A 172,470-nucleotide genomic window follows, 5' to 3' on the forward strand; every position below is an offset into this window, starting at 1 on the left:
GATGCGTGAGATGCGTGAGATAAAGTGGCCCCGCACCTAATAGATACGGGACAGATTTAGATAGAGCGGGAGAAGAGGGGACTAGCGTTTTAAATCAATATAGATCTGCTCTACTTTGGTACGAGCCCAGTCAGTTTTACGCAAAAATTTTAAGCTCGATTTAATGCTCGGGTCTTTTTTAAAGCAGTTGATGTTGACCATGTAACTCAACTCTTCCCAACCGTAATGTTCAACCAATTCAGTCAGTAGCTTCTGTAGAGTGATACCATGAAGTGGGTTGTTTTCTTGTGTCATGAGGATGTTCTCGCCATTTATTTGAGCTAAGTATACCAGTTTCGCTTTATGAATTATCAGACCATTTAAGTTCGTAATCGGTGTGGATAATCGACAATTCTTCTCTACCTGTATCACCAAACAATTTAACTTGAGCCTGCATCCATTCTTCGAATCGTTTTATCTTTTCTCGATGGAAGTAACCTGGAGGTGCACATAAAAAATAATTGTATTTAGGCTTCAGAGCGATATTACCGATTCGGACGAGTTTCTTTTCCTGCAAATAGCGATACACCAAGCTGTGCTTAACCAAGGCTACGCCCTGAACGGATAATGCACCCTCTAAAACAAAATGTGAGCCGTCAAATTGCAGTGACGAACGGCCTGCTTTCGCCCCAACAACGTCTAACCATAGATTCCAGTCCATATCAGGCCAACGGTCTTCAATTAACTCTGCTTTATGCAGATCGCTGATGTCATAGATTCCATATTTTTCTTGATAGATAGGATGGCAGACAGGGTAAACCACTTCGTCCATCAACCAACGTGATTCAATGTTTGGGTAGTTACCATGACCATATCGAACACAGACATCGACAGCCGAGTCTTCAAAGGTAACCAGTTTGTTGGTCGGTTCTATTAACATCGATAAATCTGGATGACGGTCGCGGAAGTCGCCAATTCTAGGTACTAACCAATGTTGTGCAAAAGAGGGCACGGTCGAAATCGACAATTGAGTGGGGTTGGGGTCTTGGTTTATTCGTCTTACTCCATCTTGAATATGAGCAAAGCCTTTCTTAGCTTGCAGGTAAAGCACTTCACCTTCATGAGTGAGTACTATTTTTCGGTGCTGACGAATAAACAGGTCTGCGCCTAACCATTCTTCAAGTTGGCGAATTTGTTGGCTGACTGCTGCAGCCGTGACAAATAGCTTTTCTGCTGCAAGCTTAAAACTGCCTGTTTCAGCCGCAGTATAAAAATAGTATATCCCTTGGAAAGGTGGGGTGCGCTCTCTCACATTAGTTTTCCTTAACTGAATGCCAGTATCTATCGTTTGTCGATGTTGCTCTGTTGGTCGATTATTGACCATAACAAAGCGAAAGATCAACAGGAGAAAGGCTATGAATACGATCACAGCAACCGCAAATACCAACCATTCATTTTTGTCATCATTATCAATTAAGAAATTCTATTCTAAATTAGGCATGTACTTTCAAAATCGTAGAACCAGAAAGCAGCTGTCTGAGCTACCAGAGTATTTGTTGAGAGATGTAGGGATTACACAGGAACAAGTTGATAAGGAACTGAAGAAATCGTTTTGGGAGTGAGTGGGAGTGTTAGGGGAGGGACTGGCTAATCTAAGGTTGAGCGTACTTTGCTGCCAAAAAAAGGAGCCGTAATGGCTCCCTCTCGATTTTGATTACTCTTCCCAAACTACCAATTTATCTTTCGGCCAGTCATGACCGACTTCGTGGTACTTCTGCTCAAGGATATGTCGTTTGATCTTAAGAGTAGGAGTTAACACGCCATTCTCAATACTCCACGGTTCCTTAATCATCAATACACCTTTGATCTTCTCATGTGAGGCGAGTTGTTCGTTCATTTTTTCGATAACACGCTTGGTGGTTTTCTCATAACGGGCTCGATCAAAATTAGGGAAGTCGTGTGGAACGACAAGCAAAATAGGACCAGGTAAGCCTAAACCGATCAAACACATCATTTCTACGCGGCTGTATTCAAAGAGTTTGTTCTCGATAGGTACAGGAGCAACAAACTTACCTTTCGCGGTTTTAAAGGTATCTTTTTTACGTCCACGAATAGTTAGGTAGCCTTCGCTGTCGATATCACCAATATCACCAGTATGCAGCCAGCCATCAGAGTTAAAAGACTCTTGGGTTGCAATGTCATTTTTGTAATAACCAGAGAACATGCCTTTGCTTCGAACCAAAATCTCTTCGTCCTCTGCAATTTTGAGTTCGATCCCCGGGCCTGCGTTACCTACAGTACCAATTTTGTCAGCTCTAAAAGGGTGATTAATCGTGCTGTAGGCGAAAGACTCTGTCATTCCCCATGCCTCGGTAATGTGCAGACCAACACTTTCATACCATGCAAGTAGAGCTGGTGATACAGGCGCAGAGCCACACCCAAGAACACGAGCTTGATCCAAGCCTAGGCCATCGGCAAGCTTCTTCTTAATGATGTTGTTGATAAACGGAATCTTAAGTAAGAAGTTTAGTTTCTTCTGTGGCAATTTGTCTTGGATTCGCTGTTGGAACAGCGTCCATAAACGAGGAACTGAAATGAACAGAGTAGGACGATGCATTTTTACATCATCAATAAACGTGTCTAAAGACTCAGGGAAAGCCGTGACCACGCCACCCATTACTGAAGAACCAAAGATGTAAACGCGTTCTGTAATATGAGCAAGCGGTAGGTAAGAAAACAGGCGATCGCCGGGTTGGATACCAATATGGTCGATCAGCCTTTGAACTGACCATGTAAATGCGCCGTATGTAAGCATTGCCCCTTTTGGTAATCCAGAGGTGCCTGATGTATACACTAATGACATTAGCTTGTCGTCGTGATGTTGAGGACGTTTGGTGGATGGTTCATGCGTATCGATCAGCTGTTCAAACGTGTGTTGGCATTTGGCTGCCGTATCGTATGGTAGAGAGATGCTGATTAAGTCCGGATTGTCATCCAATACCTTTTGGGTAGCAGCAGGATCATCTAGCTTACCTGCAATCACTATTTTACTTTCACTGTGCTCAATACAGTATTGGATGGTATCTGCACCAGCTGTTGGAAAGATTGGGACGCTGACAAAATCTCCTAACATCATGGCAAGATCGCAGATAAACCACTCTGCACAGTTTTTCGAGACGAGAGCTATTCGATCGCCTGATTGGGCTCCGAGTCCTTCTAATGCTGACGCCAGTTTCAGTGCTTTATCGGCCACTTCTTGATAAGTAAATTCGACAAATTGGCGGTTAATAATTTGTTTTAAATAGACCTCATTTGGGCGTTCTTCTGCCCATTTTAGGATCATTTCATTTGGTGTTGGGAGAGCTGTTGCGTTTTCTTGGCTAAACTCGTTAGGCTGAATCATTGTCTAACTCCATGTTTTTCGCTAAGTTATTTTTGTTAAAATCATGTTAAATGTACCATGGTTTTTTCTTTTAGGGAGTAAAATTAGCGTTTTCTGTTATCTGTGCAGGCACGTCTGTAACTTGCAGGTGTTACTCCGGTCCTTTTCTTAAAAATTCTCGAAAAATATGACACGTCCTTGTATCCACATTGATAGGCAATTACGGCAATTTTTGATTCGGTATCCGCTTCAATCAATTTTTTGGCGAGTAGAATGCGTTTATCACAAACAAAGTCTCTAAAGCTTACCCCAAAGTGTAGATGAAACTTTTTCGAAAAGTAGGTTGTAGAACAATGACACTTCTCAGCGATCTCTGTTTCTCTAATTTCTTTGTTGATATTGTCCATGACAAAGTTAACGACTTCTGAAGTAAACAACTTTGCAGGTAGTTGATTATTGTTATTTATGTTTCTGTCGAGATCGAAGTGGGATTCGAAGATATGCTGTGTTTTACTCTTAAGCTCTTCGAATGTACTGGTCAGATGATTACTGTTTGTTTCGATAATGAAAAATATATTCTTATGATTTCGAATGATATTAGGTAACGAATCTGAACAAATAATGACAATTCTCTTGTTCAAGTTTTCACAAATAGATAATGCCATTGTAAGTAGTTGAAGTTTGTCAGGTCTATTCAATATAAAAAATACCAGTCTTACATCTAAGTTACTGATTACAGATATATCTTGCTTACAATTCTTAATGGGGAAGTAGTTGCTTATTTTATTGATAATAACAGCATTAAAATCACTGTCTTTATCTGATAATAAAGGTGTGACTACTTTCATATAGATACCAACTCTATTTCATATTAAATTGTGAGTTAAAAAATAGACAAATTACGAAGCATAATAATTAGATTAGAAGTACCACAAAAAAGTGCAAGTAAATGGCAAGAAAATCCTAACCTAATATATCTCTCACCTCTAGATTTAGTTTACAGGTAAACAAAGCCTGATACGCAAATCAAGGAGAGGTTCTCATGGATAAGTTTTTGAATAATTGTAAAGAATTCATGAAAGATGAAGAAGGGTTGACTGTAATCGAGTATGTAATCGGTGCAGCTTTATTGGTATTAGGTTTAACAACTGTATTTTCTGGTTTAGGGGCTACACTCGCAGCGAAACTGAACAGTATTGTTAATGGTCTATGATCGGTTAGGAGTGAAGCTGCAAAGAGGGCTTACTTCGGTTGCCTACATTATCGCTGCTGCGTTACTTGTCATTGCTATAGGATTGGTTTTTTCTGGGATGGCGACAGCCTTACTTAGCAAAATCCAGAGCATTTTTTCGAGTGTATGAATTAAATATATGATTAATGAGCCTTCAGTTTTTTGGGCATTGCTAATTGCAGTTTCGGTATACGATGTTGAGAAACATCGTATACCAAACAAAATATTGATACTGTTTTTGTTTGTGTACTTTTTATCAATGTTTAACCGCAATTACACCTTTGATGTTTTTTTAATGTCCTTAGTTGGATTCGTGGTGTTTTTTTGTTTTGGATTACTCTTATATTTTTTAAGAGCTATGTCTGCAGGAGATGTGAAGCTATTAGGTATTGTAGGGATGTATCTTGGGTGGGGACAATTACTTGATGCATCGTACTTTATCTTACTTTCTGCTGGAGTGATCGGGACTTTCTATTTGCTATATAATTTTTCCAACTCGAACAGTCTTAGTATCAAAGGCTATTTTGAAAATAAGCTAATTGTGCTTGGTGGAGTAGCACCAGTATCAAATGAAAGTACTAGTTTGCACGCTAGGTATTCAAATAAGGTGACGATGCCTTTTGCACCCTCTGTTGTTATGGGATTAGCGATGTATAGCTACTTTACTTAAACCTGTTGTTGGTTAGCTTTGTGGAGAGGAATAATATATGGATATTATAGGGCGTACTGCTCCAACAACTTTGAAGCCTCAAATTTCAGCCCCAGCCGTTCCTACATCTATTGATATGTTGGGTGTTCCTGAAGTTGTTATTGAAAACCTCGTACTCAAGCATTTGTCTGCTTACCCTAAGTCGGATGTGTTAGAACTCTCTAATTATATGTGTGTTGTCACCCATATTTTGGAAAGTGCTTTGGCCGTTTTAAGGAAAAAGTCGTTAATTGAGGTATTTCAGCCTACCTCAGATCTTTCTCTATCATCAGTATCCCATAGTCATGTCCGTTACTCCCTTTCTGAAAAAGGGCTGGAAGAAGCTGATCTTGCCTTTAAACGTGATGCTTATTTAGGGCCCGCGCCAGTTTCGCTTGACCAGTACAGTGATGTGGTCAAACAGCAAGACCTGAGAGTAGAGCTAGTCACTAGACCACATGTCGAAGCTGCTCTGGATGATGTATATGGTGTCGACAAAATGATTTCAGTGCTAGGGCCTGCAATCAATTCTGGACGTGCTTTGTTGTTATATGGGCACGCTGGTACTGGTAAAACCTTTGTCGCGAGCCGAATTGTCAATGCGCTGCACACCTCTGTGTTTATCCCTTATGCAGTCTATGCCTTAGGTAATATTATCAAGGTGTTTTCTGCACAACATCATAAACCGTTGGATAGCAACGGCAGTGATCAAAGTATTTCTCTCAAAGATCAATACGACAAGCGTTGGCTTAATTGTGAAAGGCCAAATATCCAAGTTGGGGGTGAACTGACTATGGATATGCTTGAAGTTAATCATTCAGAAAATAGTCGAGTCTGGTTAGCCCCAGTACAAATGATGGCAAATAATGGGATTTTTGTCATTGATGACCTTGGTCGTCAGCCTATGCCGGTGGATGCGCTTCTTAATCGTTGGATTGTACCGATGGAGTACTCATTCGACTATTTGTCGCTGCCTAATGGTCAGCAGATAACGATGCCATTTGTATTAACTCTTGCCTTTTCTACCAATCTAAACCCAAAGAAAATAAGCGATCCCGCCTTTTTACGTCGTTTAGGTTACAAGATTGAATTCAAGCCACTTAACCAGCGAGATTATGAAGCTTTATGGATGAGCGTCGTTGCTGATAGAGAAGTAGAGCTTCAAGACGGCTTCTTTGAGCGTTTGTCTCAAATGCACACGCTGCTTAAGGTGCCACTTTTCCCATGTTTACCGAAAGATCTCGTTGGTATAAGCAAAGATATTCTTTCGTTTGAGCAGCTACCACCTGTTATCACATTCGATATTCTTTCCATGGCATGGGAAGTCTATTTTACCTCTGATGGACACGAGGAAGAGAATAATGAATAAGAGTCAAGTTTTCCTACTGTTTTTACTGTCCGTAGTATTCGGCTTAGCGGCTGTATTTTTTGCTAAGCAGTGGATGGATGATCAAGTTCAGCCAACCGTTGAAGTTGAAACGGTCGAGCGTCACCCCGTTGTTGTCGCATCACAAGAAATTGAAGCCGGAACTATTATCGAGGATCAGTTTTTAACCACCAGATTGATGGAAGTTGATTGGATTAATGAAAATAACTATTCGGATAAAGCAGAGCTGATTGGCAAGGTTGTTGCGAATACTGTCTATGCGGGAGAGGTGCTTCACAAGTTACGATTTACTGTACCAGGAGAAGGGTCAACGCTTGCAGCTCTTATCCCTGAAAATAAACGTGCGGTAACGATACGTGTTGATGATGTTATTGGTGTGGCGGGTTTCTTATTACCGGGTAACAAGGTTGATATTCTCAATACCGTTTCTTACGGAAAAAATTCTGCAGCGACTCAAACAGTATTAAAAGACATCAAGGTTTTGGCTGTCGACCAAACGGCTAAAACGAAAGAAAACAGTCCGATTATTGTACGAGCGGTAACACTTGAGATGACGCCGAAAGAGGCAGAGAAACTTCTCACGGCTAAAAGCAAAGGCGATATTCAGCTGACTTTGAGAAACCCACATGAAGTTGAGAAAAAAGTGGTTCGTCGATATGTGCCTAGACCAAGTGTCACCATTATCAAAGGTACAGAAACATCTAATGTGCGCGTCAAGGATTGAGGTGAAATATGAGAATATTAATTGCGTGTGTTTTGAGCCTGATTTGTATTTCGACGGCCAGTGTTGCGGCGTTACAAACGGGAAAAACAGTCACGGTTCCACATCATAAATCTACGCATGTCGTGCTGTCGGGAAAAGCGGCGAAGGTTTCTCTTGGTGATCCTGATGTTTTAGATATTGTAATTTTAAAATCAAATGAAGTGTTTTTAATTGGTAAAAAATTAGGTGCGACAAACCTAATGGCTTGGGACTCTCGAGGACGGTTAATTGAGTCTATTAACATTGAGGTTACTCATGATCTTAATAGCCTCAAAGCTAAATTATATGAGTTCCTTCCAGATGAAACTATCGAAGTGCACAGTGCGCAGAACCGTCTATTATTGAGCGGTCAGGTGAGTAACCAACAACAAATGAATGTCGCGATGCGAATTGCAGAAACGTATTCATCTGGGCAAACAGCTGACAAATCAAATGAAAGTGGTAGCGAGCAAGCCGCTGCTACCGGTGTTATCAATTTGATGTCCATTGGCGGGGCCCAACAAGTCATGTTAGAGGTAACCGTTGCCGAGGTTCAAAGAAGCTTGGTAAGAAAGTTTGATGCAAACTTCCACTTCTTCCAAACCAGTGGGTCTGACTTTTCTTGGGGCGCGTCTTCCGTACCTGCAGGAGTATTAGGAGCAACGCCTATCTTCAATATTCCTACGTCGACGGACTACGGCATATTAGGGTCATTCATTGATAGTAATACATTGTTTACTTTCGCACTGGACGTAGCAAAACAAAACGGGGTCGCTAAGGTATTGGCTGAACCGAATTTAACCGCATTAAGTGGTTCTAAGGCTGAGTTTTTAGCTGGTGGGGAATTTCCAATTCCAGTGCCTGATGAGGATGGTATTACGATTGAGTACAAAGAGTATGGTGTAGGTTTAAAGTTCATCCCAACCGTGCTCAGTGACAAAAAAATCAACCTAAACTTAGCGGTTGATGTCAGTGAAATTGCCAATAGTAGCTCGTTAACGATTGATCCTGGTACTACCAATGCGACTTACTTTATCCCTCCGATTACACGAAGAAGTGCGTCATCGACGCTTGAGTTAGCCGACGGTCAAACTATCGGTATTGCGGGGTTGCTGAGTGAGAATGTTAGGGACATCAGTAACAAGATGCCAGGCTTTGGCGATGTGCCGATTTTAGGTCAGCTTTTCAATAGCCAAGAGTATGTATCTGGTGAAACAGAGCTCGTTATTCTTGTAACTCCTCGACTCGCTAAACCTATTGATCGAACGAAAGTGACGTTACCAACCGATGCTTTTGTTGATCCTAATGACTTGGAATATTACTTATTGGGTCGAAGCGCTTATATAGCTGAACCGTCTGAATCTGATTCAGAACAGTCTCAAGCGTCACAGGATATATCACCGACCGATGGTGGTAGTGAAGGCTCATTTGGGCATGATTTATAAGGAGATAGATATGATTAGAATAATGATGGTCTTTCTCGTGATGGTGTTGGTTGGCTGTGCAAATGATGCTCGTTTAGGGCACTCGGTAGCACTAGTCAAAACAGAGCAAACGTATAACCCTAATGCGACCCAAGAGAATTTACTCGAAGTACCTGATGGTACAGGGGAGCGGATGCAGACTGGTTACGACAGATATGTTGGCAGAGGTGAAAATGATCTGTCTGGAAGTAGTAGCCAGATCTTAGAAGATTTTAACTAAATCTGGAGGTACTCACATGTTGTATCGAGTATCACAAAGCCCGAAAAAACAACAAGGCTTAGTTGCGGTGATGATTACTGCTGCCTTGTTGGTTTTTCTAGCTGTCTCAGCGCTAGCTGTAGACATAAACCATATGGTCGTGAATAAAACGCGCTTACAAAATGCAGTCGATTCTGCAGCGTTGGCTGCCGCAACCATATTAGACAATAGTAAAGATAAAGACGCTGTAGACGCAGAAGTGGGTACGGCACTTAATGCCATGGCGGCTTCAACCGGGAACCAAGAAATTGATTTCTCGACCGCTTCTATAAGTATTGCTTATTCGAATGATCCACAGGATTTTACAGGCACGGCGACGTTCGGTGCAACTGATGATGTTTATGTGCGTGTTCGCGTGGATGCACTAGAGATGGATGAGTTTTTCATCCATCTATTTGGTCTTGAAAAAGTGGTATCGGCAAGTGCTGTTGCAGGTCCTAGTTCAGGTCTGGCCTATAACAATATTGTACCCATTGGAGTGTGTATTGGTGATGGTACTTCTGATAATGATGTTAATGAAGATGGTTATCATGACGAAACCGGTGAAGAGATAACCAATGTGTTCGGTTATGAAGTTGGAACCGTTCACGCCTTAAAGGTTGGAGATAGTAGCCTATCTGAAATGGGTAATGGTAATTATCACCTGCTGGACTTTGGTTCTGGTGGTAAAACAATCAAAGAAGGCTTAGGTGGTAGTTACGATCAGCCAGTTAAAATTGGTGAAGATATCACAACCAAACCTGGCGGCACGGTTGGTCCGACAGGTGATGGCTTAAATACTCGTTTTGGTGATTATGGCGGTGGATTATCGGCATCTGATTACCCTTCAGATTATGTGACCACAGAACCTACCAATGAAATAACGATTGATGCCAATACCGGAGAGATCACTTTCGATGATAGCTACGATTACGCTCAATATAAGTTAGATACCAATGCTTGTATAGCAAGTGGCGGTTCTGGGTGCGCATCTAATGGTGTTGCTTGGCGTCGTATTTTACCTATACCTATGGTGGACTGCTCGGGTAAAAGTGGCGGCTCTACCGACTTCACAGTGAATAAAATTGGCTGCTTTTTCTTGTTGCAAAAAGCACCAACTAACAACTCAGGTACACCCGCCGTTTTTGGTGAGTTTATACATTCTTGCAGTGTCACTGGTGGCTCTGGTAGTAATCAGTCGACAACCGAAGGAGCTTACAAGATTGTTTTGTATAAGGATCCTGATAGTGGGGAGTCGTGATCATGAAGCAATCTAATCAATTTCAACAGGGGTTTGCTGCCGTAGAGATGGTCATTGCAACCCCTGTATTGCTGTTTTTTTTGGGTTTGGTGATCGAGCTTGGCAATATTCTGATTCACTACAATGTTATCTCTAAATCTGTACAAAATGGCGCACGATATGCTGTTAGTGAGGTTTACGATACCAAAGGTGGCACTATTGCCCCAACGTTGGAGATTCAAAATGTGGTGGTTTATGGCCAGAGCAGCGTGGGGACGGCAGTGTTATCTACATTGACGACATCAGATGTAACGGTAACACCACCCTCTATTGACAGCTATGTACGAGTCAGCGTGACATATGACTATGTGCCGTTGTTTTTGTCTATTCCTTTATCTGCCACAAGTTTTTCTATTCCGTTAAGTGTCACTTCGGTGATGAGGGTACTGTGATGAAAAGGTTTAAAGGACGTGTCAAAGGGCTTGCCATCATTGAATTCACTTTAGTCTCATCGTTAATTTTTCTACTGCTCTTTCTCATTTTAGCGTTGGGTGCCTATATATTTTCGCTGCAAATGGTCAGTGAGGCGACTAGGAAGGCCGCTAGGTTAGCGACAGTCTGTTACGTACTTGATAGAGATAATATTGCGGGAATGGTGGTGAATGATATTCCTCTTGTTGGGTTTACTAATGCGAATTTAGAAGTAGCTTACTTAGACGCGAGCGGGGTAGAGGTTGCTTCTGATTTTGAAGCGAACTTTGGCACCATTAAATTTGTGCGCGCTAGGGCTACGGGTTATGGCATTCAGTTAATCAGTAACCTAAGCTTTCTAGGAAATAATGGATTTCTTGCAGCCCCTGCGTTTGAAACAATATTACCAGCAGAAAGTTTGGGTGTGGTGAGGCCTGAGACTGAAACTAGCACTAACATATGGAATAGATGCCCATAAGCGGTTATTTAAAAGGAGATGAATATATGGGGGAAGCGATCAAAATAACGCCGAATGAAAGTGATAAGGATATGACGCGTTTAAAAACAAATCTAAAGGTTTGGCTGATCTATAGCTCAGAAGGTTTTCTTTCACATATGAACCACGAGTTAAAGAAGTGTCGAAATGTGCATGTGACGTCATTTTCTCTCGCGGCAATGAGTGAGGAGTACTTAAAAAATGCGGATGTGCCGGAACTAATTTTTGTAGAAGCTAATGGAAATTGGGCTCAAAAAATGGTTGAGCTCCAGGGGTACGACTTATCGCTAGAAGATAAGGATTTGTCTTTAGTCGTACTCGGTGATGAAAGTGATAATGGGTCACTAAAAATCGCACTGCGTTTGGGTGCTTCAGATTTTTTGTCTCACAATGTGACCCTATCGGACCTACTGCCACTCTTGAAGAAAACGGCCTCTGAAAAGCTTGAGAACTCCAGTTACGGAGAGTTTATCTTGTTTTTGAACACCAAAGGAGGGATGGGAGCAACCACCTTAGCGTTAAATACTGCCATTGAGATGGCCACACAACATCCTAACGAAGTACTTTTACTCGATATCGATCTTCAATTTGGCGTGATACCTGATTATTTGAACATAACCCCCACTTATAGTGTTTCGGATGCGATCAACAGTTCTAATGATTTGGATGAAATGTCTTTGGGGTCATTGGTAAATAAACATGAATCGGGTCTGCATGTTCTAAGCTTTAAGCATGAAAATAACGCAGATGATTTCGAACAGGCTCAGAAAATTGGCAGATTACTTCCAATTCTGCGTCGTTTTTACCCTTATGTGATCATTGACCTGTCTAGAGGCTTAGACCACGTGTTTGCATCAGCAATATCACCTGCGACGAAAGTACTTTTGGTTTTACAACAGAGCCTAGTGTCAGTAAAAAACACAAGTCGACTAATTAAGTCTCTGAAGTTTGAGTATGGCTTACAAAGTGACTCAATAGAGGTCATTCTCAACCGTTATGAAAAGCGACATTCAATTAAGTTAAAAGATGTAGAGCAGGCGGTGGGTAATCACAATATCCATCTTATGCCTAACGATTTTAAAGTTGCGCTGGAGAGTGCCAACTTGGGGCAGCCGTTAGTTCAGTCGAGAAAGAAAAGCTCTATTACTCGCTCTATCATCGATTTGTCTCATGTTCTATCACCACCAGAACAGGAAGAGAAAGGGTGGCTAAAAAAGTTGTTTTCATAATGGGTTGATGAAAAGTAAACACGAGGGATTGTGATGTTCTTTAAACGAAAAAATGTAAATCCAGAGTTTGAAAAAAAAGTAGAACAGATTTCGCATGATTCAGAAGGTGCCAATCCTGTTGACCGTTTATCTAATGTTGAGGCGTCTAGTCACTCTCGAAATACGGAAGCGAGCGTTGAAAAGGAGAAGGCGATTGATGAGGCTCGAAAGGTTTTAGAGCAGGAGCTATCAATCAAACACTTCTTTCATAAGCAGCTGCTGGAGACTCTAGATTTAGGGTTACTTTCTAGCTTGGAGAAAGAGCGCGCTAAGCTCGATTTACACGAAGCCATCGTACAGTTAATGGCTGAAGATGGTAGCCATGCATTGAGTGCGGAAGGGCGCAAGCGGGTTATCAAGCAGATAGAAGATGAGGTTTTTGGCCTTGGTCCGCTAGAGCCTCTATTAGCCGATCAAACCGTGTCAGATATATTGGTCAACGGCCCTAAAAGTGTTTATGTTGAGCGAAGAGGTAAACTCGAAAAAACGCCCTATACTTTTCTTGATGACCGCCATCTGAGAAACATTATCGACCGCATCGTAAGCCAAGTAGGGCGTCGTATAGATGAAGCGTCACCTATGGTAGATGCGCGCTTAGTTGATGGTTCACGTGTTAACGCAATTATCCCGCCTCTCGCACTTGATGGTCCTTCCGTTTCTATCCGTCGTTTTGCTGTTGACCGTTTGACTATGGATAACTTGATTGACTATGACTCAGTGTCTCCTCAGATGGCTAAGTTTGTCGAAGCTGCGGTTAAAGGTGAATTAAATATCTTAATCTCCGGAGGGACTGGCTCTGGTAAAACGACAACACTGAATATTTTTTCTGGCTTTATTCCTCGAGATCAACGAATTATTACCATAGAAGACTCGGCGGAATTACAACTTCAACAACCTCATGTAATTCGTTTAGAAACCCGCCCTGCCAACCTTGAAGGGAAGGGAGAAATTAGCCAGCGCGAATTGGTTAAAAATACCTTACGTATGCGACCTGATCGAATCGTGGTCGGGGAGGTACGTGGTAGCGAAGCCGTTGACATGCTAGCGGCGATGAACACGGGTCATGATGGTTCACTTGCCACCATTCACGCAAATACCCCCCGTGATGCCTTGAGTCGTGTCGAAAACATGTTTTCGATGGCTGGGTGGAACATATCAACCAAAAACTTACGAGCGCAAATAGCTTCGGCTATCCACCTTGTTGTTCAAATGGAACGCCAAGAAGATGGTAAGCGTCGTATGGTGAGTATCCAAGAGATCAACGGCATGGAAGGTGAGGTCATTACTATGTCGGAAATTTTCCGTTTTCAGCGTAAAGGTATTGATGAAGATGGCAATATTATCGGTTATTTCACGGCAACGGGAGTTGTGCCTCAATACCATGACCAGTTAGTCAAACGGGGACTCGATCTGCCTTTCGAGCTCTTTAGTGAGACCAAAGGTTAAGGAGAGATTATGGACAATGTAAGCGTTTCATTAGGCCTATTGTTTATCGCAGTGCTTTTTATTTCCCAAGCGTTGTTGTTACCTGCTGCTGGTAAGAAAGCGAAGCATAAAGAGTTGTCTCGTCGCTTAAAAGAGACGCAACGTAATATCGATGCAGAGAGTTTGTCATTACTCAAAGAGCACTATAACAAAGAACTCTCCCCGCTGGACCGTAAGCTCATCGTTATCTCTTTTTTCGCGGGCTTGAAAAAAATGTTGGAACTCGCAGGTATGAAAGTGGCTTTAAGCCGATTCTTACTGATTATTTCTCTTTGTGCTGTATTGCTCTCATTGATATCGATAATGACTAACCAAGTGTGGTTCATAAGTGTAGCGGCATTCATTTTCGTTTGGGTCATTGCTTACTTGTTTGTGCAAAACCGAGTGACTTACCGAATGGCTCGATTTGAAGAGCAACTTCCTGAGGCGTTGGATATTATTCGACGTGCCTTACAAGCAGGACAACCGCTCGTTCAATCATTTAATGAGGTTGGCGAAGAGCTTCCTGACCCAATAGGTACTGAATTTAAGAACACCTATAATTTACTTAATTATGGTTATGATTTACGTCTAGCGATTTTACAGATGACAGAACGAGTCCCCACCGTATCAATGCTGGCTTTTTCCAGTGCCGTAATGTTGCAAAAAGAGACTGGGGGGAACTTATCTGAGAACCTGCAAAAGGTATCTGAAGTACTTAGAGCGCGTTTTAAACTGGAAAGGAAGGTAAAAACACTCTCTGCTGAAAGTCGCTTATCAGCATGGATCTTAACGTTATCCCCTTTTGGTTTGTTTTTCGCATTACGGGTGGCTAGTCCCGAGTATATCGAGCCACTTTATAAAGATCCGCGCGGTTTATCGATGGTCAGTGTCGGTATTGTTCTTTTGGCCATCGGGGCCTTGTGGATTAAAAAGATCATTAGCATAGAGATTTAACTTATGGAACTACTCAATATTGAAGTCTGGAAGCAGATGTTAGAAGAGTTTGGGATCAGCTCTCAGGTGGTTATTTATGCGATGATTTTGCTCACTACTGTCTTGTTAACATTGACTGTTGGGTTTCTGTTTTTAGGTGCTCGATCTCCTTTAGACAAGAAGCTAAGACAAATATCTGAAGAGGGAAGTGTTGGCGGCCGCAAACCCTATGATTTCTCAAATACGCTTGAATCATTAAGCCCTTTTATAAGTAAAGGTAACAAAAAGGATAATGAAACTTACTCAGAAAAATTGATGCATGCTGGATTCCATGAGAAGAGTGCATTATCGGTTTTTTATGCATTGAAGGTTTTATCTAGCTTAATAGGCATCGTCGCGGCTTTTATGGTTTATTACATAGCGCTGGGCGGAGACTACAATAATTTACTCATCATGACCTGTGTTTTTCTCGGAACATTCACGCCAAATATTATTCTGAGTAAGTTACAAAAAGAGCGTCAGAAAAAAATCAGAAACGGTGTTCCTGATGCGCTTGATCTTCTTGTTGTGTGTACCGAATCTGGGCTTGGTTTTAATGCCGCTCTTGGGCGCGTAGCGTCTGAGCTCTATGTCTCTCAACCTGAACTTGCGGATGAACTAGAGACTGTATTTGCTAAAATTCAAGCGGGCGTCACTATGCCTGATGCGCTTAGGCAGCTTATCGAACGAACTGGTTTAGTCGAGTTGGAAGGTTTGGTTTCTTTGCTTTCTCATGCATCGAGAATGGGGGGGAGTTTAGCGCAAACACTCCGTGATTATACTGAAGACTTTAGAGATAAACGTCAGCAAGCCGCTGAAGAAATTGCGGCGAAAATACCGACCAAAATGTTATTCCCAATGTTGATATTTATTTGGCCTTGCTTTTTCATTGTCGCACTTGGCCCAGGACTATTGATCGTAATGGACGCATTAACTGCGCCGGGAGCAAGTTTATGATGTTATACAATAAGTTTCTTCTACTACTATTGCCAATTTTGCTTCTTGGTTGTGCTTCTTCGGATGAACCGACTAATCAATTTGATGCAGAATTGTACTCTGGTAAACCAATCGATTCTTTGACTAGTGATGATCCACCGCTAAATGAAAAAGAAGCAATTATGCGCGGTGACATTGCTCTGCGAGACAACAATATAGACTTGGCCTTATATGAATATATACGTTCCTTGTCCTTCCCTGAAAAAGAGTTTCACGATAAAACCTTGTTCACTATTGGCCAAATACATTCGTCTCGTGGTAATTATGCGTTGGCCGAGAAAGCTTACCTAGCTGCGCTAGACTTTAACCCAGCCCACACCGAAGTATTGGAGCAGTTAGGTGTTTTGTATACAAAGCAACGCCGTAAAGATGAAGGTCGAAGCTATTTCTTTAAAGCGATAAATTCAGACCAAGTTCGTTTAAAAAGTAGTGAAACAATCCAAAATTACCAAGCGTTGAGCCAAAGTGAAGTGGCCAGTTTGAAGGTAGACAGCATGTCTCCAGCATTAGCTTATATGGGGATTGGTGTATTGGAAGATGTTGACGGAAAGCATCAGATCGCACAAGAGTACTTCAAAAAGTCACTAACGATAGATAAAAGCTCAGTCAAAGCTTTGTTGAATATGGGCTACTCCCACTACATGTATGGTAACTACAAGGAAGCGTATCAATACACGCGTTCAGCCTTAGAGTTAGAACCGAATAATGAAAAAGCTCAGAATAATCTAGCACTTATTTATTTAGCCTCTGGGGATATAAAAAAGGCCACTAACGTGTTCATGAGGCATATGGACGCCCCAGAAGCGTTGAATAACGTTGGCTACTTCCTGATCTTACAAGGAAAACCTGATCAGGCGGTTCCATATTTACAACAAGCTATCGATAAAAAATCATCTTACTACAAAGTAGCAAATGAAAACTTAAACAGAGCACTAGCGGAAGTGAGAGAGATGGAACAATAGTGATTTGAATTTGGCTTAATGAAAAGGATATTCATATTGCCTAAAAGTGATAATTTTAACAAAGACATCATAGCTATTTCTGTAATTTGGTTCGTATGTGCCATTTTGATATTTATTTATAAGTGGGAAAGCATTTCAATACTCAACCTGAATGACAATGACGATTATATGCGTTTTGTTCAGTTTCAGGAGTGGATGAGGAATGGCCATTGGTACCTAGAGCCAATGAGTAACTTTAATGCCGATGACGGTGTTATTATTCATTGGTCTCGATTTCCTGATCTAATGCTCTCTTTGGTCGCTTTCCCATTGATATTTATGGTTGGTGATAGCCTTGCTTATGCTATCTCGATTTCTATTGTCCCTTTGCTTTATTTATTGTTCTTCGCATTATCGTGCTTTTACTTATGCGAACGTTTCTTAGGCGCTAAGTACCGCTTTATCAGCACGATGTTTGCTATTTTTTCTCCTGCAATAATACACTTCTTACCTGGTTCTATTGACCATCATAATATTCAACTTATTTTGGCCACGCTCTTCTTATCAGTAACCCCGACTTCTATCAACAACCTAAGACAATCATGGCGAGTGTATGCTCAGGCCGTTTTCCTGTCTCTATCTCTATGGACTGGGATGGATAATGTTTTGTTGTTTATGATTTTCTTAATTATTTATACTGTGTATTACTGCTTCGTTCGTGACGAGTGGTTTAGTTATGTCTCTAAGCTATATGTAACTTGTTCGATTTTTGGAACTTTTGCTGTTTTATTAAATAGGCCTTATGATGAGTTCTTTTCTTTTAAATATGATGAGGTCTCATTTATTATCATCCTTCTTTTTTTTAGTGGTTGGGTGTTTGTCAATGCTTACAATCGATTGGCTAATAATAGAAAAAATTCAACTCAAAGATTTTTATTGTTTATTTTTCTTGGTTTGTTGTGTTTATTTCCGGTTGTTATTATTTACCCCTCACTGACTAGTGCTTTGTTTATTGATTACCCACCGATACTAAAATTGTATTGGCTTGATCAAGTTGCAGAAGCTAAATCTGTCGCAACATACATAGCAATGAATGGTTTTTTTTCAGTGGATAATTATTTGTTGCTATTAGTTCCCGCAATGTTGTATCCATTCTTTCGAAATAAAAACCCGCACTGTGCAATCTTGTACCTCATTTTTATGTTTAATCTAGCCCTTGCGATGTTTTGGCAGATTAGGGTAATGAGGTTGTGTTTTGTTTTAGCGGCACCTTTCCAAGCATATTTTGTTATTAAGGTGTCTGAATACGTTAGGTATTCACTACTGAAAGTGCTGGTTATTATCTCAGGTGCTCCATTGGCATTAGCGTTTGTCATTCTCGCTTTGTCTCCAGAAGAGGAAGTGACTACCAAACTTGATGAGACCGATAAGTTATCGGTCATCTTTAAGGTGCTAAAAGATAACGGTATCAACTCTCATACAATTCTTTCAGGAATAGAAACGGGCGCACCTGTATTGGCTAAAACGAACAACAGTATAATCGCCGCGCCTTATCATAGAAATATTGTGGGTAACCGATTTTTAATCGAAGTGATGTTAGAAGAGGACATGCTTCTAGCAAGAAACAAAATAGTCGATAAAAAGGTTGATTATATATTGATCGGTAATGACCCTCATTTAACTCTCCTAAAGGATTCTGGAAGCGAAGACTCTTTAGTTAGAAGACTTCATGGGGATAATATTCCGGCTTGGTTAGACGTTACATATGATGGAATTGAGGATGGTTATCGAGTTTTTAAAGTAAGGAGTGAGCATGAATAAACAGAAAGTCGCGATATTACTCCCATGTTATAACGAAGCCGGAGCCATTGGCGAAACGGTTACGTCTTTTCAACAAGCCTTACCTGATGCATCTATTTATGTTTACGACAACAATTCAACTGACAACACGGTCAACGAGGCGTTACAAGCTGGGGCGATTGTGCGACATGAGCCTCGCCAAGGTAAAGGAGAGGTCGTGAGGCGGATGTTCTCTGATATCGACGCTGATATCTATGTGATGGCTGATGGTGATGACACTTATGACGCGTCAGTATGTCCAGCGTTGATCGAGCAATTAAAGACTGAAAAGCTTGATATGATCATTGGAAGCCGAGAGCGAACTTCAATCGCTTACCCCAAAGGACATATCCTCGGCAATAAGATGTTTTCATCATTGATTAACCTAGCATTCAATGCTCAGTTGAATGATGTGTTTTCTGGTTATCGAATTATGAGTCATAGATTTGTCAAAACCGCACCTATCTTCAGCGATGGCTTCCAAATAGAAACAGAGCTTACCGTGCATGCGCTGCATCATAATATGTCTATCAAAGAAGTTTCGACTCAATACCAATCTAGACCGGAAGGTACTTCTAGCAAGCTAAACACCTTGAGTGATGGCATTAAAATTTTTAACTTTATTTTATTCCTACTGAGAGACGTGAAACCGATGTTTTTCTTTGGAGTACTCTCGATATTGCTTGGTCTTATTTCATTGATCTTGGGTATCCCCGTCATTGTTGATTTTGTTGATACTGGGTTGGTTGAAAGGCTACCTACCGCTGTTTTGTCTAGCTCAATAGCTTTGATCGCGGTGATGTCTTTTTTCTGCGGTTTGATACTCGATAACGTATCACGAGGTAGGCGAGAGATGAGAATACTCTCTATTTTAAGATTTAAGGACGATGAATGACTTAGCTGAGATATTTGGCTAAGAGATCAATACTCGAGAGCATGAGCTTTGAGATGGAATTACTAATTATATAGCGGGTGCTAGGTAGATTAAATTATGAAAGACGAAAGTAAGAAGCAAGCGATTCGCTTACTTCTTACCTTAAACCTATTAGACCGCCAGTTCTGTCATTGCGCCAAAGACCATGAACAACCCTACCAATCCAACAATAGGTAGCTTCACGGTTTTCAATAACCACACACCTACAATGATCAGAGCGAAATCTAAGCCACTACTCACTGCACTTGTGAAGATGGGTTGATATAGCGCTGCCAATAACAAACCTACAACCGCCGCATTCACACCTGTAAGTGCCCCGGCCACTAAAGGTTTGCTTGCAATCGCCTGCCAGTTCTTCAGTACACCCAGTAGCAATAAGAAGCCCGGTAAGAACACAGCAATCGTTGCGAGTAGGGCGCCGGTGATCGGTGCTGATGGCATCAACACATAACCTAGATAAGTGGCTAACGTAAACATCGGGCCTGGTACTGCTTGCGCCGCTGCATAACCTGTTAGGAAGGCATCTTGAGACAGTTGGTCGCCAATACCATTTTGTAGCAGCGGAAGTACCACATGGCCGCCACCAAATACTAGGCTGCCTGCTTGATAGAACAGGCCAAACACTTCAATGCCTTGAGAGTAAGCACTGAATAGAGGCACGCCAACCAGTAAAGCAACAAAAATCACGAGAGGCGTTACCGATATTTTTTGTGTTGAAGGTATCGTTTTTAGCTCTTGTGAGGTTAAGAACTTACTGCCAACCATAGCTGCAAATATTAGAACCAACACTTGAGGCCAGATCCCTGGAATCAAAAGCAAAATAATGGCGGTAATGACACACAGCGCGGTTGCGATTTTCGATTGGCAAAAGTTTTTGTACATACCGAAAGTGGCATCAGCAACAACCACAACGGCAAGTAATTTAAGCCCGTGAATGATTGAGATGAACAGCGGAGCTTCCAACAACTGGTTACTCACTAGAGCCAATATCAGCATTAGAATGACAGATGGAGAAGTGAACCCCACAAATGCTGCAATCGCACCAGTTAAGCCACCTTTTTTGTATCCGACAGCGAAGCCAACTTGACTTGAGCCTGGGCCCGGAAGAAATTGACTGAGGGCGACAATTTGCCCGTACTCTTCGTCGGACAACCAATTCAGTTTCTCAACAAATGTCTTACGGAAGTAGCCAATGTGTGCTGCAGGTCCACCGAAGCTAATCCAGCCAAGCCAGAAAAAGGTTTTAAAAATTGAAAGCATGATCGATTCCAGATAAATGTTTAGCGTAATTTAGGTGGAGTTGAACTATGATTCAAATTAATTGTTTTAATTATAATTATGAATGATATGGGTTTTGTTTTATGGCTGATTTTAACTGGAAAGGGATTGACCTTAACTTGTTGATTGCACTGCAGGCGTTGTATAAAACCAACAGCGTTAGCAAGGCCGCTGAACGCTGTTATATCAGCCAATCCGCGATGAGTCATAGCTTACAAAGGCTCCGGAAGTTGTTTGATGACCCTTTGTTTGAGCGTGTGGGTAGCAAGATGGAGGCGACAGACCGAGCCATCGAATTATCCAGTACCGTCGAAGCACTACTAAATACCATCCAGTCAGAGGTACTGCTGTCTAAATCGTTTGATGCAGAGACTTATAAAGGGACTTGGAAGATAGGTCTCACTGATTATGCCGAGCAGATGTTCGCTCCAATATTGTTTGATCTTATTAAGCAATCCTCTCCTTACTCCCAAGTAGCGTTGTTCAATGTAAACCGGAGTAACTACCAGCAAGTCTTTGAAGATGCCAAGCTTGATATGACGATAGGCAGCTTTGGTGAGGTACCAAAGCAATATCGAACAAAGCATTTGTATACGGAGCAGCATGTTTGTTTACTTGATCAATCGATTCTATCTATTGACGACCCGATGTCGCTAGAACAATTTGTTGCTGTCGAGCACGCACTCGTTTCTCCTGCCGGAGCTTTAACAACGGGAGTTGATATTCGTTTGGCTGAATTAGGACTTAGCCGGAAAGTGGCTGTAGCTTCCAGTAACTTTTTAACAGTAAAACGGCTCATTCGTGGTAGAGAATTACTTTGTATTGTTCCCAAGCTTGTCGCGCGTAAGGATATTGATAGTGAAGAAACCTTGTTGGCTGTGAAACCACCGATTGATGTTCCAGATTTTGATATCCAGCTTGTTTATAGGAAAGCTAAGCATTTAGATGATAAAAATAAGCTACTTAGAAAATTGATTACTAATACGGTCTCATCTGTGGTTTCCGAATAGTTTATCGTGCCGGTTAGTTGCCAATTTTATATGAATTAACTTGAGAAAAATCCGGCTTATTATAAGAACCCGACTATACTTAATTTACGACTTAAAGCAGTCGTAAAGAATAGACTTTTTGATTTACCTAAGTAAAAGAATGGTTATATCCTCATGATGTAGCTGAAAAAACTGCCAGGCTAAACGGACTTAGTTGGTCTTAAAAGCGCTAGCTCCCCCTAGCGCTTTTCTCTTTTGGTCGAGATAAATTTAGGCGTATCAACAACAACCTAAAAAGAGAATCGAGTCCATTTCTTCGCTCGCCAGCGATAAGCCATGATGACTCCACGGAACCACTCGTCCATCGCGATTGCCATCCAAGCGCCAAATACCCCATACCCCCAATGCACACCAAGTAAATAGCTCATGGCAACCCCAATGCCCCACATGCTGAGAATGCCCATTTTGATCGGGAATTTAATGTCGCCAGCTGCCTTTAGACAAGAGATAAAGATCAGGTTAAATACTCGGCCAGCCTCAAGAATGATGGAGCCCGCAATCAGTGCGGCAGCCAGCGCAATGATCTCTGGATCTTGCGTGAACAGATCGAGAATGTCGAAACGGAACACATAAACAATGCTGGTAATCGTCGTTGAAGCGATAAAACCAACCACAAAGTAACGTTGCACGCGGTTGGTAATCTCGTCGATCCAGCCCTTACCAATGTAATAACCAGTTTGGATTTGGCTACCTTGACCAATTGCCAGTGCAAATGCAAAAGAGAGGCGAGCGATGTTTTGTGCGTAAGTAAACGCAGCCAGTGAAGACGTACCCATCTGCACGACAAAGAAGGTAATGCTGATCTGAGCCATATTATAAGAGAGCACTTCTCCTGCGTTCATCGAGCCGATCTTAATGATTTTTTGATAGATGGCTTTAGGCACAGATTTAAACTGCTTCACTGGTAGGTCAATGCCTTTGCTTCTAACCACACCAATCAAGATCAACATCCCGATCACTTGGCTAATTACGGTCGCGGTCGCAACCCCTTGCACGCCGTATACAGGCAAACCAAAAGGTTGATATAGGGCACAGTAGTTACCGATTACATTGATGACACCTGCAATCATGTTGATCACCATCGGTGACTTTGAATAGCCATGGCTTCTTAGAATTGTGGTGAGAACCACACCTATGGTTACATTGAAAGTGAGAGCACCACTGATGAACAGGTATTCTTGCGCGTACTGTTCGACTTGAGGCTCGAGTTGATAGAGCGGGATAAAATATTCAGCAACAAGAACTGCAATAACACTCAGTAGCACACCGGCAATAATGGCCAGAATGATGCTCGCTACACCCACGTGAGCGCTCTCTTGAGTGCGAGAGGCACCGTTGTATTGCGCGATTAAAATCCCCGTACCACTGCTGACCATGGTCGAGACAATGATCAGAAAAAAGGATATCTGAGAAATAACACCAACGGCAGACACTGCTTTGTCTGAGTATCCCGATAACATGAAGACATCACTGGTGTTGAGTGCAGTTCTTAGAAGAACTTCGATAAAAATTGGCCAGGTGAGCGCAACGATTCCCATACGTTTATTTAGGGTGGAACCAGCATTAGGCATTTAGGTTTTCTCAAAAAAGGGGTAGGCGACACTATAGTTTAGCGATTATTTAATAAACGCATATCAAATTAATGTCCGGAAGACTAATAAGGATAAATAAAATTCGAATAAGTCTTCAGAGCCCAATGTTTCTGTGTGAGTGATAAAATTTTTGAGCGGAGTTTTATAGCAAGAGTACTCTTTGTTTTTAGTGAATAAAAGCTTGTCTGTGCTTGCGGAGTACAGCGAACAGAGTAAAAGGATCATAGTAGGCCAAATAGTTTAAGAACTTGTTTGTTCGATTATTTGGCTTCAGGTGTAAAAAAGGCACTCAGCGAGATACTGAGTGCCAAAGCCTGAAATTTATGAGGTTATCTTTTCATTGAATTTCAGAAGACAGGTATAGATTTGGTTTACTCTGCGTCGGTAAAGAAATCGTTGTACAGCATGTATAGGTGAGCCGCACTCCAAGAGAAGTTTGGTGCGCCTTGTTGTTCACCGTTCAATGGGTTGTAGTTCTCACGAATTGGCCCGTCTTGTACCAAACCATCAGCATGGTCGAAGAATGCACCTGCCATTTCAATCGCATCGTCACGGTAGCCGTAGCTGTCCATGCCTTTTAGGCCGAAGTAGAACTGATCTACCCATACACGTCCACGCCAGTAAATATCTGGGCCAAATGCTGGGCTCGATAGTGCTGCAGTACCCAATGGAACGTAGGTGTTGAACTCAGAGGTATCTTTCATCACTGAGACAACAGCATCAGCGTGATCTTGAGTCGCTGCACCGTTGAACAGTGGTGACCAACCTTCAGGGCCTTTGCCTCGCTCTACAATCGGTTTACCCGCACAGCCGTTCGCCAATGGTTTGTCTTCAATGCGAATGTCGTAGAAGAAGTTTGTGCTCTCATCGAACATACAAGTGTTGATGTAGTTCGATAGATGTTCAGCTTTTTCACGGAACTCTTTCGCTTCGGCATCTTTGCCCAAAATGTCAGCCATTTCCGCTAGGTACTTGTTATCGCTGTACATGTAGCTTGCTTGGTCAACCGACTCTTGCAGCAGTGAGTAGCCTAGTAGTGTGCCGTCTTCAGCGCGGTTTTGAGCGAACTCAACATCCCAATCACTGCGCTTGCCGCCGTTAGCAACGTATGCGTCTAGCTGATCTTTATCGATGAAACCAAAAGCGGCTGCATCATCACGACCTGATTCCCAAGACGCTGCCGTTTGAGCTGGGCTTTCGATGTAATCGTAGTTACCTTCAGCGACGACTTTATCTAGTGCTGCTTGGCCTACGACGGTTTCATGTTTGTCGCCACGAACCACGGTGAAGTACATTTCGCCTTCAGGTGTGTTGTGTGCTTTGTCGCGCGCTGCGCCATATTCTGGAACACCGTTGCCGTTGTTATCACGGTTGCGTAGCCACCAATCATGGTATGCCACTAGCTTTGGATACATCTCTTCAAGCCAAGCTTCATCGCTGGTGGTCTTGTAGACCTCCATTACCGCCCAAGCCGCTAAGCTTGGTTTGGTATTACGTTCGTTCCAGTTACCACCGTCGCCGCCGCGTTCTGGGCTTAGGTTGTAAGCCAATAGATCTGGCACGTAGCCTTCATCCCATGGGCGAACGGCATCGTCAGCCTGAATCTGGTAAGCGAACATCGCGCGGATGTTGTCTTTCGCCACATCTGGGTTGAAGTGAGCCATTGCGTAAGCTTGTTTCCACGTGTCCCACGGCCAAGTTTGGTTGCCCGAGAACCAACGCGCCGTTACTGATGGTGTAACTGAATCAAACTCCATTGCACCTGCCGCACCACGCCAGTTACCGTTTAATGTTTCCATCGCTTTAACCGCAACTCGTTCTTGCTCAGGCGTTGCGTTCGGGTTGGTTAAACCCATCTCAAGATAGCCTTCCCAACGTTCTGCAGACGCAGCTAAAAAGTCGGTAGGGTTTGCCATGATCTTTTTGATTTCAGGCTGTTCCGCTTGTGCTTCTTCTGCCGTTAACACGTGCGAGTATGTGGTGTAGATGGTGGTTGATTCTTCAATGCTTGCGGTTGAAGTAAACGTTAGGCCATCGATCTTGGTTTGGGTTGGAATAGACTTATGAACTTGGTACTCAGACTCACCTGAGGTTAGTAGATCCCACGTTGAACGTACTTTACCGAAAGTCACCTTTAAACCATCGTCGGTTGCAACGATTTGGCGGTTGTATTCAGGGTAGGTTTCCGCAATAGTTTTATCAGTTTGCGCTACGCCTTCTTTCGCGTGTGTTTTTTCAAGCAGTTCACCGTCCCACACTAACTCAACTGGCGAGTCAGTGGTGATTTTCGTTTCTAGCAGAGAGGTACGGTTAGAAACAAAACGCATCGTCATCTCTACTGTCACATCGTCAGCTTTCAGCGTCTGAACTAATGCGCCCGGCAGGCTGTAAGCTTCCATGGTGAAAGCCACTTTTTTGCCATCTTTGAACACGCTTAGGCGGTCAAAGTTATCAGCCATGAAGTTGATGTATTCTTCGGTAAGCAGTGCAGTACCTGGGAAGCCGCCCATACCTTCAGCAGTATCTGGTAGTAGGTGACCGTGCCATGCGCCAAGGTCGAAGAATGGGTTAAAACGTTGGTGGTCATCGAAGTCGTAGTCACGCATGTATTCTGGTGAGCCAGTGCGGTCGATAACATTCTTAAATTCGTTAGCTTGCAGTTGTTCTGAGCCAGAGTTTGATGCACAACCAGTAACAACAAGTGCTGCACCGATAGCGAGAGCTGCGAATGATTTATTCAGTTTCATGATGAGTTCCTGTTATTACCAGTAGAAGTATTGCATTGCGAACACTTGCGCGTCGCCGATTTCAGTATCGCTGCCTACGCCAAAGCGGCTATCGAAGGCAGTCGCAAATGCGCCGTTGCCGTATTCGTACCAAACGCCAGCATTGATGTAAGAGGTGATTTCTTTTTCACCGTTGTCGCCGTCGAAGTTTGCGTAGTTGTAGGCTGCTGATAGGTATACGCCTTGTGCTGCCTCGTACCATGCACTGGTTTGAATGCCAGACTCACTACCGAAAGACTCTTGGTTACCCTTGTCTGTATCGTGCCAAACACGTGCAGCAACATTTTTGTATTCAGCACCCAATAGGAATAGCTCTCCGCCATCGTTATTACGGACTTCACCGCCACCCATTAATGTTAGGTCATCAGTGAGGTCATATTGTAAGTAACCATTGACCATGGCGTTCTTGTCTTTCCATTGGTCTGCAAAGCTATCGTATTTACCGAAATGGATAAGAGCGTCATCTTCAGAGAAGTCAGACTCAGGAGCGAAAGAAACGCTGTAGCGAAGCTTGCCTTCTAAGTTTTGAATTTTGACCCCTACGTTTACATCGCGAGTGTTAGAGATTGCATAACCGTATTCGACGGTTGCATCGCCCCACCATTGAACGTCATCCAGTGAAGAGTCCATACGACCAACAATAAACTCTGTTTTGTTATCTGTGCGGTAGCCAGCGTAGAAGCGGTTAAAACCACCTTCAAAGCCACCCCAACCATGACCCGTTGCCCATGCATTGCCTTCATCGTCGGCTTGTACTGTCCAACCTTCCATATATGCAAGACCAAACCAGTTGCCATGCTCGATAGCGAGACCTGCTTCGATGTATGTACCGTCCGCGTAGCGACCCTTGTCATCACCTTCTAATGCAACGTGACCACCTAGACCAAGCTCACCATAAAAGTTAAATAGAGTTTGTGAGGCAGCTTCAGGGGGCTGAGTGTCACTATGATTTGCCGCTGATTCTTCAGCGTTTGCATTAGCAGTTAAGGCAGCAAGAATACAACTTGTAATAAGAGTGTTTTTAGTAAAACTAAATTTCATTTTATTCACTTCTATGTCGGGTTAATAAATGAAGGCTCGTAGGCAGTCTTGACTTCTAATATGGGGTGCTCTTAAGGCGTATTGGTCAGGTTACTTACGATCGCAAAACCGATATTAATGATAATTTTGATGTTTAAAATTAATTAGGGTCAAAAGTGTGATCTATTTTTAGTAAATGTTTACCTTGTTTTTATTTTGACTTTAAGTTGAATTTGCAGAGGCATGGTTGGGGTTGCAGGTATTCAGGTTGTGAATCATTTTATGGGTGGTTAGATTGCTGACTCGAATATCTTCTTTCTTGAATGGCTTTGGTGAAAATGGGGGATTGAGTGGAAATGTACCCACAAATAAAAAGGCACTCGCCAAATGGGAGTGCCTTAAGTTTCAATCAGAATGTGGGGTCAAACTAAGCATTCGCCGCTTCAGGTTTTGCTTCTAGTTTCTTCTCTTCTGGAGATAAGCTTTTTTCGTATTGACCGTACTTCCACCATGCGTAGCCAAGGAAGATCACAATCCCGCCCACGTTGTAGAAGATGATGGTCATGATGTCTGCGCCCGTTGGGAAGGTTGATGCAAAGAAACCAACCGTAAAGATAGCGATAAGAATCGACACTGCGGTGATACCTACTCGGCGAGAACCCATACGGAAGTCACGAGGTAGATGGTCAAGTTTTACACGTAGGTGCAGGTAAGCAATCATGATGAACAGTGGTGGCAACATAGAGGCTGCGGCTGTCATATTGATGATGGTGCTCATTAAGTCTTGTACTGTGTCCGACGCCAGTGTTGGGATGAACATCAGTGGAATTACGATGAAGAACTGAACCCAAGCCGCACGCTCTGGAACGCCTTGTTTGTTAAGTGCGACGGTTTTCTCGCCGAAGATGCCTTTAGGGATTTCAGAGAAGAAAATCTTAACTGGTGTTGCTGTCCACATCAGTAGAGAACCCAGCATAGCTGTGAATGAAACCACACCAACGAAACGGTTCATCAAGATTTCAGACAGTCCAAAGTGTCTTGCTAGACCTTCAAAAACTTGAACTGAGCCGCCAGTAAATTTAAGTTCTTCACGAGCAACAAATACGTTTGCTAACACAGATCCTACCGAGTAAAGCGCACCAATGAAGATACCCGCGATGATGATAACTTTAACAAAAGATTTGTGACCGCCTTTGATGTCGTTAACGTAAACCGCTACCGATTCTGCACCGCCTGCCGCCATGAAGATCCAAGTGATTACACCAAGGAACGCCCAGTTAAAACTTGGTGTCATGGCTTCGATGGTGATTGGGTCTGCTGGCTCGATACCGCCTACCAAAGCACCACCAGATAGCAAGATGTAAGACATTGTTAGTAGCAGCATCAGTGATGATGTTAGTGATGTGATAGGGCCCAGTAATTTCGCACCGTTGTTAGAAATATGAGTCGCGACCGCAAACAAAATGGTACTTAGAATTGCGGTGGTCATTGGCGTGAATATGTATTCAAAACCTAAGAACGCATACGACGCATAAGCGATGATTCTAGGTAGCAGAGAGGTGAAGAAGAACAGGTTAACAAACCAGTATGTGTAAGCCGATATAAACGCCCAGCGGCCGCCTAGCGAGCTTTTAACCCAAGAATAAACACCCGCTTCAGAGTCTTTATTCAGTGACACAAACTCTGCAACGATCAAACAAAATGGCACAAAGTAAAAGATGGTTGCTAGAAAGAACATCGGAGCCGAAGAAAGGCCGATCTCGATGTTGTTATTAATGATGTTATTGAAGCTATATACCGCCGCGAAGGTCATAGACAGTAGGGCAAATTTGCCTATCGTACTGCGTTTATTTTCGGACATGATGTTCTCCGGTGAATCACGTTGATGATCGTTATAACTTGGTCCTAGAGAGGGAAGCTCTAGACCGCACTTTTATTGTTATGTTGGTTTGGCAAACACCCGCTTTGTTTTGTCAGGGTTGGCTCATTGTTGTTTTTATAGATTTACGATCGGACTTCTTTGGGCTTTTTCTCTCTGGCGTTTCAGTAAAGTTATTACCAAAATAAAGAATTAAAGATTAAGGCGTCCATTGAAGAGATTGCTTGTTTCATAATCGACGATTTATAAGGCTTGTAGGGGCGTTGTGTCGCTTTTTTTATATGAATTAGTTTGTCTCTTCAGCAAGAAGATTAAAGATTAAGCGGCGGGAAGTTAATCGAAATTGATCAAATATGTGACCTTGGGTAAGTAAATTTAGTTAATGTTTTACCTTTGTTTTCATTCGAGTTTTATTACCTATTAATTGGTGTTTTTCGTGAACTGAAATCTTGACGGAATGCCGTTTTTATTTCTTTGGTTTGTTATTTAATTATCTGATTTAAAACAAAAAAAGCGCCTTGCTAGGCGCTTTAAAAGTTGGGGGTAATGCAGAGTGCTACGATTGCTTAGCTGTTGCTAGCTTTGCCTCTTTACCAGCTTGCTTCTTTTCAAAGCGAGAGATCCACCACCATGCAATACCAGAGAATACCGCTGTCATGAATACGTTGATGAAGAAGGCTTGAACAAGGTCAACACCAGTCGGGAATGCCGATGCTGTCATGCTCACAACGAAGATACCAATAAGTACCGATACAACAGCCATACCTTGAACTCGAGTACCCATACGGAAATCACGTGGTGTGTCGTCGTGTTTCAAGCGGAACACAAAGTAAGCCACCATGATGAAGATTGGCGGTAACATTGCGGTACCTGCTGTTAGGTTGATTGCTGTGTTCATCATGTCTTGTACTGATTCAGAGCCGAAGCCGTTAACCACAAGCATCACGAATACAAACGCGAACTGCCACCAAGCAGCACGTACTGGCACGCCGTGTTCGTTAAGCTCTGTTGTCTTCTCGCCGTAAACACCTTTAGGAATTTCAGAGAAGTGAATTTTTACTGGAGCTGCTGTCCACATCATCATCGAACCGAACATAGCAACGAATAGGATAATACCGACGAAGCGACCCGTTAGAGATTGTGAAATGTCGAAGTAGTTCGCCATACCTGTGAAGATTTCAACCATGCCGCCAGCGTAGGTCAATTCATCACGAGCAACGAATACGTTTACTAGAAGAGAGCCAACTGCGTACATTGCGCCGATTGCGATACCCGCACCAATGATAACCTTGATGAAAGACTTGTGACCGCCCTTAACATCGTTTAGGTAAGCGGCTGCGGTTTCTGCACCACCGGCTGCTTGGAAGATCCAACACATGATACCTAGCGTTGCCCAGTTGATGGTCGGTGTCATTGCTTCAAGCGTGATTGGTTCTACTGGTTCATGGTTGCCGCCGAGTGCCATTAGTGCACCGATAACGTAGATTGCAAATAGAGCGAATACACCGTATGCCACGATCTCGGCAATTTTACCTAACCAGCTCGCGCCTTTGGTTGAGATGTGTGTCGCTGCTGCAAACAGAGCAATCGAGATGGCCGATGTCACGACTGGCGAGAAGGCGTATTCATAGCCCAACATCGCGTAAGACGCATATGCGATTACGTTTGGTAGCAGAGATACAAACCAGAAAAGGTTTACGAACCAATATAGGAACGAACCTAGGTAGGCAGCTTTTGAGCCTAGCGGTTTTTTAAGCCAGTCATACATGCCTGACTCAGAATTTTTATTTGCGGATACGAATTCAGCAATGATGAATACGAATGGAATGAAGTAAATAAGAGTTGCGAGCAAAAAGATAGGGGCTGAACTCAATCCCAATTCGATGTTGTTGTTTACAATGTTGCGAACGTTAAATACCGCTGCAAATGTCATGGAGAGTAAGGCAAATTTACCTAACTTACCGCGTACAGATTCAGACATAGTGTCCTCCAAGGGTCACGTAATTATAGTCGTTATTTCTTTAAGCTTCCTTGTAGGGAAGAAGCGTAAAGGCGTTATGCAGTGTGACTGAGCCTTGAACGGCAAGGCTCGGTACACACTGTGAATAGATTTTGTTGCTGCTTTCAGTTGTTTAGCTTCGGTAGCTTAGTTACGGTTACTTATTAAGGAAGTAACCGTCTTCGATAGTCACTTTCAGCACTACTTTGCGAACTCGGTTATCACCGTGAAAGCGGTAAGCTTTGCTGTTATCAAAGATCGCGACTTGACCTTCAATCAACTCGCGAGTCTCGCCGTTACCCAGTAGGTGTTCACGGTCGGTTTCATCGCTGTAAGCTTGGGTCTGTTCAAGTTGAGACTTAGCTGCAAACTCAACGGTTTCACGACCTTCCAAGTAGTAATGAACATCGAAATAACGTCGGTTTCCGGTGAAGTTGTCTGTGTTACGAGCCACACCGTCTTCAATCATGTAAGCCAGTGAGTCACCAATCGAATACATCACGCCATCTTTGATGTTGCCGATGTTTTCAATCGCTTCTACACAGCGTTGCCATTTACGACCGTCGCGGTAAACGACTTTAAATTGCTCTAGGTTGTCTAAAACGATCATCGTTTATGCCTCGTTCTGTTGTGGTTGAGTTGCTGGCGTATTCGCCGTGAAGAACTCGTCACCAAAGTTGTGATTGATTAGGTGTTGTGCGTCGCAATCGCCTGCTTGGAATGGAATCAGAGTTAGTCCGTAGCGGAACTCATCCATGTACACGCGGTAAGAATCCAACACTTCACTGCCCCAAGAGTTTGAGCCTAAGCCCATCACTTGGTGATCTAGATTTAGCGTGATGTAGCCACTCTTCTCTAGCTCAATAGTGTGCTGTGCTTGATGCAGATTTTGGCTGGTGTAGAACCACGCGCTGAAGTTGATTTCTTGCTGTGGTTTTACCGCAATACCATTACCCGCGCGGCTTGAAAGCGCAGCCCAACGAACATGCTGGCGGTTGCCGTTGTTTTGCGGGAAGGGATAGTTCTCGAACATGTCTGCAACCGTTGATTGGTACACATCAATCATGTTGGCTTGCTTGCTGTCTTGGTAGTTCTCTTCAGGGCCGCGGCCGTAGTATTGAACCTGGTCAAAGTCGCCATTAATGCCCATATCGAAACCAATGACTGGAATCACGTGTGGGTAATCACCGTATCGTTCACCGCTCAGTTCAACGTTTAGTTGACCTTCAGCACTGATTTGGTAGCGATATTCACAACGCATGCCGAAATCAAATACTGGTGGAGCAATGATGCTAGTGGTGGTGACTTCTACCTTGCCATTGACCTGTTCAACGTTAAGTGTGCGGAAGTGCTCCTGCATGATCTGTAGGTGTGCTGGCTCCCAGTAACCATCGTGCTCTTGCTTATGGTTATCGATCATTGGCTTGAAGAAGTTGAGTCTTGGTTCTGACTTAATTAGCTCTTCGCCATTCACTAACCATGACGTCAGCTTGCCGTTCACTTTCGAGAAGTTCAGTGCAAAGTTGTGGCCTTTGATTAGGTAAGCGAGGCGAGACTCTTCAACATTCAGTGCCGTTGCATTGTTGTTGGTGAAGGCTTCTAGTTGCGCCGTGTTCTCTTTTACTTGGAATTGGTAAACCGCGATGTCGTGGTTCGCTTCGCTGTAGGGCGTGCGAGAATCCTTGCGAACAGTAAAGTTCACAAACACTTCGCGCTCATCAAGCTGTGGCAAGTTAAGTGTTAGTTCACGGCTAGAGTTTTCTGCAAGCTCTTCAACCTTGATGTGTTGCACAGCAATGGTTTCACCTTCAGCGCGAATTTCTGCAGTGATGGTGTAGTCATCAATGTTTGAGAACCACAGTTTGTTATCAACGGTGAAGGTGCCAGTTTTCGCATCGAAATCGCGAAGCTTCACTGGGGCAATCACTTGCTTGTACTCTTTCAAACCTGGGCCAGGTGTTTGGTCTGGGTAGATCAAACCGTCCATGCAGAAGTTGTAGTTGTTCGGGTAGTCACCGTAGTCACCACCGTACTTGTAGAACTCTGTACCTGATTCATCACGTGCGAGAATGCCGTGGTCACACCATTCCCAAACATAGTGACCTTGAATCGAATCGTGCTTGTAGAACACGTTCTGGTACTCGGTTAAACCGCCCGGGCCGTTACCCATTGCGTGTGCGTATTCACAGATGATGCGTGGCTTTTCGTGTGGGAATTCACCGAAGGCATTCATCAATTGAGCACGTGAGTACATGGTTGAAATGATGTCTACCACCTCAGCATCACGGTCTTCTTCATAGTGAACCAGACGTGTGTCATCAATCGCTTTAGCTGCATCGTACATAGAACGAATGTTGCAACCGTAGCCAGATTCGTTACCTAAAGACCACATGATGATAGAAGGGTGGTTCTTTTGAGCGTGGATATGACGTTCGATACGTTCAACAAACACCGCTTCCCATGCCGCATCGTTAGTGATACGGCTTAGGTCGCCAACGTTAGCAAAGCCGTGTGTTTCGACATCGGTTTCGCCCATCACGAATAGACCGTAGATATCACATAGCTCGTAGAAGCGCGGGTCGTTCGGGTAGTGCGCAGTGCGTACTGAGTTGATGTTGTGTTGTTTCATCAACACTAAGTCTTTCTCAACGCGATCCATGCCAACCGCACGGCCTTTTAGATGATCGTTATCGTGACGGTTTACGCCATGCAGCATCACGTATTTGTTGTTGATGTAAAACAGACCATCGCGAACTTTAATATCACGGAAACCAACACGTTGTGGAATCACTTCTAGCACTTTGCCATCGGCGTCTTTTAGCGTCAGCAATAGTTGGTAAAGGTATGGGGTTTCAGCGTTCCATTGAACAGGGTTCACTACATCGATAGAGAATTGAGTATTCGCATTGCCGCCAGTCTGTTGGTTAGGAACAGTTAGGTTATCTACTGAGCCTTGCGAGATAACTTGGCTGCCATCAAGCAATGCGTACTCAAGGTTTGCGTTCGCCGCTGCGGCTAGGTTTTCTAATACAACGTTGCACGATAGGGTAGCGCTTTGGTAAGCATCATCGAAGTCAGTGCGAACCGTTAGATCTTGAACGTGCAGTTGCTCTTTACCGACAAGGTAAACATCACGGAAGATACCGCCTGTCCACCACATGTCTTGGTCTTCAATGTAAGTGGAATCGGCCCACTGCATCACGCGGATAGACAGTAGGTTGTTGCCTGCTTTTACGTGGCTAGAGATATCGAATTCAGCCGTTAGGCGACTGCCTTTGCTGAAGCCAACATATTCGCCGTTTACGTAAACTTCGAAGTAAGTTTCAACGCCATCAAATTTGATGATGGTTTGTTTCTCGTCCCAGCTTTCGCCAAGGAAGAAAGAGCGTTGGTAAGCGCCTGTTGGGTTGTCTGATGGTACGAAAGGTACATCAATTGGGAATGGGAAACCTTCATCTGTGTATTGAAGATCGCCGTGGCCTTCCATTTGCCACATGTTTGGAACCGTGATGTTGCCCCAGTCGCTCATTTCCTGAGAATAAAACTCTTCAGGAACCAATAGCGGGTTGGTGAAATAGCTGAAACTCCATTGGCCACTCAATAGTTGGAAATGGCTGCTAAGTTCACGCTGAAACGTTTTTGCATTTTTTTCTGATGCGTACGAGAAGAAGTATGCACGCGGTGCCATACGGTTCTCATGTAAGTTCAGGAAGTTTTCCCAGTTGTTCACGTTGCCTCTCTCTCGGTCTGAATGCAGTTTGCTGACCGACGTTCTTATGCGTAATTGGGTCGTAGTGAATACGAGTATTTTTGGACTGAGGTAATTATTAGTAAAACTTTTACTAAATGAAATTAGTGAAAACGTTTTACTTTAACTCCATCACGTTTTTTAAGGTCTTTTTACGGTGCTGTGTGATCCACTTAAAAGAATGCTATTAGCTGATTTATGAAGCAGGTTAAACTGGGGAATATGTGTACATTGATGTATCTGATAGGCACAAAAAAGCCACCTTTAGTAAAGATGGCCTTAATGTATTTGTTTGATATTACTGACTATTTTGTTGTATTGCGCAGCTTGAGTTTGCTTGGTACATAGACGCGTAATGGGATAGTGCGACCGTCGCGTACTTTCTCGATCAGCAGGTTAACGCCTTGAATTCCCATGAGTTCAGAGTGAATACGAACAGTCGATAAAGATGGGAAGGTAAATTTAGCTGTTGGGATGTCGTTTACACTAATCAGCGCAATATCTTCAGGAATGTTTAATCCGTGCTCATGAACTGCTCGTAAAACGCCAATTGCGATGGAATCTGACGCAATAAACATGGCTTTAGGGTAGTCGCCAGTCGCGAGCATCTGTTTTGCAAGCTTGTAACCTGAAGAGCTAGAGAAGTCACCACGGTAGATGTCTTGCTCACTGACAACGTTCTTGAGGCTGCCATATTCAGCAAAGGCCACTTCACGAATATCAGGGGTGTCGACGTCGTCTTGTCCACCGATAAAGCCGATGCGCTCATAGCCTTGGTTGATAAAGAAGTTGGTGATCTCTTTGCTGATCAAAGCCAGGTCGATGTCGACAGAGTCATAAGGTTCTGAGTGATCGGTAAAATCGACATAACAGATATTATCGCTCAGCTTTTTGGCTTGTTCGATAACCTCTGGTGTCATTCTTCCTACCAACAAAACACCTGTAATTGGCGCTGAGTTTATTTGTATTTTACTTTCATAACAGTTGGTTAGCTTAACCTCCATCTTTTCACATTGGGTTTCAATACCGTGGCGAATCGATAGATAGTAAGGGTCGTTAACTTCCGCTTCTTGCTTGTAGTTATATAATGCAAGGAAGTGATGGTTCTGCTTCTTACTGCTAACGGTTTTTCGTGAGCTGCTGGTTTTGTATTCCAACTTCTCTGCAATTTCAAAGATACGCCTTTTGGTCTCTTCCTTGACGCTTAATGTTGGATCTTCATTGAGAACCCTTGAAACTGTAGCCAATGATACATTCGCTTCAGTCGCGATATCTTTTAACGTTGCCATACTCACTTCCTGTTATTGGAACATTGCGCTGCTTTGAAATTGGTATTTAGTAAAAAAGCAATGCACCTCTTTATTCTACAGACCTATTGTAATCAAACTGGAAGTCATTGCATTAACTTTTAGTAAAATAAATGCTCAACTCCTCTGTGATGTCTCAAATCTAACTATCTATAATTATCTTATTAAAATTCAATGAATTAGAGGTTGGCGGTTATACATTTCATCTATGTCATGATCAGCAGTAATGATGAAAGTTAGTGTAAACGTTTACACTTCGTGGTTTTGATCACAGAATTATAGTCAAAATGGCTGCTACTATTTCTGGCATACGGTGCTACTGAGCTTAATGTCAGTTCGAGTTAGCCCACGAATGACGACAAAGAGAGGTTGATTGTGAAAGTACTGGTTACGGGCGGCATGGGTTACATCGGAAGTCATACATGCATTCAAATGATACAGGCAGGTATGGAACCGATCATTGTTGATAACCTTTGCAACAGCAAAGAGCTAGTGCTGGAACGAATCGAATCGTTAACAGGCAAGCGACCAACGTTTTATCTTGGTGACATTCGTGACCAATCTTTTCTAGATAGCGTGTTTTCAGAAAATGATATCCAAGCGGTGATTCACTTTGCTGGTCTGAAAGCGGTAGGGGAGTCGGTGGCTAAGCCTTTGGAATACTACGATAACAACGTCAATGGTTCACTGGTGTTAGCTCGAAGCATGAAGAAAGCGGGTGTGAAAAGCATCGTATTTAGCTCTTCGGCTACTGTTTACGGTGATCCAGAAGTAGTGCCAATTACTGAAACTTCACCAACTGGTGCGACCACCAACCCTTATGGTCGCAGCAAGTATATGGTGGAAGAGTGCTTAAGCGATCTATTCAACGCGGAGAACGATTGGAGCGTGACTTTATTGCGTTACTTCAACCCAGTAGGTGCACATCCATCGGGCACTATGGGTGAAGACCCACAAGGTATCCCAAATAATTTAATGCCGTTTATTGCTCAAGTAGCCGTTGGTCGCCGTGAAAAACTGGCTGTTTTTGGAAACGATTACCCAACAGTCGATGGCACAGGCGTTCGTGACTACATCCACGTGATGGATTTAGCTGACGGTCACGTCGCCGCGTTAAAAGCGGTGGGCGAGAAGGCTGGCCTACACATTTACAACTTAGGTACGGGTAAAGGCTCAAGTGTACTTGAGATGGTTGAAGCCTTCGCACAAGCATCGGGTAAGCCTGTTCCTTATGAACTTTGCCCACGTCGCGCTGGTGACATTGCCGAATGTTGGGCAAGCACAGAAAAAGCGGAGCGCGAACTTGGCTGGAAGGCGACGCGTAGCGTGATGGAAATGACGGCGGATACCTGGAATTGGCAGTCGAATAATCCCAATGGTTACTAACTTTATGTAATTGAAAGCTGCAACTCCAATTTCTTTGGGGAAGGCAGGTTAAGAGAGATTCCAGATATCTCGTCCCTCGATTCTGGAATGACGAATTTTAAAACTACGATTTCTGAACGTCATTCCCTACAGCGAGGAACGAGCGTGAAAGGGAATCTCCTTGTAGAAGAATTATTCATCTTGGTGAATTGACCAAGACACAAAATTTGAGAGCAATCTAAGCATGTCAAAAGTTGAATTTAACCCAGTAGACCATCCACACCGTCGTTATAACCCATTAACAGGTCAGTGGATTTTAGTATCACCGCACCGAGCGAAGCGTCCTTGGAGTGGCCAAGATGAAAAGCCATCGACTGCGCAACTTCCAGCGTATGAGAAAGAGTGTTTCTTGTGCCCAACCAATACGCGTATCTCGGGTGACGAAAACCCAGATTACGACGGCACTTATGTATTCAGTAATGATTTCGCGGCGTTGATGCCCGATTCACCTGACGCTCCAGAGTCTGATAACCCTCTATTCAAGACTCAGGGTGTACGTGGGTTGAGCCGCGTGATCTGTTTTTCTCCGGACCACAGTAAAACGCTGCCCGAGCTTCCGGTAAACAAGATCCGTGGTGTTATCGATACGTGGAATGAACAGATTGAAGAACTAGGTAAAGACTACCTGTGGGTTCAAGCTTTTGAAAACAAAGGTGAGACTATGGGCTGCTCGCAACCACATCCGCACGGTCAAATCTGGGCAAATAGTTTTTTACCTAACGAGATTGAACGTAAAGAAAAATTGCTAAAAGAGTACTTCGAGCAACAAGGTTCAAACCTATTAGTGGATTACGTTGAAGCTGAAATGAAAGACGGCTCTCGTACTGTGGTTGAAACGGAACATTGGATTGCTGTGGTGCCTTACTGGGCGGCGTGGCCATTTGAAACTATGTTACTACCAAAAACGCACATTCGCCGTATGAGCGAACTGACTGGCGAGCAGCGTGATGATTTAGCGGTTGCGATTAAGAAGCTGACTAGCCGCTACGATAACTTGTTCCAGTGTTCATTTCCTTACTCAATGGGCTGGCACTACGCGCCGTTCTTCGAAGAAGGTGCGGACATCGATCACTGGCAGTTGCATGCATTGTTCTACCCACCACTGTTACGCAGCGCGTCCGTTCGTAAGTTCATGGTCGGCTACGAAATGTTGGCTGAATCTCAACGTGATTTAACCGCAGAACAAGCGGCACAGCGTCTTCGCGACTTGAGTGACGTGCATTACAAAGAGCAGTAATACGCTGCTTAGTAAATAACAAGCAAGATTCCCGATATCTCGTCCCTCGATTCTGGAATGACGACAGATGAGAAGCCCACAAGTGTAAGAGCTTAGAAGCTTAAAAGTTTAGTCGCAGATGTTGTCATTTCCTACCTGAGGTGCGAATGAGATAGGGAATCTAAAAGAATTAAAGTGGTGCCGTAAAAGGGGCCATAACCAATTGAACAAAGAGTTTAACCAGAGAGTTTACTTATGTCTGACCTAATCCAAAACGTGAAAGCATCTTTTGAGCAAGTCCTTGGTTACCAAGCGACTCATATTATCCAAGCACCAGGTCGTGTGAACCTGATCGGCGAGCACACCGACTACAACGATGGTTTTGTTCTACCGTGTGCCATTAACTACCAAACGGTAGTTGCAGCGGCTAAACGTGACGACAACATTGTACGAGTAGTATCAGTGGACTACGGTAATGCAGTAGATGAATTCGACCTAACTCAAGAGATCACATTCCAACAAGACAAGATGTGGGCTAACTACATTCGTGGTGTGGTGAAGTGCTTAAAAGGTCGCGGCTTTGAATTTACAGGTGCAGACATCTCTGTAACGGGTAACGTGCCTCAAGGTGCAGGTTTAAGTTCTTCTGCGGCACTGGAAGTGGTTATTGGTCAAACATTTAAGGTGCTTTATAACCTAGAGATCAGCCAAGCTGAAGTGGCGCTAAATGGTCAGCAAGCCGAAAACGAATTTGTGGGCTGTAACTGCGGCATCATGGACCAAATGATCTCGGCAGAAGGTCGCGCAAACCATGCGATGCTTTTGGATTGTCGTAGTCTAGAAACTCAAGCGGTTTCAATGCCAGAAGATATGGCTGTGGTTATCATCAACTCAAACAAGAAACGCGGCTTGGTCGACAGCGAATACAATACGCGTCGTGAGCAGTGTGAAGAAGCGGCGCGTATCTTTGGTGTTCCGGCACTTCGTGATGTGACCATTGAGCAGTTCAAAGCGAAAGAGTCTGAATTGGATGAAATGGTCGCGAAACGTGCTCGTCACGTGATTACTGAAAATGACCGTACTGTTGAAGCGGCTCAAGCTCTGCGCACTCATGATATGAAACGCATGGGTGAGTTGATGGCTGAATCGCATGCATCAATGCGTGATGATTTTGAAATCACGGTGAAAGAAATCGATACGCTGGTTGATATGGTCAAAGAAGTGATCGGTGAGCAAGGTGGCGTACGTATGACGGGCGGTGGTTTCGGTGGTTGTATTGTGGCATTGGTTCCACCTGCATTGGTTGATGAAATCAAAACAACCGTTGAGCAGAAATATCAGGCAGCGACGGGCCTAAAAGAATCGATTTATGTGTGCCAAGCGAAAGACGGCGCGGGCTTAGTTGAAGTAATCTAGCTGTTTCGAGACTTAATATAGAGCTTACCAACGAAAAAGATCATGGTAGGCCAAATACTAAAGCCTTTACCTCAACGTAGAGGCTTTTTACTGGCAGTAGAAGGAATTTAGAATGACACAAGCGCAGAACCTGCATCAATCCATGACAGAAACTGCAGCCTATGATGGCCAACCTGCTCAGCTTGTCACGCTGTCGAATGCACACGGCATGGAAGTGACATTCATGGATATTGGCGCAACGTGGTTGAGCTGTATCTTGCCAGTAAAAGGAAACAGACGAGAAGTGCTATTGGGTGTTAATTCAATGGATAACTTCGAGAAGCAAGCCAGTTATATGGGGGCGACAGTTGGTCGTTATGCCAACCGCATTGCCAATGGTCGTTTCAAGATTGATGGCAAGAATTACAAGTTGGAAACCAACCAAGCAGGAAACACCTTACACGGTGGTCCGAATGGTTTTGATAAACGTCGTTGGAACATTGCTGAGCAAACTGAAACATCGGTTGTGTTTAGCTTGGTATCAGCGGATGGCGACCAAGGTTTTCCGGGTAATTTGAACGTGTCGGTTCGTTATGAAATCACCGAAGATAATCGAGTCTCTATCGATTACACAGCCAACACTGATAAACCAACGATAGTGAACCTGACCAATCACGCCTACTTCAATCTGCTCGGCGCTGAAGCTGGACACGACTGTTTGTCACACATTGTCAGTATCAATGCTAATCAGTTCTTACCGACCAATTCTGTGGGTATTCCGTTAGGTAACCTTAAATCGGTGAAATCGACCAGCTTTGACTTCAATCAGCCTATGATGATCTCAGAGCGTTTGTTGGGCGATGAACAGCAGAAAGCAGCAAAGGGTTACGACCACTCTTTCTTATTGGCTGATGGCTGCAAACGCACTCAATGTGCCGCGACCGTAACCTCACCAGATGCGCTCGTCACACTAAAAGTATTTTCAACCAAACCTGCAATGCAGCTATACACCGGAAACTGGCTTGGTGGCACACCAAACCGAAGTGGTGGCAGCTATGAAGATTACGCTGGTTTGGCGCTAGAAACCCAGTTCTTACCTGACTCTCCTAACCACCCAGAGTGGAAGCAGGACAGTTGTATTCTCAAGCCTGAACAAGAATATAACTACAGTACCTGTTACCAGTTTGAATTTTCGGGGGATTCTTCAAACTAGTACGCTCTAGCTCAAAGCGGTTACGCCAATGTCTTTTGCTTGTGAATAGGACGATGTGAATTATCGCGTTGTTCTTGGGGGATGAGCAAAAGTGGCGCTCAACAAGAGTGCGGTTTATTAAGCGCGATTGTTGAGTATCTGAGTAAGGTAGGAAAGCCCTAACAGAAGCGATTCTGTTAGGGCTTTTTTTTGTTTATTGCTTGATGAGTCGACCAGAACTTAGATTTTCTCTACCGAATTGCGGCGTACCAGAGTTGGAGAGAACATCATTGGTTCAGTAGAGGTGTTTTCACCTTTAGCTAAGTGCAACGCGAGTCGTGTCGCTTTCTCTGCCATCATCTGAATCGGGTAGCGAATAGTGGTGAGCTTTGGATGAACATAGCGGGCAATTAAGCCATCATCGAAGCCGATGATCGACATTTTGTCTGGCGCTTGAATACCGTTTTCATCAAGGACAGACAAAGCACCTGCTGCCATGTAATCGTTGTACGCCACAATACCTGTGATTGGCAGTGATTTAGTCAGAAGGTTAGTCATGGCGTATTCGCCACCGTCACTGGTGGGCGCTGAGTATTCAATATAGCTGTCAGAGAGCGCTATTTTGTAATCTGAGAGTGCCGCTAAGTAACCTTGGATACGCTCATCGGCATCTTCAATGCTATGCGATGAGGCGATACAGGCAATGTTCTGATGGCCATGGCGGATCAGATATTCCGTCGCAAGATACGCGCCTTTCTTGTTGTCCAAGAAAATACAACGGTTGGCAATCTCAGCAATATAACGGTTGATCAGCACTAAGCCTTTGACTTCTTTCGCATAGGCAATCAGTTCTTCGTCGGTCAGGCCTTTCGAGTGGATCACCAGGGCGTCGCAACGGCTGTTAATCAGCAACTCAATCGCTTGTCTCTCTTCTTCACGATCGTGTGAGCCATTACCGACAAGGATATGTTTTCCGTTCTCACGAGCGACATTATCGACAGCCTTAACCAGCGTGCCAAAAAAGGGATCGGAGATGTCACCGACCAATACACCAACAGTGTTCGTGCTTTGGCTTACCAGCGCTCGAGCATTGGCATTCGGGCGATAGCCGAGTTTAGACATCGCTTTAGTTACAGACTCTACCGAGCTTGTACTCGCCTTGGGAGACTTGTTGATCACTCGAGATACGGTTGCAACAGAAACACCAGCTTCCTTTGCTACATCTTTAATTGTTGCCATTTTTAACCTCTATACATTGCTGCATCTATTTAACACCGACAATGATAGTAAGGCAACGAAACTCTCATTTTACTTCCAGTAATGAGATCTTTACCGCTTGTAATTATTAGGCTTAATGCTAGTGTAAACATTTACATTTTACTTAATTTTAGTAAATGATTTAATGAGTAAAAACAAATCAATATAGGAAGTGAGAAATGGATACTGTCTCTTATGGTGACTTTGCTAAGTTAGAAATGCGTGTGGGTAAGATCATTGAGGTTGTTCGTCATGAAAACGCCGACAAGCTGTACATTGTGCAAGTGGATGTTGGTGACAAGACGCTACAAACGGTGACCAGCCTAGTTCCTTACTACACAGAAGAGGAGTTGATGGGTAAGCAAGTTGTTGTTTTGTGCAATCTAGCGAAGGCGAAGATGAGAGGCCACACTTCTGAGTGCATGTTGCTATGTGCAGAAACGGAAGATGAATCTGAAAGTGTATTGCTAACCCCTGAACGTGCGATGCCAGCAGGTATTCGTGTCGTTTAAGCTCGCTTTAGGTTGGTGAGCCTATGTGTTCACCAACCTAAATCAACTAGCTGCGTACAGTTAGTATCAAGCCATCAATCACACTGTGATGGTGATCGGAAACCCCAGCAAGGTTGCCGTATTTAGGCTGGTGGCGATCATTTTCTAATGGGTGATGCCAACCTTGTGTGTGTTTAACGAAGTGCGCCGCAAAGCTTTCAGACACCTCTAAACATCCTGCCAATACTGTATCGACATAGGTTTGAACGATAGGGCTGTTTTCGCAAGGAGCTTCAATCTCGTCTTTGATGTAAACCCAGATCGATTGATCCTGTTTGAACTCATCTTGGCTTTTTATCTGAGAGGCCTTTAATTCGATTCGGTGATAGCCACGCTCACGGCGATCAAATTCAGCCAGTGCAATATCATCCACCTCAAGCAACACACCATTCACTTGTCCCTCGCCAAGATTGACGATCAAAGGTGATAACACATAGCTGTCATCGATCTTGCTCCAATAGCGAATTAAGCCATGAACAATCGCAGGGATCGCTTGCCCTGTCTGACCGGTAAGCTGGCGTGAAGATGAGTTGATTAAACTGCCATAACCAAAAATATACATCGCATTCCTTGTCTGAGTTGTTCCATTTAAGTCTAGTCTTACTATATGTGGCGAGATACCAAAAGTCAGTAAGTTTCTATTTATACATCTATATGTCTTTATGACTCTTTTGGTTGTGTTTTTTTGACTTGTTTATTGGCTATTGAATCTCGTGAGTCGCTGTTTTTACTGGTTTTATCTAATTGGCGCGTTTCATGCAATGTGATCTGCATATGGCATCGGATTTGATGCACACAAAATTTGGTTTAGGTAATACCTTGGCCGCTTATCTGAGAATTAGGAGCGAGTTTGTTAAATATCACAGATAAAAGTGTAGAAGACGCGATTCCAGCCTACCTGCGTTTAGGCTTTCGACCTTTCTTCTTTTTAGGCAGTCTCTATGCCGTGATTGCGATTGTAGCTTGGGTCATCATGTTCCAAAACGGTCAGCCTGAGGTTTTAAATGTTCCCGCATTGTGGTGGCACGTGCATGAGATGCTGTTTGGTTTTTCGATGGCGATTGTTGTCGGTTTTGTGCTCACTGCCGTGCAAACTTGGACGGGGGTCAATGGCACCAAACACTATCGATTAGCGGTGTTAGTTGGTTTGTGGTTGGCGCCTCGTATTCTGTTTTGGACACCGGCTCCGTTGTGGCTAATCTCTTCGATTGAAGCGCTGTTCTTAATCTTCGCGGCTTACGAGATCGGTTTCCGTGTCGTGAAGTCGAAAGGTTGGAAGAACCTATTCTTCGTACCGCTGTTTATATTGGCTATCGTGGCGAACTTTGCGAGCTACGCGACCATTAAAGGTATGCCTCCATTTCCTTCATCAGCGGTATGGCAAGCGATGTTGTGGTGGTTTACGTTATTGCTGTCTGTAATGGGCGGACGAGTGATTCCATTCTTTACCGCTCGTCGCTTCGACTTTGAGAAAGCGCAGCCATTGGTCTGGTTGGAATGGTTGGCAAACTTGCCTTTGGTTGGGCTGTTTGTTTTGAGCTTCTTCCCACTCACCTTTGCTCAGGTAGGTAATGAGCTAATGGTGTTTGCTGGCGTGACTCAGTTAGTTCGCTTTATCCGTTGGAAGCCTTGGACGACGTTATCTGAGCCTTTGGTGTGGTCACTGCACGCGGCTTACTTGTGTATCCCTTTAAGCTTGCTGTTACGCGGTTTATTAGACAACCCGTTTGCGAGCCATAATATGCTGCACTTGTTTGCGATTGGTGGCTTGAGCGGTTTGATTCTGGCGATGATTACGCGAGTGACAATGGGACACACTGGTCGTGCGATTTACAAAGGATCAAGCATGGCGCTAGCCTTTTCAGCGATATTTATTGCCGCGCTGGTTCGTAGCTTAGGTGTGATTTTCTTCCCTGCTTACTTGTTTGAGATGGTTAACATCAGCGCGGGTTTATGGACATTGGCGTTTGGTCTGTTTATCTGGAAATTCGGCATGATGCTGTTAACACCACGAGTAGATGGCCATCCGGGCTAATTTAATCTCAGCCTATTGATTAATAAAGGGAAGCGTTGAGCTTCCCTTTTTTGATCGAAATAAACTGTTATGAACTTATTGAGTATTCGCTACCAAGTATTGGCGTACCTGTGTAATGAGGTCTTCTTTGGCATGAGGGGAGATGAAACTGGCTTCGATGGCATTAATACTGAACTGGGCTAATTCTTGATGAGTGACAGGATGAGCGTTGGCAACCGCTAGGAAGTTATCATTCATGTAGCCACCGAAGTAAGCGGGATCATCGGAATTGATGGTGACACAGAGTCCTTTTCTCAGCAACTCGACGATGTTGTGCTCTTGCATGGTATCAAATACCTTGAGCTTGGTGTTCGACAATGGGCAGACCGTCAGTGGTGTGCGTTTAGCGATTAACTGTTCCATCAGCTCTTCATCTTCAACACAGCGAACACCATGATCAATTCGGGTAATGCTTAATAAGCTCAGTGCATCGATAATATTTTGTGCGGGGCCTTCTTCTCCTGCGTGTGCGACAGTTAGGAACCCTTGGTTGAGCGCTTCTTGAAAGACATGCTTAAACTTATCTGGCGGATTCCCCTGTTCTGATGAATCTAGTCCAACGGCAATGATCTTATCTTTATAGGGGAGGGCTTGTTTGAGTGTTTCAAAAGCGCTGTCTTCATCGAGATGACGCAAAAAGCACATGATCAGTTGACTGCTTATCCTAAGTTCATGTGTAGCTTGGTCGAGTGCTTGAGTAATGCCAGTGATAATTGTGTCGAAAGCGACTCCTCGCTCGGTATGGGTTTGCGGGTCGAAGAAAATCTCAGTGTGAACCACATTGTCTTGTTGGCACCTTAGTAGATAAGCCCAAGTGAGGTCGTAAAAATCCTGTTCGTGGATCAGCACGTTTGCGCCTTGGTAATAGATGTCGAGAAAGGACTGAAGATTGTGGAATTGATAGGCGTCTCGTACTTGGTCAGGGTTCTCAAAGGGAATCGATACGTTATTACGTTTGGCGAGTTGGAACATCAACTCTGGCTCTAATGTGCCTTCTATATGTAAGTGCAGCTCAACCTTAGGTAAATTTTTGATGAAGCTATCCATAGCAACTCCTTAGCTATTTTAATTATGGGCGGAGTAGGTGAGACAGTAGAGTCTGTAAACCTGAGCCTGCAGGTTATCTCTTTCATTTATCTCTGTTTGAGCATAGTTCATTTCATTGTGGTCGATAAAACAGTGCCGAAATTGGTGGTGAATAGAGGCTTACCAAGGAATTGAAATGAGCCGCAAACGATTTGCAGCATAGGAGTGTGATCCGCTGCAAATATTTGCAGCAATATTCATTGATTTGTGCTCTAATACCGCGCTTACCAAGGGATGGTGTTAAAAGATGCTCACTTAGATGGAGTTATCAAAGTTGACCGATCCCTTAATGATCTCCCTTAGGAAAAAATAGAACATGTCTAAGAACAAAAAATTTGATATCCGCCTTACAGAAAAACGCAACGGTTGGTGTGCAGAGATTACTCGTCAAGTAACGTCTCGCAGCACTACAGTATCTAAGCGTGAGTCTGGTTTCGAAACTGAAGCTCTAGCACAAGAGTGGGCAGAGAAAGAGCTAGCATCTTTCATCGCAAACCAAGCTGAACGTAACGAGCGTAAATCAGAACAGCGTAAAGAGCGTGACGAACTACGTCACACTAAAGAGCTTAAAGCTGAGCAAGCACGTGAAGCGCGCGCTAAAGCTCGTGCAGAAGAGCAAGAAGACGCTGAGTAATTCAGTGCATGATTAATTTATAGATCCCTTAATTTTAAGATAAGGGATTTGTAAAAAAAAAGCCCCGATATAACTTTTTTCTTTCTAGTTAAAAGTATATTGGGGCTTTTTAGTTTGTGGAGTTCTGTTTTATTGTGTTTAAGAGCACTGTTTGGCTTCTTGCTTTTAACGTCGAGCTCTTAAACTTTTAAGCATTGTCTGATCAGTTATTCAGCGCAGTTAGCCAATCGTCTTCTGCCACTTCTTCAATGTAGCTTTCTACTGATTGTCCGACTTCTTCATCGTCTTGCTTGAAGTAAGCGATGTGGAACACAGCATCACCTTCGTTTACCAAAGGTAGAGTTTGCTGACCAATCACGATACCGCCTTTGGTTGTGATCACTTGGCCTTCTTGGTGACCCAATGGAGAGCTGATGTAAGCAAGGGTTTGTCCTGCTTCAACTTGTTCGCCAAGTCTTACCATGTTACGCAAAATACCGTCTGATTCAGCGCGGATCCAGCTGGTGGATTTACTCAATACTGGCTCTGGTAACTTTTTACGGTTAGGGCGCAGCATGCCGATTTCTTTCATCACTTGATGCACGCCAAGGTAACCCGCACGAATCGCTAAGTGATCGAAACGCAGCGCTTCACCACCTTCGTAAGTTAATACAGGAATACCAAGTTTTTCTGCTTCGCTACGCAGTGAACCGTCACGCAGTGGAGAATCAATGATCACGGGTGTTGCAAACGCTTTTGCGATGCGCAGTGTTTCAGGGTTTGATAGGTTCGCACGAATCTGTGGCAGATTAGTACGGTGAATCGCGCCCGTGTGTAGATCCAGAATGTAATCACAGTGCTTTGCCACGTTCTCAAAGAAGGTGTAAGCGATGCGTGATGTTAACGAGCCTTTCTCACTGCCAGGGAAGCAGCGGTTTAGGTCACGACGGTCTGGTAGGTAACGAGATTTATGGATAAAGCCAAACACGTTAACGATAGGAACAACAATTAATGTCCCTTTCAGTTTCTTTGGATCAATCGCATTTGTCAGTTGTCTTGCAATCTCAACACCGTTTAGCTCATCGCCGTGGATAGCCGCATTTACCATCAGTGTTGGGCCTGCTTGGCGACCGTGAATAATTTCAATCGGGATCGAAAGTGGAGAGTGCGTGTAAAGCTGAGCTGCTTGCAGTTCAATCTCCATTCGCTGTCCTGGCTGAACAGTATAACCAAGTAATTCGAATGGTTGATTAGGTTTTAGTCTTGCCATTTAGGTTGTTCTCAACATGGTGATAATTCGTTAACACGGAATGTAGCAATCGTTGATTTTTAGTACGAATCAATCGCTTTACGGTGACGACAAAAGTTTTTTATTAAGGGGGTTCTGAATTGGTTTCAGTTTTTTATTTGGCTTATTGAAGGGTGTTTCAAATTGTGAATTCTCTGACAAAACATTGATTTAACGCTGATATTTATCATTCGATTGGTTGGTATTATCCATCGCCATTTTTTGGCGGCCAAATTAAAATATCGAGATCAAAATGAAAAAAACAATTTCAAAAGTTGTAGCACTTGCAGTGGTATCTGTTGCTTTATCTGGCTGTGTTGGTAGCAACGCAGTAACGGGTTACCTAATGAAGTTCAACATCAAAGCTGTTGATAACCGTTACGCTCGTGGTGGTTTGAACATGCTACTTGCACCTGCATACGGTCTAACGGTTGCGGCTGATTACCTAGTATTCAACTCACTAGAGTTCTGGACAGGTAGCAACCCACTAACAGGCGCTCCACACATCTTTGATACTAAGACTGATACGTACCTTGATATCAACCACCAACTTGATCCGTCTCTAACGGAAGCACCTGTTGGTCCTATCACAAGTGCTGATGTGATCGAGAAAGGTCAAATGCAGCAGATTGATGAAAACACGATCCAAATGGACATTACTTACCAGTCTGGTGAGCGTGCGACGTTAATCGGTGTTCGCGATGGTGAGATGGTGACGTACTTCATAGATGGCGAAGTCGTGGCACAAACTTCAATTGATGAGCTAGAAAGCTACGCGGCTTCACGCGTTTAATTGCTTCCTTAGTTACAAATAGTCGATGACAAAAATTAGATACAAAAACAGGTACTCATTGAGTACCTGTTTTATTTTGTGTCGATGGATAGTGTTTACCGCGAAATCCTATCTATCGAAAACATAATGGCTCGAACTATGCTTTTTCTGGGATTGCTTCTAATAGCGCAACCATTTGGTTCCAGAATAGTTCAACCGTATCAATCTTCACTTTCTCGTCTGGAGAGTGAGGGAACTTGATAGTAGGGCCGAAAGAAACCATGTCCATGTTCGGGTAAGGTTCTTTGAATAGACCACACTCAAGACCAGCATGGATAACCATTATGTTTGGCTTGTGACCGTAGATACCTTCGTACATGTCGCGGAAGATGTGCATGATTTCTGAATCTGCGTCTGGCTTCCAACCTGGGTAAGCGCCAGAGAATTCGATGTTCGCGCCTGCTAGCTCAGCAACAGAGTTCAGCATGCTTTCCACTTGGCTACGGCCAGAATCGATAAGAGAGCGGATCAGGCAAAGCACTGTGATTGAGTTTTCTTCAGTTGTGATAACCCCCACGTTTAGAGATGTTTCAACAACGCCTTCGATCTCATCACTCATGCGGATCACACCGTTTGGTGCCGCGTTAAGTGCTGCGATGAAGCGAGCTTGGTCAGCTGCTGCTAGAGCGCCCATTTCAACCGAAGCTTCTTCGTTGAAAGTCACGATGTTGTCTTCTACTTTACCTAGCTCTGTTGAAAGAAGCTCAGTGTAGTAGTTGTATAGTGAAGCCAGTTTTTCTTGGTTTGCCGCAGGAACAGCAACCGTTACGAAACCTTCACGAGGGATCGCGTTACGCAGGCTACCGCCTTTGAATTCGACGATGCGAAGGTCTAGCTCTTTTGCGTGACCCGCTAGGAAGCGAGCAAGCAGTTTGTTTGCGTTTGCACGACCTGTGTGGATGTCACAACCAGAGTGACCGCCTTTTAGGCCTTTTAGCGTTAGCTTACGTGTTACGAAGTCAGCTGGAATCGCGTTACGTGCAATTTCAAATGTCATTGCGCCGTCGATACCGCCAGCACAACCCATGTACACTTCACCTTCTTGCTCTGAATCGGTGTTAAGAAGGATATCGCCTTCTAACCAACCTGCTTCAAGACCGAAAGCACCAGTCATGCCTGCTTCTTCATCTACTGTTAGTAGAACTTCGATAGGGCCATGCTGGATTTCGTTTGAAGCAAGAACCGCTAGGCAAGAAGCCATGCCCATGCCGTTATCAGCGCCAAGCGTTGTACCTTTAGCTGTAACCCACTCACCATCAATGTATGGTTGGATTGGATCTTTAGCGAAGTCATGAACTGTGTCTTCGTTCTTTTGTGGAACCATATCGATGTGAGCTTGTAGCACCACACCTTTTTTGTTTTCCATACCCGCCGTTGCAGGCTTTTTGATGAATACGTTGCCCGTTGGGTCACGACGTACATCTAGGCCTTGTTCTGTTGCCCAAGCAATAATGTATTGAGCAAGCTCTTCTTCATGCTTAGAAGGGTGTGGGATTGAGCAAATCTTATCGAAGAACTGCCAAATAGGGGCAGGGGATAATTTACTGATCTCAGAATGGAATTCAGACACGGATGACTCCTTTTTTATTTGATAACCATATATTTAGGATTTCTATAGGTAAAAACTTAGAACAAAAATCTAAAATATGGGTCTGTTTTGATGGCAACAGCATACCACTAGAGCGTTTTGACGAGTAGCGCTTCTAAACCTGAAATGCCTCAAATTTTGAACGCCATCTTGTTCATTTGATCTTGAATAAGTGTATTGATGCTTATAAATGGTGCAAGCAAACGTTTGTTTAAGTCTTTTTTGTAATTTAATTACGAAATTGAGTTTGCAAAATAACCATAATTGGTAAAAAGTGTGACCTATAGCAAAAAATACTTGTAATCTTTTTTCTTTGAGGTATATTAATAACCAACTTCTGAAGTGAAGAGTAAATGCTCAAAGGATGAGTCCGTTTTATCGCCTCCAAGGAACCGAGAAATCAAATTCGTTTTTTATTGATTTATTAAGGTGATAGTTATGAAAGGTTTACCATCTGCAATGTTCTGGCTTAACAGCTCTGTTTACACTAGCAACTTTGCATACCCTACAAGCTTCGGTTACTAATACCGTAAGCATGTAACTCGAACAGTTTTGTTCACCCCTATATATTGGAATTCTTTTACAGCCCTTTTGGTTGACAGATTCTACCGCCACTCAGTTTTGAGTGGCGTTTTTTTTGCCTACTACTTTTCCAAACCGCTTTATCTTGTCACTTTCCCTACATTTCTGTGTGGTTGTTTTTTTAAACGCCAAAATATCAATTTGCGCCTTATTACTGATCCTGTTGAAAAATACACAACTCTTGTGGGTTTGAATTCAGAATTTAATGGCTAGATTCTCTATCAAAATAACCGATGGTCGAAAAAGTAACCAAGATTTTTCATTGTGACTATTGCTCTTAATTGTCTGTTTATTATGGTTATTTCTTGGGAAATACATCGCTTTTAATCGCTTTGTTTCATACGGCATTCTGATAAATATCGATTAGAGCCTTAATTCTATCTGGAATTTGTTATTTGATAACTTTATAATCCACAGCCAATCGATTACGCAACCGTTTACTTCTTACCCTTATAGGATTCGATAATGTTCGAAAAGCTATTCAAACTCAGTGAAAACGGCACCAATGTGCGCACTGAAATCATCGCAGGTCTAACAACCTTCCTAACAATGGCTTACATCATTTTTGTAAACCCAATGATTCTAGCTGATGCTGGTATGGACCATGGCGCTGTATTTGTAGCAACCTGTTTAGCGGCTGCTATCGGCTGTTTCATCATGGGCTTTGTTGCTAACTACCCAATCGCTCAAGCACCAGGTATGGGTTTGAACGCATTCTTTACCTACGCAGTGGTTATGGGTATGGGTTATACGTGGCAAGTTGCTCTGGCAGCGGTTTTCGTATCAGGCGTAATCTTCATTTTCTTAAGTATCTTTAAGATCCGTGAATGGATTATCAACTCGATTCCTATGTCTCTGCGTGTTGGTATCTCTGCGGGTATCGGTCTTTTCCTAGCGTTTATTGCACTGAGCAATGCTGGCATCGTGGTTTCTAACCCAGCAACTAAAGTCTCTCTGGGCGACATTACCGCGATTGCTCCTATTCTAGGTGCACTTGGTTTCTTCTTAACGATTGCTCTTGTTCACCGTGGCGTGAAAGGCGCAGTAATGATTGCGATTCTAGCTATCACAGCTCTTGGTATTGTTATTGGTGACGTTCAATACGGCGGCATCATGTCTACACCACCAAGCCTTGCACCTACATTCATGCAGCTTGATTTCTCTGCGGTATTTGAAATCGGTATGATTTCAGTGGTATTCGCATTCTTGTTCGTCGATTTATTCGATACAGCAGGTACTTTGGTGGGTGTTGCAACAAAAGCAAACCTAATCAAAGAAGACGGCAAACTTCCTCGTCTAAACAAAGCACTGCTTGCTGACTCTACAGCAACGTCTATTGGTGCATTGCTAGGTACATCAAACACAACTTCTTACGTTGAGAGTGTTGCGGGTGTCGCTGAAGGTGGCCGTACAGGTCTAACAGCGGTTGTTGTTGGTATCTTATTCCTACTGGCTCTTTTCTTCTCGCCACTTGCAGGTATGATTCCGGCTTACGCAACATCAGGTGCACTTTTCTATGTAGCAATTTTGATGATGTCTGGCCTAGTTGGCATTGATTGGCGTGATCTTACAGAAGCAGCACCAGTCGTGGTAACATGTCTGCTTATGCCGCTGACGTACTCTATCGCTGAGGGTATCTCACTAGGTTTCATCGCTTACGCTGCAATTAAGCTGCTAAGTGGTAAAGGTCGCGACGTTTCACCTGCTGTGTGGGTAATGTCGGTTATCTTTATTCTTAAATACATTTTCGCTTAATCGTCTAGATTTCTGCTTAATCGCTGAAGAGGCTATGTTTGAGATAGCCTCTAATAACATGACAAAATTATTAGGTTTTATACTATGAGCAACAAATTCGTTATCACTTGGGACAACATGCAGACTTACTGCCGTCAACTAGCCGAAAAGCAAATGCCAGCAGAGCAGTGGAAAGGCATCTGGGCAGTAAGCCGTGGTGGTTTGGTTCCTGGTGCAATCTTGGCTCGTGAGCTAGGTATTCGTCACGTAGATACGATTTGTATTTCTAGCTACGACCACGATCACCAACGTGATATGACAGTAGTTAAAGCACCTGAAGGTGACGGCGAAGGCTTCCTAATCGTTGAAGACCTTGTTGATAGTGGTGACACTGCACGCAAACTTCGCGAGATGTACCCTAAAGCGAAACTGATCGCTGTATGTGCAAAGCCATCTGGTGCTGATTTGCTAGACGAGTACATCGTTGATATCGCTCAAGACACATGGATTGAGCAACCTTGGGATACTAGCCTAAGCTACGTTGAGCCAGTAAATCGCAAGTCAAAATAAGCGTAAACTTAGTTTTTTTGAGAAATGACCCTTTATAGGGTCATTTTTTTTTATATTATTAGTGACAACCATTTCTTATTAAGTATCCCAATGTCTGAATCAGAAGAAACGAGCTCGAACCTTTCGGAAACCTTGTTTGTAAAGCACAAGCAGGCGAAAGAGACCTCAATGTTGACACAATACATGCCAAGCTCTGAAGCGTTATTGGATGAGAAGCGTGAACAGCAAAACTCATCATGGTACCGAAATCTAAGACGTCTTCAGTGGGTGTGGCAAGGCGTTAACCCAATTGAGCAAGAAGCGGTATTGGCTCGTATCGCATCATCAGATAACTCTCGTACAACCGATGAGTGGCTTGATACGGTCATGGGTTACCGAAGTGGTAACTGGGCATACGAATGGACTAAGTTGGGTATGCAGCACCAAAACCGTTCTAATGAAAAGAACGGAGAAGAAATGGCTGAAGAGCTGTTTTCAGCTTCGTTGTGTTTCAGTATCGCGGGCTACCCACATCTTAAAAACGATAACTTGGCAGCTCAGGCTCAAGTGTTAGCAAATGCAGCCTATTCCGAAGCAATTAAGCACACCAAGCTGATCGTTAAACAGATTGAAGTGCCATACAAAAACAAGAAAATTAAAGCGAACTTACATCTAACCAAAACAGACAAACCACAACCGGTTGTGATTGTCAGTGCTGGCCTAGACAGTTTGCAGACCGATATGTGGCGCTTGTTTAGGGATTACTTAGCACCAAAGAACATTGCTATGTTAACAGTCGACATGCCATCGATAGGGCACAGTGCGCACTGGCCTTTAACGGAAGACTCGTCTTGCCTGCACCAAGCCGTATTGAATGAACTGCCTAATATCCCTTGGGTCGATCATCATAAGGTTGGCTTGTTTGGTTTCCGTTTTGGTGGTAATGCGATGGTAAGATTATCTTTCCTTGAGCAGCATAAGCTTAAAGCGTGTATCTCTCTAGGTGCTCCAATTCACGATATCTTTGTTCATGCCGACAAACTTAAGCAAATGCCTAAGATGCATTTAGATGTGTTGGCTTCTCGCCTGGGTAAAGGGGCGGTCGATATCAATAGCCTTTCTGGGCAGTTGATGGCGTGGTCACTCAAGGTACAAGGTTTACTGTCAAACAGTAAAACCAGTGTTCCTATTTTGGCAATGGCTTTGGAAGGCGACCCTGTTTCACCACCAATGGATAATCAACTGGTTGCTATTTACAGTGATTACGGAAAAGCGAAGAAAATCAAAGCTAAGTCAATTACACAAGGTTATGAGCAATCCCTCGAATTGGCGATAAAGTGGCTTGAGGATGAATTATTTAGATGACATTTCTCCAAAATTAGTTAAGCATGAAAAGTGTACAAACTAAGTACCTGATACTCAGAGATAATTTATAAAACCTAATTGCGTAGTTTTTACGTATAACAATCTGAGTAACGTCATTCTTAACATTGAAAATGGAGATTCAATATGTCAGAAGTGACACAACAACCTACGCATTACCGCTTGTTGAATGTTTTAAAGGCTATCGGGCCTTACTTGAGGGAGCCGCAATCAGAAGAAGGCCACTACATTTTTGATTGCTTGTCTGTGTGTGTGAACGATAAAAAGTCACCAGAAGAGCGTGAATTCTGGGGATGGTGGTTGGAGTTGGATAAGTCGGAAGACGGATTTTCGGCGAAATACAACACGGGTAAATACAATATCGATGGCAACTGGGATCCTTTGCCATTACCGAAAAAAGCGGTGGCTGAGGTCTCTCGAACTCAGGAAGCCTTTCACCAAAAACTGGTTGATGAACTTCAAAAGAAATTTGAAATCAGCGTTCAGTTAGACGAAGAGTCTGTCGAATTCGTCTGATTTTAAAGGTTACTCTTCTATATAAAGCAAAAAGGTGCGATTTCGCACCTTTTCTGCTTGTGAATTCCCTTTTTGATTGCTAAAACATCACCTCTTATTTGTTTTATTCATAAAAGACTTCATGACAACAAATCATCAAAGCGGGACAACAGCGCAGCGTAAAACTGTCGTTGTTAAACTGGGTACCAGTGTCTTAACTGGTGGAACATTGGCATTAGACCGTGCTCATATGGTTGAGCTGGTTCGTCAATGTGCTGAATTAAAAAAACAAGGCCACTCTGTGGTTATGGTTTCGTCTGGTGCAATTGCAGCAGGACGTGAACACCTTGGTTACCCCGCACTTCCCAACTCAATGGCGAGCAAACAGTTGCTTGCGGCAGTTGGGCAAAGTCAGTTGATTCAAGTTTGGGAGTCTTTGTTTGCTATCTATGGCCTTAAAATTGGCCAGATGCTGCTGACTCGTGCTGATCTTGATGATCGCGAGCGTTTTCTGAATGCCCGTGACACGATCAATGCACTCGTTGAACACGACATTATTCCTGTCGTTAATGAAAATGACGCAGTTGCGACCAACGAAATTAAAGTGGGCGACAACGATAACTTGTCGGCACTGGTTGGTATTTTATGCGGTGCGGATAAGCTTTTGCTGCTAACCGACCAAAAAGGCCTGTTTACGGCTGACCCTCGTAAAGATCCAAATGCTGAGCTCATCAAAGAAGTGAAAACGATTGATGACACACTGCGTAAGATCGCAGGCGGCAGTGGTACTACGTTGGGTACTGGCGGCATGGCGACAAAACTGCAGGCGGCTGATATTGCTCGTCGCGCAGGCATCGAAGTTATTATTGCAGCGGGCAGTGCTGAAAATGTGGTGTTTGACTCATTGAGTGACAATCCACAAGGCACACGTTTCTTGCCTTTGCCTGAAGCGCTTGAAAACCGTAAACGTTGGATCCTAGCGGGCCCTGCATCCGCAGGCGACATCGTGGTCGACGATGGCGCAGTAAATGCTGTTAGCACCAAAGGCAGTAGCTTGTTGGCAAAAGGGGTTATTCGAGTTCAAGGCGAGTTTTCTCGTGGTGAAGTCACCCAAGTCACAGACAGTAAAGGCAAGGTAGTGGCGCGTGGTATCGCTAGCTACTCAAGCCAAGACCTAGCAAAAATAGCAGGCAAGCACAGTAAAGATATTGGCGACATTCTTGGTTACGATTACGGGTCAGAAGTCATTCACCGTGACGACCTTGTTGTAATCCAAGAATAGCTCGTGATGAGAAGGCGAATCGCCTTTTTGCATCCAAAGACAGACAGAATTTAGGGAGAGTTAAACGTGGATTTAACTAACATGGGTATCGCAGCAAAAGAGGCTGCTTTCCACCTAGCGACCGCATCTACGGCGCAAAAGAATAAAGCATTGGCGATCATCGCTGATGAGCTAGAAGCAAACGCAGCAACGATTTTAGAAGCGAATGCGAAAGACATCGAACTGGGTCGCGAAGCGGGTCTAACGGAAGCACTGCTTGACCGTCTACTTCTTAATGAAGAACGCTTAACGGGCATCGCTAACGACGTTCGTAATGTCATTAGCCTAAACGACCCTGTGGGCAGCGAAATCGACAGCAAGGTACTGGAAAACGGTATGTCATTGTCTCGTCGTCGTGTACCGCTTGGTGTTGTTGGTGTTATCTACGAAGCACGCCCGAACGTAACGATAGATATTGCGGCACTGTGTCTGAAAACAGGCAACGCAAGCATTTTGCGTGGTGGTAAAGAGACCTTCTTCTCGAACATGGAGCTGGTAAAAGTTATCCAGTCTGCACTAGAGAAAGCGGAACTTCCTGCAGCTTCTGTTCAGTACATCGAGAAACCTGATCGTGAACTAGTTTCTCAATTGCTTAAACTGGACGACTACGTGGATATGATCATTCCTCGTGGTGGCGCTGGCCTGCACAAGATGTGTAAAGAGAACAGTACTATTCCAGTTATCATCGGTGGTTTCGGTATCAGCCACATCTTTGTTGATGAAAGTGCAGACCTTGAAAAATCAGTCGATGTTGTCGAAAACTCTAAAGTTCAACGCCCATCAGCATGCAACTCTTTAGATACATTGTTGGTGCATGAAGCTGTTGCTGAAGCTTTCTTAGCTCAGCTGAAACAGCGTTTAGCGGGCAAGGTAACCTTGGTTGCCGATGCTAGTGCAAAATCGCTGCTAGCGGGTTTTGAAGACCAACGTGATGCGGTTGAAGGTGACTTTGACACTGAATGGCTAAGCTACACGCTAGGCGTGAAAATCGTTGCGGATGTGGCAGAAGCGATTGATCACATGCGTGTACACAACGCGAGTCACTCTGATGCAATCATGACTAATAGCCTAGAGAGCTCAGAGCGCTTTATTAACTCGGTCGGTTCTGCGGCGGTTTATGTGAATGCATCAACACGTTTCACTGATGGCGCACAGTTTGGTTTGGGCGCTGAAGTCGCAGTGTCTACTCAGAAATTGCATGCTCGCGGCCCAATGGGCTTAGAAGAGCTGACAAGCTACAAATGGGTAGGTAAAGCGAACTATTTAGTTCGCGGTTAACGCTGGTCGTTAATTTTACTCCTCAGCTCATTTTTGAAATGGCGATCGAGTAGCAATAATCAATGAATCACCACACAAAAGGGCCTTAATTGGCCCTTTTTCTTTCCTAACGTTTGGCAATTCCGTTACACTGATATTCAATTATTTGGAGGTGATATGCATTGTCCTTTTTGTTCAGAGAACGACACGAAAGTAATCGATTCAAGACTGGTAGCCGATGGCCATCAGGTTCGTCGCCGCCGTCAATGCCTTGCATGTAGTGAACGTTTTACTACGTTCGAGTCGGCAGAACTTGTGATGCCTAAAGTCATAAAGTCGAATGGAAACCGCGAACCATTTAATGAAGATAAAATGGTGGGTGGTGTACAGCGCGCCCTAGAAAAACGCCCAGTGAGTGCTGATGCGATTGAACTTGCGATCAGTACGATTAAGTCACAACTCCGTGCAACTGGTGAGCGTGAAGTACCAAGCGAGATGATTGGTAATCTTGTGATGGGCCAATTGAAAGAATTGGATAAAGTGGCGTACATTCGTTTTGCGTCTGTTTACCGCAGCTTTGAAGATATCCGAGAGTTTGGCGAAGAAATCGCTAAATTAGAGGATTAACTCCTCAATCATGTCAAACTTTACTCCCCTGGATTTTCAAATGATGTCGCGTGCTATCCATTTAGCGAAGCGCGGTATTTACACCACTGCGCCAAACCCAAATGTCGGTTGTGTGATTGTACAAACTGATGGCCAGATCGTTGGTGAAGGTTTTCACGCTAAAGCGGGTGAACCTCATGCCGAAGTGCATGCCATGCGAATGGCGGGCGACAAAGCAAAAGGTGCGACGGCTTATGTCACCCTAGAACCTTGTTCTCATTACGGTCGAACGCCGCCTTGTGCTGAAGGGTTGATTAAGGCTCAAGTAGCTAAAGTGATTTGTGCGATGCAGGACCCAAACCCAAAAGTAGCCGGTCGTGGTATCAAGATGCTGCGTGATGCGGGTATTGAGGTGGAAATCGGTTTGTTAGAACAAGACGCTCTCAACTTGAACCCTGCATTTGTCAAGCGTATGCAGACAGGCATGCCATTCGTTCAGTTAAAGATGGCCGCTAGCCTCGATGGGCAAACGGCATTGGAAAATGGTCAAAGCCAGTGGATCACATCGTCAGAAGCGCGTCGTGATGTTCAGAACTACCGAGCAAAATCAGGTGCGGTGTTATCAACTAGCCAGACGGTGATTGAAGATAACGCCTCGTTGAATGTTCGTTGGGCTGAATTACCAAGCAGCGCTCAAGCTCATTACGCTGAAGACGAGCTACGTCAGCCGATTCGCGTGATTCTTGATCGCCAAAATCAACTGCGCCCTGAGCTCAAGTTATACCAGACCCCAACATCGGTATTGAGAGTCGCTGAAGCCTCTGCCGATATTACAGTCGGAACAACGGATGCAGGTCAGCTGGACTTACACGATTTGATGCGTCAGTTACCTGCGAATCATATTGACCATATTTGGGTTGAAGCGGGTGCCACGTTAGCAAAAAGCTTGATTGAAGCGCAGCTAGTGGATGAGCTAATTCTCTATTTAGCACCTAAACTAATGGGCAGTGACGGACGAGGTTTGATGGGCGCATTAGGGCTCACTTCAATGTCTGATGTGATTGACCTAGAAATTAAAGATGTTCGACAGGTTGGTGTGGATATTCGCATCGTGGCGAAACCAATAGCGGCTAAACCTATTGTGGCAGAACCAAGAGCGGAAAAACCACTATCGAAATAGTTACTCCAACTGCATACGTGTCGTTGACAATAAAAAGAGTTTTAAAATGTTTACAGGAATTGTAGAAGCCGTAGGTACATTGAGTGCAATCACTCCCCGCGGAGAAGACATCACCGTAACGGTTAACGTTGGCAAGCTTGATATGGCTGACGTTCAGTTAGGCGACAGTATTGCAACCAATGGTGTGTGTTTGACGGTCGTTGAATTTAACGACCACAGCTACAGTGCAGACCTTTCGCTTGAGACCCTGAAAAAAACGGGTTTTGTGGATTACCAAGCGGGCGATAAGGTAAATCTTGAGAAAGCAATGCTGCCGACCACGCGTTTCGGTGGTCATATCGTATCGGGTCACGTTGATGGCGTGGGTGAGATTGTTGAACGTAACCAAGTCGGTCGTGCGATTGAGTTCTGGGTAGAAATGCCAGCAGAAATTTCAAAATACGTGGCTCAAAAAGGCTCAGTAACGGTCGATGGTATCAGCCTGACTGTGAACGATTTACGTAAGAACGCATTCAAGCTGACTATCGTTCCTCACACTTCTTCAGAAACCACCATCGATCAATTCAATGTCGGTCGTAAAGTGAATCTAGAAGTCGATGTATTAGCGCGTTACATGGAGCGTTTACTGCAAGGTCAGCAACAAGAATCTGAGCCTGAATCTCGATTAACAATGGAATTCTTACAGCAGAATGGTTTTGCCTAACCGTTGATACAAAGTATTTAAGCGAGACTTTGTAAAGCGAAGCAATATCATCAGGTTTAAATAGTGTCGGTTCTAGGAAGCAGAACCATTTCAAAGGATATAGAACAATGCCAATTAGTACTCCTCAAGAAATTATTGAAGACATTCGCCTAGGAAAAATGGTTATCCTGATGGATGATGAAGATCGCGAAAATGAAGGCGATCTGATCATGGCAGCTGAACATGTTACGCCAGAAGCGATTAACTTCATGGCAATGTACGGCCGCGGTTTGATCTGTCTAACGCTGACTAAAGAGCGTTCAAACCGTATGGGTTTAGCACCTATGGTTCAAGACAACAATGCACAGTACACCACTAACTTTACGGTTTCGATTGAAGCGGCAGAGGGTGTAACAACCGGTATTTCAGCATCCGATCGTGCAGTGACGGTTCAAGCAGCAGTAGCGAAAGACGCAAAAGCGGCTGACTTAGTTCAACCTGGTCATATCTTCCCACTGACAGCTCAAGAAGGCGGCGTATTAACGCGTGCTGGCCACACTGAAGCGGGTTGTGATTTAGCTCGATTAGCGGGCTGTGAACCAGCTTCGGTTATCGTTGAGATCCTAAACGACGACGGCACCATGGCTCGTCGCCCTGATCTTGAAGTGTTCGCAGAAAAGCATGACATCAAGCTAGGCACTATTGCTGACCTGATCGAATACCGTAACAACACAGAAACAACGATTGAGCGTGTTGCACAATGTCATTTACCAACAGAGTTTGGTGATTTCGAGCTTGTGACTTACCGCGATACAATTGATAACCAGATCCACTACGCAATGCAAAAAGGCAGTTTAACCGAAGGTGCTCCTTTGGTGCGTGTTCACCTGCATGATACGTTTACCGATCTGCTTCATTCAGACCGCGGTACTGAGCGCAGCTGGTCGCTAGATAAAGCGATGAAGCGCATTGGCGACGAAGGCGGTGTGCTGGTTATTCTTGGCAACGAAGAGTCGTCTGATTCTTTGATCCACAAAGTGAAGACATTCGAAGCGCAAGATAAAAACGAGCAGCCAACCATGGCTAAGAAGCAGGGTACCTCGCGTCGTGTTGGTGTCGGCTCTCAGATTCTTCAAGACCTAGGCGTGCACGATATGCGTCTGCTTTCTTCGAGCACTAAGCGTTACCACGCATTGGGCGGTTTTGGTCTTAACGTTGTTGAGTACGTTTGCGAATAAATCATGTGTCAACGAGCAGACGTTTCTCCGTTTGTAGCGACATAATTTACCGATAATTTCAGTGGCTCTTTTGGTGATAAGTTTTGCCAAAAGGGCAAAGTAGCCAAGTTCGACTCAAAACGTGTTCAATACACAAACTTGGCTCCTCGCTGTTCCTATATGCTTGGGATCAGCGCTGCACTATCATCTTTACATTGCCGGTGTCTGTTCTTCTAAATTACCATTAGATATTGCTCACAGTTTTGTGCTAGAATCCGGCGATTCTCACTTGATGAAAATAGTTAAAGGAAGGCTTATGAAAGTGATCGAGGGTGGCTTCCCAGCGCCAAATGCAAAAATTGCTATCGTTATTGCTCGTTTCAACAGTTTTATTAACGAAAGTTTACTTTCTGGTGCAATCGATACTTTAAAGCGTCATGGACAAGTAAGCGAAGACAACATCACTGTTGTTCGTTGCCCTGGTGCAGTTGAACTTCCACTTGTAGCGCAGCGCGTTGCAAAAACAGGCAAGTTCGATGCGATTGTATCTCTTGGTACAGTAATTCGTGGCGGTACACCTCACTTTGACTATGTTTGTAGTGAATGTAATAAAGGTTTGGCACAAGTGTCTCTGGAATACTCTCTTCCAGTAGCGTTTGGTGTTCTTACTGTTGATACGATCGATCAAGCTATTGAACGCGCAGGAACCAAGGCTGGTAATAAGGGTGCAGAAGCAGCACTTAGCGCACTTGAGATGATCAACGTTCTTTCTGAAATCGATTCCTAATGGGGGCCAGTGTGAAACCAGCCGCACGTCGTAACGCACGTCAATTTGCTCTACAAGCAATTTATTCTTGGCAAATTACTAAAGAAAATATTGCTACCGTTGAAGAACAGTTCTTATCTGGTGGTAAGTATGATGAAGAAGAGCATCATGCCGCAGAACCTGCTCTAGCTATGCCAGAAACAGACGTTGCATACTTCCGCGACCTACTAACTGGTGTTGCTCTTAGTCACATGGAACTTGATAGCAAGCTTCGTCCATTCGTATCTCGCCCTATGCAAGATCTGGATTTGATGGAACTAGCGCTTCTACGTTTAGCTATGTACGAGATGACTCGTCGCGAAGATGTACCATACAAAGTGGTTATCAACGAAGCTATCGAGCTTGCAAAAGTATTTGCAGCAGAAGACAGCCATAAGTTTGTTAACGGTGTGCTTGATAAAGCTGCACCGCACGTTCGTAAGAAATAAGACGTTCGTATATTGAATCTAAAGGTCAGCTTTTATGCTGGCCTTTTTTGTAACTAAATTTTTGTAATACTAAAGATAGGGCATGTGATGTCTGGCGAATTTAACCTGATTGAAAAATATTTTGTAAATCGACAACCACAACGTAAAGACGTACATCTGGCAGCGGGCGATGACTGTGCTTTGGTCAAAGCACCAAGTAATGTTCAGATTGCTATCAGTACGGACACCTTAGTGGCAGGCACTCACTTCTTAGCGGAAGCAAACCCAGCTTGGGTGGCACACAAAGCCTTGGCTTCCAACATCAGTGATCTTGCTGCTATGGGCGCGACACCTGCTTGGGTTTCATTTGCCTTAACCATGCCTGAAGTCGATGAAGCGTGGCTTGCCCCATTTTGTGATTCTTTTTTCAAACTTGCAGACTATTTTGGTATTCAACTAATCGGTGGTGATACGACCAAAGGGCCGCTGAGTTTAACACTTACTGTGCAGGGCTTTGTACCTGAGGGTCGAGCACTACGCAGAGATGGCGCGAAAGTGGGTGACTGGATTTACGTGACGGGTAACCTAGGTGACAGTAAAGCTGGCCTAGAGGTGTTACTTAACCCAGAGCTGAACAAAGCTAAGCCTTATGCGCGAGAGCTTGAAGAGAGACACTACCTGAGCACTCCACGAGTTTTGGCTGGTCAGGCACTGGTGAACCTTGCTTCGTCTGCCATTGATATCTCTGATGGTGTTATTGCTGATTTAAAACACATCCTTAAGCGTTCTCAGGTCGGTGCAAGCATTGATGTGAGCACGCTGCCTATCTCCGCTGAATTACGTCAATTCTCTTCTGATATCGCTTCTGCGCAGCAGTATGCGCTCACCAGTGGTGAAGAGTACGAACTCTGCTTTACCGTGCCGGAAGAAAATAAAGGTTCATTGGAAAGTGCTTTGTCACACACTGGCACAAAAGTCACCTGCATTGGCCAGATAAGACCTGTAGAATATTTTGAATTACACAATAATGGTGAACCACTAAGCTGGAACTTAACTGGTCACGATCACTTTAAGGTTAATTGATGACAAATCCACTTTCTCTTATTTCTCTTAAAAATCCTTGGCACTTATTGGCAACGGGTTTTGGCAGTGGCTTATCGCCGATAATTCCCGGAACAATGGGCACGCTTGCGTCTATTCCATTGTACTTATTGTTGGTTCAATTACCTTTCCCAGCTTATGTTGCCATCGTAGTGGTAAGCTGCATTATTGGTATCAAGATCTGCCAGGTGACCTCTGATGATATGGGTGTACACGACCATGGCTCTATTGTATGGGATGAGTTTGCGGGCTTTTGGATCACCATGGGCCTAGTGCCTTTATTGAATATCCCTGCTGATGACTGGAAATGGCTTCTGACTGGTTTTGTGCTTTTCCGCTTTTTTGACATGGTAAAACCATGGCCGATTGGTTGGTTAGATGCACGAATTCACGGCGGCTTAGGTATCATGATTGACGATATTGTAGCGGGTATTATGGCGGCTATTTCGTTGTATGCCGTGGCACATTTCGCTGGTTGGTTAGTGTGAGTTCACTGAAGGATTAAGGTTTAGTTGGCGATACACCAAACTAATTAACGGATACTAAAAAGGTTGACCCTAGGGCCAACCTTTTTTTGTTTGCGGAGCTTACGAGCTTACGAGCTTACGAGCTTACGTATTAAGGCTACTTAGCAAGATAGTCAGAGATAGACTTCTCAATACCTTTCGCGTCTAAGCCAAGCTCTTCATGTAGCTCGCCTTGCGTACCTTGAGCTATAAACTTGTCTGGTAAGCCAAGGTTCAGTACTGGCATTAGCAGTTTCTCTTGCATCAAGAACTCAATTACACCTGCACCTGCACCACCGGCAATCGCATTCTCTTCGATAGTCACCAGTACATCGTGGTCAGCGGCAAGTTGTTTGATTAGAGCTTCATCTAGCGGTTTCACAAAGCGCATGTCTGCAACGGTGGCATCCATTGCACCAGCTGCTTGAAGTGCATTTTCTAAGAAGGTACCAAAGCTTAGGATAGCAACCTTAGCGCCATCTTTTGCTTTTGAGCTTTCACGAACGAGACGGCCTTTACCAATCTCAAGAGCAGTAAACTCACTTTGAATCTCAGTGCCCATACCATTACCGCGAGGGTAACGTACTGCACTAGGGCCTGTGTGTTGGTGGCCTGTGTATAGCATTTGGCGACATTCGTTTTCGTCGCTTGGTGCCATGATCACCATGTTTGGAATGCAGCGCATAAAGCTTAAGTCGAACGCGCCTTGGTGTGTTTGACCATCGGCACCAACAAGACCAGCACGGTCAATAGCGAACATAACCGGTAGATCCATGATAGCCACATCGTGGATCAGTTGATCGTAGCCACGTTGTAGGAAAGTTGAGTAGATAGCCACAATCGGCTTATCACCTGCAATCGCCATACCTGTTGCTAGCGTTACTGCGTGCTGCTCAGCAATAGCAACATCGAAGTATTGCTCTGGGTACTCTTTCGAGAAACGCACCATGCCAGAACCTTCACGCATTGCTGGCGTGATTGCCATTAGCTTAGGATCTTGCGCAGCCATATCACACAGGAAGTCGCCAAAAATCTTAGAGAAAGTTGGCTTAGAGCTGGTGCTCTTAGGTAGGCTTGAGTGTGCGGGATCGAACTTTGGTACACCGTGGTAACCGATAGGATCTTTCTCAGCTGGCTCGTAGCCTTTGCCTTTCTTAGTCATGATATGCAGGAACTGAGGGCCTTTAAGGTCTCTCATGTTCTTAAGCGTTTTAATCAGCTCATTTACATCGTGGCCATCAATTGGGCCAATGTAGTTAAAGCCTAACTCTTCGAACATGGTGCCAGGTACAACCATGCCTTTTAGGTGTTCTTCTGTACGACGAACCAACTCTTTAATCGGCGGAACGCCTGATAGCACTTTCTTGCCGCCCTCACGAATTGACGTGTAAAGACTGCCAGAAAGAACTTGAGCTAGGTGGTTATTTAGCGCACCTACGTTTTCAGAGATCGACATCTCGTTATCGTTCAGGATAACCAGCATATCATTGTGAATATCGCCTGCGTGGTTCATGGCTTCAAATGCCATACCAGCAGTAATCGCGCCATCACCAATCACACTCACGACTTTACGGTTCTTACCTTCTTTCTTTGCACTGATAGCCATACCAAGTGCAGCACTGATCGAAGTTGAAGAGTGACCAACAGAAAGTGTGTCGTATTCGCTCTCTTGACGCCATGGGAATGGGTGCAGTCCATCTTTTTGACGGATAGTCGATAAACGGTCGCGACGACCAGTAAGAATTTTATGCGGGTATGCTTGGTGGCCAACATCCCAAACCAACTGGTCAAAAGGCGTGTTGTACACGTAGTGCAGAGCTACGGTTAGCTCTACTGTACCCAAGCCTGATGCTAAGTGACCACTTGATTGGCTCACTGAGTTAAGAAGATAGGTACGTAATTCATCACAAAGCTGTGTCAGCGTCTCTTTTGGAAGTAGACGCAAATCCTCTGGCTTATCAGCCAAAGCAAGAGTTGGGTACTTTGATATATCAAGAGTCATAGGTAATGCGCGCTTATTGTCTTAGTTCTTGCGCTCGATGACGTATCGGGCGAACTCTTCGAGTAACTGGGTATTGTATGGGATTGCAGCCAAAGCTTGAAGCGCTTCCTGTAGCAGAGTTCGCGCTTTTTCTTGAGCGCCCTCTAAACCTAGCAAAGAAGGGTAGGTGCTTTTGTTTAATTCTTGGTCAGAACCCTGTGGCTTACCCAAAGTTTCAGTATCGCTAGTGATATCTAAAATATCATCTTGAACCTGGAATGCTAATCCAATGGCATCGGCGTACTTGTCTAATAGAGGCATCACTTCAAACGCTTTCTCGCCCGCAGCAAGCGCACCTAAACGAATCGCACATTTCATTAGAGCGCCCGTTTTATTGCGGTGAACTTCTTCTAACTCTTCTAGAGTGACAGAGCGGTTTTCAGCTTCAATATCAAGTGCTTGTCCAATACACATACCTTGTGCACCAGAGGCTTCTGCTAGGCGTTGAATCATTCGAACGCGATTGCTTTCACCGTCAGTACTTAATGTGCCTTCCGCAAGTATAGTAAAAGCGAGAGTTTGTAGTGAATCGCCCGTTAAAATTGCCGTTGCTTCATCGTATTTGATGTGACAAGTCTGATGCCCACGACGCAGTTCATCGTCATCCATTGCTGGAAGGTCGTCGTGAATCAGAGAGTAGGCATGAATACATTCGATTGCAGATGCTGGAGTGTCGAGTTCTTCAGCGGTGCAGCCGAGCATTTCCCCTGTAATGTAGACAAGAAATGGACGTGCGCGTTTGCCGCCTAAAAGTAACCCATAACGCATCGCGTTGATCAGGTTCTGATTTTGGTGTGGCAGGCGATCAAGCCAAAGGTTCAGTTGCTCGTTATTACGTGCTTGATAAGACAATAAAGTCTCGATCATAGGGGATCTCATACAATTCGTTATTCAGGTTGTGGGTTAAAGTCACTCAGCTCTGCATTTTCATCATTCTGCAGTAGGATGCTAACGCGTTGTTCAGCATCATTTAGTTTACTTTGACCGGCACGAGCGAGGGAGATGCCTCGTTCGAACTTTTTAAGCGCATCATCTAAAGCTAGATCACCATTTTCTAGTTGATCAACCAAGCCATCAAGCTCTTCGATTGCTGCTTCAAAGCTCATATTTTCAGGTTTCTTAGTAGCCATAATAAATCTGCGTTTGGAAAGATGAACGAACGTTACCCTAGGCCGCTGAGATGGTCAAATGTAACCAAGAAATTTTGCTAGAAAGTTCGTTTTTAAGGGGCTTGAACTCACTTTGCTTGAATAACCTTAGCTTTATCGAGTTTATGCGCTACGTCTAAGAGCAAAGTAAGCCAATAGTTGGGATTCAAAAACGAAAAGTGTGATACTTAGGCCAAGAATTTACTAAAAGATCTTATAGTCTTGCCGATACAAAGATTATCGTCGACATAGAGCTACAAAAAAGCATGAGGAGTGCTCAGTGGATTTAGCAACCCTAATAGGTTTGATTGGTGGATTTGCCTTTGTAATCATGGCAATGATCCTAGGTGGAAGCCTCGGGATGTTCTATGACACGACATCCATTTTGATCGTAGTTGGTGGCTCAACCTTTGTTGTTCTAATGAAGTTCACCATGGGACAGTTCTTTGGTGCTACTAAAATTGCTGGCAAAGCATTCATGTTTAAAGCCGATGAACCTGAAGATCTTATCGCTAAAGTGGTAGAGATGGCGGATGCAGCGCGTAAAGGTGGCTTCTTAGCACTGGAAGAGATGGAAATCAGCAACAGCTTCATGCAAAAAGGTATCGACCTGTTGGTAGATGGCCATGATGGTGATGTGGTGCGTGCTGCATTGCAAAAAGACATCGCATTAACCACAGAGCGTCACGAACAGGGCGCGAAAGTGTTCTCTGCATTTGGTGATGTTGCTCCTGCGATGGGTATGATTGGTACTTTGGTTGGTCTGGTTGCCATGCTTTCGAACATGGATGATCCTAAAGCGATCGGTCCTGCGATGGCGGTAGCACTTTTGACCACCCTGTACGGTGCGATTCTTTCGAACATGGTGTTCTTTCCTATTGCTGATAAGCTTGCGCTACGTCGTGACCAAGAGACACTTAACCGCCGTCTGGTTATGGATGGTGTGCTGGCGATTCAAGATGGTCAGAACCCACGAGTTATTGATGGTTACCTCAAGAGCTACCTAAACGAAGGTAAGCGGACTATTGATGGTGAACCTGCGTAAGAGGAGTTGAAGATGGATGAAGAGAATCCATGTAAATGTCCTCCTCCGGGGTTACCTCAATGGATGGGAACATTTGCTGACTTGATGTCACTGCTGATGTGTTTCTTCGTACTTCTACTCTCATTCTCTGAGATGGATGTACTGAAGTTTAAGCAGATCGCTGGCTCGATGAAGTTCGCATTTGGTGTACAGAACCGCCTAGAAGTCAAAGATATCCCGAAAGGGACCAGCATCATTGCACAAGAGTTTCGCCCTGGCCGCCCAGAGCCAACGCCAATTGATGTGATCATGCAGCAAACGATCGATATCACTCAGCAGACGCTGGAATTTCATGAAGGTGAATCTGAGCGCGCTGGTGGTACCATGCGTGACCAAGGCAAGATGACTGGAGGCAAGTCGCCAGAGGTATCGACTCACGACAACCAAAACTCTGAGTCAGACCAACAGCAACAGCAAGCCGAAGCTCAATCTCAAGAGATGGAAACCTTGATGGAAAGCATCAAGAAGGCGTTGGAACGAGAGATCGACCAAGGCGCGATTGAGGTAGAAAACCTTGGTCAACAGATTGTGATTCGAATTCGTGAGAAGGGTGCATTCCCATCGGGCTCTGCTTTCTTACAGCCTAAGTTTCGACCTTTGGTGAGACAGGTGGCTGAATTGGTGAAAGATGTTCCGGGCATTGTTCGAATCTCAGGTCACACTGATAATCAACGTCTTGATTCTGAGCTGTATCGCTCGAATTGGGATCTGTCATCTCAGCGAGCAGTATCTGTTGCTCAAGAGATGGAAAAGGTACGCGGATTCTCTCATCAACGTTTGAGAGTACGTGGTATGGCGGATACAGAGCCTGTAGAGCCGAACGATACTGAGTGGCAGCGCAGCCTAAACCGCCGTGTAGAAATCAGCATCATGCAGGGTGAGCCGCTATACAGTGACGAAGTCCCAGCTATCTCTCAATAGCCTGAATTATCTCGAGAGATTTAATTGACCAGAAAGCCCAACCTTATGATGAGGTTGGGCTTTTTATTTGGGCGATGAACGGTTGATTGACCTCTTTGGCTACAGGCTGTGAGTAAGCATGCTATTTTTAATAAGGTGCGCATTTATTACTGGTGCCTAAGCAAGCACTCTTTTCCTTGTTTCACTTTCTCATGTATAATTCGCGCCCTTAGATTTAGATATGATCTACTCTTGCTTCAAGTGCTGTGTAAATTTTCCAATTTACTTGGCGAAGAGCCTTTTAAAAATTTTGAACATTAATGTTGTGAACGTACTATGAAATTTATTGTTAAGCCCCATCCGGAAATTTTTGTAAAAAGTGAATCGGTGCGTAAGCGCTTCACAAGGATTCTAGAGTGCAACATTCGTAACGTTATTCAGCGTCGCTGTGAAAGTGTTGCGGTATTCAACCGTCGCGATCATATCGAAGTGACGTCTGAGAGTGACCAGTACTACGCAGAAGTGTTAGAGGCTCTGACTCACACTCCAGGTATTCACCACTCTCTTGAAGTTCAACAGTCTGAGTTTAAAGACTTGCACGATATTTACGAGCAAGTACTAGAACGCAGCCGTGCTGACATTGAAGGCAAGACTTTCTCTGTTCGAGCTAAGCGTCGTGGTAAGCATGACTTTACCTCTATTGAACTTGAACGCTACGTAGGCGGCGGCCTAAACCAAGCAGTTGAGTCAGCTAAAGTTCGACTTAAGAACCCTGATGTAACCGTTAAAGTTGAAGTGGCTAACGATAAGCTAAACCAAGTTCTAGCTCGTCACAAAGGCCTAGGTGGTTTCCCTCTTGGCACCCAAGAAGATCTACTAAGCTTGATCTCTGGCGGCTTTGATTCTGGTGTTTCAAGCTACCTGCACATCAAACGTGGCTCTAAGGTTCATTACTGTTTCTTCAACCTTGGTGGCCCAGCGCACGAGATTGGCGTTAAGCAAGTGGCTCACTACCTATGGAATAAATACGGCTCATCTGCAAAGGTGAAGTTCATTTCTGTAGACTTTGAACCAGTGGTTGCTGAAATTCTTGAGAACGTAGAAGACGGCCAAATGGGCGTTGTTCTTAAGCGTATGTTCATGCGTGCTGGTGGTATGGTTGCAGAGCGCTTCGGTATTGAAGCTCTAGTAACGGGTGAAGCACTTGGTCAGGTTTCTAGCCAAACGCTAACTAACCTTCGCCACATCGACAACGTGACAGATACTTTGATTCTTCGTCCACTGATCAACTGGGATAAAGAAGACATCATTGACCTTTCTCGTATCATCGGTACTGAAGACTTCGCTAAAGTAATGCCTGAGTACTGTGGTGTTATCTCTAAGAAGCCAACAGTGAAAGCGAAGAAAGGCAAACTAGAAGCAGAAGAAGCTAAGTTTAACTTTGAAGTGCTGGATCAAGTGATCGAGAACGCTCGTGTTATGGATATCCGTGACATCGAGAAAGAGAGCCAAGAGCAAGCGCCTGAAGTTGAACAAGTTCAAGCTGTTGCTGAGCACGCTATCGTTCTTGATATCCGTAGCCCAGAAGAAGAAGACGAAAGCCCACTAGAGATCGAGGGTGTTGAAATTAAACACATCCCATTCTTCAAGCTTTCGACTCAGTTTGGCGACCTAGACCAAGCGAAAGAGTACTTGCTGTACTGTGACCGTGGTGTAATGAGCCGTCTACAGGCGCTTTATCTACAAGAGCAAGGCTTCCATAACGTTAAGGTTTATCGCCCATAGCGGTGCATTGGCCAACCGTTAATTATTTTGCCAAGCCGCTTACTGAAAAGTAAGCGGCTTTTTTATTTTCTATTGTGAATGATTTACAGTAGTCAGACAGAGGCGTGAGTTTGGGCGTGCTATCGTCATGCTCAGCTTTAAAATTTTTATTGATAGAAAGAGTAAGCTCTAAACGGGTTTATAAATACCGAAGAAGTGTGAGTATCTTGAAGTATTCTGTTACTTTTTAGTGCAACTCAATGGTGCTATTTGTATGTGTTCAGTTGATTATTTGAGTGGGTGTCTGATTCTGTGATTAGCGATGAAAAATAATAAAGATTAATTAGCACAGCTATTGATAAACTTGTTGTTACAGTTCTTTGCACATAAAAAAACACCGCCCATAAGGCGGTGTAAACAAATTTGACAGACAGGTCAAAATAAATACAGGAAGTACATGCCTCGTTTCAGTATAGAACTGCAACAAAACATTTGGTAGAACTCTACCCAACTCGAAAAGAACGAGTTTGCAAACACAACATCGCAGGAGCTAAGCCAATTGATTCTAGAGAGAATCAAGCCGTTCAGGCTAGCTGCTGCGGGATGAAATATAGAATTTCTCTGGCCGCTAGGCAATGGACAAATTATAATGTTTCAGATAAAAAAAACTAATGCTTATTTAGAGAGTAACTATGTCTCGTCGATTACCCCCATTAAACTCGCTAAGAGTGTTTGAAGCAGCAGCTCGACACTTGAGTTTTACGCGTGCCGCAGAAGAGTTGTTTGTTACTCAAGCGGCGGTTAGCCATCAGATCAAAGCGCTTGAAGAGTTCTTATCTTTGAAGCTGTTTCGCCGAAGAAACCGCTCTTTGCTGCTGACTGAAGAAGGCCAAAGCTACTTCTTGGATATCAAAGATATTTTCACATCACTGGCAGAAGCGACAGACAAAGTGCTGGAGCGAAGTGAGAAGGGCGCATTGACCATCAGTTTACCGCCTAGTTTTGCTATTCAATGGTTGGTGCCAAGGCTCGCTGACTTTAATCAGCAAGAACCTGATATTGATGTAAGAATCAAAGCCGTTGATATGGATGAAGGCTCGCTGACCGATGATGTAGACGTGGCTATTTACTATGGTCGAGGTAACTGGCCGGGGCTTAGAGCCGATAAGCTTTACCAAGAATACTTGATCCCTCTTTGCTCACCTTCCGTGCTGCTAGGAGCTAAACCATTAGAATCTCTCAGTGATCTGGCATGCCATACGCTATTGCATGATACCTCTCGAAAGGATTGGAAACAGTTTGCTAAGCAAAATGGCATCGACGGGGTTAACGTTAATCACGGACCTATCTTCAGTCACTCAACCATGGTGTTGCAGGCAGCAGCTCACGGCCAGGGTATTGCACTGGGTAATAACGTGTTGGCGCAACCTGAAATCGAAGCGGGTCGTTTGATTGCGCCTTTCGACGAAGTGTTGGTGAGTAAGAACGCCTTCTATGTGGTTTGTCATGAGAAGCAAGCCGATATGGGCCGTATCGCTACTTTCCGTGATTGGATGCTGGCGAAAGCGCAAAGCGAACAAGAGGACTTACTCGATGAATAACCTCATCATTGATGGTGAAGACAATCCTATCACCTTTATCTTTGCTCATGGTGCTGGCGCAGGCATGGATCATGAGTTTATGCAGTCGGTAGCCAAAGGATTAGCCTTTAAAGGGATACGAGTTATCCGCTTTAATTTCCCTTACATGATCAAGCGTGCTGAAGATGGTAAGCGTCGTCCACCTGACAGAGCACCTAAGCTACTTGAAGCCTACCAAGAGGTTATTGAGCAGGTTGATGCCGATAAGCTTGTGATTGGTGGTAAGTCGATGGGAGGGCGTATGGCGAGCCATTTGTCTGAAGTTGATAAGGTGGCCGCCATGGCGTGTTTAGGCTTTCCTTTTCATCCTCCTGGTAAACCAGATAAGTATAAAGGTGAACACTTAGCTGAGTTGCAAAAGCCGTGTCTGATTTTACAGGGTGAGCGCGACACTTTTGGTAAGCGTGAAGAGTTTGCTGACTTTGATCTGTCTGATTCTATTCGTGTTGAATTTATTCCCGATGGCGACCACAGCTTTAAGCCTCGTAAGAGCTCCGGTTACACAGAGCAGCAGAATATTGCGTTAACCGTTGAGAAGTTGTCGGCGTTTATCAAAGAGGTGCTCAATGAGAAGTAAGTCTTTACTTACGTTTTCCGGCATTTCTGGCGCGATAGCAGTAATGCTTGGTGCCTTCGCGGCTCACGGTTTGAAAGCTATTTTACCTGAGTATCTGCTAGGTGTGTTTGAGACCGGAGTTCAATACCAGTTTATCCATACTCTGGCGATATTGGCGTGTGGCGCTCTGCTACAGATGAAACTTGGCGCTAAATCACAAAAATATTTTTTCATTGCGGCAATTTGCTTTATCATCGGCATCCTTTGTTTTAGTGGCAGCCTTTATGGCTTGGCACTGACAGGAATAAAATGGTTTGGCCCTATCACTCCGTTTGGTGGTCTACTATTTATCATTGGTTGGGGAGTCTTCTCCTTCGCTGCTTTGAATATAAAAGAGGTAACTCAGTGAAACACGTACTACTTTATTGTCGCTCTGGTTTTGAAAAAGAATGTGCTGGCGAAATTCAAGACAAGGCAACACAACTGGAAGTGTTTGGTTTTCCTCGCCTAAAGAACAATACAGGCTTTGTATTGTTTGAATGTTACCAAGCAGGTGAAGCGGACAAGTTGATCAAAGAGATCGATTTCCAATCACTGATCTTTGCTCGTCAAATGCTGGCAGTGGCTGTTGAAATTAAAGACTTGCCAACTGATGACCGTATTTCTCCAATTCTTGAGGCGCTTTCTGATAAAGAAGGTTTCCCTCGTTGTGGTGATATCCGTATCGAAACGCCAGATACTAACGAAGCAAAAGAGCTTTTGAAGTTCTGCCGTAAGTTTACTGTGCCGATGCGTCAAGCGATGCGTGGCAAAGGCCTGATGACAGCGAAAGATAATGCTAAGAAGCCTGTGCTTCATTTATGCTTCATCGCTCCGGGTCACTGTTTTGTTGGTTACTCTTACCCAACCAATAACTCACAGTTCTTTATGGGTATCCCTCGTCTGAAATTCCCATCAGATGCACCAAGCCGTTCTACATTGAAGCTAGAAGAAGCATTCCACGTATTCATCCCTCGTGATGAGTGGGACGAGCGTCTGGCTCCAGGTATGTGGGGTGTTGACTTAGGTGCGTGTCCAGGTGGTTGGACTTACCAATTGGTTAAGCGTTCGATGTTCGTTCACTGTGTTGATAACGGCATGATGGCAGACAGCCTAATGGAAACGGGTCAAATTAAGCACCACATGGTAGATGGCTTTAAGTTTGAACCAGATCGTAAGAACGTAACTTGGATTATCTGTGACATGGTTGAGAAACCAGCTCGTGTTGCACACCTTATGGGTGAGTGGATCATCAAAGGTTGGGCGAAAGAAGCATTATTCAACCTTAAACTGCCAATGAAAGGCCGTTACGATGAAGTACTGCAAGATATCGAGAACCTAAAAGTGTTCCTTATTGAGAACAAAGTGAAGTTTAAGATGCAGGCTAAGCACCTTTATCATGATCGCGAAGAGATCACGGTTCACATTCAGGCGCTTTCAAACATCTCACCGCACTAATATTTACGTTAGCGTGTCAGTGAAAAAAATGCTCCTTTAAGGAGCATTTTTTATATCAATATCGTCGAGTCACAGCGAGTTAAACTTTCGCTTCGTAACGAATGTCTTGCAGGTTGAATCCAAGATCAATATCGGTTTTGAGTGCAGAGACTTGCTTACACACACGTGCTGATTCAATGTGTTCATCAAACTTCTTACGATATTTCTTCGGTAAGTCTTCCGCCTGAAAGGCCGCTTCGATATCCGGGTAAGTGGTTAAGATTTCTTTTGCAGCTTTTGGTCCTATACCTGGAATCCCCGGTACTTGGCTAGAGCTCACACCGGTTAAGCCCCAGTAATCTGCAAGCTGCTCAGGTTTAACGCCAAACTCAGCTTCGATAAAGGGTTTGTCTAGCCAGCGGTGTTGGAAGTAATCTCGGATCTGCAGAGTGGGTGATAGCAGTTGGCAATACCCTTTGTCTGTCGAGATGATGGTGACGGTTTCTCCGTGGTCTGCCACTTTCTTGGCCAGTGTTGCGACTAGATCATCTGCTTCATCGCCATCAGACAGCAGTGAATCAATGCCTAACTCCCACCAAGCCTGTTGGATAGCATCAAGGCCTTTCATCAATGGTTCTGGCATTGGCTTACGGTTCTGTTTATAAGCTGGTAGTACTTCAGCGCGCCATCCTCGGTCTTGTAAGTGATGATCAAAAACCGCGATGATGTGGGTTGGCTTTGATTCAGTCAGAATCTTATTGAGAGTGCGAGTAGTGGTGGTGATAGTTCTTGCTATATCGGTTGGGTCCGGCTGAACAGAGTGCACGCGTCGGATGAGGTTTAAGGCATCGATAATAACAAGATGGATAGACATAAGTTTCCACTAAATAGGCAATAAAAAAGGGGCTGCTAGCCCCTTATAGTAACGTATCACTTGGTGAGTTGAAACGTTAGCGACGTAAACGTCATAACCTGATTAACTTTATGTCTGCCAATTGGTTATCACTCACTTAGTTACTCGTTAATGAGTGTGCTTAATCGTTTGGTGCGATTTTATAGCAAGGCACGTAGTCCGTACCGCCCGGTAGCTTCATTCGATGTTGCTCAACAAAATCGTTTAGCAGTTGGTCCATTTTGGTCATTAGCTCTTTGTCGCCATCAATTAGGAATGGGCCGTGCTTCTCGATCTCCAGAATCCCTTCAGCTTTGACGTTACCCGCCACAATGCCAGAGAACGCTTTACGTAAATTAGCGGCTAGGCTCTCTGTTTTTTGGTCCATATGAAGATCAAGCGCCGCCATAGATTCGTGTGTTGGGTCGAATGGCAGTTGGAACTCAGGCTCAATATGCAGTGACCAGTTGTAGCTGTAGGCATCGCCAGTCTCTTTACGGTGAGAGCGCACATCTGGCATCGCTTGTTTCATGATTTTCGCAGCGCGTGCTGGGTCATCAATCACGATTTCATAATGTTTCTGTGCATCAGGCCCTAGAGTTTCACCAATGAACTTATCGATCGAGCGGAAATAAGCTTCACTCTCTTTCGAGCCAGTTAGGACAATCGGCATTGGCTGCTCGGCGTTATTCGGGTGCATCATGATCCCTAAGATGTACAGCAGCTCTTCGGCCGTGCCTGGGCCGCCTGGGAAAATGATGATGCCATGCGCCATACGAACGAATGCCTCAAGACGCTTCTCGATATCTGGCATTATCACCAGTTCGTTTACTATCGGGTTTGGTGGCTCAGCGGCAATGATTGAAGGCTCTGTCAGCCCTAAGTAACGATGATCAGTATAACGTTGCTTAGCGTGACCAATAGCCGCGCCTTTCATTGGCCCTTCCATCGCACCCGGTCCACAACCGGTACAGATGTTCAGCTCACGTAGGCCCAGTTCATTACCCACTTCGCGAGTGTACTGGTATTCAGTGGCATTAATTGAGTGACCACCCCAACACACGATCAGGTTAGGCTCGATGCCCGGCGTAAGTGCGCCTGCATTCCTCAGAATACCAAATACGAGGTTGGTAATGTGAGTGGCATTAGTCAGGTTGAGCCTTTGGTTATCTGCGAGGTGCATGTTGACGTAAACAATGTCACGCAGCACTGAAAATAGGTGTTCTTGGATACCCTTGATGATCTCACCATCGACAAAGGCATGCTCTGGTGGGTTGCTCAGCTCGAGTTTGATACCACGCTCACGTCGCACTACCTCAACATCAAACGATTGATACTTGTCGAGTAGCTCTTTGGAGTTGTCGGTGTGGCTACCTGAGTTGAGTACCGCTAACGTACAGTTACGATACAGTTGGTATAGATCACTAGACGCGGTTTTCTTAAGACGCTCAACCTCAAGTTGAGAGAGTAAATCCATGCTACCGGCAGGGCTGATATGAGTGATCATAGTGCCTCCTTGTTGAAAAGAGCAGAGGACGTTGAAGTGACCCTCTGGCTCGAGAGTGAGAAGCAAACGTTGAAAGTGTTTGGTTAAAGGTGGGGGAGAGTTAACCAGACGAAACGGATACGACAGCGTTGCTTGCCAAGAATGCTTGTTAAGCGAATGTTAATCATTAGCTTAGCAAACATTGAGGGAAATGGTATGTGATAAGTATTTGAAAAAATGAAATAAATTAAATCTAGGGCTGGCCTAGTGCCAAACAAGTTGGTTATTACCGCGTTGTTTTGCTTTATTTAGTGTTGTATTGAGTCGCTCTAACACTTCTTCAGGTGTATCTGACTCTTTAAACTGAGTACTTGCCGCGCATAAAGTAATCGTGATTTGTTGGTCACGGAACTTAAAGGGTAAGCGGCTTACTTGAGTTTGAATGTTTTGAATCACTTGGTGACAATATTCATCGGTTTGCTCTGGCAATAGTAAGACAAATTCTTCACCTGAAAAACGCGCCACAGTATCGGTCGTGCCTGCTTCTTTGGTGATGGTTCTTGCGATGATCTTAAGCGCTTTATCGCCGGCGGTATAACCAAAGCTATCGTTAATGGCTTTGAAGTTGTCGATGTCCAGAAGTACTACGCGCAGTGAGTGTTGTGCGCGGATCCAGCGGCGATACTCAAGCTCTAAGCGATCAGTGAAAGCGGTACGATTGTAAACCTTCGTAAGAGGGTCAAGCAGCATACGCTGAGCCTGATCTTCCAAACGCTTACGGTAATCTTGGGTGACTTCATAGAGTGAATCTAACTGAGTTTTTCCGTAACTCATTCTCTCTATTAGAGCTTGTTCTTTTTGCTCTGCGTGGTTCAGTCTTTCCGAAAGAGAAGCGATTTCACTGAGTAGCGGGTTAATTGACCGTTTTAAACTATCAATATCCTTGGCTTTCTCTACTGAATTCTGGCTCTTAGCGACAAGTTCATTTAACTCAGAGTTAAGCCCTTGGCGGTGCTCAAAGTAGCTTTGGCTCTGGTCGGCATTTTGGTCTGCCGTTTTGATGCTGGAAGCTAGAGAGGAATTAAGCTGATCGATAAACTGTTCAGACTTCTTGCGCTCTAGGTTGGTGCCTTCAATAACCAGTTTGAGGATCTGAAGTGTCAGCTCAAGTAGGTTTTGTGTGGAAACCCCAAGTAGTAGCTTAGCTCTAATATCAGTAAGCAAATCCCCCGATTCACCCTCAAAATCGAGTTCAGTAATCAGGTGTTGTAATTCGTTTGACAGGTCGGAAAGAAGTTCCTGTTCCGGAGAATGCGTAGCATCGGCAAAATGAGTGCGTGAGTTGTTCGCCATAATCTTAATGGCACGCTCATAAATACCGAGTAGTTTCATGGCATGGTCAACTTTCTGACTGCCATTGCATTCGGAGAAGCTAAGTAAGTTTCGTAGGTCGCGTTTTAGCTGTGCTGGAAGGCCAGTTATGCGTTGCAGCGTTTCCCCACTGTGCTTAATGCTATCGTCCAGATATCCGTTCTGTTTATCCATAGCCAACGTTTTCTGCTTAAGCATCCTTTCTAATACTGCCAGCTTTGGGATCATCGAGCTAATGTCTTTTTGCTTTTCTAGCTCTTCCCTAAGGGCAATGAGGTTTTCATCTAAATGGCTGTTACTGCCAACACATGCATCACTCAAAGATGTGACGATACGCTTTAGAACTTTTTGTTCTCTAAGAAATTTGAACGAGGTGTCTCTTTGCGCCAAACGAACTTGCTCCAACTGAAATTTCAGCTGGTGGAGTTGCGCCTGAATGTCTTTTTCAAGAATGCCCATAGATGTATTAATTAGCGCCGCGTAGACCGATCTCGATCATTTTGATGAAATTCCGTTAAATCAATAATAACAAAACTAAAAATAAGGTCACGACTTGCCGCTCTTAACCGCTCGCAAATCAGTCATCTTTTAGCATTTTTTTGATGTTGTCCTCATTCTGGTACGATGATTGTATTTTTATTAGCCCTTGATTAATCGCATGTTTACAGGCTTCTCTTATGTTACCCGTTGCAAGGCTCGCTGCGGGTGCATTATCGATAGCTTTTAGATATACCCATTGGCTACTGCGCTCTTTGAGACTGATCTCACGGGCTAGGTTAGTCGACATTAATAACACATCGAGCAGCTCTTGATCGTTGATCGCGGTGTAAGCTCGTGGCAAGAATGGGTAGTCAGCGATGCCCATACGAATTGTTCGGTTGATATTACGTTTCGGTTCAAAGTCGGTAATCCACGATTGAATCTTTTTAAACATCGCCTCGGGTGATGAATCTCGGTCTGAGTTAGGTTCGATGTAAAGCAGGTTTGCGTCCGAGAAGTGATAGACACGAGCAGGGCCTTCAAGCTTCTCTTTCAAGAACTCTCCAAAAGCATCTTCTAACTCCAGACCCGCTTTATAGCCATTCTGCGTATACATGTTACGTAGGAAAGGTAAGTCAATCATCACGAAGCGCAGACGGTCATTCAATGGTTCATGAATGAGCTCGCCAAGTTGCCACTGTTCGAAGGTTTGGCTGGTTTGTTCTAGTGAGTTGGACAGCTTGGCATTCAGCATTCTGAGATTGGGCAGCTTAGAGCGTGAGTGTGTAAACAGGTCTGTTCGCAGTGAGTCGACTTCTTTAGCCAAGGTTTGAATGAGGTAGCCACGGCGTAGCACAAAGAAGAATAAGATAATGCTGAACAAAAATAGGGCGAACGATATCTTTTGGAACTTACGATGTTCCAGCTTGTACTTTTCTAGTTCTTGGGCTTGTCCTGCATAGTGAAGAGTTTGCTCAGCGAACTCTTTCTGTTGGCGGAAAGCATCTTCACCAACGCGGTTCAGCTTTTGTTGTTCTAAAGAAACCAAACTGTTGTATTGCTTAAGGTTCTCTAAAGCCTGTTGCGATTTTCCTGCTTGCTCATAGCCTAAAGAGAGTAAGTAGTACGAACGCTGCGAAAGGCGCATGTTCTCAACCTGACGCGAGATCTCCAGTGCGCGAGTGGCATGTTTGATCACATCCTCACTCTGCTGAAGGTGATAAGCGAGCCCGGCAGAGAGCAATGCAGCACGACCTTCTAGCTTGGGAATATCCGTATATTCAAGCAGTTCAAGGGCGCGTGTTAGGTATTGTTCTGCCAATGGGTAGTTGTAAAGACGCAGATAGGTTGCCGATAAACTTAGGCGAATATCAATGACTTGATGGATATCTCGGTCAGTACTCTCGTGATCAAGAACGTTGAAGAAGTGCACAAGGGCAAGGTTGTATTTTCCTTGATAGAAATACACGTCACCCATTTTCTTGAGCACTTGCGCTAAGACAGGAGAGTTTTCAAAGTTATCATAAAAATCAGCAGCTTGAGAAAGGTGCTCTAGTGCTTTATCTAGTACTTGTCGCTCAAAGAAAAGCTGTGCCAAGAGGCGGTTTACTTTAGCCAAACGAGAGCTCAAGTTGCCTTCTACCGACTTCCAATAGCCATACAACAACTCAGATAGCGCGTGATTGTACTCTTTATGGTTCAGGTAAAACTCACCGACCGAGATGTGGTAATCGATGGTCACTTTTTCAGAGTAACGCTGATCGAGGTAGGTCTTCGCTTCTTGGTAGTACTTTTCCGCTTCATCGATCTTGTTATCGTAAGAGGCGATATCGGCTTTCAGCATGATCAAGCGGTAGGTGATGCCTTCCGTCAGACGTAAGGTTTTATTCACCGATTCTAGGTTTGTTTCAATATTGGCGAGATCTGCCTTTGCTTTGGCGGACTTTCTGTCACTTAGCCAAAGTAAGCGTACTTTTAGGATCTCGAGATCCAGTTTGAGGTACTCAAGCTTATAGGTTTTCGCGAGCTCAGAGGCTTTGTCGATGTGCTGAATCGCAATACGAATGTTACCAAGGTTGTACTCGGCTTTCGCTAAGATCTTGTAGGCATCGATGCTGCTGTTTGGCGTTCGAATCGAAGAGTCTGTCTCTTCGCGAGAAATCGCCGAAGGGCTTTTCTCGCGTTGATCAGAAAGGACACGAAGCGTTAGGTAGCTGTTGGCCATTTGTTTTGCTTGGCTCGGCTCGATCTCAACCAGGTTATTGGCTTCATTGAGCAGCGCCGATGAATAGACCGACGCATTAACCGATGTGCTTAAGCTTAAAATAAATAGGCTAACGACGTATAACCAACGCATTTCAATGTCCCTTTAAAGATGAGGTAGTTCCAATAAGTGTGTCTTGAGCCTATTATTGGCGAGCCATACGCTTGTTGTGGCTTGGTCTATCTTGCTCTGTTGAACGGTATGGGTTGATATCCAGACCACCACGACGCGTGTAACGTGCGAATACGGTGAGCTTCGATGGGCCACAGTATTTCATGATGTCAGTGAAGATACGTTCAACACATTGTTCGTGGAATTCGTTGTGCTCACGGAAAGAAACTAAATAGCGTAGCAGAGCTTCACGGTCAATTTGCTTACCTGAATATGCGATCTCAACGCTGCCCCAGTCCGGTTGGTTGGTGATTAAGCAGTTCGACTTCAATAGGTGGCTGTGCAGTGTTTCTTCCACTTCTTGTTCGCCAGCAGCGCCTTCAAGCAGTGATGCTTCAAAGTCATAGCTGGTGATTTGGATGTCTTGGTTGTCGATACAGTCACCTTCCATCGTTACGATAGGTTGGTTGGTGTAGTCGGTTACTGAGTTTACATTCACAATGACGGTTTCGCCTGCACATGCTGACAAATCTTGGGTCAGTCGCTCAGTTACTTGTTCCCAGTTTTCGAATTGAGTCTGGTTGTAGCTGTTTAGGTACAGCTTGAAAGATTTTGATTCAATTAAGTTTGGACTCGTTGCTGGGATGAAAACTTCACCCACGGCCACTTGTGGTAGGCCATTAGTGTTTAGCCACGAAAGTTCGTACATCGTCCAAATATCATGACCAACAAAAGGCAGTTCACCGTTTAGCGCAAGATCATCACGATTCAGGCTACGAGGTACTGGTTGCAATAAACTTGCATCGTATTGGTTAGAGTACTCAGTTTTTTGGCCTAGGGTTAAACCCGCTAGCTCTTTTGCGTCAGAATATTTGCTCATACTTTCGTTTCAAATTCGATTAGAATGGGGTCGATTTTACTGAATCCCCATTACCCTGTCATTAAGTCATCGCTTAATCGGCGCGGAAAGGGCTCGGATTCTATTTATTATTTTGTGTTTAGGAGATTTTCATGACTCAACGTGCTCAAGACGCACTACTTTCTTTTAGTCAGCGATACGTTGACGCGTGGCAGCAGCAACACCAAAGCTTACCTCGTAATGAGGAGTTGGTGGACGTGGTATCGCCATGTGTAGAAGAAAAGAGCGGCGATGCCGTGTTATGGAAGCACTATCCACGTGAGCAATTCGCGGATTTCACCAACGTTGAAACCGGTATTGAGTTGACGCTGCACGAAGACATCAAAACCTTCTACGGCGCACAATTCAGCGCAGATATGAACGCGACTTTTGATGGTAACGAACTGACTCTGTTACAGATTTGGAGTGATGAAGACTTCGAATGCCTACAAGAAAACATCTTAGGCCACTTAGTGACTCAGCGTCGCTTAAAGTTAAAGCCTACGGTTTTCATCGCAGCGACTGACGCGGAGCTAGATGTTATCTCTATCTGTAATTTAACGGGCAACGTGATTTTAGAGCGCTTAGGCACCAAAAATCGAGATGTACTAGCCGAGACTTTGGCAGAATTTTTAGAAAAGCTACAACCAGCGGTATAAATAGATGTACGTACTAGAACTTCAATTTGAGTGTTTTGATAACACAACGGTAAGCGCTGTCGACAAGGCTGTTAATGGCTTAATGGATGCACTTCGTTATAACGGACAAGTGTTGGGTCGTGAGTTTCCTATCGTGATGGGCGACGGTGAGTTTTATGTTCGCGTTGTCTGCCCAGAGCAAGACAGCTTACATCCGCGTAACCATTCAGATTTCGTAAAAGTGTGTTTTGATCGCTTGTCTAACGCGAGCCTGCTTGCACCAAAAATGCGCTTGCTTGGTCGAGATCTTAACTCTGAAGAAGTGGCTGAAGACGAAGCGCCAAGCTGGCAGGTACTGTACACGACGTTCGTTCATACCTGTTCACCGCTACGTAGTGGCGATAGCTTGTTGCCGATTCCTCTGTACCGTAACCCGCCAACCTTCAATGGTGACCATAAAGCCGTGTTGAAATGGCAGACTGAATGGCAAGCCTGTGATGAAGTCCAAATGGGTGGGGGTTGTCGTGCTGAACACGCGACTCTGACTGAGATCAGTGATACTAAAAGTGTGTTGTTCAAACGAGGTTGGGGCTTAAGAGGACGCATTGAATATCTCACCAAGATCCCGACTTATTACTACTTGTACCGCGTGGGTGGTATCAGCTTAAAAGCAGAAAAAGAGCGTAAATGTCCGCAATGTGGTGGCGAATGGCTGCTAGATGCACCGATCCACGATATTTTCTATTTCAAGTGTGATGACTGCCGATTGGTGTCAAACATCTCTTGGGATCACCTTAAGTAGTCTTCTAGTGGTTATTTAAGCGCCATGCTTTAGATATCGGAGTGCTAACTTAGTGCTCTGATATTAACTCCCCCTTTAATATTATATACTTAGCATCTTGTATCATCCCCGATGCTGTGATTTCGTTACTTCTCTTAGCTCGATCTTTCTTACTCTATTATCGTTACCCATTTTCCTTTTAATACGCACAGAACGTGATATTCAGCTCTTTCTGTAGCTCCGATGTATTCATTTAAATAATCCAACGTCCATCAACTTTTAGTTACCTCAATAGTTAGCCTGATCACAATAATCAATCAGTTCTCTTTCAATTTATATTCTTCTCAATATAAATGGGATCGATCCCATGGGAATGTTCCCATTTTTGAATAATAACTTGATTCTAGATCTGAAAGGAATGGACGATGAAACTGTTACCTATTGCTGCTGCACTCTCTACTGCTTTACTTGCTCCTAATTTATACGCTGATGAAACCACACCATTAGAGTTCAATGGCTACATGCGCGGCGGCGTTGGCCTGAGTAATGAAGGTGGCTCAAACAGCAAGTGGGAGGTGAGTAAAGTTGGGCGACTCGGCAACGAGAATGACCTGTATGGCGAGTTTGGCTTTAAGAAAGAGGTGTATGCTGAGGACGACGTTTCATTTGTAGTTGATTCCATGTTGTCGTACTGGCAAGGCCAAGATGAGAACGCGGCGGATAAAAGCGTTGATGTAGTTCAGCTCAATGTTCAAGCGGTAGGGCTTTTTGAAGACAAGGACATTGGTATTTGGGCTGGTGAGCGCTACTACCAACGTCATGATGTACACATCGTTGATAACTACTACTGGGATGTGAGCGGTATTGGTGCAGGTGTTGAACACATCAATATGGGCCCAGGTAAATTATCGGTGGCTTTGATTCAAGATACAGTGACAGGCGATGTGTTTGATGGCAAAGAAACCACAGCCATGATTGCTGATATACGTTATGCGGGTATTCCATTGTGGAACAATGCGGATCTTGAGGTTGGTATTGATATGAACTTCGCCAATGAAAAGCAAGGTCAAACGGTCGATGCGGATGACAGCGTAATGCTAACGGCAAGCTTGAATCAAAATCTTTCAGGTGGCTTCAACAAAACTATTCTACAGGTTGCTAACTCTGGTTATGCCGAGCAGATGACGACTTTTGGGACAGGTAAAGGCATCGTTCGTGATGCCAACAACAATGACGCCGATGGCTTCCGATTGATTAACTGGGGCGTGCTTGCGATCGGTGAGAACATCGAGTTTGGCCACACTGTCCGTTATGCTGCTTCAACCGGTGTTGGCGCCAATAATAGTGATGATGACTCTTTCAGTGCGGTAATTCGTCCGCTTTATAAGTGGGACAAGCGCATGCGTACCATTCTTGAAATTGGTGGCTTTGTTGAAACTATCGATAACAAAGATGGTGCGGGTGGTAAATTTACAATCGCTCAAGCTTGGGTTCCACAAGTGGGTTTCTGGTCTCGTCCCGAGTTCCGTATCTTTGCCACTTACCTAAATGATGCTGAAAATGACAATGCTTTCGGTGAAGGTAAGAACAGTGAAATGAGTGTCGGTATGCAAGTGGAAGCTTGGTGGTAAGCCGAGCCTTTCTAACGAAATTCGGTACATAAAAACTGCCGTAAATAAAAAAGGGGCTGACGTTATGTCAGCCCCTTCGGGTATCTATACGATGCTGAAAAGTTTAGGTGATTACCAACCTTTAACTACGCCACCTTGGAAGATATCAGAAGCTGCGTTGTACACTTCTTCAGTTTGGTAAGCTTTAACGAAGTTCTGTACGTTTTCAGCGTTTAGGTTGTCTTCACGAGAAACGATTAGGTTTACGTAAGGAGAATCTTTGTCTTCAACGAATACGCCATCTTTTTGTGGAGTCAGGTTGATAGAGCTTGCGTAAGTTGTGTTGATGATAGAAAGCGCTACATCATCAAGAGAACGTGGCAGTTGTGCTGCGTCTAGTTCAACAATCGTTAGGTTTTTAGGGTTCTTAACGATGTCACGAACTGTTGCTAGAAGACCAGCACCTTCACGAAGCTCAAGAAGACCTTGTTGCTCAAGAAGCAGTAGAGAACGACCTAGGTTTGTTGGATCGTTTGGTACCGCAATACGAGCACCGTCTTGGATTTCGTCGACAGATTTCACTTCTTTAGAGTAACCAGCGATAGGGTAAACAAACGTGTTACCAGCGATAGTCAGTTTGTAACCACGGTCAGCCACTTGCTGATCTAGGTACGGTGCGTGTTGGAATGCATTGATGTCGATAGAGCCATCATCCAGTGCCGCGTTTGGCGTTACGTAATCCGTAAAAGTAACCAGTTCAACGTCTAGGCCGTACTGCTCTTTTGCTACTTTCGCTGCAACTTCAGCAACCTGCGCTTCAGCACCTGCCATTACGCCAACTTTTACTTTAGAAGTATCAACTTCTTTATCACCACAACCTGCTAGTACTAGCGCTGATGCCGCTGCTGCGATAGTAAGTAAACCTTTAAGGCTAAATTTCATAATAATCTCCTTTTAATAAATCTATTTAATTTGGTTCAGACGACTCTTGTCTTAGAGAGTTTGCGTTTTAGCGCTGAGTCTTTATCTGTGGTCAACGCGGCGAACTAAGGAATCACCGATTGATTGAATAATTTGTACAAGCACAATCAACATCACTACCGTTACAGCCATGATGGTCACATCGTAACGGTGGAATCCGTAACGAATCGCGACATCACCTAGACCACCGCCACCAACCGTGCCCGCCATTGCTGAGTAGCTCACAAGTGTCACTAGCGTAATCGTTACTGAGTTGATAATAGTCGGTAGTGCTTCAGGAAGCAGAACCTTATTGATGATTTGTGTTGGTGTTGCGCCCATTGATTGAGCCGCTTCTACTAGACCTGTTGGTACTTCAAGTAGTGCACTTTCGATAAGTCGAGCCACAAATGGGATAGCACCAATCGTCAATGGAACAATCGCTGCTGTTGTGCCTATGAAGGTACCAATCAGCATCTTAGTTAGTGGGATAATCGCAACCATCAACACTAAGAAAGGCACTGAACGACCCACGTTCACAATCGCACCTAGAATCTTGTTTACTTTGGTGTTCTCTAACAGGCCACCTTTTTTAGTCGTGTGTAGAATCACGCCTAATGGAATACCGACAGCAAAGCCAACAATGCCCGCAACTGCAACCATGTAAAGCGTCTCGCCGGTTGCACCTAATAGAAGATTACCGTTAAGGCTGATCCAGTCAGCAATCTCGTTGAAACTAAAGGACATAACCAAGCACCTCTACTTTTACATTGTTGTCGCGTAGGAATTGGATAGCAGCATTATCATCTGCTTCATTACCGAACAGTTCAGCAACCATCATGCCGAACTTCACGCCGCCGGCGTAATCAAGGTCAGAGCTTAGGATGCTGACATCGATATTGAATTTGCGTGCAATCTGAGTCATCAGCGGAGCATCAACCGTTGCGCCCGTAAACTCAAGACGTACCAACGGGTAACTGCTGTTTACGCGAGTCTCTTGCAGGCGTGCTTGGTAATCTTCAGGGATCGTCAGATCCAACGTTGAACGAATGAATTGATGCGCTAGTTCAGTTTTAGGGTGAGCAAAGATGTCACCAACTGTGCCTTTCTCTACCAATTCACCACCGCCAATGATCGCCACTTCGTGACAAATGCTTTTCACTACATCCATCTCGTGCGTAATAAGCAGGATAGTGATGTTCAGCTTGCGGTTGATTTCACGCAGTAGCTCAAGAATCGATTGAGTGGTCGCAGGGTCCAATGCGCTGGTCGCTTCGTCACACAGCAGTACTTTCGGATCAGAGGCCAGTGCACGAGCAATCGCAACACGCTGCTTTTGACCGCCACTTAGGTTTGCCGGGTAGGTGTCTCGCTTATCCGCTAAGCCAACGAGTTCAAGTAACTCACTCACTTTTGCTTCAATAATCGCTTTATCTTTACCAGCAAGTTCTAAAGGCAGTGCTACATTGTTAAATACAGTACGAGAAGACAGCAGGTTGAAGTGCTGGAATATCATGCCGATGTTACGGCGCGCTTCGCTAAGTTCTGATTTGCTGAGTTTTGTTAGGTCGATACCGTCAACAATCACTTCACCAGAGGTCGGTGCTTCCAACATATTTACACAGCGGATTAGGGTACTTTTGCCTGCACCTGAAGAGCCGATGACTCCAAAGATTTGACCTTGAGGAATGTGGAGGTTGATATCAATTAAGGCATTGATTTCTTTAGTACCTTGATAAAAAACCTTGTTGACTTGATTCACTTTAATCATAGAGAAACCCGTGCAGGTAGAACAGAATAATATGTCGATAGCTCGCTCGATTTACAGACGATGCTATGGTGTTCTATGATCTAAGTCAATAGATATTTTTACGTCTAGACGGCTAAACGTCGATTGTATGGCTAAGCTAGAAACAATTCGTTAACGAACGCAAAACTAAATAGATAGTGATGAAGCAAATAAAGCGTGTAATAATTAATGATTAATAGAGAGTTGATAGAGAACAAAATTTTGTCTAAACCTGCTGTTTTTTTAGATCGTGATGGTGTGATTAACGTTGACCACGGCTACGTACATGATGAGCATGACTTTGAATACATTGACGGTGTGTTTGAAGCGGCGAAAGCGTTTAAAGATATGGGCTATTTATTGGTGCTAGTGACTAACCAGTCAGGCATTGCTCGCGGCATGTTTAGTGAAGACCGTTTTCTTTCTTTAACGCAGTGGATGGATTGGAACTTTGTTGATAACGGCGTTGAGCTTGATGGCATCTATTACTGCCCGCACCACGCTGAACACGGTATTGGTGACTACAAGCAAGATTGTGAATGTCGTAAACCAAAGCCAGGTATGTTCATTTCTGCTCGTGACTTTCTGAAGATTGATATGGCTAACTCGGTCATGATCGGCGATAAAGCTGAAGACATGATGGCTGCAGAAGCAGCAGGCGTTGGTACTAAAGTCTTAGTAAGAACAGGCAAACCAATCACTGAAAAAGGTGAAGCCTTGGCGAGCGTTGTGCTTGATAGCATTAAAGACGTGCCAGCTTTCTTAAAAGGTTAAGACACTAAGTCTCCTTCACTTAGATATAAGTGTTGTTCACTATATAAAGATGAGGAACGCAGTATGAAAGCATTGTTGATAGCATCTCTATGTACGGTAGCGTTATTCGGGTGTTCTAAATCCGCAGCGCCTGATGGTGCAGTATCGGACGATCAATTCGTGACTTATCAATGTGAGTCTGACGCTTCATTTAAGGTCGCTTACCTTGGTAATGAAAAAGCGGTATTACGTTTGCCAGAGAATGAATATCGCCTAACTCAAATATCGGCAGGTTCAGGAACGAAGTACATCTTAGATGATGGAACCTCTGAACTGATCAATAGCGTCACTTTACGCACTAAAGGTGACAACGCGCGTCTAGAACTTGGTCGTGTCGTCTATAAAAATTGCCGAAAGTAAGTCATAGTTGACTTCTAGGATTTACAAACAGTTAAGTGAGGGGGTATGCCCTCACTTTTTCTTCTCTTCCCTTTAACGTTAGACTTTTTATGAGCAAAAAACTCACTATTCTCGATATTGCTAAGCTGTCCGGTGTTGGTAAGTCAACCGTATCTCGCGTTCTGACCAATGATCCAAAAGTGAAACCTGAAACCCGAGAAAGGGTGGAAAGAGTAATTCAAGAATCTGGGTACACGCCTTCAAAGTCTGCGCAGTCGATGCGTGGTGGCAGTCAAAAAGTCATCGGTGTCATCATTTCTCGTCTGGATTCCCCTTCTGAAAACAAAGCAGTTAGCACTATGTTGGCTGAGTTGTATCGAGCGGATTACGATGTCGTGATCATGGAAAGCCAGCTAGATAGAGAAAAAGCCAATGAACACCTTCAGGTTCTCAAGCGCCGCAATGTAGACGGCATAATCGTGTTTGGTTTTACTGATTGCGATATTCCTGCGATTGAAGCTTGGGAACACAAAGCGGTGGTTATTGCTCTGGATACCGAGAACGTGACGTCGATTAACTATGATAACCAACAGGTGATCAATAGTGCGTTAGCGCATCTGTCGGATCAGGGGATCTCTGAGGTTGGCTTCATCGGGGTTGATCCTAGCGACAAATCAACCGGTGAACTGCGTCTTAAGGCTTATCTCGATTGGTGTGAAAACACAGGTTCGGTGGCAAACTATCGCACTGGTCAACTTCATCACGAAAGTGCTTATCAGCTGGTGGATGAGGTACTAACACCTAACACCCAAGCTATAGTCTGTGCTAGTGACACATTGGCTCTCGGTGTGATCAAGCGTCTGCAAGAGCGACAACGTGAAGATGTGGTGGTGACTGGTGTCGGTGGCAATGATCTTCTCTCTTTCTTATTCCCACGAGTATTTAGCATTGATCCTGGTTACCAATCTGCAGGTAAACTGGCTGCTAATCTATTGATCTCTCAGCTTTTAGGCAATTCAGAGATCTCTCATCACACTCAATCTCCGATTCTATAATCCACTCAATTAAGCGAAATTGAACCGCTTAGATTAAAATTAGAGTGTGATCTCTTTCAATTAATGGGACTGTTCCCATTTTAATTTATCATTCATGTGGGCATTATAATAACCGTAATTGGGAATGTTCCCATAAATCTAAATCTAAGTCTGAGTGGTTATAGCTACATGGTTTAGATGAGTAATTGAATGAAACCAGGGTGGGGTAGTATGAGTAAGATAGCGAAGCAAGACGTTGCGCGTCTTATCGAGTTAGTCGGTGGCAAAGAGAATATTGCGAGTGTCAGCCATTGTCTAACTCGACTGCGTTTTGTATTGAACGATACGGAACAAGCGAACAAAGCAGAATTAGAGAAGCTTAAACTGGTAAAAGGCTGCTTTACTAACGCAGGTCAATTCCAAGTCGTGATTGGCACCGAGGTTGATGAGGTGTACGCACTTTTGATTGAGCAAACTGGTAAAGATGCATCATCAAAAGATGAGGCGAAGTTGGCTGCTCGTCAAAATATGAACTTCCTTGAGCGTGGTATATCCCATTTAGCCGAAATTTTCGTACCACTGCTGCCTGCCATCATTACTGGCGGTTTGATTCTTGGTTTCCGTAATGTGATTGGCGACATTCGCATGTTCGACGGCAAAACCCTAGTTGAAATCAGTCAATTCTGGGCAACGGTTCACTCTTTCTTATGGTTGATCGGCGAAGCTATTTTCTTCTTCCTTCCGGTTGGTGTGTGTTGGGCAACGGTTAAGAAGCTCGGCGGAACCCCTATTTTAGGCATCACGCTCGGTGTGACCTTGGTTTCCCCGCAATTGATGAACGCTTACATGATAGGTAAATCGGTACCTGAAGTGTGGGACTTTGGCTTGTTCGTGATAGAGAAAGTTGGTTATCAGGCTCAGGTGATCCCTGCGATGTTAGCGGGTGTGGCTCTGGCCTTCATCGAGACCAACCTTAAGCGTATTGTTCCTTCTTACCTGTACCTTGTTGTCGTGCCGTTCGTATCGATTATTTTGTCTGTGATTTTAGCGCACGCTTTCATTGGCCCATTTGGCCGTATGTTAGGCGATGGCGTGGCATTCGCGGCTAAAGCGGCAATGACGGGTGACTTTGCGATTCTTGGTTCAGTAGTCTTTGGCTTCCTATACGCACCTTTGGTTATTACAGGTATTCACCACACAACCAATGCCGTCGACCTACAACTGATGCAAGACTTAGGCGGCACACCAATCTGGCCTTTGATTGCGCTATCAAATATTGCACAAGCTTCAGCGGTTGTTGGCATCATCATCTTAAGCAAACGCGAAGGCGAACGAGATATCTCGGTTCCAGCTGCAATCTCTGCTTACTTAGGTGTAACAGAGCCAGCGATGTACGGCATCAACCTTAAATACAAATTCCCAATGCTGAGCGCAATGATCGGCAGTGCCGCTGCGGCTGCTATCTGTGGTAGTGCAGGAGTGATGGCGAATGGTATCGGTGTTGGTGGCTTGCCAGGCATCTTATCGATTCAACCGCAATATTGGTCTGTTTACTTAATTGCGATGCTGGTGGCGATTGTACTACCCGTCACGTTAACACTGTTCTTCTATAAACGAGCACAGATGAAAGGTGAGCTAGAAACCGCCAACGCGTAATGCATTTAATAAGCGATGACTCCAAAGTGAGCCATCGCTTTTTCTCTTAGTTATAGCTTTTTCTTTTAGTTATAACGGCTATTCGACCATGATTCACATGGTGATTTTTATTTTATATTTTCTGGTAAGTGAGTGTTAGAGATGGCGATGACTGAGCATGATGAAAGTTGGTGGAAAACCGCAACCATCTATCAAATCTACCCAAAGAGCTTTTGTGACAGTGGCAGTAAAGGTACTGGCGATATCAAAGGGATCATTTCAAAACTGGATTATCTTAAACACTTGAGTGTGGATGCCATTTGGTTAACCCCAGTTTACGCATCCCCAATGATCGATAACGGCTACGATATTTCAGATTACTACGCGATTAACCCGCAATTCGGCACCATGGAAGATTTCGACCTATTGCTGGCTGAAGCGCACCAACGTGGTATTCGTATCGTGATGGATATCGTGGTAAACCACACCTCAACAGAACATGCGTGGTTTCAGTCAGCATTGGGTGATAAAAACAGCCCATACCGCGACTACTACATATGGAAAGATCCTGTAAACGGCCAAGCACCAACCAACTGGCAGTCTAAGTTCGGTGGTAATGCATGGGAAATGGATGAAGCGACGGGTCAGTATTTCCTACACCTATTCGCGAAAGAGCAAGCCGACCTTAACTGGGAGAACCCGGTTGTACGCGAAGAAGTGAAAGACGTCATTAGCTTCTGGGCTGAGAAGGGCGTTGATGGTTTCCGCTTGGACGTGATCAACCTGATTTCGAAACAGCAAGACTTCCCCAATGATGATATCGGTGATGGTCGTCGTTTTTACACTGATGGCCCACGAGTGCACGAATACCTGAAAGAGATCAGCGAAGCGGTATTCCAGAAATACGGCAGCGTGACAGTAGGCGAGATGTCTTCAACGACACTCGAGCATTGCCAACAGTACTCAAACATTGATAACAGCGAGTTATCGATGGTGTTTAACTTCCACCACCTTAAGGTGGATTACACCAATGGTGAGAAGTGGACTAATGCGCCGTTTGATTTCTTGCAGCTCAAGTCGATCTTCAATCATTGGCAAACGGGTTTGAACGGCAAGGGCTGGGGCGCATTGTTTTGGTGTAACCACGACCAACCGCGAGTCGTGAGCCGCTTAGGTGATGATCAGCAATATCGTGTTGAGTCGGCCAAGATGTTGGCTGCGTCTGTCCACATGATGCAAGGCACGCCTTATATCTATCAAGGTGAAGAGATTGGCATGACCAACCCAGGTTACACCGAGATCAGCCAATATCGTGATGTTGAGAGCACCAATATGTATGACATCATGGTTAACCGTGATGGTGTGGCTCATCAAGATATGATGGCGATTCTGGCGCAGAAATCTCGTGATAACTCTCGCACGCCGATGCAGTGGAACAGCGAAGCGCATGCAGGCTTCTCACAAGCTCAGCCGTGGCTAGATGTTGCAAATAACTATACTGAGATCAATGCTGAGCAAGCGCTGGAAGACAAAGACTCTGTTTTTTACTTCTACAAGAGCTTGATTGAGTTGCGTAAAGAAGTGCCAGTGATTACTCATGGTAGCTACAAAGACTTGTTGCCTGAGCACCCATCGGTATTTGCGTATTCTCGCGAGACTGATGGTCAGACTTTGTTGTGTGTTAATAACTACTACGGTGAAGCGTGTCAGGTTGAGTTATCTAATGAATTTGAACTGGATAAAGCGCAATTGCTATTGGGGAATTACTCTAATGAGCAGTTGCCAGTTTCTGCAAACACGGTAGCCTTACGACCGTATGAAACAAGAATTCTCTTGATAGAGCAATAATACTCGTTCCCCTATGCGAGTATAAGCTTTGAGCCTGAACTCTATGTGTCAGGCTCAAAGCTTTCCTTCCTATTCTCTAATGGAAGGCTTCGGCTACTAGCCTTTGTTGACCGTAAATGAATCGAGAGTCCACGTCGTTTCGTTCAATTGGGTGCCATTCTTTTCATCCCAGTCCATCATTTTCACAACGCCAAAGCTTGGGTTGAACCATGTTTCAGTATTGCTTTGAAATTCAGCTGAATCATACCCATCACAAACCACGTTGTAAGTGTTTTCAACTTTCAGGTACGCCGTTTCAATTTTCTTATCTTGAACCGTTACCGCTGAGCGCTGACCATTTTCGGAAACTTGTTGCTGCCAATGGAAGTCACATCGTGTGTCTAACGATCCTAAATCATCAATATCGCCTTCGTAGAAATCATCAAGCAAGGCTTCTAGTTGTCCAGTAGTAACCTCAAACGAAAGCCCGACAGAACTACTGCTCTGACTAATATTGGGGCTTTTTTCTTGTACTGTACTGCCTGAATCTTTGAATACTGGGTTGGTCACCAAAAAGTCGACAGCCTCACCATTAGTCAATTCTATATTGGAATCAACTGAGTTAACAAAGCCATCGCTGCCTTTGTAAAACAGGCCACTGTCCGTCTCACCTTGTATCGTCATATCCGCGGCGTAGAAGTCGTTGATACCGCTGTTAACCATGCTCTCTAACGTTGTTTTTAGCTTCTCCAATTCAGCTACACCTTCAGTCTCATTAGAGATCGCTAACTTATCTAATTCCAACTGAATATTGGCTAACATTTGCTGTGAACTGATATCTCGGTATGCAATATCCAGTGCTATGTTTTCACCGCCATCTTCTGATATTAGGTAAGACAACAATGTGATGTTCTTTGGTGCAAACTGAGAGTTGTTGATCGGGTAATCGAACTGAGTTGTACCAGTAGAGCCAGATGAAGAAGAGCCACCTCCGCCGCCACAGCCATAAAGAGCAAAGAGAGAAGTCGCAAGCAGCGTCATGGATTTTTTCATGTTGAGCATTCCTAATATAGTTGGCCTAGAGCGGCCTGATGTTTTTAGGAATGCTATTGTTGAGAGGGTTAATAGGGCAAAAAATGAAGATACATAAGATCTTAATTTATATTTAAACCATTGTTTTTAAGTACTTTATATTTCTTTATTCGGAAAGTTGATGGCCGACATTCGTGCAGTAGTTAAGCATCAGGTTTTCCCACTGCTTAATGATTAATGGCTCTTTGATGCTCAATTTTAGATTTTTCCAAGGCTGGAGACAGGTTGATTTCGACTCCGGTTTGGACAAGCGAGCAAACAACTCTTCTGAAGGAACCACTCGCAATAATGCGACCAAGGATTCCATGTAGTTGAGGCGAAACTTATCCATGTCTCCTTGCTTGTAACCAATATGGGAAATCATCATATAGACCAGTGCGTTCTCGATGGTCGAATTGCCCGCTGTGTTGGTCAGGAATTCCTTCGCGGTTTGCAGGTCTCTTAACTTGAAGTGAATAATCCCAAGCCAAAGTTTGAGCTCGTCGGGAATCAACTTAAAGCGTGTTTGCACAAGGCTAGTGAAACTGATCAGTCGCTGGTGGTCAGTTTCAAAGAGCGCCATTTGTCGTGCAATCAATGTTGAAGTCATCACGTTGAGTGGCACGCTATCCAGCTTTAACGTTTGTTCGTTAAGTAAATGGCTTAGTTCTTTATCGCTGACAGACCACTCTGGTGATAGCGGCGCAGGCAAAGCAAAGTAGTTTGCTAGCTCTCTATTTATTTCCATCAAGTCTTCACTGAGGTTATCTATCTCTATTGAGTAGACACCGCGGAAAGCAAGTTTGCCTGAACTTGGGTAAATAAGGCTGACTTTAGCCGCAAGGCGTGTATCGACTTCCTGATCCTTTAATTGAATATTGAGCAGGTAATCACTGGTGCGCATGTTTTTGGCACCCGGAAAGAAGGGCGTACTGTCTATTGGGTCTACGAAGTAACTAGGTGCATCTTGATTCGCTAAGTCGGTATAAGCGTATTCAATTTGTTGTTGAAGTAGTAGCGCTTTAACGGCTTTGCGATACGTTCTCGCATTGTCTCCAATGGCATCGATACGGTTTAGCAGTAGCTCGACCTTAGGAATTAGCCTCTGTGTGCGTTCAAGCTCTGAGGCTTGGTTTGAAGAGTGCCAAAACATATAGCCTAAAGTCGCAGTGCTTATCAGCAGCACAACAGAGAGTGACAGTAACAAAAGATTAAACGGTGATGTCTTTTTACTTGGTTGAGGCTGTTCGGTTACCTCAAGAGGTTGGGGCTGTGCATTGGCCAAGCTCACAGAGCTAGGGTTAAGGAAGTAGCCCTTGCGCGGATAAGTCACCAGTATTTTGGTTGCGTCGCTATCTGGCAGGTGTTTTTGAAGTACTGAACGTAAGGTACTGATTCGGTTTGTCAGAACATTTTTGGAAATGAAGTTACTTTGCCATACAGATTCAATGATGTGCTCGGCAGCGAGCGGCTGACCAACGCTGGTAAGAAGTAACTCTAATAGCTCGATAGAACGAGGTTCTAAATCGATGACCTGCTTGTCGCAGCTTAAGACTCGTGTGTTGGTGTTGAATTCCAAGCCTTCAATATAAATAGAGGTTTGTTGGTCTTTGGCGCTAGAGAGGTAATCTTGCATAGAAAAGGCGACGGTTTATAAAACCTAAATACTAGCTGTTTTTGTTATTAAAAACAGCTAGTAATTCATAAGGTGATTGGTATTAAGACGCGTAATTCACCGAGTAGCGAGTTGGTTTGTGATTCATTGCCAATACGATGTTCAATACTGCGGTGCCTAATACAGATACGGCAATCACCCAAGGCGATACAAAGAAGAACGATGCAAACAGAATACAGGCATCAATACCCATTTGGGTTTTGCCTACGGAGATACCGTAGCGGTCTTGGATAAACAAACACAATACGTTGAAACCACCCAGGCTTGAGCGGTGACGAAATAGGATTAGCATACCTAAGCCCATTAACAAGCCGCCAGCAACTGCACAGTAGATTTCGTTATGAACTTCTAGCGAGATAACTAAGTATAAATGGTCGGCAAACACAGATACTAAAGCACCAGAAATCGCACTGCTAATAGCAAAGCTACGGCCGAATCGTTTCCATGCCAATAAGTAGAATGGACAGTTGGCAACAAAGTACAAAATACCAAAGGTTACAGGCAAGAATTGACTCAAAAGCAGAGCCAAGCCAGTAGTGCCACCAGTAAGCAGGTTCGCTGACTGTAAAAAGAAGACGCCTAACGCTACTAAAAATGTGCCAGTGAGGATTGCTACCCAATCTTCTTTACGTGAGTGTTTTTCCATCGTTTTTATAATTACCTAACCAATAAAGGCGTGCATAGTAGATAAAAACCTTAGCTTTCGGTAGCTTGAGGTGCAAAATTAAGGTAAACCTATGTAATCTGCGTTTTACAGGGTGTAAAGCGTAAAATTGACAGTAAGCGTCATCTTTGGTTGGATCAGCTTAATAACCATGATGAATCTTATATGTGATTATGAAAAAACTGCATGATAAAATTGCAATTAGCTCTTTATGACCTAGATCAAATTATGTAGAATGCGTCACATCAAAACGGTGACGGAAACGTTTGCTTTCGGTCGTTGTGTGGTTTTTTTGAAACTTTCAGTACAATCTGAGTCAGGAGATACAGATGCTTAAGCGTGACATGAACATTGCTGATTACGATGCGGACCTATTCGCAGCTATCCAAGAAGAAACTCTTCGTCAGGAAGAGCACATCGAACTTATCGCTTCAGAAAACTACACAAGCCCACGTGTAATGGAAGCTCAAGGTTCTCAGCTTACAAACAAATACGCTGAAGGTTACCCAGGCAAGCGTTACTACGGTGGTTGTGAGTACGTAGATAAAGTTGAAACTCTAGCAATCGAACGTGCATGTGAACTGTTTGGCGCTCAATACGCAAACGTACAACCTCACTCAGGTTCTCAAGCAAACAACGCTGTATACATGGCGCTACTGAATGCTGGCGATACGGTTCTTGGTATGAGCCTAGCGCACGGTGGTCACCTAACTCACGGTTCTCCAGTGAACTTCTCTGGTAAGCTTTACAACATCATCCCTTACGGTATCGATGAAGCAGGTCAAATCGATTACGAAGAGATGGAAGCGCTAGCTATCGAGCACAAGCCTAAGATGATCATCGGCGGTTTCTCAGCTTACTCTCAAGTTTGTGATTGGAAGCGCATGCGTGAAATCGCTGATAAAGTAGGCGCTTACTTCTTCGTAGATATGGCTCACGTTGCTGGTCTAATCGCTGCAGGCGTTTACCCGAACCCAGTTCCACACGCTCACGTTGTAACAACGACAACACACAAGACGCTTGCTGGTCCTCGTGGTGGTCTTATCCTTTCTAACGAAGGCGAAGATCTTTACAAGAAGCTAAACTCAGCAGTATTCCCAGGCGGCCAAGGTGGTCCTCTAATGCACGTTATCGCTGGTAAAGCAGTAGCGTTCAAAGAAGCTCTAGAGCCAGAATTCAAAGAATACCAAGCTCGCGTAGTGGCTAACGCAAAAGCAATGGTTGCTGAATTCCTTGCACGCGGTTACAACATCGTTTCAGGTTCTACAGAGAACCACCTGTTCCTAGTTGACCTAATCGACAAAGACATCACAGGTAAAGAAGCAGATGCTGCACTAGGTGCAGCGAACATCACAGTGAACAAGAACTCTGTACCAAACGATCCACGTAGCCCGTTCGTTACTTCAGGTATCCGTATCGGTTCTCCTTCTATCACTCGTCGCGGTTTCTCAGAAGCAGACGCGAAAGAGCTAGCAGGTTGGATCTGTGACATCCTAGATAACATGGGTGATGAGTCTGTTATCGAAGCAACAAAAGCAAAAGTACTAAATATCTGTAAGCGTCTACCTGTTTACGCTTAATTTTTTCTTCGTAGTGATTTGAACTTCGTTGTCGAGCATGCTCACTTACATCCGTAAGCTCCGCGTGCTCTCCTAGAATTTCAAACAACTACTTTGAAAAACACTTTTAAAGGGGCTCATTGAGTCCCTTTTTTGTATCTGTGGGTATGGAGTTGGGTTATCTGAGAATACAGAAAGGCTGATACTAAAAAGGGCTGATGCTTGCACATCAACCCTTTGTTGTTTGCAGGTCTTAATTTTACTTTTTGATGCTCAGTAAAGTGCCTGACTTACACTTGAACGAGTAGTAGCTGCGGCTTTCATTGAATTTGCCTAAGCCTTCGCCATCGCAGTAGTCGATGTTGATATCACGCATTACTTCTAGCGTATCTTCGCTGTTCAAAGCGAATTTAGAACCATCAGAACAGACGATACGAATTCGCTCATCATGGCTTACTGAGTAGATATCGACTTCGGTATTACACAGTTCAAAAGAGGCTTCACGAAAGTTATCTTGCTGAGTATTTGAAGAGCACCCTGCGGTGAGTGCGGTTGTGATAACGGCTAATAGTCCGAGTCTTTTCATTGTTAGTCCTTCGATATCATCCAACTTAGTGATGAGTTTTATATGCTGTTCTGGGTAGCCTATACAACAACACGCTTTGGTTCAAGGATCGCAGGTTGACTCTAGGATATAAAAGTATAGGCGCAAACAGATAATTTATAATAGGTTTATTGATCTTTGGCCTATTATGCACCCTTCTTCCGGCCAAAAAATAAAAAGACCAACACTAAGGTTGGCCTCTCAAAATCAAGCTTGTTCTAAATGGCTATCTAAACTGTTTGGCTTCTGGAAGGAACTCAAAGCCAGCAGACGCAAGTTTCGCGATTAATGCTGCTTTGTCGATCTCGTAGAAGTTGACCACTCGATCCAAATCACCGCCGAAGTCATCACGCAGTTTCATGTTGACGATGCTCATCAACATCACAGGATCCATTTTTTCAAAGTTAGCGAGGTTCATATTAGTCCTCGAAATCTGAAATCAGTAAGTTAGCTGCGGCAAATGCTGCACGCTCACGCGCTTCTTTAGGAAGAGATTCATCTGCAGCAAGGTCATTCAATGTTTTTACCGCGCAGGTGATCGCTTTAGGGATATAGCCTTGGTCGCCACTGCCAATTTGAGAATACAGTTCACGCACCAAATCACAACAATCGTATACTTTCATTTTTATACCTAACCAAATGATAACTGATCTCAATATACACATAGAGATAAGCAAAAACAAAGTGGATCTGATTAAGTTCAGAGTTAGTTTGTTCTTGCTCAATATCTCATTCTGTTGATGCTCAACGTATCACTTTGCTAGCTTGCCTATTAGCCGGATATTGACTGCTTAACCAGAGATTTGCTGTTCAAGTTGATAAGTAACTTCATCATCAAGGTTGAGTTGCTTGGCTAACTCTTTGAGGTAAGCCTTCTCCATGAAGTTCTGCTCATCCGCTACAATCAAAGACGCTAAGTAGATCTCACTCGCTTGTTGAGGTGAGGTCGCGAGCTGAGCAATTTCACTTGGATCGAGTGGCTTGTGCAATTCTTCAGACACCAATTTAGTCAGTTGATAATCGGCACCCATGTTTTCGACGGCTTGCTCAATCTTGGCCATCTCTTCTTCATCAACATGACCATCCGCTTTGGATGCTGCAATCATCGACCTGAGAATCAGCACGCTATGGTTTGAGTCGTTCTCATCAAATTGAGCTTGTTCGGCATTTGGTGTTTGCCCTTGTTTAGACTGATAGTCGTTGTAGACCTTATAAGCCAAAGCGCCCAGTGCTGCTGCGCCACCAATGCCAGCGGCTTTCTTACCCATTTTCTTGGTCTTCTTAGAGCCCATTAACGCCCCTAACAGTCCACCACCAACTGCGCCTGCACCGAAGGCGCCAAGTGTGCTCTTGTTGACACCTTTGCCATTGCTGCTACTGCCTTGAGATAGGTTGCTTAAACTCGAAGATCCTTGGGAAAACTTCTGAGTACCTTGTTTAACGAGATCTGACTTAAGTGCTTGGTTAAGTAAGCTTTTGATATCCATCGATACCTCCAATGGTGAGCATGTCTAAAAAGTTGATGACACCAATATACGGACTGTTAGATGAACAGAGGATTAACTGACATTTCTTTACGTTAGGTGATTAATAGCAGGAACAAAAAAGGCTACCTAATGGCAGCCTTTCAATGTTTATCTAGTCAGTAATCGGATTACTAAGCTAGTTGAGCTTTAAGGTGCTCGATAACCGTGTCCATTGCGATAGCTTCTTTATCACCAGTACGACGGTTTTTGTATTCGAAGTTACCTTCGTCCATGCTGCGATCACCGATAACGATAGTGTGAGGAATACCCACAAGCTCGATATCTTTAAACATAACACCAGGGCGCTCTTTACGGTCATCAAATAGTACTTCGATACCCATAGCCGTTAATTCAGCGTATAGCTTCTCAGCTGCTTCTTTAACGCGCTCAGATTTGTGCATGTTCATTGGTACGATAGCAACTTGGAACGGCGCTAGTGCGTCTGGCCAAGTGATACCGAATTTATCGTGGTTTTGCTCGATAGCAGATGCAACAACACGTGAAACACCGATACCGTAACAACCCATTTCTAGAATTACGCTCTTACCATCAGGACCAAGCACGTTACAGTTCATTGCTTTAGAGTAAGTATTACCTAGTTGGAAGATGTGACCAACTTCGATACCACGCTTAAGTTGGATAGTACCTTGACCACATGGGCTAAGGTCGCCTTCAACTACGTTACGTAGGTCTTCAACCTGAGCAAGCTCTACGTCACGACCCCAGTTAATACCGAAGTAGTGCTTACCGTCTACGTTTGCACCAGCGCCAAAGTCGCTCATTACAGCAACAGAGCGGTCAACGATGAATGGTAGCTCTAGGCCAACAGGGCCAAGTGAACCAGGACCTGCACCAACAAGAGCACGGATTTCTTCTTCAGAAGCCATCTCTAGTGGAGAAGCAACCTGTGGAAGGTTTTCTGCTTTCACTTCGTTAAGCTCGTGGTCACCACGGATGACTAGAGCAATGATATCTGCTTCTACTTCATCAGATGCTTTAACGAATAGAGTCTTAACTGTCTTCTCGATTGCTAGACCGTGTTGCTCTACCAATTCTGCGATAGTTTTCGCGTTTGGTGTATCAACCAGTTTCATCTCTTGAGTTGGTGCTGCAGCATCTTCAGTAGGAGCGAGTGCTTCTGCTTTTTCGATGTTTGCTGCGTAATCTGACTCAGTTGAGAATGCGATTAGGTCTTCGCCGCTTTCAGCAAGAACGTGGAACTCTTGAGAGCCGCTGCCGCCGATTGCGCCAGAGTCAGCTAATACTGGACGGTATTCAAGGCCCATGCGGTCGAATGCTTTACAGTAAGCATCGTGCATCGCTTGGTAAGACTTTTCTAAGCCTTCTTTGTCGATATCAAAGCTGTACGCATCCATCATAGAGAATTCACGTGCACGCATTACGCCAAAGCGAGGGCGGCGCTCATCACGGAATTTAGTCTGGATTTGGTACAGGTTTAGAGGTAGCTGTTTGTAAGAGCTGATCTCGTTACGTACTAGGCTCGTTACTACTTCTTCAGCTGTTGGGCTGAGAACGAACGGACGAGAGTGACGGTCTGTGAAACGAAGTAGCTCAGGGCCCATCTTTTCAGAACGGCCAGTCTCTTCCCAAAGCTCAAACGGTTGAACTACGGGCATCAAGATTTCAACGGCACCTGCATTATCGATCTCTTGGCGAACGATATTTTCGACTTTACGCAGTACACGTAGACCAGTAGGTAGCCAAGTATATAAACCTGAAGCTAGCTTACGGATCATACCTGCACGTAGCATCAGCTGGTGGCTGATAACTTCTGCGTCGTTTGGAGTCTCTTTCAAAGTAGAAAGAAGGTAGTTACTGGTACGCATTCTATGGTATCCGTTTCATCATTGATAAAAGAAAACTTGCTGTGGTTAGTGACTACAGCAAATCTGATATAGCCGCATATAATATCAGCCTATTTGAGATCTCAAAAGCGCTCAATGTCAGTTACATTGATGAAAAGCGTTTCAACAACGAATTTTACGTTAAGATCGAACAAATTTACCGCATATTCCTTGTTGTCTGGTTTGCCTTTCTTATAGGCCGGACGTGGATCTTGGCCAAGCACTTCTTTGATCACCTTAATGATATGACGGGCTTGTGGATGGTTTGCTAGTTTACTTTGTGCTTGCTGAGAAAAGCTAACTTCTAGCACCTCTGGCTCTTCGGCGGCAAACCCTCCGAATGCATCTGGAATCGAATCCGAGTAGGGAATATAAGGTTTGATGTCGATGATCGGTGTGCCGTCTACTAAGTCGACGCTGCCGAGATCCAACCAAGTTTGCCCTTTCTCTTGAGACACACCTTTGAGTTCAACCGCAGACATGCCAATTCCATTGGGTCTGAATGTGGCACGAGACGCGAATACACCAATACGTTCATTGCCGCCAAGGCGAGGTGGCCTCACGGTTGGTTTCCATCCTGCTTCAAGGTTCTTATCGAACAAAAATAACAACCACACATGGCTAAATTGTTCAATATCACGAACAGACTCAAGGCAGTTCGCTGCTTCAACTAGCCTAACTCTTGAGGTCGAAGTGGGTACTAACCTAGGCTGTCTTGGCACAGCGAACTTCTCTTTATAAGGAGACTCAATAAAGCCAACAGGTTTAATGGTGTACATAGCAAGGTGTTCTCTGGTTTCAGTTAAGACGGAAAAATATCACAAAATCGCTTGTTTTTCTTTTGATAATAATTATCATTTGGTATGTTATAACGTATCAATTTAAGCATTTAGGGAAATACAATGAAACCGAATATCCACCCTGACTACCGCACAGTGGTGTTCCACGACACCAGTGTCGATGAGTACTTCTTGATTGGCTCAACGTTGAAAACAGAACGTACTATCGAATGGGAAGATGGCAATACTTACCCTTATTTCACGATTGAAGTATCGTCAAAGTCGCACCCTTTCTATACCGGTAAACAGAGAGTGCTACATAAAGAGGGACGTGTTGCGAACTTCACTCGTCGTTTTGGTCAATTAGGTAAGGGAGCGAAATAAATGAAAGTCGTGAAATCACTGAAAAGTGCAAAGAACCGTCACCCGGATTGTCAGATAGTAAAACGCCGAGGCCGTCACTATGTTATCTGTAAAACTAATCCGAGATTCAAAGCGGTTCAGAAATAAGCCGTCAATTTGATGTGACACGTGTGTAAAAAACGAGGGGAAAGTCAAACTTCATTCATTTGACTGCTTTTCTTTTCCCTCAAGAGGAACCGGATTAAAGATAGAGTGTTTATTTAGCGTACGATGTGTTTTATTTTTAAGTGAATCAATAGGTTATATCGTTAGATATATTTGTAGTGAATGCGTGGTTGTGAATTATAAATCTAGATTTTGTATTTAATGTAGATTTATTTGCTAATTAATTGTTCAAATAGAGTTAAAAATCACCGTTTGTTACACATTTTGTAACATTTTGAATTTCTAATTGATAATTTTGTCGCGTACCCTTCGCTGGCAATTTGAACATTTTTGTCACAATTGCATAGGAATCACTACAAGGAGGGAACTGATGAGTTCATCAGCTTCAATAAAAAACAACTCGCCAAAGAAACCTATTTTTACCCGTTTTCTCGATGGTGTTGAATATTTGGGGAACCTATTACCCCACCCAATCACTCTTTTCGCAATCTTCTGTGTCGCTATTCTAGTTACTTCAGGTATCGCTGGATATTTTGAAGTGTCTGTTATGGACCCTCGCCCAGAAGGTGCTCCAGGTCGTTCTGCTGACGGAATGATCTATGTTGTAAGCTTACTGAATGCTGAAGGCTTACAACTCATCGTAACTAATCTAGTTAAAAACTTTGTTGGCTTTGCGCCATTAGGTACCGTGCTGGTTGCAATGCTAGGTGTAGCAATTGCTGAGCACTCAGGTCTATTATCTGCTGCGATGCGTGGCATGGTAATGGGCGCATCTAAGCGCATGGTTACGGTAACTGTAGTTTTTGCCGGTATCATCTCTAACACGGCTTCAGAGCTGGGTTATGTAGTACTTATCCCGCTTGCAGCAATGCTTTTCCACTCTTTGGGTCGTCACCCATTAGCGGGTCTAGCGGCAGCATTTGCTGGTGTATCTGGTGGTTACTCTGCAAACCTTCTGATCGGTACGGTTGACCCACTGCTTTCTGGTATCACAGAAACAGCAGCACAAATGATTGACCCGACTTACAGCGTTGGTCCTGAATCAAACTGGTACTTCATGTTTGTTTCTACTTTCTTCATCGCTATTACAGGTGCATTTGTAACTGAGAAGATTGTTGAGCCAAAACTGGGTAAATACAACGACGAAGAAGCGTCTGAAGATTTATCAAATGATTCAATGGGCAAGCTAACAGACGTTGAGAAGAAAGGCCTTAAGCTTGCGGGTATCGCAGTGCTAGCGGTTTCAGCGCTTCTTGCTTGGACGATTGTTCCAGCTGATGGTGTTCTACGTTCAGCCGCAGGTACGGTTTCAGGTTCTCCATTCCTGAAAAGTATCGTAGCGTTCATCTTCGTATTCTTCGCGGTTCCTGGTTTTGTTTACGGTAAAGTTACCGGCACAATGAAAACAGACCGTGATGTGATCGAGGCAATGTCTAAGTCGATGTCTTCAATGGGCATGTACATCGTACTTGTGTTCTTTGCTGCTCAGTTTGTCGCTTTCTTCAAGTGGACTAACTTTGGTCAAGTATTCGCAGTTGCAGGTGCTACTTTCCTACAAGATATCGGCCTAACAGGTCCAATGTTGTTCTTCGCATTCATCCTAATGTGTGGCTTCATTAACCTAATGATCGGTTCGGCTTCTGCTCAGTGGGCAGTAACAGCACCTATTTTCGTTCCAATGCTAATGCTAGTAGGCTACGCACCAGAAACGATTCAAGCGGCTTACCGTATCGGTGACTCAACAACGAACATCATTACTCCAATGATGAGCTACTTCGGTCTAATCCTTGCTGTAGCAACGCGTTACATGAAGAACCTAGGTATCGGTACTCTGATTGCAACTATGCTTCCATACTCAATCGTATTCTTGGTTGGTTGGAGCTTAATGTTCTACGTTTGGGTATTCGTATTCGGCCTACCAGTAGGTCCGGGCGCTGCAACGTACTACACGCCTTAGTAAGCAGTGATAAGTGAATATTGGATTCGCTATCAACTGAATAAACGATGAGATACCAAAGAGCCTGCATTGATGCAGGCTCTTTTTATTGGAGTCTGCAAATTATTCAAGCCTACAAATTATTCGAGTCTACAAATTTACAACCCCGCAAAACGATAGGTTACCCCTAATTCAAATGACCAACCTAAATCTCGCTGGATCAAGTCACTGTTACTGTCGTGATGTATTAAGTCAGCTCGAGCGATACCAATCCAAGTGGGTGTGAACTCATAAAGTCCGATTAACCCGGCTTGATAGACAAAGGTTGACCCAGAGTTAAACTGACTCAACCCAGAGGAAGAAGCTTCGGTGTTAGAAATGCCGTAAAGATGATTTGAGAGCTTTTTGTCTCGATAGTCGATTTCTAGGTAAGGCGTAATAGTGAATAGCTGGGTCCACGTTTCTAAGGTTCTGCCTAAGTGAAGTTGAACTTCGTAGCCGTTATGTTCTGAAGTCACGTCGTGTAAATAGGTGAGGCGTGCGCCTACCGTGCCTAAGGTTATCCCTAACTCTCCATTGCCATCTCTGTCTTGAATACCATTAGGCAGATCAACGAAGGTGTCTGACACTTCAGCAAAGCGCCAGTTTCCTGATAACCCGACATAAGGTAGCAGTTGCCAATTGGCTAGGCTGCCATCAATAAAGCCTTTCGGGCCGGAATAGAAGAGGTTTGGTGTTGCTCCGAATTGAGGAGAGCCCTTAGTGGAGAAAACACTTTCACCATAGGTGATGCTGCCTCCTATGATTCCGTATTCTTCATCGGCGAAATCTTTATGGGCAAAGTCTTCATCAGCAAAACTTTCATCGGCAAAGGAAAGCTGAGTGCTGCAAAAAAGAATCGATAGCGTGAGGGTGATTCGACGAACCATAATCAATACTCCGTTATTGTAATAAATATCAAGAACGGAGTATGTCGATTAAAATTTCATCTGAGCTACAGCGACTAGGAGATGGCTTAGAACTATCTCTTAATAAGAAAAGTCGAGGTTAGCGTTTTGCTAGCAGGCGATCGAGGTGGTTGGCAAACTCTCGACGATCGGTTTGAGAAAGGGTACTTGGTCCGCCAGTTTGGATGCCACTTGAGCGCATAGTATCCATGAAGTCACGAATGTTCAGACGTGCTTTGATGGTCTCTTTGGTATAAAGCTCGCCACGAGAACTGAGTGCTTGCCCACCTTTGGTGATCACTTCGTCGGCCAGAGGGATATCGGATGTAATTACAAGGTCGCCAGGTTCAGTGCGTTTTACGATTTCATCATCAGCAATATCAAATCCGCTTGGCACTTGAATCGAGTGAATGTTATTGCGTTTAGGAACGGGAACCAGATGGTTTGCCACAAAGGTACATTCAACCCCTGTGCGCTCAGCTGCGCGTACGATTGTTTCTCGGATAACCTTTGGACAAGCGTCCGCATCAACCCATATCTTCATAGTGTTCTAATTTCTCTGTTAGCTTATTTATCGGTCAACTTATTGCTCAGTTGCCTTATTGATCAGTTAGTTTAGCTTCAAGCATGGCAACGCGAGCAGTGAGTTCAAGGATTTGCTTTTCCAGTTGGCTAACACGATCAAGTGCAGGCTCTTCTTGTGTCGCGACTTCAACTTTAGGAACGCGATTGGCGCTTTTCCAGCTCTTGATGGTCGTAATTAAAGCTGGCATCGGAACGGATGTGCTCATACGAGCCTTAACTAAAGCAACTGTCGGTTCTTTGCCTTGCGCTTGCAGTCCTTCAAGCACTGATTTCAACTCTTCAGAAACATCTTTTGTCAGCATGTTGATCTCCATTTTTAGTCTTCAGTCATTTTACTCGCTCTGGTGAATGATAGCGAATCATAAAACCGCCCATGGCTTGTGAGAGATCTCTTACAAAGGCTGTGAGATAACACGAATACATCGCTAGAGAGATTGATGTGCATATAGTTAAGGTGTTGAATTTTATTTGTTTTATATAATTAACAACTTTTTCGGATTCAAAATGTGATGTAAATCTATTGTCCGAAACCCTAAATCGCGTAAATTAAACCTTGTCGGAAGGATTCTGACACGGAACAGGAAAGCACCAAGGATTTGGTTATCTTCAGGATGAAGATTTGGTTACTTAGGATTGAGTGATCAAGCATGGAGCGTAAGGATATTGTAGGGATACAGTCAGTTAACAGGAAGTTAGCTGCAACGGAATGACAATGGACACCTTTAGGATTAAAGGGTTGGATTAGCATCAGGATGATGTAAAGGACACCGCTCACGGAACAAGTGATGTGCGCTAACTAGGATTGTTAGCTTTCAGGAAGATTGGACACCGCTAGGACGGCGAAGTAAAGGAAAGAGCTGAAGGATTACAGCCACTATTATGGATGATGCATGGAGCATTAATTAGTAGCCGGACTGCTGCGAGTAAGACCCTAGCCCTGACACTTCGGTGTCGGGGCTTTTCTTTTCTTGGCGTTTTATTTAGGCGCTGCTCTTTATTTAAGAGCACTACATCTGCTTTCTGCTAATGGTCAACACAAGGAGTGTTTTATGACGATAGCAACCTCAAGAACGCTGTTGGTTCCTTATACCGAACAGCTACAACACGACTTTATCAAGTTGAATTGCTGCCCCATTAATCGTGCTGAAATGAATGGGCCGCACTCTATTGCCTCTGCTAAGCACTTATTTCAAGAGATACTGCAAGACAACGTCGGCTTCTGCCGTGCGATCATCCACAACCAAACCCGTGAATATCTTGGGCATGTCTTTGTTTCATCGGAAGAGGGGAAGCATGAACTTGGTTTTATTTTGGATAAAGAATACTGGAATCAAGGTCTTGCTAGTGAGGTGCTAAAACCTTTCTTTAGTTTGGTGTGTTTTGAAGAACGTCTAACGAATGTTGTCGCGACTGTAAATGTTGGCCATAACCCATCAATTAAATTATTGGAAAAATTAGGCTTTGCATTTAAAGAGACCAAACAAGATCAGTTTGGCCCTTACCATGAATATCTCTATACCGCGTATTGTGACGTTACATTCTATGAGGCTGTAGCTCAAACCGCATAGAGCGGAAGCCTACCATAGTCAGTTTGCCTTGGTACAGGTCATCACCTAACGCTGAAAATTCAAATTGGTACACTGTATGCCAGCGCCAAATCGTGGTTAACTCATGGCGCATCTTAAGCTTATGGCCACTGAAAGCAACACTCAACAATTGTAAATCCAGCTCTTTACACTTTCTCGCAATGGCAGCCTTCGCAAGCTCTGATTGCCTGCGCTGCTGCCAAAATAGAAAGCAAAAGAAGCACAGCATCAAAATAGCCAATAAGTTATCTATCATTTAATCCATACTTCCTTTTATCTCTCTATTCCAATCGTGATTTGAGCTTATTCTTACGAGCTATTGGGGTTGAGCCAGACTGCTATTAAGTCGTTCAGCTTTTGATTTATTCGACTATTGCGACTTAGCCGCTTGTTGTAACTCAACAAGTGCATTGGCGAGTTCTGGTGATGGGTTCGAGTTCAATAATGGTAAAAATACCATTCTCAGTGTCGGAATCATCACTAAATCTGCAAATAACTGATTGAACAGGTTCTGGTTGCCTGTTTGTGCGAGGCGCAACAAGAATTGCTCAGCAATCGCTGGATCTTGTAGTGCGTGCCAGCTGCGACCAGCCAAACCAATTAACACCTCTTGGTGGCTTAGGCGTGGGCTAGCCAAGACTTGATTAATCACGGCATTCGTTGTGTTTTGCTCTGCGCCAGAAAGGGCACGTACCAGTGCTGAAAGCAAGAACAGATCCGGTTCTTGGCTATTAATCTCGCTTTCAGCCATCTCTTGTAAGCGTTGAGCCAGCTTGTCATTGATTTGTGTATGCTCAAGCGCACCTAACGTCGCGTATAGCGGTTCTGATGGCAGCTTATTGATGGCTTTACGAATCGCAACACCGTTTTGTTGGCTGCCTAGGCGAGCACACATATCGGTGATGCCTTGAAGACCAACAGTTTTCCAGTTGTCCCAGCCTAGATCGCCAGTGAAGTAGCGTTGAGCGTGTTCGTAGTATTGGCTCGTCGCCAGATCTAAACCGGCTCTTACTTGGCTATGGAACACGGCCATCTTGTCTTCTGAAGGCTTAAACGTGTATGGGTTGTTAGACAGCTTTTGTTGTTGCTCTTCGCTGATCTCGCCGTTTAAACGTGTGCCCATTGCTTCGATAACAAACTTAAGGAAGTTGCCTACATCGCCTTGATGCAATAGGCCTCTTTCGTCCAGTTTAAACTTTAGGAACCAAATCCAAGGTTGCTTGTGTTCGTTCCAGTAACTAATCGCTAAGTGAGCTTGTTTCTGAAGTGGAAATGGGTACGGCTGTTTCCCTTGCTCAACATCAGAGAATAAGGTGTTGTCGATCTTCTGAATGCGACGACCTAGGTCGTAGATATCGTATTGGCAACCGCTATTCTTTAGTAACTGAGTGAGCGTGTGAATCGTTTCCATAGTAATAAAGCTCCTAACTTTCTTTCCTAAATAGATGGTACTCTATGCCCCAATTTCAAGGTCACTAGATAAATAACTTGGTGAAAAATGACAGCTGCCACAAAGTTACCTCCTTTACTTCAACAATTAGAACAACAAATGCGCCAATGTTCGCTGTGGAGCGATGTTTCGCCTTCGGATGAAGCGCTTGTAAGCGTTGAACCTTTCGCTATTGATTCGCTACAACCTGAAGAGTGGCTGCAGTGGATCTTCATCGTTAAGATCAATGCAATGATGGATGCACAAATGAGCCTACCTAAAGGCTTTGCTATTCATCCTTATTTTGGTGAAGTGTGGAAAAATGAGGCAGACAAAGCTGAACTGCTAGTGACGATTCTGAGCATTGATGAGGTATGCGCGTAATGTTAGAGATCATTTATCAAGATGAGTATTTTGTCGCGGTGAATAAGCCTGCGGGTATGCTAGTGCATCGCTCATGGTTGGATAAACACGAGACTCAGTTTGTGATGCAGACTCTGCGCGACCAAATTGGCCAGCACGTCTTTCCTCTGCATCGTTTAGACCGACCAACATCTGGTGTGTTGGTGTTTGCACTGTCGAGTGAGGTTGCCTCTGAGGTGATGCCGATGTTCGCCAACCACGAGATGCAAAAAACCTATCATGCGATTGTGCGTGGGTGGATAGAAGAGGGCGATACGCTCGATTATGCGCTTAAGGTTGAACTGGATAAGATCGCAGATAAGTTCGCGAAAGAAGACAAAGAAGCGCAAGAGGCGGTGACAGTTTATGAACCGCTAGCAAAAGTGGAAGTACCATATTCTACGGGGCGTTTCCCAACGAGCCGTTACTGCTTGGTTGAGATGATGCCAAAGACTGGTCGCAAACATCAGCTGCGTCGTCACATGGCTCACCTAAGACACCCAATTGTGGGTGATACTTCACATGGTGATGGTAAGCACAACCGATTGTTTCGTGATGATTTAGGTTCGCACCGTTTGTTGCTACATGCGTCTGAATTACGTTTCATTCATCCTTTCACTAAAGAAGAGTTGGTAATGAAGGCCAACCTAGATGAAACGTGGTTAAGGTTGTTTGAAACTTTTGAGTGGGACACCAACTTAATCAATGCTAAAGCGTGTTCGTCTAAGTAAAAATACACGCACCTAAGTAAGCATAGAAAGTAAAACAAAGGGCTGATAGTGATATCAGCCCTTTTTAATGTCTGCGTGATCTGAGCGTAACAACTCATCGTGGTTGTTAGTTATCTTTTCTCGGGATCATTTTAGCTTTTCTAGATCGGCTTCGATCTCAGCGATCTTACTTGATACCACTTTCTCTAGATGGCGTAAGTCGGTAAGGATCTTCTGCTTCACATCCACCTCAGCCGTTGGCGTAGGTTTGGTGATTTTGTTGAGCTCATCAATTACAAGAGTGAGGTTGCGGTTAATCTCGGTCACTTCTTTGTATTGATTATTGCCACCGCTAACAAGCACACTTTTTACTTGTCGTGGGTACTTAAACTTAACGCTTTTTGCGAACAGTTCACCTTTCTGCTTACGAAAGTAAATCTTCAGGATATCTTTGTGCGCTTCTTGGCGAAGGGAGTAACGTTCAATCTGTTTAGGTTCGTGGATACCTAAGCCAGTGAGGTTTGGATACATAAGCGACCTCTAGGTTATGAATGTAATACTTTTATGTAATTGACTTGATCAATGTAGCAGCCTAACGACGAGCTAGATAGTTGATATCTGTGAATTGATTGTAAGTTGTGGGCAAGATCGCTCTCTATCTTTACCCACTCTTATTTAGTTATTAAACCTGGTGATAGCCTGCATTAGCTTTCTAAGGTGCGAGTTCCGAAACGTGCTCGGTTAATCGTTCTCTTAGCGCCTGTTCTTGTTCTTCAGACAGCCTTCCCCCTGCTTCACTGGTCAGAATAAACAAATCTTCTGCACGTTCACCGATGGTGGTGATTTTCGCACCGTGTAAGTTGATGTCTAGTTCCGCAAAGGTTGCACCCACTTGAGCCAATAACCCCGGCGTATCAAGGGCTCTTAACTCCATCAAGGTGCGCTTTTTGCTCTTGGTTGGCAGGAACTCAACTAAGGTTTTGACCTTAAAGTGCTGCAAGTTACGTGGCGTGCGACGCGTCTTTATCTTCGTCGGGCGGCCATCAGCCAATACATGAGTCAAATGTTTAGCAACGGCTTTGTGTCTCGCTTCATCAATCGCTTCACCATGTTGGTCTAGTACGATAAAGGTATCCAAAACATGGCCATCTTTGCTGACCATGACCTGCGCGTCATGAACGTTAAAGTTGCGCCTGTCGAGTTCGGCAACCACGGTCGCAAACAGTGCCGCTTGGTCTTTACAGTAAACGAACACCTCGGTACCGCCCCGTGTCGCTTTCTTACTGATCAGTACTAATGGTTGGCTTGGATTTTCCAGGCGAAGTAAGTGCTCACAATGCCAAGCGATTTGTTTGTGCGTATGACGTAAGAAGTAATCGGCCTTGAAACGCTGCCATAGCACTTCAATTTCACGAGCTGTGAAGCCTTCTTTACGCAGCAGTGCCGATGCCATTTGTTGATTGTGACGAATACGATCTCTAACATCGACCGGGTTTTCCAAGCCACGGCGCAGCGCACGCTGAGTTGAGTGGAATAACTCTGCGAGTAGGGTCCGTTTCCAACTGTTCCATAACTCAGGGTTCGTCGCACAGATATCAGCCACGGTTAAACAAACCAATAGTTCGAGTGACTCTTCATCACGAACTTTTTTGGCGAATTCGGTGATCACATCTGGGTCATAGATATCACGGCGCTGAGCCGTTACTGACATCAACAGGTGATTTTGTACCAACCACGCGACTTGTTTTGCTTCAGGCTTCGATAGCCCGTGCTCGATACAGAAAGAATAAGCCTCAACTGCACCAATCTCAGAGTGGTCTCCGCCACGGCCTTTGCCGATGTCGTGGAAGATGGCTGCAAGGATCAACAACTCTTTCTTTTGCACTCTAGGGTAGACTTCACAGCAGATAGGGTGCTTGTCGTGGTTTTCGATTTGACCAAATCGGTTGATGTGTTTGAGCAGTCGAATACTGTGTTCATCCACGGTGTAAACATGGAACAGGTCGAATTGCATCTGACCTACTATCTGACTCCATTGCGGTAAGTACGCTGAGAGCACGCCGAGTTTATGCATTAAGCTAAAGGCTTTGTGCAGTGCATTCGGGTGGCGAACTAACGCCATGAACTTGTCTCGAGCTTCAGGAATGGTATGTAGGAATCGGTTCAATCGACGACGCGCCGTACGCAGTTGTCGTAATGTTGGGGGGCTAACACCTTCGATGGAAGAGTCATTCGCGATGTGGATGAACATATCGAGAATCGTTTCTGGTCTCGCTTGGAATAGGGCAGGCTTACGCGCTTCGATCAATGATCCTCGACGTTGGAAATCATTATCGAGAATCTCCGCATCTTGGGTCTGACCGCCATTGATGATCGCTTGATCGAACAGTTTCAGAAGCATTTTATTAAGCTCAGCTACGCGACGAAGTGTTCGATAGAACTCCTTCATCATCATCTCGACGCCACGATTCCCTTCGCCCGTATAACCCAGATGTTCAGCTACCTGGGCTTGATGGGCAAAGGTGAGACGGTTGTCGTAACGGCGCAGTTCAATGTGCAGCGCAAAACGAACGCGCCATAGGAAATCTTGGCACTCAACTAATTCACGATACTCCGCATCGGTTAGAAAGCCGTATTTGCTCATCTCTAACAAAGAGGTTGCACCGAAATGGCGACGCGCAACCCAGCTCAAAGTGTGGATGTCTCTTAATCCACCCGGAGTCGATTTGATATCGGGTTCTAGATTGTAAGTGGTGTCGTGGTAGCGAGCGTGACGCTCTCTTTGTTCTTGAATCTTAGCCTTATAGAAAGTCTCACTTGGCCAAAATGAATCAGAATGAATCTTCAGTTTTAACTCTTGGAAGGTGTCTTCACTGCCGCACAATAAACGTGACTCTTGCAGGTTGGTAGCAACGGTTAAATCATCAATGCCTATATCAAGACATTCGGCAATGGTACGTACCGCGTGACCAACTTCGAGTCTTAAATCCCACAGTAGGGTGATGAACTGGCTGACTTTTTCGCCGAGTGCTGGTGGCAATGTTTTCTGCGAGACGATAAGGATATCAATGTCAGACAAGGGGTGAAGTTCGCCACGGCCATAGCCGCCCACTGCGACCAGTGAGATATGAGGCAGTTTGCTGAATCCGAAGTGATCCCATAATCGACTGAGAAGCAAATCCATGTACTCGGAGCGCAACAGAACTAAGTCGGTAACTGGGTGGTGATTCAGAAATTCATTTTTTTGATACTGCGTGAAGATCTCGAGCTGATTTTTTAATTCGCAGATTTCAATTTGTTCGTCATTGAACGTAAGAGGGCATTGATAAGGCATAGTCTGCTATCCGTGCAAGCAAATGAGAATAGTAAACAATTTAACAGAAGCTGATGGAAAGTCGAAATTGAGCGGATAAAAAAATATCCTCGATAATGCGAGGATATTTTTAAAAGGCGGATGCGTTCAGTTCGGCGAACTAAGCGTTCTTCATGATGCGTGGAATCGTATCGTCGCTGCGTAGTGTCAGTACTTCACAACCAGTATCCGTCACAACTAGTGTGTGTTCCCACTGCGCCGAGTTCTTGCTGTCGGCTGTGTAAACGGTCCAGCTATCTTGGTCATCAAGACGGCAGCCAAATTTACCTGCGTTGATCATTGGCTCGATAGTGAAGCACATACCTGCTTTTAATACAGTGCGGTCGTTGTTTTTGTAGTGAACGACTTGTGGGTCTTCATGGAATTCAGCCCCAATGCCGTGACCACAGTAATCTTTAACAATTGAGAATTTCGCGCGTGGGTTGTTCTTATTGTTTGTTTTGATGTACTTCTCGATAGCAGTACCTATTTGGCCAAGCTGGACACCAGGCTTTACTTGGCGCATGCCTTCGTAAAGTGCTTCTTGAGCAACCATACATAGACGCTTGTTTGCTGGTGAAACTTCACCCACAAGGAACATCTTAGAGGTGTCGCCATGGTAACCTTGTGGACGAACGCTTAGGTCTGCGTTTTCGTCATCAGGGATGATTACCGTGATATCAACGTTAAGAATGTCGCCATCTTTTAATACAGCCGGTTTGAATTGACCTGTGCTACCAGTTTCGTCTTGTGATGCTGGAATACCATGGCACACAATGTGGTTGATAGACGTACAGATTGACTTAGGGAAACCGTGGTAATCAAGTGGTGCTGAGTATGCGCCTCTTTCCGTAGCGTACTCGTGACAGATTTGGTTTAGCTCTTCTGTCGTTGTACCTACTTGGATATGAGGTTCAATCATCTCTAGAATTTCAGAAGCCAGTTTGCCGGCGACGCGCATCTTTTCAATTTCTTCAGCAGTTTTAATTTTTACAGCCATTGCATATCTCTTAATTGGGTAGCACCTAAGTGTGCATATTGGGGCTATTCTATCAGTGCAGCATTTTAGCGCAACATTCCCATATCCGCACAATACCGATGGATACTGTTTAACCTGAGTAAATAATGTTCGGTTAAAAGATGTAGAAGCAACTTGATATGGATGCCATTTATAGAGGAAATTCGTCTTTAGAGGTCAGTATAGCAGTCGCCATTTTTCGATTTTTTTCTAGCCATAGATAGACAAAATATGGTATAAAGCGCGCCGGACATCAGGAGTGTTTTCTCCAATTGGCGAAACAAGCTTTGTGTCCACTAACTTATTTCTTTAAATCACACACATTCCGACACATGTTCCGGGGTGCCTCAACAACACAAATAACGGCTGAAAAGTGGTTAGTTGTTAGGGGTCGGATTCATGGGGGATGTGGAGGCCTAACCCCATAGAGGATTTTAAAATGGCAACTGTATCAATGCGCGATATGCTTAAAGCTGGTGTTCACTTCGGTCACCAAACTCGTTACTGGAACCCAAAAATGAAGCCATTCATCTTTGGTGCTCGTAACAAAGTACATATCATCAACCTAGAAAAAACTGTACCAATGTTCAACGACGCTCTAGCTGAAATCGCTAAAGTTGGCGAGAAGAAAGGTAAAGTTCTTTTTGTTGGTACTAAGCGCGCTGCATCTGAAGCTGTTAAAGAAGCTGCTATCAACAGCAACCAGTTCTACGTTAACAACCGCTGGTTAGGCGGTATGCTAACGAACTACAAAACTGTTCGTCAGTCTATCAAGCGTCTGAAAGAACTTGAAGCGCAAGCTCAAGACGGTACTTTCGACAAGCTTACTAAGAAAGAAGCTCTAATGCGTACTCGTGAAATGGAGAAGCTAGAGAAATCTCTTGGTGGTATCAAGAACATGGGCGGCCTTCCAGACGCTCTATTCGTAATCGATGCTGATCACGAACACATCGCAGTTAAAGAAGCAAACAACCTAGGTATCCCAGTTTACGCTGTAGTTGATACTAACTCTAACCCAGACGGCGTTGACTTCGTTATCCCTGGTAACGACGATGCAATCCGTGCAGTACAGCTTTACCTAAACGCTGCTGCAGACGCGGTTAAAGAAGGTCGCAACAAAGATGTTGCTGCTGTAGCTGCTGAAAAAGACGGTTTTGTAGAAGCTGAATAATAGCGGCTCTGAGCCATATTTAGTTCATATTAAGCGGTCATAATCGGTGGCTTAACGGACTGAATACAGTCAATATCAGGGGCCAATTAATTAGGCCCCTGTTTTTTATCTTTTTTAGAATTTACTGAGGAATAGAGAATGGCAACTGTAACTGCAGCTCTAGTTAAAGAACTTCGCGAGCGCACTGGCGCTGGCATGATGGAATGTAAGAAAGCGCTTGTAGAAGCAAACGCTGACATCGAACTAGCAATTGAAAACATGCGTAAGTCTGGCGCAGCGAAAGCAGCTAAGAAAGCTGGTAACGTTGCTGCTGAAGGCGCAATCATCATCAAAGAAGAGAACGGCGTAGCTGCTCTTCTTGAAGTTAACTGCCAAACTGACTTCGTAGCAAAAGATGCTAACTTCACAGCATTCGCAGAAGAAGTTGCAGCTGCTGCAGTAGCTTCTCAAGCAACTGTTGAAGAGCTACAAGCACAGTTCGAAGAGACTCGTGTTGCTCTAGTTGCAAAAATCGGCGAAAACATCAACATCCGTCGCGTACAGTACGTTTCAGGTGTTGCACTAGCTTCTTACCGTCACGGTGAGAAAATCGGTGTTGTTGTTGCTGGTGAAGGCGAAGCTGAAACTCTTAAGCACGTTGCAATGCACGTTGCTGCATCACGTCCTGAGTTCCTAAACCCAGAAGACGTACCTGCAGACGTAGTTGCTAAAGAAAAAGCAGTTCAAGTTGAAATCGCTATGAACGAAGGCAAACCAGCTGAAATCGCAGAGAAAATGGTTGTTGGCCGTATGAAGAAATTCACGGGCGAAATCTCTCTAACTGGTCAAGCTTTCATCATGGAGCCTAAGCAAACTGTTGGCGCTATCCTTAAAGAGAAAGGCGCTTCAGTATCTAACTTCGTACGTCTAGAAGTTGGTGAAGGCATCGAGAAAGCAGCTGAAATGAGCTTTGCTGACGAAGTTGCAGCGGTACAAAAAGGTTAATCCTTAGCGTATTGTTTGAAAAGAGACCGTGGCAAATGCTGCGGTCTTTTTATGAATAGTGAATTATTTTTTAGCTGTTATGAATGCAAACTGAGCTATTCAGTTTTTATCCATGACTGTTAATCATCAACTCTTTGGAAGGTAAACTCCATGACTACGAACCCTAAACCGGCGTATCAACGTATTCTGTTAAAACTTAGCGGTGAAGCACTACAAGGCGAAGAAGGTTTTGGTATTGACCCGACGATCCTTGATCGTATGGCTCAAGAAGTGAAAGAATTGGTTGAACTAGGTGTTCAAGTAGGCGTTGTTATCGGTGGTGGTAACCTTTTCCGTGGTGCAGGCCTTGCTGAAGCAGGTATGAACCGCGTTGTTGGTGACCACATGGGTATGCTTGCAACGGTAATGAACGGCCTTGCAATGCGTGACGCTCTTCACCGTGCTTACGTAAACGCACGTGTAATGTCTGCAATCCCTCTTAAAGGTGTGTGTGACGACTACAACTGGGCAGACGCAATCAGCCAACTACGTCAAGGTCGCGTTGTGATCTTCTCTGCTGGTACTGGTAACCCATTCTTCACTACGGATTCTGCTGCATGTCTACGTGGTATCGAAATCGAAGCTGACGTAGTTCTAAAAGCGACAAAAGTAGATGGTGTATTTACTTCTGACCCTGTAGCAAACCCAGACGCAGAGCTGTATGATACGTTGTCTTACAACACAGTTCTTGATAAAGAACTTAAAGTAATGGACTTGGCTGCATTTACGCTAGCACGTGATCACAAAATGCCAATCCGCGTATTTAACATGAATAAACCAGGCGCACTACGTCGCGTGGTTATGGGTGAAACTGAAGGTACATTAATCAGCGACGCTGACTAATTTTTCGGGCTTACTGAGGTGTTAGACTTTGGTAAGCTTATCCTTATCACTCAAATAAAAAGCTTTCTTGAAGAAAGAACATAATCAAGGTGAAATTGTGATTAACGAAATCAAAAAAGACGCTCAAGAGCGCATGGTAAAAAGTGTTGATGCACTAAAAAACAGCCTGCAAAAGATTCGTACAGGTCGTGCGCACCCAAGCTTACTTTCTGGTCTTACTGTTGAGTACTACGGTGCTCCAACGCCTTTGACTCAAGTAGCTAACGTTATCGCTGAAGATGCACGTACACTAGCTATTACAGTGTTTGATAAAACACTGACTCCTCTAGTTGAAAAAGCAATTCTGACATCTGACCTAGGCCTAAACCCTATGTCTGCTGGCACAGTTATCCGTGTTCCACTTCCTCCGCTAACGGAAGAGCGTCGTAAAGACCTAGTTAAAATCGTTCGTGGCGAAGCTGAAGGTGGCCGTGTTGCTATCCGTAACATCCGTCGTGACGCGAATGGCGATCTAAAAGCACTTCTTAAAGATAAAGAAATCTCTGAAGATGAAGATCGTAAAGCACAAGACGAAATTCAAAAGCTAACTGATGCTGCGGTTAAGAACGTAGACGAAGTTCTAGCTGTTAAAGAAAAAGAGTTGATGGAAGTTTAATTTTCCATATTCTTTTCTTTCCGGAAAAACGCTGTACTCACGGTGCAGCGTTTTTTTATGCTACTCTGTTCGACTATTAGAATTTGATTCACTCTTTTATGCATAATTCTCAAGCGTTCACAGACTCTCTTCCTAAACACATTGCTATCATTATGGATGGTAATGGTCGCTGGGCAAAAGCTCAGGGCAAGCCTCGCGTCTTTGGCCATAAAAACGGTGTTCAAGCCGTTCGTAAAACTATCTCTTCTGCAGCCAGACTTGGCATTAAAGCCGTTACTCTTTTTGCGTTTAGTAGCGAGAATTGGCGTCGTCCTGAAGAAGAAGTCGGTATTTTGATGGAACTGTTTATTTCAGTGCTATCGAGTGAAGTAAAAAAGCTTCATAAAAATAATCTACAACTTCGTGTTATTGGTGATAAAAGTCGTTTCAATGATCGACTACAAAAGAAGATAGAAGAAGCGGAAGCTTTGACTAGCACCAATACCGGTATGGTTATTAATATTGCGGCTAACTACGGCGGTAAGTGGGATATTCAGCAAGCAATGACCTCTATTGCTCAACAGGTAAAGTCTGGTGATATTAATGTAGATGACATTGATGAAGCTATGATTACACAGCATCTGACGATGGCAGATATTCCTGAAGTCGATCTACTTATCCGTACCAGTGGTGAATGCCGCATTAGTAATTTTATGCTTTGGCAGTTGGCTTACGCCGAAATGTATTTCACTGAACAATTCTGGCCAGACTTTAATGAAGACAGCTTAGTAGAAGCTGTGACTTGGTTTGTAAACCGTGAGCGTCGTTTTGGATGCACCGGTGAGCAAATCAAAGCTCTGATGGACAGTTAATAAGGATTTTTTGGTTTGAAACAACGAATTATTACGGCGTTGATTTTAGCTCCCCTAGTTATTCTAGGCATTTTCGAGTTATCACTTCCTACATTTATTCTTTCATTAGCGGTGATCTCGCTATTAGGTTTTTGGGAGTGGACTCAGTTTATTGAAAGCAAATCGCGTTATTTAGCGTTGATTCCAACGGTTGTGGTTAGTGCCGCAAGTTTTGCTTTTATCCCTTTTGATGCATTTAGCCTTAATAACTTGTCTACTGCTCACTACGCCATTCTAACGATTGGCTCAATTTGGTGGGTAATAGCGAGTGGTATGGCGGTGACTTATCCTAAGTCTATGCCTGCATGGAAAGATTCTTCTCTTCTTCGTCACGCCTTTGGTGTACTGACTCTGCTGCCATTCTTCTGGAGTGTGGTTATCCTGCGTGCTAACGGTATCGATGTTGACCCCTACCACGGTGCAAAATTGGTGATGTTTGTTTGCTTGCTCGTTTGGGCGGCGGACAGCGGTGCTTACTTTTCAGGAAAGAGCTTTGGTAAGCGCAAAATGGCTCCAGCGGTAAGCCCGAATAAAACGATTGAAGGTCTTATTGGTGGCATCATTACTGCAGTGATCGTGGCTTGGATCTTTGCTGACTTGTTTGATATCCAATTCACAAGTCCTCTTCACATGATTGTTATTACTCTTGTGACCGTCGTTATCTCTGTTCTTGGTGACCTTGTTGAAAGCATGTTTAAGCGTGTGTCTGGGGTGAAAGACAGCAGTAATCTGATTCCTGGTCATGGTGGTATACTAGATAGAATAGATAGCTTAACGGCTGCATTCCCTGTCTTTGCTCTGCTTTATTTAGCATTCTAATAAAAAAGGGCAGTGATTCTGCCCTTTATTACATTTCTACGGTCATATGTGATGCGAAATCTAACTATCCTTGGCGCTACCGGCTCTATTGGTGCAAGTACACTAAAAGTCGTTGAGCAAAACCCAGATCTTTATACGGTCGTGGCACTAGCCGCCGGTTCGAATGTTGAAAAGATGCTGGCGCTAGTTGAAAAGTGGCAACCAAGCTATGTTGCGATGGCTTGCCCCGATGCTGCGTCTCAACTGAGTGATGTGTTGTCTTCGGATTACCCAAACATCAAAGTGCTTTCAGGCTCAGAAGGCATGTGTCAGGTCGCTTCCCTAGATGAAGTAGACACTGTTATGGCTGCGATTGTTGGCGCAGCAGGCTTGCTTCCTACTATGGCTGCGGTTAAGGCTAGTAAGCGTATCTTGCTTGCTAATAAAGAAGCCTTGGTGATGTCTGGACAGTTGTTTATAGACGCCGTGGAAAAGTACGGTGCTGAGCTACTTCCTGTCGACAGTGAACATAATGCTATCTTCCAGTGTTTGTCGCAAAACGTCCAAACCAATCTAGGTCGCTGTGATTTAGAAGCCAACGGTATTAACCATATTCTGCTAACTGGTTCTGGTGGTCCTTTCCGTTATACCGACGTGGCTGAGTTGGAATCAGTGACTCCTGAACGCGCTATCGCACACCCTAACTGGTCTATGGGCCCTAAGATCTCTGTCGATTCAGCGACCATGATGAATAAAGGCTTAGAGTACATTGAAGCGAAATGGTTATTTAATGCCTCTCAAGAACAGTTGAAAGTGATTATTCATCCTCAATCTGTGATTCATTCTATGGTTCAGTACAAGGACGGCTCTGTGCTTGCTCAAATGGGCGAACCGGATATGGCGACGCCAATCGCTTTAACGATGTCTTACCCTGAGCGAACAGAAGCGGGCGTTAAGCCTCTGGATTTCACTAAAGTGGGCGAGCTTACTTTTCTAGAACCAGACTTTAGTCGTTACCCATGTTTAAGGTTAGCGATTGAAGCTTGCTACTTGGGTCAGCATGCTACAACTGCAATTAACGCGGCAAACGAAATTGCCGTCGATGCTTTCTTGAACAATCGAGTGAAGTTTACCGATATTGCTGTCATTAACGAACATGTTATGAGCAAAGTATGTGAACAACATAACTCTGAGGGCTTAGATAGCTTGGAAAGCCTTCTCGAGCTAGATAATATGTCTCGTCAATTAGCCAATCAATTTATTAAAGAGCAGCTAGCATGAGTGGAATTCTGTGGAACTTCGCATCCTTTATAGTAGCGCTTGGCATTCTGGTCGCTGTTCATGAGTTTGGACATTTCTGGGTTGCTCGTCGCTGTGGTGTGAAAGTTGAGAAATTCTCGATTGGTTTTGGTAAATCAATCTGGAGCAAAGTTGGCCGTGATGGTACGGAATACAGCTTGTCAGTCATTCCATTGGGCGGCTACGTTAAGATGCTTGATGGTCGTGTTGACGACCTTTCTGAAGACGAACAACAATACGCTTTTGATAAGAAGCCATTGTGGAAAAGAACGGCGATAGTTGGTGCAGGTCCTGCGTTTAACTTTATCTTTGCCGTCTTTGCATATTGGCTAGTGTTTCTGATTGGCGTGCCGGCGGTTAAACCTGTAATCGGTGAAGTCACTCCGCAATCTATTGCTGCACAAGCCGGAATTGAAACTGGAATGGAACTTAAATCTATTTCAGGAATCAAAACCGCAGATTGGGAATCAGTCAATATGGGTTTGATATCACATATTGGTGATCAGTCCATGACTGTAACGGTTTCTTCTCAAGACGATATCGGCTTTGAACAGCAGATGACATTGGATATTTCAGACTGGTCATTCAACCCAGAAACTGAATCTGCAATGACAACGCTGGGCTTTAGACCGTATTCTCCAGAGATATCGACAGTGCTTGCTCAAGTCATTGATGACGGTGCGGCATACGATGCCGGAGTAAAGGCTGGTGACAAAATTGTTGAGATTAATGGACAGCCTATTGAACAGTGGCAGTCGGTTGTTGAGTTAATTCGTGCAAATCCAATGACATCATTGGACTTGGTCGTATTGCGAAATGGGGTTGAACAGCCATTAGTTATGACGCCAAAAAGTCGCGAGCTTTCTGATGGTTCGACAATTGGCTATGCAGGTATTGCTCCAGAAGTCGCAGAATGGCCAGAAGATTATCGCTTTGAGTTACAATTTGGTGTAATTGAGTCTGTAGGAAAAGCATTTGATAAAACAGGTCAAATCATTGGATTGACGCTGACAATGCTTAAGAAGCTCATCGTTGGTGATGTTGGCTTAAATAACTTGAGTGGCCCGATTTCAATAGCTAAAGGTGCAGGGACAACCGCCGATTACGGTTTGGTTTACTTCTTAGGCTTTTTGGCTCTGATTAGTGTTAACTTGGGTATTATTAATTTGGTTCCGCTGCCTATGCTTGATGGCGGACATTTGCTCTTTTTCGCTATTGAGGCCATTACTCGTAAACCGGTCCCTGAGAAAGTTCAGGAAATGGGATACAGAGTGGGAGGTGCAATCCTCTTCTCTTTGATGGCTCTGGCAATATTTAATGATTTTACTCGTCTGTGAATGGTTTCTCACAGGCATTGGTAGTAGCAAGGAATAATTAGAATAAGTATGGCGATTAAGCAAATTCTGTTCGCAAGTCTATTAGCCACTAGTGTGGCAGCGAATGGAGCACAAAACTTTGTAGTTCAAGATATCAAGATTGAAGGTTTACAGCGTGTTGCACTTGGTGCAGCTCTACTGAAAATGCCAGTACGTATTGGCGATGAAGTGGATGAAAGCGATGTATCTGAGATCATTCGTGCATTGTATGCTTCGGGTAACTTTGAGGATGTTAAAGTCCTTCGCGATGAAGGTGTTTTAGTTGTTCAAGTGAAAGAACGACCGACTATCGCAAGTATCTCGTTCTCGGGTAACAAAGCGATCAAAGAAGAACAACTTCAACAGAACCTAGATGCGTCTGGCGTTCGTGAAGGTGAAGCCCTTGACCGTACTACGCTAAGCAACATCGAGAAAGGTCTTGAAGATTTTTACTACAGTGTTGGTAAGTACAACGCGACAGTAAAAGCGGTTGTGACGCCTTTGCCTCGTAATCGTTCTGACCTTAAGTTTGTCTTTACTGAAGGCGTATCTGCTAAGATTCAGCAAATCAACTTTATCGGTAACGAAGTCTTCTCAGACGCTGAGCTACTTAGCCGCTTTAATCTGAACGTTGATGTTGCATGGTGGAACTTCCTTGCGGATGAAAAATATCAGAAGCAAGTATTAGCGGGTGATATCGAAGCGCTGAAATCTTACTACCTCGACCGTGGTTACCTTAAGTTTAAGGTAGACTCTACTCAGGTTGCGATCTCTCCAGATAAGAAAGGCGTTTATATCACGCTTGGTATTGATGAAGGCGAAGCCTACACCGTTAAAGATGTCGCATTTCGTGGTGAACTCATCGGCCGTGAGGCTGATTTTGAAGCGCTAGTGCCATTTGAAGACGGTGATACTTATAACGGTTCATCGGTAACGTCTTTAGAAGAGAGCGTAAAACGAATTCTTGGTGAATCTGGTTATGCGTACCCACAAGTTCGTACGATTCCTGAATTCAATGATGAGACCAAAGAAGTGTCGTTAGTTATCAATGTAGAAGCGGGTAGCCGTATCTATGTTCGCGACATTCGATTCACGGGCAATAACTCAACGAAAGATGAAGTTCTTCGTCGTGAAATGCGTCAAATGGAAGGCAGTTGGCTTAACTCTAAGTCAATTGATACTGGTAAGAGCCGTCTTAACCGTTTAGGTTTCTTTGAAACGGTTGATGTACAAACAGTTCGTGTTCCTGGTAGTGAAGACCAAGTTGATTTGGTTTACAACGTTAAGGAAGCTAACTCAGGCAGCATCAACTTTGGTGTCGGCTACGGTACGGAATCAGGTGTCAGTTTCCAAGTTGGTTTACAACAAGACAACTTTGCAGGCTCAGGTAACCGTGTTGGTGTAAGTGCCATGATGAACGATTACCAAAAGAACGTGAGCTTAGACTACCGTGACCCATACTGGAACCTTGATGGTGTGAGTCTAGGCGGTAAGATCTTCTACAACGAATTCGAAGCCTCTGAAGCGGGTATTGTCGACTATACCAACCAAAGTTATGGTACTAGCCTAACATGGGGTTTCCCTATGGATGAGCTGAACCGTATCGAGTTTGGTGTTGGCTATACACACAACAAAATCGGTAACGTTCCGACCTATATCCAAGTTGAACAGTTTGCGAGAAGTATTGACCAATATGGTGACGAGCACATCTTAACTGATGACTTCGATATCAATATTTCTTGGACGCGTAACAACTTGAACCGTGGTTTCTTCCCAACTGAGGGTAACCACCAACGTGCTTTCGCTAAAATGACAGTACCAGGCTCTGATGCTAAGTACTTCAAAGCACAGTACGATGTAAAACATTACATCCCGCTGACCAAAAAGCATGAGTTCACACTATTGATGCGTGGCCGATTAGGCTATGGTAATGGTTATGGTCAAACGGATGGTAATGATAACTTGTTCCCATTCTACGAGAACTACTACGCGGGTGGCTTTACAACCCTACGTGGCTTTGGTTCTAACTCAGCAGGTCCGAAAGCCGTTTACGGAAGCAGCACAGGAAATAACCCTACGTACAGCTCTGCAACCGATGATTCAGTTGGTGGTAACGCGGTTGCTTTGGCCAGTTTAGAGTTAATTGTCCCAACGCCGTTTGCTTCTGATGAAGCGCGCAGCCAGATTCGAACCAGTGTCTTCTTCGACATGGCAAGTGTATGGGATACAGAGTTCGTAGACCGTGGCGCACCTAACAGTGGCAGTCAGTACTACTACGATTACTCTGATCCAACAAATTACCGTTCATCTTATGGTGCTGCCCTGCAATGGATGTCACCGATGGGCCCACTGGTTTTCTCTCTAGCGAAACCAGTTAAAATTTACGAAGGTGATGATGAGGAATTCTTCACATTTACCATTGGTAGAACTTTCTAATATTTAAAGGACAATATTTTGAAAAATATGATTAAAGCAGCAGGTTTAGGCCTTGTAGTTCTTAGCTCTTCTTTCTTTGCAACAGCTGCCGAAGCTGCGCAAAAAGTGGGTTATGTAAACACTGCACAAGTATTCCAGGCTCTACCTCAGCGTGAAGTTGTTCTTCAAAAAATGCAGGAAGAGTTCAAAGATAAAGCGGCTGAGTTACAGAGCATTCAAGCTGAAGCAAAGACTAAGATTGAAAAGCTTAAGCGTGATGGCGAACTACTTGGTCCTGACGAAGTTGAGAAGCTTCGTATTGAAGTAGGCCAACTAGACAGCAAGTACAAAATCAAAGCTCAAGCACTAGAAAAAGCAAGTCAACGTCGTGAAGCACAAGAGAAGCAGAAGCTGTTCAAAGTGATTCAAGATGCTGTAACTAAAGTTGCCGAGAAAGAAGGCTACGACATGATCGTTGATATTCAAGCTCTACAATACGGTAAGCCTGAATACAACATCTCTGAGCAAGTAATTAAATCACTGAAATAAGTTTTATGAAGAACCTGACTTTAGCCGAATTGGCAACGATTACTGGGGGAGAGCTACACGGAGACGGTACGATTACCGTCTCAGCAGTCGCTCCTATGGATAAAGCGCAAGAAGGTAACATTACGTTCCTTTCTAACGTGAAGTACAGCAAGCACCTAGGTGACTGTAAAGCATCTGCTATTATGGTTAAAGAGAGTGAGCGCGAACTGTGTAAGACCAACGTTATTGTGGTTAGTGACCCTTACGTTGCTTTTGCTAAGGTAGCTCAAGCGCTTGATACTACTCCTGCACCCGCAGCGACTATTGCTGATTCTGCTTCAATCTCTAGCGATGCAACCATTGGGCAAAATGTGTCTATTGGTGCGAACGCCGTGATTGAGTCTGGTGTGGTACTAAGTGATGATGTGATCATCGGTGCTGGATGCTTTATTGGTAAGAATGCGAAAATTGGCACAGGCACTAAGCTATGGGCTAACGTAAGCGTTTACCATGAAGTTGTGATTGGTGAAGCATGTTTGATTCAATCAAGCACTGTTATTGGTTCTGACGGCTTTGGTTATGCGAACGAGAAAGGTGAGTGGGTTAAGATCCCACAAGTTGGTTCTGTTCGCATTGGTAACCGCGTAGAAATTGGCGCGTGTACTACCATCGACCGAGGCGCATTAGATGACACAATCATTGAAGACAACGTTATCCTAGATAACCAACTTCAGATTGCTCACAATGTTCACATCGGATATGGTTCAGCTCTTGCTGGTGGTACTATCATTGCAGGCAGCACGACGATAGGTAAGTACTGTATTATTGGTGGTGGTAGTGTGATTAATGGTCACATTGAAGTTACTGATGGCGTTACAATCACCGGTATGGGGATGGTAATGCGCAGCATCACTGAGAAAGGCATGTACTCTTCGGGTATTCCTTTACAGCCAAACAAAGATTGGCGTAAAACAGCAACGCGTGTTCATCGTATTGATGAAATGAACAAGCGTTTGAAAACCGTTGAAAAACTTATCGAGAAGAGCGCGGAATCATAATTCCAGCATTTCTAATAAAAGGCTCGCGTACAGCGAGTCTTTTTCGTTTATAATCCTTCTAATTAAATAAAGAATATACATAGGAATACGACTTTGACTACTGAACAGACAACGATGAACATTACTGAAATTCAGGAACTATTACCTCATCGCTACCCATTCTTAATGGTTGATCGTGTGACTAGCTTTGAAAAAGAAAAAACACTGACTGCAATTAAGAATGTCTCTGTTAACGAACCTCAGTTCACAGGCCACTTTCCTCAGCTTCCTGTATTCCCAGGCGTGTTGATCTTAGAAGCAATGGCACAAGCAACAGGCCTTCTAGCATTTAAATCTTTCGGTGCGCCTTCTGGTAACGAGCTGTACTACTTTGCTAGTGTAGATAAAGCTAAATTCCGTAAGCCAGTAGTGCCAGGTGACCAACTGGTTATCGAAGTAGAATTCTTAAAAGAGCGTCGTGGCATCGCATCGTTTAACGGTGTTGCTAAAGTTGACGGCGTAGTTGTATGTTCAGCTGAACTTAAATGTGCTCGTAGAGAGTTTTAATATGATTCATGAAACAGCGAAAATTCACCCGGCAGCAGTAATCGAAGGTGATGTAACTATCGGTGCTAACGTGACAGTTGGGCCTTTCACTTACATTGCTGGTAACGTGACAATTGGTGACGACACTGAAGTGATGTCGCATGTTGTGATCAAAGGTCATACAACCATTGGCAAAGAAAACCGTATCTTCCCACATGCTGTTATTGGCGAAGAAAACCAAGACAAGAAATACGGTGGTGAAGAGACAACAGTTGTGATCGGTGATCGCAACGTGATCCGTGAAGCGGTTCAAATCCACCGTGGTACGGTTCAAGACAAAGCAACCACAGTAATTGGTGATGACAACTTACTTTGTGTTAATGCTCACGTAGCACACGATGTTATTGTTGGTAACCACACTCATATTGGTAACAACGCTATTCTTGGTGGTCACGTTACGGTTGGCGACTACGCTGGTGTGATGGCGCTTTCTGCGATTCACCCATTCTGTTCTATTGGTGCTTACGCGTACATTGGTGGCTGTTCTGCTGTAGTTCAAGATGTACTGCCGTACGTGCTTGCACAGGGTAACCATGCTGCTCCATTCGGTCTTAACTTAGTGGGCTTGAAGCGTAACGGATTTGAGAAACCAGAAATTCGTGCACTACAGAAAGCATACAAAGAGTTATACCGTTCAGGTAAAACACTTGAAGAAGCGAAAGTGGCTTTAGTTGAAATGGCAAAAGAGTTTGCTTCGGTAGCTCCTATGCTAGAAATGCTAGAGAGCTCTGAGCGCGGTATTATTCGTTAATACTTGATGTGGTTATGTACCAATCAATGTGAGTATGACAATAATTACTTCATCAGAATGGTATAACAAAAAGATCGCTACTTGTTAGGCGATCTTTTTTGTTTTAGGCAAGAAGGGAATTGGAAAACTATGGCACAGCAAGAAGCAGCAACCAATAGCTCGGACTTTGTTTCGAATGAACCACTGCGCGTAGGTATTGTTGTCGGCGAACTCTCTGGCGACACGCTTGGTGAAGGCTTTATTAAAGCGATCAAATCACAGTACCCAAATGCTGAGTTCGTTGGCATTGGCGGGCCAAAAATGAAGGCGCTCGGTTGTGAGTCTCTTTTCGAGATGGAAGAGCTGGCCGTTATGGGCTTAGTTGAAGTACTTGGCCGTTTACCTCGTTTGTTGAAGGTAAAAGCAGAGCTAGTTAAGTATTTCACTCAAAACCCGCCAGATGTGTTTGTAGGTATCGATGCGCCCGACTTTAACCTAAGGCTTGAGTTAGACCTTAAAAATGCTGGTATCAAAACGGTGCATTACGTGAGCCCCTCAGTATGGGCTTGGCGTCCAAAGCGTATCTTTAAAATCGATAAAGCAACTGACTTGGTATTGGCTTTCTTGCCGTTCGAAAAAGCGTTCTACGATAAATATAACGTTGCCTGTGAGTTTGTTGGTCACACGTTGGCAGATGCGATTCCTTTAGAGCCAAGTAAACAGAATGCGCGAGAGCTTTTAGGTCTTGATCAAGACAAGCAGTGGTTGGCCGTATTGCCGGGCAGTCGTGGTGGTGAGATGGGTTTGATTGCTCAACCATTTATCGAAACTTGCCAGCGTATTAAGCATAAGTATCCGGATATCAATTTTGTTGTTGCGCTCGTTAATGAGCAGCGTAAAAAGCAGTTTACTGAAATCTGGCAATCGACCGCACCTGAGCTTGAATTCACGTTAGTCGAAGATACGGCAACCAACGTGATTACCGCTGCTGATTCTGTGCTCTTGGCTTCAGGTACCGTGGCTCTTGAATGTATGTTACTTAAGCGCCCTATGGTGGTTGGTTACAAAGTAAATAAGCTGACAGGTTACATTGTTAAGAAGTTGGCGATCACTGAGTTTGTATCATTGCCGAATATCTTGGCTGGGGAAGAGATCGTCAAAGAGCATATTCTTGAAGAGTGTCACCCAGACTTTTTGTTCCCATCTGTCGATAAGATGCTATCAGCCGATAACAGTGCCTTGATCGAACGTTTTACTGAGATGCATCATTGGATCCGCAAAGACGCAGACAAACAAGCCGCTAACGCGGTATTGAAGTTGATTGACCGACCTTTTGTTGAAGCATAAAGCGCTTACTTACAGAACATTAAGAGATTAGTTATGGCAGTAAAAGAGAAAAAAGAGCTTCCTCCTTTTGAGTACCCGCAAGGTTACCAGTTGTTTGCTGGTGTGGATGAAGTAGGCCGTGGCCCTTTGGTTGGCGATGTAGTGACCGCTGCGGTTATCCTCGATCCAAACAACCCAATCGAAGGCTTGAACGACTCAAAGAAATTATCTGAGAAAAAGCGCCTAGCTTTGCTTCCAGAAATTAAAGAGAAAGCTCTGGCATGGTCTGTTGGTCGTTGTTCTCCACAAGAAATTGATGAGTTGAATATTCTGCAAGCGACGATGGTTGCTATGCAGCGAGCTATCGCAGGGTTGAGCGTTCAACCTGATATGGCACTAATCGATGGAAACCGTGTCCCAGAACTGCCAATGGACGGTCTTGCTATTGTAAAGGGTGACTTGCGAGTGGCTGAAATCAGTGCGGCGTCGATTATCGCTAAAGTCGTTCGAGACCAAGAGATGGAAGAGCTTGATAAACTTCATCCAGAGTTTGGTTTTGCTAAACATAAAGGTTACCCGACTAAAGCGCATTTCGAAGCGATTGAAAAACATGGCGTAACCGAGCACTACCGTAAAAGCTTTAAGCCAGTAAAACGTATTCTTGGCATAGATTAGAGCGTATTGATTAAGCTCTATATAGACTAGAGCTTACGTTAACTAGAGCTGGGCTTCGAATAAAGTTGCTAACTTGCGGTAGAAAAAAATAGAATACACACAGTTGTAATCCTAGGCTCAAACCTAGAACTCAGGAAAAATAATGTCAGATCCAAAATTTGTTCACCTACGCGTACACAGTGACTTTTCGATGGTGGATGGCCTATCCAAGGTGCCTCCATTAGTTAAAAAAGTCGCTGAAATGGGTATGCCTGCTCTAGCACTTACCGACTTTACCAACCTGTGTGGTTTGGTTAAGTTCTACGGTACTGCTCATGGGTGCGGGGTTAAACCAATTATTGGTGCTGACTTCCTAATGCAGTCTCCAGAGTTCGGTGACGAGTTGACCAAGCTCACCGTCATTGCAACCGACAATAAAGGTTATAACAATCTAACGCTGCTTATCTCAAAAGCCTACCTTCGCGGTCATGTTCAGCATCAGCCTGTTATTGATAAAGAGTGGCTAATTGAGAATGCCGAAGGCCTAATTATCCTATCGGGTGCGAAGGAAGGTGAGATTGGTAAGGCGTTACTGAAAGGCAACCGTGAGCTAGTGGCAAGCAGCGTCGAGTTTTACAAAACGTACTTCGCCGATCGTTTTTACTTGGAACTGATTCGTACTGGACGTCCGGATGAAGAGTCTTACCTGCACTTCGCGTTAGAGCTTGCTGAGCAAGAAGACTTGCCTGTTGTTGCGACCAACGAAGTAGTATTCCTTACTGAAGACCTTTTTGATGCCCATGAAATCCGCGTGGCGATTCATGATGGCTTCACGATGGTCGATCCTCGTCGTCCTAAAAATTACAGCGCGCAACAGTATCTTCGTAGCGAAGAAGAGATGTGCGAGTTGTTCTCAGATATACCTGAAGCACTTGAGAATAGTGTTGAGATCGCTAAGCGTTGTAATGTAACGGTTCGTCTGGGCGAATACTTCCTGCCTAACTTCCCAACGGAAGGTTTGGCGATTGAAGACTTCCTGATCAAGAAATCTGAAGAAGGTCTTGAGCGACGTCTAGCGTTCCTATTCCCAGATGAAAAAGTTCGTGCTGAGCGCAGGCCGGAATACGATGAGCGACTTAAGATCGAGCTCGAAGTTGTCAATAACATGGGTTTCCCAGGTTACTTCTTGATCGTAATGGAGTTTATCCAGTGGTCAAAAGACAACGATGTGCCCGTAGGTCCAGGGCGTGGTTCTGGCGCCGGTTCTTTGGTGGCTTACGCGCTTGATATCACCGACCTTGATCCGCTTGAGTACGATCTACTTTTCGAACGTTTCTTGAACCCAGAACGTGTATCGATGCCCGATTTTGATATCGACTTCTGTATGGATAAACGTGACCAAGTAATTGATCACGTTGCTGAAATGTATGGTCGTGATGCGGTATCTCAGATCATCACTTTTGGTACCATGGCGGCAAAAGCGGTAATCCGTGACGTAGGCCGCGTACTGGGTCACCCGTTTGGTTTCGTCGATCGAATCTCAAAGCTTGTACCGCCAGATCCGGGCATGACGCTCGAAAAAGCGTTCCTTGCTGAACCGGCATTGCCAGAGCTTTACGATGGCGATGAAGAAGTCCGTGAGCTAATTGATAAGTGTCGCATCCTTGAAGGTTGTACGCGAAATGCCGGTAAGCATGCGGGTGGTGTTGTTATATCACCTACCACGATCACCGATTTTGCACCAATTTATGCCGATGCTGAAGGTAACTTCCCAGTAACGCAATTCGATAAGAATGACGTTGAAACAGCTGGCTTGGTTAAGTTCGACTTCTTGGGTCTGCGTACCCTGACCATCATCGACTGGGCGTTAGGCCTAGTGAACCCACGTTTGAAGAAAGAGGGTAAAGAACCGGTTCGTATCGAGTCGATTCCTCTTGATGACCAAGCGTCGTTCAATCTATTACAAAATTCTGAAACCACCGCGGTATTCCAGCTGGAATCGCGTGGTATGAAAGACCTGATCAAACGTCTACAGCCCGACTGTTTTGAAGATATCATCGCATTGGTAGCCCTGTTCCGTCCGGGTCCTCTGCAATCAGGCATGGTAGATAACTTTATCGACCGTAAACACGGCCGTGAAGCGGTATCTTACCCTGATGAAACGTGGCAACACGAATCACTGAAAGAGACACTAGAACCTACCTACGGCATCATCCTGTACCAAGAACAGGTAATGCAGATTGCACAGATTCTGGCAGGCTATACGCTTGGCGGCGCGGATATGTTGCGTCGTGCGATGGGTAAGAAAAAGCCAGAAGAGATGGCGAAACAGCGTGGTACCTTTAAAGAGGGCGCTGAAGCCAACGGTGTTGATGGCGAACTTGCCATGAAGATCTTTGACTTGGTAGAGAAATTTGCGGGCTACGGCTTTAACAAATCTCACTCGGCTGCATACGCACTGGTTTCTTATCAAACTCTATGGCTGAAAACGCACTACCCAGCGGAATTTATGGCTGCGGTAATGACGGCGGATATGGATAACACCGAGAAGGTTATCGGCCTTGTTGATGAATGTTTCCGTATGAAGCTCAAGCTTTTGCCACCAGATATCAACTCGGGTCTGTACCGCTTTAACGTCGATGAAGATGGCGCGATTGTTTATGGCATCGGTGCGATAAAAGGGGTCGGTGAAGGCCCTATTGAAGCGATCATTGAAGCGCGAAACAAAGGCGGTTATTTTAAAGACTTATTCGACTTCTGTGCACGCCTTGATCTGAAGAAGGTCAACAAACGTGTTATCGAAAAGTTGATTCTATCCGGAGCCTTAGATAGATTAGGTCCTCACCGAGCGGCGATGATGGCATCTTTGAAAGATGCGGTGAAGGCGGCGAGCCAACATCACCATGCCGAGTCTTTTGGTCAATCTGATATGTTTGGTGTGTTGACCGACGCTCCGGAAGAGGTTGAGCACAAGTATACCCAAGTGCCTAAATGGCCTGAGAAGGTTTGGCTTGAGGGGGAACGTGAAACGCTTGGTTTGTATTTAACGGGTCACCCGGTTAACGCTTACATCAAAGAGTTAGCGAAATACACCAGCTGTCGCTTAAAAGATGCCACGCCAACGCGTCGTGACCAATCACTAACGATTGCTGGCTTGGTGATTGCTGCGAGAGTGATGACGACAAAGCGCGGTACGCGAATCGGTTTGATGACACTTGATGACCGTTCGGGCCGAATGGAAGTGATGTTGTTCTCGGATGCGCTCGATCGCTACGCAGAATTGCTCGAAAAAGACAAAATTGTGGTCGTTTCCGGACAGGTCAGCTTTGATGATTTCAATGGCGGGCTTAAAATGTCCGCGCGCGAGGTCATGGACTTAGGAAGCGCCCGTGAGAAATATGCTCGTGGGGTGTCGATATCTATCGACCAATCCCAAATTAACGGTCAATTTTTTGAACGCTTTAGTCAAATCTTAGAACCTTATAGAGCCGGAACGGTCCCAGTCAATGTATACTACCAGCGTGCCGACGCTAGAGCGCGGTTAACATTGGGCACAGAATGGCGTGTGACGCCAAGTGATACATTACTAGACGAATTAAAACAGCTGCTTGGAAATAGCCAAGTAGAACTCGAATTTAACTAAAATTTAGCTTCGTGAATGCGGAGCTGAATCAACAAGGATTCATAGATGAGCCTGAACTTTCTAGAATTTGAAAAGCCTATCGCTGAACTTGAAGCAAAAATCGAAGCGCTACGTGACGTTTCGCGTCACGGTGGTGACACAGCGGTAGATCTAGACAAAGAAATCGAACAACTAGAGAAAAAAAGCTTAGAGCTTAAACAGAAAATCTTTAGTGACTTAGGTGCATGGCAGGTAGCTCAACTTGCTCGTCACCCTCAACGTCCTTACACCAAAGATTACCTGGAGCATGCATTCACAGAGTTTGAAGAGATGGCGGGTGATCGCGCTTACGCTGACGACAAAGCTATTGTGGGTGGTATGGCTCGTCTAAATGGCCGTCCTGTTATGGTTATTGGCCACCAGAAAGGTCGTGAGACTAAAGAGAAAGTGATCCGTAACTTTGGTATGCCAAAGCCAGAAGGTTACCGTAAGGCGCTTCGTCTAATGGAAACCGCTGAGCGTTTCAACATGCCTATTATTACTTTCATCGACACTGCGGGCGCATACCCAGGGGTTGGCGCTGAAGAGCGTGGTCAATCTGAAGCTATCGCTAAAAACCTAAAAGTGATGGCTGGCCTTTCAGTTCCTGTTATTTGTAACGTTGTGGGTGAAGGCGGTTCTGGTGGTGCACTAGCGATTGGTGTTGGTGACTACGTGAACATGCTTCAGTACTCTACGTACTCAGTAATCTCTCCAGAAGGTTGTGCTTCAATCCTATGGCGCGATTCAGATAAAGCACCGCAAGCCGCTGAAGCGATGGGCCTGATTGCTCCTCGTCTTAAAGAGCTTGAGCTTATCGACGAAATCATTCCAGAGCCTCTAGGCGGCGCGCACCGTGACCCTGCACAAACGGCTCAGAACATGAAAGACATGTTAGTTAAACAGCTAGAAGAGCTAGAGCAATTCGACAACGAAACTCTGCTTGAGCGTCGTTACCAGCGCCTAATGAGCTACGGCTACTGCTGATAAGTTGCCTTAGCGATAAGGCTCTAGCTATACGAACAAATGATGAAAGGGTTGGACTCAGTGCCAACCCTTTTTTATTATTAAGACATTATCCCGTCACACACGATTTCTTGGTCTATTAGTCTCATGACACACTTAATTGATACCTTCACATTTGTACTTAGCCAAAGCGAGCTCAAACCTTGTCGGTTGGTGGTTGCTTTTAGTGGTGGTGTCGATTCACGAGTTTTGTTGGAGCTAGCTGCACAATACGCTAAGTCCCATCACATTGAGTGCTGTGCGGTACATGTTCATCATGGCTTAAGCAACAATGCTGATCACTGGGCAGGGCAGTGCCAAGCATGGTGTGATGCTTTGTCGGTTTCCTTGTTCATTGAACGAGTCTCGCTAGATATCAGCAGTGGAGAAAGCGTTGAAAAGCTGGCTCGAGACGCGCGATACCAAGCCTTTAAAAAGCATATTAGACAAGGTGATGTATTAGTTACAGGTCAACACATCGATGACCAAGTCGAGACTTTCTTGTTGGCGTTGAAGCGTGGCAGTGGTCCGAAAGGGCTCTCTTCAATGGCGAAAGTGATGCCGTTTGCTAATGCTTATATCGTTCGCCCACTGCTGTCGGTGACGAGAACGGATATTGAAGGGGCGGCGCGCGATATGGCTTTAACTTGGGTAGAAGATGAGAGTAATCAAGACGTTCGCTTTGACCGCAATTTTATTCGTCATCAAGTCACTCCGGCACTGACCGAGCGTTGGCCTAGTTTCCGAGAGTCGGTCAGTCGCAGCGCTCAGCTATGTGCAGAGCAAGAGTTACTGTTAGATGAGTTGTTAGAATCCCACTTACAGCAAGCTTTAGGTGGCAACCAGAACCAAAGCTTAAGCATCGAAGCGTTATACCAGCACTCTGATTTACTACGCGCACGTTTATTAAGAATGTGGCTTAACCATTGTAATCAACCGATGCCGAGTCAAAAGCAACTCCAGCTTATCTGGGAGGAAGTGGCGTGTGCTCAGGCGGATGCCAACCCTAAGCTGGTGTTAAATGGCGTTGAAGTTAGGCGTTTTAATCAAAAACTCTATTTGGTTCGAGAGACTAAAGATCTATCGGGCTGGCAAGGTGACGTTTCTGTTGGAGGAAGGTTGGTTCTGCCTGATGGCTTGGGAGATGTCAGCTTGCAAGTGGGGGGACCTGAGTCCGAACCTGGTCGTCGTGTACAAACGTTCAGCTTACCAAACCAAAATGCGGTATTACGTGTTACCTTTAACCCCGAAGGATTATCGGCTCACCCTGTTGGGCGAGGTCATAGCAGGAAGCTGAAGAAGTTGTTTCAAGAGTACCAAGTACCTAGTTGGTTAAGACGCAGAACGCCGATATTAATGGATGGCGATCGAGTGATCGCTGTTTTAGGCTTATTCGTAGATAAAAACTACGAAGGTCAAGATTGTGAAGCGCTTTGGAGCAAGTAGAAAAAGTTTGTGTCACAATTCACCGTCACTTTAATAAAAATAATTAATGGAATATGCAATGAAGAAAATTACACTAGGATTAGTTCTTGGATTTGGACTATTGAGTGGTAACGCTCTGGCGGGTGATGTTGCTGCGGGTCAAGCTAAAGCAGCAATCTGTGCAGCATGTCATGGTGCTGACGGTATCGCAGTGATCCCAGGCTACCCAAACCTTAAAGGTCAAAACGAGCAATACATCGCTTCATCAATTAACGCATATAAGAACGGCCAGCGCACCGGCGGTTTGGCTGCTGTAATGCAGGCTCAAGCTTCAATGCTGAATGATGCAGATATTGCTAATCTAGCCGCTTACTACGCAAGCCTTAAGTAAAACCTTCTTAAAGCGCTGATTAAACAAGATGATAAATTTCGAGCCAGAGCTTTAATGCTCTGGCTTTTTTCATTGAATGTTTACTATAGCTAACCGATAATGAGCCATTCGCACAGTTTAAGGGATGAACATGAAAAAGATTGAAGCCATTATCAAGCCATTCAAACTTGATGATGTACGTGAAGCACTTGCAGAAGTGGGTATTACGGGTATGACAGTATCTGAAGTTAAAGGCTTTGGACGTCAGAAAGGTCATACTGAGCTATACCGTGGCGCAGAGTACATGGTCGACTTTTTACCTAAAGTGAAATTGGAAATTGTTGTGACTGACGAAGTGGCTGACCAGTGTGTTGATACCATTATCGAAACAGCGCAAACAGGTAAAATCGGCGACGGTAAGATCTTCATTACTGACGTTGAACGTGTGGTACGTATTCGTACTGGCGAAGAAGACGAAGACGCCGTATAAAAAAACTATTACCCTAAAAGGAGCGTTTATCGCTCCTTTTTCATTTCTGGTAGGGTGCTGTATGTTTAAGAAAACCATCATTGTTATCACACTGCTGATAACGCTTGTTGTCGTTAGTTTTCATTTTATCTTTGTGATACCGAATAAACCCAACCTGATCACTTCCTCTCAAAGTACCAGCAACGACATCTACAGCTGTTACCAAAACTCTGCACCGAAAGCGATTGATGTGTCTGACGGCTTAGATATTACCGTGTGGAATATCTACAAGCAAAACCGCAGTAATTGGCAGAGTGAGTTGAATAAGCTGTCAGCAGGTAGCGATTTAGTTTTGCTGCAAGAAGCGAGTATGACAGAAGGGCTTCGCCAATGGGTGACAAGTGGTCAGTGGGGAAGTACACGAGTTAATGCGTTTGAAGCCTTTGAGAAAAGTGCTGGTGTACTTAACTTAGCGACGCATTTACCGATCGAAGCTTGTGCTTATACTCATGAAGAACCTTGGCTTCAATTGCCTAAATCCGCGCTTTGGTCTCGTTACCTGCTCAGTAATGGCGAAGAACTGGCGGTGATTAATATTCATGCTGTGAACTTTACCTTTGGTACCGAAGATTACGAGGCTCAGCTCAAGAGCTTAACTGACAATCTGCAAAAGTATCGTGGGCCTGTTATTTTTGCTGGGGATTTTAATAGTTGGAGTGAGGCTCGCTTCGCTGTATTGAAAGATGCGTTGGAAAAGGTTGGTTTGACAGAGGTTGCTTTTGATCCAGATGATCGCACTCAATTTATTACGGGTTTAGTGCTAGACCATGTGTTCTATCGAGGGCTCGAGGTAGAAAAAGCAAAAGCGCCCATTACGGACGCTTCTGATCATAACCCAATGCGAGTGACGTTTAAGGCTAAATAGACGAGTGAATTTTCGCCAGCCTTCTTTTTATCTCTTCAGCTTAGAAGATTAAAATGTAGAGCGCCCAGATTAGGTAGTAGCCAATCCATGGTAAGCCAGAAATTACCAATGCTTGACCACGTTCAAACTCAGTCCAAGTTAATACCGCTGCATAACCCAGTACGATGTACCATGGTAATAATAGTGGCAACGAGCTAGCAAACTGTGACCACTCATTGGTTAGTGGTAACTTAATTAAGCCGTTTAAGCTGTTCAAGTCAGCAGCGTAGTTCATCACATGCCCATGCTTAAGTATCAGGCTTGCGTAGCTCGCAATGTCGCCTAAAACTGCAGGGAAGATGATAACGGATGCCGCTGCAAACCATCGCCAAAAGCTATGTTGATGTTGACTTGGCTTAGTTGCGAGGTTAAACCAGAATGCCAACAAAACGATGGTTAGCGTTCGGCTAAATACGTCGTTGATGATTTCACTTGCGAGTAGGGTGTTGCTGTCGAGTAACGCCAATTGGTCAGGGTTAGTTTGAGCCAGTTGTTGTGACAATTCAGCACTTAGCCATGCAAAATCTACATTCGAAAAATAAGCACCCCAAAACAAAAAGGGGCTGAGCATTAATACGACGTAGGGTTGCCATCCCCAAGCACTTCGTTGATAAAGCGCTAAGAAACACGCTGTTGGTGAACGGAATATATCCAACAGCATGACGAGTGGGTTACTTGACGGATTCATACACTTACCTTAGTTACATCAACATACAGCTTCAGTTTTTGTCCTGGCTGTAGGTATTTCTTGTTCTGCAAAGCGTTCCATTTTACAACATCTGCACTTTTTACTTTGAACTTTGATGCAATACCGCTGACTGTGTCACCTGATCTTACGTTATAGAAGATGGTGCGGATGATGGCACCGTCAGAACCGTTCTTCCAAATGACCAACTCTTGACCAACTCGTAACGTGTCGCGTGGCCCCATACCATTCCACTTAGCAAGTGATTGGTGAGATACCTTATTTGCGCGTGCAATCGTCCATAAGCTGTCACCACTTTTTACTTTGTGGGTTAGCTTATATTGACCGCGACTCTTTGACTGTGTGTTTGCTAGACGGTTTGAAGCGCTGAGAGCGTAAGCTTTATCATCTTTAGTCGAAGTAGGGATCAGTAGGTGCTGACCAATACGAATATTGTTGTTGGTCAAACCGTTCGCTGAGCGAATCACTTTGCTGGTGGTGTTGTATTTATTTGCCAGTACGCTGATGCTGTCGCCAGATTGAACCTTGTAACGTACTAGCTTCATGCCTTTGCCTTTATTGGCCGTGACTTCTCTGTTGAACTTTTCAACTGAATCTAAGGGAAGCAGTAATTGTTGGTGTTTTTCTGGTGCCGTCGCCCACTGGTTATAGGCAGGGTTATAGCCTTGCAGCTCTTTTACTGGAATGCCTGCGTAGTTAGCTGCGATTGCTAAATCCAGTTGCTCTTCCGGGTTAACTAGAGTCAGCACCGGCTTGTTTGGAATTGCAGGAATATCAATGCCATATTTTTCTTGGTTGGCAATTACGTCGGCCAGTGCCAGCAGCTTAGGTACGTAGCTGCTAGTCTCTTTTGGCAGGTCCAGTGAGAAGAAGTCGATTGGCTTACCAAGCTTCTTGTTCTTGCGGATTGCGCTGTTTACACGTCCACCACCACTATTGTAGGCAGCGATTGCGTGTTGCCAGTTGCCATCAAAACGTTTGTTTAGGTCGGTTAGGAAATCCAATGCAGCATCGGTTGAAGCGGCAACATCTCGGCGGCCGTCGTACCAGAAGTTCTGTTCTAGCCCGTAAGCTTCACCGGTGCCTGAAATGAACTGCCATAAGCCAGCGGCGCTACCGTGAGAATACGCAAATGCATCAAATGAGCTTTCAACAACGGGCAACAGTGCCAGTTCTAAAGGCAGGTCTCTTTCTTCAATCTTGGTGGTGATCAAATAAAGGAAAGGCTCAGCACGTTTTGATACGGTTTTTAGATGACTAGGGTGTTTAAGATACCAAGTTCGGTAGTAGTCGACCTTCTTTTGGTCGGGCACTTCCATTTCAAGTTGCATAGCAATACGTTTCCAAACATCTTCTTGTGTTTGTGGAGTAACGACAGGTGCTTCAACTTTTGGCTCTTTGTTGGTCGCATCTGGTGAAACGTTCGCTTGAGAAACTTCTTTAGTAGGAGAGGTGTTGGTTTGCTTGGAAGCTTGGTCTGGATTCTCTGACTGAGTTAATTGGCAACCAGAAAGTAGTAATACCAAAGCCCAGCTGTACTTAACTCGCATGTTACAGCCTTTTTAATAAACGGCCGATGATAATACTTGCCACCCCCTATGAGTGACAAGTCTGTATTTGTTAAAATTCGTTCTTCCACGCACGTAAAGCGGTAAATACTGATAAAGGATCAGTTTGCTCAGTACGATTAGACACTGATTTCACTACACTTGGCTCGGTATAGCGCAAGAAGGGGTTAACAAACTTCTCTTGTCTCAAATTTGTGGGGATGGTCGACTTATTTTGGGCACGCAGTCGGTTCACTTGGTCGCGATATTGCTGCAAATGTTGGTTATCAGGCTCAACCGCTAATGCGAAAGCGATATTGGCTGCAGTGTATTCATGTGCACAATACACTTCGGTTTCTTGAGGCAGCGCTGTGATCTTATTCAGCGCATCGAACATCTGTTGTGGTGTGCCTTCCATGATTCGGCCACAGCCTGCTGAGAACAAGACATCACCACAAAATAGTTTGGCATCACCCACATAGCCAATATGACCAGCAGTGTGTCCGCTTAGTCCTAACACGAGGAAGACTTCACCAAACAGTTCTAACTGGTCACCATCATCAACCGGATGCGTTAATGTCGGGATAGGTTCATTTCGAGGGCCAACAACATCGACGCCGGGAAATTGTCTTACCAGCTCTGGAACGCCACCAATGTGATCGTGGTGGTGGTGTGTAATCAAGATTGCATCTAAAGTTAGCTCATGGTTCGCTAAGTACTCTAATACTGGAGCCGCATCACCAGGGTCGACGACAGCACAACGGCGATCGCTATTTTCAATCAGCCAGATGTAATTGTCGTTAAATGCAGGTATGCTTTTGATATGTAACATTATTGGTTCTCCAGTCACTTTCAGTGCGACAGAATAAGTGAGACAGATTATTGATGAAGCCAGCACGTAGCAGAAAGAAGTTTGAACATCCCTACACTTGGGCACAGTTGCACAATGGGGACTGGTTGAGAGAATCTATTCAAACTCGACTCGATGAGTGGTGCCCAAAGCTATTTGGTTACCATATGCTCAAGCTCGGCGGCCTCAGTAGTGAGATTTCTAGCTGCACATGCAACATTCAACATCAAGTAAACCTAGATATCCAGAACCCATTACATAATGTGATAGCAGATGGCTATAATTTGCCCTTTTTGGAGAAAAGCTTTGATGTTGTGGTGCTCAGTCATCAATTAGATTATAGCAATGACCCGCATCGATTATTGAGAGAAGTCGACCGAGTGATGATGGACGATGGCTATATCATCATTACTGGCTTCAACCCTTTCAGTGTGACGGGGCTCGCCAGTTTGATGCCTTGGCGAAAGAACAGCTTGCCTTGGAGTGGGCGCATGTACACGCCAAATCGAATTAAAGACTGGCTCGGTGTGCTTAATTATGAAGTGATTCATTGTGATACCTACGCGTTGTTTCCGATGAGTAAGTATCAAGCGATGTGGACGTGGTTGGAGAACGCTTTAGGTGGCTGTGCCTCTTTTGCTGGCAGCCAATACTTTATTGTTGCTCGCAAGCGTACTTACCCGCTCAAACCTATCAAGCCGCATTGGCACCTTAAGCGACGCTTCTCGCCTGTTGGAGCGAGTTTTAGAACCAACACGCGCCGTACAATGGATTCAGCTAAAGCTTCATATCCGTTAAAAACAGAAAAAGCCGACTAGTTGTCGGCTTTTCATCTATTAGTTCTGTTAAGAAACTATCCAATAGTTTAAGGCGTTATCAATTAGTTCCAGGAACAATAAATCGTTTTCTGAAATGTACGTCTAACTTCAAAAGGTGATTAGCTTGGTTGATAGCCCGTATCTTCTTGAGTCGGATTTTCCGCTGCGTTTCTTGCTAAATCATCACACATCTCGTTTTCTCTGTGTCCTGCGTGTCCTTTTACCCAGCGCCAATCCACGCTATGGCGAGCGGTTTCTTTATCGAGCCTTTGCCACAGATCGGCATTTTTAACCGGTTTCTTATCGGCTGTTTTCCAGTCACGCTTTTTCCAGTTGTGAATCCACTGTGTGATGCCTTGACGCACGTATTGGCTATCTGTAGTCAGAATCACAGAGCAAGGTTCTTTGAGGGCTTGGAGAGCAACGACAGCGGCGAGCATTTCCATACGGTTATTGGTTGTTAGCGTGAAGCCTTCTGCTAGCGTCTTCTCGACTTTTTTGTAGCGAAGTACGATGCCATAGCCGCCGGGACCTGGGTTGCCTAAACAAGAACCATCAGTGAAAATTTCAACTTGTTTCGTCATGATTTGATACTATTACCTCAAGCACATTATCGGCATAGTCTGACACAGTTATCCTTATGAATACCAGTAGCACTCCAGAACAAAGCACGAACGAAAAAAACAGTTCGAACGAAAATAAGCGCATTGTTGTACTCGATACCGAAACCACCGGTATGAATACAGAAGGTGGTCCTCACTATATGGGGCACCGCATCGTTGAAATTGGTGCAGTAGAGATCATCAACCGTAGGTTGACCGGGCGTCACTTTCACGTCTACATCAAGCCTGATCGTGCGATTCAAGAAGAGGCGATTGGCGTTCACGGTATTACCGATGAATTCTTGATTGATAAGCCTGAGTACCAAGACATACATAAAGAGTTTCTCGACTTTATCAAAGGTGCTGAGCTGGTGGCTCATAACGCGCCCTTCGATACGGGCTTTATGGACTATGAGTTTGAGAAGCTTAATCCAGCGATAGGTAAAACGGATGACTACTGTAAAGTTACCGATACCTTGGCGATGGCGAAGAAGATATTCCCAGGTAAAAGAAACAACCTAGATATCTTATGTGACCGTTATGGTATTGATAACTCGCACCGTACTCTTCACGGCGCATTGCTCGATGCGGAGATCCTAGCCGACGTCTACTTATTGATGACGGGTGGTCAAACTTCGCTGCAATTTAACGCTGGTCAACAGGAAGGCGAAGCGGAAAGCATACGAAGAGTAGAAAGTGGTCGAAAATCCCTAAAGGTTTTACGAGCTACGGCCGATGAAGTAGAAGCGCATCAAAGTCGTTTAGATCTCGTCGAGAAAAGCGGAAGCTGCCTCTGGCGTCAGTAGGGAGAAAGTATGTTAAGGGTATTGGCTACCGGTTGCTTATTGCTGTTAAGCTTTGGCTTACATGCAGCCACAGAATCCGTAATGAGTTTATTGGACAACCGTTTTCGAGTTGATCCCAGTATTGAACAAGTCACCTTTGTGATTTATCGAGCCGATAACTCTAAATCTGTCGTTTTGGTTCGCCCGGATGGCAAGAAATACTACTCTTGGCGCAATGCTGATAATGTCCGTTGGTACGAAGAATCGTCCATGGACATTATCTCTATCGACAACCCGATGCCCGGCCCTTGGCAAGCAATAGGTAATGTCTCACCTAAGAACAATATCAAGCTCCTATCTCACCTAGTTTTAGATGCTAATGAGTTTCCCGACAAGTTGTATCAGACAGAACGCATCAAATTTACCGCTCGACTGACTTCTGATGGTAAGCCGCTTGTGCTACGCGATTTTCTCGATCGCGTGAAGCTTAAAGTCACCTTTACTAAGTTTGTTGAAAACGAAGAGTCTTTAGTAAGAGAAGCGCGCCCGGTGCCTGTTGTGATGGGCGAGTTTGCCGATGATGGCGCTGATCTTGATGAAAAAGCCGGAGATGGTGTGTTCACTGTCTCTTTACCAATTGATATCGAGCCTGGTAAATACAGAGCGCGTATTACTTCTGGCAATGGCGTTTTCCTGCGAGCGCAAGAGCAAGAAGTCTTGGTTTACCCAACACCAATTACTACCACCTTCATTCAGTCACGAAAAGAGGGCTTACCTCATACTATTGTGGTGTCTGGTGAGCAGGGGATGATCGCACCGAGCTCGTTAGCGGTTCATGTTGAGCAAAAGGCTCCTGATGAGTATGTGATGTACAAGCAGGGGCAAGCTGAAGTTGACGCAATGAAAGTCGCTTTAGAGGTGCCTTACAATGGCGATTTAGGGATATATAATTGGTCAGGGATGGTTTATGCCACTGATACTTCAAGTCAGCGCCCACTGACCTTTCCAATTACCGAGCAGTCGTACAGCGTTGTTGAAGATATCGACTTAGCAGAGTCACGACGTCTTCAAGAAGAAGCACTTGCTGAACAGAAGCGTATCGCAACAGAGTTGATGATCCTTCAAAAACGTGAAGATGACCGACAACGAAGTATGATCATTATTGCGGTGGGTAATGTGGTCGCGATTCTATTGGGTTTACTGATTTGGTTTGTGATTCGTAAAGTGACAGCCAAGAAAAGAGCGCTACCTGAGATGCAGCTCAAGGCACCAAAGTAATTCATTCGCGTCATTGAGCTATTCGGAGATTAAAAACATTCGTGCACATAATAGTGCTGAGAATAAAAAAAACGGGACTCATAGGAGTCCCGTTTTTGTTCTAGTCCAGAGCCTAGGCGACGTTATCAATCGATTGTTCTGGGTACTGAGACTTTGCTGCAAGCTCCTCTGGTGAGAAGTCATCCACGTTAATCGTGTACAGTCTATGTTCCTCTGCGCTAATCAGAAGGTTCGCTTCTTCTTGCGTTAAGATACCTTTTTCAAGTCCTAATTGAGCAACAAGATCAAGTCGTAAGAAGGCACGTTTTTGATGTGTCTCTTTGCAGACTTTGTCGAACAGAGGTTCAGCTTGAAGAATCACTTCTAGCGCTTTTTCAATCTTACCTACTGGGTTGTATTCCGTTGCTTCCAGGTATTGGCCGCGACCGATACGAGAGCGTGTTTCACTTGGTGTTTGTAGAATGTGCGCGACTTTGCTATCCAGTTTGTCGTTTGGTGCACGACGGATACGGCCAAATGGCATTAGCACAACACGAAGTAGACGACCAATCACAGGGTTAGGGAAGTTCGCTAAGAACTCATCAATCGCCACTTCAGTCTGACGTAAGCTATCTTGCATACCCCAATGTACTAACGGCAGATCTTCACCGTGGCTGCCTTCGCTTTCAAAGCGTTTCAGCGTTGCTGATCCGAGGTAAAGTTGACTCAGGATATCCCCCAGTCTTGCTGATAAACGTTCTCTACGCTTAAGTGAGCCACCTAGAACTGCCATTGAGATATCAGACAGTAGCGCTAGGTTTGCACTGTAGCGGTTTAGCTGTTGGTAGTAACGTTGTGTCTGTTTATCTGTTTTATTTGAAGGTGTTGGCGCATCTGAACCACGACCATCGGTTAAACCAAACCACAAGCTGCGGACTAGATTACTCATAGTAAAGCTAACGTGTCCTGCTAACGCTGAATCGAACTTATCAAGCGCATCACTACTTTCAGAATAAGCCGCTTCCATTTCATTAAGAACATAAGGGTGGCAACGAATCGCCCCTTGACCATAGATGATCATTGAACGAGTTAGGATGTTTGCGCCTTCAACCGTAATCGCGATAGGCGAACCTTGGTAACCACGAGCTAGGAAGTTCGAGGGGCCCAAACAAATGCCTTTACCGCCGACGATATCCATCGCATCAATGATGCTGCGTTGGCCACGGTGAGTACAGTGGTACTTAACGATTGCAGAGATAACTGAAGGCTTTTCGCCAAGGTCGATACCTGCAACGGTTAGGTTACTCGCAGCGTCCATTACATAAGCGTTACCTGCAAGGCGTGCAAGTGGCTCTTCAACCCCTTCCATGCGACCAATCGGTTGTTTGAACTGACGACGGATACGAGCGTAAGCACCCGTTGCCAACGCTGCTGATTTAATACCACCTGTTGAGTTTGAAGGCAGTGTGATACCACGACCAACCGACAGACACTCAACCAGCATGCGCCAGCCTTGGCCTGCCATTTTCTGGCCACCAATGATGAAATCGATAGGCACGAAGATATCGTCGCCTTGCGTTGGACCGTTCTGGAAAGGTACGTTTAGCGGGAAGTGGCGGTTGCCAATTTCTACGCCTTTTAAATCTGTTGGGATAAGCGCACAAGTGATGCCTAGATCTTTTTGATCACCAAGCAGACCATCAGGGTCACGCAGTTTAAAGGCCAAGCCTAATACCGTCGCGACAGGTGCTAGGGTGATGTAACGCTTGTTCCAAGTTAGGCGCATGCCCAATACTTCTTCGCCTTGCCATTCGCCTTTGCATACAACACCGTAATCTGGGATTGAACCTGCATCTGAACCGGCTTCTGGACTGGTTAGGGCAAAACAAGGGATCTCTTTACCTTCCGCTAGGCGCGGCAGGTAGTGGTTTCTTTGTTCTTCAGTACCGTAGTGTTGTAATAGCTCACCAGGGCCTAATGAGTTAGGTACGCCAACCGTTGATGACAATACGCTAGAAACGCCGGTTAGCTTCTGAAGAACCAAAGATTGAGCGTAAGCCGAGAATTCTAAACCGCCGTATTTTTTCTTGATGATCATGGCGAAGAATTTATGGTCTTTCAGGTATTGCCATACTTCTGGTGGCAAATCAGCAAGCTCATGTGTCACTTGGTAATCGTTGACCATTTCACACACGGTATTCACTGGACCATCTAAAAACGCTTGCTCGGCTTCAGAGAGTTTCGGGTCAGCAATGTTCTGAAGCTTCTTCCATTCAGGTTTGCCTTTGAACAGCTCTGCTTCCCACCATACAGTGCCAGCTTCTAGTGCTTCTTTTTCTGTCTGAGACATCGCCGGAAGAACTTTCTTAAATAAAGAGAGCGCTTTTTGGCTGATTAGGGTCTGACGAATGGTCGGTACAGCAAAGATCGCAACGGCTAACAAGTAACAAAGCCAGCCAGTGACTGCCACGCCGCCAAACATTGTTAATGCTACCATTGCGCCGGTTAATACAACTAACGCACGTACCAGACTAACTCTATGGTAAAGACAGACGCCTAAGATGGCTGTCATGCCGAGTAGGGAGAGCAATATGTTCATGATCGATTTCCTTTTCAGAGATCACTTATTGTTATTAAGTTTTAGGTAAGAGGTCTAACCAGTCAAGTGTAAACAGAATATTAAATATTTGTAAAACTCCAAAGTGAATAAAAAGTGATCTCAATAGAGCTAAAGTTCTAATTGTGAGAGGTTGGTGGCGAATATTTGGACGGATTTACAGTGAGACCCTAATTAAGGTGGCAATCTTTGGGCTTAAGTGTCGACACTATTTCATGTTTGTGGGTAAACTCAGATATAAAGAGGGGAAAACCCTCAGCTCTCATTTCACGTACTTTAAGTTGCGTAAAAAAATATAAGAGATAAGCCTTATGTACCAAGACCTAATCAAAAGTGAATTGAACGAAGCTGCTGACGTTCTGAATAAGTTCCTGAGTGATGACCATAACATCGCTCAAATTGAAGCGGCGGCAAAACTGATTGCTGATTCATTCAAGCAAGAGGGCAAAGTGCTTTCTTGTGGCAACGGTGGTTCACACTGTGATGCAATGCACTTCGCGGAAGAGCTTACTGGCCGATACCGTGAAAACCGCCCAGGTTACGCTGGCATTGCGATTTCAGACCCAAGCCACCTGTCTTGCGTGAGTAATGATTTTGGCTACGACCACGTATTTTCGCGTTATGTAGAAGCGGTAGGTCGTAAAGGTGATGTGTTGTTCGGTCTGTCGACTTCAGGTAACTCGGCCAATATTTTAAAAGCGATTGAAACCGCTCAAGCTAAAGGCATGAAGACGATTGCATTGACGGGTAAAGATGGCGGTAAAATGGCTGGTTGTGCTGATATCGAAATCCGAGTGCCACATTTTGGTTACGCAGACCGTATCCAAGAGATTCACATTAAGATCATTCATATTGTGATTCAGCTTGTCGAAAAAGAGATGGAATAATAATTTTACAGATATTTAGAGCCTAGGTTTGTGGCTCTATTGGTTTTAATAGGGAGTAGATTAAACCATGTGTGAATTGCTCGGTATGAGCGCGAATGTGCCAACTGATATTTGTTTTAGCTTTACTGGTCTTATGCAGCGTGGAGGCAATACTGGCCCGCATCGCGATGGCTGGGGTATTACCTTCTATGAAGGAAAGGGTTTTCGTACATTTAAAGATCCTAACCCTAGCTGTGAATCTAAGATCGCTGAGTTGGTTCAAAACTATCCAATTAAAAGCCAAGCCGTTGTCAGTCATATCCGTCAAGCGAACCGTGGTGGTGTTAATCTAGAAAATACACACCCTTTTACCCGTGAGCTGTGGGGCCGATACTGGACCTTTGCTCATAATGGTCAGTTAACAGATTACGACGATCTGGTTAGTGGTCGTTTCAGACCGGTTGGTGAGACAGACAGTGAGCTCTCTTTCTGTTGGCTCCTCAAACAACTCGAAGAGCGTTTTCCGGAACCACCTCAAGATATGGAAGGCATGTTTCGCTTTGTGGCTGAGTGTTGTGACCAGCTAAGAGAGAAAGGCGTTTTTAACATGTTACTCAGTGATGGTGAGTATGTGATGACATACTGTACTAACCATTTGTACTGGATAACAAGACGTGCGCCTTTTGGCAATGCGAGTCTGATTGATGAAGATGTTGAGATCAACTTTCAAGAAGAGACCACGCCTAATGATGTGGTAACGGTGGTGGCAACTCAGCCTCTAACTGACAATGAAGAGTGGTTTAGAATGAAGCCGGGCGAATATGCACTGTTTCATTTTGGTGAGCTGATTGGTAACAACCATCAAGCGTTGGAAGATGTTGCTTATGCGCCGAAAAAGGTCGCGAGCCAAGCACCGACAGAGCCATTAAGTTAATGCTATAAATCATATTGCTTTAACCAGAACATTGAAAGGCCGCTTACTGCACTAATAAGTCAGTAAGCGGCCTTTTTGTTTTCTATTTGAGTGATTGTCGGTTTGTTTAGCGGATCACTCTGATATTACTCTTCTGCGTAACCGTGTTTGCCCAATGCCTTACCGTCTAAGACAGCCTGCCCATTTAGCATTGATAAACGATCTTCCGCGAACCATTTGCAGACCATAGGGTAAATGCAGTGTTCTTGAGTAAGCACTCGGCTTGCCAGCATATCAGCATCATCATCTTCAAATACTGGAACCTTAGCCTGTAAGATCACAGGGCCACCATCAAGTTCTTCGGTAACAAAGTGGACGCTAGTACCGTGTTCTTTGTCTTGCGCATCAATAGCACGCTGGTGGGTGTGTAGACCTGGATATTTAGGTAACAGGGAAGGGTGGATGTTGACCATTTTACCCGCATAGTGACGAACAAACTCTGAACTTAGGATACGCATGTATCCTGCTAGTACGATTAAATCGGGTTGGTAGGCATCGATCTGAATCATCAATTCATGGTCAAACTTTTCACGTGAACCAAAGTCTTTTGGATTCACTGAATGTGCGTCAACACCTGCGGCTTTCGCTCGTTCTAATCCAAAAGCCTCTGTTTTGTTCGAGAAGACCGCCTTAACTGAAGCATCAATCATATTGCTATCACAGGCATCCAAAATTGCCTGTAAATTACTTCCGCTTCCTGAAACTAACACAACGATGTTTTTCTTAGAGTGACTGGTTTTATTTGAGTGATTGTTTTTCATAGAGTGGGTCATACGATTGATTAACTGGAGTTTATACCAATCACAGTAAGTAAGTGCTCATAAATAGCGCAGGAAAAAGGCTTGAGAACAAGGCAGAGATTTTAGATAAGTAGTTATCCTACAATCAAAATTTCTAACGACGTGATCGAGCGTTTTAACAAGCTAGGATGACCAGTTACTTACTACGATTGGTATCTATATTACCTACATAAACTAAGGTTTTCTGCGGGCTAAATAGCAAAATGAGGACCATTAGGTCCTCATTGATTAACTAAGTAAGTGCGCGTATCACTTATTTGATTTCAACTTGCTCTTCGCCAGCTTCAGCGTTTGCGATCTCACCGATAACCCAAGCGTTTTCGCCTTCAGTTTTCAGTAGTTCAACAGCAGCGTCTGCTTGATCTTTAGGTAGAGCAACAACTAGGCCTACACCACAGTTGAAAGTGCGGTACATTTCAAATGTCTCCACGTTACCTTTCTCTTGTAGCCAGTTGAAGATAGCAGGCCATTCCCAGCTCTTGCCATCAATGACTGCTTTAGTACCTTCAGGAAGTACGCGTGGGATGTTTTCCCAGAAACCACCACCTGTGATGTGCGAGATAGCATGAATGTCATGCTCTGCAATCATCTTAAGTGCCGATTTGATGTAAATCTTAGTGGGTTCTAGTAGGTGCTCACCGATAGTGCGACCTTCTAGTTCTTCACTCTTATCAGCACCAGAAACTTCTAGAACTTTACGAATTAAAGAGTAACCGTTTGAGTGTGGACCACTTGAGCCAACAGCGATAAGTGCGTCACCTGCTGCTACTTTAGTACCGTCGATGATGTCAGCTTTCTCTACAACACCAACACAGAAGCCAGCTACGTCGTAGTCGTCGCCTTCGTACATGCCTGGCATTTCAGCCGTTTCACCGCCGATTAGTGCACAACCAGCTTGAACACAACCTTCAGCGATACCAGAAACAACGTCTGCTGCTGTATCTACATCTAGCTTACCTGTTGCGTAGTAGTCTAGGAAGAATAGCGGCTCACCACCTTGAACGATTAGGTCGTTCACACACATTGCCACTAGATCGATACCAATGGTGTCGTGTTTTTTCAGATCCAAAGCAAGGCGAAGTTTAGTACCAACACCATCAGTACCTGAAACAAGTACTGGCTCTTTGTATTTCGTTGGAAGTTCACATAGGGCGCCAAAGCCACCAATACCGCCCATTACTTCAGGGCGACGAGTGCGTTTAACAGCACCTTTAATACGGTCTACTAGTGCATTACCTGCGTCGATATCAACACCAGCGTCTTTGTAGCTTAGAGAAGAAGTATTACCACTCACGGGATAGTCCTCGAACTTAAGTTGGATGTGAAAACGGCGCTATTCTAACAGGGCTTGATTACCAAGAGCAAACGTTTGCGCGGTTTTTTTTATTAGAATAAAGATTCTGAAATAACCACAAAGTTCGTGTATAATCTACAGGTTTGTTTAAATATTGCCGGAGTTGGAAATGAAAGTTGTTGAAGTGAAACACCCGCTAGTAAAACATAAAATTGGCCTGATGCGTGAAGGTGAGATTAGCACTAAGCGTTTTCGTGAGCTAGCGACAGAAGTGGGTAGCCTTCTAACATACGAAGCGACATCAGACTTTGAAACTGAGCGCGTAACGATTAACGGTTGGAACGGTCCAGTTGAAGTTGACCAAATTAAAGGTAAAAAAGTAACTGTAGTGCCAATCCTACGTGCTGGTCTAGGCATGATGGACGGCGTTCTTGAGCACATCCCAAGTGCACGTATCAGTGTTGTTGGTATCTACCGTGACGAAGAAACGCTTGAGCCAGTACCATACTTCAACAAGCTTGCATCTAACATCGACGAGCGTATTGCTCTAGTCGTAGATCCAATGCTTGCGACAGGTGGTTCTATGATCGCGACTATCGACCTGATGAAAGAGAAAGGTTGTAAGCACTTTAAGATTCTTGTGCTTGTTGCTGCTCCTGAAGGTATCGCTGCTCTAGAAAAAGCGCACCCAGACGTTGAGCTTTACACTGCTGCAATCGATGAGAAGCTAAATGACAAGGGCTACATTGTTCCTGGTCTTGGCGATGCTGGTGATAAGATCTTCGGTACTAAGTAATTCGGTTTCAGCTTAAGTGACTCTAAACCGTTTCTTAACTCGCTGAATTAGCCGTATTAATAAAAAGGGAGAGCATTCAATGCTCTCCCTTTTTTGATCTTGTTGGTTTGTGATTCTTTTGAATCTACGGTTACCTATTCATTAATCGATTTGAGCTTTATCTACCACAGTGTTGTCACCTAGCTCATCTGGAAGTACTAAGTTAAGTAGAATCGCGACGATACCGCATAAGCTTACGCCTTGTAGGCTAAAGTCGCCGATGCCAAATGCCATGCCGCCAATACCGAAGACTAACGTAATGCCCACAATCACAAGGTTACGTGATTTGTGTAGATCGACTTTGTTCTGAATTAGAGTATTCAAGCCTACGGTTGCGATAGAACCAAATAGTAGAATCATGATGCCGCCCATCACAGGAACCGGAATTGTTTGGAGTAGTGCGCCTAGCTTGCCAACCAATGCAAGAACAATGGCTGTTACCGCAGCCCAAGTCATGATCACCGGGTTGAATGCTTTAGTCAGCATTACCGCGCCTGTTACTTCACTATAGGTTGTGTTTGGTGGAGCGCCCAGCATCGATGCAGCAATCGTTGCCACGCCGTCGCCTGTGATTGTGCGGTGCAGGCCTGGCTTCTTAAGGTAGTCTTTACCCGTCACGTTGGAAATCGCAAGCATGTCACCTACGTGCTCAACGGCTGGTGCAATCGCGACAAACACCATGAAGAAGATAGCGTTGATGTTGAATTCAGGCATAGTGAAGTTTGGCAGTGCCAACCACGACGCTTGTGCAACAGGTGCGAAGTCGACTGCGCCATAAACCAGGCTTGTTATGTATCCCGCAACAATACCACCGAAGATTGGTAGTAGCTTAAGGAAGCCTTTAGAGAACACACTGATGACAATTGTCACTAACAGTGAAATCGAAGAGATCCACAGTGCTGCGTCTGCATCAACAAGTTGAACTGCGCCATCACCTGTTTTACCTAGCGCCATGTTTACCGCCACAGGCGCAAGGCCTAGACCGATAACCATGATTACAGGGCCAACGACCACAGGTGGAAGTAACTTGTGGATGAAGGCTACGCCACGTACTTTAATCAACGCACCCATTAATACATACACAACACCTGCCGCCATAAGACCGCCCATGGTTGCACCTACACCCCAAGTTTGAATACCAAACATGATAGGCGCGATGAATGCAAAAGAAGACGCTAAGAAGATTGGCACTGAACGGCGTGTAATAAGTTGGAATAAAAGGGTACCGATACCTGCGCCAAAGAGTGCAACGTTAGGATCGAGTCCAGTCAGTAGCGGCACGAGTACAAGCGCACCAAAAGCTACGAACAGCATTTGTGCACCTTGCAGAGCATTCTTCATGTTATGTCCTTAAAAATGGTCGTTATATGAAAAGTGAAAAATAAAATTCGCAGGATTCTATCACTTAGCAATCGATTGCCGCACCAAATAGATCAAATTTATTTATCTTAGTGATGTTTTATATTTATCAAGGCTCGGAAATTCAGCCTATAAGTGAGCGATTTATCATGGCCAGGTGATATTTTGTGGTTATTAAACAGAGTGGGTGTTATCGACCTTGCCCCTCAATCCATAGTTGCTTATCATCTAGGCACAAGATTTGAATATTAGGATCAGTATGCGCTATATAGCATTGTTGTTGATGGGACTATTAGCCTCTCCGAGTTACGCCTTAACTCAAGTAGATATCTTTAGTGCTGAAGTTGCGATTAACGCTGAAGACAAACAGCCAGAACAAGTGGCAAGAAATACAGGTATGGAGCAGGTATTGATACGTGCGACTGGCCAAACTGATGTCGCTTCGAATGAGACAATTCAAAAGGCGATGCGCAAGAGTGCGCAGTACATGTCTCAAATGAGTTTTGGCGAAAGCAACGATCAATCAACATTGCGCATGCGTTTTAACGGTGCTCAAATCCGCTCTCTGTTGACTCAAGCGCAGTTACCGTACTGGCCTGACACGCGCTCAAACATCCTTGTTTGGCTGGTGGAAGAGGACAACTACGATAAGAACATCGTGTGGGAACACTCTAACTCACAGTTGGCCGCTGGCTTACAAGCGAACGCAAAAGAGCGAGGTTTGCCTTTGACGCTGCCTGTTGGTGATTTTGACGATATTACAGGTATTGCGACTTCTGATTTGTGGGGCAGCTTTGTTACGCCAATCAGTAAAGCAAGTCAGCGTTACCCTGTTGATGCTGTGTTGGTGATAAAGGCTCAATCTTCAGGTCTACGTTGGACTCTATACGATCAAAAGCCAAGTCAATTGACGAGCACACCAAAATCGCCAGTGAGTGGTTCGGTCTCGGGCAACAGCGCAACAACTTCCAAGAAGTTAGTTGACCAAATCAGCAACTACTATGCAGGCAAAAGTGCTGTGACGGTAGCAAGTGAGTCATCAGAATCGATTTTGACGCAGTTTATTAGCTTGAATAATGCTCAAGACTTCTTCCAGTTGGAGAACGCACTTAAGCGTCTAAACTCGGTTGCAAGCCTAGATATTCTGAAGATTCAGAACAATGAAGTGACTTTCCGAATTCACTTATTGTCGACTCAACAAGAGTTTGAGCAAGAAGTGGAAAGCATTCGCCAAGTTGCGAAGGTTGAAGAATCTTACATTGAACCTGAAGTGAGCCCTGAATTTGAAACTCAAGACAACACCATGTCTGTTGGTGATGATTTAACAGGTGCTGCTGAAGTAGCTGGTGACGAAGCTGACTCAGGCGTACAAGTGAGTAAGGGCAACGAGGTATCTGTGGATGCTGAGCTAACCAACACGTCTGACGCAACGTTAGAGGAATCTAACACAGAAGATCTAACCATTACTGCGCCAGTACATGCTAAGCCAAGCTTAGTCTACGAGTGGGTTCGTTAATAATTATTAGCTGACATAAGTGATTGAAATAAAAGTACAAAAAGCCCTGCAAGAGGTTTCTCGCAGGGCTTTTTTTTGTAAGCGGTCAGTTTGAAAGCATCAAATCAATATTATCGCTCGAACTTAGCTTTCTCTTTCTTTTCTACTTCAGAAAGGCGCTTAAGTTTGATGCCTAATTCTTTGGCACGAAAGCGAGTAAATAAGATATTGCCCGCGAACCCTAGAGTAGTCAGAAGCAGTTCAACCGCAGCTAGTAAGCGCTCACCACCGTCTACATACAAGATAGTTAATGCGTGTAGGAAGTAGAGCATTAAGACGAAATTAGCCCAAGCATGCGTATAAGGCTTACCTGCTAAAATCCCCGGTAATGGCAGTAACAGTGGTATAGCCCAAGCAATCGCAAGCGTTACATTACTCAGGTGAGGGTGCGGCGAAAGTGTCATCTGCCAAGCCACCACCCAGAATAAAAGCGACAAGTTACCCGCTAAAGCAAGGTAGCGAAATAACTTGGTTTTGGGAGACATAGCCTTCTCTGGCATATACATCATTGAGAAATTCCCTTCTGGTTTAGTGCGATACGTGCAAGGCGTTTGCCTAGATTTTGCGCCAACTCAACCTCTTCTTTGCTCAATGAAGCGCTCTCTCCAGTACTGCTTGCACCATAAGGCGTACCACCAGTTTGAGTGGTGTGCAGCGCAGGTTCTGAGTAGGGGATGCCCACGATTAACATGCCGTGATGCAGCAGGGGTAACATCATGCTTTGTTGTGTCGTTTCTTGACCACCATGCAGTGATGAAGAAGAAGTAAATACACAAGCTGGCTTATCGATAAGATCGCCATTGATCCACAGTGATGTCGTGCTATCCCAAAAGTGCTTCATCGGCCCGGCCATATTGCCAAACCAAACTGGGCTGCCTAGCGCCAAACCATCACAAGATCGAAGTTCTTGTAACGAGGCGATAGGATCTGTTGGTTGATGACGCGAATCGGGCTGCTCTTCTACCGTGTACACGTCGTTCACTGTTCTCAGCATAGCTTCACACTCAGGGATGGACTCCACCCCTCGTGCAATCTGTCTTGCTAAAGCTTGTGTGTTGCCGTGGCGACTGTAATAAAGAACAAGAATGTTAATGCTCATATTGGATTACAGAATCTCTAGCACTTGCTCTGGTGGGCGACCAATTTTTGCTTTGTTGTTCGCAACAACCACAGGGCGTTCAAACAGTTTTGGGTTTGTTGCCATTGCTGAAAATAGATCTTCATCAGTAACCGAAGCATCACCAAGGTTTGCTTCTTTGTAATCCGCTTCTTTGGTGCGCATCATGTCGCGAACACTCTCAAACCCAAGCTGAGTGAACAGTACTTTCAGCTGTTCAACCGTCAAAGGATTTTCTAGGTATTTGATTACCTCTGGCTGTACGCCGTTTTCCTGAAGCACTTCTAGAGTTTGACGGCTCTTTGAGCAGCGTGGATTATGATAAATCACGACAGACATGGTTCTTCCTCATTATTATTTTTTGATTTAATTGTTTAGCTGAAGCCACCAGAGGTGACTTCTTTTTTTCGTAACGTTGAGCTTTTTTTATACTGGCAACGAGCGTTACCAGTAACATATTATTGTAGCGACAAGAAGCGTTCTCTCTGAATCATGAGTTGATCAATTCGTGCGTCGTAGCGTGCTTGTTTTAGGCTACCAAGCTCAGCGATTTGACTTGCTTGCGTGTAGTACTGAATCGCTTTGTTCCAGTTGGCTTGTAGTGCCAAAATTTCTGCACGAGCAGCTAGTTCTTCGTCGCTATTACCAAGGCTCGTATTTACTTTTGAAAGTAGGTGCCAGCCATTGGTGTCGTTCGGATTATCGTGCGTGTAACGTTGCAATACGCGAACGGCTTCTTGTAGATCTTCATTTTCAATCAGGGCATTGGCGTAGTTAATGGTCAGAACCGGGTTGTTTGGCTGGCGAACCAGTGCCGATTTAAGTTCTTTAATCGCAATCTCAGGCTGCTTCCTCTCGATGTGTAGGTCCGAAATAGCGTCTAGATAAAACAGGTTGGTTGGGTCGCTGTTAATCAGCTTGTTCAGAATTGGCTCTGCTTTGTCTAATTTTTTAGAATCTAGGTAAACCAGTGCTTGGCCATATTCTAATGACGGAACCATAGCTTTAGGGGCTTTCTTCAACTTACGCTCAAACCAGTCAAGAGCTGCATCATTATTAATGCCAGCATAGCGCGCGACAATACGGGCTCTTGCTAGATGGTAATCCAGTGATGGAGCCAGCTTCAGAGGCGGATAGCTGCGAGCACGTGCGCGTGAATCTGTGATTCGGTCTTCTGGTAATGGGTGAGTCAATAACATTGGTGGTGGTGTGCTTGCATAGCGGTATTCATCAGCCAAACGGCCAAAGAAACGTGGCATAGCATTCACATCGAATCCTGCTTTTGCAAGCGTGTTGATACCAAAACGGTCAGCTTCTTTTTCATTGCTACGCGTGTAGTTGATTTGGCTTTGCATGTTGCCCGCAGTAGTCGCAGTTAGGGCTGCGATCCCCGCTTCTGGTGCAGCAATTGCCAGTAATACAGAAGCAGCAAGTGCTGCGATGGTTACAGGAGAGCGGCGAGCTTGATCTTCCATACTACGTGCCAAGTGACGCTGAGTAACGTGCGCGATTTCGTGCGCTAATACAGAAGCCAGCTCACTTTCAGACTGTGCATGCAGGAATAGACCTGAGTGCAAAGCAACATAACCACCAAAGAAAGCAAAGGCGTTAATGTTGCGGTCACGGATCATAAAGAACTGAAAAGGTGTCTTTACATCATTCGCGTTTGCGACAAGGCGGTGGCCAAGCGTATCAATATACTGATTTAGAACAGGGTCGTTTACGATAGGTTGGCTGCTTCTGATGATACGCATGTAGGCATCACCATAGATAAGTTCTTGATCGATAGTGAGCGTGCCGCCAGCAGCGGTGCCGATGTCCGGTAAATCCAAGCTATTGGTGTTCGCCAACGTTGGGGTGCTTAATGTGGCTGCGATGCATAAGCAAGCAATTGAACGAGCGCGTTTAAACATATTAGTCAGTAATACTCCGTTTCTTCTGACAGTAGGACAAGGGCAATGCAAATTGGTTCTTTATCTAATTTAACCTTTGTTAAGTGCGTGCGCTATCCTGAAGGAAGATGAATCAATGATGGCACGTTTTTAAAAACAGATTACAATACGCCCCTTATAATAAGCATCGAGCCCAAGAATGACACCTAATATTCTAGATTTACGCCAAGAGCGCTGCCCAATGGCGTTATTATTAGCCAAGCGTCACAGTGTAAAGTTAGAAGTAGGCCAATCTTTGTCAATTTATGTATCAGATAACAGTTCGATGAAAGATATTGTTACTTTTTTGTCTAAGCAAGCTTATGTTGTCATGACAGAGGTTTGTTCTAATTACCATCATCTCCTCGTCACTAAAAAGGAATCGCAGTCAGATGCTTGAAATGGTCAGTCGTTGGTATAAACGACGTTTCTCTGATCCACACGCTGTCAGTTTGGTTGCCATCATTCTATTCGGCTTTATTACCATCTATTTCTTTGGTCACTTGATCGCACCGTTATTGGTTGCGATTGTGTTGGCTTACTTGCTTGAGTGGCCTGTGACTCAACTTCAACGATTGGGTGTTCCAAGAACGCCGTCGGTGATGTTGGTGATCTTAATGTTCTTTAGCGTGATGCTATTGGCGATATTTGGTTTGGTGCCAACCATTTGGGAGCAAGTAGGCAACCTAATCAATGATATTCCAAGTATGTATGGCGGCTTACAGAAGTTCATTGCGACGATACCTGAACGCTATCCTGAGCTAGCAAACTTACAAATTGTTGAATCTATTGTGTCTAACGCGAAAAATAAAGCTCTAGGCTTTGGTGAAAGTGTGGTGAAGGGCTCTTTAGCTTCTCTCGTTAGCTTGGCTACGCTTGCAGTTTACTTGATTCTAGTACCGCTGCTGATCTTCTTCTTACTAAAAGATAAAGAAGAGATGATTAGCATGGCGAGTGGTGTTCTTCCTCGAAACCGTCGTTTGGCGACCAAAGTATGGGTTGAGATGAACCAGCAAATATCGAATTACATTCGCGGTAAGGTCTTAGAGATTTTAATCGTTGGTGGTGTCAGCTATGTAACTTTCGCGATTCTGGATCTGCGTTATTCAGTATTGTTGGCTGTAGCGGTTGGCTTCTCGGTATTGATTCCTTATATCGGTGCGGCAGCTGTGACTGTTCCGGTGGCGATTGTTGGTCTGTTCCAGTGGGGATTAGAACCTCAGTTTTACTGGTTGCTTCTCGCTTACGGTATTATTCAAGCGCTAGATGGCAACGTGCTCGTTCCGGTTCTTTTCTCTGAAGCGGTGAACCTGCACCCTGTGGCTATTATTGTTGCTGTGTTAGTGTTTGGTGGACTGTGGGGATTCTGGGGGGTGTTCTTTGCTATCCCGTTGGCAACGCTAGTTAAGGCGGTTTGGAATGCCTTACCGAGTCACGCATTAGACGATGACCCTGAACATCAAAAGTAATTGAACTTGTTATAGAAAAAGGCCGAACATTCATGATGTTCGGCCTTTTTTCGCTTAGCTTAATGAGTGTTGCTCTTGGCTTAGAGAGTGATGAATCTAAGGCATTAACTCACTCAAATCGCCTTTAAGCTTCTTGATTGAAGTAATCTAGAACCACTTCGTGGTGAGTCTTAGTCTTGAACTTGTTGAAGACGTGCTCAATCTGACCTTCTTCGTCAATTAGAAAGCTAATGCGGTGCAGGCCATCGTAAACCTTGCCCATGGGAACACACCCTTGGAAATATTCTGAGACCTAAATTTTGACGTTTTCTAACAAAATATATCTTTAACAGTGGGTTAGGTGAATAAATTCTCTTTTCAAACCCTAATTATAGCAGTTGTCATAATTTTTTGTAAATCGGGCTTTCTTTGAGGCTTTGCCAAGCGGAAATTTGTCATAAAAAATTTAGGGAGGGATTGTTATTACGACAGAATCGCTTGGTGATAACAACTCATACACTTATCCCAAAATCACTTTGGGACAAGAGCTACTTAGTGCTACTACCCTAAAGCGTTTCCGCCCCAAACTTTGTTATCGAGTGGTTTACTGCGTTTTGCTGGTAACTCATAATGCTATACATGAGCTGAAAAGACAGGGTTATGTAAAGTGAGGATGAATGAAGAATACAACCCCACAATCTATCGTCCCTAATTTGGATAAGTGGCCTGTTGGCCCGCATGAGCGCCTAATAAATGGGTATTGGGAGTTGGGTATGATGAGATTTCATACTTTCACCAATGACTGTGGAGAAGACCTCCAGAATACATACAATCGCATCAACAATGGATTAGGGGTTCAAACGATCTACATCGACCTTCTCTCACTTGCAGTGAAGATTACAGAAACAAGTCGCAAATCATGGATATCATCCGAAGTGACAAGCCAACGTGGATCTGGTTTATCAATTGCGAGGCGCTTCTAAATGGTTTTCTGGCTATCTGGCTACGATCAATCCTCACCACATACAATGCAGACCATATTCGAGTTACTTTTGTGCTCGATAATCAAGAGCAGTTCAGCAGTATCTTCCAGTGTTATTCCGTGCCACTATATCAATCGACTATGGCTCTCGATCTTCAGAAGAGCTAGCTCAGAATTGTCCAGAGACGTGCTTGACCTCTACGGTGATAGCACTCATTGGGACAAGAGCGCCTTAGTGCTACGACTCTAAAACGTTTGTGCCCCAAAGTGTGTTTCAGCGTCGAAGTGAGTTTCAGGCAATCTTCGATTTTTGATATACAAAAAGTAATGAATGGCAAAAAGCAAGACCTGCCCCTGTTGTTGCTCGTAACGCAAAGACTACGTATAAGGTAGCCACTCCCTTCCTTGATTTATTACTTGATGCTTTCGTGCAGCTCATGAGGTTGTAGCCAGTCCCTATGGGGGAAACTAGGATTCGGGGACGAATAGAACTGCTGAGAGGTATGCTCTCCATTTTGTTTTAGACTGATTAATTTTCATACAGCTATTGAAATGCGATTATATAGACCACATATTGCATAGTGTTGTCTATGAAGATAACTTAGTTCGAGGGTTCGTTCTGTAGCGTTGCATCTGGTTAAATCAATATGTGGAGAAAGTATGGCTAAAAATATTCGTGGTAATCAAGACGGTAAGAATGGTGAAAACCAAAGCTACACAGTACATGGAAGAGGTGAAGTTTCACGCCCTAAGATGGTACGTGAAGTTAAGCAAGGTAAGCACGAGAACCACAGCATCTACACCCGTGAAGGTGTAGAGTACGTTCGTGCAAAGCCTGACTTAAGTAAAGGTAATAACGTAGATAAGTAATAGTGTTAATATTGGCAAGGAGGCCAATCAATCATTATCACTATTAGGTGTAATCGACATTTTAAAAATATTGAACATTACTGAGATAACTTCAACAATGGCTGAGACTGATATCACGATTGTTGATAACTCTGCTGCTGTATAGAACTGTCCTCTTGTAGGAAGTAGTTCATGAGCAGGGTATTGAAATATAGGTATCCCAACAACCCTAAAGTACGGCAACAAAAGGGAGAGTACTAGACACCATACTAGCACTATTACGTCTGACTTTAGGTTATCCATGAAGACACAAAAAGCAGCAAAGTTCTTTGATATTGCTGGTATTTTATCTTTCATTGTACTTAGTATGCCGAATATTACAGATATACCTGCTGTAATCCCTCCAAGAATTGCACCAATGATCCCTGATGTAGAGCCTTCAATTAGCTCGTATGCATCTTTATTATCAGTAGATACAGTTAAGCAGAGAGCAAATATCACAAGTAATATAGCAAGCTGTTTAATCTTCATCGTTATTATCTTTATATGTATATTTAGGTCTTAAATGACTGAGTAGATGGGCTAGGTCATGGCTATCATAACCAATGAACTGAGCCTCAGTTAGTTCACCTTCTATGACGGTAATCTTTGCTGATTTATTACTGGATACATTTGTTGAGCTGCTCTTTGCTGAACGCTTGCCCCACATCTTCCAACTGCCACCGCCTTTCTTAATCCAACGAACAGCATTTCCAACCCAGCCATCACTAGACAACTTAAGCTTACCGTCAGTGTTCTCAAGGACAGTTTTCATTTTATTAGCGTTGGTCTGTTCAGATACATTATTCAAAGCTTTCTTCATTGATTTCTCAGTATCTCCGAACAGGTTCGGTGGTATTAATTCAAGCTCAATACGTTCAACAAATTCAAAGTTATCATATTCAGACCAGAACTCATTCACACCATCGTCTAGGATTGGCTCTATCTCTGCTCTTAATCCAACTTCGGCAAGTTCTATATTATTAGTGATTTTCTGAAATGCTTTTGCTGCAACCATCGCACTACTAAATACACTTGTCTTTCGTTCAACCAAGATAACTTGTTCTGATAAGTCCCAGAACCATACTAAAGGTGGGAAGTCATCAACATCATACTCATTGAACTCAGCATCGTGACCGTGCAGTTTCTTTGCTTTAGAAACCATCCCTCCCATCACCCCTTTATTATCAGGCTTGACGAGCACCTTTAGTGAGTACTTGGCATCACTAGATGCTAGGTTGGCGTTCTGTGGGTGAGTTGCTGCGTGTAATAGAGCCCTTTCAAATGACCGTACATCTTTGCATTTATTTTCTCTTTTAAATAATTCAGGGTCTTGAGGAGCAAGTGAAACCCTAAGCGTATACATCTGCATTATAAAATCTCGGAAACTATCCACACAAGGATGGTTATTATAGTGCAGCCTGTACGGCTATAGATACAACCTGTCGAGTTAATAGTAATGAAAATAGTGAGTTAGTGATGTTGGTCATGTATAGAAAGCCAGTCGTCTGGCTATCAGAAGCTAGTCGTTACTCTTAAGATGCTTAATAGTACTACGAGGGGCAGGTCTTGCCTTTTGCTAATGTGGGCTGCCATACCCGAGCTAATCCATGGTTAGCTAAATTAGCAATTTAACTAACACACTACTGTCCAGCGGCTTCATAGAGCTGAAATTCTACATGTGGCACTTTTCTCTCAAAGTGCCTGCTAGCTAAGACCTGCCCCAAAGTTTGTTTCGCTTCTAAATACGTTCCAGATCGGCAGCTAATTTTGACATACTAAAAGTAATGCGTGGCAAAACGCAAGATGTGACCCTATTGTCTTCCTTTTATTTTAATAACCTTAAAAAATACAATGGCATAATACCTCCGAATTATTCTGTTAAACTACACCTGAAATTTTTAATCAGGAGTGATAATGCCTCAATCAGCATTCGTAAATTTACCCCCGCTACTATTTCTAGTGATTTCTGCACTACTAGCTGTAGTGCTTTTTATCTTTATTGCTCGACTTAAATCTACAAAACGAGAACTGGAAGATTCCAAACAGGAAACCAAAAAGGCTTCTCAAGCACTTGCTGACTATGAGATGCAATATTCTGGCATCATCAACTTGGATAAAGAGATTGAGGTTCGAGATCAAGCTTCCAAATTGCGCCAAGACGAAGCCAATGCAGTTTTTCTTGAGGTCACAAATGATATTGAGCAACTCAAGTCGAGTTACAAAGAAAAGAAAGGCATATATGACTCACTCATCCATAAAATAGGCATTTATGACGATGACGTTGAGTTGCTAGAGCTAGGCTTCTACGAACCACACTTTGACTTTGACACTGCGGAGCAATTTAAAGAGAAAGTCCGCGAGTGCAAAGAGCGTCAAAAAGACCTTCTTCGCCTGAAGGATACCTCTGGAGCGATTTACTGCACCACTGAGTGGACGGTAGGTAACTCAAAAGTCGAAGGTAAGAAGATGACTGACCGAGGCATTAGGCTCACAGCTCGCGCATTCAACAACGAATGTGAAGCAGCCATCGCCAACTGTACATGGAAAAATGTCGTCAAGATGGAAGCGCGAATTAATAAAGCCTTTGAAGCAATTAATAAGCTGAATGAGTCCAACACGATTGTCATTTCAAATAAGTATTTGCAATTGAAAATTGAGGAACTTCGCCTGACTCACGAGCACAAAGAGAAGAAACAAACAGAGAAAGAAGAACAGGCTGAAATTAAGGCTCAAATGCGTGAAGAAGCGAAGATTGAAGCTGAGATCAAGAAAGCGGAACAAGAAGCCATCAAAGAAGAAGCACGCTTTTCTAAAGCTCTTGTGACCGCTAGAAAACAGCTCGAGTCAGCGAATGACGAAGCCCGTTGTAAACTGGAAGAACAGATCGCACAGCTACAGTCTGATCTTGAAGCCGCAGAGCAAAAGCATCAACGTGCACAGAGTATGGCAGAGCAAACCAAGCAAGGTCACGTTTATGTTATTAGTAATATTGGCTCGTTTGGAGAAAACGTTTATAAGATTGGTATGACCCGTCGACTCGAACCAATGGATCGGGTCAAGGAGTTGGGTGACGCTTCAGTACCATTCAGTTTTGATGTCCACGCCATGATTCACACCACTGACGCACCTTCTCTTGAGAAAGAGTTGCATCGCGTATTCGATAATGACCGTCTGAACATGGTGAATAGGCGTAAAGAGTTTTTCCAAGTGGATCTATCTGACATCAAGAAAGCTGTTAAAAACTTCGATATTGATGATGCTGAGTTCATCGAAACTGCTGTAGCACAGGACTTCAATGAAACTAAAGCAATGCGCAAGCAAGCTGAGTTGAAAGAAGCAATCGAGCTTGGTGCTATCACCGATTTAACTAAGACGAAGCAACCTGAATTTGCTGAGAGCATTTAAAGTGTACTAATTCAGACCTGATCTGACAGTTACCCATTTTTGACTCGGTGCCTGTCAGATTTAATCTGGGCTAGATTTTTTTAAGCCCATTTCCCATCTTCCAGCTAGCTAATTCAGTTAGTACAGATCTGCCCCAATATTAGTTTCAGCCAGAACATGTACTTTCTTAGCCAGCCTAAATTCTGCTAATGTCAGATGAAATACGCGAAAAAGAACTAGACTTAAAGTCAATATCAATTTTAACGGACTGAAAGCTCTATGAGTATAGATTTTCTTACAAGAAAGAAATATTTAACGAGTCATGACTTCTATCGAGATCTCATTGATTTTTTTGTACAAGAAGCTAAGAGCGATATCGGATATTTCCACTTCTATTCTCATACTAACGAAGAAATCGCATTAAATGTTTGGTCAACCTCTGTTTTGGAACATTGCCATTGCAGCTACGTAACCCACTATCCACTATCATCTGCAGGAATATGGGCAGATAGTATAAGAACTAAAAAGCCCGTAATACACAACCACTATGATGCAAACTATTCCATAGATGACTCTTTACCGAAAGACCACATAAAACTAACTCATCACTTCAGTCTTCCCGTAATACAAAAGAATGACGTAGTTGCAGTCATCGGTATAGGCAACAACAACGCACCATACAGTCATGACTTCGTAAGTTATTTTTACAGTATGATCAATGACATCTGGCCTCAGGTACAAACAAAGGTAAGTAAGATCGAATCTGGATTAGCTAACAACAAGCTAGAATTTGATTCTTCTACCTCCATCGCGATTATGACTAATATGCTAGGCGCAATATCTCGTGCGCTTGAAATTCGTGATGAATACACTTCCTCTCACCAACGCAATGTCGCTCATATATGCGACCTTATAGCTGATAAACTTTCACTAGAAGACTCTGTGAAAGAGGGACTAGTCATTGGAGCTTTGGTTCACGACATCGGGAAAATTACGATCCCGTCTCAAATCTTAAGTAAGCCTGGGAAGCTCATGCCAGCAGAGTACAAGTTACTCCAAAGTCATTCAGAAGTGGGAGCAAAGATTTTTCATGAAGTAATTTTTCCTTGGCCAATCGTCGAAATGATCGAACAGCACCATGAAAGGTTGGATGGCTCGGGCTACCCAAACGGAATCAAAGGGAATGAAATTTTACTTGAGGCTCGGATTATAGCTGTTGCAGATACCTTCGATGCTATGGCAAATGATAGACCATATAGGAAGGCTGTCGGAGCGAAGAAAGCTATCAATACCTTAGAACAAGGCCGAAATAAACTATACGACCCCTGTGTAGTAGACGCTTTCCTTACTTGCTACAAACAAGATGAGACTTTAGGTGGGTTGTATACACCTGTGAATTTACAATAAAAATGTGGCACAAATGTAGTAGTAATCTTTAGCCAAGCTCCAAGTTAGCTTGTTTCTAATTGTATGGTTTGCCATAAAAAAGGTAATTCGAACATACTCAATTTAAGTAATTGCCCTAAATTATTTTTGTCCAAAGCCTTCACAGGTTGAATTTTTACCCGTGGCATTTTCTAGCTCGAAAATGCCCCTTTTCGCGTTAGGACTTTTACTCATTCACATCTTATTAATGCGAATTTGCCCTACTGAAAGTTATCCGAAATTAAAGCGCATATAGCATCATGAAAATTAGCTCTTCATATACCTATTTAATCCTCTTTCATTTCTGTAACCTGTTGTTTTTATATTGAACAGCCAAACGAAAGACCACATAATAAGTCAGTAAATCACGGCTTTTCGCTGTATAAAAAGTGTTATGCTCTTCTTTTAGTGAGGAAATTTATGGAAACCTTTGATATCTCATGGGGCACAATCTTGAAAGTATCTGGTTCAGGTGTGGTCTTATATCTAGTAGCACCGTTGTTGCTCATTCTGCGTGACTTGCTTATAACCAAATTTATTGAAAAATACGTATTAACTCAGACTATTAGAGACTCGATACACCAGTGTGAAGCAGATCGTTGGCTATTAGATAACAAATATAATGAACCACTAATCATGGATAGTGGTGAATATTATATCGGTGAGAAAAAAGTTACAGAAGAGCAGTACAATTGCTACGAAAAAGGCATGTGGAAGCACCAAAGGCGCTTTGAATTGTTCGACTCAAAAATTCAATTTCGCAACGACATAATAAACTACGCAATGAATCACTTTAAAAACAGTTGCTACGTCAATCCAATAGTTAGTTTAAGAGCTTCTTCGTACAGGCACAAAAAAGAAATGAACAGCTATTCTTGAGCACGATCCTCAACAAAGCGTTTAAGCGGGATTCTCAATGCTTGGCATTTTCAATTTGAAGCAACACGATGTTTTTCAAGGTAGCGTTCGCAACGCGGCAAAATGGTAGGACGTATGATCGAAAATAGAGGTGATATCACCAATGCACTTGTTCATCTTACAAAAGAAAGAACAGGTCGAAGACTACAAGATGGAAAGGGGCTGGACAAAAAGTATTCTGCCTTAGATGTTCTATGCGAGATTTTAAATGATGGTGAAATATTAGGAAGTACAAAATCAGGTTTTATCAAAGGCAATAACCCAGCGGTTTGTTTTTCGGAAACACCTTTGTCGTCACTTAAACACTTTGCTTCCAATGACCTAGAAAACGAAGAATTTCGTTATCGGTACTACGGCATTGCCATTAGTAAACACGCAGCCTTCGGGGGAGATGCTAGACCAGTTATCTATCTACCTGACAGCGAAGCTAAATGGATACCAAACTCTGAAAAGTGGCGTCATGTTCGTTATGAATATGGCTCAGTTGACTGGACGTTCGAGCGAGAATGGAGGAAAAAAGGAGATTTTAATCTTAAAAAACTTCCTGGTATCTATGTTATTTGCTGGAAGGCAACTGAAGTTGAGCGGCTGCAAAGTAGCCTGCATAAAGACTTGGTCGGTAAAGTTCGAGGTTTTCTACCAATGTTTCATCTAAACCAGATGCTGTAAGTCAATTAACAAATAAAGGTTAAACTCTGCGCAGCCAGAGCTTAATCCCGATTGTTGAACAAGCTCGATGCTTCTATAAGTAAATTGTGCTTCCTCGTCTACACTATCAATATTGGATCCTATTTTAAGGCGTTTCCCATACTTTTAGTTATTCATAGATTGCTAATGTTCAATTTCCCGAAACTCATTTCTGTCCAGAGACGTGTTATGCCGCCATGCTTTGGGACAGAAGCGACTTAACGGTTTAGCCCACGGTCATTGATTTTGCTCGCTTTGGGACAGTAGTACGATAAATGCAATGAGTTTTCTATAAACGAGTATTGCAGAATATGAAATAAACCAATAGTCTAATTAGTGAGCGATGGCGGTGTCATCGTGCCACTAGGCGAAGTTCTGAGTATCTCAGGGTTTTGCCAATACACAATTTTTTTGAGGTTCTGTAGGGAACTTAAGAGGAAATACTAAATGACTATTCTAGCTCCAGAGGAAGTGCTACCTCGCGCCAATTGTACTATCGTACGCCATGAATCATACGGTTCTACTAGTACAAATCAAACTGAGATCGTACGCTCTATCAAGGCAAACTTTGATAACGACTCTCATGTCCAAGCCTTTACAATTGCTGTTCATGCCAACCCTGAGGGTTCGCCACAAGAGCAAGAGCTGGCTTACCTCATTGAATACAGTGATGGGCATATAGAGTTGTTTGATAAGCACTCGATGTCGATCAATCGCTCTCCGAGAGAAAGCGAAGTTCTCTCGATGATCCGAACGCTTGTTTATCTGGGTTCTGGCGATCGCCTGTTTTACTGCACGAAACGTCTATATACGCAGGTTTTTCAACAAACCCCGCTCTTAACTGTAACTGTGATTAAGGCGAAGGGTGTTAAGTCGCTGCTCCCTCATTGGCATGAGTTTACATCGGTGAATAATGAAGCTTATGAAACCTACTCTAAGTCTATTTATAAAGCAAAGGAGTGGGACAAAATAGCTGAGTTGACGCAAATCTCAATCAACGAGGCTCAAGTTCTCAGTTCAATTGATTTCGTTGACAATCTTCGTTCTGATGATGAGGTTATCGCGGGATATGTCGGGCGTAGCTTCAAGAAGTGGATCTTTGTTTGTCGTCGTGGACGCAAGGCTTACTTGACCTTTTGTGACGAGCGTACAATTCATTTGGCTTACCACTCCATTGTCGGCAAGTACAATATGAAAGCTTATGGTGACTTCATAAAAGAAAGCGTTGAAGAGAGCAACGCTCAGCGCTTAATTAGTGTTAATCAAGGGCAGTTCATCACGGATTTTAATGAACACCATCATAATTGGTTATTTGAGCGCGTAATAGATAATTTGGTGGTGATTTAAGGTTGTTTAGAACGAGGGAGGATATTATCCTCCTTTTTTCAGTAATAACTACCAAGTTTCGGGCTCGTTTCGGGACAAAAGCGACTTAGATACAACTACTTTTTCTTTGAAGATTGAGCCTTCACCTGCTTTTTCTTTGAAGATTGAGACTTCACCTGCTTAATAAAGTCATCCTTTGATGTTATATGTCTAACTAGCTCATCAATAGCTTCTTGCGAGTAAATATGTGTATTTGAAATCTTTTGGTAGTGATGATGTTTGTTTGACGTTGCTTTCCAATTTAGCTTCTTTAGCGCCGCTTGAAAGCAATGATTATTTATTGCTGGCTTTCCTTTCTTATCCCTAGCGACTAAACATTTCTCTAGCTTTGCTAAATCATAGTTAGCGTGAAGAATCTTATTCATAGCATCAATAGCAGTCTTTTGAGTAAACGTATGAGTTTTCTCTGGATCTACTTGTTTTTCAACAATAAGAGCTTTTCTCAATTGCTCCAAGTCTTGAGTTTTACCATTAGCAGCAGCAAGTATTATCTGACTATCTTTTTCGTTTCGAGCGTAAACAAGTGATACGTTAATAGGTATTGCAAACTCAATATCATCTTCTTGCTCAATTTCATCTTGTACCGTTTGAGCTAATTCAAGAATGTCTTCCGCAGCTTTGCCATATAGTGAGCTTAACATGGCTATTGGTGGCATCTTGAAATCACCAACGAGTGATATCATGCCAGCATGCTGAGACTGCATAAATGGTATCTCTGCAAATTCGTGAAATTTGGAAGAGTAATTGAGAACACCTGATTGAAATATTCGAGAAGCTAACCCTTGAAGCTCTGGCATAAGTAAATGAACCGCACCATCACGCCAATCAGCTATACGAGAGACGTTTTTTCTTACATTGTCGTTTTCTTTGAATAACTTATCCAGACACTGACGTAAAGAAATTGTTTTCTTAACTCCTTGCTTATTCGATTTCTCAAATATTGATTCCTCACCGTCGCGTTCAATGATAATTGCTTTAAGTAACTGTTCCCATGCTGTTGAGTACATCATTACAAATCCATCTAACTTATTTTCAAGTGATGGTCTGTTATAAAGCTCTAGTGCTAGCATCATATTATCTTTGGACTTCTTGAGAAGCGCTTTTGCTAAGTTAGATTTACATTTATGACCTAGCTCTTGGTAGTGTTTACTTTGAGATAAACGCTTTTTGAACTCGATGAAACTAACGTCTAATACATTTATTGCTTCGTATGTATTAGTTTCGGTTTCTGCTAGGAATTGAGTGATTTGCCCCTTCCCGAAGTAAGACTTGAATGTACTTGGCTTCCAACCTACTTGCTCAATAAGTTCTTCTTTGGTGAAAGTAGAGTTCTCAGTTTGATGCTTCTGTAAGAATTGGTAGAGCAATAGTTGCATATCAGTTTTAGCCATTTTGCACTCAAAGATGTAAAGGAATGATTAAGTGCATCTTATTGAATAATAATGAGCAATTCAGAGAGAAGAATCAAAAAATGGGATTTTTTAGTAAGTAGCATCAGCGTCAGACAAGATCTTCCAAAACATATCACTCCTAGAGGTTTCTACCCACGTTCTTTCTGAGGAATAAAATGCAAAGCGACATTGATCAATTTGTAAAAAAATATTATGTTATTAGTGCTTTACGCGAAAGGCGTGAAGGGCTGTGACAGATTGTCAATGCCTTTAT

160 protein-coding genes and 1 pseudogene are annotated in these 172,470 nt (G+C 44.1%); 99 read left to right on the forward strand and 62 right to left on the reverse strand.

The window, feature by feature from the left end; all coding sequences use genetic code 11:
• Window positions 1-81 precede the first annotated feature (81 nt).
• Together FTW16_RS17985 and FTW16_RS17990 are read right to left on the reverse strand one after the other, a co-directional pair.
• The gene (locus FTW16_RS17985; RefSeq protein WP_017106559.1) at window positions 82-294 is read right to left on the reverse strand and encodes a VF530 family DNA-binding protein; all 213 of its coding nucleotides are present in this window, start codon (window positions 292-294) and stop codon (window positions 82-84) included.
• A gap of 46 nt (window positions 295-340) precedes the next feature.
• Window positions 341-1,291, reverse strand: coding sequence for a LysR substrate-binding domain-containing protein (locus tag FTW16_RS17990; protein WP_146492029.1), 951 nt, complete (start codon window positions 1,289-1,291; stop codon window positions 341-343).
• Between the two features lie 103 nt (window positions 1,292-1,394).
• On the opposite strand from FTW16_RS17990, the gene FTW16_RS17995 reads away from it, so the two are divergent.
• On the forward strand, window positions 1,395-1,601 hold the full coding sequence (locus FTW16_RS17995) for a DUF1127 domain-containing protein (RefSeq protein WP_048658140.1): 207 nt from the start codon (window positions 1,395-1,397) through the stop codon (window positions 1,599-1,601).
• Window positions 1,602-1,693: 92 nt separating this feature from the next.
• On the opposite strand, the gene FTW16_RS18000 is transcribed toward FTW16_RS17995, so the two are convergent.
• Both FTW16_RS18000 and FTW16_RS18005 read right to left on the reverse strand, forming a co-directional pair.
• Window positions 1,694-3,382, reverse strand: a complete 1,689-nt coding sequence (locus FTW16_RS18000; protein WP_146492030.1) for an AMP-binding protein — start codon at window positions 3,380-3,382, stop codon at window positions 1,694-1,696.
• Between the two features lie 83 nt (window positions 3,383-3,465).
• Window positions 3,466-4,209 (reverse strand): helix-turn-helix domain-containing protein, encoded by a 744-nt coding sequence (locus FTW16_RS18005; protein ID WP_146492031.1) that lies wholly within the window; start codon window positions 4,207-4,209, stop codon window positions 3,466-3,468.
• Between the two features lie 194 nt (window positions 4,210-4,403).
• On the opposite strand from FTW16_RS18005, the gene FTW16_RS18010 reads away from it, so the two are divergent.
• From FTW16_RS18010 to FTW16_RS18085, 16 genes are all read left to right on the forward strand, one after another.
• Window positions 4,404-4,574, forward strand: coding sequence for a Flp family type IVb pilin (locus FTW16_RS18010; RefSeq protein WP_102480233.1), 171 nt, complete (start codon window positions 4,404-4,406; stop codon window positions 4,572-4,574).
• 157 nt (window positions 4,575-4,731) lie between these two features.
• Entirely contained in the window at window positions 4,732-5,262 is a 531-nt protein-coding gene (locus FTW16_RS18015; RefSeq protein ID WP_146492032.1) for a prepilin peptidase, read from the forward strand.
• A gap of 37 nt (window positions 5,263-5,299) precedes the next feature.
• Window positions 5,300-6,649 (forward strand): AAA family ATPase, encoded by a 1,350-nt coding sequence (locus FTW16_RS18020; protein ID WP_146492033.1) that lies wholly within the window; start codon window positions 5,300-5,302, stop codon window positions 6,647-6,649.
• Window positions 6,642-7,391: a Flp pilus assembly protein CpaB gene (gene cpaB, locus FTW16_RS18025; protein WP_048605624.1), complete on the forward strand. Its 750-nt coding sequence runs from the start codon at window positions 6,642-6,644 to the stop codon at window positions 7,389-7,391. Before FTW16_RS18020 ends, cpaB begins: the two co-directional genes overlap by 8 nt.
• 8 nt (window positions 7,392-7,399) lie before the next feature.
• Window positions 7,400-8,854: a type II and III secretion system protein family protein gene (locus FTW16_RS18030; RefSeq protein WP_146492034.1), complete on the forward strand. Its 1,455-nt coding sequence runs from the start codon at window positions 7,400-7,402 to the stop codon at window positions 8,852-8,854.
• Window positions 8,844-9,113, forward strand: a complete 270-nt coding sequence (locus FTW16_RS18035; protein WP_029405622.1) for a hypothetical protein — start codon at window positions 8,844-8,846, stop codon at window positions 9,111-9,113. The genes FTW16_RS18030 and FTW16_RS18035 overlap by 11 nt, the downstream gene beginning before the upstream one ends.
• A gap of 16 nt (window positions 9,114-9,129) precedes the next feature.
• Window positions 9,130-10,392, forward strand: coding sequence for a TadE/TadG family type IV pilus assembly protein (locus tag FTW16_RS18040; protein ID WP_146492035.1), 1,263 nt, complete (start codon window positions 9,130-9,132; stop codon window positions 10,390-10,392).
• Between the two features lie 2 nt (window positions 10,393-10,394).
• Entirely contained in the window at window positions 10,395-10,823 is a 429-nt protein-coding gene (locus FTW16_RS18045; RefSeq protein WP_146492036.1) for a TadE/TadG family type IV pilus assembly protein, read from the forward strand.
• Window positions 10,820-11,320, forward strand: coding sequence for a TadE/TadG family type IV pilus assembly protein (locus FTW16_RS18050; protein WP_146492037.1), 501 nt, complete (start codon window positions 10,820-10,822; stop codon window positions 11,318-11,320). Before FTW16_RS18045 ends, FTW16_RS18050 begins: the two co-directional genes overlap by 4 nt.
• Before the next feature lie 26 nt (window positions 11,321-11,346).
• A complete protein-coding gene (locus tag FTW16_RS18055; protein WP_146492038.1) occupies window positions 11,347-12,567 on the forward strand; it encodes an AAA family ATPase in 1,221 nt (406 codons plus the stop codon).
• A gap of 33 nt (window positions 12,568-12,600) precedes the next feature.
• Complete coding sequence (locus FTW16_RS18060) at window positions 12,601-14,052, forward strand: CpaF family protein (RefSeq protein WP_146492039.1); 1,452 nt, start codon at window positions 12,601-12,603, stop codon at window positions 14,050-14,052.
• Window positions 14,053-14,061: 9 nt separating this feature from the next.
• Window positions 14,062-15,027, forward strand: coding sequence for a type II secretion system F family protein (locus FTW16_RS18065; protein ID WP_048615562.1), 966 nt, complete (start codon window positions 14,062-14,064; stop codon window positions 15,025-15,027).
• A 3-nt stretch (window positions 15,028-15,030) separates the two neighbouring features.
• On the forward strand, window positions 15,031-16,002 hold the full coding sequence (locus tag FTW16_RS18070; protein WP_146492040.1) for a type II secretion system F family protein: 972 nt from the start codon (window positions 15,031-15,033) through the stop codon (window positions 16,000-16,002).
• The gene (locus tag FTW16_RS18075; protein ID WP_146492041.1) at window positions 15,999-17,003 is read left to right on the forward strand and encodes a tetratricopeptide repeat protein; all 1,005 of its coding nucleotides are present in this window, start codon (window positions 15,999-16,001) and stop codon (window positions 17,001-17,003) included. The genes FTW16_RS18070 and FTW16_RS18075 overlap by 4 nt, the downstream gene beginning before the upstream one ends.
• A gap of 18 nt (window positions 17,004-17,021) precedes the next feature.
• Complete coding sequence (locus tag FTW16_RS18080) at window positions 17,022-18,803, forward strand: hypothetical protein (RefSeq protein WP_146492042.1); 1,782 nt, start codon at window positions 17,022-17,024, stop codon at window positions 18,801-18,803.
• Window positions 18,796-19,716 carry a glycosyltransferase family 2 protein gene (locus tag FTW16_RS18085; RefSeq protein ID WP_146492043.1) on the forward strand — a complete coding sequence of 307 codons (921 nt, stop codon included), beginning with the start codon at window positions 18,796-18,798 and terminating at the stop codon, window positions 19,714-19,716. The genes FTW16_RS18080 and FTW16_RS18085 overlap by 8 nt, the downstream gene beginning before the upstream one ends.
• A 150-nt stretch (window positions 19,717-19,866) precedes the next feature.
• Here the strand turns inward: FTW16_RS18085 and chrA are convergent, their stop codons facing one another.
• Window positions 19,867-21,015: a chromate efflux transporter gene (gene chrA / locus FTW16_RS18090; RefSeq protein WP_146492044.1), complete on the reverse strand. Its 1,149-nt coding sequence runs from the start codon at window positions 21,013-21,015 to the stop codon at window positions 19,867-19,869.
• 101 nt (window positions 21,016-21,116) lie between these two features.
• Here chrA and FTW16_RS18095 point away from each other — a divergent pair, with 101 nt between their 5' ends.
• The gene (locus FTW16_RS18095) at window positions 21,117-22,043 is read left to right on the forward strand and encodes a LysR family transcriptional regulator (protein WP_146492045.1); all 927 of its coding nucleotides are present in this window, start codon (window positions 21,117-21,119) and stop codon (window positions 22,041-22,043) included.
• 269 nt (window positions 22,044-22,312) lie between these two features.
• Here FTW16_RS18095 and FTW16_RS18100 read toward each other — a convergent pair whose 3' ends face one another.
• The 8 genes from FTW16_RS18100 to ebgR form a co-directional block, all read right to left on the reverse strand.
• A complete protein-coding gene (locus FTW16_RS18100) occupies window positions 22,313-23,653 on the reverse strand; it encodes an MATE family efflux transporter (protein ID WP_146492046.1) in 1,341 nt (446 codons plus the stop codon).
• A gap of 392 nt (window positions 23,654-24,045) precedes the next feature.
• On the reverse strand, window positions 24,046-26,421 hold the full coding sequence (ygjK, locus tag FTW16_RS18105) for an alpha-glucosidase (RefSeq protein ID WP_146492047.1): 2,376 nt from the start codon (window positions 26,419-26,421) through the stop codon (window positions 24,046-24,048).
• Window positions 26,422-26,436: 15 nt separating this feature from the next.
• Complete coding sequence (ygjJ, locus tag FTW16_RS18110) at window positions 26,437-27,501, reverse strand: protein YgjJ (RefSeq protein WP_146492048.1); 1,065 nt, start codon at window positions 27,499-27,501, stop codon at window positions 26,437-26,439.
• Window positions 27,502-27,907: 406 nt separating this feature from the next.
• Window positions 27,908-29,341, reverse strand: a complete 1,434-nt coding sequence (locus FTW16_RS18115) for an amino acid permease (RefSeq protein ID WP_086715307.1) — start codon at window positions 29,339-29,341, stop codon at window positions 27,908-27,910.
• Window positions 29,342-29,915: 574 nt separating this feature from the next.
• Window positions 29,916-31,340, reverse strand: a complete 1,425-nt coding sequence (locus FTW16_RS18120) for an amino acid permease (RefSeq protein WP_146492049.1) — start codon at window positions 31,338-31,340, stop codon at window positions 29,916-29,918.
• A 175-nt stretch (window positions 31,341-31,515) separates the two neighbouring features.
• Window positions 31,516-31,968: a beta-galactosidase subunit beta gene (locus FTW16_RS18125; protein ID WP_146492050.1), complete on the reverse strand. Its 453-nt coding sequence runs from the start codon at window positions 31,966-31,968 to the stop codon at window positions 31,516-31,518.
• Window positions 31,969-31,971: 3 nt separating this feature from the next.
• Complete coding sequence (gene ebgA, locus FTW16_RS18130; RefSeq protein WP_146492051.1) at window positions 31,972-35,088, reverse strand: beta-galactosidase subunit alpha; 3,117 nt, start codon at window positions 35,086-35,088, stop codon at window positions 31,972-31,974.
• A gap of 323 nt (window positions 35,089-35,411) precedes the next feature.
• Entirely contained in the window at window positions 35,412-36,395 is a 984-nt protein-coding gene (ebgR, locus tag FTW16_RS18135; RefSeq protein ID WP_146492052.1) for a transcriptional regulator EbgR, read from the reverse strand.
• A gap of 393 nt (window positions 36,396-36,788) precedes the next feature.
• On the opposite strand from ebgR, the gene galE reads away from it, so the two are divergent.
• The 4 genes from galE (at window position 36,789) to galM (ending at window position 41,662) form a co-directional block, all read left to right on the forward strand.
• Complete coding sequence (gene galE, locus FTW16_RS18140; RefSeq protein ID WP_146492053.1) at window positions 36,789-37,799, forward strand: UDP-glucose 4-epimerase GalE; 1,011 nt, start codon at window positions 36,789-36,791, stop codon at window positions 37,797-37,799.
• Between the two features lie 223 nt (window positions 37,800-38,022).
• Window positions 38,023-39,075 carry a UDP-glucose--hexose-1-phosphate uridylyltransferase gene (locus tag FTW16_RS18145; RefSeq protein ID WP_146492054.1) on the forward strand — a complete coding sequence of 351 codons (1,053 nt, stop codon included), beginning with the start codon at window positions 38,023-38,025 and terminating at the stop codon, window positions 39,073-39,075.
• Between the two features lie 234 nt (window positions 39,076-39,309).
• Window positions 39,310-40,470 carry a galactokinase gene (gene galK / locus FTW16_RS18150; RefSeq protein WP_048612261.1) on the forward strand — a complete coding sequence of 387 codons (1,161 nt, stop codon included), beginning with the start codon at window positions 39,310-39,312 and terminating at the stop codon, window positions 40,468-40,470.
• A gap of 112 nt (window positions 40,471-40,582) precedes the next feature.
• Window positions 40,583-41,662: a galactose-1-epimerase gene (galM, locus tag FTW16_RS18155; protein WP_146492055.1), complete on the forward strand. Its 1,080-nt coding sequence runs from the start codon at window positions 40,583-40,585 to the stop codon at window positions 41,660-41,662.
• Between the two features lie 219 nt (window positions 41,663-41,881).
• On the opposite strand, the gene FTW16_RS18160 is transcribed toward galM, so the two are convergent.
• The gene (locus FTW16_RS18160; RefSeq protein ID WP_146492056.1) at window positions 41,882-42,880 is read right to left on the reverse strand and encodes a substrate-binding domain-containing protein; all 999 of its coding nucleotides are present in this window, start codon (window positions 42,878-42,880) and stop codon (window positions 41,882-41,884) included.
• Between the two features lie 197 nt (window positions 42,881-43,077).
• Here FTW16_RS18160 and FTW16_RS18165 point away from each other — a divergent pair, with 197 nt between their 5' ends.
• Window positions 43,078-43,410 (forward strand): tRNA-binding protein, encoded by a 333-nt coding sequence (locus FTW16_RS18165; RefSeq protein ID WP_017060796.1) that lies wholly within the window; start codon window positions 43,078-43,080, stop codon window positions 43,408-43,410.
• Between the two features lie 46 nt (window positions 43,411-43,456).
• On the opposite strand, the gene FTW16_RS18170 is transcribed toward FTW16_RS18165, so the two are convergent.
• Complete coding sequence (locus FTW16_RS18170) at window positions 43,457-44,011, reverse strand: gamma-glutamylcyclotransferase family protein (RefSeq protein ID WP_146492057.1); 555 nt, start codon at window positions 44,009-44,011, stop codon at window positions 43,457-43,459.
• Window positions 44,012-44,299: 288 nt separating this feature from the next.
• On the opposite strand from FTW16_RS18170, the gene FTW16_RS18175 reads away from it, so the two are divergent.
• Window positions 44,300-45,484, forward strand: a complete 1,185-nt coding sequence (locus tag FTW16_RS18175) for an NnrS family protein (RefSeq protein ID WP_146492058.1) — start codon at window positions 44,300-44,302, stop codon at window positions 45,482-45,484.
• Between the two features lie 75 nt (window positions 45,485-45,559).
• On the opposite strand, the gene FTW16_RS18180 is transcribed toward FTW16_RS18175, so the two are convergent.
• Window positions 45,560-46,570 (reverse strand): adenosine deaminase, encoded by a 1,011-nt coding sequence (locus FTW16_RS18180; RefSeq protein WP_146492059.1) that lies wholly within the window; start codon window positions 46,568-46,570, stop codon window positions 45,560-45,562.
• Window positions 46,571-46,925: 355 nt separating this feature from the next.
• Here FTW16_RS18180 and FTW16_RS18185 point away from each other — a divergent pair, with 355 nt between their 5' ends.
• Window positions 46,926-47,243, forward strand: a complete 318-nt coding sequence (locus FTW16_RS18185) for a DUF3622 domain-containing protein (RefSeq protein ID WP_017056240.1) — start codon at window positions 46,926-46,928, stop codon at window positions 47,241-47,243.
• A 202-nt stretch (window positions 47,244-47,445) separates the two neighbouring features.
• Here FTW16_RS18185 and FTW16_RS18190 read toward each other — a convergent pair whose 3' ends face one another.
• On the reverse strand, window positions 47,446-48,492 hold the full coding sequence (locus tag FTW16_RS18190) for a succinylglutamate desuccinylase/aspartoacylase family protein (RefSeq protein ID WP_017060792.1): 1,047 nt from the start codon (window positions 48,490-48,492) through the stop codon (window positions 47,446-47,448).
• Between the two features lie 271 nt (window positions 48,493-48,763).
• On the opposite strand from FTW16_RS18190, the gene FTW16_RS18195 reads away from it, so the two are divergent.
• On the forward strand, window positions 48,764-49,303 hold the full coding sequence (locus FTW16_RS18195) for a DUF3332 family protein (protein ID WP_146492060.1): 540 nt from the start codon (window positions 48,764-48,766) through the stop codon (window positions 49,301-49,303).
• A gap of 136 nt (window positions 49,304-49,439) precedes the next feature.
• Here FTW16_RS18195 and FTW16_RS18200 read toward each other — a convergent pair whose 3' ends face one another.
• Window positions 49,440-50,912 carry an aminoacyl-histidine dipeptidase gene (locus FTW16_RS18200; RefSeq protein ID WP_146492061.1) on the reverse strand — a complete coding sequence of 491 codons (1,473 nt, stop codon included), beginning with the start codon at window positions 50,910-50,912 and terminating at the stop codon, window positions 49,440-49,442.
• A gap of 1,065 nt (window positions 50,913-51,977) precedes the next feature.
• Here FTW16_RS18200 and FTW16_RS18205 point away from each other — a divergent pair.
• From FTW16_RS18205 to pgpA, 14 genes are all read left to right on the forward strand, one after another.
• Complete coding sequence (locus FTW16_RS18205) at window positions 51,978-53,267, forward strand: NCS2 family permease (RefSeq protein WP_146492062.1); 1,290 nt, start codon at window positions 51,978-51,980, stop codon at window positions 53,265-53,267.
• Window positions 53,268-53,351: 84 nt separating this feature from the next.
• Window positions 53,352-53,816 (forward strand): oxytetracycline resistance phosphoribosyltransferase domain-containing protein Tet(34), encoded by a 465-nt coding sequence (gene tet(34) / locus FTW16_RS18210; RefSeq protein ID WP_009847475.1) that lies wholly within the window; start codon window positions 53,352-53,354, stop codon window positions 53,814-53,816.
• Between the two features lie 90 nt (window positions 53,817-53,906).
• On the forward strand, window positions 53,907-55,160 hold the full coding sequence (gene frsA, locus FTW16_RS18215) for an esterase FrsA (RefSeq protein WP_146492063.1): 1,254 nt from the start codon (window positions 53,907-53,909) through the stop codon (window positions 55,158-55,160).
• Window positions 55,161-55,304: 144 nt separating this feature from the next.
• A complete protein-coding gene (crl, locus tag FTW16_RS18220; protein ID WP_086715272.1) occupies window positions 55,305-55,694 on the forward strand; it encodes a sigma factor-binding protein Crl in 390 nt (129 codons plus the stop codon).
• 76 nt (window positions 55,695-55,770) lie between these two features.
• Complete coding sequence (gene proB / locus FTW16_RS18225; RefSeq protein ID WP_186728092.1) at window positions 55,771-56,955, forward strand: glutamate 5-kinase; 1,185 nt, start codon at window positions 55,771-55,773, stop codon at window positions 56,953-56,955.
• 66 nt (window positions 56,956-57,021) lie between these two features.
• Window positions 57,022-58,272, forward strand: coding sequence for a glutamate-5-semialdehyde dehydrogenase (locus tag FTW16_RS18230; RefSeq protein WP_146492065.1), 1,251 nt, complete (start codon window positions 57,022-57,024; stop codon window positions 58,270-58,272).
• 156 nt (window positions 58,273-58,428) lie between these two features.
• Complete coding sequence (gene nrdR, locus FTW16_RS18235; RefSeq protein WP_004734394.1) at window positions 58,429-58,878, forward strand: transcriptional regulator NrdR; 450 nt, start codon at window positions 58,429-58,431, stop codon at window positions 58,876-58,878.
• Between the two features lie 10 nt (window positions 58,879-58,888).
• On the forward strand, window positions 58,889-60,037 hold the full coding sequence (gene ribD / locus FTW16_RS18240) for a bifunctional diaminohydroxyphosphoribosylaminopyrimidine deaminase/5-amino-6-(5-phosphoribosylamino)uracil reductase RibD (protein WP_146492066.1): 1,149 nt from the start codon (window positions 58,889-58,891) through the stop codon (window positions 60,035-60,037).
• A gap of 46 nt (window positions 60,038-60,083) precedes the next feature.
• A complete protein-coding gene (locus FTW16_RS18245; RefSeq protein ID WP_048612249.1) occupies window positions 60,084-60,740 on the forward strand; it encodes a riboflavin synthase in 657 nt (218 codons plus the stop codon).
• A 107-nt stretch (window positions 60,741-60,847) separates the two neighbouring features.
• Window positions 60,848-61,957, forward strand: coding sequence for a bifunctional 3,4-dihydroxy-2-butanone-4-phosphate synthase/GTP cyclohydrolase II (gene ribBA / locus FTW16_RS18250; RefSeq protein ID WP_017096788.1), 1,110 nt, complete (start codon window positions 60,848-60,850; stop codon window positions 61,955-61,957).
• 295 nt (window positions 61,958-62,252) lie between these two features.
• Window positions 62,253-62,723 (forward strand): 6,7-dimethyl-8-ribityllumazine synthase, encoded by a 471-nt coding sequence (gene ribE, locus FTW16_RS18255; protein WP_004741508.1) that lies wholly within the window; start codon window positions 62,253-62,255, stop codon window positions 62,721-62,723.
• Window positions 62,723-63,190 carry a transcription antitermination factor NusB gene (nusB, locus tag FTW16_RS18260; RefSeq protein ID WP_004734399.1) on the forward strand — a complete coding sequence of 156 codons (468 nt, stop codon included), beginning with the start codon at window positions 62,723-62,725 and terminating at the stop codon, window positions 63,188-63,190. The genes ribE and nusB overlap by 1 nt, the downstream gene beginning before the upstream one ends.
• Before the next feature lie 87 nt (window positions 63,191-63,277).
• The gene (thiL, locus tag FTW16_RS18265) at window positions 63,278-64,252 is read left to right on the forward strand and encodes a thiamine-phosphate kinase (protein WP_146492067.1); all 975 of its coding nucleotides are present in this window, start codon (window positions 63,278-63,280) and stop codon (window positions 64,250-64,252) included.
• A complete protein-coding gene (gene pgpA / locus FTW16_RS18270) occupies window positions 64,252-64,758 on the forward strand; it encodes a phosphatidylglycerophosphatase A (protein ID WP_146492068.1) in 507 nt (168 codons plus the stop codon). Before thiL ends, pgpA begins: the two co-directional genes overlap by 1 nt.
• 136 nt (window positions 64,759-64,894) lie before the next feature.
• On the opposite strand, the gene dxs is transcribed toward pgpA, so the two are convergent.
• The 3 genes from dxs to xseB are packed head-to-tail and all read right to left on the reverse strand — an operon-like array spanning window position 64,895 to window position 67,947.
• Window positions 64,895-66,778 (reverse strand): 1-deoxy-D-xylulose-5-phosphate synthase, encoded by a 1,884-nt coding sequence (dxs, locus tag FTW16_RS18275; protein ID WP_146492069.1) that lies wholly within the window; start codon window positions 66,776-66,778, stop codon window positions 64,895-64,897.
• 21 nt (window positions 66,779-66,799) lie between these two features.
• Window positions 66,800-67,684 (reverse strand): (2E,6E)-farnesyl diphosphate synthase, encoded by an 885-nt coding sequence (gene ispA, locus FTW16_RS18280; protein ID WP_146492070.1) that lies wholly within the window; start codon window positions 67,682-67,684, stop codon window positions 66,800-66,802.
• A 20-nt stretch (window positions 67,685-67,704) separates the two neighbouring features.
• Window positions 67,705-67,947 carry an exodeoxyribonuclease VII small subunit gene (gene xseB / locus FTW16_RS18285; protein ID WP_004734405.1) on the reverse strand — a complete coding sequence of 81 codons (243 nt, stop codon included), beginning with the start codon at window positions 67,945-67,947 and terminating at the stop codon, window positions 67,705-67,707.
• A gap of 298 nt (window positions 67,948-68,245) precedes the next feature.
• On the opposite strand from xseB, the gene pomA reads away from it, so the two are divergent.
• The 7 genes from pomA (at window position 68,246) to rlmM (ending at window position 75,406) form a co-directional block, all read left to right on the forward strand.
• The gene (pomA, locus tag FTW16_RS18290; RefSeq protein WP_004734406.1) at window positions 68,246-69,010 is read left to right on the forward strand and encodes a flagellar motor protein PomA; all 765 of its coding nucleotides are present in this window, start codon (window positions 68,246-68,248) and stop codon (window positions 69,008-69,010) included.
• Between the two features lie 12 nt (window positions 69,011-69,022).
• Window positions 69,023-69,970 carry a flagellar motor protein MotB gene (locus FTW16_RS18295; RefSeq protein ID WP_008218619.1) on the forward strand — a complete coding sequence of 316 codons (948 nt, stop codon included), beginning with the start codon at window positions 69,023-69,025 and terminating at the stop codon, window positions 69,968-69,970.
• A gap of 315 nt (window positions 69,971-70,285) precedes the next feature.
• On the forward strand, window positions 70,286-71,734 hold the full coding sequence (thiI, locus tag FTW16_RS18300) for a tRNA uracil 4-sulfurtransferase ThiI (protein ID WP_017060776.1): 1,449 nt from the start codon (window positions 70,286-70,288) through the stop codon (window positions 71,732-71,734).
• A 671-nt stretch (window positions 71,735-72,405) separates the two neighbouring features.
• Entirely contained in the window at window positions 72,406-73,314 is a 909-nt protein-coding gene (locus FTW16_RS18305; protein WP_060982558.1) for a transcriptional regulator GcvA, read from the forward strand.
• Window positions 73,307-73,930 (forward strand): alpha/beta fold hydrolase, encoded by a 624-nt coding sequence (locus FTW16_RS18310; protein ID WP_146492071.1) that lies wholly within the window; start codon window positions 73,307-73,309, stop codon window positions 73,928-73,930. Before FTW16_RS18305 ends, FTW16_RS18310 begins: the two co-directional genes overlap by 8 nt.
• A complete protein-coding gene (locus tag FTW16_RS18315) occupies window positions 73,920-74,318 on the forward strand; it encodes a DUF423 domain-containing protein (protein WP_146492072.1) in 399 nt (132 codons plus the stop codon). Before FTW16_RS18310 ends, FTW16_RS18315 begins: the two co-directional genes overlap by 11 nt.
• Window positions 74,315-75,406 carry a 23S rRNA (cytidine(2498)-2'-O)-methyltransferase RlmM gene (gene rlmM / locus FTW16_RS18320; protein WP_146492073.1) on the forward strand — a complete coding sequence of 364 codons (1,092 nt, stop codon included), beginning with the start codon at window positions 74,315-74,317 and terminating at the stop codon, window positions 75,404-75,406. Before FTW16_RS18315 ends, rlmM begins: the two co-directional genes overlap by 4 nt.
• 79 nt (window positions 75,407-75,485) lie before the next feature.
• Here the strand turns inward: rlmM and xni are convergent, their stop codons facing one another.
• From xni to queF, 5 genes are all read right to left on the reverse strand, one after another.
• Window positions 75,486-76,259 (reverse strand): flap endonuclease Xni, encoded by a 774-nt coding sequence (gene xni, locus FTW16_RS18325; protein ID WP_146492074.1) that lies wholly within the window; start codon window positions 76,257-76,259, stop codon window positions 75,486-75,488.
• Between the two features lie 160 nt (window positions 76,260-76,419).
• Window positions 76,420-77,784: a nucleotide 5'-monophosphate nucleosidase PpnN gene (gene ppnN, locus FTW16_RS18330; RefSeq protein WP_146492075.1), complete on the reverse strand. Its 1,365-nt coding sequence runs from the start codon at window positions 77,782-77,784 to the stop codon at window positions 76,420-76,422.
• A gap of 243 nt (window positions 77,785-78,027) precedes the next feature.
• The gene (locus tag FTW16_RS18335) at window positions 78,028-79,593 is read right to left on the reverse strand and encodes a GGDEF domain-containing protein (protein ID WP_146492076.1); all 1,566 of its coding nucleotides are present in this window, start codon (window positions 79,591-79,593) and stop codon (window positions 78,028-78,030) included.
• A gap of 118 nt (window positions 79,594-79,711) precedes the next feature.
• Window positions 79,712-81,970 carry a tetratricopeptide repeat protein gene (locus FTW16_RS18340; RefSeq protein ID WP_146492077.1) on the reverse strand — a complete coding sequence of 753 codons (2,259 nt, stop codon included), beginning with the start codon at window positions 81,968-81,970 and terminating at the stop codon, window positions 79,712-79,714.
• Between the two features lie 52 nt (window positions 81,971-82,022).
• Window positions 82,023-82,868 (reverse strand): NADPH-dependent 7-cyano-7-deazaguanine reductase QueF, encoded by an 846-nt coding sequence (gene queF / locus FTW16_RS18345; protein WP_017630800.1) that lies wholly within the window; start codon window positions 82,866-82,868, stop codon window positions 82,023-82,025.
• A gap of 131 nt (window positions 82,869-82,999) precedes the next feature.
• Here queF and syd point away from each other — a divergent pair, with 131 nt between their 5' ends.
• The 3 genes from syd to FTW16_RS18360 all read left to right on the forward strand — a co-directional run bounded on the left by syd (window position 83,000) and on the right by FTW16_RS18360 (window position 85,936).
• The gene (syd, locus tag FTW16_RS18350; protein WP_123284091.1) at window positions 83,000-83,545 is read left to right on the forward strand and encodes a SecY-interacting protein; all 546 of its coding nucleotides are present in this window, start codon (window positions 83,000-83,002) and stop codon (window positions 83,543-83,545) included.
• A 4-nt stretch (window positions 83,546-83,549) separates the two neighbouring features.
• A complete protein-coding gene (locus tag FTW16_RS18355; RefSeq protein WP_017630798.1) occupies window positions 83,550-84,326 on the forward strand; it encodes a Zn-ribbon-containing protein in 777 nt (258 codons plus the stop codon).
• Between the two features lie 404 nt (window positions 84,327-84,730).
• Entirely contained in the window at window positions 84,731-85,936 is a 1,206-nt protein-coding gene (locus tag FTW16_RS18360; RefSeq protein WP_146492078.1) for a carbohydrate porin, read from the forward strand.
• Window positions 85,937-86,047: 111 nt separating this feature from the next.
• On the opposite strand, the gene FTW16_RS18365 is transcribed toward FTW16_RS18360, so the two are convergent.
• From FTW16_RS18365 to metN, 3 genes are all read right to left on the reverse strand, one after another.
• Window positions 86,048-86,857, reverse strand: a complete 810-nt coding sequence (locus FTW16_RS18365) for a MetQ/NlpA family lipoprotein (RefSeq protein ID WP_017630795.1) — start codon at window positions 86,855-86,857, stop codon at window positions 86,048-86,050.
• Between the two features lie 81 nt (window positions 86,858-86,938).
• Window positions 86,939-87,622, reverse strand: coding sequence for a methionine ABC transporter permease (locus tag FTW16_RS18370; protein WP_017060764.1), 684 nt, complete (start codon window positions 87,620-87,622; stop codon window positions 86,939-86,941).
• Window positions 87,612-88,646, reverse strand: a complete 1,035-nt coding sequence (gene metN / locus FTW16_RS18375; protein WP_017060763.1) for a methionine ABC transporter ATP-binding protein MetN — start codon at window positions 88,644-88,646, stop codon at window positions 87,612-87,614. The genes FTW16_RS18370 and metN overlap by 11 nt, the downstream gene beginning before the upstream one ends.
• Window positions 88,647-88,853: 207 nt before the next feature.
• Here metN and gmhB point away from each other — a divergent pair, with 207 nt between their 5' ends.
• The 5 genes from gmhB to treC all read left to right on the forward strand — a co-directional run bounded on the left by gmhB (window position 88,854) and on the right by treC (window position 94,333).
• A complete protein-coding gene (gene gmhB / locus FTW16_RS18380) occupies window positions 88,854-89,438 on the forward strand; it encodes a D-glycero-beta-D-manno-heptose 1,7-bisphosphate 7-phosphatase (protein ID WP_017060762.1) in 585 nt (194 codons plus the stop codon).
• A 63-nt stretch (window positions 89,439-89,501) separates the two neighbouring features.
• Window positions 89,502-89,837 carry an MliC family protein gene (locus FTW16_RS18385; RefSeq protein WP_146492079.1) on the forward strand — a complete coding sequence of 112 codons (336 nt, stop codon included), beginning with the start codon at window positions 89,502-89,504 and terminating at the stop codon, window positions 89,835-89,837.
• 89 nt (window positions 89,838-89,926) lie between these two features.
• Entirely contained in the window at window positions 89,927-90,871 is a 945-nt protein-coding gene (gene treR, locus FTW16_RS18390; protein WP_146492080.1) for a trehalose operon repressor TreR, read from the forward strand.
• A 210-nt stretch (window positions 90,872-91,081) separates the two neighbouring features.
• Entirely contained in the window at window positions 91,082-92,506 is a 1,425-nt protein-coding gene (gene treB / locus FTW16_RS18395; protein ID WP_022570656.1) for a PTS trehalose transporter subunit IIBC, read from the forward strand.
• 141 nt (window positions 92,507-92,647) lie between these two features.
• The gene (gene treC / locus FTW16_RS18400) at window positions 92,648-94,333 is read left to right on the forward strand and encodes an alpha,alpha-phosphotrehalase (RefSeq protein WP_146492081.1); all 1,686 of its coding nucleotides are present in this window, start codon (window positions 92,648-92,650) and stop codon (window positions 94,331-94,333) included.
• A gap of 96 nt (window positions 94,334-94,429) precedes the next feature.
• Here treC and FTW16_RS18405 read toward each other — a convergent pair whose 3' ends face one another.
• From FTW16_RS18405 to FTW16_RS18415, 3 genes are all read right to left on the reverse strand, one after another.
• Window positions 94,430-95,365 carry a hypothetical protein gene (locus tag FTW16_RS18405; protein WP_261383485.1) on the reverse strand — a complete coding sequence of 312 codons (936 nt, stop codon included), beginning with the start codon at window positions 95,363-95,365 and terminating at the stop codon, window positions 94,430-94,432.
• 145 nt (window positions 95,366-95,510) lie between these two features.
• Window positions 95,511-97,019, reverse strand: a complete 1,509-nt coding sequence (locus FTW16_RS18410) for a transcriptional regulator (RefSeq protein WP_132968998.1) — start codon at window positions 97,017-97,019, stop codon at window positions 95,511-95,513.
• Window positions 97,020-97,101: 82 nt separating this feature from the next.
• Complete coding sequence (locus tag FTW16_RS18415; RefSeq protein WP_017060757.1) at window positions 97,102-97,704, reverse strand: YitT family protein; 603 nt, start codon at window positions 97,702-97,704, stop codon at window positions 97,102-97,104.
• A gap of 347 nt (window positions 97,705-98,051) precedes the next feature.
• Between FTW16_RS18415 and glyA the strand changes: the two genes are divergently transcribed.
• Window positions 98,052-99,302 (forward strand): serine hydroxymethyltransferase, encoded by a 1,251-nt coding sequence (gene glyA / locus FTW16_RS18420; protein ID WP_048606700.1) that lies wholly within the window; start codon window positions 98,052-98,054, stop codon window positions 99,300-99,302.
• Window positions 99,303-99,540: 238 nt separating this feature from the next.
• Here the strand turns inward: glyA and FTW16_RS18425 are convergent, their stop codons facing one another.
• The 6 genes from FTW16_RS18425 to tsaA form a co-directional block, all read right to left on the reverse strand.
• A complete protein-coding gene (locus FTW16_RS18425; RefSeq protein WP_146492082.1) occupies window positions 99,541-99,867 on the reverse strand; it encodes a hypothetical protein in 327 nt (108 codons plus the stop codon).
• A gap of 244 nt (window positions 99,868-100,111) precedes the next feature.
• The gene (locus tag FTW16_RS18430; RefSeq protein ID WP_010436438.1) at window positions 100,112-100,303 is read right to left on the reverse strand and encodes a DUF4250 domain-containing protein; all 192 of its coding nucleotides are present in this window, start codon (window positions 100,301-100,303) and stop codon (window positions 100,112-100,114) included.
• A 1-nt stretch (window position 100,304) separates the two neighbouring features.
• Window positions 100,305-100,508: a YaeP family protein gene (locus FTW16_RS18435; protein WP_008222923.1), complete on the reverse strand. Its 204-nt coding sequence runs from the start codon at window positions 100,506-100,508 to the stop codon at window positions 100,305-100,307.
• Window positions 100,509-100,676: 168 nt separating this feature from the next.
• The gene (locus FTW16_RS18440; RefSeq protein ID WP_146492083.1) at window positions 100,677-101,372 is read right to left on the reverse strand and encodes a tellurite resistance TerB family protein; all 696 of its coding nucleotides are present in this window, start codon (window positions 101,370-101,372) and stop codon (window positions 100,677-100,679) included.
• A 170-nt stretch (window positions 101,373-101,542) separates the two neighbouring features.
• The gene (locus FTW16_RS18445) at window positions 101,543-103,258 is read right to left on the reverse strand and encodes a proline--tRNA ligase (protein ID WP_146492084.1); all 1,716 of its coding nucleotides are present in this window, start codon (window positions 103,256-103,258) and stop codon (window positions 101,543-101,545) included.
• Between the two features lie 101 nt (window positions 103,259-103,359).
• Window positions 103,360-104,055 (reverse strand): tRNA (N6-threonylcarbamoyladenosine(37)-N6)-methyltransferase TrmO, encoded by a 696-nt coding sequence (gene tsaA / locus FTW16_RS18450; protein ID WP_146492085.1) that lies wholly within the window; start codon window positions 104,053-104,055, stop codon window positions 103,360-103,362.
• 123 nt (window positions 104,056-104,178) lie between these two features.
• On the opposite strand from tsaA, the gene FTW16_RS18455 reads away from it, so the two are divergent.
• From FTW16_RS18455 to FTW16_RS18465, 3 genes are all read left to right on the forward strand, one after another.
• The gene (locus FTW16_RS18455) at window positions 104,179-104,439 is read left to right on the forward strand and encodes a type B 50S ribosomal protein L31 (RefSeq protein ID WP_146492086.1); all 261 of its coding nucleotides are present in this window, start codon (window positions 104,179-104,181) and stop codon (window positions 104,437-104,439) included.
• Window positions 104,440-104,565 (forward strand): type B 50S ribosomal protein L36, encoded by a 126-nt coding sequence (gene ykgO, locus FTW16_RS18460; RefSeq protein WP_123301017.1) that lies wholly within the window; start codon window positions 104,440-104,442, stop codon window positions 104,563-104,565.
• A 388-nt stretch (window positions 104,566-104,953) separates the two neighbouring features.
• Entirely contained in the window at window positions 104,954-106,540 is a 1,587-nt protein-coding gene (locus FTW16_RS18465; RefSeq protein ID WP_146492087.1) for an AbgT family transporter, read from the forward strand.
• 137 nt (window positions 106,541-106,677) lie between these two features.
• Here the strand turns inward: FTW16_RS18465 and FTW16_RS18470 are convergent, their stop codons facing one another.
• The 3 genes from FTW16_RS18470 to FTW16_RS18480 form a co-directional block, all read right to left on the reverse strand.
• Window positions 106,678-107,448 (reverse strand): MipA/OmpV family protein, encoded by a 771-nt coding sequence (locus tag FTW16_RS18470; RefSeq protein WP_146492088.1) that lies wholly within the window; start codon window positions 107,446-107,448, stop codon window positions 106,678-106,680.
• Between the two features lie 118 nt (window positions 107,449-107,566).
• Entirely contained in the window at window positions 107,567-108,010 is a 444-nt protein-coding gene (locus FTW16_RS18475) for a YaiI/YqxD family protein (RefSeq protein ID WP_146492089.1), read from the reverse strand.
• A gap of 55 nt (window positions 108,011-108,065) precedes the next feature.
• Window positions 108,066-108,353: a hypothetical protein gene (locus tag FTW16_RS18480; protein ID WP_017069390.1), complete on the reverse strand. Its 288-nt coding sequence runs from the start codon at window positions 108,351-108,353 to the stop codon at window positions 108,066-108,068.
• A 747-nt stretch (window positions 108,354-109,100) separates the two neighbouring features.
• Between FTW16_RS18480 and FTW16_RS18485 the strand changes: the two genes are divergently transcribed.
• On the forward strand, window positions 109,101-109,619 hold the full coding sequence (locus FTW16_RS18485) for a GNAT family N-acetyltransferase (RefSeq protein WP_146492090.1): 519 nt from the start codon (window positions 109,101-109,103) through the stop codon (window positions 109,617-109,619).
• On the opposite strand, the gene FTW16_RS18490 is transcribed toward FTW16_RS18485, so the two are convergent.
• Entirely contained in the window at window positions 109,585-109,893 is a 309-nt protein-coding gene (locus FTW16_RS18490) for a DUF3301 domain-containing protein (protein WP_017060748.1), read from the reverse strand. The genes FTW16_RS18485 and FTW16_RS18490 overlap by 35 nt on opposite strands.
• 114 nt (window positions 109,894-110,007) lie before the next feature.
• A complete protein-coding gene (locus FTW16_RS18495; protein WP_146492091.1) occupies window positions 110,008-111,048 on the reverse strand; it encodes a DUF3549 family protein in 1,041 nt (346 codons plus the stop codon).
• Between the two features lie 87 nt (window positions 111,049-111,135).
• Here FTW16_RS18495 and FTW16_RS18500 point away from each other — a divergent pair, with 87 nt between their 5' ends.
• The gene (locus FTW16_RS18500) at window positions 111,136-111,450 is read left to right on the forward strand and encodes a YqcC family protein (RefSeq protein ID WP_146492092.1); all 315 of its coding nucleotides are present in this window, start codon (window positions 111,136-111,138) and stop codon (window positions 111,448-111,450) included.
• Window positions 111,450-112,199 carry a tRNA pseudouridine(65) synthase TruC gene (gene truC, locus FTW16_RS18505; protein ID WP_146492093.1) on the forward strand — a complete coding sequence of 250 codons (750 nt, stop codon included), beginning with the start codon at window positions 111,450-111,452 and terminating at the stop codon, window positions 112,197-112,199. Before FTW16_RS18500 ends, truC begins: the two co-directional genes overlap by 1 nt.
• 126 nt (window positions 112,200-112,325) lie before the next feature.
• Here the strand turns inward: truC and FTW16_RS18510 are convergent, their stop codons facing one another.
• The 3 genes from FTW16_RS18510 to map form a co-directional block, all read right to left on the reverse strand.
• Complete coding sequence (locus FTW16_RS18510) at window positions 112,326-112,709, reverse strand: DUF3461 family protein (protein WP_004734354.1); 384 nt, start codon at window positions 112,707-112,709, stop codon at window positions 112,326-112,328.
• A gap of 181 nt (window positions 112,710-112,890) precedes the next feature.
• A complete protein-coding gene (gene glnD / locus FTW16_RS18515; protein WP_146492094.1) occupies window positions 112,891-115,512 on the reverse strand; it encodes a bifunctional uridylyltransferase/uridylyl-removing protein GlnD in 2,622 nt (873 codons plus the stop codon).
• Window positions 115,513-115,651: 139 nt separating this feature from the next.
• A complete protein-coding gene (gene map / locus FTW16_RS18520) occupies window positions 115,652-116,530 on the reverse strand; it encodes a type I methionyl aminopeptidase (RefSeq protein ID WP_146492095.1) in 879 nt (292 codons plus the stop codon).
• A gap of 457 nt (window positions 116,531-116,987) precedes the next feature.
• Here map and rpsB point away from each other — a divergent pair, with 457 nt between their 5' ends.
• The 21 genes from rpsB to FTW16_RS18630 all read left to right on the forward strand — a co-directional run bounded on the left by rpsB (window position 116,988) and on the right by FTW16_RS18630 (window position 139,733).
• On the forward strand, window positions 116,988-117,719 hold the full coding sequence (rpsB, locus tag FTW16_RS18525; RefSeq protein WP_009847420.1) for a 30S ribosomal protein S2: 732 nt from the start codon (window positions 116,988-116,990) through the stop codon (window positions 117,717-117,719).
• A gap of 138 nt (window positions 117,720-117,857) precedes the next feature.
• Window positions 117,858-118,703 (forward strand): translation elongation factor Ts, encoded by an 846-nt coding sequence (gene tsf / locus FTW16_RS18530; protein ID WP_017630772.1) that lies wholly within the window; start codon window positions 117,858-117,860, stop codon window positions 118,701-118,703.
• A gap of 150 nt (window positions 118,704-118,853) precedes the next feature.
• The gene (gene pyrH, locus FTW16_RS18535) at window positions 118,854-119,585 is read left to right on the forward strand and encodes a UMP kinase (protein ID WP_017630771.1); all 732 of its coding nucleotides are present in this window, start codon (window positions 118,854-118,856) and stop codon (window positions 119,583-119,585) included.
• Window positions 119,586-119,682: 97 nt separating this feature from the next.
• Complete coding sequence (gene frr / locus FTW16_RS18540; RefSeq protein ID WP_017060741.1) at window positions 119,683-120,240, forward strand: ribosome recycling factor; 558 nt, start codon at window positions 119,683-119,685, stop codon at window positions 120,238-120,240.
• 98 nt (window positions 120,241-120,338) lie between these two features.
• A complete protein-coding gene (locus tag FTW16_RS18550; protein WP_017063364.1) occupies window positions 120,339-121,091 on the forward strand; it encodes an isoprenyl transferase in 753 nt (250 codons plus the stop codon).
• Between the two features lie 15 nt (window positions 121,092-121,106).
• Window positions 121,107-121,949, forward strand: coding sequence for a phosphatidate cytidylyltransferase (locus tag FTW16_RS18555; protein ID WP_146492096.1), 843 nt, complete (start codon window positions 121,107-121,109; stop codon window positions 121,947-121,949).
• Window positions 121,950-122,000: 51 nt separating this feature from the next.
• A complete protein-coding gene (ispC, locus tag FTW16_RS18560) occupies window positions 122,001-123,209 on the forward strand; it encodes a 1-deoxy-D-xylulose-5-phosphate reductoisomerase (protein ID WP_146492097.1) in 1,209 nt (402 codons plus the stop codon).
• Window positions 123,206-124,564 carry a sigma E protease regulator RseP gene (rseP, locus tag FTW16_RS18565; RefSeq protein WP_146492098.1) on the forward strand — a complete coding sequence of 453 codons (1,359 nt, stop codon included), beginning with the start codon at window positions 123,206-123,208 and terminating at the stop codon, window positions 124,562-124,564. The genes ispC and rseP overlap by 4 nt, the downstream gene beginning before the upstream one ends.
• A gap of 48 nt (window positions 124,565-124,612) precedes the next feature.
• The gene (gene bamA, locus FTW16_RS18570; protein WP_060982524.1) at window positions 124,613-127,018 is read left to right on the forward strand and encodes an outer membrane protein assembly factor BamA; all 2,406 of its coding nucleotides are present in this window, start codon (window positions 124,613-124,615) and stop codon (window positions 127,016-127,018) included.
• 27 nt (window positions 127,019-127,045) lie between these two features.
• Window positions 127,046-127,546 (forward strand): OmpH family outer membrane protein, encoded by a 501-nt coding sequence (locus FTW16_RS18575; RefSeq protein WP_004734343.1) that lies wholly within the window; start codon window positions 127,046-127,048, stop codon window positions 127,544-127,546.
• Window positions 127,547-127,551: 5 nt separating this feature from the next.
• The gene (lpxD, locus tag FTW16_RS18580; protein ID WP_146492099.1) at window positions 127,552-128,583 is read left to right on the forward strand and encodes a UDP-3-O-(3-hydroxymyristoyl)glucosamine N-acyltransferase; all 1,032 of its coding nucleotides are present in this window, start codon (window positions 127,552-127,554) and stop codon (window positions 128,581-128,583) included.
• Between the two features lie 93 nt (window positions 128,584-128,676).
• Window positions 128,677-129,129 carry a 3-hydroxyacyl-ACP dehydratase FabZ gene (fabZ, locus tag FTW16_RS18585; protein ID WP_009847408.1) on the forward strand — a complete coding sequence of 151 codons (453 nt, stop codon included), beginning with the start codon at window positions 128,677-128,679 and terminating at the stop codon, window positions 129,127-129,129.
• A 1-nt stretch (window position 129,130) separates the two neighbouring features.
• Complete coding sequence (lpxA, locus tag FTW16_RS18590) at window positions 129,131-129,919, forward strand: acyl-ACP--UDP-N-acetylglucosamine O-acyltransferase (protein WP_146492100.1); 789 nt, start codon at window positions 129,131-129,133, stop codon at window positions 129,917-129,919.
• 129 nt (window positions 129,920-130,048) lie between these two features.
• Window positions 130,049-131,245: a lipid-A-disaccharide synthase gene (lpxB, locus tag FTW16_RS18595; RefSeq protein WP_146492101.1), complete on the forward strand. Its 1,197-nt coding sequence runs from the start codon at window positions 130,049-130,051 to the stop codon at window positions 131,243-131,245.
• A 33-nt stretch (window positions 131,246-131,278) separates the two neighbouring features.
• Entirely contained in the window at window positions 131,279-131,899 is a 621-nt protein-coding gene (gene rnhB / locus FTW16_RS18600) for a ribonuclease HII (protein ID WP_048606660.1), read from the forward strand.
• A gap of 142 nt (window positions 131,900-132,041) precedes the next feature.
• Entirely contained in the window at window positions 132,042-135,521 is a 3,480-nt protein-coding gene (dnaE, locus tag FTW16_RS18605; protein WP_019821617.1) for a DNA polymerase III subunit alpha, read from the forward strand.
• A gap of 45 nt (window positions 135,522-135,566) precedes the next feature.
• Window positions 135,567-136,526, forward strand: coding sequence for an acetyl-CoA carboxylase carboxyl transferase subunit alpha (gene accA, locus FTW16_RS18610; RefSeq protein WP_017060731.1), 960 nt, complete (start codon window positions 135,567-135,569; stop codon window positions 136,524-136,526).
• A 126-nt stretch (window positions 136,527-136,652) separates the two neighbouring features.
• On the forward strand, window positions 136,653-137,990 hold the full coding sequence (gene tilS, locus FTW16_RS18615; protein WP_146492102.1) for a tRNA lysidine(34) synthetase TilS: 1,338 nt from the start codon (window positions 136,653-136,655) through the stop codon (window positions 137,988-137,990).
• Between the two features lie 58 nt (window positions 137,991-138,048).
• Window positions 138,049-138,360, forward strand: coding sequence for a c-type cytochrome (locus FTW16_RS18620; RefSeq protein ID WP_048661228.1), 312 nt, complete (start codon window positions 138,049-138,051; stop codon window positions 138,358-138,360).
• A 130-nt stretch (window positions 138,361-138,490) separates the two neighbouring features.
• A complete protein-coding gene (glnB, locus tag FTW16_RS18625) occupies window positions 138,491-138,829 on the forward strand; it encodes a nitrogen regulatory protein P-II (RefSeq protein WP_004738609.1) in 339 nt (112 codons plus the stop codon).
• A gap of 61 nt (window positions 138,830-138,890) precedes the next feature.
• Complete coding sequence (locus FTW16_RS18630; RefSeq protein WP_146492103.1) at window positions 138,891-139,733, forward strand: endonuclease/exonuclease/phosphatase family protein; 843 nt, start codon at window positions 138,891-138,893, stop codon at window positions 139,731-139,733.
• 40 nt (window positions 139,734-139,773) lie between these two features.
• On the opposite strand, the gene FTW16_RS18635 is transcribed toward FTW16_RS18630, so the two are convergent.
• The 3 genes from FTW16_RS18635 to gloB form a co-directional block, all read right to left on the reverse strand.
• Window positions 139,774-140,460 carry a YIP1 family protein gene (locus tag FTW16_RS18635; RefSeq protein WP_061018600.1) on the reverse strand — a complete coding sequence of 229 codons (687 nt, stop codon included), beginning with the start codon at window positions 140,458-140,460 and terminating at the stop codon, window positions 139,774-139,776.
• Entirely contained in the window at window positions 140,457-142,028 is a 1,572-nt protein-coding gene (locus FTW16_RS18640; protein ID WP_146492104.1) for a LysM peptidoglycan-binding domain-containing protein, read from the reverse strand. The genes FTW16_RS18635 and FTW16_RS18640 overlap by 4 nt, the downstream gene beginning before the upstream one ends.
• Before the next feature lie 70 nt (window positions 142,029-142,098).
• The gene (gloB, locus tag FTW16_RS18645; protein WP_146492105.1) at window positions 142,099-142,857 is read right to left on the reverse strand and encodes a hydroxyacylglutathione hydrolase; all 759 of its coding nucleotides are present in this window, start codon (window positions 142,855-142,857) and stop codon (window positions 142,099-142,101) included.
• Between the two features lie 53 nt (window positions 142,858-142,910).
• On the opposite strand from gloB, the gene FTW16_RS18650 reads away from it, so the two are divergent.
• Entirely contained in the window at window positions 142,911-143,693 is a 783-nt protein-coding gene (locus FTW16_RS18650; RefSeq protein ID WP_146492106.1) for a class I SAM-dependent methyltransferase, read from the forward strand.
• Window positions 143,694-143,812: 119 nt separating this feature from the next.
• On the opposite strand, the gene rnhA is transcribed toward FTW16_RS18650, so the two are convergent.
• Window positions 143,813-144,277, reverse strand: a complete 465-nt coding sequence (gene rnhA, locus FTW16_RS18655) for a ribonuclease HI (protein WP_017069372.1) — start codon at window positions 144,275-144,277, stop codon at window positions 143,813-143,815.
• A gap of 56 nt (window positions 144,278-144,333) precedes the next feature.
• On the opposite strand from rnhA, the gene dnaQ reads away from it, so the two are divergent.
• Together dnaQ and FTW16_RS18665 are read left to right on the forward strand one after the other, a co-directional pair.
• A complete protein-coding gene (dnaQ, locus tag FTW16_RS18660; RefSeq protein ID WP_017060722.1) occupies window positions 144,334-145,101 on the forward strand; it encodes a DNA polymerase III subunit epsilon in 768 nt (255 codons plus the stop codon).
• Window positions 145,102-145,110: 9 nt separating this feature from the next.
• On the forward strand, window positions 145,111-146,358 hold the full coding sequence (locus tag FTW16_RS18665; RefSeq protein WP_146492107.1) for a TIGR03503 family protein: 1,248 nt from the start codon (window positions 145,111-145,113) through the stop codon (window positions 146,356-146,358).
• Between the two features lie 112 nt (window positions 146,359-146,470).
• On the opposite strand, the gene fadE is transcribed toward FTW16_RS18665, so the two are convergent.
• Window positions 146,471-148,936: an acyl-CoA dehydrogenase FadE gene (gene fadE, locus FTW16_RS18670; protein WP_146492108.1), complete on the reverse strand. Its 2,466-nt coding sequence runs from the start codon at window positions 148,934-148,936 to the stop codon at window positions 146,471-146,473.
• A 329-nt stretch (window positions 148,937-149,265) separates the two neighbouring features.
• Between fadE and lpcA the strand changes: the two genes are divergently transcribed.
• Complete coding sequence (gene lpcA / locus FTW16_RS18680) at window positions 149,266-149,841, forward strand: D-sedoheptulose 7-phosphate isomerase (RefSeq protein ID WP_146492109.1); 576 nt, start codon at window positions 149,266-149,268, stop codon at window positions 149,839-149,841.
• Window positions 149,842-149,908: 67 nt separating this feature from the next.
• Window positions 149,909-150,754, forward strand: a complete 846-nt coding sequence (locus tag FTW16_RS18685; protein ID WP_146492110.1) for a class II glutamine amidotransferase — start codon at window positions 149,909-149,911, stop codon at window positions 150,752-150,754.
• A gap of 125 nt (window positions 150,755-150,879) precedes the next feature.
• On the opposite strand, the gene purN is transcribed toward FTW16_RS18685, so the two are convergent.
• Window positions 150,880-151,554, reverse strand: coding sequence for a phosphoribosylglycinamide formyltransferase (gene purN, locus FTW16_RS18690; protein ID WP_146492111.1), 675 nt, complete (start codon window positions 151,552-151,554; stop codon window positions 150,880-150,882).
• Window positions 151,555-151,846: 292 nt separating this feature from the next.
• Window positions 151,847-152,887, reverse strand: a complete 1,041-nt coding sequence (gene purM / locus FTW16_RS18695) for a phosphoribosylformylglycinamidine cyclo-ligase (RefSeq protein ID WP_102464690.1) — start codon at window positions 152,885-152,887, stop codon at window positions 151,847-151,849.
• Window positions 152,888-153,056: 169 nt separating this feature from the next.
• Between purM and upp the strand changes: the two genes are divergently transcribed.
• On the forward strand, window positions 153,057-153,683 hold the full coding sequence (gene upp / locus FTW16_RS18700; protein WP_017060716.1) for a uracil phosphoribosyltransferase: 627 nt from the start codon (window positions 153,057-153,059) through the stop codon (window positions 153,681-153,683).
• A 141-nt stretch (window positions 153,684-153,824) separates the two neighbouring features.
• On the opposite strand, the gene FTW16_RS18705 is transcribed toward upp, so the two are convergent.
• Window positions 153,825-155,063: a uracil-xanthine permease family protein gene (locus tag FTW16_RS18705; RefSeq protein WP_146492112.1), complete on the reverse strand. Its 1,239-nt coding sequence runs from the start codon at window positions 155,061-155,063 to the stop codon at window positions 153,825-153,827.
• A gap of 277 nt (window positions 155,064-155,340) precedes the next feature.
• Between FTW16_RS18705 and FTW16_RS18710 the strand changes: the two genes are divergently transcribed.
• Window positions 155,341-156,597, forward strand: a complete 1,257-nt coding sequence (locus FTW16_RS18710; RefSeq protein ID WP_146492113.1) for a DUF2066 domain-containing protein — start codon at window positions 155,341-155,343, stop codon at window positions 156,595-156,597.
• A 110-nt stretch (window positions 156,598-156,707) separates the two neighbouring features.
• On the opposite strand, the gene FTW16_RS18715 is transcribed toward FTW16_RS18710, so the two are convergent.
• The 4 genes from FTW16_RS18715 to FTW16_RS18730 form a co-directional block, all read right to left on the reverse strand.
• Window positions 156,708-157,145, reverse strand: coding sequence for a DUF2069 domain-containing protein (locus FTW16_RS18715; RefSeq protein ID WP_146492114.1), 438 nt, complete (start codon window positions 157,143-157,145; stop codon window positions 156,708-156,710).
• Window positions 157,142-157,735, reverse strand: a complete 594-nt coding sequence (wrbA, locus tag FTW16_RS18720) for an NAD(P)H:quinone oxidoreductase (RefSeq protein WP_146492115.1) — start codon at window positions 157,733-157,735, stop codon at window positions 157,142-157,144. The genes FTW16_RS18715 and wrbA overlap by 4 nt, the downstream gene beginning before the upstream one ends.
• A gap of 6 nt (window positions 157,736-157,741) precedes the next feature.
• Window positions 157,742-158,092: an arsenate reductase (glutaredoxin) gene (gene arsC, locus FTW16_RS18725; protein ID WP_061018581.1), complete on the reverse strand. Its 351-nt coding sequence runs from the start codon at window positions 158,090-158,092 to the stop codon at window positions 157,742-157,744.
• 119 nt (window positions 158,093-158,211) lie between these two features.
• Window positions 158,212-159,666: a tetratricopeptide repeat protein gene (locus FTW16_RS18730; RefSeq protein ID WP_146492116.1), complete on the reverse strand. Its 1,455-nt coding sequence runs from the start codon at window positions 159,664-159,666 to the stop codon at window positions 158,212-158,214.
• A gap of 178 nt (window positions 159,667-159,844) precedes the next feature.
• Between FTW16_RS18730 and FTW16_RS18735 the strand changes: the two genes are divergently transcribed.
• Together FTW16_RS18735 and FTW16_RS18740 are read left to right on the forward strand one after the other, a co-directional pair.
• Complete coding sequence (locus tag FTW16_RS18735; protein ID WP_004738640.1) at window positions 159,845-160,084, forward strand: sulfurtransferase TusA family protein; 240 nt, start codon at window positions 159,845-159,847, stop codon at window positions 160,082-160,084.
• Window positions 160,077-161,153, forward strand: coding sequence for an AI-2E family transporter (locus tag FTW16_RS18740; RefSeq protein ID WP_146492117.1), 1,077 nt, complete (start codon window positions 160,077-160,079; stop codon window positions 161,151-161,153). The genes FTW16_RS18735 and FTW16_RS18740 overlap by 8 nt, the downstream gene beginning before the upstream one ends.
• A 124-nt stretch (window positions 161,154-161,277) precedes the next feature.
• Here the strand turns inward: FTW16_RS18740 and FTW16_RS18745 are convergent.
• A pseudogene (locus tag FTW16_RS18745) lies at window positions 161,278-161,415 on the reverse strand (thioredoxin-dependent thiol peroxidase); the annotation flags it as partial.
• Window positions 161,416-161,809: 394 nt separating this feature from the next.
• Between FTW16_RS18745 and FTW16_RS24850 the strand changes: the two are divergent.
• Window positions 161,810-162,115, forward strand: coding sequence for a hypothetical protein (locus FTW16_RS24850; RefSeq protein ID WP_261383486.1), 306 nt, complete (start codon window positions 161,810-161,812; stop codon window positions 162,113-162,115).
• 659 nt (window positions 162,116-162,774) lie between these two features.
• A complete protein-coding gene (locus FTW16_RS18755) occupies window positions 162,775-162,984 on the forward strand; it encodes a DUF3892 domain-containing protein (RefSeq protein ID WP_136977997.1) in 210 nt (69 codons plus the stop codon).
• A 27-nt stretch (window positions 162,985-163,011) separates the two neighbouring features.
• Here the strand turns inward: FTW16_RS18755 and FTW16_RS18760 are convergent, their stop codons facing one another.
• Both FTW16_RS18760 and FTW16_RS18765 read right to left on the reverse strand, forming a co-directional pair.
• Entirely contained in the window at window positions 163,012-163,494 is a 483-nt protein-coding gene (locus FTW16_RS18760) for a hypothetical protein (protein WP_081276363.1), read from the reverse strand.
• Window positions 163,484-164,374, reverse strand: coding sequence for a hypothetical protein (locus FTW16_RS18765; RefSeq protein ID WP_065113530.1), 891 nt, complete (start codon window positions 164,372-164,374; stop codon window positions 163,484-163,486). The genes FTW16_RS18760 and FTW16_RS18765 overlap by 11 nt, the downstream gene beginning before the upstream one ends.
• Window positions 164,375-164,919: 545 nt before the next feature.
• Here FTW16_RS18765 and FTW16_RS18770 point away from each other — a divergent pair.
• The 5 genes from FTW16_RS18770 to FTW16_RS18790 all read left to right on the forward strand — a co-directional run bounded on the left by FTW16_RS18770 (window position 164,920) and on the right by FTW16_RS18790 (window position 170,766).
• Window positions 164,920-166,410 (forward strand): DUF4041 domain-containing protein, encoded by a 1,491-nt coding sequence (locus tag FTW16_RS18770; RefSeq protein WP_146492118.1) that lies wholly within the window; start codon window positions 164,920-164,922, stop codon window positions 166,408-166,410.
• Window positions 166,411-166,668: 258 nt separating this feature from the next.
• Window positions 166,669-167,796, forward strand: a complete 1,128-nt coding sequence (locus FTW16_RS18775) for an HD domain-containing phosphohydrolase (RefSeq protein ID WP_057622948.1) — start codon at window positions 166,669-166,671, stop codon at window positions 167,794-167,796.
• Window positions 167,797-168,234: 438 nt separating this feature from the next.
• A complete protein-coding gene (locus FTW16_RS18780; protein ID WP_146492119.1) occupies window positions 168,235-168,693 on the forward strand; it encodes a hypothetical protein in 459 nt (152 codons plus the stop codon).
• Between the two features lie 114 nt (window positions 168,694-168,807).
• On the forward strand, window positions 168,808-169,401 hold the full coding sequence (locus FTW16_RS18785; RefSeq protein ID WP_146492120.1) for a hypothetical protein: 594 nt from the start codon (window positions 168,808-168,810) through the stop codon (window positions 169,399-169,401).
• Between the two features lie 465 nt (window positions 169,402-169,866).
• Window positions 169,867-170,766: a hypothetical protein gene (locus FTW16_RS18790; RefSeq protein WP_146492121.1), complete on the forward strand. Its 900-nt coding sequence runs from the start codon at window positions 169,867-169,869 to the stop codon at window positions 170,764-170,766.
• Window positions 170,767-170,861: 95 nt separating this feature from the next.
• On the opposite strand, the gene FTW16_RS18795 is transcribed toward FTW16_RS18790, so the two are convergent.
• The gene (locus FTW16_RS18795) at window positions 170,862-172,196 is read right to left on the reverse strand and encodes a DUF3644 domain-containing protein (RefSeq protein WP_146492122.1); all 1,335 of its coding nucleotides are present in this window, start codon (window positions 172,194-172,196) and stop codon (window positions 170,862-170,864) included.
• Between the last annotated feature and the right edge of the window lie 274 nt (window positions 172,197-172,470).

The sequence above is a fragment of the Vibrio sp. T20 genome (assembly GCF_007858795.1).
Taxonomy (GTDB): domain Bacteria; phylum Pseudomonadota; class Gammaproteobacteria; order Enterobacterales; family Vibrionaceae; genus Vibrio; species Vibrio satsumensis.

Bases quoted from the DNA above. Each gene is read 5' to 3' on its own strand.
- FTW16_RS17985 (WP_017106559.1), bottom strand. From the start codon at position 294: ATGACACAAGAAAACAACCCACTTCATGGTATCACTCTACAGAAGCTA.
- FTW16_RS17995 (WP_048658140.1), top strand. From the start codon at position 1,395: ATGAATACGATCACAGCAACCGCAAATACCAACCATTCATTTTTGTCA.
- FTW16_RS18000 (WP_146492030.1), bottom strand. From the start codon at position 3,382: ATGATTCAGCCTAACGAGTTTAGCCAAGAAAACGCAACAGCTCTCCCA.
- FTW16_RS18005 (WP_146492031.1), bottom strand. From the start codon at position 4,209: ATGAAAGTAGTCACACCTTTATTATCAGATAAAGACAGTGATTTTAAT.
- FTW16_RS18010 (WP_102480233.1), top strand. From the start codon at position 4,404: ATGGATAAGTTTTTGAATAATTGTAAAGAATTCATGAAAGATGAAGAA.
- FTW16_RS18015 (WP_146492032.1), top strand. From the start codon at position 4,732: ATGATTAATGAGCCTTCAGTTTTTTGGGCATTGCTAATTGCAGTTTCG.
- FTW16_RS18020 (WP_146492033.1), top strand. From the start codon at position 5,300: ATGGATATTATAGGGCGTACTGCTCCAACAACTTTGAAGCCTCAAATT.
- cpaB (WP_048605624.1), top strand. From the start codon at position 6,642: ATGAATAAGAGTCAAGTTTTCCTACTGTTTTTACTGTCCGTAGTATTC.
- FTW16_RS18030 (WP_146492034.1), top strand. From the start codon at position 7,400: ATGAGAATATTAATTGCGTGTGTTTTGAGCCTGATTTGTATTTCGACG.
- FTW16_RS18035 (WP_029405622.1), top strand. From the start codon at position 8,844: ATGATTTATAAGGAGATAGATATGATTAGAATAATGATGGTCTTTCTC.
- FTW16_RS18040 (WP_146492035.1), top strand. From the start codon at position 9,130: ATGTTGTATCGAGTATCACAAAGCCCGAAAAAACAACAAGGCTTAGTT.
- FTW16_RS18045 (WP_146492036.1), top strand. From the start codon at position 10,395: ATGAAGCAATCTAATCAATTTCAACAGGGGTTTGCTGCCGTAGAGATG.
- FTW16_RS18055 (WP_146492038.1), top strand. From the start codon at position 11,347: ATGGGGGAAGCGATCAAAATAACGCCGAATGAAAGTGATAAGGATATG.
- FTW16_RS18060 (WP_146492039.1), top strand. From the start codon at position 12,601: ATGTTCTTTAAACGAAAAAATGTAAATCCAGAGTTTGAAAAAAAAGTA.
- FTW16_RS18065 (WP_048615562.1), top strand. From the start codon at position 14,062: ATGGACAATGTAAGCGTTTCATTAGGCCTATTGTTTATCGCAGTGCTT.
- FTW16_RS18070 (WP_146492040.1), top strand. From the start codon at position 15,031: ATGGAACTACTCAATATTGAAGTCTGGAAGCAGATGTTAGAAGAGTTT.
- FTW16_RS18075 (WP_146492041.1), top strand. From the start codon at position 15,999: ATGATGTTATACAATAAGTTTCTTCTACTACTATTGCCAATTTTGCTT.
- FTW16_RS18080 (WP_146492042.1), top strand. From the start codon at position 17,022: ATGAAAAGGATATTCATATTGCCTAAAAGTGATAATTTTAACAAAGAC.
- FTW16_RS18085 (WP_146492043.1), top strand. From the start codon at position 18,796: ATGAATAAACAGAAAGTCGCGATATTACTCCCATGTTATAACGAAGCC.
- chrA (WP_146492044.1), bottom strand. From the start codon at position 21,015: ATGCTTTCAATTTTTAAAACCTTTTTCTGGCTTGGCTGGATTAGCTTC.
- FTW16_RS18095 (WP_146492045.1), top strand. From the start codon at position 21,117: ATGGCTGATTTTAACTGGAAAGGGATTGACCTTAACTTGTTGATTGCA.
- FTW16_RS18100 (WP_146492046.1), bottom strand. From the start codon at position 23,653: ATGCCTAATGCTGGTTCCACCCTAAATAAACGTATGGGAATCGTTGCG.
- ygjK (WP_146492047.1), bottom strand. From the start codon at position 26,421: ATGAAACTGAATAAATCATTCGCAGCTCTCGCTATCGGTGCAGCACTT.
- ygjJ (WP_146492048.1), bottom strand. From the start codon at position 27,501: ATGAAATTTAGTTTTACTAAAAACACTCTTATTACAAGTTGTATTCTT.
- FTW16_RS18115 (WP_086715307.1), bottom strand. From the start codon at position 29,341: ATGTCCGAAAATAAACGCAGTACGATAGGCAAATTTGCCCTACTGTCT.
- FTW16_RS18120 (WP_146492049.1), bottom strand. From the start codon at position 31,340: ATGTCTGAATCTGTACGCGGTAAGTTAGGTAAATTTGCCTTACTCTCC.
- FTW16_RS18125 (WP_146492050.1), bottom strand. From the start codon at position 31,968: ATGATCGTTTTAGACAACCTAGAGCAATTTAAAGTCGTTTACCGCGAC.
- ebgR (WP_146492052.1), bottom strand. From the start codon at position 36,395: ATGGCAACGTTAAAAGATATCGCGACTGAAGCGAATGTATCATTGGCT.
- FTW16_RS18145 (WP_146492054.1), top strand. From the start codon at position 38,023: ATGTCAAAAGTTGAATTTAACCCAGTAGACCATCCACACCGTCGTTAT.
- galK (WP_048612261.1), top strand. From the start codon at position 39,310: ATGTCTGACCTAATCCAAAACGTGAAAGCATCTTTTGAGCAAGTCCTT.
- galM (WP_146492055.1), top strand. From the start codon at position 40,583: ATGACACAAGCGCAGAACCTGCATCAATCCATGACAGAAACTGCAGCC.
- FTW16_RS18160 (WP_146492056.1), bottom strand. From the start codon at position 42,880: ATGGCAACAATTAAAGATGTAGCAAAGGAAGCTGGTGTTTCTGTTGCA.
- FTW16_RS18165 (WP_017060796.1), top strand. From the start codon at position 43,078: ATGGATACTGTCTCTTATGGTGACTTTGCTAAGTTAGAAATGCGTGTG.
- FTW16_RS18170 (WP_146492057.1), bottom strand. From the start codon at position 44,011: ATGTATATTTTTGGTTATGGCAGTTTAATCAACTCATCTTCACGCCAG.
- FTW16_RS18180 (WP_146492059.1), bottom strand. From the start codon at position 46,570: ATGGATAGCTTCATCAAAAATTTACCTAAGGTTGAGCTGCACTTACAT.
- FTW16_RS18185 (WP_017056240.1), top strand. From the start codon at position 46,926: ATGTCTAAGAACAAAAAATTTGATATCCGCCTTACAGAAAAACGCAAC.
- FTW16_RS18190 (WP_017060792.1), bottom strand. From the start codon at position 48,492: ATGGCAAGACTAAAACCTAATCAACCATTCGAATTACTTGGTTATACT.
- FTW16_RS18195 (WP_146492060.1), top strand. From the start codon at position 48,764: ATGAAAAAAACAATTTCAAAAGTTGTAGCACTTGCAGTGGTATCTGTT.
- FTW16_RS18205 (WP_146492062.1), top strand. From the start codon at position 51,978: ATGTTCGAAAAGCTATTCAAACTCAGTGAAAACGGCACCAATGTGCGC.
- frsA (WP_146492063.1), top strand. From the start codon at position 53,907: ATGTCTGAATCAGAAGAAACGAGCTCGAACCTTTCGGAAACCTTGTTT.
- crl (WP_086715272.1), top strand. From the start codon at position 55,305: ATGTCAGAAGTGACACAACAACCTACGCATTACCGCTTGTTGAATGTT.
- nrdR (WP_004734394.1), top strand. From the start codon at position 58,429: ATGCATTGTCCTTTTTGTTCAGAGAACGACACGAAAGTAATCGATTCA.
- ribD (WP_146492066.1), top strand. From the start codon at position 58,889: ATGTCAAACTTTACTCCCCTGGATTTTCAAATGATGTCGCGTGCTATC.
- FTW16_RS18245 (WP_048612249.1), top strand. From the start codon at position 60,084: ATGTTTACAGGAATTGTAGAAGCCGTAGGTACATTGAGTGCAATCACT.
- ribBA (WP_017096788.1), top strand. From the start codon at position 60,848: ATGCCAATTAGTACTCCTCAAGAAATTATTGAAGACATTCGCCTAGGA.
- ribE (WP_004741508.1), top strand. From the start codon at position 62,253: ATGAAAGTGATCGAGGGTGGCTTCCCAGCGCCAAATGCAAAAATTGCT.
- nusB (WP_004734399.1), top strand. From the start codon at position 62,723: ATGGGGGCCAGTGTGAAACCAGCCGCACGTCGTAACGCACGTCAATTT.
- thiL (WP_146492067.1), top strand. From the start codon at position 63,278: ATGTCTGGCGAATTTAACCTGATTGAAAAATATTTTGTAAATCGACAA.
- pgpA (WP_146492068.1), top strand. From the start codon at position 64,252: ATGACAAATCCACTTTCTCTTATTTCTCTTAAAAATCCTTGGCACTTA.
- dxs (WP_146492069.1), bottom strand. From the start codon at position 66,778: ATGACTCTTGATATATCAAAGTACCCAACTCTTGCTTTGGCTGATAAG.
- ispA (WP_146492070.1), bottom strand. From the start codon at position 67,684: ATGATCGAGACTTTATTGTCTTATCAAGCACGTAATAACGAGCAACTG.
- xseB (WP_004734405.1), bottom strand. From the start codon at position 67,947: ATGGCTACTAAGAAACCTGAAAATATGAGCTTTGAAGCAGCAATCGAA.
- FTW16_RS18295 (WP_008218619.1), top strand. From the start codon at position 69,023: ATGGATGAAGAGAATCCATGTAAATGTCCTCCTCCGGGGTTACCTCAA.
- thiI (WP_017060776.1), top strand. From the start codon at position 70,286: ATGAAATTTATTGTTAAGCCCCATCCGGAAATTTTTGTAAAAAGTGAA.
- FTW16_RS18305 (WP_060982558.1), top strand. From the start codon at position 72,406: ATGTCTCGTCGATTACCCCCATTAAACTCGCTAAGAGTGTTTGAAGCA.
- FTW16_RS18310 (WP_146492071.1), top strand. From the start codon at position 73,307: ATGAATAACCTCATCATTGATGGTGAAGACAATCCTATCACCTTTATC.
- FTW16_RS18315 (WP_146492072.1), top strand. From the start codon at position 73,920: ATGAGAAGTAAGTCTTTACTTACGTTTTCCGGCATTTCTGGCGCGATA.
- xni (WP_146492074.1), bottom strand. From the start codon at position 76,259: ATGTCTATCCATCTTGTTATTATCGATGCCTTAAACCTCATCCGACGC.
- ppnN (WP_146492075.1), bottom strand. From the start codon at position 77,784: ATGATCACTCATATCAGCCCTGCCGGTAGCATGGATTTACTCTCTCAA.
- FTW16_RS18335 (WP_146492076.1), bottom strand. From the start codon at position 79,593: ATGGGCATTCTTGAAAAAGACATTCAGGCGCAACTCCACCAGCTGAAA.
- FTW16_RS18340 (WP_146492077.1), bottom strand. From the start codon at position 81,970: ATGCGTTGGTTATACGTCGTTAGCCTATTTATTTTAAGCTTAAGCACA.
- queF (WP_017630800.1), bottom strand. From the start codon at position 82,868: ATGAGCAAATATTCTGACGCAAAAGAGCTAGCGGGTTTAACCCTAGGC.
- syd (WP_123284091.1), top strand. From the start codon at position 83,000: ATGACTCAACGTGCTCAAGACGCACTACTTTCTTTTAGTCAGCGATAC.
- FTW16_RS18355 (WP_017630798.1), top strand. From the start codon at position 83,550: ATGTACGTACTAGAACTTCAATTTGAGTGTTTTGATAACACAACGGTA.
- FTW16_RS18360 (WP_146492078.1), top strand. From the start codon at position 84,731: ATGAAACTGTTACCTATTGCTGCTGCACTCTCTACTGCTTTACTTGCT.
- FTW16_RS18365 (WP_017630795.1), bottom strand. From the start codon at position 86,857: ATGAAATTTAGCCTTAAAGGTTTACTTACTATCGCAGCAGCGGCATCA.
- FTW16_RS18370 (WP_017060764.1), bottom strand. From the start codon at position 87,622: ATGTCCTTTAGTTTCAACGAGATTGCTGACTGGATCAGCCTTAACGGT.
- metN (WP_017060763.1), bottom strand. From the start codon at position 88,646: ATGATTAAAGTGAATCAAGTCAACAAGGTTTTTTATCAAGGTACTAAA.
- gmhB (WP_017060762.1), top strand. From the start codon at position 88,854: ATGATTAATAGAGAGTTGATAGAGAACAAAATTTTGTCTAAACCTGCT.
- FTW16_RS18385 (WP_146492079.1), top strand. From the start codon at position 89,502: ATGAAAGCATTGTTGATAGCATCTCTATGTACGGTAGCGTTATTCGGG.
- treR (WP_146492080.1), top strand. From the start codon at position 89,927: ATGAGCAAAAAACTCACTATTCTCGATATTGCTAAGCTGTCCGGTGTT.
- treB (WP_022570656.1), top strand. From the start codon at position 91,082: ATGAGTAAGATAGCGAAGCAAGACGTTGCGCGTCTTATCGAGTTAGTC.
- treC (WP_146492081.1), top strand. From the start codon at position 92,648: ATGGCGATGACTGAGCATGATGAAAGTTGGTGGAAAACCGCAACCATC.
- FTW16_RS18405 (WP_261383485.1), bottom strand. From the start codon at position 95,365: ATGAAAAAATCCATGACGCTGCTTGCGACTTCTCTCTTTGCTCTTTAT.
- FTW16_RS18410 (WP_132968998.1), bottom strand. From the start codon at position 97,019: ATGCAAGATTACCTCTCTAGCGCCAAAGACCAACAAACCTCTATTTAT.
- FTW16_RS18415 (WP_017060757.1), bottom strand. From the start codon at position 97,704: ATGGAAAAACACTCACGTAAAGAAGATTGGGTAGCAATCCTCACTGGC.
- glyA (WP_048606700.1), top strand. From the start codon at position 98,052: ATGCTTAAGCGTGACATGAACATTGCTGATTACGATGCGGACCTATTC.
- FTW16_RS18425 (WP_146492082.1), bottom strand. From the start codon at position 99,867: ATGAAAAGACTCGGACTATTAGCCGTTATCACAACCGCACTCACCGCA.
- FTW16_RS18430 (WP_010436438.1), bottom strand. From the start codon at position 100,303: ATGAACCTCGCTAACTTTGAAAAAATGGATCCTGTGATGTTGATGAGC.
- FTW16_RS18435 (WP_008222923.1), bottom strand. From the start codon at position 100,508: ATGAAAGTATACGATTGTTGTGATTTGGTGCGTGAACTGTATTCTCAA.
- FTW16_RS18440 (WP_146492083.1), bottom strand. From the start codon at position 101,372: ATGGATATCAAAAGCTTACTTAACCAAGCACTTAAGTCAGATCTCGTT.
- FTW16_RS18445 (WP_146492084.1), bottom strand. From the start codon at position 103,258: ATGCGTACCAGTAACTACCTTCTTTCTACTTTGAAAGAGACTCCAAAC.
- tsaA (WP_146492085.1), bottom strand. From the start codon at position 104,055: ATGTACACCATTAAACCTGTTGGCTTTATTGAGTCTCCTTATAAAGAG.
- FTW16_RS18455 (WP_146492086.1), top strand. From the start codon at position 104,179: ATGAAACCGAATATCCACCCTGACTACCGCACAGTGGTGTTCCACGAC.
- ykgO (WP_123301017.1), top strand. From the start codon at position 104,440: ATGAAAGTCGTGAAATCACTGAAAAGTGCAAAGAACCGTCACCCGGAT.
- FTW16_RS18465 (WP_146492087.1), top strand. From the start codon at position 104,954: ATGAGTTCATCAGCTTCAATAAAAAACAACTCGCCAAAGAAACCTATT.
- FTW16_RS18470 (WP_146492088.1), bottom strand. From the start codon at position 107,448: ATGGTTCGTCGAATCACCCTCACGCTATCGATTCTTTTTTGCAGCACT.
- FTW16_RS18475 (WP_146492089.1), bottom strand. From the start codon at position 108,010: ATGAAGATATGGGTTGATGCGGACGCTTGTCCAAAGGTTATCCGAGAA.
- FTW16_RS18480 (WP_017069390.1), bottom strand. From the start codon at position 108,353: ATGCTGACAAAAGATGTTTCTGAAGAGTTGAAATCAGTGCTTGAAGGA.
- FTW16_RS18485 (WP_146492090.1), top strand. From the start codon at position 109,101: ATGACGATAGCAACCTCAAGAACGCTGTTGGTTCCTTATACCGAACAG.
- FTW16_RS18490 (WP_017060748.1), bottom strand. From the start codon at position 109,893: ATGATAGATAACTTATTGGCTATTTTGATGCTGTGCTTCTTTTGCTTT.
- FTW16_RS18495 (WP_146492091.1), bottom strand. From the start codon at position 111,048: ATGGAAACGATTCACACGCTCACTCAGTTACTAAAGAATAGCGGTTGC.
- FTW16_RS18500 (WP_146492092.1), top strand. From the start codon at position 111,136: ATGACAGCTGCCACAAAGTTACCTCCTTTACTTCAACAATTAGAACAA.
- truC (WP_146492093.1), top strand. From the start codon at position 111,450: ATGTTAGAGATCATTTATCAAGATGAGTATTTTGTCGCGGTGAATAAG.
- FTW16_RS18510 (WP_004734354.1), bottom strand. From the start codon at position 112,709: ATGTATCCAAACCTCACTGGCTTAGGTATCCACGAACCTAAACAGATT.
- glnD (WP_146492094.1), bottom strand. From the start codon at position 115,512: ATGCCTTATCAATGCCCTCTTACGTTCAATGACGAACAAATTGAAATC.
- map (WP_146492095.1), bottom strand. From the start codon at position 116,530: ATGGCTGTAAAAATTAAAACTGCTGAAGAAATTGAAAAGATGCGCGTC.
- rpsB (WP_009847420.1), top strand. From the start codon at position 116,988: ATGGCAACTGTATCAATGCGCGATATGCTTAAAGCTGGTGTTCACTTC.
- tsf (WP_017630772.1), top strand. From the start codon at position 117,858: ATGGCAACTGTAACTGCAGCTCTAGTTAAAGAACTTCGCGAGCGCACT.
- pyrH (WP_017630771.1), top strand. From the start codon at position 118,854: ATGACTACGAACCCTAAACCGGCGTATCAACGTATTCTGTTAAAACTT.
- FTW16_RS18550 (WP_017063364.1), top strand. From the start codon at position 120,339: ATGCATAATTCTCAAGCGTTCACAGACTCTCTTCCTAAACACATTGCT.
- ispC (WP_146492097.1), top strand. From the start codon at position 122,001: ATGCGAAATCTAACTATCCTTGGCGCTACCGGCTCTATTGGTGCAAGT.
- rseP (WP_146492098.1), top strand. From the start codon at position 123,206: ATGAGTGGAATTCTGTGGAACTTCGCATCCTTTATAGTAGCGCTTGGC.
- bamA (WP_060982524.1), top strand. From the start codon at position 124,613: ATGGCGATTAAGCAAATTCTGTTCGCAAGTCTATTAGCCACTAGTGTG.
- FTW16_RS18575 (WP_004734343.1), top strand. From the start codon at position 127,046: ATGATTAAAGCAGCAGGTTTAGGCCTTGTAGTTCTTAGCTCTTCTTTC.
- lpxD (WP_146492099.1), top strand. From the start codon at position 127,552: ATGAAGAACCTGACTTTAGCCGAATTGGCAACGATTACTGGGGGAGAG.
- lpxA (WP_146492100.1), top strand. From the start codon at position 129,131: ATGATTCATGAAACAGCGAAAATTCACCCGGCAGCAGTAATCGAAGGT.
- lpxB (WP_146492101.1), top strand. From the start codon at position 130,049: ATGGCACAGCAAGAAGCAGCAACCAATAGCTCGGACTTTGTTTCGAAT.
- rnhB (WP_048606660.1), top strand. From the start codon at position 131,279: ATGGCAGTAAAAGAGAAAAAAGAGCTTCCTCCTTTTGAGTACCCGCAA.
- dnaE (WP_019821617.1), top strand. From the start codon at position 132,042: ATGTCAGATCCAAAATTTGTTCACCTACGCGTACACAGTGACTTTTCG.
- accA (WP_017060731.1), top strand. From the start codon at position 135,567: ATGAGCCTGAACTTTCTAGAATTTGAAAAGCCTATCGCTGAACTTGAA.
- tilS (WP_146492102.1), top strand. From the start codon at position 136,653: ATGACACACTTAATTGATACCTTCACATTTGTACTTAGCCAAAGCGAG.
- FTW16_RS18620 (WP_048661228.1), top strand. From the start codon at position 138,049: ATGAAGAAAATTACACTAGGATTAGTTCTTGGATTTGGACTATTGAGT.
- glnB (WP_004738609.1), top strand. From the start codon at position 138,491: ATGAAAAAGATTGAAGCCATTATCAAGCCATTCAAACTTGATGATGTA.
- FTW16_RS18630 (WP_146492103.1), top strand. From the start codon at position 138,891: ATGTTTAAGAAAACCATCATTGTTATCACACTGCTGATAACGCTTGTT.
- FTW16_RS18635 (WP_061018600.1), bottom strand. From the start codon at position 140,460: ATGAATCCGTCAAGTAACCCACTCGTCATGCTGTTGGATATATTCCGT.
- FTW16_RS18640 (WP_146492104.1), bottom strand. From the start codon at position 142,028: ATGCGAGTTAAGTACAGCTGGGCTTTGGTATTACTACTTTCTGGTTGC.
- gloB (WP_146492105.1), bottom strand. From the start codon at position 142,857: ATGTTACATATCAAAAGCATACCTGCATTTAACGACAATTACATCTGG.
- FTW16_RS18650 (WP_146492106.1), top strand. From the start codon at position 142,911: ATGAAGCCAGCACGTAGCAGAAAGAAGTTTGAACATCCCTACACTTGG.
- rnhA (WP_017069372.1), bottom strand. From the start codon at position 144,277: ATGACGAAACAAGTTGAAATTTTCACTGATGGTTCTTGTTTAGGCAAC.
- dnaQ (WP_017060722.1), top strand. From the start codon at position 144,334: ATGAATACCAGTAGCACTCCAGAACAAAGCACGAACGAAAAAAACAGT.
- FTW16_RS18665 (WP_146492107.1), top strand. From the start codon at position 145,111: ATGTTAAGGGTATTGGCTACCGGTTGCTTATTGCTGTTAAGCTTTGGC.
- fadE (WP_146492108.1), bottom strand. From the start codon at position 148,936: ATGAACATATTGCTCTCCCTACTCGGCATGACAGCCATCTTAGGCGTC.
- lpcA (WP_146492109.1), top strand. From the start codon at position 149,266: ATGTACCAAGACCTAATCAAAAGTGAATTGAACGAAGCTGCTGACGTT.
- FTW16_RS18685 (WP_146492110.1), top strand. From the start codon at position 149,909: ATGTGTGAATTGCTCGGTATGAGCGCGAATGTGCCAACTGATATTTGT.
- purN (WP_146492111.1), bottom strand. From the start codon at position 151,554: ATGAAAAACAATCACTCAAATAAAACCAGTCACTCTAAGAAAAACATC.
- upp (WP_017060716.1), top strand. From the start codon at position 153,057: ATGAAAGTTGTTGAAGTGAAACACCCGCTAGTAAAACATAAAATTGGC.
- FTW16_RS18705 (WP_146492112.1), bottom strand. From the start codon at position 155,063: ATGAAGAATGCTCTGCAAGGTGCACAAATGCTGTTCGTAGCTTTTGGT.
- FTW16_RS18710 (WP_146492113.1), top strand. From the start codon at position 155,341: ATGCGCTATATAGCATTGTTGTTGATGGGACTATTAGCCTCTCCGAGT.
- FTW16_RS18715 (WP_146492114.1), bottom strand. From the start codon at position 157,145: ATGATGTATATGCCAGAGAAGGCTATGTCTCCCAAAACCAAGTTATTT.
- wrbA (WP_146492115.1), bottom strand. From the start codon at position 157,735: ATGAGCATTAACATTCTTGTTCTTTATTACAGTCGCCACGGCAACACA.
- arsC (WP_061018581.1), bottom strand. From the start codon at position 158,092: ATGTCTGTCGTGATTTATCATAATCCACGCTGCTCAAAGAGCCGTCAA.
- FTW16_RS18730 (WP_146492116.1), bottom strand. From the start codon at position 159,666: ATGTTTAAACGCGCTCGTTCAATTGCTTGCTTATGCATCGCAGCCACA.
- FTW16_RS18735 (WP_004738640.1), top strand. From the start codon at position 159,845: ATGACACCTAATATTCTAGATTTACGCCAAGAGCGCTGCCCAATGGCG.
- FTW16_RS18740 (WP_146492117.1), top strand. From the start codon at position 160,077: ATGCTTGAAATGGTCAGTCGTTGGTATAAACGACGTTTCTCTGATCCA.
- FTW16_RS24850 (WP_261383486.1), top strand. From the start codon at position 161,810: ATGAAGAATACAACCCCACAATCTATCGTCCCTAATTTGGATAAGTGG.
- FTW16_RS18755 (WP_136977997.1), top strand. From the start codon at position 162,775: ATGGCTAAAAATATTCGTGGTAATCAAGACGGTAAGAATGGTGAAAAC.
- FTW16_RS18760 (WP_081276363.1), bottom strand. From the start codon at position 163,494: ATGAAGATTAAACAGCTTGCTATATTACTTGTGATATTTGCTCTCTGC.
- FTW16_RS18765 (WP_065113530.1), bottom strand. From the start codon at position 164,374: ATGCAGATGTATACGCTTAGGGTTTCACTTGCTCCTCAAGACCCTGAA.
- FTW16_RS18770 (WP_146492118.1), top strand. From the start codon at position 164,920: ATGCCTCAATCAGCATTCGTAAATTTACCCCCGCTACTATTTCTAGTG.
- FTW16_RS18775 (WP_057622948.1), top strand. From the start codon at position 166,669: ATGAGTATAGATTTTCTTACAAGAAAGAAATATTTAACGAGTCATGAC.
- FTW16_RS18780 (WP_146492119.1), top strand. From the start codon at position 168,235: ATGGAAACCTTTGATATCTCATGGGGCACAATCTTGAAAGTATCTGGT.
- FTW16_RS18785 (WP_146492120.1), top strand. From the start codon at position 168,808: ATGATCGAAAATAGAGGTGATATCACCAATGCACTTGTTCATCTTACA.
- FTW16_RS18790 (WP_146492121.1), top strand. From the start codon at position 169,867: ATGACTATTCTAGCTCCAGAGGAAGTGCTACCTCGCGCCAATTGTACT.
- FTW16_RS18795 (WP_146492122.1), bottom strand. From the start codon at position 172,196: ATGGCTAAAACTGATATGCAACTATTGCTCTACCAATTCTTACAGAAG.